Below are 230,686 nucleotides of genomic sequence, written 5' to 3' on the forward strand. Positions count from 1 at the left end.
AACGCGTACAGCCAAGCGACAGGAGAAAGCATGAAAAAACGCATCATTGTTCAGGGACGACTCAACGACGATCAGCTGGCAGAACTTAGTGAGCATTTCGAGCTGCTCGAGCCGCTTGGCTCTTTCGATCTGTCGGATGCCGGGGTACGCGAGACCCTTTCACAGGTTCATGGCATCGTCGGTGCGAGCCTGCCGGTCACCCCTGAGTTTCTCGGCGCGGCGCCCAATCTCGAGGTCATCGCCACGGTGTCGGTGGGCTACGACACCGTTCCCGTCGACGAGCTGACCCGTCGCGGCATCCTCTTGTGCAACACGCCGGACGTGCTGACCGAAACCACTGCGGATACCGGCTTCGCGCTGATCATGGCGACCGCGCGGCGCATGGTGGAGCTGGCGACCTGGGTCAAGGCCGGCGCCTGGGAAGCCGGCGTGGGCACCGAGCTTTACGGCAGCGACGTGCACGGCAAAACGCTCGGCCTGGTGGGCTTTGGGCGTATTGGCCAGGCCGTGGCTCGGCGTGGGGCGCTCGGCTTCAACATGAAGGTGCTCTACTCCAATGCTTCGCCCAAGCCCGAAGTCGAACGTGAGCTCGGCGCCGAGCGCCGCGAGCTCGATCAGCTTCTGAGCGAAGCCGACTTCGTCTGTCTCACCGTGCCGCTGACCGAAGAGACCGAGAAGCTGATTGGCGCTAATGAGCTCGAGAAGATGAAGTCGTCGGCCATTCTGGTCAACATCGCTCGCGGCAAGGTGGTCGATGAAGGCGCACTGATCGATGCGCTGGAGCGCGGAGTCATTAAAGGCGCCGGGCTCGATGTGTTCGAGAACGAGCCGCTTGGCGATACCTCGCCGCTGCCCGGCATGGCCAACGTCGTCGCCCTGCCCCACATCGGCTCTGCTACCCATGAGACGCGTACCGCCATGGCTCAGCGCGCCGTGGACAACATGCGCCTGGCGCTGATCGGCGAGCGCCCGCTGAGCCCGGTCAACGACGAGGTGCTGAAATGAGTGAAGCGGGCCTATGCCTGCTGTTCGACTCCGACGGCACGCTGGTGGATAGCGAGATTCTACTGGCCGAGGTCATGGGCGAGCTGCTGCCCGAGTTCGGCTTGCCCTTCTCGGCAAACCAGTACATGGAGGAGTTTCGCGGCGTGCGCTTTCAAACCATCGTCAACGAGCTGGAGGCGCGCTTCACGCCGTTGACGCCGGATCGGTTCGAGGCGCTCGAGGCGGACATGCGTTCGCGCATGGAAGCACGCATGCGCGCCGAGCTTGCGCCCGTGGCCGGCATGCCGGCCGCTCTCGATCTGCTGGCAAGCTACCCCAAGGCGGTGGTCTCCAACGGGCCGGAGCGCAAGATCCGCTGCGCGCTGGAGAGTACCGGCCTCGAACACCATTTCGCGGGCCGGCTTTTCAGCGCCTACACCCTCAACGTCTGGAAGCCGGACCCGGAGCTTTACCGCCAGGCAGCCACGGCCATGGGGTTCGCCCCACAGCACTGCATCGTGATCGACGACGCGGCGGTGGGCGTCGAGGCGGGGCTGGCCGCCGGCATGCGGGTGATTCATCTCAACCACTTTCCTGATGAGGAGCGCACCCCAAAAGGCGCGGTCGAGATTCGCCATGCAAGCGAACTTGCCGACGCCGTTCACCGGCTGCGCGAGGACATCGCGGTTTAGCACGCCCTGTTTCAAGAGCGCGCCGACAAAAAAGCCCCGCCGTAGCGAGCTCCGGCGGGGCTTTTTCGATGGCGTTCAAGGGCCTAACGCAGTAAAGGCCTATCTCGCCGTGAGGGCTTTCACCGCCACCTCGACGCCTCGAAGCTCGGCCAGGCCCCTCAGCCGCCCGTAGAGCGGGTAGCCCGGCGCTGTTTGGCGCTGCTGATCGTCGAGCATGTGGTGGCCGTGGTCTGGTCGGATCGGAAGGCGCGCCCCGCCTTCAACGTCGCGGCGGCGCTCCTCCTCGACCAGTGCCTGGACGACGCCGACCATGTCGACGTCGCCAGCCAGATGCGGCGCTTCATGAAACGAGCGCGGATCAGTCTCGCGCCTTGTCGAGCGCAGGTGAGCAAAATGAATATGTGGCGCGAAGTGGCGCGCCATGGCGACCAGATCGTTGTCCTCGCGCACCCCGTAAGAGCCGGTGCAGAAGGTGAGGCCGTTGGCCGGGCTCGGCGCGGAGTCGATCACCCGCTGGGCATCGTTCTGGGTCGACACCACCCGCGGCAGGCCCAGAAGCGGTCGGGGCGGGTCGTCCGGGTGGATCGCCATGCGAATGCCGACCTCTTCGGCGACCGGAATCACCGCGCGCAGGAAATAGGCCAGGTGCTCGCGAAGCGCCTGGGCGTCGATCGCCGCGTAGCCTTCAAGCGCCTGACGAAACTGCGCCAGAGTGTAGTGCTCCTCGGCGCCAGGCAGCCCGGCGATCAGCGTGTCGACGAGCTTCGCGCGCCCGGCCTCATCCAGGGTCTCGAGGTAGCGCTCGGCATCCCGCTGGTCGGCCTCGGAGTACTCCTCGAGCGCGCCGGGGCGCTCGAGCAGGTACAGATCGAACGCGGCGAAGGCGGTCTGATCGAAACGCAGCGCCCGGGCGCCATCGTTCAGGCGGTAGGTCAGATCGGTGCGCGTCCAGTCGAGAATCGGCATGAAGTTGTAGCAAACGATGTCGATCCCGCAGGCGGCCAGATTTCTGAGCGTCTGGCAGTAGGTGTCGATCAGCGCGGCACGCTCGGGTAGCCCCTTCTTGACCGCCTCGGGCACCGGCACGCTTTCGACCACCGACCAACTGAGCCCCGCCGCCTCGATCATCGCCTTGCGCTCGCGAATCGCCTCCACCGACCAGACCTGGTCGTTGGGCACGTCGTGAAGCGCGGTGACGATGCCGGTCGCGCCGGTCTGGCGAATCTCATCGAGTTGAATCGGGTCCTTGGGCCCGAACCAGCGCCAGGTATGTTCCATGAAATCTCCTTTTAGCGAGCGCCCTGAGCGGCAAGCTCGGCAATGGCCGGCTCGACGCCGCGCTCAGTCAGCGTGAGATAAGCATCAAGCACCTGCTGCTTGAAGTACTCGCTGCGCGCCAGGGCCTGGGGCATGACCGCCTCAAAACCGAAGAAGGCGTCGACCAGCGCGCAAGCGTCGTCGCCGTGACGCTGATGAAGCGCTTCGAGCTGTTCGGCCATCGGGTCATCGACGCGAAACGCGCGACCGGCCAGCGTACTGCCTTGGGTGTAGCGAATCCAGCCAGCCAGGCCCAGCGCGACGCAGGCGGTGTCGCGCCCGCAAGCCAAATTGGCCTCGGCGACCTGCAGCCAGCGCTGGGGCAGCTTCTGGCTGCCGTCCATGGCGATCTGCTGGAGCTTGTGGCGCAGGCTGTCGTTGGCAAAGCGCGCCAATAACGAATCTGCATAGGCGTCCAGGTCGATCTCTTTGGGCATGTCCAGCGTCGGCGCGGCTTCCTGGCGCATGTAGGCGCTCAGAAGCGCTTGGTAGACCGGGTTTGAGACGGCGTCGAACACGGTGTCGATATCGGCCAGCGACCCCAGATAGGCGAGCAGCGAGTGGCTGCCGTTGAGCATACGAAGCTTCATGGTCTCGAACGGCGCCACGTCGGCGACCATGGTCACGCCCTCCTCTTCCCAGGCCGGGCGGCCCTCGGGGAAGCGGTCCTCGACCACCCACTGGGAAAAGGCCTCGCACACCACGGCGTTGGCATCATCGACCCCAAGTGTCTTGAGCGCGGCGAAATCCTGTTCGGTCATGGCCGGCACGATGCGATCGACCATGCTACAAGGAAACGCGACGCGCTCGAGAATCCAGTCGGCCAGCGCTGCGTCGTGAACGCGAGCAAGCTGCGCCACCGCCTGACGGGTGCGCTCGCCGTTATCCGGCATGTTGTCGCAGCAGAGCACGGTGAACGGCGCCTGCCCTGCGTCCCGGCGCCGTTTGAGTGCCTCGACCAGAATGCCCGGCGCGGTACGCGGCGCTTGCGGCGCGGCGATATCCGCCTGGATCATCGGGTCATCGCGCAAAAGCTCGCCGCTGGCCGGGTTCAAAAAGTAGCCTTTCTCGGTGACGGTGAGCGTGACGATACGCGTTTTTACATTCGAAAGGCGTGCCAGCAGCGCCTCCAGGTCGCGCCCCCACTGCCCGTCCGGGCTCTGGCCGGTGAACAGCGTCTCCTCGATGGCGCCTACTTCGCGAACCGTCACGTTGTCGCTATCGCGGTACTCGGCCACGTGGTAGCGAAAGCCCGCCTCGGCCAGAGAATCGACCAGCGAGGCGCCTCGGCGCAGATTCGCCGAACTCACGCCCCACTGACCGTCGCCGGTACGGCCCCGGTAGCGTTCGAGATACACCGCCTGGTGAGCGCGGTGAAACGCGCCCAGGCCCAAGTGGACGATGCCGATGCGGCCTTTTTGAGTGGCGGCGTCGATGCGTTGCGTCGTCACGGTTAGTTACTCCCCATCAACAAATTCGGCAGCCACAGCGAAATGGCCGGTACGTAGGTGACCAGCAGCAGCACCGCCAAGTTGCAGAGCAGAAACGGGACGATGGCGCGGGCGACCGAGAGCATCGGCAGCTTGCCGATCCCGGCGACCACGAACAGACACACCCCGACCGGCGGCGTGGTCAGGCCGATCATCAGGTTGAGCACCGCGATCACGGCGAAGTGCACCGGGTCGACGCCGACGCCGGTCGCCACGCCCACCAGCGCGGGAAACAGAATGATCAGCGCGGCGATGGTTTCCATGAACGCGCCGACGAACAGCAGAATCAGGTTGAGGATCAGAAGCACGATCAGCGGGTTTTCGCTGATCGACAGGATCAGCGTGGCGATCATCTGCGGAATCTGCTCGCTGGTCAGAATCCAGCCGAACAGGTTGGCAAGGCCAACCATCAGCAGAAGCGACGACGAGGTCAGCACGGTGTCGACCAGAATGCCCGGCAGCTTGCGCCAGGTCAGTCCCTTGTAAACATACATGCCCACCGCCAGCGCGTAGACGCAGGCGACGATCGACGCTTCGGTCGGCGTAAAGAAGCCGCCGATGATGCCGTAGAGGATGATCACGGTCATCAGCAGCGCCCAAAACGCGGTTTTGGCCTCGCGCAGCAGCTGCAAAAACGGCACGCGCTGCTCTTTCGGATAGCCGCGGCGAACGGCGAGGATGTACACCGTGACCATCATCGCCACACCCATCAAAAGCCCGGGCACGGCGCCGGCCAGGAACATGCGGCCCACCGAGATACCGCTAAGCGACCCTGCGATGATCATCGGCACGCTGGGCGGAATGATAGGCCCGACCGTGGAAGACGCCGCAGTGACGGCGGCGGCGAAAGGCTTGTCGTAGCCCGAGCGCGCCATGCCGGGAATCATCACCGAGCCGATGCTCGCCGAATCCGCCACTGCGGTACCGGAGATACCGCCAAAGATCATCGACCCGCCGACGTTGGCAAGGCCGAGCCCGCCGCGAATATGGCCCAGCAGCGCGTTGGAAAAGCGCACGATGTGCTCGGTGATGTTGCCTACGTTCATGAGATTGCCGGCCAGCACGAAGCCGGGAATGCACAGCAGCACGAAGGTATCGATACCCGCGAACATGCGCTGGGGCACGATAGTCAGCGAAATGCCCTCCATCAGCAGGTAGGACATCGATGAGATGCCGAGTGCGAAGGCAATGGGCATGCCCACCACCAGAAGCACCAGAAACACACTAAATAAAATGATGACTTCCATGCTCAGGACTCCTGTTCACGCACGGCGGGGCGACACATCGCCAACACCCCCTCGAGGGCACCCAGGGCGCTGTAAACCAGCAGCAGCGCGTAGGTGACGACCGTCGAGAAGAAGATATACAGCATGGGCAGCTTGAGCGTCGGCGAGGTTTGCCAGGTGCCGTTCTGGGCGTACTGCCAGGCGTAGGGCAGCACCATGAACGCGAACGCGCCGATCCCCAAACAGATCAGCGCCTGAAACAGTGCGCGCAGGCGCGGGCTCAGCATGTGGTGGAACAGCTCGACGCTGATGTTGCGATTCTGGCGCAATACGACGCCAGCGGACAGCGACACCATGTAAATGAAGAGATAGCGCGAAAGCTCTTCGGTCCAGGAGATGGAGATCGGCAGAAACAGCCGCGAACAGATTTGCAGCAGGACGGTGCCGGCAATGGCAACCAGCGCCAGCACGGCGAGGGTCAAAAAGCAGGTATCGACCCAGCCGATCAGCCGACCCACCGGCCCCTGAAGTTTGGGTACCGTCGACATCGAATCCAGACTCTGTAGCGCTTCGTGCTCGAGCGCGTGTTGATCCGAGCTCATAAACGTATCCTCGAGGGGCTAGCCGCTCTAGAAGTTGAAACTCTTGCAATTTGGTTGTTGCAATTAGCTATCTTGCGATTCAGACGATTGCAGTTCTTGAGATGGCATATACAAAAGTGGGCTGGCCTTGCGACCAGCCCACCTTGGTTGCCTACCGGCGTTACAGGTCCTGAATGGCCTCGAAGAGCTCACGCTGCTCCGGCGTCAGGGCCTCGAGCACCGCCGGGCGGGCCTGCTCGGCAAAGGCGTCGACGTCGGCCTCGATGAACTCCATACCACGCTCGGAAAGCGCCTGCTCCAGACGCTCCTGGTCCTCGACGAACAGGTCGGCCTCGAAACTCTGCATGGTCTGCGCAGCGTCGCGTACGACGGTTTGCAGCTCATCCGGCATGCTTTCGAGCTGATTGCGGCCGATCACCACGTAGATCCAGCTACGCACGTGGCCGGTCATGTTCACGTAGTCCTGAACTTCGTTGAAGCTTGCGCTTTCGATCAGGCTCAGCGGGTTCTCCTGGCCTTCCAGCGTGTTTTGCTGAAGCGCGGTGAACACTTCGCTGAACGCCATCGGGGTCGGGCGGGCGCCGAGCGCCTGCCAGACATCGACGAACAGCGGCACGTTAGGCACGCGCAGACGCAGGCCATCCAAGTCTTCCGGCGTGCGAATCGGGCGGTTGGAGGTCAGCTCACGCGGGCCGCGCTCGAACCAAGCCAGCGGCACCAGGTTGGTGCGCTCGATGATCTGCTCTTCGATCTCGCTGCCGATTTCGCCATCGACTGCCGCGTGCAAATGCTCGGAGTCGCGGAAGGCGTAGGGCACCGCCATCATGGCCGCCTTCGGCGCCCAGTTCTGCAGGCTTTCGCCGGTGATGGTCATATCCGCAGTGCCGAGCTGGATGCTGTTGATCACATCCATTTCATTACCCAGCTGCTCGCTCGGGTAAAGGCGAACCTCGATCTGACCGTCGGAGTTGGCTTCCACCTCCTCCTTGAACTTCTCGGCGGCCTTGTGCCAGATGTTCTGCTCGTTGGCCAGATGGCCAAAGCGCAGCGTGTAGTCCGCCGCCAGCGCCGACTGCGCGCTGACAAGCATCGTTGTGATAACCGCACTGGTGAGTAATTTCTTGATCATTTTCGTCACTCCTGCACTTTTGCGTTGTTGGTTGTTAATCGCGCGTGGGTTTGTTGAGTTAGCGTGATGAGTAGTTATATGCCTTAAGCGCCGATCTGGATCAGCACCTTGCGGGCTTCTTCCGGGCGATGGTCGAGCATCTCGATGGCGTCGGGCATTTCATCGAGCGGCAGCCGGTGGCTGACCAGCGCCAGCGGGTCCAGCTTACCGCTTGCCATGAGCTCGAGCACCTCCGGAAACTTGCGGTTGTTAAGCCGCGAGCCGACCAGCGTCAGCTCCTTTTTGATCACTTCGAGCTGCACCAGATCGCTTGGCTGGACGCTAAAGCCCAAAAGCCCGATGCGGCCAGCGGGCGACGCCAGGCGCAGCATTTGCGGCAAAAGCGCCGGCACGCAGGCGGCGTCGGCGATCAGCGGTACGCCTTCGCCTTTGGTAAGCGCCGTAATTTCCTGCTCGACGTCCTGGGTGCGGCTGTTGAAAACGTGGGTGGCGCCAAGGCTCTTGGCTGCCTCCAGGCGCTCGTCGATCACATCAGTAACGATGATCTCTTCGAGCCCCAGGGCTTTGGCCATCTGCAGGATGGTCATACCGATCACGCCGGCGCCCAGAATCAGCAGGCGATCGCCCGGGTGCGGCTGCATACGATCCAGCACGTTGGCGGCGATGGTGTAGGGCTCGACCAGCGCGGCAGCGTCCAGGCCAATGTGCTCGGGAAGCTTATGCACGTTAGCGGCCGGCACGGCGACGAACTCTTCGAAGCCGCCGTGACGGTGCACGCCGATCACTTCCAGCGCACTGCACACGTTGGGGCGGCCAATGCGACACGGATAACATTCGCCGCAGCTGATGACCGGATCGACGCAGACGCGCTCGCCGGCGCTCACGCCGTCGACGCCTTCGCCAACGGCTTCGATCACGCCGGCGAACTCGTGGCCGGTGATACGCGGAAAGCGCACGAAGGCGTTATCGCCGTGAATGATGTGCATGTCCGAGCCGCAGATCCCGGCGAACGCCACGCGCACCAGCACTTCACCCGCGCTGGGGGTCGGCGCGTCGATATCGGCGACGCGGTAGTCGTGGGGCGCGCTTACCTGAAATGCTTTCATGGGTAAAAAACTCCTTACCAGTGCCAGAGAGTGCCGTCTTCCAACCGGTTGACCGGCAGGCTCGCACGCTTGTAGGGGTACTGCTTGGCCAGCTCCTCGTCGATATCGACGCCGTGCCCCGGGTTCTCGCCGACGAGGAAGTGGCCATCCTCGAAGCGGTAATCGTGCGGGAACACCTCGTTGGTGGCGCTGGTGTGCGGCATGTACTCCTGAATGCCGAAATTGGGCACCCAGGTATCGAAATGGATGGCCGCGCCCATGCAGACCGGCGAAAGATCCGTCGGTCCGTGGAAACCGGTGCGCACGTGGTAGAGACCGGCCAGATCCGCCAGACGGCGCACATGGGTAATGCCGCCGGCGTGTGTGAGCGTGGCGCGAATGTAGTCGATCCACTGATTTTCGATCAGCGCCTTGGCGTCGAACAGGCTGTTGAACACCTCACCGACCGCCAGCGGCGTGGTGGTGTGCTGACGAATCAGCCCGAAGCCTTCTTGGTTTTCCGCCGGCACGCAGTCCTCGAGCCAGAAGAGATTATAGGGCTCCACCGCCTTGCCAAGGCGCGCGGCCTCGATGGGCGTTAGCCGGTGATGAACGTCGTGCAGTACGTGCAGGTCGTCACCAAAGCGCTCGCGTACGGCGGCGAAGAGTTTCGGTACGTGGTTCAGGTATTTCGAGGTGCTCCATACGTGCTCGGCAGGCAGGTCCGCATCCGCCGGCTCGTAGGGCTCGCCCTCTTTTTTGGCAACGCCGTAGATGCTGGCGATGCCCGGCACGCCAGCCTGAACGCGCACCGCCTTGTAGCCCTGCTCGACGTGGCGGGCAACCTCCTCGAGGCAGGCGTCGATATCGCGGCCGGTGGCGTGACCGTAAACCATCACGCGCTCGCGGCTCTTGCCACCCAGCAGCTGGTAAAGCGGCATGCCCGCGAGCTTCGCCTTGATGTCCCAAAGCGCCATGTCCACCGCGGCGATCGCGCTCATGGTGACCGGCCCGCGCCGCCAGTAGGCGCCGCGATACAGATAGTGCCAGATATCCTCGATACGCTGCGGGTCACGACCGATCAGCGCCGGAATGACGTGCTCGTCCAGATACGCGACCACGGCCATTTCGCGCCCGTTGAGGGTAGCGTCGCCGATGCCGTAGGTCCCCTCGTCGGTAACGATCTTCAGGGTAACGAAGTTACGCCCCGGGGAGGTAACGATGGTATAGGCGTGTTCGATCTTCATGGAGCTGCCTCTTCAATGAGGGATTGCGTTTCCTGAGCATCAAACATCTCGGGAAAGCGATGAACCAGGTCGGGTAGAGAAACGAGTATTTCGCGCAGGTGGCGCCGCATGGCCTGCTCGGCAAGCGTGACGTCGCGCTCTTCGATGGCGGATACGATGTCGACGTGCTGGTCGACCAGCCGTGCGATGGGCGTGGTGTCCGGAACGCTCAGATAGCGCACGCGGTCGAGCTGTACGCGCACCTCCTCGATCACCTTCCAGGCCGCGTGCTGGCCGACGGCCAGCGACAGCGTTTTATGAAAGCGCTCGTCGAGCTGGTAAAAAAGCGTGGCATCGTGGGGCTGAATGCAGCGGCGCTGACGTGCGATCAGCTCGTTGAGCTCGTCGATCACGGAGGACGCAAGCCCCTTGGCGCTTGCCTGACGCACCACGGCGACCTCGACGGCTTCGCGAACGAAGCGTGCCTCGAGCACCGCGCGTTGGGAAATCTTGACGACGAACGTGCCGCGCTGCGGGCGAACCTCAACGAGCCCTGACTCTGACAGGCGAATGAACGCCTCGCGTACCGGCTGGCGGCTCACCGAGAAGGCATCCGCCACTTCCTTTTCGGACAGCGCTTTACCCGGCGCCAGTACCATCTGAATGATGGACTGCCTGAGCACCTGGTAAAGGCGTTGGCGTACGGACTCGGTGTCCGAAGTCTCCCGCCAAAGCGTTTGTAGCGTAAGATTGATGTCGCCCATGAATACCGCCTGAAAGAGGGTCTCGACCCAAAGCCAATGGCGCTAGTATGGTAGTATGGCGAAACAAACAAAAGCCCCCGGACCCTATACTTTGGTTTAAGGTAAGCACACATGAAACGCCCGCGTTACACCGGCAGGAACTACAAAAAAGCGCTGAATATCGAGGATTTGGAGCGGATTGCGAAGCGTCGACTACCCAATTTCGTTTTCGAGTACGTTTACGGCGGAAGCGACGATGAGCATACGCTCAGACACAACCGCTCGGTATTCGACCAGTACCTGTTTGAACCCAAAACGATGACGAACGTCGGCCCGCGAAAGCTCGATACCACCCTTTTCGGGCACACTCATACCATGCCGCTGGCGATTGGCCCGACCGGGTTCAACGGTATGCTCACCCGCGACGGCGATTTAAAACTCGCCCGGGCGGCGCGAGACGCCGGCATTCCCTTCGTGCTTAGCAGCGTTTCCACCACCCGCCTTGAAGAGATCGCTGCCATCGAAGGGCTCACGGCGTGGATGCAGATCTACTTCTACCGCGACCGCGAGTTCGTCAAATCGATGATCCGGCGCTGCGCGGATGCCGGCTTCGACGCCATCGTGGTGACCACCGACAGCGCCATCTACGGCAACCGCGAGTGGGACGTGCGCAATTTCCGCCGGCCGATGAAACCCTCGCTTCCCAACCTGCTGCATCTGCTCACCAAACCCGGCTGGATGAGCGATGTCCTTTGGCCCGACGGCCTGCCCACGTTCAAGAACCTGGACGATCTGCTGCCGCCGGACAAACGCAACGCCCAGGGCGCCTCGCAGATCATCGGCCCGCAGCTCGACCCGACGCTCAACTGGGATGATATCGCTTGGCTTCGCGAGCTCTGGCCCGGCAAGCTCATGCTCAAGGGCATTCTCTCGCCGGATGAGGCCGAAGAAGCCGCTGAGCGCGGCGTGGACGCCCTTGTGCTTTCCAATCACGGCGGCCGCCAGCTCAACCACTCACTTTCGCCCATGGATACGCTGGCCGAGGTGAAGGCACGCGTGGGTGATCGCTGCCAGCTGTTCGTCGACAGCGGCTTTCGTCGCGGCACCGATATTCTCAAGGCCCGCGCGCTCGGCGCCGACGCCGTTTGGCTTGGCCGAGCCACGCTGTATGGGCTGGCCGCTGGCGGTCAAGCGGGCGTGACACACGCCTTGGGGCTGCTCAAAAAGGAGATGGAATCGACGCTCGGGCTTCTCGGCCACACGCGCCTGGACGCGCTCGATGCCACGTGCCTGCGACAGCGTCACTTTTAATACCCATCCCGCCACCCGGTGCGCTGCTCGCAAGAGTGCTGGCGCCCTTCGTTTAGGTCTGACAATTCCCCAATAAGCGGCTTTGAAGCCGCTCTTTTTTACGCCTGAACCTGCGCGCCCGCTCAATTGCAGCCTCTGCTCTCGATGCCCACCTCACTGTTTCAAATTGCTAAAAGCCCTGTCGTTACGAGCTTTTGGGTGACTTTCAATCGCCCAAAAACTCATTAATTCGACTTACCCTCTTACCGTTGGAAACAAAGTCTTTCAACAAGGCAACTGACGCATCGAGCATCAAAAAATTAATCTTCCGCCTCTAAACGCCGATTAAACGGGTATTCAAGGGCGTTCGTTAGTTATTTTCTATCCACCCATCGACTCGGAAACGTCTAATTAAAAAGAATTAGACATTGATATAGCCATCCGGTCGTGGACGAACACCTTGCCTGTTTCCACTTACTCAAGGTGTCGATACGTGAAGATCAAAAAGCTCGGCCTCTCCCACTGGATTTTATCCGGCGCTTGCGCGCTCACCCTCCTCACTGCCGGCAGCGCCGCCAGCGCAGAAGACTTTCTACAGAACAGCCGCGCGGAGAATCGCTGCGAGCTGACCGACCAGCAGCAGGAAATGCTGCGGCTGGTCAACGAAGCGCGAAGCCAGGCACGTCAGTGCGGTACCGAGTACTACCCCCCGGCCGCCTCGCTCAGCTGGAGCTGCCAGCTGGAAGTCGCCGCCGAAGGCCACGCCAAAACCATGGCCGAGTACGAATACTTCAGCCACACCGGTCTTGACGGCTCGAAGATTCAAAACCGCGCCGAAGCGACCGGCTACCGTTGGCGCGCGCTTGGCGAGAATATCGCCGCCGGCCAGCCTACCTCTTCGAGCGTGGTGATTGCCTGGCTCGAAAGCCCCAGCCACTGTCGCAACATCATGCTCGATGCATTTACCGAAATGGGCATGGCCAAGGTCGACAACACCCAGTCGCGCTATCTCACCTACTGGGCTCAGGCCTTTGGCAGCGCGCGCTGAGGCCAGCAGGCGCGTGATGGATCACTCGGTCGGCGTGAGCGCGCCGTAATGTACGGCGCTAATGGCGTTTTTAGGCGAGCCGTCGACCAGCCTGGTACTGTAGGTCAAATACACGAAGGTTTGAGCCTCGGCGTCGTGCATGCGTACAACGCGCATGTTTTTGAACAACGCCGAACGGCGCTGGGAAAAGACGACCTCCTGCTCGTCGACCTCATCCGGGTCGAAGGTTATCTCACCAACCTGGCGACACGCCACGCTCGCTTCACTGGCTTCTTCGGCCAAGCCCACCGCGCCGGAAATTCCGCCAATCTTGGAATAAGAGAGATAGCAGGCGATGCCCTGCACATCCGGGTCGTCGAAGCGCTCCACCTCGATGGTGTTGTTCGGCCCCAGCATACGAAACTCGGTGCGCACGCTGCCTATATGCGCATCCTGAGCCAGAACTGACAGCGGCGATAGCGAGACCGCGATAGCAAGCGCGTTCAAAGTTAGGCGGATCTTGATCATGGTAGCGAGCCTTTAACGAGTGACACAGGGTGATGAGAGGTCTTTGAAGAGAATCGATCTAGCATCCCATTGTTATGCGCTCGACCGCGTATAACAATGGCGGCGTCTATTATCCCAAGGAATACACGTCGCCATGATGCGTCGACTATCAACGCTTTTAGTTGTCTGTACCATGATTGCTCTGCCCGCTCACGCGGCGTGCCAGCGCGAGCCGCAGCCAATCGAGCTATCCGCCCAGCCGCTCGGTAGAGCGCTCGAGCAGCTGGCCGTGCAAACGGGGTGTACGGTCGTGGGTGAATACAAGGGCAATCGCGCGCGCTTTTCTCGGCTGCACGCCTCGTCGGTGAGCGGCACTTACCGCCCCGAAGAAGCGCTCTGGGCGCTTTTGCAGGGCACGGGCTGGGAGGGCTATACCACCGACCAAGGGCTCGAGGTTTCAAAACGCCAGCAGCGCTGGGTGCTCGAACAATCGTCTGATCTGCGTGCGCGCATCGAGGAACACCCAGCGCTTTCACCAGACACGCGCCACGCCTACCTCGAGGAGCTCGACGCCGTCGAGCAAAGCGCGCAAGAGCTTGCTTTCGAACAGGGGTTCATCAGCGCCGCCGAGCAGGCAAGCTACCGCCGCAGCCTCTCAGGGATTCGTGGCGTTTTATAGCACCTAATGGTTAATCTCCACGCCCACGCGGCTGAAAAAGCCGCGTTTTTAATCAGCGTTTCAAACAGTATGCATGAATCAGCGCCGCCTGCCGGCGGAGGTTGGTAGCGCTTGGTCCGGGCTCAAGCATGAGCCATGAAAGATGAAAGATGAAAGATGAAAGGAGATCGAACGCCTTGAGCGTAGGTACCTTTTATCGTGCGAGGCCGCTTCATAAAAGTCCATTAACGCACACAAAGCGTCGCATTTCGTCAACTCATCATCGTTCATCGCCCCATACTGTTGGCCTATTCGACAAAGCCAGCAAAGGAGCAAACGATGAACCAGAACGTCATACTCACCTGCGCGGTCACCGGCGCCGGCGACACGCCGGGGAAAAATCCCAACGTGCCGGTCACTCCCAAACAGATAGCCGATGACTGTATCGCCGCAGCCAAGGCCGGGGCGAGCATCGCCCATATTCACGTGCGCGACCCGGATACCGGTGGCGTAAGCCACGAGCTTGCGCATTTTCGCGAGGTGATGACTCGGGTGCGCGAGGCCGACGTGGATATCGTAATGAATATCACCGCCGGCGGCGGCGGCGACTGGATTCCCGATGCCGCTGATCCCACTCGCGGCGGGCCCGGCACCGACATTCAAACGCCGGCCGAGCGCCACGCGCCGGTGGGCGAGCTGCTGCCTGAGCTTTGCACGTTGGACTGCGGCAGCCTTAACTTCGGCGATATGGTCTACGTCAACCCCGCCGACTGGTTGCGCGAACACGCCCGCCTGGTGCAAGCCGCCGGTGTGAAACCAGAACTCGAGTGCTTCGATCTGGGCCACGTTTGGTTTGCTCGCCAGCTCCAGCAAGAAGGGTTGATCGATGGCGACCCGCTCTTCCAGCTCTGCCTGGGCATCCCCTGGGGCGCTGAGGCAGATACGGAAACCATGCTGGCCATGCGTAACAAGCTGCCGGACAACGCCCAGTGGGCGGCCTTCGGGATCGGCCGCGCCCAGATGCCGATGGTGGCGCAGTCGGCGCTGCTCGGCGGGCACGCCCGGGTGGGGCTCGAGGACAACCTCTATTTGAAAAAAGGCGTCATGGCGAGCAACGCTGGGCTGGTCGAGAAAGCCACCGCCCTGCTCGACAATCTTGGCGCTCGCGTCATGAGCCCGGCCCAAACGCGCACTGCGCTTTCACTCAATGCCCCGCACGTGAGCCAAGCTAAAGGAGGCACTCAATGAGCCATCGTCTCAGCGTCATCGGCACCGGCGTGATCGGCAACGGCTGGATCGCCCGGGCGCTGGCCCAAGGGTTCGACGTCGTCGCTTTCGATCCAGCCCCCGGGGCCGCCGAGCGTACCCGGGCTTTCGTCGACAACGCTTGGTCATCGCTTGCGCAGATGGGCCTCGCCCAAGGTGCGAGCGCCGACCGAGTGCGCTTCGCCGACACCCTGGAAGAGGCGATCGAAGGGGCGGATCTGATTCAGGAAAACGTGCCCGAGCGTTTGGCGCTCAAGCGCGACGTGCTCGCCCGGCTCGACCAAGCCGCCGATGAAACGGTTCTGATCGGCTCGTCGACCTCCGGCTTCAAGCCCAGCGAGCTGCAGGCCGAATGCACCCGCGCGCCGGGGCGCGTGATCGTCGCTCACCCGTTCAACCCAGTGTATTTACTGCCATTGGTCGAGCTTGTGGGCGGCAGCGCCACCACGAGCGAGCATCTTGACACCGGCCAAGCGCTCTATCAAACGCTAGCCATGCGCCCATTGGTGGTGCGCAAGGAGATCGAGGGGCACCTGGCCGACCGCCTGATGGAGGCGCTCTGGCGCGAGGCGCTTCACCTGGTCAACGACGGCGTGGCCACCACCGAGGAGATCGATGCCGCCGTGGTATACGGCTGTGGGCTACGCTGGTCGCTGATGGGGACGTTTCTCACCTTTCACTTGGCTGGCGGGGAATCGGGCATGCGCCACATGCTCGAGCAGTTCGGCCCGGCGCTGAAGCTTCCCTGGACAAAACTCGAAGCGCCGGAGCTAACCGATGAGCTGATAGAGCGCGTAGTCGAAGGCTGCGAGCATCAGGCCGCCGGGCGCAGCGTCGAAGCGCTGGACCGCCGCCGGGACGACTTTCTGGTCGAGCTGTTGGGTCTGGTACAAAAATATTGGCCCGAGGCCGAAGGCCTCGAAGGACGCATCTGATGCAGATATTCTCATCGCGCGTGGTCCCGGAATGGGTTGACTACAACGGCCACATGAACGACGCCGAGTACGCTCGGGTCTTCTCTCTCGCCGTCGATGAACTAATGGTGCATATCGGTCTGGACGCCGCGGGCCGGTTGCGCCATGGGTACACCCTCTACACACTGGAAACGCACCTTAGCTATCGCAAGGAGGCCCACGAAGGCCAGCCGTTGAGCGTCAACGTGTTACTGCTGAACCGCGACGCCAAGCGCCTTCACGTTTATTTCGAAATGCACTCTCACGAAGGCAACCTACTGGCTGCCAGCGAACAGATGCTGATGGGGATGGACACCCTGAGCTCGCGCCCGGCGCCTTTTCCCGGGTCCGTGGAGGAAGCCTTGGGTCGACTTCCGAGGTGCGCGCCAGACGCCTGGCCTTCGCTGGCCGGGCGCAAGATCGGCCTCGGCTAACGTGGAGATCGCAACCTTCATTCGACACTTCGAGGCGGGGCTTAGAGCGCTGTCGTCACAACCGATGCCCGAGGCGCGCCGCAGCTATGAGGCGCTGTGCCAGCAATTCACGCCGCCAATCCCAAAGAGCATGCGGATCGAGGCGAGCACGCTTGCCGGCGTAGGCGTGACGCATTTCGTCCCCGCCCGCCGGGTACCGGGGCCGATAGTGTTTCTGCACGGCGGAAGTTTTACACTGGGCTCGAGCCGAAGCCATCGCGGCATATCCGCCAGTTTGGCCCAACGGCTAGCGCGTGAAGTGATCAGCGTGGACTACCCGCTCGCCCCGGAGGCCAACGTTGAGACGATGACCCTGCGCTGTTTGATGGTTGTCGGGGCGGCCCACCCGGCGGCGCTGGTGGGCGACAGCGCCGGCGCGCGCTTGGCGATGGACCTGGCAACGCGGCTGAATGGTGAATGGCCGCTTGGCTTGATCTACCCGCCGGTGAACGGCTTGAGTGAAGAGACGCTCGGCCCGGATGCGCCGTTGCTGAGTCGTCAGGACGTGCTTTCGCTAGGACTGCTGTATCCGGCGCTTCTTTCCCCTGCGCCAACGCCGATGCCGGCCCGTGCGATCGAAGTATTGGCAGTAGAGAACGACCCGCTCACAGGCCCGCTCGAGCGCGACATTGAGCGGTGGCGCCAGCAAGGGGCTGCAATCGGCTATCGTTGCGCGCCAACGATGGTCCACGGCGCGCTTCATGCGCACGCCCTGCTCCCCAACATGCAAAGCGCTTGGCAGGATTTCTGCCAGGCGCTCGAGCAGCGGCTGCTCTTACGTCATTCGTAGGCGGCGCGAACGGCGTCGATGGCGGACGTGCCATCTTTAGCCTCGACGCCATCGAGCCAAACGCCGACCGTATCCAGATGGGCGGCAATCCACTCCGAGGCTACCTCGTCCGCCGGGCGATCGTCGAAACTATAGCCGTGCACCCACTCGTTTTGATCCTCGATGTCCACCGTGAACTGGGAAAAAAAGCGGTGAAGCGCCGGGTCCTCATCGGCAAGGGTGGCCGGCACGATCGTCCATACGGTGCTTTCGATCTGCGCGATTCCCGTGTCATCTGCATCAGCCAGATAGGCCAGATCGAAACTCACGTTCATCCAGTGCGGCTCCCAGCCGACGAACGTGACCCACTCCTCGTCATCCATTTTCTGTTCGGCCCGGGCCAGCATCGCCGAGGTCGAGCTTTCGCGCAGGCGCCAGTCGCCCAAGCCCGCCAAGTCGTTATCGATTGCGTTGAGCACCGCGTTATTGATCCCGGTGCCGGCTTCGATGCCCTGAATCTCGCCGTCGAAACGATCGCGATAGCGCTCCAGATCCGCCACGGAGGTAACGCCTGCCTCATAAACGTAGCGCGGCACGACGAGCCCCGAGTTGGCGCCTTCGATGTTGGAGACGAGCTTCTCGACCTTGCCCTGCTCGACCAACGGTTCGACCATATCGATCTGGACCGGATACCAGCCGCCCAGATAGACGTCAAGATCGCCGCGCGTCAGCCCTTCGAGAATCACGCTGACCGCGAGTTCTCGCTGACGGGTTTCATAGCCCATCGCTTCGATGAGCTGGGCGGCGACCTCGGATTTGACCGTTACCCCCGGCCAGGGCGGAACCCCGAAGCGTACCTCGTCGAGCGCGGCGAGCGCTGGTACGGAGGATATCAGACCGCCTAAACTCAAAGCGCCGACCGTGATGGCCCTGGGTAAAGCGTTTGAAAGAGAAAAAAGGGTAGGTAAAGCGGTACGATTGCCGGTCATACGCGTCTCCTGATTGAGGGTGAACCCTCGAGTATGACGGAACCCCGCGCTTTTAATCGACACCAAGCGACATATAACCGACACCAAGCGACGTTACTAGCTAAGAGTGCCCACGTCGGCGCCCTTCGATGGGTGAATAGCCGAACCGGGCGCGAAACGCGCGCGCAAAGCTCGAACTCGACCCGAACCCGCAGGCAACACCAATGGCCAGCACGCCCATGTCGGTGTCGATTAACAGCCGTTCGGCCCGATCCAGGCGAAGATTTAGATACCACTGGCGTGGGGTAGCACCGAGCTGTCGCTCGAACAGCCGCTGTAGCTGACGCGTCGAAATATCGCTGCGCTTGGCGATCTCGATCAGCGGTAGCGGCTCCTCGAGATGGCGCTCCATCAGCGCGACGGCGTCGATCAGACGGCGGTTGTAGCTACCCAGACGCCTGGCCAGCGACATGCGCTGCTGGTCGTGATGGCTTCGCAGCCGCTCGTGAATGAGCTGCTCCGAGACCGCTACCGCCAGGCTCGCCCCGTGGCGCTTGGCGATCATTTCCAGCGACATGTCCATGGACGCCGCGCCGCCCGCGCAGAAAAAACGCCGCTCGCCGAGCTCAAAAAGTTCATCAGAGGTTTCGATCCAGGGAAAGCGTTCGCGAAAAACCGGCAAACTCTCCCAGTGAAGCGTCACGCGCTCCCCTTTGATTAACCCCGCCTCGGCCAGCAGGAAACCACCGGTATCCAGCCCGCCCAGCGCGCAGCCCGCCGCGTCCAGGCGGTGGAGCCAGCCCGTCAGCGCCCGGTCGAGATTCCGGTCCGGCTCGAAGCCACTGCATAGCGCAAGCGATGAAAGCTCAAGCGTGCCGATGGGCGCATCGACCAGCAGCGTCATGTCGTTGCTGGCGGTGACAGGCTGACCATCCTGACTGAGTAGATGCCACTCGAACAGCGCCTCCCCACTAATGCGGTTGGCGATTCGCAGCGGCTCCACCGCCGAAAAGAACGCCATCATCGAAAAACGCGGAAGCAATAGAAAGCCGATACGCTCGGGTAGCGGCCCGGAGTAATGAAGGCGCACTGGCGCTCCCTGAAGTGTGATGTAGTGAGGTGTTACAGCAAATCGCTGGATGATCACAGCGGAGAGACGCGAGCAAAACGCCGGCCCGCGCCTCTCGATCGAGGCCCCACCCTTTTTGCGTCGGTGCTAGTAAAGCCGCGCCTTGATCAGCGGTTTCAAAAGATAGCTCAAAACCGAGCGTTTGCCGGTATCATTGACCATCGCCACCTCCGTCGCGACCGGGGCGGTGGTGTCCACGGTGACAGTGCCAAGCGTCGAGGCCGAACTAGTTCGACCGCTGGCATCACTTTGGCGCCCCAGCACCAGCCCCGCGGGGTAGACGCCTTCGGACAGCGTAAAGGTGTCGTCACTGCTCGGGAACCAGCTCGCGCCGCCGTTCAGGCTGTACTGCCAAGTGTCGCCTTCAAAGAGCCCGAGCACCTTTACCGGCAGTTTCTGGTAATACCGTCCACCACGCAAGTATCGGCGACCAGGGCCTGCGTCGGCACCTTGGGCGCGTCAGTAGGGGAAGGTTCAAGCGTTAAGTCCACCGTGATCGGCCCCAGACTCGCAGCCGGGCACGGGGTGCCGGTCGTGCTTAGCTTGCGCATCTGTACCTGACCTTCGGTGTAGCCCCCTATCCCAGCACGAAGGATTCGCCACCGCCGGGGTGCCAGCTGGCACCGCCATCGAAGCTAACTTCCCAGCGCGCGTTGGGCGCGAGATTCCTCACCAAAACGGTGTCATCGACGACAACGCCTTCAATGCTCGGGGTTTCGACGAGTGTGAGCGTGGGGGTGGAAGCAATCGCCGTATCCACGACCACCCCATCCAACGCCACTGAACCCCACGTTGCCTGCCCTACTGGATAATGTGGGGCGAAGGACACCTCGCCACTGGAAAGCACCGTTTCATCGATCGGCAGAAACTGACCTTCCTCGCCGGTAAGGTAGAGCCTGCTAGACACATCTTCGGCGATGCTCGAATAAAAATCGGCAATGCGCTGGGTTTCTCCATTGGTCAACTCGATGATGAAATCGTTGCCGCTTTGCACCATGGAAGCAACGTCTTACGGTGCCACCTCCAAAAGCACGTGGCTGGGCTCGGACAACACCACATCGTTCGCAAACTCGAACGCTTGCGAAACTTGCACACTGTCATCTAATGGAGAAATTTTTGCCAAAAAAGAGCATTAAATCAACCTTTTATTTTCTCAAACACTACTGCTTGTAGAAGATAGCCACGAATCCATGTAGTGCTTAACCACCGGTCGGGATGCAGCAAACAAACCTACCTTGTATACAAAGCTTGGTATTCAAAAGCGTTTAAGTACGTAGCACTGCTGCTCTAATTATTACAAAACAATTAATTAGCGGAATAGTTAATTATTTACGCCGACTAAAAAAATACTTTTAACCGTATCACCATGACGCTAATAAGGATGGTTTATGGCGTCAAATTAAAAGCCTAATAGAGAGAAATTTATGTTTAAAAAGCTTTCTAAATATATCTTAAGCTAACTTTAAATATATGAATGTAACCTTGATAACATATTTTAAGAGGACGATTCCGCACGGCTCTTCTACACTCATAAGGAGCGAAGCGTGACACGGCCTTCGCTGTATCGAGAGCCATTCATAAGGAGTATGAAGCGATGTCGAGCCCCGAGCACAAGCAAAAAATCTGGTCAATGATCAAGGATATCAAGGTGGGTATGCTCGTCACCATCGATCACGATATGCCGCGCGCACGGCCTATGCACCTGGTACAGGAAGAGTACGATGGCACGCTCTGGTTCTTCACGCGCCGCAGTGCCGAAAAGGTTTTCGAGGCGGAAAAAGACCACGACGTCTGCTTGAGCTTTTCCGATCAGGAGCACGGCACCTACGTATCATTGTCAGGTACGGCCACTCTGTCAGATGACCGCGACCTGATGGCGAAGTACTGGAGCCCCTTCATCGCGGCATGGTTCCCGGAAGGCAAGGATGACCCGGACGTAGCGCTACTCGAAATCAAGATTCACATGGGCGAGCACTGGAAGGCCAACGAAAGCAAGGTGTATCAGCTTTACGAAATCGCCAAGGCCAACATCAAAAAGGATGAAACGCCGGATATGGGCGAGAACGAGAAGTTCGGCCACTAACGTCACCGCATGCAAAAACGCCAGCGAACGCTGGCGTTTTCGTTTTAAAGGCCGTCATAAACCGGGAGCATAGCGATCAATAAGGGGTCAACCCTTCGCCACGGTAATAGCGATTTACCTCCACTACCCGCCCTTCCATTAAATGACAGTACTGACGCGAGCCCGCCCCTTCCTGACGCGTAATCACTTCGCCGCCTTCACGCTCGCAAAAATTGAGGGCGATTTTCTGGGCCTGATCGGTTCCCGTGGTACCTGACATGGTACAGCCGGAAAGCAACACCCATAAAACGATGAATAATCCATATCGAACCATAGCTCCTCCTAGTGTAGCGATTGAGCGAAGATCTCTTAAGGACGAGTAATTTGCATGAGCGCCAGTAACTCTTGGTACCTTTTTATTGGGTTATTACCGCTGACTACATGGAAGTATCAAAATTATGTCGCGCCAGAGCTTGTGCAAAGATTCGCATGACGATTTTAATTCATTACTGGTTTGAACTCACAATTATAACGAGGGAGACACTTGGCTGCTTCCATCCATCTGATGAATGAAATTTAATGTTTTCATTAACATATGGAACGATTGTCCTAAGCTTATGAATACAATTGCAAATAAAGGTTTTTAGAGGGGAGTAAATGCTCGCGACACAATGCTTTTAAGCGCTCACGATTTTCTTCTTTGATAGCTTCAATCATCAATGCGTGCTCAGTGCGAGCCTGCGCCAGCGCTTGTCGATCGGTAATTGCAATAAACCGTATGCCATGCGCCTTTTGAGCAAACTCATTAATAGTCGCGTATAGATATTGGTTGCCACAGGCTTGAAAAAGAGTCCGATGGAACGCGATATTCATATGAAACACTTTTCTTAAATCATGCTTATCCACGGCAGCGCTGTGCAGTTGATGTACATTTTCGAGCTCTTGAAGCCATTTTTTGGGTGCCGGTAGTGGCAGCTCGTTAACGGCCGCCAGCTCGAGAATCTCGCGCATGGCGTAAATGTCTTCCACTTCTTCGGGTGGGTAGCTTCTTACAAAGGCCCCCCGGTTCTTGATCCGCTCCGTCAGACCTATATTATCCAGCTGAAAAAGGGCCTGGCGGACGACATGGCGTTTACAGCCAAAGCGCTCCATCATGCTTTCTTCGACCAACCGCTCACGAGGGTGTAAACGACCCAGTACAATATCTTCTTCGATGGCGCCTACGATGCCGTCGACACCGTTTGAGGGCTCAGCATCTCGCTTTCGTGGGCTACCCGCTGTAAGCGGTTGGACGGTTCGATTCATGATTTTTTTCTCAACAGCCATCGCGACACACAAAGGCGAGTAGTTTATCAAACTCGCTTTCAGGCTTCATGCTGCTTTGGCACTCGGCACGTGGACTCAGGCCGACACGCGCGGAAATCGCAACCCTCTTCTGCCTGAAGAATTTGCTCCATGAATAGCCGCCGATAACCTAATAAAGGGGCCTCGTCTTTCGCTTCATGATGCGCCTGTCTACGGGCATCCAGCTCTGCTTCAGTCACTTCCAGACTCAATTGATTCTTCGCGACATCCAGCGATATAACGTCGCCATCGCGTATTAGCCCTAACGGCCCTCCTTCGGCTGACTCTGGGGAAACGTGAAGTACGATGGTCCCGGCGGCGGTACCGCTCATCCGCCCGTCGGAAATACGCACCATGTCTTTAACGCCCTGTGATGCAAGCTTTTTAGGGATTGGAATATATCCCGCTTCAGGCATGCCCGGAGCGCCCTTGGGCCCGATATTTTGAAGTACCAGCACATCATCAGCCTTTACATCCAGGTCCGGGTCGTCAATGCGATTGGCTAAATCCTCCAGCCCTTTAAATACTACGGCACGGCCGCGATGTGTCATGAGATCGGCCGAGGCTGCTGACTGTTTGATGATAGCACCCGAAGGTGCCAGATTGCCGCGTAAAACGGCGATGCCACCTTGAGCGTAAATCGGACTCTTTATGGGCCGCACGATCGTTTGGTCGATCAAGTGAACAGCCGAATCGATGTTTTCGCCCAAGGTATGCCCGTTGATGGTCATGGTGTCTAAATGCAGTAACGGTTTTAGCTCTCGTAACAAAGTTGGCAAACCGCCGGCCCGATGCAAATCTTCCATGTAACCCTCACCCGACGGTTTGAGATCCACAAGGACAGGGGTTTCCTGACTCATTCGATCAAACGCCTCTAGATCGATATCGATACCCAGTCTTCCTGCGATAGCGGTCAAATGAATCAAGGCATTCGTAGAGCCGCCCAAAGAAAGCAGTACGCGTAACGCGTTTTCGAAAGCGTCCGGTGTGAGGATTTGATCTGGCGTGGTACCGGCATGCGCCAACGCAACGGCTCGGGCACCTGACTCCTCGGCGATACGCTGACGATCCGCATAGACAGCGGGCGCAGTCGCACTGTTGGGCAGCATTATGCCGAGCGTTTCGGCCAAGCAAGCCATGGTGCTCGCCGTACCCATTACCGAACAAGTGCCTACCGTTGGCACAAGCTTATCGTTGACTTCGTTGATCTCCGCTTCGTCGATATCTTCGCCTCGGTACGAGGCCCAATAGCGCCGACAATCCGTGCAAGCACCCACACGCGTACCGCGGTGAGAACCCGCAAGCATAGGACCAGTCACGACTTGCGCAGCAGGCACGCCTGCACTGGCGGCTGCCATTAATTGAGCGGGTACCGTCTTATCGCATCCTCCAATCAGCACCACCGCATCCATTGGCTGGGCGCGAATCATCTCTTCGGTATCCAGCGCCATCAGGTTGCGTAAATACATGCTGGTAGGGTTGGCGAAGGATTCATGAAGCGTGATAGTGGGAAATTCTACCGGCAAGCCACCAGCCAGCATGACTCCACGCTTTATACTTTCAACCAACCCCGGCACATTACCGTGACAAGCGTTATAACCGCTATAGGTATTGGCAATGCCTATTACCGGGCGCGAAAGCGCATCATCCGTATAGCCCATCCCCTTTATAAAGGCCTTACGAAGAAACAGGGAAAAGCCTGCATCACCGTAATTGGTCAGTCGATTAGACATCCCCAAAGTACGCTCTTCTACGCCTGACGGCTTTTTTCTATTGCCACCCTTGCCGTTATTTTTAAAATCCTGGCTCATCGCAGTTTCCTCAATTTAACGATACTTATATTTATCAACACTTACCGAACAGGCCGTTACCAAAGCTCTTAAGCGCTAGGCTAGGACGAATAAATCGGCTTGGCAAGATTATTAATAATATTATTGACAATATATCGAGCAGGACACTAAGTTTGAACGTGCAAGCACGACTTGCATGACCATGTGCATCACAACGACAAACAGCACCTGAGGAAATAACCATGAAAATTCGTCGCTTTTACGCCACTCCCCTATTCTCGGCTCTGCTATTGGCAGGGGCTGTTCAAGCGCAGTACTCGGTCACTGATGAGATTCGGGTGCTCCAAGGATTTAAAGCGGGTGGAGGCAGCGACACTCTGGCGCAACTGACTCAGCCGTTTTTACGAGAAAGTTTGGGTGCAGAGTTCATTAATGAATATATCCCTGGTGCTACCGGGGCAATCGCTTGGACACGCCTGACACAACAATCGGCAAAAGATGGCAGTGTCGTTAGCATCACTAACACGCCCATGCTGATGACGAACTACATCATGAATGATGCCATTCGTTATTCGATTGATGAGATGACGCCGATCGCCAACGTGGTCACCGATCCCGGCATCATCGTGGTGCCCGAAGATAGCCCCTATCAAACGTTGCAAGATTTTCTAACGGCTGCAGAGGAAAACCCGGGCCAACTGACAGTGGCGAATTCGGGCGTCGGTGGAGACGACTTCTTTTCGACCATCATGATTGAAAACGCAACTGGCCTGTCCTTTCAGAAAGTGCCTTTTCAGGGTGACGGGCCTTCCGCGACAGCGGCATTAGGTGGCCAAGTTGATGCCAGCTTCAATAATCTTGGCAACGTCTTTGCCCATATTCAGTCCGGCAGTTTGCGCCCCTTAGCCATATTCACTCGCGAACGTCTGGATATCTTGCCGGATGTACCCACGATGGTAGAAAACGACATCGATATCGTGGCGGGTTCATCGCGCGGTTATAGCGCGCCAGCGGACATCCCGGACGAAGCACGAGATGAGCTGATCGCCGCGTTCGAAGCTTTGAAAGAGAACCAGGAGTTTCAGGAAACAGCACGAGAACGCGCCATGGTTCTCGACATCCGTACAGGGGACGACTACGGACAAATGGTGCAAGAAATGGAAGGACAGTTCGAGGAAATCTGGGCTGAGGTAAAAGATGACGTCAACCAATAAGACAATGAAGGAAAAACTAAAAGCGGCGCTCGAAAAAGAGGTGTGAGATGAACACAAGTCGTCTGGTTCTAGGGATTTTTGCCATTGGCGTAGCCACGACCTTCTATGTCACCGCACTGGGGTACCCCGATAAGGCGGCGAACATGCCTTTGATATATTCGGTTTTAGTCGCCTTATTGGGTACGGCCATGGTCGGGCAGGAGCTTTGGAGTCGCCTGCAATCTCGTAAAACGTCGACTTTAGGGCCTACTACCCTCGCCGCTCAGGTGGCTCCAGAAGACTCAGCCAATGGCCATGAGGAGGGCCACCACAAACCATGGAAGGCCATGCTTGTCTTCCTCTTGGCCGTTGGCTATCTCTACAGTCTTTCGACGCTCGGTTACCTGGTGGCGACGGTGGGGTTCATGGCTTTGGCACTGATCATCATCGGCCATATCTCTTGGCGCTTCGCCACTATCGGTATTTTTCTGCTCGTCGCAGTAGTGTGTGCGGTTTTCATTGGCTTTCTGGGCCTGCCCGTACCGTTGCTACCGCCGCTTTTTTCCTGACACTGGTATTTCGCTCGCTTCTTATCCTTGCTTAAAGCGTGTGAATAACCCGCGTCAAGCCGGGGTAAGTACCTGACGCAGGCTTCTGGAGTCTAGTCATATGGATAATCTTGTTCTGGTGGGCCTGACCAACGTCATCTCGTTCACCAATATAGCCCTTATTTTAGGGGGCACCTTACTGGGGCTGTTCGTGGGCGCGATGCCCGGGCTCTCTGCCACCATGGCGCTCGCGCTGCTATTACCCCTTACGTTTGGCATGAACCCGGCATCGGGGCTCAGCATGCTGGCCTCGCTTTATGTGGGCGCTTCTTACGGCGGCTCGATTTCCGCCATTTTATTGCGAACACCCGGCACGCCCTCGGCAGCGGCTACAGTGCTTGATGGCTATCCGCTTTCGCAGCAGGGTCAAGCCGGCAAGGCACTGGGGGTTTCGATCTTTGCCTCGTTTATTGGAGGATTGATGAGTGGTATCGCCCTGCTTACGGCGGCACCGCTACTTGGAGTACTCGTACTTAAATTCGGACCTGTCGAGTTATTCGCTATTGCCGTGTTGGGAATTACCATCATTGGGTCTCTTTCGCAGGGATCCATCATTAGTGGCCTACTATCAGGCACGCTAGGGCTATTAATCAGTACAGTGGGTATGGATCTGATTACCGGCACGCCGCGAATGACCTTCGATGTGATCAATCTGTTTTCGGGCATTGAGTTTACGGTGGCACTCATTGGGCTGTTCTCGATTCCGCAGGCGCTGATTCTGATCGAAAATGCCCATGGGGCACAAAAGGTTGCTAGCAAGATCACGGACCGACTGATTCCTCCTTTGGCGGAACTTCGTCGCTTACTGCCGAATATCTTTCGCTCCAGCGGAATTGGCATCGTCACGGGCCTGATCCCCGGTACCGGTGGCGATACGGCCAGCTGGTTTGCCTATAACGAAGCCAAGCGCTTTGCCAAGGATAAGAGCCGTTTTGGTAAAGGGGACATCGCAGGCGTAGCGGCCCCTGAAGCCGCGAACAATGCGGTGGTTGGCGGCGCCTTGATTCCTACTATTGCGCTGGGGATTCCTGGAAGCTCGTCCACCGCCATTTTATTGGGTGCACTCATGGTACAGGGCATTCTGCCCGGCCCTAATCTATTAACGGATTACGGCGATGTGACCTACACCCTAATCTGGGCAGTGATTTTCGCCAATATTGGGCTACTACTGGTGGGGCTTTTGTTTACGCGACTATGCGTGAGTGTGACGCGCATTCCCGACAGTTTGGTGGCTTGCTCGATTATAACGCTTTGCGTAATTGGTGCGTTCGCTATCAACAACAGCTTTTTCGAAGTAGGTCTGATGCTGGGGTTTGGGCTGTTTGGTTACTGGATGAACAAGGCTGGCGTATCGCCCGCCCCCATGGTCATTGGACTAATTCTGGGGCCAGTGATGGAAACCAGCTTTCAGCAATCTATGCTGATCGGCCACGGCAATCCGGGCATCTTTCTAACCAGCCCTATCGCAGTGGTTTTGTTCTGTATCGCCATTCTTTCAGTACTGCAAGCCACGCCCTTCTTTCGCTGGATGCGCGGTTCGCTGCGCAGTCGTTCCAAAGCGCAATGAATCAAGATCAATCACTCGGACTCACTCGAGGCTAAAACATGACAACGATAACAGACGTACGTACTCGAACGGTCAATGTACCGTTGGACAATCCCACCAGCTTTTCCAACCGTCAGGTCCTCAAACGCGATTATGTTCTGGTCGAAGTGGTGGGCGACGACGGATATTCAGGGATAGGTTTTTGCTATGGCGGTAACAACGCGGGCTCCTTGGTTGCGAATGCCGTTAGGGAGCTACTAGCCCCCGTTTTGCTGGGATCAGACGCGCACGCAACGGAAGCGCTATGGCAAGCGATGTATCAGGAGTCGCTTTTGCATGGTCGTACCGGCTCGGTCATGCGCGCCATTAGCATTCTGGATACCGCCCTTTGGGACCGTAACGCACGCGCGTCGAATCTGCCGCTTTACAAGTACCTGGGCGCAAGCGATACGCACAGCGTGCCCGCTTACGCCAGCGGCGGCTACTACCTGGAAGGTAAATCGCCCCTCATGCTCGGCCAGGAAATGGCCGGTTACGTGGCAAAAGGGTTCAAAGCGGTAAAGATGAAAGTGGGACGAGAGGATCTAGCCGGGGAGGAAGCCAGGTTGGCAGCGGTGCGCGAAGCGGTGGGCCCTGACATCAAGGTCATGCTCGATGCCAATAACGCTTGGCAAGATTTGCCTTCGGCACTGGCGTTTATGCGCATGGCCGAACCCTATAATCCATTCTGGATTGAAGAACCTTTCAGTCCGGACGACATCGATAATCACCGCCGTTTGGCCGAGCGCACTCCGGTTCCGGTGGCGACCGGTGAAATCGAAGCGGGTCGCTGGCGCTTCAAGGAGGTATTGGAGAAAGAAGCCGCCATGATTCTACAAACCGATGCAGCGGTATGTGGCGGAATTACCGAGTTTCGTCGTATCGCGGCAACGGCGGCCAGTTTCGGTGCCGATCTTTACCCCCACTGGTTTCATGACCTGCATATTCATCTTGCGGCGTCGTCGCCCAATGTAAAGATGGTCGAATTCTTTGCCGATGACCAAGTGCTCAACTTCAGACGGCTGGTGGATACGCAGCTGGAGTTCTCCGATGGCCAACTGTTACTTCCCACTGCGCCAGGTTTAGGTTTCAACTTCGATCAACAAGCACTCGAGCGTTACGCCATCGAGCCTTGGCATTAATCGACCGACCCTAACCGATAACTCATTCATCGAATAACAAGGAGAGCACCATGTCCTCAACCAGTGGAGACGTTTGGTCGCCGGTCATTACCCCTTTTCAAACCGATCTCGCACCCGATTCGGCGCGCTTCGTAGCGCACTGCCAATGGCTAGCCTCGAACGGCGTCGGGCTCGCTATTTTCGGCACGAACTCCGAAGCCAACTCCATGTCGGTGGGCGAAAAGCAAACTCTGTTGAAAACCCTAGTGGATAGCGGCGTCGACCCAGCCAGAATAATGCCCGGTACCGGCGCCTGCTCGATAGAGGACTGTGTGTCGCTAACGCAAGAGGCCGTCGCGGCGGGTTGTGCCGGTGTTTTGATGTTACCGCCCTTCTACTACAAAGGTGTTAGCGATGAGGGCTTGTTTCGCTACTTTAGCGAAGTGATCAATCGCGTAAATGATTCAAGGCTACGCGTGTATCTCTACCATATTCCCCCAGTCACTCAGGTACCGCTTTCACTTGAACTGATCGAGCGACTATGCGCTACATTCCCGGGGATTATTGCGGGTATCAAGGATAGCGGTGGCGACTGGGCCTATACCCAAGCGTTAGTTGAACGCTTTAGTAGTCAAGATTTCGCTGTGTATGCGGGCAGCGAGCGCTTTTTGCTGGATACTTTACGCGCAGGGGGCGCGGGATGTATTAGCGCGACGGCCAACGTCAACCCTTTAGCCATTGTTGAACTCGCACAGCAATGGCAAACAAGTGATGCCGACGAACGCCAGCAAAAACTGAACGTCATACGCGATCTGTTCGAGCAGTATCCGCTAATCCCGGCCATGAAAGCCGCTACTTCCCACTTTTCGGACGTCGATGCGTGGCAACGCGTGCGCCCCCCTTTGGTCGAGCTAGAAGATGCGAAAGCCGCTGAACTTATTTCATCGCTCAAGGCAAAAGGTTTCCAAATGACAGGATTGAGTGAGGCAAAGCATGGCTGAGAAAACGCAAAAGCGACGTGTGGTCGCCGTACGACGACTCAGCCAGGCTCAGCTCGCAGCGCTTTCCGAGGTTGCCGAGGTCGACTATTTCGAAGACGTGAACGAGACCAACCGCGCAGATTTTCTATGTGCGCTTTCAAAGGCGCATGGTGTGATTGGTGGAAAGCTCGAACTCGATGAGTCGATGCTGTTAAATGCGCCGCTTTTGCAAGTCGTTTCGACCATTTCGGTGGGTTACGATCACCTACCGCTCGACGCTCTTAACAAACGCGGCATTCTACTTTGCAATACCCCGGACGTGCTGACACAAACCACCGCCGATACCGCCTTTGCGTTGATCATGGCCACCCAGCGCCGGCTGGTCGAGCTCGCCAACCTAGTACGCGATGGTGCCTGGAAGGCTCATATCGGTACCGAACACTTCGGGGTCGACGTATACGGCAAAACGCTAGGCATCGTGGGGGCAGGTCGCATTGGTGCGGCTATTGCCCGGCGTGGGGCGATGGGCTTTGATATGCCCATACTCTACACAGCGGCAACCCCCAAGCCCGCTCTCGAACAACACCTTGGCGCCCAGCGCAAAGAACTTAATGACCTGTTAGCTCAAGCGGATATCGTCTGCGTCTGCATTCCCTACAACAATGACACACATCATTTGATTGACGCCGACGCCTTGGCACGCATGAAACCCTCGGCCGCTCTCATTAATATCGCTAGAGGGGGCGTGGTCGATGAGGTAGCGCTGATTGAGGCCCTGCGCCACCACAGCCTCCGAGCCGCGGGTCTGGACGTATTCGCAAAAGAGCCCTTACCCGCCGATTCGCCCCTCACCAGCATGGCCAACGTCGTGACGACGCCGCACATCGGCTCTGCTACTCATGAAACCCGGGAAGCCATGTCGCAGTTGGCCGTTGCGAATCTAATAGGCGCGCTAACCGGTGAAGGCCCGCTCAATGCTGTCAATATAGATGCTTGGAAAGGCATGACCTCCAGCATCGAGGAGGCATAATGGCTCGACTGGACAACATCTTGAGCCTTAACGATTTCGAGCACGCCGCCCGACGCCATTTGCCCCGTCCACTCTTTGGGTATGTTGCAAGCGTCGCTGAGGATGGCTTAACGGCGCGATCGAGCCGTGATGCCTTTGAAGACTACGCTCTTCTGCCCCGCGCGCTGGTCAATGTAGCCGGTGTTTCGACTCAAACGGATCTCTTTGGCCAGCGTTATGCCTTTCCATTCGGTATTGCGCCCATGGGCATTAGCGCGCTCACTGCTTATCGCGGTGATCAGGTCCTGGCACAGGCGGCATCGAAGGCGGGTATTCCCATGATCGTCAGCGGCACTTCGCTAATTCCTATGGAGCACTTGGCGGGAGAAAACGGCTCGGACTGGTTTCAGGCCTACCTACCGGGAAAACCAGAGGACATTGATGCTCTATTGGCACGTGTCGAGCGCGCTGGATTCTCCAAGCTGGTTATTACCGTGGACTACGCAACACCGCCCAATCCCGAGAATCACCGTCGTGCGGGTTTTTCATCACCGCTGCGACCCAACCTGCGCTTGGCGCTGGATGGTATGGTGCGGCCACGCTGGCTCTTCGGCACATTTTTGAGAACCTTGTGGCATCACGGTGTGCCTCACTTCGAGAACAATGCTGCCGCGCGGGGCGTGCCGGTACTCGCGAAAAACGTGAACCGGGACTTTTCGGGCCGCCGGCACCTTGACTGGTCGACGCTCAATCAAGTGCGGGCGCGTTGGAAAGGGACACTGATAGTAAAAGGCATTTTACATCCCGAGGATGCACAGCGTGCCGTGGCCGCTGGGGCCGATGGGTTAATCGTGTCCAATCACGGTGGGCGCCAGCTCGACGGCACCGTGGCACCGCTCATCATGCTGCCGGAAGTTTTGAACGCGATCGAAGGTACAGTACCGGTTATGATTGACGGCAGCTTTCGTCGGGGTAGCCAAGTGCTTAAAGCATTATCGCTGGGCGCCAGCTTCGTGTTTCTGGGGCGCCCTTTCAATTACGCCGCCAGCATCGCCGGTGAGGCTGGGGTGGCGAAGGCGGTGTCGTTACTGGGGAGCGAAATCGAACGAAACATGGCGTTACTGGGGGTGACCAGCGTAGGTGAATTAAGCACTGATTTGCTGCGGCATTAGTTAAGAATTTTCAAATAATTACTTCTTTGAAGTCAACTGAATCCTCTCGAGAAAAATGATGAGATAGGATGCAGATGGCGTCCCTGGCAGGAGTCGCATAAAAGCAGTAAGTTATTGATTTATAATAAATTTCTAAAATTAAAAATTTATAAATATACCACTTAGTATGCCATTAATGAGAATTGAGCCCTTATTGACTTTAGGGTTACTCCAGTCAAAAAGGGCTGATGAATAATAAGAATATTTCTGATCAAAGCAAATGATGCTGGGTTTTTGGTGCATCAGGAATAAACCATTCCTTTGCTATATCACTATTGTCACTATCAGGCCCTGGTTTTGCTTTTTGGATTGAAACAGTCAAAGGCATAGGGACGCAGTTACCAAAGACTAGGGCCTCACCAGGAATTGATTGCTTTATCTTGTTGCTAAAATCATCTGAGAAATAAGGAAGTACTGAATATATATAACGCATATCAATCTCATTCTGAATTCTATGAACTATATAATTACCACATTGCGAAAGAACAGTTTCAGAAAGCTCAGAAGGCCTCTGAGACGATATAATTAAAAAACAGGAATACTTTCTCCCCTCCCTAGCAACTTTCTCAAAAATATTTTCTTTTAAATAATAATTTCCATCTTTACTAATATATCTATGTGCCTCATCCATTACTAAGTGTATTGGATTTTCTCTTCGTTCTAATCCTTTTTTATTCTTTCTATCAGAGTAAACAACCCTTGTTAACACAGAAGTCAACAACTCTAGAGAATCAGGCCCAAGATCGCTCAAATCTAAATTTACTAGCTGTTTCTTATTTTGGTCACAGCCCCACAAATAATCGAGGAACTTGTCCTTGGAATCTATACCACATGAAGAATCCCTCATAAACTCGCATTCAGGATTATCTAGGAAAAAATCCAGTCTAGTCATCATAGTCGATGTATACTCGCGAACTCTGGTGTTCCCACTCGCATCTTCTTCTAATAACACCATTTCAGCTGCAATCCTCATGAATTCAAAATCATAATACTCACCCTGTGTTAATTTCAGAGAATCGACCGACTCATAGTCTTCGTCTTCTATTTTTTTTAATACCCTATCTATAGCCGAGCCTAAAGCACCATTGTTTTGTCCGAAATTTATACCGCATGCTCTTATGAGATCATCTAGATCATCAAGCAAACCATTTTTTATACAAATATCAGACACTTTACTGTTTGCATTTAGGACGCCTCTTAACCTCGCAATAACGCCTGCGGCTGCCGTAACCCTTACAGTATCAGACTCTACTTGGCTATTAATACTATTAAGTATTAAACAAATTTTACCTCTTATATAGCTAGGAACTTTTAGCTCTAAATCAGAGCTTTTAGTTATTGAGTAATATCGGTAACATTCTTGTAGAACCTTATCCAAAAACGGACGCTGAGTAGCGTCAGTGGCCATTAGAAAAGAACACCATTCGTCCAGACTCAGCAAGAAATGTGGGAGTATAAATTTTTTCTCTCCCTGTTGAAGATCCTCTATACCAACAGGCTTAAAATGAGTTTTACTCACATTTTGCTCATACCTGTTCAAACCAAAAGCATTTTTATACTCACCGTTCACATCAAAAATTAAAAATCTGGAGCCTAAAGCAGAAAAACTTTTCTTTTTGAAAATCTCTTGCAAGATATGAGATATAGTATTTGACTTACCACTTCCGCTATTTCCTAATACCGCAGAATGAATATTAAAAAATCTCGTAATGCTAAGCTCGATTGGATAACCAATTAAATTTTTACTACTTCCTAAAAAAAAGCTATTATGAACACCATCTTTAGCATCATTGCTTCCATAGCCACCTAAAATAAAGGCCATATCTTTTTTGGTAACAATTTCCACATCTGAATAGATACTTGGAAAAACTCCAACCCCAAGCAAAAATTGATCCTTTTTATCAATTGTCCCGACTGGCTTAAGCTCTAACTCCTTAACTCCATAAACATGACTCAACCCTTCTTGAACACTAACGTCTCGATCAAAAACCGATACAACTTCACATAGCACCACTTCTCCAATGTTATTTTTTACTTTTAAATAACTACCTATATTCCCAAAGTAATAAACATCCCCTTCAATATTCAGAGAATTGCTCTTAAGGGAGCTAAAAATCTGGGCCCTAAAAACATTATAACTAATAGACACCAGCTTTCCGATAATCATAACTGATTACCTCCGAACACTTGCTTCAGCCTCTCAGAAAACTCTTTCAAAACATCTTCCGAGTTATCCTTATTCATATCAGGCAATAAATCATTCACTATGTACTTAAAGTAGTGAACTTTCTCATCCTGGTCTTCACCATAGATTAAAAACACTCTATTATCGCCTACTTCATATATAGGCTTCCCCTCATAAGAACCAAACAAAACCACACTTAAAGTTTCATTTGAGCTTAGCGCATGATATATTAAATTATTAACATGCTCATCACTAAAGCTATATCCTATGACGAATAAAACGGTATTACTTAAAGCCAATTTCCCTTTGAACTCTCTCATTATATCTGCATATGGAGAGCCCAAACTCTTATTTTGCTTTAATGGCGTTGGATAAACCAGGGCAGCCCCTTCATTACTGTTAGAATCACTGAGACTTACTTCTTCAATGTTCAAAAAATGACTTGAGGACTCTGACTCTTTCCAGTTAATTGACCCATGCATCTTAAACAAATACACCATATTGCTTAATGACTCATATTTACCTGGAGTTGTATCACTATTTTTTGAATATGAGTAACTAAATCTTGAAGGGTTAAACAATTTCTTCAACCCGCCTCCAAAACCATTATTGAAATCAATATTTAACTGATCTAACGCTGCCTCACTAAACAAGTCATTATTAGTAGTGAAAACATTAAGCCTAGGTAAGTCACTACTTCTTCTTGCCATTTTTTCATAGAAACTCTTATAAAGATCAAGAGTTGGTTTATTTTTTTCACTGTACACATCAACGTTTATTTTATTATATATAACTTTTTCCATTATCTTAGACAACTGATATGCCACATAATCGTTTCCACCGATGCCTTCCTCATAATTTATCTTAGAGTACAAAACACCAAGCATATCTTCTAAATTACCTTTCTTCTCAGTTTTTATTTTTTTGTAGATTTCGTCAACTTTTTGATAATGTTCTTCTTCACTATCTAAATCTAACCAATCACAATTAAACATTGTATATGGCTCTTCCTCAACATAACTGTCAACCTCTTTATCAACTTCCTGAGCCATTTCTCTCATGGTCGGGATTGCCCCTGAGCTCACCCCAGAACCGAACAGAAAATTTATATTTTTTATATTGCACTTATTGCTTATAAAGCTCAGAAGAAATTCTCTCTTATCTTCTATATTGCTTTCATCACCTAATAAATCTTTCATCCCTTGTTTCAAAATCATTGAAACCTCAACTTAATTTTCTGTTTTATTGTAGCCCACAGTATGCTGAGCAAGCACAGTACGGACCAACGTGTATATTAGAACCCTACCGCTCACATCTATCATGAATAATTAGGCTTTGCTAGGACTACTAAGGCATGGTCGCATCCGCTTATTGCACGGTAATAATGAGCTGTAAGACCATAGCCGACTACTGCCCCTAGAAAGCACACATAAATCCGCATGATTTCGCATGACTCCCATGCACCCAAAACCCGCCTACAGCCCAGCAACAGCGGGCTTTGGGCCGTTTTGCGGGGTGCATGAAGAACTGCCCCACAAGCGAACCCCGCAGGCGGGTGGGGGACAGCGCGGCGCAGGTTGCAGCCTAGAAGGCAGGCCCTACCCATGGCAATTGCCATCATCAAGCACTTGGTGTCGTGTTCGCCCTCTCCTCGCTCGCTGCTCGAGCACGAAAAAGCCCCGCACGCGGCAGGGCTCGTTCAGGTTAGCTTATGAAGCTTCTAGGCGGCGTTATCGCTGTCCAGCTCCTCGAGGCTGGGTACATACTCCATCTGGCTTTCCAGCTCTGTAAGGCGCGGCTGGAATGCGTACCGCCCCGGAATCTCTTGACTCGATGCCTCACAACCTAGCGGGCCGGGAACCTTCATGGCGGTAGTGGATGTAGTGCCCTTGGGCAGCCTACGCATTAAAAGCTCTCCCAACGCCGCCATTTGCTTCAAATGCACTTTACTCTTTACCTCCCTAGTTACTTCATCGCTCAAAATTGAATAGATAGCGGTTCCTGATTGGCGATGCACGTCCATGCCGAAACTGGCCATGTATAGATGATTGTTACAGATGTTGGTATCGATCTGATGGAACAAGCGCGGCACGCTTTCAGCTATTGCATGCAGGCTGTCAGTACCCGTAAGCCCATTGATACCGTCCAAGAGGCGATTAAACACGACCAGATCATTCAGATTCTGCACCTGTTTAGTCAAAGTCTGACGAGCCGTGTAGGTGTGCAGCTTCAACCATTCGGCTTGGGGTTCGAGCATCGCGATCATTTCTTTGGTCTGCTCAGCTTCCAGCTTCCATTGCGTTTTCTGCTTGAGCTGATCGCGCATGGACTTGCTTTGCTTGCCCAACGCCTTGACGAACCCAAGCCGCCATGCGGCATCGGCTTCTTGCTTCTGCTGCTCCAAGGCACTGAGCGTCTTTTTTAAGCGGTTCATCTCTTCGGTGACGGCTTCCAGCTTGTCTCGGCGGGTCAGATAGGTTTTGAGCGTCGCATCAACCTGCGCTTGGCGCTTTTCTTCCGAGACACCCGTTACTGCAATGGCGGGTACATCCACGTACTCGAAATTGTCCTGTGCTTTCACAAGACGAGGCGCGATGCTTTTCGATTTATGGGTATCGGTTTCACGGGTGCTGGCCATGGTCTGAGTCTCCTGGTGGGTGGCGGGGGTTGTCTGAGCGTGGTGGTTGGAGGTCGTCATCGATATCTCCTCGAGCTAGCGGGAACGAACGTGCGGGTGGTGGGGCCATGGCCCCGGCGGTGGAAAAGAGGCAAAACCAATAACGCCTGCCAGAAAGGAGGAAGGGTTCTAGCGCTGAGAAGGTCGACCAATGTTCGAATAGCGAACAAATACCACCCCCTATAATTCCCCTGACTGATTTCAAAAAAGCGGGCAACGTGGCAACAGCGGTAACACCATTGATTTGATTGATATTTTTTATGGCAACCTGTAGCCGCTTTTTGAAAACGGCAACAGACAGGATCAGCGGTTATATAGATATAAAGATATGTGTTGCCTTGGTTGCCACCTCTCTTACTAATAGGCAACGGCTGTAACCCGCATGGTTGCTGGCCGTTGCCGGTGTAGCCAGTGTTGCCTCCGAAACTAGGTTCACGCGTAAATGGCCCTGTCATGCTTCGCCCCCTTGTTCACCTTCCAGCTTGTCGGGATCAATGACGAAAAAGCGCGTGCTCCCTCCTCCTGGCAGGCGGTAGTTTTTTTGGCGGCGGCCACTGTCGACCTTCGCAAGCACGTTGTAGGTTTCCAGGGTGCGTATCACGCGATCCCGCCCATACCCGGCAGCAGCCTCGGTCAGCGTGGCGCGGTTGAACAGGTAAAGGCGCTTGCCGTTCATGCCGTCCTCGATCTCGTAGTAACCGGCGCGGTGTTTGACGTTGGGGTTGGGTAGCTGGGCAGCAATGTCGGAAAAGCGGCTATCACCGTGCAGGGCGATGAAGTCCGATAGCGCGCTAAGTATTTGCCGATCTTCGGCGTTCCCATCGCCGACCCGTGCGATCCATTCCCGAAATAGCTGGCGGCTTGCGTGGGCGGCGGTGCCCTCCTCCCAAGGCAAGAGGCCATAGGTGATGGCCAGCTCTCCGGCCAAACCGATAATGGCGAAGCGATCCGCTACCCGGCCCGCTTGGGGGCCTTCCGTATCGAATCCGTCGCGTACCTCAGCAAACCGCCGGTAAAAGTAGTCCGGGTCGGTTTCCTTGATTAGGTGATCCACGAAAGCGGGGCCAACCTTGCCAAACTGGTGCGCGGTGGCGGTAGTGAGTTTTCGGTGGAATGCAGCACCATCCATCCCATGGACCGCATCGAAGGCGCGATAGGTACGGGTACCGGCGTTTACGTCTACCATGCGCAGCTCGGCCCCGGCGTGGGCGGCGTTACCGGATATGGCCGCATGTTCGGAAAGCGAGCGCTCGCCACTGGATAGCGCCAATACGCGCCAGTAGAGCTTGGGCCGCCCTTCCCGCTCCCGGGTCATGGTGCCCTTGCCGGTGCCGTTGGCGATGGCGTAAGCCATTTCCTGCACCCGCTTGGGGTCGGCGCGCTTTATCTCGTCGAGAATCAGCACCGTGTCGTTGCGCGATGACGCCTCGATCTCGATACCGCCTTTCGACATATCCCAGGACGCAGCAAAGCGGCTGGGGTCGCCCCACACCGTGGCGGCCAGCGCCTGGGCGAGGGATTTACCGCTCGAGGAGTCACCCACCAGATGCACGCCGCCCCCATTCACCCCGACCTTGGAAAGCAGTGGTCCGGCCAGAGCGCAACACACGGCCAGGATCAGCACCGGGTTGCCCTGACAGTAATGGGCCAGCTCGCTTTTCCAGCCTTCCAACGTGCCGCGCTCCGAGAACAATAGCGCGCCCTTGCCGCTGTCCTGAAAGCGCACGTCTTCGCCGCCTAGAATGCGGTTGGGCAGCACGAAAGCGCCGCTACGCTCGTGCCATCCCGGCTTGGTGGTGGTCGCCAGCACCTTCGTCAAACGATGGTGGCTTGCGATATAAGCGGGAATGTAGCGCCGCTGGTGGTAGTCCACCTCGAGGCCCTGACGTAGCAAGGCTTTAAGCACCTCCTCCCCTTTGCCTGCCAGCGCCTCCATGGGCATTACGTACTCGATCACCTGCCCCCGGTGCTTGAAGCGCAGCAGGCGACCCACGCTGCCATCGTCGCTGTTGATCGTTTCCGCCTTGACGTATAGCGGCGCGGAAAGCCACAAGTCGAACGGCTGCCCCGCTTCATCGCTATGGGTGTGCTTGATGCCGTGGTACCAGGTACCGGCCCCATACTGCTTGCCCTCGACCATCGTTGGCCCTTCGTATACGGCATAGCTCGGACGGTCCAGAGTATCGATCATGGGCGCGGTTGGCTTACCGACCAGGGCAAGGTGGGCCTGTTGCTCGCGGCTCGTTTGATCGCTCATGGGGCTTTCCCCTGCTGGCGATACCAGCGAGCCAAATCGTTGAAGTCGCTCAACTCACCGGGCGCTCCTTCCGGCCAGTTGGGAAACAGCACCAATGACCCGATGGCCAGCGCCGCTGCATTGGCAGCGGTACGCCCCGGATTGCCGGGGGTCACCCGGTCGTCATCCCCAGCAATGATCAGATCGATCGCGTCGTATCGCTCGCGCAGGGATTCGGCCACGGCGGCGAGGTTGCCCGCATTCATGGCACAGGCGACCGCCTCGCGGGTATGGGCGTGCAGAGTGGCCCCGGTGGCCCAGCCTTCGCAGATAAACAACTGGCGGCCTGCCTGCACCTTGCCAAGGGGCGCATAACCGCCCCGTACCCGGCCCCCTTTCAAAAATCGCTTGCCGCCCTGCGAGTCGATGCACTGCACATTGACCAGCTTACCGTCTGCGTACAGCGGTACCAGCAATTGGCCTTGAGCAGACTGGCGAAGGTGATAAGGCTCGATTCCCTTTTCCACTAGGTAAGGGTGGGCAGGATCAGCAGGCCCAGAGGCCTGCCATAGACGTTGTGCCGCTTGAGCGGCATGGTGTTGAGCCGTCAGGCGCTTAGCCTCGGCCCTTAGGCGCTGCTGGTGTTTGGTAGGCATATCGCAGGGCGCGGCGGGCGGCGCGCTGGACGCGCCGGCCCGTTGGAAAATGCCCAGCCCAAGCTGTTCATCGATCATCATGGCGGCATCAATTTGCCGACAGCCGCGAAGGTAGCTGAGCAACGAAACCAGATCCCCGCCGTGGGCGTCCTGGTCGGCAAAGTCGTTCCACTTACCAGAGGCGAGTGATACGCCGAAAGAGCCGGGGCTGGCGTCGGCGCGGGCACTATTGCGGGCCACCCACTCACTACCTTGGCGCTGCCCATCGGGCAGCCAATCGGCCAGCAGAATCTCGGCGCTGTTCAGCGCAACGGCGGCCACCTGCTGGATCTTTTGAACGGTTGATTTAGCCATGGTCGCCCCCTTTTCTGGCAGGCGTGGGGCGGCCCTTGGCGGCTTGCCGGGCAGCCAGTAGCAGATCCAGGGCATCAGCCAGCAACAAGCGCGACGATAGCGCCACGTGGGCCAGATCCCGCGCATCGGCGCAAGCGCCCGGTGCATCGAGCGTGCTTAAGGTCATCATCAGGTTGCTAACCGCTTCCATGCGGGTTTCGCACTGGTCGAACAGATCCTCGGCTCTGGCGCGAGGGTCGATCAATAGGCACTCGGCTTCGGTGAGGCAAGCGGCATCTTCGAGGCGTGGGGTATGGGTCAGGTTAGGCATGATTCACCTCCTCGATAGCGAGGCGATCAAGGTCGGCCAGTAGTTGGGCGTGGTCGTCAGAAGATATGTGGCCCAGCGCTAAAGCCATACGCACTAATCCCAACAAGTAGGAAAGCTGCTCGGGGCGGCGGTTGACGCGGTAGGCGATTAGCTTTGTGCCGATCAGGGCGGTGGCGATAAGCGAGGGAGAATGCTGGGTGTGCGCGGACGCGCCTTGGCTGTGGTTGGCCATGGGTAAGACTCCTTGGATTATGGAGTCACCAACAACCGTTCTCACGCGATTGGAGGCGACTGTACGCGGGGTGAGAAACCGGCATCCAAGGGAACCGGCCACGCCGAAGCGTGCCCACGCACAGCCACCATAACGACGCACTACAGACACAAAAAAAGCGCCTGCAATGGTAGGGGCGCTGTAGCGCCTTGGATACTTCGGGTTCTCACGCCCGGCTGTAGATTTTGCTACAGCATGACCATGATAATCATTCCTCAGCGTTCCTCGCAAGCCTTCAAGGCGGCAAATTGCGCTTAACTTGATAATCTGCATGGGCACCTTTCGTTTGCTTTGCCTTGGCTCCTTCGCCTCCCCAGCGTTGGAGCCTTTTTCGTTTTCAGGACAAAACCTCCCCCTACCCGCTGGGAATTAGCACAGCAGCGTTACTGCACGCGGTCAGGGGTTAGGGGATTAGCAGTCGGTAACGACGAAACTTTTAGGCGAGCGCTCATTGAATTGCTGGTTACGTTCATCCTTGGCGTTCAACAGTTTGGCGCGGATTTTCCCCGAGCTACCTTGGCTAAAGATTTCCTTATTAGGGGTACGCATGGCATCCATCATGGCAGTGGACATCATGACAAGGTCCTCAGCAGTCAGAGTGAGGGTTGTGCCGTTGATTGAGACTTCAAACTGGTTCATGCGCGCTGCTCCTGGGGCTGGGTGGTCATGCGTAGCGGGGTGGAATGGCTCTTTAACGTCTGGCGTTTGCGTTCCTCGAGGCAGTGAGCAATCCAGCTATCAACCTCCTCCTCGAGCCACGCCACGCTCTTGCCACCAATGGGCACCGGTGCCGGGAAAGTGCCCTGGCGGATGCCGTCGTAAATGGCTGAGCGGCTTTTGCCGGTCTTTTGCTCTACGTCCTTTCTACGTAACAGCCGATTGCCTAACGGGATCTGGTTCACCGTTCTATAGGTGCTGGGGTAAGTGGTATCAGTCATGGGTTTATGTCCTCGCGGTATCGTTCCGGGCAATGTCTCCACTATCCGGACAAAGCTTGACTCCCAGATCAATTCCTTTCTAGCAGCGCCGGGTGTGAGTAGAACCACTCACACCGAGACGAAAAATCAGAGCTTGCAAACGACAAAAGCCGCTGCGAGTGCAGCGGCTTGAAAGAGTTTGATGCTTGGTAAGCGTGCCCAGCCTAGGGCTAGGGCCTTAGTCACCGTCTTGACGCGGAACCTGACGACGCCACAAGCTTGAGGCGACCCACGCTCAGACCCACCACACTGAAAGGCCCACCTATGAACGAAGAGCCCTCCATCGAAAACACGCCCGAACCCGCACTGGCCAACAACGGCTTTTGGCCTGACATAGACCCACACCAGCCGCCAGCCTCCCATAGTCGGGGAGTCGATATATTCTCGAACCATCTCTTACTGACAAACGCGTTGATGGAGGCCATGACGCTAGTGAATGCCGCGCTTATGCCCTGGCAGGCGGAAAAGGAGCAAGCAGGCTACTCTACCCTCTCTGCTGTTCCAGTACCCTTATGGCAAGACGAGAGCGTATTCAAATGCCTCTACTTTCGGGCGCTGTTCTCGGCTGGTTTTGCCAAGCTGCTCGAGGCTTTCCCTGACACAGACACGTCACCGCTCAACATCGACAGTACCAAAGCCGCCGATAGCTACTGGCGCGATGCTACTTGGGCCGTGGGTGAGTTATTAGGGGAGCAAGTTGAGTTACTGGTTACTTAGCTTAAATTTGAACAATTAAACCGAAGCCTCTAAAACGTACTTATGCTATTCGGAATAGCCACACACTCCTACAACAATATCAGCTATCTAAGTTAATACTTAGCCTTTGGCTTATTTTTTTCTCAACAACCTTTCTTTTATATTCTCCTTTTTTCTTAGCATAATTAAGAAGTATAGATTTAATCTCCCTCATAGTCTCCAGCTCCATGCTTCTTAAATCTTTATCTCTATTCCTAAACCTGCTTGCCAATGCACCTAAAGCTATGGACATTTTATCGTTCTCAAGGCCAACCAAGATCTCACACAACTTGTTTACATCAAAATGCATTATAATTGGTATTCTATTATTTGCAGCAGCATCTTCACCAGAACCATTCAACTGTCTGTAAAACTCACTAGCATCTTTGGACAACACATTTAACAAAACCTCTGCTCGCTTATCGAAAGTTGAGACTATAGCTTTTTTCAAAGCATCATCAAGATAATTACAAAAACTTTTAAGCCTATCATCATCTAGTTTTTTAAACCCTAAGCCGTACGCAGACTCTTGATAAACATCTAGCACATGAGTCTGATAAAAAGCAATGACACTCTTGTCATCAAAATACTCATAAGCATTCAATTTTGAAAAAAACATATCTACGTAGCTGTAAAACCCTTCCAAAACTTTTTCACTTTCAATATTAATCAGCCCTGCTTCGACCAGCGACAACTTGATACCAACCGAATGAATAATAACTGCTAGATCATCGTACTCTTGGTAATTAAGCTTGTTTTCAAAACAGTCCAGCGCTTTATTAAATTCATCTTCACTATAGCTATCCCAAGCCCAAAGGACTCGCCACTCTTCCTCATCACCAGCTTTTTCTTTAAATGGTGGAGCACTTAGCTCTTTTTCTAACAACTCAGTATCAAGCCAGCTTTTATCTAATACTTGTAAAATAAACTCCATCGAGAACACATTATCTTTAAAATCCACTCCAGAATGCCTTAGCTCCATTTTATCAAAAGTATCAAACTCATAATCACTTTTCATACTTCGTACTGAATGCAATAAAGGATTCTTGCGTTTTTCTATATCAACTTTTTCAAGCTCTCCTATCTGATACTCGAAAGCCATTATTAAATAAGCAATTAAATGATTTTTAGCGACGCCATGATCCTCAAGACCACCTGCCACCAATTCACTATAAAAACCTTTGAACTCCATAATTGCTTGTTTAAACGCTCTCAAATTTTTCTTTTCTGAGCTATCAAATATTGCGCGCACTGCCTGATAGTTTTGGTTAAGAAAGGACCATACAGAATGCTCTTTCATACTTTCTAAAACAACAAAATAAGCGCTATCAAAGTCAGGTTGCAACTCAAAGCTTTTCCCTATCAGCTTCTCCTTAGTCAAACGATAAACCTTTTCATCGTTAATTTCATTTTCATTCGCTAAAACTAAAACTTTAGCCCCCTTATGCTCCACCAATGAGTTGATAAAGCCTAAAGCTTCATTGACGTCACCAGAATATCTTTCCAAATCATCAAATACATATAAAAAAACATTTCCACTTAGAAAAGACAAATCACTAAGACCAATATCTGAACCAAAATTGACAAAGCCTTTTAAAGAATCAAAAACCCCATTAGCCAATTTCGAAAAATTTTCATTCCCAGAGAACAACAACTGTGAAGCTATCGCTTTATTAATATCTTCTGTACTTTTCAAGCCATATAAACTCACATAAATATATCTTTTTTTAATATCTTCGCTATCCTCAAGATTCATCCTAGAAAAATCATCATTGGGCTCATAACTCGCCATTTTCATTTTCTTTTTACATGAATCTATAATCTTTTTGAAAGAGCCAGTATTATCTCTCAAGAATGGGTGACTCTTCAAAGATGCCTTAACCAACTCTGAGTCAAGCAAGTATTTTTTGATATAATATGTTTTACCTACGCCCCATCCTCCATTTATCAAAACACCATAACCCGGTGAGCATTCATTGAGATAAAAGCCTAAGTAATTTGAAATATGATTATTTATGCTGCATTTTCTATCTGTCACAAGTCCCTTTCCTTTAATAAACAATCTGCCCAAAACTGCATCATGGCGGGCCGCTGATTCGGTGCCATGTGTTCGGCGTGGGTATAAACGCCCTCGATCCCCGGCAGCTTGTGCGAAAGCTGAGCCTCGATCCACTCTCTAGGGTAGCCCAACTCTTTTAGGCCAGTGGCCACCACATGGCGGGTGCCGTGGGGTACGTGTTTGCCTTCATAGCCCATGCGCTTTAACGCCATATTGAAGGCGGCGTCTGATATGGGCTTAAGGGGATTGTTACGGCCTGGGAATAGCAGTTTGAAAGCGCCTGTCCGCTTGTGCAGGTAACGTAGCTCGTCCACTGCCTGGGTAGGTAGCGGCACTTGGTGCGCCCTGCCCATCTTCATACGCTCGGCGGGGATCTTCCACACGGCGGCTTGTAGATCGAATTCGCTCCACTCTGCTTGGCGTAGCTCACCGGGGCGTACCGCGGTCAGCAGCAGCAGCTTGAGGCCAATACGAACCATGGGGCTTTTGTCATACGCCTCGATATCGCGCACCAGAGCCGGTAGCTCGTCTTGAGGGATATGGTGAAAGCTCCCCCGCTTGTAAGGCTTGAGCGCCGTATTCAGATCGGTAAGGGGGTTGTATTGAGCGCGGCCAGTGATGATGGCGAAGCGATAGATATCCCGGCAAAAGGCGTGTAGGCGGCGTCGCTGCTCGAATTTTCCCGCGTCTTCCAAGCTGCGCAGGATCTCGAGCCACTCGAGCGGCACGATGGATTCAATGGGGCGTTTCCCCACCTTGGGGAACACATACATCTCGAGCACGCGCTTACTGTCGTTGGCCCGCTTCGAGCTTTCCTTCCAGCGCGGCACCATCGAAGCGTGCCACTCCATGGCCAGCACCTCGAAGGTGTTCTCTGTGGCGTATTGCTGCTTACGCTTGTCGTCCTGCTTCTGCTCTACCGGGTCGATGCCCTGAGCTAGCAAGCGTCGGATATCGGTTCGCTTCTCGCGGGCTTCTGCAAGGCTGACATCGGGATACTTGCCCAAGCTTGTCATGTTGCGCTTGCCGTTAGGGCGTGTGTAGCGCAAACGCCAGCCCCGGCGGCCATCGGGCCAGATCCTGTGTTCCAATCCCTGGCCATCAGAGAGGGTGATGATTTTCGCCCCGGGCTTGGTTGCGTTTATCTGTCGAACGGTTAGCGGCATGGCGGTATACCCAGCATCTTCGAAGGGAGGTATATACCAACCTGTATACCACTTGAACGCTGGATTTGAAAGGAATGCTGAGGAACAGCGAGGGCTAAAAATTCATGTATTTCAGAGTATTGTACTCTATTTTTGGACTTCTCAGGACTTGCGAAGAATGCCCGTTGGCGTCCCTGGCAGGAGTCGAACCTGCGACCTGCCGCTTAGGAGGCGGCTGCTCTATCCTACTGAGCTACAGGGACGTGGGCGGGTAAAGCGGCGCGTAGTATAGCGCGCCGGGGGAGTGAGGCCAACCGGCCCGCTTAAATCCAGCCCAATAGACGCAGGGCGAAGATGCCCAGTGTAATGGTCAGGCTCGCCATGATGGTGGTGAGCGCGATGATGTTCGCGGCAAGCGTCACATTGCCGCCCATGGCCTTGGCCATAACGAAGCTAGCAGCCGCGGTAGGGCTTGCAAAGAATAGAAATAGAAGGCCCAGCTGCTCATTTGAAAACCCGCATAGCCAGGCCGCGACCGTCGATACCGCGGGCAATACGATCATTTTCATTACGCTGGAGCTCAGCGCAACGGCGCGACCGTCGCGCAGGCTGGCCGCCGACAGCGTGGCGCCGATGCAGATCAGTGCCAGCGGCAGCGTCAGCGAAGCGAAGTAGTTGCCCGACGTCATGACCCAGCGGGGAAGCTCGACCGACAGCGCCGCAAACGGTATGGCCAGCAGCACGGCGATGATCAAGGGATTGGTGGCAATTTTTTTGAGCAGGCTGGGCCAGCGCGTGGTTTTGCCGGGCTGATAGGCCGAAAGCACCCATACCGATAGCACGTTATAGAGCACGATAACCAGCCCCAGCAACAGACTGCCCGCCGAGAGACCATAGTTGCCGTACATGCCGGCGGCCAACGCCAGCCCCACCACCCCGCCATTGCCGCGAAATGCCCCTTGCACATAGATGCCTCGCTCTTTATAGGGCACGCGGTAGCGCGCCCACAGCCAGCTGGCGAAAAATTGGGCGAGCGTGGCCAAGGCAAAGAACAGCAGCAACGGTATATCCAGCGCCACGCTCATGTCCGCTTTGATCAAGCTTAAAAAAATCAGCGTGGGGAGCGTGGCGCGAAACACGAGAGTCGACGCGGTGGAAACGAAGGTGCGATCGATCAGCCGGAGGCGTTTCAGCACGATGCCTAAAAACACCATGGCGAAAACCGGCAAGGTTATATCCAGCGTACGCGCAAATAGCTCTATCAGGTTCACGGATTCACTCTCATCAAGTGGCGCGCCGACGGCATGTTTTTAACGTTGCTCGTCGGGCCATAACATAGAATGGTCAACCGTACGCGCGATCCAACCCGGAAGAGGTCTACTCCCAGTCATCAAAAAAGCGTTATGGGATCGAACTCGCATGGGTTGCTCACAACCACATCGTTACGACCACGGTTCTTGGCTTCATAACTGGCGGCGTCGGCGCGGTTCAGGACGTCATCGATCGAGTCGTCGTCATCGTTGAAGCGAGTGACGCCCATGCTAAGCGTTACGTTATACACCTTACCGGCATGGGTGACCGATACTTCGCTCACCGCTTGGCGAAGCGACTCGGCGATGCGTTGTGCCTGCACGATCGTACAACTTGGCAGCAGTACGCCAAACTCATCGCCACCCTGGCGCGCTACGTGATCACTGCGGCGAACCTCCCAGGCAATGACCTGTGCAACCCGACGAAGCATCTCGTCACCCAAGGCATGGCCGCCCTCATCGTTAATCGGCTTGAAGTGATCGAGATCGAACAACAACAACACAGAGGGCGTGCTGGTTTTTTGGAAATCGGCATAGGCTTCATCCAAGCGGCGCAAAAACCCGCGCCGATTCAGGAGGCCTGTCAGCGGGTCGTGCTCTGCTTCCCAGCGCTGGAGCGCCTCCTGTTGGCGGCGCTCGGTGATGTCCTTGACCACGCCAACCAGCCCCAGCGAGTGGCCGCTTTGCGATAGCATGACCACCCGGGCATGAATATCGAGCCAAAGGGTTTCGCTGTCGTTTTTAATGAATCGCAGCTGACGGATGTAATCCTGGCCGCTTTTAAGGCTATGCTGCCAAAGATCGATGGCGCCCTGATAATCGTCCGGGTGAATCTGTTTGAGCCACTCTTGCATGAGCGTCTCTTTGGGAATGTCCAGCATCGTCAAGAGCGCCGGGTTCATGTAAGTGATCGCGCCATCGAAGTTTGCCACGAACATGCCTTCCGGGCTCGAGTTGAGCACCGAGTCCAAAAACGCCTCACGCTCGTGGAGGTTTTTCAACAGCTGCTGACGTTCGTCTTCGACGCGGTTGAAGGTATTCGCCACTTCCTGCAACTCGTGCATGCTGGTGGCGAGCTCCACATGGGAGCGCTCGGCGCGCCCAACTTCATCGATCTGCGCTTCCAGCCGATTCAGCGGTGACAGAATGCGCGCCAACAACCACCAAAGCAGCGGCATTAGCAAAAGCGCCAGCGCCACCCAGATCCACCATAGCCGATAGATAAAACCGGACAGCGGCGCCTGTGCCTGATCGACCGGCAAATAGAGCCCCACGATCCAGTTAGCGGGCCATACCTGAGAATAGGATTGGTAGGCGCTCTGGCCATTGAGAAGATCACCGAGACCGTCGCCCTCCCAGCCATCCAGCGCCAAATCGAGCCAGGGAAAATCCTTTAGGGAATTCACGGGCGTATTCACGCGCGTGCTGTCCGGATGGTAGAGAATGTGCCCCGAAGCGTTAAAAATGGCCGAAAAACCGTTTTCCCCTAATCGAATTTTAGCCAGCCGGTTGAAAAGCCCGCCGGCATCGAGGCGTACAACGCCGCCCACCGTACCGCGAAAGTTACCGGCACTGTCCAGGCGCGGCACGCTGACCAATATCACCGGCGTATTGGTAGCCCGCCCCACGAAGGGCTCGCTGACGTAGGGGCTTCGCGTCCCCTGAAGCATCCTAAAATATTCCTGGTCGCGTGTTTCAAGACCTACCCGGCCGATCACGCTTGGCCAATCAGCGATGATCGTTCCGGCTTCATTACTGATCACGATACCTTCGAACCAGGAGAGCAGCGAGTCGTTTTTGGCCAACTCGTACTGAACCCAAGCGGGATCGTCAGCGGCACCAATGGCACTGCTGAACCGCTGCAGCGCATCGATGCGGTTCTCGACCTGCTGGGTCAGTTCATCGGCGAGAATATTGGCCTCGTAGCGCAAGTGGGTAACGTTGGACGCCTGAAGCATGTTCTTACCCACTTGCCAGGCAAGTCCCAACATGACGGCCGCCAGCACTAGCAGGGTGATGGAAAGCCCCATCAGCAGCCGGCCTTTTAGCGAGCGAAAGAGGGTCATTCTTGTTCGTAACGGGGCTGGCAGCACCGGGAATTCCTGCTCATTGATGTATTTTTCGAACGCCGCTGATAGAGTCGTTTTGGCCGCAAAAAACGGCTATTAGCACTTTTAATCGGCATTCGTCAGCGTGACTGACTCCAGTCCCTTCGGACCTCTACCCTAGTCAATTACTTATGAAAGGTGTCTATCCGAGCAAACGCTCAAAGAAAAATTACCCATCATTGTCATATACTTTCAGACATTCAAAGAGCCAAACTACGCAACATTACACCTTTACAGTCGCTTTTCATATTCGGCGGATGCCGTTTAATGGCATTACGATAGAGCTGATGCGCAGACCTAAAAGTTAAAAAAAGCCCCTCTTTCCTGACAGTGGGCTGCTATTTCCGATACAAAAATCCGCTAAGACAGCGACCCAATACTCAAAAATGAGGATGGGTTTGGGGCCGAGTCGCTCACTCGGCCCTTGCAGATACTTGACGCAGTTAATTCCTCAAGATTTGATGACCGTCTTCATAGTGGCAGACGAGAGCTTTTCAAGCTGGCACTACCTGCAAAACGCTAAGCTTATTTGTTTATGAGCGTTTTAAATATCAAAACCTGCTTCGCGGGCAAGCATCATATTGGCTTTTAGCCAGCCTTCGATGTGGCCACAGTCGAAGGTACGCCCGTGCATACGAAACGCCTGAACGGTTTGCCCCTCCTGCATGAGCCGGTCTATGGCGTCAGTGAGCTGGATTTCGTTGCCGGCCCCCGGAGGCTGGTCGGCCAATAGCTCCATGATGCGGTACGGCAAAACGTAGCGGCCAATAACCGACAGCCGCGACGGCGCTTCTTCAGGCTTGGGTTTTTCGACCACACCGCGCATGTCGGCACTCTCCCCCGCTTTGGGTTCATCACAGTCGACGATACCGTAGCGGTACACCTCTTCATGAGCCACGGCTTCTACCATTATCTGCGAAGCGCCTTGAGCGTCCCAGCGCTCGACCATGCTGCCCAAATCGCACTCCTGGCTGCCTACCTGCGGCTTCACCAGAACGTCGGGCAAGATCACCGCGAAGGGCTCACCGTCATCCAGCAGGTGGGCTGCGCAGTGAATGGCATGGCCCAGCCCCTTGGCGTTGGCTTGGCGTACGCTGGTGATCTTGAGCTTAGGCGGCGCGATGGCGGAAAGCGTTTCAAGCAGTGCATCCTTGCCCTTATCGGCCAGCGAGTGCTCGAGCTCGAAGTGGGCATCGAAGTGGTCCTCGATGGCCGATTTACCCGTGCGGGTCACCAGAATAATCTCGTTGATTCCCGCCGCCAGCGCTTCTTCCACGACGTGCTGAATCAGCGGGCGGTCGACCACCGGCACCATCTCCTTGGGGATTGCCTTGCTGATGGGCAGCAGACGCGTTCCAAATCCCGCGACAGGGATAATGGCCTTACGGATCTGAGTCATCTAATCATCCTTTTTGATACGATTCTTTGATACGCTTAACGCTATGTACATCGATCCACTTGGCGTGGCGCAGAGGGGTGCTGGTTTAACCCTGCAATACGCTTGATAGTAACGCCTGGGCGCTTTGAATCAACTCATCCAGATGCGCTTCGCTTTTGAAGCTTTCCGCATACACCTTATAAAGCGACTCGGTGCCGCTCGGGCGCGCAGCGAACCAGCCACTATCAGTCATTACCTTGAGCCCGCCAATACTGGCATCGTTGCCCGGTGCCGTTACCAAAACCCTGGTTATGGCATCGCCCGCCAACATTTGAGCCTTGATGCTTTCGGCACTCAACTTTTTGAAGGCCGCTTTTTCTTCAAACGAACAGGCGGTATCGACCCGTTTATAGTGCGGAGTGCCCAAACGCTTAGTGAGCTCCGAGTAATAAGCGCTCGGTGTCTTACCCGTTACTGCCAGGATTTCCGCGGCCAGCAGGCAAAGCGCGATGCCGTCCTTATCCGTCGACCAGGGCCTTCCATCACGAGTGAGCAAGCTGGCACCAGCGCTTTCTTCACCACCAAAACCCAAGTAGCCCTTATAAAGGCCGTCAACGAACCATTTGAATCCCACCGGCACCTCAAAAAGCTCGCGCCCGTGACAAGACACGACTCTATCGATCATCGAAGACGACACCAGGGTTTTACCAATTTTGAGCGCGCCTTCCCCGTGACTGGGCCACTGCGGACGATAGCTCAAGAGATAATCGACACACACAGCCAGAAAGTGATTGGGGTTCATCAACCCGCCAGCGTCGACGATGCCGTGCCTGTCGGCGTCCGGGTCGTTACCGAAAGCGATATCGAAGCGGTCCTTGATCTCGAGCAGGTTCGCCATGGCCGCCGGGCTCGAGCAGTCCATGCGCGTTTTACCGTCATGATCCGGGGGCATGAAAGCGAAGCTCTCATCCACGGTGGTATTGACCACGTCGAGATCGAGCTCGAAGCGCTTGGCGATAGCTTGCCAGACCGGCAAGGCCGTGCCACCCATAGGGTCCGCGCCTAACTTGAGACCCGCCCGCTCGATCGCCTCCATATCGACGACCCACGAGAGATTTTCCACGTAGAGCGCGGTGAAATCGAATTCGCTGGCGTGGGAGAGCGCCTCCTCCAACGTAACGCGCGGCACCTCGTCGATACGCGCCAAGTAATCGTTGGCGCGCCCCTCGATCCAGCCAGTGGCATCGGTGTCCGCCGGGCCTCCGTGGTAGGGGTTATACTTGATGCCGCCATCTTCTGGCGGGTTGTGGGATGGCGTGATGATCAGACCATCTGCCCGGGGCGCGTTGGGGTCGGCGTTATGTTGCAAAATGGCATGGCTGATCAGAGGCGTGGCGGTATAGCCCTGTTCTTTCTCGATCTTCACCGCGATATCGTTGGCAACCAGCACCTGCAGCGCGCACTCCCAAGCCGGCCGAGACAAGGCATGTGTATCTCGGCCCAGAAACAACGGTCCCTTGTAGCCGGCGTCCACACGATAATCCACCACCGCTTGGGTGATTGCCCAGATATGGGCGGCGTTGAAGGTGCGATCCAAAGCGCGACCACGGTGACCAGACGTGCCAAAAGCTACGCGCTCGGAGGCTACCTCAGCGTTTGGGGTTTGTTCGTAAAACGCACGACAATGAGCGTCCATTTAGGCCTCCTTGCTACCATTAGAAGTGATTCAGCAGTCTGAATTCTACTACAAATGATCATAGAGACTCTAAAAAAGCTCGCTTCAGTCATACCAGTCGTTTTTTTGGTTTCAACTTTATATGTGCAGAAAATCTATTTAACGCCGTTATAAACTCCATTCACGCTAATTATTTTTAAAAAATTTATATTTTTTATAGTCAAACCAGTGAAAAGATCCTGGTTGACAATATAACTATGCACCATCTCTCCTAAGCAAAACGCTTTTCACTAGTATTGATATCGCACCAGAATTAAAAAACTCCTATTCAACCAACTTCCATCCGCTGAATAACCGGGTGAAGCAACCTTACGAGAAAGCACATTTATCAACAAAAAGAGTGACTTTAAAACAGGTAACGCGCTCCGGTAATCCAATAGGCCTTGTCTTCGGAGCTACGAATAGCAGGCGAATCTGCTTTAGCTACCTCGAGAAACACATCAAAATCATCAGTCAGAGCGTAGTAAGAACCTACCGTCCAAGCGTTGCTATTACTTTGATTATCGCGCTCAACGCGATAGATATCGGCGTTCAACGCCCACGGACCAGCTGTATAGGTACCACCTAAACCTACTGAGTCGAACCCACCACCGTACTCGTTACTGTTGCCTTGTGTTTCCAAACCTAAACGGGTGGTAAAGTTATCGCGAAGATCATAAGAACCAATTAAGCCATAAAGTATTTCGCCATTGCCGCCGCCACGAATAACATTATCAACCGCGCCGAAACCGATGCTCAGCGGTCCCTGACGATAGCGTATTCCCCCTTGTGCTGCCGAAACGCTACCTTCTGGACTCTGCTCTGCTACTGTAAGCCCTCGCTCGCCGTAATGTTTAATTTGAGCGAAACTGGTAAAGCCATTAACTTCTGGCGTGTAGTAACCGATTGAATCGCCACGCGACTGCAGGCCAGTGGAGTTAAAGAGCAGACCACGATCCAGATAAACGTCGAAAGGGGCCGAAACAAACTGATAATAAAGGCTATCGAAATTACCCGCCACTACTGTGCCGAAGCGCTGGCTCTCGAGGCCGATATAGCTCTGGCGAGTTTCCCTAAACGCCTGGCCTTTAATACGCTCGTCGCCTGCAAAGCGCCATTCCAATCGACCAAAAGCAGCCAAATCCTGGTTTATCTGCTGACGCATGCGAAAACCTAGACGGGAGTAAACATCCACGAATTCAGGGTCATTATTAATGTAGCGACCCAAGCTATCTTCGCCCGGCCCGCCGCCTGCTATCCCGATAGAGATACGACCATAAATGCTTAGCTGAGTACCGTCTTCATCATAAATAGCCGTTGTCGCCTGAGCCGAACCTGCCAACAAAATGCCTGCACCCATGAACAACGACTTAAATCCTGCATTTACCCTCATTGCCCGCCCTTGCCTTTTTAATTAGTTAAGTTCAAAAATGAAATAGCAACCGAGCTTAATGTTACAATATAACAAAATAAAAGTAAACAAGATAATGATAACCATTGCCGATAAACTTTACTAGGCAAATTGACACCAGCTACAAAAAAACCGGCTCCAAAAGGAGCCGGTTCTATGTGCTGAGGGCTTACACTCTAACTCGGATCTAATCCGGGTTTAGAAGAAGTAACGAGCGCCTGTCAGCCAGTATACGTCGTCAGTCAGATCACCAACGTCGCTGAAGAAGTCGCCGCGGTTAACGGTCGGTGCGTCTTCGTTAGCCACTTCCAGGAATACGTCGAAGTTGCTGGAAACGTTGTAGTACGCACCAGTCGCCCAGGAACGGCTGGTTTCGGCATCGTCACGCTCGATGTTGTAGTAATCGACGTTGAATGCCCACGGGCCAGTGGTGAAAGTACCACCGATACCAACGCTATCGTAACCGCCACGGCCAACTGCCAAGTTGACATCTTCGTCGCCGTTTTCACGGCCTTCGTAGCCCAGACGAGCAGAGAAGTTGTCGGTAAAGTCGTAAGAACCGACCAGACCGTACATCATTTCGTCGTTACCGCCGTCACCTTCTACGACATCATCAACGAAACCAAGACCAATGGTTACCGGGCCCTGTGCGTAACGAACACCACCTTGTGTAGCAAATTCGCTACCGTCGTCAGAAGTTGAACGCCCAACGAACTCACCGTCAGCATTGATATAGTCTTGATCGATCAGACCGCGTTCGCTGTAGTGCTTGGCCTGCAGGAATGCAGTGAAACCTTCGAGGTCAGGCGTGTAGTAACCGATTGAGTCGCCGCGAGACTGTTTCGGGTGACCCGCAAAGCGGAAACCGCGATCAATGTAAACATCGAACGGAAGTGAAACGAACTGGTTGTAGAAGCTGTCGAAGTTACCGGCTTGGAAAGTACCGTACTGATTGCTTGTAACACCGAGGTAAGCTTGACGAGTTTCGGAGAACGCGTCGAAGTTATTGCCGTTACGCGTGTTGGACTCATCCGCACGGAAACGCCATTCGAGACGACCGAATGCAGTCAGGTCACGAGTAATTTCTTGGCTCAAACGGAAACCAAGACGGGAGTAAACGTCAACGAACTCAGGGTCGTTGTCGATTTTCAAGCCAGCACCGTTGTACTCGGGGCCACCGCCAGCAATACCAAGGGCGATACGGCCGTACAGATCAACTTTGGTGCCGTCTTCGTCGTAAACGGTAGCGGCTTGAGCGGCAGCAGAGGCGCTCAGAGCACCGATGACAGCAGTCGCTAAAAGTGTCTTTTTCATGAGGTAGGTTCCTTTACTAGCTTACTGTTTCGATCGTATCTGCCGGGCTTTTTATAAGCCTGCAGGTTGGCCAATGGGTCATGCTCTTTTTTCATCCACCGTGTAATTCGATGGTATGCGGCATGTCCTCGCTTGGGCCTTGTTATAGTCCAATGCTCGCAAGTCAAACTCTATACCGGGATCCGAGGGAACGCAATAGAAAAAAACAGTGTTCTTTTACTATTTACGCTTTTATGCGGAACCCATGAAGCGTAAGCGGGTCTCAGCGGCCCTCGAATTTCTGAAGCAACCCCTTTATCTTCTCTTCCATGCTAAGCGGTTTCTTATCTTCATGTTTTTGAGATGTATTGTTTGAAGAAGACGCTTGCTCATGAGAATCCTCTGCTTGCTTTACCGACTTTCGCTGTGTCTGATTCGGCCTATGGACGGCTTTATTGCGCTCCTCCTGGGCTCCTCTTTTGGATGGCTTTTCACCGGCGGAGTCTTTGCGCCGCTCATTTGCGTGTTGCGAGGCTTCCTTGTCCACAAGGCCGGCCGGCATGCCATCCAGATCGACCCGCTCGGCGCCCTCGCGCATGGATTTCACATAGCGCGGCAGGTTGACGTAGTTGGCCAGCGCGCGACGAATCAACTTGCCCGACCAGGGCTCGCGCTCGGCCAAATCGTGATGAATACCCACCTTGAGCGGCTTCGTGTGACCGGTGAAAAAAGCGTTGGGGTAGCGCTCATACCACTGTTTCAAGAGCGCGTGCGGCGAGGGAGGCGTAGGCGCAGCGGTAGCTTCTTCGCTCTTTTGCTCTGTGGAGTCGATCGGGCTCGCCTGCGTCTGGCCTTCGGTTACCGAGGAGTGCATTCCCTCTTCACCTGGAGCAGCGACCGATTCAGCAGGATCCAGCGTTGTCTGCTTATCGACCGGCTGGACTTCAGCGTTTTCTACCCGGGCCACATCCTGAAAGCTTTCGAGTGACAGTTGCTGCTCGCTAATCGTCTGCTTCAGCCGAGTATTCTCCTGACGGAGCTGCTGGAGTTCGTGTTGGGTACGCGCCAGATGCGCTTCCAGTGATTCGATGAGTTCTTGTACGCTGGCGGCCATGGCGCCCTCCCTGGAGCTGGTCAGTCGGCGGTGCGATCAAATACGACAAAATCGTAGTGGGGCTGCCCCTCAGCAGGCGTACCTGCGACGCGCTGCACCTCTTCGAACGTATTCGGCGGCAGCTCCGGAAAGTGAGTGTCGCCTTCTACCTCTACATCCACTTCGGTAATATAAAGCCTTTGAGCGTAGGCCATGGCCTGACGGTAGATCTCGCCGCCGCCCATCACCATGATCTCTTCTGCCGCTTCGATCGTGGCATGCTGGTCGGCCAGCGCCAGCGCGCTTTCCAAATCATGGCAAACGCGAACGCCTTCGGCTTCGAAACTTTCGTCCCGGGTCACCACGATATTGAGCCGATTGGGCAGGGGCTTTCCAATCGAGGCGAACGTCTTGCGCCCCATAACCAGCGGCTTGGCCTGCGTCTTACGTTTAAAAAATTTCAGGTCTTCAGGCAAGTACCAAGGCAAATTACCTTCAACGCCAATGACGCGATTTTTGGCCATGGCGACGATCATGGCGACCGGTACCAAAGGTTCAATGTTGGTCGACTGGCTCATACGGCTACCTTCGCCTTGATGTGGGGATGGCTGGTGTAATCGTCGATACGGATATCGTCGAAAGTGAAGTCAAAAAGATCGGTAACGTTTGGATTCAACCAGAGCGTGGGCGGCGCGTAAGGCGCGCGTGCCAGCTGCTCTTGCGCCTGCTCGAAGTGATTGCTGTAAAGGTGAGCGTCGCCCAGGGTGTGAATGAATTCCCCCGGTGCCAGCCCCGCCACCTGAGCGACCATGCACGTCAGCAGCGCGTAGCTTGCGATATTGAACGGTACGCCCAAAAAGATATCGGCGCTGCGCTGGTAAAGCTGGCACGACAGCCGGCCATTGGCCACGTAGAACTGAAACAGGCAGTGGCAAGGCGGAAGCTTCATCTCATCCACCTGGGCCGGGTTCCAAGCCGACACCACGAGTCGGCGCGACTGCGGATTACGGCGAATCTGCTCGAGCACGTTGGCAATTTGATCGACGCCTTCTCCGCCTTTAGGGTCGGGCCAGCTGCGCCACTGATAGCCGTAGACCGGGCCCAAGTCACCGTTTTCGTCGGCCCACTCGTCCCAGATGCGCACACCGTGCTCTTTCAAATAGTCAATATTGGTATCGCCCTTGAGAAACCATAAAAGCTCATGGACGATGGAGCGTAAATGCAGCTTCTTGGTAGTCAATAGCGGAAATCCGCGGGCCAGATCGAAGCGCATTTGGTGGCCGAACAGTGAACGGGTGCCCACACCGGTGCGATCGCTTCGATCGACCCCCTGCTCCAGCACGGTACGCATCAATTCCAGATAGGGCTGCTCCAGCGCGCTAGAAGTGGCTTTCGGGTCAGTCGTTGCAGGCGTTGAAACGGTCACGGCGCGTCCAGAGTTGCGGGTTAGAAGTGCAGTTCAGTAAAGGCTGTATTCTAGGGCGGCGGCGTGCATCAGGCAACGCCGCTGCTTTTGCAACGTGCTTTAGTTTGCCTGGGGCGGCCCAACCCGAGCGCCTTGTCAGGCGCTTTCGCCTACTAAAGTGGGCTCCTACGAGGGGCCCTGCAACACCCTTCATTATGCTGTGGGCTGTAGGAGCAAGCGCTAGCTAGCGACCTGCCGAAAAAGCCACCGGGCGAAATTGCGGTGCCCCAATCAGGGCGCCTTGTCAGGCGCATCGCCCACTGAAGTGGGCTCCTACGAGGGGCACTGCAACGCCCTTCATTGTGGGCTGTAGACTGTAGGAGCAAGCGCCAGCTAGCGACCAGTCGGGAAAGACACCGGGCGAAATTGCGGTGCCCCAACCAGGGCGCCTTGTCATGCGCATCGCCCACTGAAGTGGGCTCCTACAAGTGTGCGGGGGCTAGTGTGCTGCACTCGGCTCTATTAGCTGCAACAGCTACGCTGCTTTGGCATCAATCGGCTGGGTACGCGACCACGCCATGAACGCCAAGCCCAGCGCAATCATCGGTAGCGTCAGCAGCATGCCCATGGTCACCCAGCCGAAGGCGATGAAGCCGATGTGGGCGTCCGGCATGCGCACGAATTCAACCAGAAAGCGGAACACCCCGTACCCCAGCAGAAATAGCCCCGACACGAACCCGCGGGCGCGCGGCTTGGCCGACACCCACCAGAGAATCACGAAAAGCACCAACCCTTCCAGCAGCGCCTCGTACAGCGCCGACGGGTGGCGTGGCTCGGGCCCCATACCGGGAAACGGCATGCCCCAAGGCAGTGAGGTCAGCCGCCCAGGCAGCTCGTGGTTGATGAAATTACCGATACGCCCGGCACCCAGCCCGATCGGCACGAGCGGGGCGATAAAATCGGTCAACGTGAAGAAAGCCAGTTGCTTGCGCCGGGCGAACAGCCACGCCGCCAGCAATACGCCGATCAGCCCGCCGTGGAAACTCATACCGCCATCCCACACGCGAAATACCCACAAAGGGTCGGCAAGCCACTGATCGAGGCCGTAGAAAAGCGCGTAGCCCAGGCGCCCACCGGCCACCACACCCACGGCGCAGTAAAACAGCAGATCGCTGATGTCATCGTTGTTCAAACCAATACGCGCGGCGCGTTTGCAGCCTAGCCACCAGGCGGCGACAAAGCCCACCACGTACATCAAGCCGTACCAGTGAACCTGCAAGGGCCCAAGTGAAATCGCTACCGGGTCAATCGTGGGATAGTTGATCATCAAACGTCTCTAAGTAAGCAAACCAGAATCACCGCGGCGCTGCCTGGTTCGTTACGTCAACACGAAACGAAGCCCCACCACGGCCAACAGCAGCGCAAAGGATAACCGCAATACGCGCGCTGACAATACGTGCGCCAGCTTAACGCCTACGCGGGCAAAAGGAACGCTGGTCACGATAATCGCGAAAAACGCCGGCCACAGCACGAAACCGGTGGACCAGGCCGGCAACAGCGGGTTGCCCCACCCCACCACGATGAACGTGAGCGCCCCCACCAGCGCGATCGGTAGCCCACAGGCCGCCGAGGTGCCCACGGCCTGGGTCATGGTCGCACCGCAGCGTGAAAGCCAGGGCACGGTCATCGCCCCACCGCCGATGCCGAACAGCGCCGATATTCCACCGACCACACCGCCCGCGACGACCATGGCACCCTTGCCGGGCGCCACCGTACCAGGCTTGGGCTTGAGCCCGAATGTCATCTTGGCGGCCAGCATCAGCACGAACACCCCGAACAGCGTGCCCAGCACGGTACCGGAAAGATTGCCGGCAATGAACACGCCGCCGATAGCGCCGAGCATCAGCCCCGGAAGCAGCGCCATGAACCAGGGCCGATGAATGCTGCCCTTGCGGTAGTGGCCCAGCGCCGAGGAGGCACCGGTCACGACGATCGTGGCAAGCGACGTCCCTACGGCCAGGTGCATGGCGATCTCCGGCGAGACGCCTTTCAGGTTGAAAGCGAAGACCAGAACCGGAACGATGATGATGCCCCCGCCCACGCCGAAGAGCCCGGCCATCGTACCGGCGGCGGCGCCAAGAGAAAGATACCCCAGTAGCGTGATCGCAATAGTCATGTGAAGCGTTCTCAGCGATTGTTAGGCGTGCAAAAGTACGTGAGCGAAAGTCGAGGCTCTTTAAACGCTTGAGCCTGGCATCATTGAGGTGTTACCGCGCATCGCCACATGCCAGCCTAATGGTAACATCAAGGATCGTTTTCCGCGGGCGCGGTTAGGCCATGGGCCGGTTGACGAACGCGTCGTTTCTTATTCACACAAGGTATCGATTTCATGTGCCTACTCACCTTCGCTTGGTTTCCGGACAGCGCCACGCCCTTGAAACTGGCCGGCAACCGCGATGAGTTCCACGCCCGCCCCACGGCACCGCTTCATTACTGGGAAGATACGCCCGGCCTTCTGGGCGGGCGCGACCTGGAAGCCGGCGGCACCTGGCTTGCGGCCAACGACCGGGGCGTGGTGGCCGCCCTTACCAACGTGCGCGAACCCGCAGCGCCGCCTAACATTCCGGCACCCAGCCGCGGCGAGCTTATCGCGCGCGTGTTACGCGAGGATGATGTTCAAGGCTGGCTCGAGCGCCTGGTCAAGCAAGAGGCCACACGCTTTGCCGGCTTCAACCTGCTGGTCGCCCATAACCGCTCGCTTTGGCATCTGCACCGAAGCGCATCAAGGGTGTATCTCGAGCGCGTGGCCCCGGGCGTACACGGGCTCTCCAACGCAAGCCTCGATACGCCCTGGCCCAAACTTTGCGCGGCGCGTAAGGCACTAAAAGAGGCAAATGACGATTGGCAGAGCGCCACGAAACGGGCGCTGCACGACCCTACGCTTGCCCCGGACAGCGCCCTGCCGGATACCGGCATTGCGCTTGAGCTGGAGCGCCGGCTTTCGGCGGCGTTCATCGTTGGCGAGGAGTACGGCACCCGGGCCACGACCTGGCTAAGCCTGGGGGCGTCCGGGCGCGTTCAGATCACCGAGCAGCGCTTTGGCCCGATGGGTCGTTTTGAAGGCGAAACCACGCTCGCCCAGCCTCGCACATTAACCTGACGTGTCGCTCAATCCCGGGGCGGCAGCAGATGGCTTAACTGCCACTCATCCATGCGCAGGTTCAGGTGCTTTCGTACCTGCGCTGGCGTGTCCAGCGCCATGATCTCGCCGAGCAGCGTTTGCGCATCGCTAAACGGCACCCGGCGAATCGCCGCGCGCACTTTCGGCAGGCTTGGCGCGTTCATCGATAGACTCGAAAACCCCATGGCCATGAGCAAAAGCGCCCCGGCCGGATCACCGGCGAGCTCTCCGCACAGCGAAATCGGCTTGTTCAAGCGCTTCGCGTCCTGAGAGATCTCCTGAAGCGCCCCCAATAGCGCCGGGTGCAGCGCGTCGTAAAGGCTCGACACCCGCGGATTGTTGCGATCTACCGCCAGCAGGTACTGGGTGAGGTCGTTACTGCCCACCGAGAAGAAATCCACCCGCTTGGCCAGCGCATCCATCTGGTAGATGGTCGCGGGCACCTCGATCATCACGCCCACTTTGGGCCGGGTCACCGCGATATCCTCTTCGCCGAGCTCGATGATGGCGCGATCGAGAATCTTCAGCGCCTCGTCGACTTCTTCGACATTGGTGATCATCGGAAACAGCACGTACAGGTTATCGATACCCTGTGAAGCCTTGAGCATGGCGCGAAGCTGCACCATCAGCACTTCCGGGTGATCCAGTGTCACCCGCATGCCGCGCCAGCCCAGAAACGGGTTGGCTTCGTCGATGGGAAAATAGGGCAGATCCTTGTCGCCGCCGATGTCCAACGTGCGCATGACCACCGGCAGCGGCGCGAAGCCTTCGAGCTGCTCGCGGTACATGCGCATCTGCTCTTTCTCGCCGGGAAAGCGCTCGGCGATCATGAACGGCACCTCGGTGCGGTAAAGCCCCACCCCGCCGATCCGGCTTTTGAGCAGCGCGCTTGCGTCCACCGCCAACCCCGTATTCACCATCAGCGGCACGTGATGGCCATCCGGCGTTTCGCTGGGCAAATCCTGCTCGTGTTCGAGCAGTTCGCTCAGCGCCTGCTCTTCGGCGATCAAATTCGCATAGCGCGTTTTGAGCTCCGGAGACGGGCGCACGAACATCCGCCCACGGTGGCCGTCCAGCACCACCGGTGCGCCGTTGAGCCGTGGTAACGGTAAATCGACCATGCCCAGCACCGTGGGAATTCCCATGGCACGGGCCACGATCGCCACGTGCGACGTGCTCGAGCCGCGCACCGAGACCAACCCCTTGAGCTTGCCCCGAGGCACCTCGCCGAGCATCGCTACGCTGATTTCGTCACCAACGAGTATGGCGTTGTCCGGGTAGGTTTCCGGGGTCGAGGGCGTATCCTGCTGTAAGTGCGAAAGCACTCGGCGACCCAAATCGCGAATGTCAGCGGCCCGCTCGCGCAGGTAATCATCGTCGACGCGCTCGAGATACTGCACGTGGCGGCGCACGACGTCCGCCAGTGCTCCGGGAGCCCACTGGCCTTCGCGTATGCGTTTTTCGACCTCTTCAGAAAGCGCCGTTTCGCCCAGCATTTGCTGGTACACGTCAAAGAGCGCCAACTCCTGGGCAGAAATGCGGCTCGCCAAACGCTCGGCGGCGGCGCGGATCTCGCGGCGGGTTTGGGCGATCGCCTCCTTTAACCGGGCTACCTCGAAATCCTGGTCGCTGGGAATCAGGTCCGGCACGCTGTTCAAGTCCGCCGGCGGGCTAATGACCACCGCTTCACCCATGGAAATACCGGGCGATGCCGCCACGCCCTTGAACATCGCCTGCCCGCCGGGTAGCGCCGGGCGCGTCAGGTTGCCGGTGGCCAACGCGTGCGCCAATACGCCCGCCAACTGGGCGGCCATGGTGACCAAAAAGGCTTCGTCTTCGTCGTCGTAGCGGCGCTTTTCCGCCTGCTGTACCACCAGCACGCCCAGCATCAAACGCTGGTGAATGATGGGTACACCGAGAAAACTTGAGTAGCGCTCCTCGCCGGTGGCCTCGAAATAGCGAAACTGAGCGTGGGCGCGGGCATCTTCCAGGTTCAGCGGTTCGCTGCGCTTGGCCACCAGCCCCACCAGCCCTTCGCCCAACGGCAGTACGACCCGCCCTACCGCTTGGGTGCGCAGGCCGATGGTTTCCATCAGCACGAGAGAGTCAAGATCACGATCGAAAAGATAGAACGAGCAGACATCGGTCTGCATCGCCTTGCGAATACGGCGCACCATGGTAGACAGGGCCGCATCCAGCGTTCGCGCACCATTCACCTCTTGAATGACGCGCCTCAAGACCTCCAGCATGGATGCTTTAGATTTCACTGTTGTTATCCTCGCTGAGAAGTGGGCGACACGGCGGCTTTGGATTCAAAGCAGGGCGCGGTCAATGGCGCCCCACATCACGCTATTCGTCACCCAAGGCCAAGCGCTGTACGCGAGGGGAAAGCTCGCGCAGCGCTCGCCGGTAGACTTCGCGCTTGAATGGCACCACCTGACCAAGTGGGTACCAGTAGCTGACCCAGCGCCAGCCGTCGAATTCGGGTTTAGGCGTTGCCGTCATGCAGATCCGGTTCTCCTGACACCGAATCCTGAGCAAAAACCACTTCTGCTTTTGACCGATACAAACCGGTCGCGAGTGGGTACGAATCATGCGTCGTGGCAGGCGGTAGCGCAGCCACCCCCGGGTGCAGGCGACAATATCAACATCGTCGGCGGTCAGGCCGATCTCCTCAAACAGTTCACGATAGAGCGCTTGTTGTGGAGTTTCGCTTGCTTTAATGCCTCCCTGGGGGAACTGCCACGCATTTTGTCCTACCCGACGCGCCCAAAGCAGCTGCCCCTGGCTGTTGACGATAATGATGCCAACATTGGGGCGAAAGCCGTCAGCGTCGATCACGGACTTCACCTTCTTGAATTTTCAGTTGTCCCCATTTTTCCACAAGGCAGACAAGCGTATCAATATAATATAACGCTCGCCGCCAATAACGCCTGTATTCCCCCACTACGGTGGGCAAGGGAGAGGGTCTCTGACATAATTCGCCGCGCTTTAGTTGGCAACCATCATGAGCGATACATCAATTACAAGGGGAACGCGGTGAGCCTGGCCATTTTCGATTTGGACAACACATTACTGTCGATTGACAGCGATCATGCCTGGGGCGAGTTCCTGCTGGAACAGGGCGCCGTGGACCCGGTCGCCTACCGCGAGGCCAACGACCGCTTCATGGCCGATTACGAAGCCGGCACGCTGGACATGGCGGCGTTTCTGGAAGTGGCGCTGAAGCCTTTAACCGAACACTCCCCGGAGCAGCTAGCGTCCTGGCATCAGCAGTTCATGGCCAGCAAGATCGAACCGCATATTCTGGCCAAGGGCGAGGAGCTTCTGGCCCGCCACCGCACCCAGGGCGATACGCTGTTGATTATCACCGCCACCAACCGCTTCATTACCGGCCCGATCGCCGAGCGCTTGGGTGTGGATGCGCTGATCGCCGTCGAGCCGGAGAAGATCGACGGCCGCTACACCGGCAAGGTGACCGGCACGCCCAGCTACCGCGAAGGCAAGATCACCCGTCTGGAAGAGTGGCTCGAAACGCAAGACCACACCATGGAAGGCACCTGGTTCTACAGCGACTCCCACAACGATCTGCCGCTGCTCGAACGCGTTGACAACCCGGTTGCCGTCGACCCGGACGCAACGCTTCGCCAAGTCGCCGAAGAGCGCCAATGGCGCATCATGAGCCTGCGAGACTAACGCCCGCCTCAAATCTCGAGAACTCATCGCTAAGACCAGGGAAGGCTAGCGCCTTCCTTCGCCCAATGAATTGGGCTCCTACGGGTGATGTTGCCACGGTAGGAGCAGGCGCTAGCCAGCGACCTCTCGACGACGGCACCACACGTGGAAAAGCTTACGTCTCCCTGCGCCGAAATAACCTCATAAAAAACCCCGCAACCATAGGTGCGGGGTTTTGCTTAAAGCCGGGCGGGCCGATTAGCCGAGTAGGTGCTCGACGGCGGCGCGCTCTTCGCGCAGCTCTTTTTCGGTGGCCTGGACTTTCTCCTTGCTGAATTCGTCGAGCTCATAGCCCTGCACGATTTCATAGTTGCCGCCTTTGCAGCGAACCGGGTAGGAGAAGATGATGCCTTCTTCGATGCCGTAGCTGCCGTCAGACGGAATCGCCATGCTGACGATGCCGTCAGAGCCCAGCGCCCAGTCGCGCATGTGGTCGATGGCGGAAGACGCAGCAGAAGCCGCAGAAGAGGCGCCGCGCGCCTTGATGATCGCCGCGCCGCGCTGCTGAACGGTCGGGATGAAGTCGTTTTCGTACCAGTCGCGCTCGACCAGATCACTTGCGGCTTTGCCATCGACGGTGCACTGGGCGATATCCGGGTACTGGGTCGCGCTGTGGTTGCCCCAAATGACCATGTTCTCGATATCGGTGACGTGCTTGCCGGTTTTCTGGGCCAGCTGCGTCAGCGCGCGGTTGTGGTCCAGGCGCGTCATGGCGGTGAACTGGCCCTTGTCGAGATCCGGCGCGTTGCAGGAGGCGATCAGCGCGTTGGTGTTGGCCGGGTTACCGACGACCAGCACTTTCACGTCGCGGCTGGCGTGGTCGTTCAGCGCCTTGCCCTGAACCGAGAAGATCGCGGCGTTGGCCTCCAAAAGGTCCTTACGCTCCATGCCCGGGCCGCGCGGGCGGGCGCCGACGAGCAGAGCGAAGTCCGCATCCTTGAACGCCACGTTCGGATCGTCAGAGGCGACGATGTCCTGCACTAGCGGGAAAGCGCAGTCGTTGACTTCCATCACCACGCCGTTAAGCGCGTCCATGGCCTGGGGAATTTCCAGAAGCTGGAGAATGACGGGCTGATCCGGTCCCAGCATGTCGCCGGCGGCAATACGGAAAATGAGTGAGTAGCTGATCTGGCCGGCACCGCCGGTAATCGCAATACGTACGGGATCTTTCATCACTGCTCCTTGGTTGATTCGCCTTGGGGTGGGTCGACAGAACTCAAGACGCCAAGATGGTATGCCCAGCGAGACAAAAACTCAATTAGACATGCGCCGCTCGCCCGCTTCACCGCCTGCCGGCACTCGCCGCCGCGCGTCGAGTACGCTATGGTGGAGCCACTTCCAACGCCTGTTTGATATCGAGACCGATCCTCCTCATGCGACGAATTCCCCTCTCCTACGCGCTAGCGCTTTTATTCGTTCTGGCGCTGACCGTTTGGCTGGCGTTTGGCGATTTTCAGCACTTTCAAAGCGCCCCGCCAGACGCCGCCGCCGAGCAAGACGTACAGGCGCCGCGGGTGGAAGTCACCCGCCAGCAAAGCACGCCCTACGTGCCCCAGGAAGTCTTCCAGGGCCAGCTCGAAGCACGCCAAGAGACGCTTCTGCGCGCCAATGCTGCGGGCTACGTGGTGGAGAAACCGGTCGCCCAAGGGGATGCCGTCACGTCGGGGCAGACGCTTTTAGTGCTGGACAACCAGGCCCTGCCGGAGCGTTTGCAGCAGGCTCGCGCCGAGCTCGCCGTGGCCGAGGCCGAGTACGCCGGCGCCCAGGATCTACGCCAGCGCAACTTCATCTCCCAGCCGGATCTTTTGCGCCTGCAAAGTGGGGTCAGCGCCAGTGCAGCGCAAGTAGCCCAGCTCGAACGCGAGCTGGCCGACACCCGCCCCACCGCGCCGTTCGACGGTGTGCTCGATCGCGTACAGGTCGAACTGGGCGATTTGCTCCAGCCCGGGGAAGAGTGGGGCCAGCTAATCGACGACCGCACGCTGACCGGAACGGCTTGGGTCTCCCAGCAGCAGATCAACGCGATAACCCTGGCGCTACCGGTCACCGCGCGGCTATTGAACGGCGAGACGCTCGAGGGCGAGGTCTCCTTTATCAGCAGTCGTGCCGAGGAGCAGACCCGCTCGTTCTACATGGAGGTGACGCTCGACAACCCGGAGCGCAAGCGCTTGGCCGGCAGCAGCGCCGAGTTCACCCTGACGCTACCGCCGCGCCCGGCCCACGCTCTATCGCCGGCGCTTTTGAGCCTGGACGATAACGGCGAGCTTTCGGTCAAGCATCTGGGGGAAAACGACACCGTTGTGCAAACACCGGTGACGCTGCTCAGCGCCACGCTCCAAAGCGCGTTTGTGGCAGGGCTGCCCGAGACGCTGGAGCTGATCACGCTGGGCGCCGGGCTGGTCGAGCCGGGCGAGACGGTCACGCCGGTGCGCGCGGAGGATACCGATCAACGCGCGCCGGCCACCGGCACCGTCGCGGCGGGGACTTAAATGCGCACGCTGATTCACGCCGCGCTCACCCATACCCGCACCACGCTGCTTCTGCTGGTGGGGCTGCTGCTCGCCGGCATCACGGCCTGGCAGGTGATCCCCAAGGAAGCGAACCCGGACGTCACCATTCCGCTGATCTATGTCTCGCTGACGCTTGAAGGCGTCAGCCCCGAGGACGGCGAGCGGCTGCTGGTACGCCCCATGGAGCAGGAGCTTCGAGGCATCGAAGGGCTTCGCAAGTTCACCGCGCAGTCAAGCGAAGGCCACGCGTCGGTCACACTGGAGTTCGACCCGGGCTTCGACCCGGATACGGCGCTATCGGATGTGCGCGAGCGGGTCGATATCGCCCGGGCGGAAATACCGGATGAGGCCGACGAGCCGCGCGTCATGGAGGTCAACGTTTCCGAGTTTCCGGTGCTCAGCATCGGGCTTTCAGGCCAGCTCGACACCCGTGAGCGTATTGCCATTGCAAGGCGGCTCAAGGAAGAGATCGAAGGCGTGGCCAACGTGCTCGAAGTCGAGATCGCTGGCGAGCAGGAGGATCTGCTGGAGATCGTGGTCGACCCGCTGGTACTGGAGAGCTACGGCATCGATTTCGACGCGCTGTTCAACCAGGTCTCGCGCAATAACCGGCTGGTGGCGGCGGGTAGTCTGGATACCGGCGCCGGGCGGCTGGCGCTCAAGGTACCCGGCGTCATCACCTCGCTCGAAGACGTGATGAACATGCCGGTCAAGATCGACGGCGACCGGGTCGTGACCTTTGGCGACGTGGCCTGGATTCACCCCACGTTCAAGGATCCAACGGGCTTTGCACGTATCGACGGCGAACCCGCGGTGGTGCTGGAAATTTCCAAGCGCGCCGGCGCCAACATCATCGAAACCATCGATGCGGTGCGCGAGCGCTTCGACCAAGCGCAGGCGTTTTTGCCCGAGCAGCTCCACGTCACGACCATTCTGGACGAGTCGGCTACCGTGGCGGACATGCTCTCGGAGCTTTTAAACAACGTGCTGACCGCTGTGGTGCTGGTGCTGATCGTGGTGGTCGCGGTCATGGGGCTGCGCATGGCCCTACTGGTGGGGCTGACCATTCCCGGCGCATTTTTGACCGGCATTTTGCTGGTGTGGGCGTTCGGGTTCACGCTCAACATCGTGGTGCTGTTTGCGCTGATTCTGGTAGCGGGCATGCTGGTGGACGGCGCCATCGTGGTCAGCGAGCTGGCGGATCGCTACCTGCGCGAGGGCAAATCCCCCTTTAACGCCTGGCTCGACGCCGCCTCGAGAATGAGCTGGCCGGTCATCGCATCGACGGCCACCACACTTGCGGTGTTTTTTCCGCTTCTGTTCTGGCCCGGCGTGGTCGGCCAGTTCATGAAATACCTGCCCGCCACGGTGATTCTTTGCCTGCTGGCATCGCTTGTCATGGCGCTCATCTTTCTGCCCACGCTTGGCCGCCTGTTTACTCGCCAGGTGAGCGACCCGGCCAGCCAAGCCGCCGCGCTCGGGCAAAGCACGGCGCTTGGCCGCGGCTACCGGCGCGTGCTTTCGCGGCTACTCGCGCGCCCGGGCTGGGTGCTGGCACTAGCGCTGGTCGTCATCGCGCTGCTGTACACCGGCTACGCCCGCTTCAATCACGGCGTCGACTTCTTTCCCAACGTCGAGCCGGATAGCGCTCAGGTGCTGGTGCACGCTCGGGGCGATTTCTCGGTGCATGAGGCGGATGCGATCCTTAAGCGCGTGGAAGCGCGCCTCGGCGCCATGAGCGAAGTCGAAGCGCTCTACGCGCGCTCGTTCGTCGCCGACGAGCAGGTCGGTGACGACGTCGTCGGCGTGCTGCAGTTCCAGTTCATCGACTGGTACGCGCGTCGCCCGGCACGCACCATTTTAAGCGAAATGGCCGAGCGAACTCAGGATCTTCCCGGCATCACGCTGGAGTTTCAGGAGCAGGAGCAGGGGCCTGGCGGCGGCAAGCCCATCGTGCTCGAGGTCAGCGCCACCGACCCGGATATCGCCGATGCGGGGGTGGACCAGCTACGCGAGCTGATGCAACGCCTTGGCGGCTTCACCGATATTCAGGATAACCGCAGCCTACCGGGTGTGGAGTGGCAGATCGACGTGGACCGCGAAGCCGCCGCGCGCATGGGCACCGATATCACCACCATCGGCAGCGCCGTACAGCTGCTGACGACCGGCCTTCAGGTCGCAAGCTACCGCCCACCGACGGTCAGCGACGAGGTGGACATTCGCCTTCGCATGCCAGAGCGCTACCGTACGCTAGACCAGCTCGAACGGCTGAGTATCAACACCCAGCGCGGTCAGGTGCCCATTTCGAATTTCGTGACGGTCACCCCAGCGCCAAAGGTCGGTACGCTCAACCGGATCGACGGCCGCCGAGCGATCACGCTGGAGGCGGATCTGGCGCTTGGCTATCTCGCCGACGAGCGCCTGGGCGCGTTAATGAATGAGGCTCAGAATGAGCTGCCAGAAGGCTTGATGATCAACGTGGCCGGCGAGCAGGAAGACCAGCAGGAGTCGATGCAGTTTCTCGTCGGCGCGTTTCTCATCGCCCTCGGTCTAATGGCGCTGATCATGGTCACCCAGTTCAACAGCTACTACCAGGCCGCGCTGGTGCTCTCCGCGATCGTATTCTCCACTGCGGGCGTGCTGATGGGTCTTTTGATCACCGGCCAAGCCTTCGGCATCGTCATGGTCGGCATGGGCGTGATCGCCCTCGCCGGCATCGTGGTGAACAACAATATCGTATTGATCGATACCTACAATGAGCTGCGCGGCCAGGGCATGCCCCCCGGTGAGGCGGCGCTGGAAGCGGGCTGCTTACGCCTTCGCCCGGTGCTGCTCACGGCGATCACCACCGTGTTGGGGCTTTTACCGATGGTGCTGGGCATCAACGTCAACCTTTTCGCCCCGGCGCTTGGGTTCAACGCGCCCTCGGCCCAGTGGTGGACACAGATGTCGAGTGCGATCGCCGGCGGCCTCACCTTCGCCACCCTGCTCACCCTGCTGTTGACTCCCTGCATGCTGGTGATCGGTTCAAAGAGACATAACACCGGGGGTACGGCTTCATCGTAGGCGCCTAATTTTATTGGGCGATGTCGGTGATAGCCACCGTTGGCATTACAGGCACTTTATGTGACTACTCCGCCTGACCCCGGCAGCGCTTTGCGCTGCGTCGCTGGCTGAAGCCTGCTCCTAACATGGGGTTGGGCAAAATATCGGGTGTGCAATTTCATCGTAGGAGCCCAATTCATTGGGCGATGGCGGCGACAGCCGCCCTTGGCATTACAGGCACTTTAAGTGCCTACTCCGCCTGACTCCGGCAGCGCTTTGCGCTGCGTCGCTGGCTGAAGCCTGCTCCTACATGGGGTTGGGCAAAATATCGGGTGTGCAATTTCATCGTAGGAGCCCAATTCATTGGGCGATGGCGGCGACAGCCGCCCTTGGCATCACAGGCACTTTATGTGCCTACTCCGCCTGACTCCGGCAGCGCTTTGCGCTGCGTCGCTGGCTGAAGCCTGCTCCTACATGGGGTTGGGCAAAATATTGAGGTGCAACTTCATCGTAGGAGCCCAATTCATTGGGCGATGGCGGGGACAGCCGCCCTTGGTGATAGCGGCTCTTTGTCCAGGTATCCCGCTTAACTGGCAAGCTGTTGCTTAAGAGGTAGTCTGCGGGCTGTGGACGGCGTGCATGCGTGCGATGAGCTGATCTTCCAGCGCAAAGCGCTCGGCCAACCCCTTGGCGAGGCGGTCGAGCCAAGCCGGTAGCCGGTTAAGATTCGTCTGGCAGTGCTCGACAGTGGTGAAGTCTTCGTCGAACTCCAGCACCATGGCGGTCGACATTTCCAGACGCTCCAGCAGCTTGCTGGCGATTTCAAGAGCGCTATCGTCGTCGAAGGCCTTGGCTTCGCGGGCGAGTTCCGGGTAGATCTCGAAATGCCCGGCGCTGATGTAGTCCATCAACAGTTCGCTGAAGGTATCGATGCGCGTCTTGTTGACCGCCTCGAGCTCCGAGTCGCACGCTTCTTTCAACTCGATGAAACTGATCAAAAAGGTTCGGCGCTGCTCCAGCCAGCGATCGATCAGGCTATGCACCCCGCCCCATCGCTCCTGAGCGTTTTTACAATTCTCCAGCATGGCGTTCTCCTTGCCATTTTTCGTGAACTCTAGACTCTCTTTTCGGTATACGTCTGTCAATCCCGCCAGGAGTGGTTTTACGTGAAATCCAGCACTACCTTTTTGGCACTTTTAGAAAGCTGCTAACCAACCCTCCAGAAAAAGCTCTCCCGGCTTCAACCGACGCCAGCCGCTGCCGATGCGTTTCAAATTCCAACATTGACTGTTCACTGACCCACACACTCACAGAAACTTTAAGTCTAAAAAATTTAAGCTTGAAGTTTCTATAAAGGCTCTTTACCTTGAAACAAGAATCCACAGGGAGAATAAAAAATGAAAGTTGCCTGTTTGGGTGGAGGGCCCGCCGGTCTCTATTTTGCTATTAGCATAAAATTGCGCAATCCGGATCACGAAGTGGTCGTCATGGAGCGCAATCGACCTGACGATACCTTTGGCTGGGGCGTCGTGCTGTCAGACGAAACCCTTGAGAACCTGGCGGCGAACGACCCAGTGAGCGCCGAGCGCATTCGCGAGCATTTTGCCTACTGGGATGACATTGCGGTTGTTCATAAAGGTGTTAAAACCGTTTCTACCGGCCATGGGTTCTGCGGCATCGGTCGCAGGCAACTACTCATCCTGTTACAGGAGCGTGCCCGGGAACTGGGTATCGAAATGCGCTTCGAAACGGATGTGACCCAAGCGGTTATCGATCAATGCCAGCGTGACTATGACCTCGTTATCGCCTCCGATGGCCTCAACTCCCGAACCCGTCAGATCCATGCCGAGCACTTCAATCCCGATATCGACGTCAGAGCGTGTAAATTCGTTTGGTTAGGCACTCACCAAACCTTCAACGACGCCTTCACCTTCATCTTCGAGAACACCGAGCATGGCTGGGTGTGGGCGCACGCCTATCAGTTCGATAGCGACACCGCGACATTCATCGTCGAGTGCAGCGAAGAGACCTGGCAAGCGTTTGGTTTTGGCGAGCTTAGCCAGCAGGAATCGATCGCGGTTTGCGAGCGTATATTCGCGCGACACCTGAACGGTCATGCCTTAATGACCAACGCCAATCACATCCGCGGTTCTGCCTGGATCAACTTCCCTCGCGTTTTGTGTGAGCGCTGGAGCTATCAGAATATCGTGCTCATGGGCGATGCGGCGGCCACGGCCCACTTTTCGATCGGCTCGGGCTCCAAGCTGGCTTTGGAAAGCGCTATTGCGCTGGCCACGTATCTACATAGTGAGAGCGACAGTAAGGCAGCGATCGCCCGCTATGAAGAGGAGCGCCGTTTCGAGGTATTGAGGCTTCAGTCGGCGGCGCGCAACTCGACGGAGTGGTTCGAGCAGATCAAGCGCTACCTGGATCTCGACCCGGTGCAGTTCAACTACTCGCTGTTGACCCGCTCGCAGCGCATCAGCCATGAAAACCTGCGCGCCCGCGACCCGCAGTGGCTGGAAAGCGCCGAGCGCTGGTTCCAGACGCAGGCGGGCAACCCGGATAGCGCGCGAGCGCCCATGTTCGCCCCCTACCAGCTTCGCGACATGCACCTGATCAACCGCGTGGTGGTCTCACCCATGGCGCAGTACAAGGCCGTCGACGGCTGCCCCACCGACTGGCATTTCAGCCACTACGCCGAGCGCGCCAAAGGGGGCGCGGGGCTTGTATATACCGAGATGACCTGCGTCAGCGCCACCGGTCGCATCACGCCCGGCTGCCCGGGGCTCTACGCACCGGAGCACGAGGCGGCGTGGAAGCGGCTTTGCGACTTCGTTCATCAGGAGACCCGCGCCAAACTCTGTGCCCAGATCGGCCATTCGGGCCCCAAGGGCTCTACCCAGCTTGGCTGGGAAGAGATGGATGCGCCGCTCATCGAGGCCAACTGGCCAATCATGGCGGCTTCCGCGACCCCGTGGTCGGAACGCAATCAGGTGCCACGCGCCATGACGCGCGAGGACATGGACCACGTGCGTGACGAGTTCGTCGCGGCCGCCCGCAGGGCCGAGCGCGCCGGGTTCGACATGATCGAGATCCACGCGGCCCACGGCTACCTGCTCTCTTCCTTCATCACGCCGCTGACCAACCACCGCGATGACGAGTACGGCAGCTCGCTGGAAAACCGTCTGCGCTACCCGCTCGAAGTGATCCAGGCGGTACGCGATGCCTGGCCCGCAGAGAAACCACTCGCCGTACGCATTTCCGCCAACGACTGGCGCGGCGACGAAGGTGTGACGCCGGACGAGGCGGTCGAGATCGCCAAACGCCTGCGCGAGGCCCACGTCGACATCATCGACGTGTCCGCCGGGCAGACCTCGACCCAGGCCAAGCCGGTATACGGGCGCATGTTCCAAACCCCTTTCTCCGATCGCATCCGCAACGAGACGCCGATTGCCACGATGGCCGTCGGCAATATCTACCAGGCCGATCACGTGAACTCGATACTGATCGCCGGGCGAGCGGATCTGGTGTGCATTGCCCGCCCGCACCTAGCCGATCCTTACTGGACGCTTCACGTAGCCGCCGGGCTCGGGGATGACGACGTCGCGTGGCCGGCCCCCTACCAGGCGGGCGGGGCTCAGTTCAAACGCCTGGCCGAACGCAACGAGGGGTGGATATGAGTCACTACAGCGAGCACCTGAGCGGCAAGCGCGTTGTCATCACCGGTGGCGGTAGCGGTATCGGCGCCGACATGGCGCGCGGTTTCGTCGAGGCGGGAGCGCGTGTCACCGTTACCGGCCGACGCCGCGAGCCCCTCGAAGCACTGGCCCAGGCGCATGATGGTCTCGCGTTCGAGGTAGTCGACGTAACCGACGAAGCCGCAATGGTGGCGCTGTTCGAGACGCTCGAAAGCGTGGATATCGTGATCGCCAACGCCGGGGCCGCCGAGAGCGCGCCTTTTGCCAAAACCTCGCTCGAGCAGTGGCAGCGCATGCTCGACGTGAATCTGAGCGGCGTGTTTCTCACCCTTCGTGAAGGGCTCAAGCGGCTCAATGATGGCGGCCGATTGATTGCCGTGGCCTCAACCGCTGGGCTCAAGGGCTATGCCTACGTTGGCGCGTACTGCGCAGCCAAGCACGGCGTGGTGGGTTTGGTGCGCGCGCTCGCGGCGGAAACCGCCAGCCGCAACGTGACCGTCAACGCGCTCTGCCCGGGCTTTACCGATACGCCGCTGCTCGCCGCAAGCGTGGAGAACATCGTCGCCAAAACCGGGCAGTCCCCGGAGCAGGCCACCGAGCACTTTCAGTCGACCAACCCGACCGGGCGGCTGGTGGCGCCTGCCGAGGTGACCGCCACGGCACTTTGGCTGTGCGGGCCCGGCAGCGGGGCCATTACCGGCCAGGCCATTTCCATTTCAGGGGGCGAAGTATGACCGGCCAGAGTCTAAGCAAGGAGCGCCTGCGCCTGTGGCTACGCATGCTGCGAGTGACCCGTCAGACCGAGTCCATCCTGCGTGAGCGCCTGCGTACCGAGCACGACACGACGCTTCCTCGCTTCGACGTCATGGCAGCGCTTTACGCCGACCAGGACGGGCTGAAGATGAACGAGCTTTCCAAGCGGCTGCGGGTATCCAACGGCAACGTCACCGGCATCGTCGACCGCCTCGTGGAAGATGGCAACGTCGAGCGCATCGCCATCGAGGGTGACCGCCGTGCCACGCGGGTGTGCTTGACCCGAACCGGTCGCGAGGTATTCAGCGCCATGGCCGTCGAGCACGAACGCTGGATCAACGCCCTCTTCGAGGGCGTAGGCGAGGAGGACGCCCACCATATCGGCGAGCTGCTCCACAGCTTGCCTACCGCTACCCGCGACACCGATTAACGATTGAGGCGAGAACAACAACATGACGCGCATGGCTGATTTGAAACCCGAACACTTTATCTGGGAAATGCATGACGGCGTCGCCGTCATTCGGTTGAACCGTCCCGAGCGCAAGAACCCACTGACGTTTGAAAGCTACGCCGAGCTTCGCGATACCTTCCGGGCACTGCCCTACGCCACTGACGTCCACGCTGTGGTGTTCACCGCCAATGGCGGTAACTTCTGCTCCGGCGGCGACGTGCACGAGATCATCGGGCCGCTGGTGGGCAAGGAGATGAAAGAGCTGCTCGAATTCACCCGCATGACCGGCGATCTGGTCAAGGCGATGCTTAACTGCGGGAAACCGGTCATTACCGCGATCGACGGTATCTGCGTTGGCGCCGGTGCGATCATCGCCATGGCCTCGGACATACGTTTTGCAACCTCCCGCGCCAAGACGGCCTTTCTGTTTACGCGGGTGGGGCTGGCAGGCTGCGACATGGGGGCCTGCGCCATGCTGCCACGCATCATCGGCCAGGGCCGCGCGGCGGACCTACTCTACAGCGGGCGCAGCATGAGCGCCGAGGAAGGCCTTCACTGGGGCTTCTATAACCGCGTAGTCGAGCCCGAAGCGCTCGAGGAAGAAGCCCTCGCCTACGCTGCTCGCTTGGCCGAGGGACCCACCTTCGCTCACGGCATCACCAAGACACAGCTTAACCAGGAGTGGTCGATGAGCCTCGATCAGGCCATCGAATCCGAAGCCCAGGCCCAAGCGATCTGCATGCAGACCAAAGACTTCGAGCGCGCCTATCGGGCTTTTGTTGCCAAGCAAACACCTGAGTTCAAGGGGGACTGATGAGCGATACACGTTTTCTCCAATGGCCTTTTTTCGATGCGCGCCACCGGGAACTGGCCGAGCAGCTTGAAAGCTGGTGCCAGCGGGAGCTGCCCCGCGCGCATGACGATGTGGATGCGACCTGTCGGCAGTTGGTGAAGGACCTGGGTAAGGCGGGGTTTTTGAAGGGCACCGCGGGCGCGGATATCGATGTGCGCAGCCTGTGCCTGATTCGTGAAACGCTTGCCCGCCACGACGGGCTTGCCGATTTCGCCTTCGCGATGCAGGGACTCGGCACCGGGGCCATCAGCCTTTATGGCAGCGATGAACAGAAAAAGTGGCTGGACAAGACGCGACAAGGCGAAGCGATTTCGGCCTTTGCGCTCAGCGAGCCTCGCTCCGGCTCGGACGTGGCACAGCTGGATACGATCGCCGAACGTGATGGCGACGGCTATCGGTTAAACGGCGAGAAGACCTGGATCTCCAACGGCGGCATCGCCGATATCTATACGGTGTTCGCCCGTACCGGAGAAGGACCGGGGGCGAAGGGGCTTTCGGTCTTTCTAGTACCGGCGGATACCCCAGGGCTCGAGATTCGCGAACGCCTCGAGACGGTGGCGCCGCATCCGCTGGCCCGCTTGGGGTTCAACGACATGCGCCTGCCGGCAAGCGCCTTGATCGGCAAGCCAGGCCAGGGCTTTCGGATCGCCATGTCGGTGCTGGACGTCTTTCGTTCAACGGTCGGCGCGGCCGCTTTAGGCTTTGCTCGCCGAGCGCTGGACGAGTCGGTATCGCGCAGCCTCTCCCGCGAGCTTTTTGGGGCGGCGCTGGCGGACCTACAGATGGTGCAAGGCCACCTGGCCGATATGGCGCTCGACGTGGATGCCGCCGCTCTGCTGGTCTACCGCGCGGCCTGGACCAAGGATCAAGGCGCCGAGCGCGTGACGCGGGAAGCCGCCATGGCGAAGCTCTTTGCCACCGACCAGGCGCAGAAGGTCATTGATCAGGCCGTACAGCTTCACGGCGGAGACGGCGTGCGCAAGGGGCATATCATCGAAAGCCTCTACCGCGAAATTCGCGCGCTGCGTATCTACGAAGGCGCGTCCGATGTTCAGAAAGTGGTCATCGCTCGCAGCGTCATGTCAGAGGCGTCATCGAACGCCGGATAGGATGACCATCGCGCCACTGAAAAAGCCAAAATAAAAAACAAGAACAATCACACATTAAACGCCAGACACCGTATCCCCGAAAGCGCCCGATCAAGGCGTGGCCGGGAATAAACAACGACACTAAATACGGAGGTTGGTCATGTATACCGAGTCGGCCCATCTGGACACGTTTCCACGGGACAATCTTCCACCTATCGAGAAGCAGCCCGAGTTTCTGCTCGGCAGCCACGACTACCCAAAACGCTTCAACGTCGGCGTCGAACTCTGCGACCGGCTCGTGGCTCAAGGGCACGGCCAGCGCACGGCTTTGGCGGGCAACGGCCGCCGCCGCTCCTACCAGGAACTTTGTGAGTGGACGAATCGCCTAGCGCATGTTCTGGTCGACGACCTGGGCATCGTTGCCGGCAACCGCGTGCTAATTCGTTCGGCCAACAACCCGGCCATGGTGGCCTGCTGGCTGGCGGCGACCAAGGCGGGCGCCGTCGTGGTGAACACCATGCCGATGCTGCGCGCAAAGGAGCTTTCGCAGATCGTCGACAAGGCCGAGATCAGCCTTGCGCTATGCGACACTCGCCTTCTCGACGAACTCCATGAGTGCCAGAAGGCAAGCCCCGGACTTGCACGTATCGTCGGCTTCGACGGCACGGCCAATCACGAGGCGGAACTCGACCGCCTAGCACTTTCAAAACCCGTGACGTTCAAGGCGGTAGATACCGCCGCCGATGATATCGCGCTGATGGGATTTACCTCGGGCACCACGGGCTCACCCAAGGCCACCCTGCACTATCATCGCGATCTGCTGGTGATCGCTGACGGTTACGCCAAGGAGGTGCTCAAGGTCAGCGCCGATGACGTTTTCGTGGGCTCGCCGCCGTTGGCGTTCACCTTCGGCCTTGGCGGGCTGGCGGTGTTTCCACTGCGCTTTGGGGCCTGTGCCGTGCTGCTCGAGCACGCCTCCCCGCCCAACATGATGGACATCATCCGTGAATACCAAGCAACGGTCGTCTTCACTGCCCCGACCGCCTATCGCGCGATGCTCGCCTCCCCCACCCGCCATGACGACCTGGGCAGCCTGCGCGTGGCGGTCTCCGCCGGCGAAACCCTGCCGGCGCCCATCTATCACGACTGGATCGAGCAGACCGGTACCCCGATCATCGACGGCATTGGCGCCACGGAAATGCTCCACATCTTCATTTCTAATCGTCTGGACGATCACCGCCCCAACTGTACCGGTAAACCGGTGGCCGGCTACCAGGCCCGAATCGTCGACAGCGATATGCAGGAAGTACCTGCGGGAACCGTTGGACGGCTCGCCGTACGTGGCCCAACGGGCTGTCGCTACCTGGCGGACAAGCGCCAGCAAAACTACGTCGTCGATGGCTGGAACATCACCGGCGATGCGTTTTATCAGGACGCGGAGGGCTACTTCCACTTTGCCGCCCGCAACGATGACATGATCGTTTCCGCCGGTTACAACATCGCCGGCCCCGAGGTGGAGTCGGCCCTGCTTGCCCATCCCGCGGTCAAGGAGTGCGCGGTGATCGGCGTTCCCGATCTCGAGCGGGGGCAAATCGTCAAGGCGTTCGTGGTATTAAACGCAGGATTTGAAGAAGATGAGGCCTGCGGGAAAATGCTTCAGGACCATGTCAAACAGACGATTGCGCCCTACAAGTACCCGCGCTCGGTCAGCTTCATCGATCAACTGCCCAAGACGACTACCGGCAAGGTGCAGCGTTTTCGGCTGGCGAAGCCGTCGCAAGACGATACACCGAGTATCCACGAATCAGCCTCTCAGCAATAAAACGACCAATACATGAGGGAACCGACATGAAACAGATCACCCGCTTTGGCCTCGGCCTGCTTCTTTCATCGAGCGTGCTGGCAGCGCAAGCCGATGACGTCAAGATCGGCATGATCACCACACTCTCCGGTGGGGGCTCGCACTTGGGTGTGGACGTTCGCGATGGCTTCATGCTGGCCATCGAGCAATCCGGCCGCGACGATATCGAGGTCCTCATCCAGGATGATGCCAATCGCCCGGACCTTGCACGCAGCCTGGCCAATGAATTCATGCAGCGCGACGACGTCGATATCATGACCGGCATCATCTGGTCCAACCTGGCCATGGCGGTAGTACCGGCGGTTACTCGCCAGGGCACTTTCTACCTTTCGCCCAACGCCGGGCCTTCCGATCTTGCCGGGCGCATGTGCCACGAAAACTACTTCAATGTGGCCTACCAGAACGACAACCTGCACGGTGCCATGGGCGCCTACATGCGCGAAGAGGGTTACGAGCGACCGATCATTATGGCGCCCAACTACCCCGCCGGCACCGATGCGTTGGCCGGGTTCAAGCACCTTTATGAAGGTGACGTCGTCGACGAGCTGTACACCCAGATGGGCCAGACCGACTACGCCGCCGAGATCGCGCAAATCCGCGCAAGCGATGCGGACAGCCTGTTCTTCTTTCTGCCCGGCGGCATGGGCATCTCGTTCATGAAGCAGTGGGAAAGCTCGGGGGTGGATATCCCCATCTTCGGCGCGGCATTCTCCTTTGACGAAATCCTCATCAAGGCCGTGGGCAGCGCGGCGATTGGCGCACGCAACACCTCCTTGTGGGCCTATGATCTCGATAACGAGGCCAACCACCGGTTCGTGGACAGTTTTCGCGAAACCTACGACCGCACACCGACGCTCTACGCGGCACAAGGTTATGACACGGCCAACCTGATCCTGAGCGCGCTCGATAGCGCCCACCCTGATGACGCGGACGCCTTTCGTGAAGCGCTGCGCGCCGCCGATTTCGACAGCGTGCGCGGTGAGTTCCGCTTCGGCCCCAACCAGCACCCCATTCAGGACATCTACGTTCGCGAGGTCGTCGAGGGAGACGACGGCCAGCCGACCAACCGCTTGATCGGTGTCGCCATCGAAGATATCCAGGATATCTATTACGAGCAGTGCCAGATGTGATCCCGCCGGGCCGGGCGCAAATGCTCGGTCCTTCTCTTCACTCGGTCAAGGATACCCAACGTGTCCGTTACTCTGCTAATCGAGCAATTACTCAACGGTCTGCAGCTTGGCACCATGCTGTTTTTGATGGCCAGCGGCCTAACGCTAGTGTTCGGGGTGATGGGATTGATCAACCTCGCCCACGGCTCCTTCTACATGGTGGGGGCCTATGCCACGGCGGCGGTCGCCGCCTCGACAGGCTCTTTTCTGACGGGGCTGGCCGCCGGCATGGCGGCGGCGGCCGTCGCCGGCGCGTTGGTGGAGCTGATCGTGATACGAAGGCTCTACCATCGCTCCCATCTGGATCAGGTGCTGGCCACCTTCGCGCTGATACTGATCTTTTCAGAAGGAACGCGCTGGCTTTTCGGCTCCTCCCCTCTGCGCTTGAGCCCGCCTTCCTGGCTGACCGGTTTCGTGACCTTGCCCGGTGACACCCGCTACCCCACCTATCGGCTGATGCTGATCGGTGTGGGAGTCGTCATTGCCATCGCACTTTATCTGCTCATTTCGAGAACGCGCCTTGGTATGCGTATTCGTGCCGGCGAAAGCGATCGCGAAATGATCGGTGCGCTGGGAGTCAACATTTCGAAGCTCTATACCGTGGTCTTCGCCCTCGGTGCAAGCCTTGCCGGACTTGCGGGCGCGCTGGTAGGCGCGCTGCAGTCGGTGCAGGTAGGCATGGGCGAGCCGGTGCTTATTCTGGCCTTCGTGGTGATCGTCATCGGCGGAATCGGCTCGATCAAGGGAGCGCTTTTCGGCGCCTTGCTGGTGGGCGTGGTGGACACCCTGGGGCGTGTCTATCTGCCGATTCTCTTTCGTGCCTTCATGCCGCCTTCAGAAGCGGCCGGCGTCGGTGCCGCCTTGGCAGCCATGCTGATCTACATCCTCATGGCCATCATCCTCGCGTTCAAGCCAAAGGGGCTCTTCTCCGCTCATGATTAACACGACTTCCCGATCCGCGCCCGTGGTGGCGCCGGCGCCTCGAAACGAGCGTGCCTTCGACCGCAAGGGCGTGGTGCAGATCGCGCTTTTGGCGGTGCTGCTGATTCTGCCGGTGGCTGCCTACGTCATGGGCGAGTTCTACTACGTCAACCTGGCTTCGCGAATCACGATCATCGCCATGGCGGCGGTGGGGCTGAATTTGGCCATCGGCTATGGCGGCATGGTAAGTTTTGGTCATGCGGCCTATTTCGGCCTGGGCGGCTACGTGGCCGGTATCGGTGCCTTTCACGCGTTCGATGCAACGCCGTTCATGACCTCGCCGATCAGCCTGCCGGGTAGCGACAACCTGCTGGTGCTGTGGTTGGCGGCGGCGCTGCTTTGTGCTCTGCTGGCGCTGGTAATCGGGGCGATTTCGCTGCGCACGACTGGGGTGTACTTCATCATGATCACCCTCGCCTTCGCCCAGATGATCTACTACTTCGCCAACTCCTGGCCTACCTATGGCGGCGAGGATGGCCTGCCTATCTACCTGCGCAATTCGCTTCCCTTTGTGGATAGCAGCGATCCGCTGAACTACTTCCTGATCTGCTTCGTCGGCCTGCTGCTCGCCATGGCGTTGACCTCTCGACTGATGAAGTCGCGCTTCGGGGCCGCGCTCACCATGGCCAGACTCAACGACGTGCGCCTGGCCACCTCGGGTATCAACCCGTATCCGGTCAGGCTGGTCGCTTTCGTCATCTCGGCGGCCATTACCGGGCTTGCCGGCGCTCTCTATGCCGACCTGAACGGTTTCGTAAGCCCGACGGTGCTGAGCTGGCATTTCTCCGGTGAGCTGATGGTGATCGTGATTTTAGGCGGCGTAGGGCGTCTTTACGGCCCGCTGGCCGGTGCGATCCTGTTCGTCATGATGGAGACCTTCCTGGGCGGCATCACCCAGTACTGGCAGCTCTTTTTAGGTCTCGTACTACTGGGCGTGGTGCTGTTCGCCAAACACGGCGTCATGGGGTTTCTGGCCGGGAGGGAGCGCAATGAGTGACGCCGTTCTTTCACTAACGCATCTGCACAAGCGCTTCGGCGCGCTGCAGGCGACCAACGATGTCTCACTGGCGCTCGAACCGGGCGAGATCCACGCCTTGATTGGCCCCAACGGAGCGGGGAAATCGACGCTGATCGGCCAGATCGCCGGCCACATACGCCCCGACCAGGGAAGCATTGAGCTGGGTGGTGAAACGATCACCAATCTGAGCGTAGCCCAGCGTGCCCGCCTGGGGCTGGGGCGCAGTTTTCAGGTCTCTTCACTGGCCGAGCCGCTATCGGTCATGCGCAACGTGATGATGAGCGTACAGGCGCTGCAGGGCCACAGTTTCCGGTTCTTCAAACCCGTCGCGCGAGACGAGGCGCTGCTTGCGCCCGCCCTGGAGGCGCTTGAGCACATGCAGCTTGGCCATCGCGCGTGGACGCCGGTATCGGAGCTTTCCCACGGCGAGCGCCGCCAGGTGGAGGTTGCCTGCGCGCTGGCCCTCAAACCGCGCGCCCTGCTGCTCGATGAGCCTATGGCGGGTCTCGGCCCGGAGGGGTCGGCCAGGCTGACCGAGCTGCTGGAGGCGCTCAAGCGTGACGTGCCAATACTTCTGATCGAACACGATATGGAAGCGGTATTTCGACTGGCCGATCGAATCTCGGTGCTGGTATCAGGCAGCATCATCGCCCAGGGCGATAGCCACGCGATCCGCCAAGACCCGCTCGTTCGGGAAGCCTACCTGGGAGACTGCGATGCTTAAGGTTGCCGAAATCGAAACGTTCTACGGCCCTTCACAGGCGCTTTTCGGCGTAGATCTCGAGGTCAATTCGGGGGAGATGGTCGCGTTGATGGGCCGCAACGGCATGGGCAAAACCACGACCATTCGCTCGATCTTTGGCCTGACGCCCGCAAGCCGGGGCTGCATCGAGTTCGAATCGCAGAATTTACGCCGCCTTCCCGCTTACCGTATCGCCAAAGCGGGGCTCGGGCTGGTGCCCGAGGGACGACGCTGTTTTCCCAACCTGTCGGTGCGCGAAAACCTGCAGGTTACGGCCCGCCCGGGCGAGTGGACGCTCGTAAAGGTGGAAGCGCTGTTTCCTCGCCTGGAGGAGCGCCGCTCTCAAAGGGCGAAAACTCTGTCCGGCGGCGAGCAGCAAATGTTGGCCATCGGTCGAGCGCTGATGACCAACCCCCGGCTGCTGGTGCTTGACGAGGCGACCGAAGGATTGGCGCCGGTCATTCGCCAGGAAATCTGGCGGGCGATCCGGCTGCTCAAGGAACAGGGGCAATCCACCCTGCTGGTCGACAAGTCGTTGAGCGAAATACTACCCATCGCCGATCGCTGCACCATTCTGGAAAAAGGGCGCACCGTGTGGAACGACCGGCCCGCAGCGCTGGATGGCGCTGTCCGCGATCGTTACCTGGGCGTGTAGCGCGAGTTCAAAGAAGAGACATGCCATGCCATTCAGCACACAGCGAAAGATCCGTTTTCAGCACTGCGATCCTGCCGGGATCGTGTTCTATCCGCGCTACTTCGAGATGATCAATTCGGTGATCGAGGACTGGTTTGCCGACGTCGTCCACCACGACTTCAACCGCCTGCACGTGGAGGATCTGACCGGCGTACCCACCGCCTCCATCGAAACCCAATTTCATGCACCGAGCCGCCTGGGCGAGGTGCTTCATTTCGAGCTCTCGGTTCACGCCATCGGCCGCAGCAGTCTCACTCTCGAGATCAGCGCCCGATGCGACGAGCAAAAGCGCTTGACCAGCCGCTCGACTCTGGTTTTCATGGATTTAAACAGTGGCAAATCAATGCCCTGGACAGATGCAATACGCCAGCACATCACCGTCGACAACGTACAAGGACAGCCCTCATGAGCGACGCCACGCTTCACCAACTTCTACACCCTTCTCACTGGAAATCCGCCGTCGGCTACGCCAATGGCGTGATGGCCTCGGGCCAAACCGTGTTCGTAGGCGGGCAGATCGGCTGGAACGCCGACCAGCTATTCGAAACCGATGATTTCGTCGGTCAGGTCCAACAGGCACTGACCAATATCGTGACGGTGCTCGAGGAAGCCGACGCGGGCCCGGCGCATATCGTGCGCTTGACCTGGTACGTCACGGACAAACATGAGTACCTGGCGCGTCTCAAGGAGGTGGGCGCGGCCTATCGCAACGTGCTCGGCAAGCATTTTCCGGCGATGACCATGGTGCAGGTGGCGGGCCTGGTCGAGGACCAGGCCAAAGTGGAAATCGAGGCCACGGCGGTCATCCCAGGCCCCTGAATACCCGCCGTGACGGTCCTGATTAGCGTTCGTCAGAGCGTCACGGCTTTCCGTTAGAGCGCGTGAAACGCTTTTATCCAATCCACAAAGCGGCCATCGAGGTAGTGCTCGAGCACTGAGAAGTGGTCATCCTCTTCCAGCAGGTGCAGCTCGACCGAGAGGCCTTCTTGCTCCAGATGACGCGCATATGCCGTCGTCTGGCGCTGGAACTCTTCAGTTTCCTGGCCGCCGACCACCAAGTGCATGGGCGCCTGAACGCAAGGCGAGCGCCACAAGGGGCTGAACTCCTCGACATCCCGGCCGGTCAGCTGAAGCTTGGGCTGAAGTCCGGACCAGGGGAAGGGACGCAAATCGAAAAGTCCGCTGATACATAGCGCTCCGCGAATCACGTCGGCGGGCAGTCCGAACATCCCCTCCCAATCCGTGGTGACCATCATGGCGCAGATATGCCCCCCCGCCGAGTGGCCCGAGATACTCAGCTGATTCGGGTCGACCTGAAGCTCGTCGGCGTGTCGATGGATGTGTGCCAGAGCCGCCTGATTTTGCCGAACCAGCTCACTGAAACGCACCTGCGGACACAGCGCATAGTTGACCACCGCCACCGTGATCCCGGCCGCCACCAAACTATCGACGACAAAACTGAACTCCCGATGGCTTAGTGCGCGCCAAAAGCCGCCATGGTAGAAAATATGCACCGGGGCCGCGGGACCTTCTGCATGAAAGATATCCATGCGCTCGGCCAACGAGGGGCCATACGCACGATCCAGCGTCACACGATGGCGTGACCGGGAGACGTCGCTGCGCTCAAGCCACGCCTTGGCGAGCTGGCCAGGGTCGCGCCCCTGCATGGTATCGTAAGCCCGGTCGATTTCTTCCTGCGTAGCAAAATCGCGATATGGCACGCCACGTTTCCTTATTGTTGGTTGTTGTCGATTCATCAACCCGGCCGGTCGATCAGCGCTTATAAGCCAACCACAGCATGCGCAGCGGCGCGATGGCGAGGATCAGAAAGCCGATGAGCGTCCAAGCCGGTAGCGAGAGCCCCAAAAAGGTGAAGTCGATATTGGCACACTCGCCGGAGCCGGTGAGCACCATGGAGACGACCTCCCGCATTGGCAGGATGTCCATCATGTAATCGAGCCCCGGCCCGCAGGAAGGCACTTCGCTGGGAGGCAGGTGCTGAAGCCACACGTGGCGCCCGGCGATGAACGCCCCGGTGGCCACGGCGGCAAGGCCCAGCACGCCGTACACGCTCTTACTTACCGTGCCTTTCGGGTTATGAAGCGCGGCTAGCAGCAGCACTAGCCCCGCCGCGATCACCGCTACCCGTTGAAAGATGCACAGCGGGCAGGGCTCGAGCCCCACCACGTGCTCCAGCATCAGCGCCACGGTCATCATGAGTACGCAAAAAGCGACACCGGCCCAGGCAGTGGGCCGAATGAAGGAAGGGGTCATTCCAGTTCCTCGGACGTAATCGACGAAAAGCCTCGCATTTCGCGCGCTTTGGTGAAGTAGTGCTCGATGAAATCGTTAAACGATTTGGTTTCGGCGGCTTCGATATCGCGCTGCTGCTGGTGCGAAGTTTCGATCAGCTGATCCAGCAGCGCCTCGCGCGAGCGCAGCATGGGGCTTGAGCCCAGCGACTGTTTCTGCTCCTTGGCAAGTGACAGCAGCGTATCGCTGAGCGAACCGTTGCCCTCTTTTAAGCGCGCCAGCAGCTGCCCTGACGGCGTGAGCTCGGGATTTCGCAGCCTCGGCGCCAACGCATCCAGCGCGGCCTGATGCGGCGCGCTCTCCTCCACCGCGTCGAGCAGGCGCGCGACCTCACCCATCTCGGCGACAATCTGCTCGCCCCAGTCAGGTAGCGAAATCGATTCACCGTCGCGCGTAAGCGTTAGCGCCGGGTCGCGGCCGCGCTCGACCACCAGCCGGCGGTTATCATCGAGGCGGTCGCACTCCTCATCGGAAATCCAGGGGCTGTCGCTCAAAAGACACCACAGCAGGAACACGTCGACGAAGCGCATCTGATCTTCGGTCACGCCGAGGGCATCGAAGGGGTTCAAATCCAGACAGCGCACTTCGATGTACTCGACGCCACGCGCCTCGAGCGCCTGGCTCGGCGTTTCGTTGTGTTTGGCGACACGCTTGGGGCGAATATCGCTGTAGTACTCGTTCTCGATCTGCAGGATATTGGCATTGAGCTGGCGCCAGTCGCCATCGACGTTCACACCGAGCTTCTCGTAGTCCGGCCAGGGCGAGGAGATCGCGTGACGCAGCGTGTTGACGTAGTTCGACAGCGAGTTGAAGCAGATCTTGAGCTGCTCCTGGACCTTGTTCTGATAGCCCAAGTCCGACATTCGAAGCGTCGTGGCGTACTCGGCGAAATAGGTGTCGTCACCCAGCGGGGCGAGCTTCTCCGGTACCTTGCCTTCCGGTAAAAAGCTCTTGTCGATCGCAGGCGACGCGCCGAACAGGTACAACAGCAGCCAGCTATGGCGGCGAAAATGGCGGATCATGCCGAAATAGCGCGTCGAGCGGTAGTCGTTGAACGGAATGTTCGTCGCTTTCTCGAGCTCGCGCAGCGCGTGCCACATGTCCTCGGGCAGCGACACGTTGTAGTGCACCCCGGCAATGGCTTGCATGATGCGCCCGTAGCGCACGTCCAGCCCCTTGCGATAGACATGCTTCATCGTGCCGACATTCGAGGTGCCGTAGTCGGCGATGGGAACGCTGTCGTTACCCGAAAGCCTGGACGGCATGCTGCCCGGCCAGATCCATTCGTTGTCCAGATGCTGGTAGGTAAAGGTGTGCAGATCGGATAAAAACGCCAGCGCCTCGCGCGGCTCTGTATAGACCGGCGTGATGTACTCCAAAAGCGATTCAGAGTAGTCGGTGGTGATGTGCGGGTGGGTCAGCTTCGAGCCAAGCCCGGCCGGGTGCGGCGTCTGAGCGATATGGCCCTCTTTATCGACCCGCAGCCCTTCTTTTTCCAGTCCACGCCGCAGCCGCCCCAACCGCCCCAAGCGTGCGCTTGGCAACAGGCGCTCGATCTGGGCGGTCAGCGAGGTAGGCACAGTGAGTGGCTCAGCCAAAACGAACACTCCTTGTCGAAAGGCCCCATGATCGGGCCCTGGTAAAGTCTACGGGTATTGCCATCAGGCTAGCCCTCAATAGCACCAAGAATATGGCGCGATGAGCGAATTATTCAAGGCGCGCGACTATTTGCCCTGCTTCGCTTTCAAAAGCGCCGCCCCGAGCGCGCCCATCGAGTTATCAGAGGCGGGCTTATCACGTTGATTGCGCCCGCCTTTTGGCGCCCTCGAGGCTTTTTTCTCACGCGGCTCGCTCGCGCCACCCTCGCTTTCGATTTCATCGCTTAAGCGCATGGAAAGCCCGATGCGCTTTCGTGGAATATCTACGCTCATCACTTTTACGGTGACGATATCGCCGGCCTTCACGACGGTTCTTGGGTCTTCGACGTATTTATCCGAAAGCGCCGAGATATGCACCAAGCCATCCTGATGCACGCCGATATCCACGAACGCGCCGAAGTGGGTAACGTTGGTGACCGTGCCTTCGAGAATCATGGCCGGTCGAAGGTCGCTGAGTTTCTCGACGCCTTCGCGGAACTCCGCGGCCTTGAACTCCGGGCGCGGGTCGCGGCCAGGCTTGTCCAACTCCTTAAAAATGTCACTGATCGTCGGCACGCCGAAGCGCTCATCGGCGAAGGTCGCCGGGTTCAGCCCCTTGAGCGTCTGGCTATCGCCGATCAGCCCTTTCACTTCGCGCCCGGTTTCGTGCGCGATGCGCTCGACCACCGTATAGGCCTCCGGGTGAACGCCGCTGGCGTCCAGCGGGTTCTCGGCGCCGTGAATACGCAGAAAGCCGGCGCACTGCTCGAAGGTTTTCGGCCCTAACCGGCTGACGTCCAGTAGCGCCTTGCGGCTCTTGAACGCCCCGTGCTGGTTACGCTGGGAAACGATGTTTTCGGCGATCACCGCGGAGAGCCCGGCCACCCGCGATAAAAGAGCGCTGGAGGCTGTGTTGAGATCCACCCCGACCGCGTTCACGCAGTCCTCGATCACGGCCTCCAGGCTTTTGGAGAGCTGCACTTGTGAGACATCGTGCTGATACTGGCCCACGCCGATCGACTTAGGCTCGATTTTCACAAGCTCTGCGAGCGGATCCTGAAGGCGCCGGGCGATGGAAACCGCGCCGCGCACGGTGACGTCGAGCTCCGGGAGCTCGCGCGAGGCGTACTCGGATGCCGAGTAGACCGAAGCGCCCGCCTCGGACACCATCACCTTGCTCAGGCGCTGGTTCGGCGCCAGGGCTTTCACCAGCTCGCCGGCGAGCTTGTCGGTTTCGCGGCTGGCGGTGCCGTTGCCCACCGCGATCAGCTCGACATTATGGCGTTTGATCAGTTTAGTGAGTTCTGCCAGCGACTCGTCCCAACGGTTTTGCGGCGCGTGAGGGTAGACAGTGGCCTGGTCGACAAACTGGCCCGTAGCGTCCACCACTGCGACCTTGCAGCCGGTGCGCAGGCCCGGGTCCAGCGCCAGCGTGACCTTCTGCCCCGCCGGGGCGGCCAGCAGCAGATCCTTGAGGTTAGCGGCGAATACGTCGATGGCGGTCTGTTCGGCCTGCTCACGTAGCCGGCCCAAAAGCTCGGTCTCGAGTGCGGTGTAGAGTTTCACCCGCCAAGTCCAGCGCACCACCTCCATCAGCCACTTGTCCGCCGCGCGCCCTTCGTCACGAACGCCAACCTGCTTGGCGATAGCCACTTGGGCCGGGTGCACCGGCGCCTCGTCTTCACCCGGCAGACGAATGGCGAGGCTCAGCACGCCTTCGTTGCGCCCGCGGAACATGGCAAGCGCGCGATGGGAGGGCACCTTGGCGAGTTTTTCGTCGTGTTCGAAGTAGTCGGAGAACTTGGCGCCTTCGTGCTCCTTACCGTCGAGCATCCGCGCGCTGAGCTCGCCCTCGCTCCAAAGCCGCTCGCGCAGCTGGCCAATGAGTTCCGGGTCTTCGGCAAAGCGCTCCATGAGGATCTGCTTGGCGCCGTCGAGGGCGGCCTTGGCGTCTCCGATGGCCGGCGTTTCACCCTCGGCGGCGCGCAGATAGCTCTGCGCCTCTTGCTCGGGGTCAAGCGTCGGATCGGCCAGCAGCGCGTCCGCCAGCGGTTCGAGCCCGGCTTCGCGGGCGATCTGCGCCTTGGTGCGGCGCTTTTTCTTGAACGGCAGGTAAAGGTCTTCCAGCCGCTGCTTGGTATCCGCGGCGTCGATGCGCGCTTTCAGCGGGCCATCGAGCTTGCCCTGCTCGTCGATGGCACTGATCACCGCGCTACGGCGCTCCTCGAGCTCGCGCAGGTAGCGAAGCCGCTCATCGAGGTTTCGAAGCTGGCTGTCGTCCAGCGCCCCGGTGACTTCCTTGCGGTAGCGGGCGATAAAAGGAACCGTCGCGCCTTCGTCCAAAAGCGCCACCGTAGCGCTGACCTGCTGCGTTTTCACGCCAAGCTCGTCGGCCAGGCGCGAAATAATCCGTTGATTCACATCCATACGTGCCACTAACTCATGCCGGCTTTTAAATGCCCACACGGTATCACAAAGCCATGGCGCTGGCATGAAATGTCGAGCCCAGGACCGCGTGCACGCCCGCTCCCCGCGGCCCCACTACCAGCGCCGGGTTTAGCGGCAAGTATTCGTTTGCCAGAATGGCCGACTCGTTTCCCGACGCACCTGCTGGCGAGTCAGGCCGATGTCCTTCAGGGTGGCGTCACTGGCCTGCTGGAGTACGATTCGCTCCTGGCGTACCTGCCACCAGAGACGCCACCGCGTTTCAAGTGCGCCCATCATGCCCTGTTTTTTGCGGCTGCCTCGCGTGCCGGTTGGCGTGTCTTTTGACGTCGTCATCACGGTTTCTCCTGTCGGTTGACGTGGAGAAATTATTCGGCACGCTCTAGAATCAATCCAACGAATAGTTCTGATACTTGGCATCATTTAAATTGATACTGATTTCTCACTGCTCTCTGTATTTCCTGCCTGCTTGCGAGGCCCGCCGTGCATCCCACTCTCGATTCCGAACTGCTGCGCACGTTTATCGCGATCGTCGATCATGGCAGCTTTACCCGCGCAGCCCATGCGGTCAACCGCACCCAGTCGGCGGTGAGTATGCAGATCAAGCGCTTGGAAGAAGATATCGTCCAGCGACCGCTGTTCGTTCGCGCCAGCAAGCCTTTGGCGCTTACCAGCGAAGGCCAGACCCTTCTGCGCTACGCTCGTCGGATTCTCGATTTGCAAAGCGAGGCGCTGAATACGCTGCGCCAGCCGGATATGGTGGGTCGGGTTCGCCTGGGCGTGCCCGATGACTACGTGATGCGCTTTCTGCCCGGCATCCTGAAATCCTTCGCCAGTGCCTGGCCGCTGGTGGATGTCGAGGTACAGTGCGCGCCTTCCTCGGTGCTGCTTCAACAGCCTACCGAAGAGCTCGATATGCGCATCGTTACCCGTGAGATAGGCGATGAGATTGGCACCGTGCTACGGCGCGAATCCACGGTGTGGGTCGCCGCGGCCAGCCATAGCGTTCACCTTGCCTCGCCGGTGCCGCTGGCCATGTTCGACGCGCCCTGTGCTTGCCGCCGCCACGCCTGTAATGCGCTGGACCGTGAGGGGCGCCCCTATCGCATCGCCTACAGCAGCCCAAGCCTTGCCACGCTTCAGGCGGTGGTGAGCGAGGGTCTGGCGGTCTCCGCCTGGATGCAGAGCCTGGTCACCCGGGACATGCAGATATTGGGCGACGATCTATTCCCTACATTACCGGAGGTCTCGATCGTACTGGTGCGCTCAACATCCGCTCACTCCCCGATCATCGACAGTCTGGCGGAACATATTCAGGAAGGGTTTCGGCTGTAATCAAGGCGACGCTCGCCCTCGCAGGAGCCATCCGGTAACGCGGCTTAACGACGCCAGCGAGGCACAATAAAAAAAGGGGCGGCGCGAGTGCGCCGCCCCTTTTGGGTATCGAGTCTTGCGATCAGGTCAGTTGGGGGCCGGCCTTGATGATCGCCTCGTCCACGCCTTCGAACTTCTTGAAGTTCTCGACGAACTTGGTGGCGAGTTCCTGCTGGTGGCGATCAAAGGCGCTCTGATCTTCCCAGGTGTCGCGCGGGTTCAGAAGGCTAGAATCGACGCCGGGAACGGCGGTGGGCACGGCGAGGTTCAGGCCGTCGATATGACGGGTGTCGATGTCGCGCAGCACGCCGGACTGGATCGCGCTGATGATCGCGCGCGTTGTCGGGATCGAGAAGCGTGAACCGCCCTCGCCATAGGCGCCGCCGGTCCAGCCGGTATTGACCAGGTACACCTGGGCGTCCTTCTTCTCGACGCGTTTGATCAGCAGATCGGCATACTCACGCGCCGGGCGCGGGAAGAACGGTGCGCCGAAACAGGTGGAGAACGTCGCGGCCAACCCCTCGGAAGACCCCATCTCGGTCGAGCCCACTTTAGCGGTGTAGCCGGAGAGGAAGTGGTACGCCGCGGCTTCCTTGGAGAGGATCGACACCGGCGGCAAAACGCCGGACATGTCGCAGGTCAGAAACACGATAGCGCTCGGCTCGCCGGCCAGGTTCTCCGGTACGCGCTTCTCGACGTGCTCCAGCGGATAAGCAGCGCGGGAGTTCTGGGTCAGGCTGTCGTCGGCGTAGTTCGGTGTGCGACGATCATCGAGCACCACGTTCTCGAGCACGGTGCCGAACTTGATCGCGTTCCAGATGACCGGCTCGTTCTTCTCGGAAAGATCGATGCACTTGGCGTAGCAGCCGCCTTCCATGTTGAAAACGATGTCGTCACCCCAGGCGTGTTCGTCGTCACCGATCAGATAGCGGCCTTGGTCGGCGGAAAGCGTGGTCTTACCGGTGCCGGAAAGGCCGAAGAACAGACACGTCTCGCCGTCTTCACCCACGTTGGCCGAGCAGTGCATCGGCAGCACATCGGAGGCCGGCAGCAGGAAGTTCTGCACTGAGAACATCGCCTTTTTCATTTCACCGGCGTAACGCATGCCGGCGATCAGCACCTTCTTCTCGGCGAAGTTGATGATCACGGTGCCGTCGGAGTTGGTGCCGTCGCGGCTCGGGTCGCACTCGAAACCTGCGGCGTTGAGAATCGTCCAGGCCTCCTTGCCCGCCGGGTTGTAGGCGGTGGGGCGAACGAACATGGTGCGGCCGAACAGGTTTTGCCAAGCGGTTTCGGTGGTGATGCGTACCGGCAGGTAGTGGGTGGTGTCGCTGCCCACGTGAAGCTCGGCGACGAAGTGCTCGTCACGGCCCAGGTACTCTTCCACTCGCGTCCAGAGCGCGTCGAACTTGTCGGCGTCAAAAGGACGGTTGACGCTGCCCCAGTCGATTTGATCGCGGGTGGATGGCTCATCGACGATGAAGCGGTCCTTGGGGGAGCGACCAGTGCGCTCGCCGGTGTTGACGACCAGGGCGCCGTCCGCCGAAAGGCGGCCTTCTCCCCGGGCCACGGCGCGCTCGATCAATTCGGCACTGCCAAGGTTGATGTGGGCGTTGGGAGCGGCTTGAGTCGTGGTCATGTCAGTTCCTGGGCCAGGGGCCGATTCTCGGTATGAATGCTCGGCGCGAGTGCTGGATACACAGCCATATAAGGCTGGATCTTGCGCTGAAAGGGGTCGCGTAGCCGCTCAATGAGCGGGCCGAGCGCTAAAGACCGGCGCATTATGGCAAAAAGAAAGCCCCCGTCAAACGGGGGCTCGGCGCGCCTTTTTTGTAGTTAAACTACTACAATTCGGGCAATTTTCGTGCTGCACTGCAGTAACTTTTCAAACGCGCGTTCGCCTTTAGTCGTGGATGCCGCTTGTTAACTGGGCCGCCACCGATTGACTGAGTGCGGCCCCTTGAATCAATGCGACTACACGATCAGTGAATGACCGGCGCCGAGCTTCCGGGATCGTCGATCAACGCCTCGATTTCTGCCGCAGTGTAGTGATATTTCGTGTGACAGAAGTGGCACTGCGTCTTGATCGAGCCCTGCTCCTCGAGAATATCCTTGAGCTCCGCCTCTCCCAGAGAGTAAAGCGCATGGCTCATGCGCTCACGCGAACAGGTGCAACCAAAGCGCAGGGCCTTGGGATCGAAGACCCGTACCGTCTCTTCGTGATAGAGCCGGTAGAGCACCTCGCGCTGCTCCAGCCCTAAAAGCTCTTCGCGCTTGATCGTTTCGGCCAAGTGCACGCTGCGCTCCCAGGCATCGATATCCTGATTCTGCGAGGCGTCCGGCAGGCGCTGCAGCAGAAGCCCGCCCGCTCGCTGCCCGTCGGCGGCAAGCCACAGCTTTGTCGGCAGCTGCTCGGACTGACTGAAGTAGGCTTCCAGGCACTTGGCCAGCGTGTCGAACTCCAGCGCCACGATGCCCTGGTAGCGCTTGCCCTCTTTCGGGTCGAGGGTGATGACGATCTGGCCGTCGCCGACCAGATCGCGAAAGCAAGCCGAGTCATCGGGCAGCGCGCCCTCTTCGCTTAAGCGCGCAATGGCGCGAAGCTCGCCGCCGGGGTTGGATTCCGCCATCAGAAGCGACAGATCGCCTTGGCCGCGCACTTCGATACTGAGCGTACCGTCGAGCTTGACCGTATCGGTCAACAGCGCCACGGCAGCCAGGAGCTCGCCGAGCAGCGCGTTGACCGCGCTGGGGTAGGCATGTCGGCTCAGCACTTCGTGGTAAGTGTCGGCAAGGGTAACGATCTCGCCGCGCACGTTGGTTTGGTCGAACATGAAACGCTGGATCTGATCAGACATAAAAGGCCATCGAAGGAGTAGTTAAAAGAGTAGTTAAAAAAGTGGGAAAAGAGTCTAGAGCGTAAATGGGTGGGGCGGGCAGATGAGCGCCGCCAGGGGCTACTCGCCCTGGTTGCGCTGAAAGCGATGAATCTCGCGGCGCTGCTTTTTGTCCGGACGCTTCAAGGGGTGCTGCATGACCTCGTTGTTGAGGCGGCGCGCTTCGGTCTCCTTGGCGCGCCTGGCCTGGCTCTGCTCGGTTTCGGCGTAAAGCGTTTGCGCCTCCGGGGCGCCGCGGCGCTGATCCGAGAGCTTCACCACTTCGACCTCGTAAATATCCCAGCCCTGGGGCACGCGAATCAGCGCGCCTACTTCCACGTTTTTGCTGGTTTTCACGCGGTCGCCGTCGTAGTGCACCTTGCCCCCTTCGATGGCTTTCTTGGCCAGTGCCCGGGTCTTGAAAAACCGCGCGGCCCAGAGCCACTTGTCCAGGCGAACGCTATCACTCATTGAGGCTCTCCTTGCTGTGCCGGTAAGTCGTTGGGCAGCAGTTGGGCGAATCGGTCCAAGGCAACGAACTCCTGAAGCTCTTTTTCAGGGCGCTGGCTATCGGGCTGCTTGATCCCCATCAGATACTTGATACCGAACTCTCGGGCGCTTTCGAGCACGCTCGGGTTGTCGTCGATGAACAGCGTACGCTGCGGGTCGAAAGGCTCGCGCTCTTGAAGGGCAAACCAGAACGCCTGCTCCTCCTTCGCCGCCCCCACGTCTTCCGATGAGATGATGGCATCAAGGTACTTTTCCAACCCCGTCAGCGGCAGTTTCAGGCTTAAACTGGCCCGGTCGGCGTTGGTGGCCAGCACTACCCGCGGGTGGGCGTTTTTGAGCCAGGTCAGAAAGTCCAGCGCGTCGCTGCGAAAACCGATCAAGTGCTGAATTTCGCGCTTGAGCGCCACCACGTCGACGTCGAGCTCCCGGCTCCAGTAAGCGAGACTGTACCAGTTGAGCGTGCCCTGCTCGCCGATGATACGCGCCTTCAGCGTGTCCTGAGTGGCCTGGTCGAGCTTGTGCAGCTCGCCATAGCGCTTGGGCAGATGTTCGAGCCAGAAATGGCTGTCAAAGTGCAAGTCCAGCAGCGTGCCGTCCATATCGAGCAGGACGGTGTCGATCTCGCGCCAATCAATCATGGCCACTCCGGTGTTGAAAAGAGAGTCGAAACAGTAAGCGTGCTATTGTAGCGCACGGCGTTTTTTCCAGCCACGGAGGCCTTATGTCCCATCAGGATCCTATCAAACCGCACATTCTGGGCCGCGAAAGCGTCGCGAAAAGCCGGCTCTTTCACGTCGAAGCGCTGGATTTACGCTTCTCCAACGGCGAAGAGCGCCGCTTCGAGCGGCTAAGCGGCAGCGACCGCCCCGCCGTGATGATCGTTGCAATGCCGGACCCGGATCACGTGCTGCTGATTCGAGAATACGCCGCCGGTTTCGAGGAGTACGTGTTGACCCTGCCCAAGGGGCTGGTCGACCCGGGCGAGGACATTCTCACCGCGGCCAACCGCGAGCTGATGGAGGAGTGTGGCGTCGGTGCGCACCAGCTGGAGCCGCTGGTCGAGCTCTCCCTGGCGCCGAACTACATGCGCCACCGTATCCAGGTGGTGCTGGCCACCGACCTGTTTGATAAGCGCCTGCCCGGCGACGAGCCCGAGCCGCTCATTGTGGAAACGCACGCCATCGAAGAGCTGCCCGCGCTTCTCCTACGCGAGGATTTTCACGAAGCCCGCGCCATCGCCGCGCTCTACATCGCCCGCGACAAACTGCGTGACGAAAAGCGCTTCAACGGCACGGAGCTGATTTAGCACCGACAGCGTAATGTTGTGTAAGGCGCGCTCGTCTAGTAGGCGGGCAGCGCAGGGTTCGATTTTTTCAGCGACTGATTCACCCGCGCCAGTTTTTCGAGCGAGGTTTGGATGTTTTCTTCCTGAGCGCCCTTCAAGCGGAAGGCATCGACCACGTTGGCAAGCTCGAATACCTCGACGGTGAGATTATCGGCGGAGTCGGCGATCATCTGCACCTTGTGGGCGTTTTGCTGAGTGGTGCTGTCCATTTCAGCGATCGCGCCGTTGATCTGGCTGATACCGCTACTCTGCTCGTCCGAGGCGCTGGTGATCGAGGCCATTAGCTCGCTGACCCGACTCACCTGGCGCATGACGTTTTCGATCGAGTTTTCCGCCTGCTGCACCGCGGTGCGCCCGCCGTCGACTTCCTCGGTGGCGCTGTCGATCATGCGACGAATCTCCTGAGCGGCGTCGGCGGAGCGTCCGGCAAGGTTTCGCACTTCGCTTGCCACCACCGCAAAGCCGCGGCCGTGTTCACCAGCGCGCGCCGCCTCAACAGAAGCGTTGAGCGCGAGAATGTTGGTCTGAAAGGCGATGCCGTCGATCACGCCGATCATTTCGGTCATCTTGTCGGCGCTGTCGGCGATGCGCTGCATGCGCTCGACGAGCTGCTCCATCTGTTTGCGCGTGTCGCGGGTGCTGGTGGCGTTTTGCTCGGCAAGGTCGCTTGCCTGTCGGGCGTTTTCGGTGTTTTGAGCCACGGTCGCCGTCATCTGCACCATGCTGGAGGCGGTCTCCGCCAGCGAGCTCGCCTGCTGACCGGTGCGCTGGGAAAGCACGTCGTTCTCCTCGGCGATCTGCTCGACCGCCGGCGTTACCGAAGAGACGCGGCTTTCGACCTCGCCGACCACCGCCGCCAGGCTAAAGCGCATCGTATCCAGCGAGTAGAGCAAATTGCCAAGTTCGTCACTTCCCTGCTTTTGGGCACGCGCAGCCAGGTTACCGGCCGCCACCTGGAACGTCATGTGGCGGGCGCCTTCCAGCCCCTTGAAGATCGAGCGAAGAATCAGAACGCTGAGCCCCACCAAAATTAAAAGCCCCACGACGAGCAGCACGAGCTGTGCAACGAGCATCTGCTCACGGTCGCGGTGTGCTTCTTCGACCAGCGCCTGGGCGTCGGTACGCTCCAGCTCGACGAGCTGAACAGAAAGCTCGCGCAGCGTGCCGGTGGCTGGCAAGGCGGTATCGTTGAACGCTTCAAAAGCGGCAAAGTTGCTGCCGGCGCCGAGTGCCGCTAACGTCTGATTCAGCGCGGCGCTCCATTGGCTCAGCGCGCCATCGAAGGCTTGAATGACCGGCTCTGCGGCATCCTCGGCGGCCAGATACGCGTTCCACTGGCTGTCGATTTCAACCAGCTGCTGCTGGGCGCTCGCCGTGATGGCCGCAATGTCTGCCCCCCTGGGGTTGCGCACGGCGGGCTCCACCTGCTGCACGGTTTCGCTCACCCACCGCTCGATGTTTTGTAGATTGGCGATCGACTGCAGTCCGCCGTCGTCGAGCCGTGACAAGCGATCGCCGGCGTTGACCAGCCCGTAAACGCCAAGCGCTCCGGCAAGCCCCAGCAGCACCATCGCCACGACCACCATGCCGGTCAGTCGCGCTCTCAGGCTTCCAAGCTGAAAGCGGCCGAGCACGCCCATCACCCCCTTGCGCTGTATGGCGCCACCGCTCACCCGATAGCGTCTCGAGGCGCCCTTTTCACGAAGCTCGGCGTAGACGCTTTCTGCAAGCGCAATGGCGTCAGGCTGCGCCTTACGCCGCACCGAGGTGTAGCCAACGATACGGTCGCCGTCACGAAGTGCGGCGACCGTGGCGTTTACCCAATAGTGGTCGCCATTTTTGCGCCGGTTTTTGACGTGGCCCTGCCAGGTATTGCCCGCCTTGATGGTGTGCCAGAAATCCTTGAACGCCGCCTCGGGCATGTCCGGGTGGCGAATCATGTTATGGGGCGAGCCCATCAGCTCGTCACGCGAGTAGCCGCTGACCTCGACGAACGCGGCGCTGGCGTAGGTGACGTTCCCCTCGAGATCAGAACGGGAAATCAAAACGGTCTCATCGCCGAGCACGTACTCTTTTTGCGTTACAGGCTGGTTATTTCGCACCTTGGGGCCCCGTCAAGATTGTTAAAATTTCGTTAAAGCCATTATTACTCCTCTTCCAAGGTTTAATTCGCCGAATAGGCATAAAAAACGCCACCCTTTTTGATGAGAGTGGCGCATTAAAATTATCAGACTAACGTTCTGTCGCTACCTACTTGAAGACGATATTGGCCACGTCCTTATAGCGATTGGCGAAGTGGACGGTCATGCCCTCTTTCAGGTAGTCCGGCAGCTCGTCGTAATCGCGACGGTTGGGCTCAGGCAGGATCACTTCGAAGATATCGCTGCGCCGCGCGGCGATCACTTTCTCGCGAATGCCGCCCACCGGCAGCACCTGCCCGGTCAGCGTGAGCTCGCCGGTCATCGCCAAGGGCCGATCGATCGCCTTGTTAGTGGCTAGCGACAAAAGCGCGGTGGTCATGGTCACGCCGGCAGACGGCCCGTCCTTCGGAGTCGCCCCTTCCGGCACGTGCAGGTGAACGAACGCCTTGTCGAAGAACTCGGGGTCGGCACCGTACTCCTTCAAATGCCCCAGCGTGTAGCTGTAGGCGATGTTGGCCGACTCCTGCATCACATCGCCAAGCTTTCCGGTCAGCTTGAAGCCACGGTCCAGCGAATGCACCTTGCCCGCCTCGATCGGCAGCGTCGCCCCGCCCATGGAGGTCCAGGCAAGGCCCGTCACCACGCCCTGACCCTTGAGTACCTTCTCCTTACGGAACAGCGGCGCGCCGAGAAACTCCTCGAGGTTCTTGACCGAAATCTTCACCGTCTCTTCCGGCGACTCCAGAAGCTTCACCGTCGATTTACGCACGATGCGATGAAGCTGCTTTTCGAGCTGGCGCACCCCGGCTTCGCGGGCGTAGCCTTCGATCACCTGCTTGAGCGCGGCGTCGGTCAGGTTGATGCGCTTTTTCGGCAGCTTGTTACGCTCGAGAAGCTTCGGCCACAGGTGGTGCTTGGCAATGTCCATCTTCTCTTCGGCGATATAGCCGGACAGGCGAATCTGCTCCATGCGGTCCAGCAGCGGCCCCGGAATCGAATCCAGCGTATTGGCGGTGCAAACGAACAGCACTTTCGAAAGATCCATGCGCACGTCGAGGTAGTGGTCGAGAAAATCGACGTTCTGCTCCGGGTCGAGCACTTCGAGAAGCGCCGAGGCCGGGTCGCCCTGGAAGGACTGTCCGAGCTTGTCGATCTCGTCGAGCATGATTACCGGGTTCTCGACCTCGACCTCCTTGAATGCCTGCACGAGTTTGCCCGGCATCGCGCCGACATAGGTACGCCGGTGGCCCTTGATCTCGGCTTCGTCGCGCATACCGCCGACAGAGAAGCGATAGAATTTGCGCCCCAACGCCTCGGCGATCGAGCGGCCCACAGAGGTCTTGCCCACCCCGGGCGGGCCGACCAGCAGCACGATCGAGCCGCCTACATCGCCCTTGAAGGTACCTTCGGCGAGAAACTCGACGATGCGCTCTTTAACATCCCCAAGCCCGTCGTGGTCGCGATCGAGCACCTGACGGGCATGGTTCAAGTCCAGCTTGTCTTCGCTGGTGATGCCCCAGGGGAGCGAGGTCAGCCAGTCGAGGTAGTTGCGGGTGGTGCCGTACTCCGGCGAGCCGGTTTCCAGCACGCTGAGCTTGTCGAGCTCGTCGTCGATACGCCCCTGGACGCGCTCGGGCACCTTGAGCGCTTTCAAGCGTTCGCGGAAGGTGTCGACATCGTTTTCCCGGTCGCCCTTGGAGATGCCCAGCTCGCGCTGAATGACCTTGAGCTGCTCGCGCAAAAAGAACTCGCGCTGGCGCTCCTGCATCTGCGCGTTGACCTGCTCGCTGATCTCGCTTTGCAGCTTGGCGACATCGATCTCCTTGCGCAGAAGCGGCAGCACCTTGTGCATGCGATCCGCTACCGGCAGGGTCGCCAGCGCGTCCTGTAACTCCGGGCCCTTAGCCGAGGTGATCGCCGCGGCAAAGTCGGTTAGCGGTCCCGGTTGGTTGGGGCTAAAGCGGTTGAGGTAGTGCTTGAGCTCCTCGCCGTAAAGCGGGTTGATCGGCAGCAGTTCCTTGATGCCGTTGATGATCGCCATGGCGTAGGCGCGCGTCTCTTCGTCCTCGGCGTCGACCGGCTCCTTGGGATAGCTCACCTCGACCAGATACGGCGGCTCTTTCGAGAGCCAGCGCTGGATCTTGAAGCGGCGTACGCCTTGGGCGATGAACTGGATCTGCTGATCTTCGCTTTTGAGCTTGTGCACCTTGACCGCAGTGCCGATGGCGGGAAAGTCGCCTTCGGTGAGCGAATCGATGCCCTGCTCGCCTACGAAAGCGACGCCCAGCGTGTGGTGCGGTGTATTACCGACCCGGCGCATGGTCTCTTCCCAGCGGTCCTTGTTGATGACCAGCGGCTGCACCTGAGCGGGAAAGAAGGGGCGGTTATGGATCGGGAGCAGATAGATGCGCTCCGGGAGCATGTCGCTTGCTGAGACGAGCGAATGAACCCGCTCGCCGTCGGAGCGATGCTCATCGTTTTGGGCGGTATCGTCATCGGCGACGTCTTCGTCGGTCAACCAAACGGGTGAATCGTTATCGTGTTCATGATCCTGGTCGCTCATGCGCCCTCCATCGACTGAGACTGACGGCTGCGCCGTCTTGCATTTTCAATGGAATGTGGGCAGCGCGGGGAAACTTCAACCCTTTGGGCAGATAACCGTATCGCTCGAGAGGCGCCCCCGCGCCGGTCAGCGCAGGGCGCGCTACTGGGGCAATAGCTCGGGCAGCGGGCGCCCGTTGACCCGCCAACTGCCACGAATGACGTCGAACTGCAGCTCCTGGGTGCCCAGCGGCAGGCCCAGCCAAAGCGCGGCGACCGTGGGCGCGTCGTACCAGACGAAATCCCCATCGAGCCGGTCGCGCCAGCGCCAGCGCGTTTTGGCATCGCTTAGATCCTCGAGACTGAGCGCATCTAGGCGGCGGCCGTCGAAAAAGAGCGCGCCGTCGGCGGCGACGTCGATACCCAGCAGCGGGCTTTCGAGCTGGATGCGAGTCACGTCAAGGCGTGGGGAGTCGCTTAGAAGCGTGAGTACTTCCGGCTCCAAACGCGCCATGACGCCTTCGGCCATCGGCCGCTCCGGGTCGCCCCAGGCGGCTTCCTGACGCAGGCGGCGGATGATCTGGCGCACCGCGTCGGCGTTGAGCCTTGAAAGCTCCGCCTCGATCTCGCCGCTCACAAGCGGCGTATCCGGCGCTTCGCTGGGTACGTGCACATTTCCCAGCGCCAGCCGCCCTTTCAGGCGCAGCTCGCTTTCATCCAATACCATCTGGCTTTGCACGTCGGTAGAGGCAACGGTGATCTCGTACCCCGGATAAGAGAGCGTGGTGGATTCGACGGTAAGATGATCGCGCTGGGCGAAGTGGTAGGCGTCTTCGATATAGGTGTAGCGGCTTTCGAGCACGGTCGGGCCAAAGCGCAGGTAGGCCGGCCCGTCGCTCAGCGTGAGCTGATCGAACAGCGCGCGAAGGCGCCAGTCGCCGAATACGCCCTCCAGGCGCAGGCGCGCGCCGCGCACGTCGAGCTCGCGCCCGCTTTGCTGAATGACGAACGGCGCCAGCGCCAGGCGCAATTCGCTCTTGCCACTCAGCGTGTGGTAGCGCCCCTGCCAGCGCGGCAGCGACAGCGCCGAGACCTCACCCACCGCCTTTTGCAACGCGCTTCCAAGGCGCGGCACCAGCGTGCCCTGAACGTCGGTGCTCAAAAGCCCGTGACGGGCATCATAAGTGACTTCCAACTGCCAGGGCCGGCCGAGCAGCGGCGACAGCAAAAGCCGCCCCTGGGAGGAGAGCCACCCGGGGCTGCTCTCGGGGCGGCTTACGCGCCACTCGCCGCGCGCTTCCAAATCCTCCAACGCCTGGCTTAGGCTGCGCTCGAACAGAACGCTCGAGATCAACTGCGCAACGGCCCAAACGAGCGCCGCCACGACGATGATCGGGACAATAAGACGTTCCTTGCGCATGCCATCTCCCTGGATAGCCGAAATCAGGCGCCCTCTTCCAAATTGCCGGGCCGCTGCGTCACCGTGCTGTTTTATTGCTTGTTGCTTTTATTACGCGCTGCTTTAGGTAATCACCTTATTGCTTTTACACGCCAGGGCCAAACGCATCACCCTGAACGCGACGCTTAAAAGCGTAATACCGCCCCATGACATCGATGTGAAAGACCAAGGCTTGGACTAGTGCAGCCAGAACCACAGGTGCATGGTGCTCCAAGCGTAAATGCCGGCCATGACGTCGTCGATCATGATGCCAAAGCCGCCGGCGACGCGCCGGTCGGCCCAGCGGATCGGCCAGGGTTTGAAGACATCGAAGATACGAAACACGATGAACCCCCAAAGCGCCGCCTCCCAGGAGAACGGCACCGCCGCCATGGTGATCCAGTAGCCGACGAACTCGTCCCAGACGATGCCGGAGTGGTCGTGAACGCCCAGATCGTGAGAGGTCTTGTCGCACAGCCAGACGCCCACGATGAAGGCGACCAGCACTATGCTCAGATACCAGCCCAGCGGCAGATCCGCCATGATCCAGTAAAACGGAATGGCCGCCAGCGTGCCGAAGGTACCCGGCGCCCAGGGCACCATGCCGCTGCCAAGGCCGAAGGCGAAAAAGTGCGTGGGGCGTCGCCAGACGCTCGACGGAGCCTTGATCATGACTGCCCCCGGTGAAAATGCTGCCAGCCCTGGGCCGCCTCAGCCGGCACGCCGTGAACACCCGGCGCCTGGCAGCAGCGCCCGATCACGGTCAGCGCAATTCCCAACTCCACCAGCGCCTGCCGCGCCTTTTCAAGCTCACCGGGCGCCAGCGTCACCAGAAGCTCGTAGTCGTCGCCGCCGCCAAGCATGGCGGCCTGCGCATCATACTCGCCAAGCGCCTCGATCAGGCCTTGGGCTGCGGGCAGCGCACCAATATCGAGTTCGGCGCCAACGTTCGATGCCTGGCGCAAATGGCCGAGATCCGCCAGCAGCCCATCGGAAATATCCAGCGCCGCACTTGCGATGCCGCGCAGCGCAACACCCGCCTCGAGCCGGGGCTCGGGCAGCAGGTAGCGCGTTAGCAGCGGGTGCGCCAGGTCGCGCTCACCGCGCTGCCAAAGCGTAAGCCCCCCGGCACCGCCGCCAAGCGCCCCGGTCACGGCGATCAGGTCACCCGGGCGGGCGCCGGCGCGGGTGAGCGCCTGGCCTTTGGGCACCTCGCCCATCACGGTCACACTGATGCCAAGCGGCCCGCGGGTCACGTCCCCGCCCGCCAGCGCCGTCTGGTGGCGCTCGCAAAGCGCGTGAAAGCCGCCGCCAAAGTCCTCAAACCAGCGCGCGGCGGCGGCTTCGTCTTCAAACGCATCGCTTGGGTGAGTCAACGCCATCAAGCACCAGCGAGAACGCGCGCCCATCGCGGCCAAATCGCTCAAGGCCACCGCTAGCGCGCGATGGCCGATGGCCCTTGCGGGAGCCTCGGACGGGAAATGAACGTCCGCGTTCGAGGTGTCCACACTTACCGTGAGTTCAAAGCCCGCCTGCGGGACCAAGAGCGCCGCATCGTCGCCGCCGCCCAGCGCCACGCCGCGATCGAGCGCGGCGGGCGCAGGCTTTAGAAACCGTTCAATGAGTTCGAATTCGCCAAACACAATGGCCCCTTAACGCAATTCAAGCGCTGCGCCTTACAGGCGGCGAGCGCTGACCTCGGCACTGCGTAAGCGATTAGCCAGCTTATCGAGGATGCCGTTGACGTACTTGTGGCCGTCGGTCGCGCCGAAGGACTTGGCAAGCTCCACGCCTTCGTTGATCGCCACGCGGTAAGGCACTTCCGGGCGCTTGGCGAGCTCATACGCGCCCAGGCGCAGAATGGCCAGTTCCACCGTGTCGAGATCTTCCAACCGGCGGTCCAAGAGCGGGGCGATTTCGCGGTCGAGCTCGGACTTGTGGCGCACGGTTTCGTGCAATAGCGTATGGAACAGCGCCTTGTCGGCGATCTCCATCACTTTGACCCAGTTTTCGTGGTCTTCCAGGTCGTCGTCGGCGAGCTGGCTTCTAAACTCCGCCTCGACGGTGGTGGCGGACTTGCCGGTCATGTCCCATTGATAAAGCGCTTGAACGGCCAGTTCGCGCGCGGCGCGACGGGCCTGTTGGGCGGCGCTTTGCTTACGCTCCGGACGCTCGCTCATGAGTCGTCTCCGGGCAGAGCACGCAAGAGCGAGACCATTTCCATGGCGGCCATCGCGGCTTCGGTGCCCTTATTGCCCGCCTTTGTACCGGCGCGCTCGATCGCCTGCTCTATGGACTCCACGGTCAATACTCCGTTGGCTACCGGCGTATCGAATTCGAGCTGCAGGTGGTTGATGGCCGTATTGCAGCCGCCAGCCACGTACTCGAAGTGCGGCGTGCCGCCACGAATCACCGCGCCCAGCGCGATGACCGCCTCGGGCTTCATGGTCTTGAGCACGCGCTTGACCGCCAGCGGAAGCTCCCAAGCGCCGGGCACGTGGACGATATGGATATTGTCGGCATCGACACCGTGACGCGTCAGGCTATCGACCGCGCCTTCGACGAGGCTGTCGACCACGTGATGGTTGAACCGCCCAACGACGATTACGTAGCGCCCGTCGACATCGACGAAGCTGCCTTCAACTTGCATAAGGGATTGCATCTTCTTTCATCCTACTCAATAAGCGTATCAGGACGTCTCACTCGGACGCTGAATCGGTGCTGCTGTCGGGGCTCACCAGCTCGACCACTTCCAGGTCGAACCCCGACAGCGCTGAAAACTTCCACGGCGAGCTCAAAAGGCGCATTTTGCCGACGCCCAGATGGCGCAGAATCTGCGACCCGGTGCCTATGGTCAAATAGTTGCCGGAGCCGTCGGAGTCGCTGGTGCGCGGCGGCTGCACGCGACCCAAAAAGACATCCAGTTGATCTTTCAAACCCTGGGCCGGGTGGCCCTCGTCGATCAGCACCAGCACGCCGGCCTCGGCCGCCGCGATCTCCTCGAGCGCCCGGTGGGCGTGCCAGCGCGAAGAGGCCTCGTGCTTGAGCCCCAGCACGTCGCGAAGCGTATCTTCCAGGTGAACGCGCACCGTCGTCGTGGTTTCCGGGGATGGGCGCCCCTTCACCAGCGCCAGGTGGTGGCCGCCCTGCAACCGGTCGCGAAACACGTGCAGCGCCAGCGGGCCGTGAGCGGTCGCCACTTGAGTGGTTTCGACCAGATCGACGGTCTGCTCGTTGACCATGCGGTAGTGAATGAGCTCGGCGATGGTGCCCATTTTGATCCCGTGAGCCTTGGCGAACACCTCGAGTTCCGGGCGGCGCGCCATGCTGCCATCGTCGTTCATGATCTCGCAGATCACTCCGCTCGGGTCGCACCCGGCGAGCGCGGCCAGATCGCAGGCGGCTTCGGTGTGACCCGCCCGGCGCAGCACGCCGCCGGGCTCGGCCATCAGCGGAAAGATGTGGCCGGGCTGAACGATATCCGCCGCGCGGGCGTTGGGCGCGGCGGCAGCCTGCACGGTGCGCGCGCGGTCGGCGGCGGAGATACCGGTGGTGACCCCTTCGCGCGCCTCGATCGAGAGCGTGAACTTGGTGCCAAACCCGGAGCCGTTGTTACCCACCATCAGCGGCAGGTTCAGCCGCTCGCAGCGCTCACGCGTCATCGGCATGCAGATCAACCCGCAGGCGTGACGCGCCATGAAGTTGATGTGCTCGGCCTGAACCTTCTCTGCCGCCATGATGATATCGCCTTCGTTTTCGCGATCCTCATCATCCATGAGGATCACCATCTTACCCTGGCGGATATCCTCGACCAGCTCGCTGATCGGGGACAAACCATCAAAAGAGGGTTGCACCATGGAAACTCCCGTAAAGTAGCCGCACCGTCGTGCGATGTTGCGCGCAGGTTACCGTGGCTGGCCCCGGCGCGCCAGATTTAGCGCGCGGGGGCCTTGGCCTGCGCATGTAACGATCTCTAAAAATACGCGTTTAAGACGCCACCGCGCGGGGCGTGGCGATGATGCGCCAATCACTGCCGACCGCGCGAATATCCTGAATATCGAGGCGCTTTTGGTCCGCCATTTCGCTCAAGCCCTGAAGAGCGAAAAGCGGCCGCGCCTCTCCTCCTAAAAGCGTCGGCGCGACAAATAGCTGCAGCTCGTCGATGAGCGCTGCGTCGAGCAGGGCCCCGGCCAGGGTCGCGCCGGTTTCGACCAGCACTTCGTTGACATCATACTCGCTCGATAAAAAGCCGAGCATATCGGAAAGCGACACCCGCCCCGCCTTCACGGCGGGCATGACGTGAATACGCGCCCCCGCCGCCTCGAGTTTCTGGCGCTTCTCATCGGAGTGCGCCTCGGTGGTGATCACCAGCGTCTGGCCCAGCTCCTGCAGGCAGGCCGCGGCCAGCGGCAGGCGAAGCGTGGAGTCCATGATCACGCGAAGCGGCTGGCGGGCCACGACCGTCTCGGCGTTTTCCAAGCCCAGCTGCTCGGCGCGAACCGTCAGGCGAGCATCGTCCAGAATGATCGACTCGACGCCGCTCAAAATGGCGCTTGAGCGTGCGCGCAGCCGCTGCACCTGGCGCCGCGCCTCGGGCCCGGTGATCCACTGCGATTCACCAGAGCCCATGGCGGTGCGCCCGTCCAGGCTCATTGCCATTTTCAGGCGCACGAAGGGCGTGCCGCGCTCCATGCGCGAGACGAACCCTGGGTTGAGCGCGCGGGCGTCCGCCTCCAAAAGCCCAATCTCGACCCGAATGCCCGCCGCTTTCAAGCGCTCGATACCGCGCCCGGCCACTCTAGGATTGGGATCGACCATGGCGACCACCACGCGCGCCACGTCGGCATCGACCAGCGCCTCGGCGCAGGGCCCGGTCCGCCCGGTATGCGAACAGGGCTCAAGCGTCACGAAAGCCGTCGCGCCGCGGGCGTTGTCGCCGGCGGCGTTGAGCGCGTGCACCTCGGCGTGGGGTTCGCCGGCGCGCTCGTGAAAGCCTTCACCGACGACGCGGCCCTGTTCGTCATCGCTTTGAACGATCACACAGCCAACCCGCGGGTTGGGGTCGGTGGTGTAAAGCCCCTTTTTGGCCAGTGCAATGGCGCGGGCCATGTGCACGTGGTCAGCGTTGGAAAACGGCGCGTCCATCAGCTCTCCTCGCGGGGCTTGCCGGATTCGCCCTTGGCGCCCTGAGGCGCCAAGCGATCGATCTCGGCGCGAAACTCGTCGAGATCCTGAAACTTGCGATAGACCGAGGCGAAACGAATATAGGCCACCTGGTCGAGTCCGCTGAGCGCGTTCATGACCGCCTCGCCAATATCGCGGGCGTTGACTTCGCGATCGCCCCGGGCGCGCAGCTGCTGGCGAATACGCTCGACCGCCGCTTCGATCGCCTCGGCGCTGACCGGGCGTTTCTCGAGCGCGCGCAGCATACCAGCGCGCAGCTTGACTTCGTCGAAGCTTTCCCGCGAGCCGTCGGATTTCACCACCCGCGGCATGATCAGCTCGGCGGTTTCGTAGGTCGTAAAGCGCTCCTGGCAGCTGGCGCACTGACGACGCCGGCGCACCTGATCACCGTCGGCCACCAGGCGCGAATCGGACACCCGCGTATCGTGAGCACCACAAAAAGGGCAATGCATGGCCGTTCACCTATGGTTGAAGCAGCGGTCGAAGCAGCAGCTATGGTTAAAGCAGTCGCTAGTATTCAAAGAGTATCGATCAAAGCCAACGTATCGAAACCGATACATCGACCGACATCTGATTAAAAAAGCGCGCTGCCTAACGCGCTTTTTTAATCAGGGGCGCCGTAAAGCCGCGCCGACGGGTGCGGGCATAACCTAGCATTGTAACGATTTGGCACACAAGCTGCAGCGTTTGTGACAGTTTACCCGTAAGGAGGCGCCATGACGCTTTTCGAACAGACACTTCACCGCTACCTGACCCACCTTTACGGCCAGCGCGCCGGCGAAGTCACGCGGCGAATCAAACAGCACCTGGAATACTATCAAAGCGCGCGTGAGCGCGGCGAAAGCCAGGACGGCACGCCGGTCGCTTGCGTGGCCAGCACGCCCGCTGGCGCACCACTTTGGAGCGAAAAGGATCAGTGGGTGATCAGCTATGGCGACTCGATCGTCCAAGGCGATACGGCGCCGCTGACCGTGCTGAGCGATTTTCTGCGCGCGCGGCTTGGCGACTGCATCAGCGGCGTACACGTGCTGCCGTTCTTCCCCTGGAGCAGCGACGACGGCTTTTCGGTCATCCACTATCGTGAGGTCAACCCGGCGCTTGGCGACTGGTCGCACATTCGCGAGCTTGCTAGCCACTTCGACCTGATGGGTGATCTAGTGCTCAACCACGTTTCCCGCGAGTCGCTCTGGTTCGTCGACTACCTGACCGGCAGCCTCCCCGGGCGCGATTTCTTCATCGAGGTCGACCCGGACACCGATGTCTCCCAAGTAACCCGCCCGCGCAGCAGTCCGCTGCTCGTGCCGGTGGCCACCCGCCGCGGCACGCGCCACCTGTGGGCCACGTTCTCCGACGACCAGATCGATCTCAACTTCGAGAACCCGGACGTACTGCTTGAATTCGTCGGCATTCTACTGTTCTACCTGCTGCAAGGTATCCGCATTATCCGCCTCGACGCGGTGGCCTTTTTGTGGAAGCGCTTGGGCACGAACTGTATTCATCTGCCCGAAACCCATACCGTAGTGCGGCTTTTGCGCGCGATCGCCGACGAAATCTCTCCGGGAACGCTGCTCATTACCGAAACCAACGTGCCCCACGCGGAGAACATTAGCTACTTCGGCCTCGACCGGCTGGCGCCCAATGCCCCGGAGCGCGCAAGCGCCGCAGACGAGGCGCACATGGTCTACCAGTTCGCCCTGCCGCCGCTGCTGCTTCACACCCTGACTCGCGGCGAAACCGCGACCTTGCAGGCCTGGCTTGCGAGTCTGCCGCCGCTGCCCGATAACTGCACCTACCTGAACTTCACCGCCAGCCACGACGGCATCGGCGTGCGCCCGCTGGAAGGCCTACTGCCGGATCACGAGCGCGATGCGCTATTGGAGCTAATGCACCGCTTCGGCGGCTTCGTCAGCATGCGCAGCAACCCGGACGGCACCGACACCGCTTATGAAATCAACATCACCTGGTTCGAGGCGATGAGCGGCACCCGCCGCGGGCCGGACCCCTGGCAGATCGCTCGCTTTCTTTGCAGCCAAGCGATCATGCTCACGCTCAAAGGTATTCCCGCGCTCTATATCCATACGCTGACCGGCTCGCTCAACGATCACGAAGGCGTCGAGCGCAGCGGGCGACTACGCTCGATCAACCGCCACCGCTGGGCGCTGGACGAGCTCGATCTGCTGCTCGAAAGCCCGACCACGCCGACCCATGATATATTCTTCGCGTTACGTGACTTTTTGCGCCAGCGCCGCGCCGAGCCCTGCTTTCACCCGGTAGCGACACAGCAGGTACTGGCCACCTCTGACAACCTGCTGGCGATCACGCGCGGCCCGCTCGAGGATGGCCGCAAGCTGCTAGCGCTGTTCAACGTGACCGACCGGCCCGCCCCGCTTTGCGAGGCCGGCGCGGAGCTAACGAAGACGCTCGCCGCGCACCGCTGGCGCTTACTGGCCGATGCCACGCCCTGGACGCCGGAAAACGCCCTGCCGCCCTACGCCGTTCGTTGGCTAGTGAGCGAGGGCGAATAAGGCCGCCAATCCTTCCGCTTTTCCACTCAGACAAGAGACTCACCATGGCGACTTTCTGCAAGACCGTCTCATTAGCCGCGCTAACGCTTGCCGTTCTCGCAGCACCCGTCGGCGCCGAGCCGCTGCCCGCGCCCATCGAGGCGCTCAAGGCTCAAGGCATCGCCATTCACGAGCGCATCGATGCGCCCGGCGGGCTAACGGGCTTTGGCGCGAGCCGCCAAGGCCAGGAGATGATCGTCTACCTGACGCCGGACGGCGAGCACGCCGTGATCGGCACGCTTTTCGATCAAAACGGCGAGAACCTGACCGAGGCGCAGCTCGAGGCCGCGGTGCGGGTGCCGCTGGAGGCGCAGACCTGGCAGCGCCTGGAAGAGAGCCACTGGATTCAGGACGGTGACGTAGACGCCCCGCGCACACTCTACATGTTCACCGACGCCAACTGCACCTACTGCAAGCGGCTCTGGCGCCAAACGCGCCCCTGGGTCGAGGCCGGCCAGGTGCAGATTCGCCATATTATGGTCGGCATTCTGACGCCCACGAGCCCGGCGCTCGCCGCGACGATTTTGGCCGCCGACGACCCGACCGCCGCACTGACGGCCCACAGCGAAGGCGAACCGCTAGAACCCAGCGCCCAAGACATCGAGATCGAGGAGCAGGTCTACGCCAACAACCAGCTCTTTGAAGGGTTAGGCCTGGTCGCCACTCCCACCACCGCCTTTCAGCGCGAAACCGAGGACGGCCACACGCGCCTGGACCGTATCGAAGGCTTGCCGAGCGAGCAGCGCCTGATCGAGCTGATGGGCGGTGAGGCGCCCTAAGCCGCCGCGGTGCTCTTTGAGACGCCCCAAAACCGATTCCTCTACGACTAAAGAGTGCCCTCTCGCTTCTAATGCGCCCCTCAAGGAGGTCGATAAAAGACACATCAACAATAAAAGGATCTTCCATGAAGCGTTTAACAACGACACAAAAGCTTTGGGGCACGCTGGCGGTGATTTGGGTATCGATGCTGCTGCTCGTGGGGTGGCTGGCCTGGGATAACCGCCAGACGCTCACCGACGAACGCCAGGCCAGCATCCGATATATCGTGACCGGCGTCCAAAGCCAGGTACAAGCGCTACAGGCGAGGGCAAGCCAGGGCGAATTCGATCAGCAAGAGGCGCAGCGACGCGCCGTCGAGCTCATCTCGAGTCTCCGTTACAACGACGGCGAATACCTGTTCGCCTTCGACGATCAGCTTCGCGTCATTTCACATCCGACGCGGGACAGCGGCACCGATATGAGCGGCTACGAAGATGCCAACGGCGTGCGGCTCTACGCGGATCTGCTCGAGGCCGCCCAGAACGGCGGCGGGCACGTTTACTACGCCACTACCCGCCTCGGTGAAGACGAGCAGATTCCCAAGATGAGCTACGTAGCCTACGTACCCGAATGGGGCTGGGGCATCGCCACCGGTGTCTATATCGATGACATCAACGCGGCGTTTATCGATAGCCTGATCAAGGCCGCGCTGGCACTGCTGCTACTGGGGCTGCCCATGACGCTACTCATGGGCTGGGTGATTCGCGATATTGCCAAACGCCTGGGCGGAGATCCGCGCTACGCCGCCGACGTCGTGCGCCACATCGCCGATGGTGACCTGACCGTCAGCACACGGCTCACCCGTAGGGATCAGCAGAGCCTGTTGTTCGACATCAACCGTATGCGAGAAAGCCTGGCCAACACCATCGGCGAGATTCATCAGGGCGCCGATGAGGTCAACGGCAGCGTCGTGCAGATCGCCGGCGTCAACGAAGAGCTCTCCACGCGCACCGAGCAGCAAGCGGCCTCACTTGCCGAAACCGCCTCCAGCATGGAGGAGCTGACCGCCACGGTGAAACAAAACGCCGAGCACGCCGATCACGCGCGCAAGCTCGCCTCCTCGACCGCGGAAAACGCCCAGCGCGGCAGCAGCGCCATGCTGAGTGTGGTGAGCACGATGGAGGCCATCAGCGAAAGCTCGAACCAGATGAGCAGCATCGTCAATACCATCGACACCATCGCCTTTCAGACCAATATTCTGGCGCTTAACGCCTCCGTCGAGGCGGCGCGCGCTGGCGAGCAGGGCCGCGGCTTTGCCGTGGTCGCAAGCGAAGTACGCCAATTGGCCAGCCGCTCCGCCGCGGCGGCCCAGGAGATCAAACAGCTAATCGAGGACTCAGGCGCGAAAGTCTCCAACGGTAGCCAGCAGGTGCGCACTACCGGCGAAGTCATCGATAGCGTGGTCGGCGACATTCGCGAGCTCAGCACGCTCGTCAAGGAAATTGCCGCCGCCACCATCGAGCAGAGTAGCGGAATCGAGCAGGTTAACGACGCTGTAACCCAAATGGATCAGATGACCCAGCAAAACGCCGGACTGGTCCAACAAAGCAATCACACCGCTCAAAAGCTTTCCGAGCTCAGCCATCAGCTGCGCGAGGCGGTCGCTAACTTCCGCATTGCTCCTACTACCGCGGCCCAACTGCCCGAGCCATCCGGCGACGCCCCTTCCTTCTAAATAGCGATAGTGCTTTAAAAGCCTGATACGACTCAAACGAATCCTGTTGAACCGCTTGTCTACGAGCGGTTTTTTTATTAATGCGCTCTTCAATCCAGCCGATATAAACAACCGCGTTTCCCTACTTCTACGAGGCCACACCGGTAAGATCATGACACGACTAACGACGAACCAACGCCTTTGGGGCATTCTTGCGGTGATATGCCTAGCCATGTTGATCCTGGTAGGCTGGCTGGGCCTGGAAACCCGTCAAACCATCGAGCAGGAACGGCGCAACAGTATCAAGCAGGTGGTGGAGAGCCTTGGCACGCAGCTGGAATCGCTTCAGGCGCGCGCCCGCAGCGGGGAGCTTACGCTCGAGCAAGCCCAGCAGCGCGCCATCGAGAGCATTGCCAACGCTCAATTTGGTGAAGGCGAGTATATTTTCGCCTTCGACGATCAGCTCGATATCGTCTATCACCCACGACGCGAACGAGGCGATGACATGAGCGGCTTTCAGGACGGTAAAGGCATGCACCTTTATAGCGCCCTGCTCGAAGCTGCCAAGGGTGGCGGTGGTTACGTCGATTACTACTCACGTCGCATCGATGCCGGCGACAAGCAGTTTCCCAAGATCAGCTATTTCGGTTATTTGGCCGACTGGGGCTGGGCTTACGGCGCCGGGGTATATGTCGACGACATCAACGCGACCTTCATTTCGAGTTTGATTCGCTCGCTCGTGGCGCTTCTGATCATCGGCATCCCCGTCACGCTGCTGATGGGCTGGGTCATTCGCGACGTCGGCCGTCGTCTGGGTGGAGACCCCCGCTACGCCGCCGGGGTAGTCAGTCACATCGCCCAGGGCGATCTCACTCGAGAAACGACACTGGGTCGGGCCGACCAAATGAGCCTTCTTTATAACATCGACCGCATGCGTACGAATCTGGCCGAGACGATCGGCGGCATTCACCAAAGCGCCGATCAGGTGAACAGCGGCGTCGAGGAGATTGTTGGCGTCAACGAGGAGCTCTCGACGCGTACCGAACAGCAGGCGGCTTCGCTGGCCGAAACCGCCTCGAGCATGGAGGAGCTAACGGCCACGGTTAAACAAAACGCCGAGCACGCCGATCATGCCCGCCAGCTGGCCTCGTCCACCGCCGATAACGCGCGACGCGGTAGTGACGCCATGACCACCGTGGTCAGCACCATGAGCAGCATCCACGAGAGTGCCGCACAGATGAGCAGTATCGTTAACACCATCGACGGTATCGCCTTTCAAACCAATATCTTGGCGCTCAACGCCTCGGTCGAGGCAGCGCGCGCCGGCGAGCAGGGCCGCGGCTTTGCCGTGGTGGCCAACGAGGTGCGTCAACTGGCCAGCCGCTCCGCCGCGGCGGCCCAGGAGATCAAGAAATTGATCGATACCTCCGGCGTGAAGGTTGCAGAAGGCAGCACTCAGGTACGCAGCACCGGCGATATCATCAATAGCGTTGTCGACGATATCGAGCAGCTCAGTACGCTAGTGGAGGAGATCTCCGCGGCCACGCGTGAACAGAGCAGCGGAATCGAGCAGGTCAACGAGGCGGTGACCCAGATGGACCAGATGACCCAGCAAAACGCCGGCCTGGTGCAGCAGAGTAACCACGCCACTCAGACGCTCGCCGAGCTGAGTACGCGCTTGCGCGATCGGGTCGCCAACTTCCGTATCCCGCCCACGGCGACACCGGTGCTATCTTCTCCTGTTGGTGGCGCGCCCCGCTTGACACATTCGCAGGACTTTTAGGCGCGCACCGTATCATGATGAAAAAGCGCCCGCGCCGTTTCACGGCGCGGGCGCTTTTGTTCTTGCGCCGCGCGAGTGACTAGACATCGCCCTGATTATCCAGCTCCACCGCCTCGCGCATGCGCGGGAGCAGGTCGGGAATGGCGGCCTGCACGCGGTTCCAGCTGGGGATGAAGGGGCGCTCGCGCGGGTTATCAAGAAACAGGTTGCCCGCTTCCAGCAGGTTGCTGGCGAAAAGCTCGACGGCCTGCTCTTCGCTATGGCGATCCAGACTCAGCCCGTTCATGGTGGCGTCGTGGTCGTAGGCTTCGATCAAATCCAGCGCCAAACGGTAATAGGTCGCCTTCAACGTGCGAAAATCCTCGCTGCTGAAACTCACGCCTTGGGTGGCGAGCTTGCGATAAAGCGCCTTGGCGATGTCGAGGCTCATGCGGTTGAGCCCCCCGCTTGCGTCCTCTTCGCTGACCGGCTGGTGCTTGTGATCGTAGGTGTCGGCGATATCGACCTGGCAGATCTGGCGCATCGAGTAGTTGCGCTGAAGCTCTGACAGCACGCCGATTTCAAGACCCCAATCCGCCGGAATGCGAATGCCTTCGAGCACTTCGCTGCGCATGGCGAACTCGCCGGAAAGCGGGTAGCGGAAGCTGTCCAAATAATCCAGATACGGCAGCGGACCGCAGACGGTTTTCAGCGCGCGCAAAAGCGGCGTTACCATCAGCCGGGAGACACGCCCGTTGAGCTTGCCCTCGGCAATACGCGGGTAGTAGCCCTTGCAGAAGCTGTAGTTAAAGCGCGGATGGGCCAGCGGGTACATAAGGCGCGCCAAAAGCCCGCGGTCGTAGGTCAAAATATCGCAGTCGTGTAGTCCGATTACTTTCGAGCGGTTCGAGGCCAGCAGGTAACCCGAACAGTACCAGACGTTGCGCCCCTTACCCGGCTCCACCGCCCCCAGGCCGTGGGCTTCGAGCTCATCGTGCAGCGCGGTCAAGCGCGGGCCGTCGTTCCAGAGAATGCGGGTATGCTGAGGCAGGCGCGAAAAGAACTCGCGAGCGAAGAGAAACTGATCGCGGTCGGCGCGGTCGAGGCCGATCACGATTTCGCCCAAATAGGGGACGTCCTTGAGCTCATCGATGATCGCCGACAGCGCCGGGCCCTCGAGCTCAGAAAACAGCGACGGCAGAATCAGCCCCATGGGGCGGCTCTCGGCAAACCGGCAAAGATCCGCCTCCAGCTCCTCGACGGGGCGGCGGGTCAGGTTATGAAAATCCGTGATCAAACCGTTTTGATGAAAATCGCTCATATGCCCTCTCTGGCGTAGCGCCTGGGTGTTCGTTTGTCTGCGTTCGGTCAGGGCGTGTCGGTTTCAACGCCTGGCCGCACATTCTCGGCCCCCCACCAGTGCGCAAGGCCTTCAACCCAACCGGCGGGCCCAAAAGCATTGGTGCGATAAAGCGCGGCGCTTTGGGGCTCGACCGCCAAATCGTGGCGGCCCTTGATGACTACCGCCTGATCCACCGCTTCGAGCATTGCAATATCGTTTGGGCCGTCGCCCAGCCCCAGCGTCAGCGGGCGGCTGCCTCTTAGGGCACTAAAGCGCTTAATCAGCCATTTTACGGCGCTGCCCTTGTTCGAAGACGCACCCATCACGTGATAAAACCGCCCGCCCTGGGTCAACGTGAGCCCGTCGCTTTCCAGCGCTAAACGAAAGGCGTCGAGGGCGATATCGTTGTCCTCCCACATAAGCGGCTCGCTGCCTTCGCGCTGGCGCGCGGCGAGTGCGCGTGGCTCATCGAGCCCGGTTAGCGCCATCAGCTCCTCGATGGACATCTCCCCCATTCGGGTAAAGCGAATGCCCAAGCGCTCGCGCCACACGCTCAAGCGCGCGCGAATGAAGCGGCTATCCACGCCGGTATGTTTGATGACGAGGCTGTCGCGGGCATTACCGGGGCGATCCAGGCTCGGGTGGCACCAGCCCGGCGGTAACCCAATGACCGCGCCATTTTCGGCGACAAAGGGTGTCGCGGTGAGATCCAGCGCTTGGCGAAGCGCGACGAGCTCGGCGCGGGTTTTACTGGTCACGGGGATGACCGGCACGCCGAGCACACGAAGCCTTGCGAGCATGGCGCGGGCAGGGGAGAAATCGTAACTGTCGTGATCGAGCAACGAGCCGTCCAGGTCGGTGACCACCAAGCGCGGCTCGAAAGCGGGGTCCAGCGCCGGAGTATCTGCGGTTGACGCTTCACGGGGGGGCGTTGGCTTACTCGAAGAGGCATGTTCCGTCATGGCACTACCTGCTTTGGGTTGAACGGCGCGCAAGCCAACGAGGCGATGGCTTGGAATGAGCCCTGATCGATCGCGGCTCATTGGCATATCTCTCATCCAAGCAGATTGCGTGCCACTCGCTGAAACGCTTTTTTTATCAGTACATTGTCGAGCAGGTGAACCACAGGATGGCAGAAGGCACTAGAAGAGCGCACGCTTTAAGCTCTATTTTGGTGCAGAAAAAGCGCGGTTTTGAGCGGGCCGAAAGGCAGGAAAACGCGAAGTTGGACAAGCCTTAACTCAACGTATAAAAAATTTTGAAAAAATCCTTGGCAGAAGCGTGAAAATGTCTATACTAAAATTGTACCTGCTGGTGGCCTTGTACACCCCTCACCTGACACCAGCAGACTACACCGAGCCAAGCCCTAGCTGACCCGCCCACCCCCGGCGGGTCTTTTTTTGGCCGTAATTTCGTTAACACCCGCTCTCTATTCGACATGAATGACGACCTCGACGCGGCGGTTGCGCGCGCGACCCTCGGCAGTCGAGTTATCCGCTAGTGGGCGCGTAGCGGCGAGCCCAACCGCGCGCAGCCGCGACGCATCGACGCCGGCCGCCTGCAGCGCCTCGACGATGGCGATCGCCCGGGCGCTTGAAAGCGCCCAGTTCGAAGAGTACTCCGGCGTATTGATCGACTGGCTATCCGAGTGGCCCTCGACCGACACCTCACCATCGAAGCGCTGAATGGTTTCCAAAAGGCTCCCCACCAGCGAGGTGCCGTCATCGGTCAGCTCCGCCGTGGCGGAAGGAAACAGCAGCCGATCCTGCACGCGTAGGCTGATGCCTTCGGCCACACGCGCAACTTCTACCCCCTCCAGGCTAGGCAAGTAAAGCGATTCATTCAAACGCTCCGCCACACTCACGGCGCCGCGCACCGCCTCTTCGCTGATGGGCACCGCGTTGACCGGCGGCTCGTCGGTCAAAATCACCATGTAGTCGGCAAGCGGCGCCGCCCCCGAAGGGCGAAGCGTCTGGCTTGCGCGCTCGGCAAACAGCGGCGCGGGCAGCAGCCACTCGAAGGCAGGCGCCTCGGGCACTTCCTCAAGCTCCACCGGCGCGGGCGTGTGGGCCAAAAGTGCCGGCGGCGGCACAATGGCCGGGGCTGGCGGCGCGATCCGGCTACCCGGCAGCCCCGCCACGCCCAGCGCGGCGCTGATCGCCCTCGGGCTCAACTCGTCAGGGTTCTGGATGGGAAGCTCAGTGGCGGCACGGGTGAGCGGTGCGGGCAGCGGCACGTCGAGGATTGATTCCAGCACGATGGGGCCGTCGAAACTGGAAAGATCGAGCGGCTCATCGCTTGAGAAGCCCGGGCGTATGTTGGCCGCCGCAATGATGACGACGAACAGCGCGACCAGCAGCGTCATGATGTCGAGATAGCTGATCATCCAGCCGCTGTTGCCGTCTTCCGTCGGATACGCGGACAAAAGCGTGTCGTGGCGCGAGCCGCCGCGGTGATCTTCAAGCATGGGCGTGATTACTCATTCAAGTGTTCGAGCGATTGGCCGATAAGTACTCGTATGCAAGCCAGTTTATCAAAAACCCCTTTTGCGAAGAGAAGGAACTAGCCGTTGTATACCCGTCTTTTAGCTGGAACGACGCGCGTGGCAGGCGCACTAGGCGTAGGGCTTTTGAGTCTTGCATTGAGCGGCTGTTTTTATGCCAACACCTCACAGGCACCGATTGCGACGACCTATCCCTACTCGGAGCAGCAGCGCATGCAGGCCGCCCACCACTGGGAGATCCTCGCCCGTCACGAGGCCAGCCAGATTCTCCAGCGCGAGCGAGTGCGCTTTCGCGACCTGCACATCAAAAATCCGCACCCGGATGGCTACGTGCCTTATAGCGGCGGCGAGTTCGATCGCGGCTTTCGCACCTTCTTGACCAGCGAGCTGGTGACCCGCGGCGCCAACGTTACCACCGCCGCCGGGGGCAACAGCGTCGACGTAATCGTGGAAGTAGAAATCGTCGAGCACCGCGACCGAGGCTTCATTCGTCCGCCGACCGGCGCATTTACCGCGCTGACCGCGGGAATCGCCGTGGCGACCATTCCCATCAATCACTGGGCCGAGCCGGCGCTGGGGCTGATTCCTGCAGGCATCGCCGCGGACGTCTTTAGCGGTAGCTGGACATACACCGGCAACGAAGAGATCATCATTACCACGCAGGTCATCGATGGCGACCGCATTCTCTACTCGTCATCGAACATCTACTACATCAACGAGGGCGACCGGCGTCAGTACGCGCCGCAACGGGTGCACTACCCGGACCCCGCCATTCCGCTCACCGATACCTGGTAAGGCCATGCCCACACGTATTCCGACTTCGCTGCTACTACATCTGCGCCACGCCCTACTTGTCGCCTGCGTGCTGTTACTAGCCGGGTGCGCGGGAATGAACCAGCGCGGACCCACGCCCGCCTCGCCGGAGCCGGACCTTTCGGAACTGGCCCACGAGGCGGCGGCGCGCATGGTCGCCAGCAACCCGGACATGACCCGCTACAGCCCGATGATCGCGGCCACGTTCGTCAGCATCGACAACCTGACCCAGTCCTCCACGTTTGGGCGCATCAGCTCGGAGATCATGGCCTCGGCACTGGCCCAGCAGGGCATGCAGGTGCGCGAAGTAAAGATGCGCGACAGCATGTTCGTCGAAGAGAACGTCGGCGAGCTGATCCTGTCACGCCAGGTACAGCGCTTGGGCGCCCAGAGCAACGCCCGCTCGATTCTGATGGGCACTTACGCTCAGGCGCAGAACTATATCTATGTGAGCACCCGGGTCGTTCGCGCCGGCGACGCCATGGTACTGGCCACCGCCGACTTCAAACTGCCGATCAACAACAACACGCTGAGCTTGCTGGAAAGTCAGGGCGGCTGGTAGCGGCTAAAGTATTTAAACGCCTGCTGGCCAACAGCCAAAAAAGCGGCGCGCTACTCGGTAGCGCGCCGCTTTTTTATTGACATAACGGTACATTCAAAACGGTGAGACGGCTTAGGCCACCTGATACTCCGCCATCGAGGCGTCCGCCACCCCGGTCAGCGCCAGCGGTGTGACCGGCTCGTTCATGGCAGGCGCGTCGAGCGCGGTGGCGGCCAACCCCCACTCGATCTCTTCGCCGTAAAGCTCTTCGAATGGGGTACGCTCGCCGCGCTCGGGAATCTCGAGCGCCAGCGCCGGGTCCAGGCTGGCAAAGCCGTCATTGCCAAGTGCCCGCGCGATACCCAGCATACCCAAGATGCCTTCAAGGGTCAGCGCGCTCGCCACCGCGTCAAAATCGAGTTCGAGCCCTTCCAACGCCTTGAGTTCGAACTCTTCGAGCCCGCGCTGCTCGACCAGCAGTACCGGCGTCCCATCGAGTCCAATCCCGTTGCGGCCAATATCCGCCGCGTCGCCGCCGGGGAAAAGCGACAGATAGCCATAGTCGAATGCCTCGAGCCCCTGAGCAAGCGCCAGAGCAGCCTGCTGAGCGGTGGCGATGATGCCCGGTGCAACGTTGCCATTGGTCGGCCACAGAACCGACTGGGTTTCAAGCTCACCAGCGGCGTTCAAGTAGTTATTCTGGTTGTGATAATCGAGCAACATATCCGGCTCGAAAGCAGCCAGCACGGCGCGGATCGCCGCGGTTTCCGGCGCTTGGGTGGCATCGAGCGGCTGAGAGGAGTCCCAAGTGCGGTTGAGATCGATATCGGCGGCGTTGCGGCGCGGATCCAGCGTCGTTTCCGGGTCGAGATTACCGGCGACCAGCTGCTCCCAGCGCGCGAAGCCGTCCGGGTTGACGCGTGGCATTACGGTCACGCTCACCTGCTCACGAATCGCCGCGGCGGCGTCGCTGTCACCGCTTAGCCACTCGAGAAAATGCATGGCGGCCTCGGTGCCCACCGGCTCGTCACCGTGCTGTTGGGTCACAATCATCAGCTTGCGCGGCCCATCACCCACGCTTGCAGCAAAGAGCGGGCGCCCTTCGATCGACTCCCCCGCCTGGGTCAGCGACAGCGTGTCGAAGCGCGCGTCGAGCGCCTGCAGGTCGGTGTTAAGCTGTTCGTTGCTGCGAAAGCCGTCCTGCACCAGCGGCTGGTCAGCGTCGTAGTCCGCATCACTCACGTTTTGGGAATAGAACTGAGCCACCGACGTATAGGCATCGAGGGCTTCCAGATCGGTCGCGCTGGCTGCTGCCATGATGGCCTCAAGCAGCACCTGAGGCGTTGCACCTTCGGCCGCTAACTGGCCCCAATAGCTGATGCCTTCATCGTCGGCCTCTCGAGCAAATAGTCGCTGATAAATGTCATTAATCCACGCGCTATTGCTCGAATCGAAAAGCTCGTTTTGCTCGGTCACAAACTCCCCTGACTGCAACATAAAAAACAGCACCCCTTGAGGGGTAAGCGCGCTACTGTCCAGTTGCTCTTGCCAGTAGGTAAGGCCGGCGGGGTCAGCGGCACGACCAAAAAGGGCCAAGTAGTAAGACTGTAACTGTTGTGTCGGTGTTAGCATCGCGTATGCCTCCCAGCATTATTATCCCTGTTTTAGGCCAGCTATTACGAGCTCTTCGGCCCTTTTGGCAAAAACATTCCCCGTCGCCTAGCTGCCTCGTCAGCTATAGCGTACTTTCAAGCGCAGAACCAGACTTACAAAGCCGAAAACAACCGCCTTCAAGGCTCGGAGAAGGTCCTTGCTTCGATGAATCGGCGTCGATAAGCGCTAAAAGTCCCCCACCATACGGCTAGCCAGAAGGCGTAGAACATCGCGCCACTGTTGTGCGCCAAAAAGGTTTGCGATAACCCGAAATCGATATAAGCAACCGGCAACAGCGTACCTGCCACGGCCAGCGAGCGAACGCGGTAATTCGGATGCGAAACCCCTTGAGCAAACAGTCGAATAGGTACGAAATACAGAGCCAATAATAGTAACAGGCCGACCATGCCACGCTTGGCAGTAGCGTCGATGAATTCATTGTGCGCATGATCGAACAGAGTTGCTGCAGGTGAGATTACGCCACGTTCGCCAAGCGATTGCATCGCCTGAACATAGCCATCTTCACCCCAACCTAATAGCGGGCGCTCACTGATAAGTTGACCTGCGCCGCGCCACATTTGAAAACGAAGCCCTAACGAAGTGTCACGATCTCCCCCGCCGATGTATTGGGTTACATCGGTGATTCCCATATGAACGCGCTGTTGGACCCCGGTTTGAGGCGTCACATACATGATGGTGACGAGCACCAGCGCAAAGCACACTGCCGCCGACTTAATCCTGAACGAAAGCCCTTGGCCATAGCCGCGATAAAGTACGAAGGCAATGAACGGCAGACCGATCCATCCACCGCGGCTACCCGACAAGAGCGAGCCCAACATGCCCAGCAACGCCCCCCCCAGCAGCAGCAAGAGCCAAAAAGCCTTGCCCTGTTGTGAAAATGCCCAGCCGAGCCCAGCCAGGCATAAAACTCCCAGTAACATGCTCAAATTGCCGAACTGAATAACATAGATGAACCCATCGGCCCGTCCCTGACCCAACGCAAGATTTTGCCATAGTGCCCAACTACCCGAGCCGATAGCACCCAGCGCCAAGCCACTCCAAAGCCACGAAAGCCGTGGCGGACAGCGAAGGATCAACAAAAGCACCGGTACTGCCAGAAGAAACCGTGAAGGTCGATCAAAGCCTCGCGGTCCTAGTTCGATCAACGAAAGCACTCCAACCGTGGCGCCATAAAGGCACATAACGGCGATAATCCATTTATCTTCGCGGCCGAGTGGCGCAAACCCAATGCGCCGTGACAAAAGGCAGCCGCTTGCAATCAATAAAAGCGCGGCGCCGACCGAGTAACCTGACGGAACGATCAGTGACAGCGCCCCCATCAGAAATACACACGCGCTTATATAACGTGCTAACGTACCTGCAGGCATCCAGCTTCCCTCAACGTGCTATTTTCCGTGATGTACCGTGCTTCAGATTCAGCGCTATGTTGCGAAGATCTCAAAGGGCTCGGATAGTAGCACAGCTGACACAACGGCTCCTCTGCTTGCACTCGCCATTGATCTAACGCACCAACCACCGTCCTGGAATGCCCAAGCACCCCAAAGCGCTTATGCCGAGGTCATTCATGAATACAAATAACCGCTGACCACATGTTTTAAGGACGCGCGCATCATGAGTGAGCCTCACTTACTCATACAAGAGCCCATTCAATTCAGTTCTGGCAAAAAATATCGCTCTCTTGAATGTCGTTAAGCTCATCTGATTGCTTATGATCGATACTTCTAATGATTACATATAAGGGGGCATTGTATTTGGCAGACATTAAGCGCATCTAATATGCTAATACTCGACAATGCCTAAGACGCTCACTTAACCGTAAAACATAAAGTCAATAATCTTTCGCAGCTTAACTTCATTACTATAAAATTATTTTTAATTCAAAAAGCATATACTAAATTAATTAAACTCAATATTATATTTTTCCCCCACTGCTACCCCGGATAGAAGTCAACCATAATTAAAATTTAAAATCAGCTACTTAAACCTAAAAATATCATTTAGAAATCAATTAAAATAGACAACATCTTTCTTAATAAGGCAGCTATCAAACGCGTTTAATTAAACATCATTAAACAATAAAACATTTAATAACAAGAATAAAATTTTTATTACATAATGATTTTTTAAATAAATATCAAGCATTTAAAAATTGTACAATAATTAAACCTTTGTAAAATAAATGAAAACCAATTTTTTGAAAAATTATAAGACGGGCCTTAGCTTCAAACTTGTAGGTCAAATAATAGCTACTGAGGAATTCGTTATGGAAAGCTCCGTTGCACTCAATTTGGCTCAGTCGTTTTACGTTGCATATTATGGTCGCCCAGCAGATCCCTCGGGATTACTGTTCTGGGCCTCTCAAATATCGAGTAGTGGAGGATTGATCGCGATAAGAAATGACTTCGGCAATTCGCCAGAATTTAACGAGAGGTTTGGTTCACTTTCGACCGCTGAAATGGTTAACAACCTTTACCAACAGATGTTTTCACGCGACGCCGAAGTTGAGGGATTAACCTTCTGGACGACAGCGCTTAACGAGGGGCGGGCTACACTCGCCAGCGCAGCGCTTGAAATACTCAACGGCGCCCAAGGCGGAGACGCCATGGCGTTTCAAAATAAACTCGAAGCAGCCAATTACTTCACGGCGTCGCTGGATACGGAAGTTCAAGTTCAGTCATACCAGGAGCTTGAGGCCGCGGACACGGCGGCGGATGTATTAAATAGCGTCGATCAACGCGAGGAGTCGCTAGAACGCTTCAAGGACATCGTGGAGCAAGCCAATGGCGTGCCGGGTAGCGGTGAATCTCCCGATTCTACCCTGGAAGAAGTTGCAGACGATATTCCTCCACCGGCCGATAACCCCAGCATGCCCCAGGATCCGCCCCAGATGAGCGACCCGACCTTGGGTGAAACAGTTAGTGGCGTGGGAGAAGTGCTCGACAGCATCGTCTCGGGTGCCGGCAATACCTTCGGCGACAACCTGGGCAGCGTTACTGATGAAACAGGCGACGTGCTCGGGTCATTGCTTGACGAAAGCGGCGATGTCGTGGACGACGTGGGAGGAGTGATTGGCGGTATTCTTGATGGTTTGCTAGGTACTCCGCCAAGTGACAATGACCCGGTGACCGATAATGACGCGGATGGCGGCGGTGGTCTGCTGGATGGTTTATTGGGTGGTTTACTGGGAGGAGAGGAAGCTGAACCGGTCGATGACGCAGCGCATATTTCACTATCCCTGGAGCTTATTCAAACCACAGGCATTTCTACTCACAGCGACTCAGTCGAAGTAGCATGAACCATCAGGTTAGCGGATAACATTAACCTAATGGTTACCTCCTGAAAATGCCCCCGATACCTATGTATCGGGGGCAGATTTCGACCTTCGATTCTTTTTCTCAACATTTGCCTATCAAACACTAAGCAGAAGATTGTATTCCCATTAACCTTTTCCAAGCGTTCCTATCAACTATGCAGCCAATTCCCTCAGTACGATTAGCTAAAGAGTTGCTCTGAACGTCGCTCCTGCAAAAAACGTGGGTATCAGTGTATAGTGCCGCGAGTTCATTTTCGAAGAAATCCTGATGCACCTACCTTTTATACATACCGACACCCTTCCCTCCACGACACGGTCTCGCAAAGCCATATTGATAGCCTTTGCCCTGCTAGTCGTTCTTGTCGTATACCGCCAACCGCTGCTCTCCGGATTCACTGTCACCACCGGGCATGAGCTTGATGGGGTTATCGCCACGAGCCTGATAGAACACTGGTGGAACGTTTTTCAAGGCGGTGCCTACTGGGAAACTGTTAACTACTTCGCACCCTACGAGCATACGCTTGGCTATAACGACGGTTATCTGATCTTTGGCATTCTTCACTCTCTTTTTCGAAGCGTAGGCGCAGACCCGTTTTTGGCAGCGGAGCTGGCGCTATGGGTACTAAGAGGGGTTGGATTCATTGCCTTTTGGGGACTCGCACATCGCTGCTTACGCCTGCCTTACTGGTCATCGTTGGTGGGCGCGGCGATTTTTTCACTCTCCTCAAGTGCTTTCTTGCAGTCTCAGCATGTCCAACTGCTCACGATCAACCTGGCGCCTCTCATGGCTTGGTCGATGGTCTCTACATGGCAGCGTTTCTATTGCCGCCAAACCCTACAGGGAATCCTGTTCGCCATCGCGACTGTTTTGCTCTACGCCATGTGGCTACTTACTGCTTTCTATATGGCGTGGTTTTTTGCATTTTTTTCGCTGACGCTACTTTTAGTGACGAGCCTGCTGGCCATGCCGGTGGTCTACAGCGCCATCAAAGGGTGCTGTAGCCTTTACTGGGGCAAACGGTTACTTGCCGTAGCCCTATTGGGTGTTATCGCGGTAGTTCCCTTTCTTTGGGTCTATCTCCCCAAAGTACAAGAAACCGGCGGCCAGCCTTATGAGGCGGTCATCACTTTCCTATTGACCCCCGCCAACTTGTTCAACGTAGGGGCAGAAAATCTCGTATGGGGTAAATTACTGGCGCTATACGAGACACATTACGGCCTCAACCCGGAGAACAATTACGAACTACTCGTAGGCTTTCCACCACTGTTTCTACTAGGTTCATTGGCGATCACCACTTGGCTACTTTTTCGTCATCCTCGCCGGCATGCCCTGTGGGCAAGCATGGCGCTAAGCGCCCTCGTAGGGCTGGTCTTAATCGTAAGGGTGGGCGACTCAAGCCTTTGGTGGGGCGTATGGAATTATATTCCCGGTGCCAACGGGCTGCGCGCGGTTTCGCGCTATGCGATCTTTTTAGCGCTACCCCTGTGCCTTTTATGGAGTTTGGCACTTCCCTCGATCAAAAAACACGCCTCGCTGGCCGTTGTCGTCCCGTTGGTGGCGCTACTGGTGCTTGAGCAAATATCACTGGAAAACAACGCCGAGGTGCCGCGTGCAACCTACATAAACGACATGCGCGAGGCGCAAGCGCCGCCGGCCTCGTGCCGCGCCTTTTTCGTCACGCAGCGACGAGAAAGCGACCAGCACATTACGACCTCGACCCTGTTTGGCGATCTTTACCCGCATAACGTGGCCGCGATGCTGTTTGCAGAATGGTGGAACGTTCGTACGCTCAACGGGTTCTCGACCTTCAACCCGCCGGGCTGGAATTTTGCCTATTTGCCCGAGGGCAGCTACCGGTTCAGAGTCAGGGATTACGTCGTCAAACATGACATGAGCGAGGGGCTTTGCGCATTCGACCTGAGCGCGCTTACGTGGAACACCGCGCCTTTTGCGCCGCAGACGCTACAGGCCTTAGAGCAGGTCAAAGATCACGCGCCGCCCTCCAATGATCAGCTCGACATCGAATTAACACACAGCGATATTCATAGCGCCGACGAGCACACTTGGCGTTTCGGGCTGGGAATCGAAAACGTCGGCGATACGGCGCTAGTGGTCGATCAGCCCAGCACCATCAACCTGGGCGTGCGGCTTTACTCTCAGGAGGATGAGCTCATCACGCCGGATTTCATACGCCAACACATCACTACGCTACTGCCGGGGGAGCAGATCGAGCTTCCGATCGACCTACCTAAAGCCCAGGTCGCAGGTAAGCGTCTCAAAATAACGCTGGTGCAAGAAGGCATCGCATGGCTCGATGAGTGGGCTCCCCCCGTCGTTATTGAATTTTCCTCCAACGATTGATTGCCACCTTTCTATAAAGCCATTCATAAGAATGGCTTTTTTTGTTCAAGATTAAAACCTCGAAATGCACCACAAATACCGAGGTTATCTAACGATATTTCTCTACAAAAAGGACTATAAATCTAGTTCTCGCAAAAACGAAAGAACCAAAAAAAGAATTACAGCAACCCTTGCGAGAACGTTAAACCCTCAATTCAAGTGGAAAACAGAGAATGCCAACGCAAACATCGCTCAATACCATTCAATCGCTTTACGTAGCCTATTACGGCCGACCGGCCGACCCCTCGGGGCTCGATTTTTGGGCGACACTTTTGGATCAGTCCGAAGGTGACATGACCAGTATCATTAATGCGTTTGGCACCTCTGCCGAGTACACGAATCGTTTTGGCAACAACTCACCGGCTCAGGCGGTGAACAATTTGTATCAGCAGCTATTCGGCCGGGACGCCGAAGACGAAGGCCTGGCGTTTCACGTCAACCTGATTACCAGCGGCCAAAAAACGCTCGCCGAAATTGCCCTGCAAATCAGCATTGGCGCCCAAGGCGGTGACCGCGCGGTTTTCGAAGGCCGTACCCAGGTAGCGAACGCGTTCACCCGCGAGCTGGATACCCCAGAAGAAATCGCCGCTTACTCCAGCGATCGCGGGGTCGGCATTGGGCAGAATTACCTAAAGCTGGTGACCGAACAGAACCCCGCCAGCGTGGTACTGCGTGACGCCGCTCCAGTCGTCAAAACGCTGCTGCCGGAAACCCCAGTCACGCCACCGAGCGATGGCGGCGGCGCGACGCCCCCGCCCGCAGCGCTGACGTTCACCGCTGAGGTCGCCTCGAGTGGCCTGATCGTGTTTGGCGGTACGCAAACCGGCCCTATTTCGCTAACCGCTGGAATCCATGAAGACGAGCTGACGTTTACTCGCGGTGAGCTAACCGCCAAACTATCGTACTTGGGTGTAAACGGTATCGATCTAGGCGCGGCGACCCTTTCGACAAGCGCCGCGCTGATAAGCAACGCCATCATTAATGGCACCGGACAGTTGTCGATTTCCGATCTTGAAAAAGAAGTGAACCTGAGCGGAGTAGATTCTCACCTGACGGTGACTGCGACGGTAACAGGCTCGGTCGATATCACGGCCAACCCCACCCTGGACGCTATCGACGTATATCAAATCGCTGAAAGCGGCGAACTGAGCATGACGGTGGCGCAGTACGGCTCGGCTACCGCCATACAAAACGCCGGTGCGCTGCTTCTGTCCGATTCTATCGCGAACCTTACGACCGCGAGTGAAAGCACGGTAAACGCCGCGACCGCGCTGGTCATTACCGATACGGCTGCCAATATCACCGATGTAGATTCGGCGTCGTTTCTCCAACAAGCAAAAACGATCGTCGTGACGGACGCCATCGATATCGCGGGCCTGGACAGCATTTATAGCGCTATCGACGCCCCATCCACGACCGTCATCGCCAACGATCTGGCAGATACGATTGCACACCTGCTCGACAAAGACGGCGATGGTAATGATGTTGCCCACGCCTACATTACGGCCGGTACGAGCGTCACCGTGGACGGCGCGGCAACCATTGCTGACGTTGCTCTGATCGATATGGCCAACGGTGACGGCGCCCTGACGTACTCCCTGCTGGATAGCTACGCCCACCTTGCGGCCGTAAGCGCGGCTAACCTGGTCGCGGGCGCGCAAAGTATCAAACTCTCCGATTACGACCTGGGCGCGCGCACCGTAGCCGATATTCAAGCGCTGCTAGCGATGACCAACGTTAAAGCCGCCGACGACACCAAGCTTGAACTGAGTGATTTGACCTATACCCTGCTGGACTCAAGCGCCGCGTTAAGCAGCGGTGCCACGGGGGTGGCCGATATAGTCACCGGCGCGACCAGCGTTACGGCCAATACCGACGCGCCCGTCTCCCAGGCGCGTATCATTTATGATCGCGACAATACCGCAACCTACAGCGTGACCGACAACGCATCGGCCATTCTAGCTACCGCCGACAACACCCGCGCCGCAGTTGACCAGGCAACCACCATCACTGCCACAAATAGCGTTTCAGCCGCCACGGCGGGCCAGCTTTACGCAATTCGCGCAGGCGTCGATACGGTGTACAGCGTTAGCGATTACTACGCGAATATTACCGGCGTCGCCGAAGCGGTCATCAATAGCGCGACCAACCTGGTCAACTACACCCCGCTGTACGATATTTCACAGGCGCAAACACTGGTCGATTTCACCAATAGCGGTACGACCAGCATCGGCAACTTATACGATACGGCCAGCGACATAACGACGTTCGTTACCCAGAACGCACTCACGGATAAACTGAGCTACGCCGTCTACGTGTCGGATTTCGCGGCCGCCATTGTGACCGCTCTTGATAATAGTAACGTGTTCATACTGGGCAACACCGCTGACGGTTTTGTGGGAGACTCCCTGATCAAGCATATCTACGTCACTGATCAGCCCGATGTCGCTACGGCGAAAACCTTGTGGGATGGGGTCGACGCGGTGTTTGCCGATGAAGCGATCACTGCGACCAAAACAACGTACACGGTCAAAGACGATATCAACCAGTATACCAACGCCGCCACGGCGGACCCCTCGATTCAAAATGCCGATGGGCGCGTCGTCACGGGTAGCGCAGCGGATATTCACGCAGCGCAAAACAATAGCACCTCCAACTTCCACGACATTTTCGGTTTACTCAAGGGTAGTGACCACATAGAGGTGACAGGCAGTGTGGGTAACCAGATTATCCATGGCACCCTGGGCAACGACACGATCGATGGCGGTGACGGTAATGACACCCTTTACGGCGTGGGCGGTAGCAACACGCTGACTGGCGGTAGCGGCTTCGACACCATCTACGGCGGTAGCGGCAGTGACAATATCAACGCCGGTGCCGACAACGATACCGTGTACGGTGGCAACGGCAACGATACCATTCGCGGTGGCACGGGAATCGACTACCTGTACGGCGGCGAGGGGCGCGATGTGATTTTCGCTGATGATTCAGGTGTCGATACCATCTCTGGATGGACGAACCGCGGCACCGAGCGGATCGTTGGCGGCCAGGGTGGTGATGACATGTACGGCGGTGCCAATGCCGATCTCTTCCTTTACGAAGGCGCTTCACGCGCTGAGTTGATCAGTGAGTCCGGTACCAATAGCAACACGCGGGACTACATCAACAATTTCTACCTGGGCGACAAGATCCAGTTTCAGAACGCGGACAGCGTGCAGTTCTTCAGCAGCGGCTCCGCCAACGCCTCCAACGTCGAAGCGGGTACGCTGGGACTTTCAATCCGCTATGAAAAGAACGCACTGGTCACTAACTGGCAAGGTGACGATGTGCAGGACGCTACCCGTATCTTCGTAGACATTGCCGACGAAAAGGGCCAGTTCGACGATATCGCTGATATGCATATCATTCTGGTAGGCAAGGACATCGACATTAACTGGGACGGCAGCGCGATCACTTTTGGCGGTTGATGATTGTGATTAACAACCGCTAGGAGCGACAAGGGCAAGCCATTGGCTTGCCCTTTTTCCTGCGCCCTGCTCTTTCAAACGCCCATATTTAGCTATCGAAATCGAAAGTGAGGTCGTCGTCATCTTCGCCGAACACATGATCCAGGTTCTCTGGCGGCTCGCCGGCAGGGGCATTGACGCGCGATAGCCGCGTGAGCAGGTGGGTTTGTGCCAGCGACAGGTTCAGCGCGTAGGCGATCGGTAGCGCCTGGGCGCGGCGCAGGGTGAGATACGCCTCGTCAGACAGGTTCGCCAGTGCCCGCTCATCGATCATGTGAAGCCCGTCAAGCGTCAGGCCCAGGGGGGCGGTCACGCTTTCCGGCCACGGGGTGAAGACACCGGCCTGGGCCAGGGCGTCGAGCGCCTTTTGGGTGGCGCGCTGACGGGGGAAATTCGCCTTCAACCGCTCGGCCTTTTCCGCCAGGCCCGCTTGGGGGCGGCCGGCATCGTCAAAAAATGCCTCGCCGTGGTCGTCGCCGCTGCCCAGCACGCCGCTGTCGCGGTCGATGGAGAGCACGCCCTTCTCGCCGATCTCGACGATTTCCAGCGGCCAGGTCTTGAGCCACTGCGGGGTGTAAACGCCCAGCCACTTGCCGTCGCGCACGAACAGGTTGTGGCCCTGGCTGGTGCCGCACACGCCCACCAAGCGCCACTGGCGCTCCACTTTCACTGCGGCCAGCGGCATGGTGGCCGCGGCGTTGGAGAGCTCGCCGGCGTGCAGCGGGATCAAGGGCTCGCCGGCGGCGAAGCGCACGTCCACGGGCGGAAACCAGGAAAGCCCCTGGCAGGTGGTAGGGCTAACGATCAACGGGTTCGCCATACGGCCTCCGAATGGATTAAAGAGCGATCAGCCTGACACGTCCCACAGGCATTGAAAAGCCCGGCGTGAAGGACGCCCAAAGGCGATCAGAGTTCAATTGAAAAGGGGTAATCGACAGGAATCGACGAAGCTGCCCTGCCCACGATATTTCGCGCGGGCAATAAAAAAACCCCCGGCCGAGACCGGGGGTTATTCACACATCGTCTATCGCGGTTACGCGATATCCAAGGCGCTCGCCTTAGGCGATTTCAGCAGTACCGGCAGCCAGGAAGCCGCTGGTGAAGCTGACGTCGTCACCGTTCACACCGGTCAGGGTGATCTGGGTGATTTCGTCATCGCTGGTCGCGTTACCAGAGGTAGCCACTTCTTCAATGAAGAGCTGCAGGTTGTCACCGTCCTGGCTCCAGAAGATTTCCAGCGCGCTGGAAGAACCAACGCGGTTGGCGGCAGTGGTTTCGCCTTCAGCCAGCTCAACCAGCTGGTAATCCGGGCCGAAGTAGATGCGATCGATGCCAGAATCACCGAAGTTAGCAACGTCAGTGGTGGTCCCAGCGTTATCTTCGAAGAGATAAACATCGTTTGCGTCAGTGGCTGCGCCCAGACCAGTGATCAGGTTGAAGCCAAGACCACCATCTTCTTCGGAATCGGTGATGAACTCTTCTGCGGCAGTGACCGCATCCGCAAGCTCAGTGTACTGAGCTTCAATTTCAGCAGTCGCTTGCCAGTCGGCAACGGCTTCATTGTAAGCGGCCAAAGCTTCTTCAGCAGTTTCAACATCACCTTCGCGACCATCAAGCACAAATGTCAGTGATGCAGCCGTATCTGAAGCATTCGATCCAAGCTCGGCATCCAGAGCGTCAATTTGAGCCTGAGTCAGATTGGCAGCACCTAGCTCATTGTCCAGATCAGTCTCTGCTTGAGTTTCGGCAGTTGCAGCCTCGTCAGCAGCTACAAAGGCTTCCTTTTCAGCCTGCAGAGCCGCTTGGAAGGTTGCCAAGCCCGGGTAAGAAGCTGCATCAATACCGTCTACAACAACGTACTGTCCGTCTACTAATTCAAGAACAGGAGTAGTGTTGATACTTACCTGCTCGGCTGCAGCACGGTCAGTAGTATCCAGATCAGCTGCATCTTGATAAGTAATGTCACTTACAGAGTAATTAGCGCTGCGTCCAGCAAAGGTCACTGCTGCGCCATCAGCTACTGCAGTGGCTTCAACCAGCGCTTCGTCTGCTTCGGCACTAGCTTCAACTGCCGCGTAGTAAGCATCTACGGCAGCGCGAAGGCCAGGAATAGTGTCGATGACGGCATAGGCATCAGTTACGGCTTGCTGAGCATTCTCGAGGGTTTCTTCGCGTGCAGCGAGCCCATCGTTGATCAGACCGGTTTTGGTGTTTGCGCCAGCAGCGGTAAAACCTGTCAGACCAAAGTTGTCTTGAAGGTCTGCAGAAGCGGCATCTTCCGCTGCTGTAATTGCAGCGATGATTTCTACATCAGTAGCAGATTCAACAGTTACACCAGTAGCAAGTGCGTCAACAACATCTTCGTTATCAAGAGCACCTTGCAGGAAGTCAGACAGGCTTTCTTCAGCTTCACGCAGGTCTTGCAGCGCGGCACGCAGATCAGCGGTGTCGACCGGCAGATTGCCAGACTCGATACCGTTCACAACGGCTTGGATGTCGTAGCTATCAACGTTGGTGTTTTCGTTGATGGACGCCAAGAAGTCACGGCCATAGTTGGCAGCGGCTTCGCCTTCGTAGGCGATACCACCGGCGGCTACTGCGGCGGTGAATTGGTTGGCCAGGGTGACCTTGTTCATCAGGCCGGTCATGTCGCCGCCCTGTGCGCCATTGGCGATTTCATAAGCGATCTGTGCCAGCGGCGTGCCGTTGGACAGAACGTTTTGCCAGTACTGCAGGCCTTCGGTTTCCGCGTCGCGGCCGAACAGCTGCTGGTACAGGTTGTTGATCAGGGTCAGGCTACCGGAATCGCCAAAGCGCGCGTCGAATTCAGCAGAGGCGCCGAAATCGGCGGCGATGCCCTGAACGCCTACTTCATCGATGCGGTCGGTCCAGAAGTCCAGGCCAGACTGGTCAGCCGGGCGGCCATAGTAGGCAACATACAGCAGTTGTGCGAGTTGTGCGGAAGTCATGTTTTCCATGGGACTATAGTCTCCTTGCTGAGTAAGATCACCGGCGTTTTTTGACTGCCGATTCCCTCGAATTACCTTGAGCGCTCAAGGTGATCGGTTTGAGTAGACCTGTTGGCGCGCTACTTGGGCGGCTGCCTCATGCATACACATCAACAGCCTAACAAAAACTGATGACACTTTAGGTCGGTGTTGCCTTAAAAGTCAACGGGTCACAAGCGTTGTCGGATGATATATCCGCTGGCTCGCTTGCTTAATGGCCGCCGCTCTGTTTAAGACTTTCGTACCATCCCTAAGGTTTTTGAGCACCAGCCATGCATCATTAGTTCTCGAACACTGAGTGTCAACGGCACGAGTGTGCAAACATCGCAGCGTTTTGTTACCGATGAGTGAACGGGGACCGCGCCCCGTTACACTCTTACCCAAGGTAGTCAAAGCTTCGCGTTCGTGCACACATATTTTTTTATTTAATGGCACGCATAGAGCTACTGGAAATAGCTCGAGGGGATGGCTTTTTTTAGCCGTTGAGGGCGCTTTCGCGCTTGAGCATGTCGCTCAGGGTTTGGGTGAGCGGGATGCGTTGGCGGGGGGTACCCAAGCGCTGCTCCAGGCGTTCGCTGCTACCGCGCAGGCTCTTGATTTCGTTGGCGCGCACGAAAGCCGGATTAACTTTTACGTCGATCTCGTACCCTGCCAAACGGTTAATGTGCCCAATCAGCTCGTCGAGTGGGGTCGCTACACCGGAGCATACGTTGACGACTTCGCCGCTGTGCTCCGGTGCCCAGGGGGCATCGAGCAGCCCCAGATAGGCATTAACGACATCGCGCACATCGGAAAAATCACGGCTGACGTGGGTATTGCCCAGCTCTATTTCGCGGCAGCCGCGAGCAAAATGGTCGACGATCTTCGGAATCAGAAAGCGCGTGTCCTGACCGGGGCCGGTGTAGTTGAAGGGCCTAGCGATCACCAGCGGCAAACGCTGGCGGAAGGTACGCGCCATGTGCTCCATGGCAAGCTTCGAGCAGGCGTAATGATTGACCGGTGCGGGGCTCTGACGCTCGTCGATCACGCTTTGATCGGTATCGCCGTAGACGTTGGCGCTGCTGGCGATCAACACACGCTTGGGCGGCGTGGGCTGCGCGGTCAGCGCTTTCAAAAGGTGCTCGGTGCCCAACACGTTGACCCGGTAAAAAGCAGCCGGGTCGGCGTGGCCCACGAACGATAGAGCCGCCAGATGAACGACATAATCGGGGTTGGCCTCGGCTACCAGCGCGCTCACGGCGTTAGGGTCATCGAGATCGGCCGTCAGCGTGCGCTCGGCGGCAGTTTCTACCTCGGGGGTACGCACCGCGGCAACGACACGATGCCCTTTGCGGTTAAGCGCCTCGATCATCCAGCGGCCCGTGAAGCCGGCGGCGCCGGTTACCAGCGTAGTGGTCATGGACATACCTCGGTGGGTGGCGGTGGGTGGGGGTGGTCGGCCAACGGGCAGATCATCAATGAGGGCAGCGATATGTCGCTGCTTTGAACCCGCTGACACTGCTCTACTTGAAGCTGTAGGCCAAAACAGGCGGCCAGGCCGCGCGGGCCATCGGCGGTGACCGGGCCGGGCGTCACCCAGTAGCGCTCGCGGTTTTCAGCCAGCAGCGCGCGGGCGCGCTGACCGGTTCGCGTATCGGCATGCAAATTATGATGAGCGCTGACGAAGTGGCGCGGTGTGGGCAGCGCCGCCGCCAAATAGCCCAGCGGCGGGTCGCCTTGAGCGACCACGACCAGCGCCTTGCGAGTATCGACCGGGCTTTCCACCGCGAGCAAGCTTTCGCCCAGTGGCGATACCCGCCCCCAATTGGGTGGTTGGGTCGTAATAATCAATAATAGCGCGACCGCCGCGCTCGACAGCCACAGCGACAACGGTGCCCCCTGCCCTGCCCGGCGTTGAGACGCGGCCGCTCCAAGCGCCAACAACAGCCAAGGTGAGAGCATCTCCAGCGGCAGCATATAACGATAAATGGCGAACTGCTTGAGCCAGAGCAGGTAGGTCAAGAGCATCATCACCGCCATGAAGCGCAAGGTACGACGCTGTTGGACGCTAACACCTCGCCAGGGCCATAGCGCGGCCAGCGCGGCCAGAAGCCCCAGCGACACTCGGCCATCGGCAAACGGTACTTCGCTGACCAGTATATTGGCACGCCACCAGTAGAACGGGTAGAACAGCCATTGCAGCACGCCATTGGGGTCGAAACGCGGGTCGCGCTCGTTGATGGGTATCCACCAGGGCGAATGGAACAGATCGTTAAAAAAGGGAAACAGCGGGCTATCGAAGCGCAGCTGCAGTAGCACAAACCACCAGCCACCGGTGAGCAGCAGCCCGAGCGTCGCGGCCATCGCCCCGGGCCATAGGGCATGAAAACGCGGGCGTGTCATAAACCAGGCCAGCGCCGGGCCCAGCACGAAAAGCCCAAAAGTGATCTTGAGCCCCATGGCTGCGCCGAACGCGAAAAACCCCAGTGCCGGCCAGCGCTGATCGTCGCCTTCGCGCAGCCCGCGTAAAACGCAGCAAACCCCCAGTAGTACGATGAACGCCACCGACAGGTCGTTGAAGGTCGTGCCCAGTTCCCCCAGCGTGACCGCCCCTGTACAAGAGAGCCCCCAGGCTAGTGTCAGCAGCGGTGTGGGCAACTCAAAGTGCCGGTGCAACTCGCGGTAGAGAAGCAGTAAGGCCCAAGCCACCAGTGCGCCTGGAATCCCCATCAGGGCCGTCACCGGTCTCAGGTCATCCGGCCAGAGGCGAACGAGCGCGTAGTAAGGCAGTTGCGGCAGCGGGTTCAAGAACCACTGCACGTTCCATCCCATGTCGGCCTGCCAGCGGTCGTGCAACAGCGCCCAAGGGTTATAGAGGTGATAGTTGCGCAAATCCCAGTTGGCGTCTGCCCCCAGCCGCAGGCTGCCGGCGGCCGCGATGGCTCCGAACATGGCCATGATGAGTAGGTGATGACGCGCTTTTAAGGGTGCTTGGAAAAGAAAAGCTAGCGGTGACCGGAAAAGCCGCCATGAGGGAACATCAGCGTTGGGCACTCTGCCCTCCAAAGATCCAGTAACGCGCGAGCAGGAAGTTGGCCCCCATGCCCGCCACCGAGCCCGCCGCGACCGCTAAAAACAAATAGCGCTCGAACAGTGGCATCTGCGCCACCAGCAGCGCGTAGGTGCCCAAATTCAATCCGCCTCCTACCAGGCAGGCGGCGACATAGTGGCCGAAACTACGCTTTTGGGTATGGCGCATGTCGCGGTGCTTGAAGGTAAAGCGGCGGTTGAGCTGCCAAGTGGTGGCGACAGCGGCTAAAAAGGAGGCCGCCCTGGCCCACCAAGGCCCGGCGCCGGCGGCGGCCAACAGCGTGACCACACCGGCATCGACCAGGAAACCGACCGTTCCCACAATGGCGAACCCGGCGCTTTCACGCCAGATACTCATACAGAAGGCGCGCCGTTATCGCCGGGTTCAGCCTGGCCTGGCCTTGACGCTGCGTGCCTCGGCCATGAGCCGGCATGAGCCTGCGTTTCACCCCAGGGGTATTCCGGCGGTGGCGGTACGGCCAGGTAGTGAAGCCGCTTGAGCTCGTGCCGCCCCCGGGTGACCGTATCGAGCACGGCGCCGGTGGTCAACGACAGCCCGGCCAACAGGCCCAGCCCCATACCGGTAATCAGCGAGGGAAAGCGCGGTACCAGCCCGGTATCCAGATAAGTCATCAGAACCGGTACAACGAGAATGGCAGCCAACAGGGCAAAAAGCGCCGCCAGACCCGTGTAGCACCACAGCGGCCTTTCGCTGGCATACAGTTTGACGAGCGTGCGCAGGATACGAAAACCGTCGCGGTAGGTGCTGAGCTTGCTCTCGCTGCCATCGAGCCTTGCGCCGTAGGGTGTGGCCTGCTCGGCGCAGGGCATACGCAATTCAAGAGCGTGCACGGTGAGTTCGGTTTCGATTTCGAACCCTTGCGCCAGCGCCGGAAACGACTTGACGAAGCGGCGGGAGAATACGCGGTAGCCCGAGAGCATGTCCGAAAAACTGCCTCCGAAGATCCGCTGGGCCACGCCGGTCAGCATTTTATTGCCAAACTGGTGACCGCTTCGATAAGCCTCCTGGTCTTCATGTACGCGCGTGCCGACCACCATGTCGTAGCTCCCTTCGCAGAGCTTTTCGATCAGCTCGGGGGCGCTGGGCGCGTGATAGGTAGCATCACCGTCGGCCAGTACGTAGATATCGGCGTCAACATCGGCAAACATTCGCCGTACGACGTTACCTTTACCGGGCTTGTTCACATGATAAACGCGTGCCCCTGCCTGGGCGGCCAATTCGACCGTGCTGTCGGTAGAGGCGTTATCGAACACGTAAACGGTGGCTTCCGGCAGTGCTGCCTGAAACTGCTCGATCACCTGAACGATAGCGGCAGCTTCGTTACGACACGGCAATAGAACCGCAATACGGGGCGACGGTGTGGCCATACGACTTCCCTTTCTAGTGTGACGTTAGGCGCCGGTACCGGCAGCAACCCGCTCGAGGTCGGCTTCGACCATCATGCGGCAGAGCTCTTCCAGCGTGGTAGCGGGCTTCCATCCCAGCTCTTTGGTGGCTTTGTCGGGGCTGCCGATCAAAAGCTCTACTTCTGCCGGGCGGTAGAAGCGTGGGTTGATGACGACGACCTTGTTACCCGAGGCGGTGTCGATGGCGAACTCGTTTTCGCCCTCGCCTTCCCAGCGCAGCTCGATATCAGCGGCCTTGAATGCCAAGGTAACGAAGTCACGCACGGTTTCGGTGCGGTTGGTCGCAAGCACGTAGGTATCCGGTGTGTCGGCTTGTAGCATGCGCCACATGCCTTCTACGTACTCCTTAGCGAAGCCCCAGTCACGTTTGGCGTCCAGGTTGCCAAGCTCCAGGCGCTCCTGCTTGCCCAGCTTGATGCGCGCCACGCCATCGGTAATCTTGCGCGTCACGAACTCACGCCCGCGCAGCGGTGATTCGTGATTGAACAGAATGCCGCTGGTGGCGAAGATGTCGTAGGACTCGCGGTAGTTGATCGTCATCCAGTGGGCATAAAGCTTGGCGACACCGTAGGGGCTGCGCGGGTAGAACGGCGTGGCTTCGGTTTGCGGTACTTCCTGCACCTTGCCGAACATTTCAGACGTAGACGCCTGATAAAAGCGGATCGAGCTATCCACGATGCGAATGGCTTCGAGCAGGTTCACCGCTCCCAGACCGGTGATTTCTGCGGTGGTCAGCGGCTGGTCGAACGATACGCCAACGAAGCTTTGTGCAGCGAGGTTATAAATTTCGCGCGGCTTGCACTGCTGTACCAGGCGAATGCTGGAAGATAGATCGGTTAGATCGTATTCGACCAGGTGGAGATTGGGGTGATCCTGAATACCCAGCTCTTCGATGCGCCAGAAGTTGACGGAGCTGGTACGGCGGTACGTGCCGTAAACGGTGTAACCCTTTTCGAGCAGTAATTCGGCGAGATAAGCGCCGTCCTGGCCAGTAATACCTGTCACGATCGCGTTCATGACGCTCTTCCTTTCTGTAGTGGTGCGAACCGCTCGCGTCGAGCAGTGGATAAAGGGGGGTATTGTGGCGAGATGGCCTACGGTGTCAACCCGAATCGTCATCCGCGTCGATTTTGCGCTGCCATTTGTTCAGCGTGCCCGCAAGTAGCCCCCGTGGCGATAAAAGACGCTTTTGCGGTGGCTAGCGAGCGGGCCCTGCGCTTGTTAAACGTCGGACAACGACCTCAAGCGGGCTACATTATGAGCGCCCCTGTCTTGCGAAACACTGGCGTCTAGTCATGCCTGACGGGCAGAACCTGATCCAGTAGCTGCTCTGCGCTTTGCTCCCAACTTAGCCAAGGCATGTCGTCAACGCTGGGCACTTGCCCTAACTGGTAGGTGTCGAACCATTCCTGCAACTCCTCGGCCAGCCCTTCGCTGTCGGCGGCGCTGAAGAAACTGGCGTGCTCGCCTGCAACCTCTCTGAATACCGGAATGTCTCGGGCGATGATGGGAATACCGCGCTGAGCGGCTTCGATCAGTGGTAACCCAAAGCCTTCGCCTTCCGAGGCGGCCACGAGTGCGCTGCTGGTCCGATAAAGCTCGGCCAACATGTCGTCACTGGCGCCTTCGATCCAAAATAGCCGCTGTCCCCGCTCGGCGTGGTCATTGAGCCGTTTGGCCATGGCATCCATCTTCCAGCCAAGCTTACCCACGATGACCAGCCGTGCGTGGCTACCCCGCTGCCACAAGTGTTCCATGGCGCTAATAACCAGGGCGTGGCCTTTGCGAGGTTCGAGCGTACCGACCATGAGCAATACGGGTGTTTCGCCCTCCAGTTTTTCAAGCGTCACGTGGTCTTGCGGCCTTAGCCCTTGACTTGCGGCGCGAGCAGTGAAGTCGGCCCCCAAGTGAAAATGCCCCAAATGGGGTAATTCGCCCTTGGGGCGCAATGGTTCGGGCAGCTGATAGGCGCAAACGCGAATGTCATCAGCAACGGCGGCGGAAATACAGCACAGGCCGTCGGCCAGCATCAGCACCCGAGACAACCAATCTTCGTAGGTACCTTCCACGAAGTCCGGGAAGTGCTGGGGAAATTGCATCGGCAGCGCGTCGAACACGGTGAAGTAAAGTTTTACTCCTAGCGCACGCATAGCCTGAAAACGGGTGAAGGTATTCGCCAACACTGGCGGCGACCACTCCAGCGATAGATAGATGTCGCCTTGGCGCGGGGTACAGGGTTCGTCACCGCCAAGTACCGGCTCGAGGCCCAGACGCTCTGCCGCGTAGGCGCGCGCGTAATACCATTCGCCGCCCAAACTTCTCACTAGCTCTACCCGATAGTTCTCAGGCGGCGTATTGAGAAAAATTTCGCACAGGTTGCGCGTCACGCGCTCGATACCGGTGCGCAGATCGTGATTGGCGATATTGGAGACATCGATCAGCAGTCGCGGGCCATGTATGGTGGGCTGAGCAATGTCGATTGCTTCGGAAAGCGCATGAAGATCGGCCTGACGATAAAGCAGCTGCCCTTCCTGTTGCTCCAGGCGCGATAGATCGTTCAATAGCGTGCGATAGCGCCCTAACCGGCTTTGATGGTGTAGCTGTTCGATCGCCTTTGCGTAGGCCTGCCCCACCGCCTCAGGTCCGTGCTCCTGACGAACATAGCGCTGACCAGCCTCGCTCAGCTTTTGGCGGTAATTCCCGTCGTGATAGAGCGTTTCGAGCGCTTCTCGAAGTGTCGTTACCTCGACTTCGTCGGGAATCAAACAGGCTACTTCGGTCGGCAGCTCAGCGACCGAGCCATGGGCATTGGCGATCATGGGCAGGCCTGCGGCGAGGCAATCAAATACCGCTGCGGAGGTTTCGCCTCGGGAGTTAGCGCGTAGCTGGACACCGATATCGGCCGCCTGCAGATAGTGCCGGTATGTTTCTGCATCGGCGTAGCCGGTGACTTCTACGCTGGCCACTTGGGAATACGTTTTAAGCCACTGCTGTATTTGTCGCTGGTAGGCGTCATGGCCATAGCCTCCGACGGCCACGAGACGCACATGGCTTTTTTGGGCCAGGTCGCTTTCGGTAAATGCGTCGAATAGCTGCTGTGTGCACTTATTCGGCGTAATTAGCCCAAAGGTACACACCACGAACTCGTTCTGAGCAATACCGAGCTTTTCGCGCGCCGACTGCCGACGCGCGATGCGCGACTCGTCACCATCGGGCAACAAGCGTAAAAACGGAACGTGTTGCCAATCATCGAGTTGGTGCTCGGGATACCACTGACGCGCGAGGTTCAAGGCGTACTGTGAATGAACCAGAACGCCGGTCGCACGGGAGACAACGGGATGGTTCAAGGGGTAGTGGCGCAGCGTCTTTTCCAGCTGAACATGCGTGCTACTCTGCGTGTACTCGGCGATGGCCGGATAACCATGAGCGGCGTAGAGTACTTGGGCGAAATCGCCTTGCTGGTCGGCGATATGCTTGATGGCATCGCCACTAAAGAAATCGTGCAAAACGACACAGCCTGGATGCCGGTCCAGTAGCGCAAGCATGTGGGTATGGTGCTGGGAATTCCCCCAGTGGTAGAGCACACGATCGAACGTGTCTCCATGCGCCATGAACCACTGGCTGTCGCGGATGGCAAAGCGGCGCGCCAGGCTTTCGGGCTCGACGCGCACCTGCTCGACGATTAGCGTGATCGTGTAGTGAGCCTCGAGCGCTTCTAGCAGCTCGACACTGTAATCGGCGATACCGGTTTGTAGCGGCGGCAACGGTGATACGAAGGCCAAGCGGGGCTTGGCCGGGCTGCCCACTTGAGTCGATGGCACCGACTTCACGAGTTCCTCGAGCCACTCGTAAAGCCGATGTTTACCGGCGCCAGAGGCAGCGCTATCCGGATCCAACGTCAGATCGGGAAAGCCACTTTCGAATGTCATTCCATCAGTAAATACTGCCCCGCTTTGCTGGTCTTCCGGTACTAATCGCACTACTGCGCTGGGCGATAGCGGCTCGATGGCAAAGTCGCTGATGCGCGCTACGAGCCTGCGCTGTAACTGCTTTTCAAATGCCGGGGCATCTTTTACTGCCCATCGGCTAGCGGGGAAGGGTGTCACGCGGATATGCCCGTCGCTCACGTGCTGCCCCAAGCGTTGGCGCGCGTCGATGGCGTCGACACCGTGCCCTTTTTCGCAATCCAGCAGGTGTACGAATACACTTACCGTGGGAAAATTCTCTTTGAGATCATCGATCAATGCGAGGGCACGGTCGAGATAGCGAGGATAGTAATGTCCTAAATCCAACACCAAGTGCATTAGCGTTCACCCTCCTGCTCGTGCTCCGGACGAACGCTTAAGCGTTGAGACAGATCGTTCGTAATACGGTTGCGCTGCTCGTTTTGATGAATTGCCTGTCCACTGGCGGGATGAGCGCTGGTGACGTTCCCCTGCAGCTTGTCCTTAAAGCGACGAAGTCTAGGCACACGGTCGAGAAGCCTTTGCCCAGACTTTTGAAGGCCAGGCACACGAATCATCAGTTTGATTAGTAGGCGCAGCACTTTAATGATCATCGCCTTGAGTTTACCCGGCCCCTTGCGCACCACTCGGGCGCTAAAACGTAGGGGCATCGTCAGGCGCCATGAGAGACTTTCATGGGTTGCCAGCAGCTGGTGATAAATCTTGTCGGCTCGAATCTCCAAGTCCTGCAGGCGTGACTGAGTTTCGTGAAGCTGTTGGCGAGCAGCGTGATAATGCCCTTCTACCATGGCGATCCTTGCCTTGGCGGCGTCTTCCTCAGCTTTTAACTGATTTTCGTGCTGGCTGCTTTCCGCTTTACGCTGCTCTTCCAGGCGAGCGTTTTCTGCCCTATAACGTTCGCTCTCCTGCTTGAGCTCCTCCCACTCTCGCTGCAATTGCTCCAGCTCGATATTGATTTGCTGAAGAGGGCGCTCCAGATCGTTACGCGTTAGATGAGCAATTAGCTCTGCCTGCTGGGGCGTTCTCTGTTTTTGTGCCACTAGACCGTAGTCCGGGTGAGCGCTTAGTGACCAAGCTACCCTATCCAACGGAGAACCATTGTTCTCGGGCTCTTTTGGGCCGTTGAGCTTGAGAATATGGTTCTCGGCAAACCCGGCTTCCTCCCCCAAAAACTGTAACAGTAGAGGCGGGAGCGGATGGCGATGGGTGGGGTCCATGTAGAAAGTCCACAGCCCCACGTTGAGATTTTCCGGATTCGGTGTCTCTAGAATAAGCAGCCCGCCAGGTTTGAGAACGCGATGCGCTTCCTGCATTAACCCCATGAGCGTATCGAAGGGAAGATGCTCGGCTATATGAAACCCCGATACCAGTGCGACGCTTTCGCTTTCGAAGGCCGCAAGCTTTTCAAACGCGTCCGCGCATTCAGCGTTGAGAGCCTTTGCATGACAGCTTTCCACCATATCGGCATTGGTGTCGATGCCCAGCACTTCGAAGCCTTGGTCTTGCATCAACTCCAGCCACTCGCCGCGCCCACAACCGACATCGATGGCCAGGCCACCAGGATAGAAAGCTTGCACCTGAGCCGTCGTCGGCAAGTAAGCGCTCAAGCGCTGCTTGATTTCTTCGGGGGCGCCGCGAAAGCGCTCTTCGAATCTCAGGTAAAAGTCGTCTTGCATAACGGTATCCTTAACGCGTGAAGCGGTGGCTTGGGCCGATCATTATGGGGTATGACGCTGAGCCTTGATCGTCGTGGGGAGATGGCACACGCCGATGAAGTAAGGATGTCGTTCATTCACGACATCAAAGACGACCGCATGATCCCACCAGTGATAATTGGCGCTCACATGACTATCATCGGCATGCACCGATAAAGAGATCGAATAACTCCCAGGCCCTAACTTCACTGGGAACGCGATGGAATAATCGATCACTTCGCCCTCGCGCGCATTCTCGATAACCTGATGCTGGTGCCAAGTGTTGGTACCAAAAACGTGCTGCCCCAAACGGTCCTTGATCAAGTAGCCAAATACCAGACTGGGTAGCGAGCTGTTGATCGACACCCGAGCGCGTAGTTCAACTTCTTCATCGACACGAACGTATTCGATCGGTTTATTCTGGAGATTAAAAAGCCCTGCCTCACTAATACGCGCTTCGCCCGAACCAGAGATGGTTTGCGACTTGCCGTCTTCGGTAGATCGGATCTCAACCGAACTGTTCTCTTTTTCGGCGATCAGGGCATTATAGTAATCCATTACGTCGCCAGGTGGCCCATCCTTGATGATCGCACCTTTTTCAAGCAGTACCGCTCGATCACACAAACCCTGAACCAGGCTAGGGTCGTGCGATACCAGCAAGAGCGATGTTCCCTGCGCTTGAAACTCTCGAATACGGTCATAACTTTTGTGCTGAAAGTAGCTATCGCCTACCGAAAGCGCTTCATCCACTATAAGTACATCGGGCCGCTCTGCCGTTGCCACTGCAAACGCTACGCGCATTTGCATGCCGCTAGAGTAGGTACGTACGGGCTTGTCGAAGTAGTCACCAATTTCAGCAAATTCTTCTACGCGCGGCATCATGGCATCGATTTGCTCTGCATCGAATCCCATCAAACTTGCGGTATAACGGGCATTGTGTCGGCCAGAGAATTCAGGGTTGAATCCCATACCCAGTTCTAGAATGGCGGCAATTCGCCCTCGCACCTCAATTCGGCCGTGCGTGGGAGCCAAGGTGCCTGTGATCATCTTGAGCAAGGTACTTTTACCAGCGCCATTTTGACCGACGATTCCCAAGGCTTCGCCGGGGCGTACCGAGAAGTTGATATGCTGTAAAATCCACGTTTGCTGACTGGCTTTAACAGGCATGAACCAGCTGGCTACACGGTGCCATTCAGAGCGATAGCGGCTATACGCCTTGCCGACACCGCTGACTTCCATTAAATAGTTTGCGTCCATTTTTCTACCCTTGGCTTGTCGAAGTGCCTTCAAAGCGCGTCTGTCATTTCCGGTGAGGCTTTACGAAACAATAAAAGCCCTACAACCAGCAGGCCGATGGCAAGCAAAGCGATGGGTATCAGGGTAGCCAAGTCGGGAGACTGGCCGTAAACCAGAATATTCTGATAAGCATTCACGATGGGGAAGAGAGGGTTGTACTGGAGCAGATAGCGATACTCTTCGGGCACGATTACCAGCGGGTAGACGATCGGGGTCAACCAGAACCAGAACTGAAGTACGATTGTGACGAACTGGCCGACATCACGTATAAACACATTGAGTACGCCCAATATCAAACCAAACCCCAGCGCCAGTAAGGCGGTGAGAAGCGTCATTGGGAATATCCACAGTAGCTCGCTGCCGCCTAAATGGCCCAATGCTGCAAATACGCCTAAAATGGCGACGAACAAAATGCCGTTGTTGATTATACCTGTCCCGACTACGATCAACGGCAGCGCTATGCGTGGAAAGCGCATTTTCTTGATCAGGTTCGCATTGTCTATGAAAAGCGTTAGTGTACGGGTCAGCAGTTCGAAAAATAGTGTCCAGACCAGAAAACCGGCGGAAAGATAGATCGCGTAGGCATACTGGTTTTCGATACCTGGCAAACGTGCCGCTAGTATTTCCGAAAGAATCAGTGCGTATACGAGCACCATTGCGAGCGGTTGCGCGACCATCCATACGAAGCCCCACCGGCTTCTGGCAAAACGGTTGGCGAAATCGTTACGGATCGAATCAATTATGAACTGGCGATAAGACCAAGTTCCATGCAGCAAGCCGAGCATCAGCGCTCCTTTTCCATAAGCACTTGTAACGGTGTTTCATCGCTCAGCACATTGCGCGTGCCGGGACGTTTGATCGGGCAGACCGGGGGCTGACAGCCTACGGGCATTTCGCGCGCATGATACGCGATCGGTAGTGCGCGCACCACCCGGCGCCCAGGTATGGTAATCTGGTTGATTATTACGCTTTCATTATCGGACCTTTCGATGAAGCTACTCACCGATCTGGACTGCCTTGCCCCTCCCCTGACCGGCATTGGCCACTATACTCGCGAACTCACCGAGCAGTTGATTAACCAGCACGCTATTAGCGACATCACTGCCATGTTTCATGGTCGTTTCATACAGCATGAAGAGGTATGTCGGCTCCTGAACACACAGGCAGTGACCACGGATGGGAAAAAAAGCGGTTTGCTCACACGGATCAAACCCTTCGTTCGACAGCTTCCATTCGCACGCCGCGCTTGGCAGCGCACCAAAGCACACCGTTTCCAAACGCTGAGTCAAACGCACGGTCATGACGTTTATTGGGAACCCAATTTCATTTTGAAACCCTCCCGATGCCCATCGGTAGTCACGATCTACGACCTTTCTCCGCTGGCGCATCCCGAGCTACATCCTAAATCACGCGTCGTTCAACTCAAGCGTGCGCTGGCGACCTCCGTTCATCAAGCCGATCGGGTGATCACCATTTCTCAATTCACTGCTCAAGCCTTGGACGAGCATCTTGGTGTCCCAAAAGATAAAATACGCTTGGTACCTCCTGCAGCGGCCGATGCTTTTCATCCTTACGACCACCAAAAGCTGCAGGTAGTGCGTCAGCGCTATTCGCTGCCCGAGCGTTTTATCCTCTCCGTTGGCACCCTTGAGCCACGTAAAAACCTTTCGCGCTTATTGAGTGCTTACGAACGCTTACCTGCTGCATTGCGTCAACAGTGGCCGCTAGTGTGTGTGGGTGCCAAAGGCTGGAACGACGCCACCCTTTCCTCGGATATTCATCGACTCGAGGCGCAGGGCGAACTCATTCGATTAGGGTACGTGCCCCAGCGAGATCTTCCTGTCTTGACCGCGGCAGCCGGTTTAATGGCATACATGTCGTTTTACGAAGGGTTTGGAATGCCGGTGGTAGAGAGTTTGGCGTGCGGCGTCCCCGTTCTTACAAGTCGAGGTACCGCCATGGAAGAAGTGGCAGGCCACTGTGCGTTCTATGCCGATCCGCTCGACGTAGATGACATTGCTCACTCACTACAAATGGCGTTGCACGACGAGCCGAAACGACAACAGTTGAGCCGAGCCGGCCCCGCCCAAGCTGACCGGTATGATTGGAAAAGCTCGGCCAGCACGCTTTATCAAACTCTCGATGAACTGAGATGAGCCCAAGGAGCAAAAAACCTCGTGCATGCTCGCTACTGAACTCATCTCAGATGTTTTTAGGGTGCCTCAGCGTTACTTATTAGGACATGCGTTCTTGTATGAAGCGATGTATCGCATCCTTAAAGGTGTCGTTGGAAAAACGCTGTGCATTTAGCCGGCATACTGACGGGGAAAAGGGACGCTCGGAATATTCCTCCCCTTTTTTGGCAAGGTCGTTTAATGCTTCAAAATGTTCTAGCGTTTCCAACAGCGATTCGACGGATTGCTCAGTCGTGAGTAGACCTGTCACTCCCTCTTCAACGGTTTCACGCATACCGCCTACCCCGTAGCCAATGACCGGGGCACCGGCGGCCTGAGCCTCGACAGGCAGTATGCCGAAGTCTTCTTCTGCCATGAACACAAAGGCGCGGGTGCGTTCGAGATAATCAACCAACACGCTGTCGGGCTGATAGCCCAATAGGGTAACGTTAGGACCTGCCATCGACTTCAAGGAGGCGAAATCCGGCCCATCTCCGAGCACCACGAGTTGCCGGTTCGGCGTCCGGTTGAAAGCTTGAATCACCAGGTCGATACGCTTGTAAGGTACCATCCGGGAGGCCGTAAGATAGAAATCTTCTCGAGGACGATCATGGCAAAATTTATCGACATCGACTGGCGGATAAACCACATGAGCTTCACGACGATAAAATACCTCTATTCGTCGTTTGATGTAGTGTGAGATTGCAATGAAATGATCAACGCGTTGAGCGCTAATATAGTCCCACTGACGTAACCGGTGTAGCTGCCAGCGCATGATGCCACCGAGCCAGCCTGTGTCATTTTTCGATTGGCGCAGATACTGGTGCTGCATATCCCACGCATAGCGCATGGGACTATAGCAATAGCATACGTGCAACGACCCCGGATCCGATATTACGCCTTTAGCAACGGCGTGGCTGCTGGACAGAATTAAGTCGAACCCTTTTAAATCGAACTGCTCGACAGCAATCGGCATCAATGGTAAATAACGTCGGTAGTGTTTTCGGGCTCCAGGCAATCGTTGTATAAAACTGGTATGGATTCTTCTTCCAGCAAGGCAAGGGATGTTTTCAGCCTCGAGAAAATTGACCGTGGTGAAAACTTCTGCTTTAGGAAAACAGGCAAGCAACTCAGCCAGTGCCTTTTCAGCACCGGCCCAAGTGGTCAGCCAGTCGTGCACAATGGCGACTTTCATGAAACCCGACTAGCTCCTATCCGCGCCCATATTCATCGTTATAACGAACGATATCATCCTCTCCCAAGTACGAACCTGTTTGTACTTCTATTAGGTGCAAAGGAATAACGCCGGGATTTTCCAAACGATGAACAGTGCCTAACGGAATATAGGTCGACTGATCTTCAGAGAGAATGAAGCTTCTTAAACTCTCGAGATCACCATGGCCCTCCCCCTGTGTTACTTTTGCGGTCCCTTTAACGACAACCCAGTGCTCCGCTCGGTGGTGATGCATTTGAAGTGAGAGCTTGGCGCCAGGGTTCACCACGATCTCTTTAACCTGAAAGCTATTGGTCAACACCATCGTCCGGTAATTACCCCAAGGACGATATATGCGCTGATGAGATTGCGATTCCTTACGCCCTGCCGCTTTCAAAGCGTTAACGATCAACTTTGTATCCTGGGCACTTTGGCGGTTCGCGACTAGTACGGCATCTTCGGTTTCAACGATCACTAAATTATCGACACCTACCGCAGCTACCAAGCGAGACTCGCTATGAATCAAGCTATTATGAGTATCATGGAGCATCACATCGCCGTGCAAAGCGTTACCGTTTTGCGTATCCGCGCTTGCCTTAAGAGCATGAAGAGCATCCCATGCACCCACATCACTCCAACCCGGATTCATGGGCACTACCGCTGCTTGCTGCGTATGCTCCATAACAGCGTAGTCGATGGACTCACTACGGCACTCTGCGAATATAGAACTATCGACTCGAATAAAATTCAGATCTTCATTTCGTGCTTCAAAGGCTCGATGGCAAACATCCAGAATGTCGGGAGCAAACTGTGCTAGCGCGGATAAATAGTCGCTAGCTTTAAAAAGAAAAATACCGCTATTCCAAAGATAGTCACCGCTGTCTAAATAGCTTTCTGCACGAGCCAAGTCTGGTTTTTCAACAAATGCTTCAACGCTATAACCCGATTTTAGAGTTATGCCTCGTTTGATATAACCATACCCCGTTTGCGGTGAATTCGGAGTGATACCAAATGTTATCAGCTTGCCATCATTAAGAAGCTCTCTTCCTTTAGTCACGGCATCAACGAAGGCTTGCTCATCCTTAATGACATGATCTGCCGGCATTACCAGCATTTCCGCATCGGGATTACTTTGTTGTGCGGTCAAGGCAGCGAGTGCTAAAGCAGGCGCTGTGTTACGGCCACAAGGCTCTAATACTATTTGGGCACCCTTAAAGCCAATTTGGTGCATCTGTTCGGCTACTAAAAAACGGTGCTCTTCATTACAAACTACAATCGGGGCACTAATATCGTGCCACTTATTCAAGCGCTCGGCTGCTTCCTGCAAAAGACTTCGATTATCTTTATGCAAGTTAAGAAATTGTTTTGGATAGTGCTCGCGAGACACTGGCCAAAGACGTGAACCTGAACCACCAGACAAAATTATGGGAAAAATCATACATCCTCCTTGAAAATACTAATTTTGAAACTAGAAAACCTTTGACTATAGAGTCAGGGCTGAGTATTCATAAAACCACGCGTGAGCGTCATGGCTAAAATCTTTAAGTCCAACCCGAGTGACCAATGCTCAATATAGTAAAGGTCATATTCCACTCGCTTTTGCATTACACCGACATCTGCAGTGATGCCACGCAACCCATTCACCTGAGCCCAACCGGTCATTCCTGGTTTGACACGGTGGCGCTGCATATAGATATCTATATGATCCTTATAATGATTATTATGATCCATAGCATGAGGGCGAGGGCCGACTAGTGACATTCTACCTTGAAGAACGTTATATAATTGGGGAAGCTCGTCCAAACTGGTACGCCTAAGCATTTGCCCTAAGCGAGTGATTCGCTGGTCCCCGAACTCAGCCTGCTCTGTCGTTTTGCTGTGATGGGTCGACATGGTACGAAATTTATAGATTTTAAAGCATTTGCCATCCAACCCGTGACGTTCTTGTTTAAAGAGAACAGGGCTTCCCATTTTGAATTTAATAGCAGCCGCAACGATCAACATAACGGGTAAAAAAACAGCAAACAGTATTAAACCCAGCAGTCTATCTTCTATCGCTTTAACCATGCGCATTGGACCATTCAGCGGCGTATAGTTTAACTCCAGTGAGTAGATGCCTACGACTTGAGCAATACGGTGATTTAACAAGCGTACGTCTGGCAAATCCGGAAAAAAACGGATCGTAGCAGGGATACCAGCAAAAAGCCCCATTAGCTGACGAACACGATCCCCCTCTACCAACGGATATCCCAACCATATCTCGTCAAACGAGCGCTGAAAAACGTTATCACTAACAAAAAGCGCCATTCTTTGAAGAAACGCCTCTTCACTCGTATCGATTTGATTGCCAACCACCACATAACCTGCTTGTGGTTGCTCTCGAACGCGTTTTTCAAGTAAAGAAATATTTTCGGGCAGACCGACGACTAACACCCGCTTCAAATTTCTACCACTGGATCTTACATGACGTAGATAACAATAGAGAGCGGTACGCACGCAACTACCCATGAACAAGACTGCCAATGCTGTTGTTCCCATCCATAGACGAGAAAAACTTTGCGTCGTTTGTGTTGCGACTAGAAGCAGGCTGATTAGTCCGATAGCAGCAATCCAGCTTAGGGCATAAGTGCCCAGCATGGTATACAAGCTGCGGCCACGCCACGGCTGATAAAGACCTATCAGCTCTCCTACAGCGGGAAGCAGTAAACTTCCAATAATGATAAGAAAGAAATAGTCATCGCCAATTCCCGTAATGTTTGGCATCCAAGTCAGCGTTGCGAGCGCTATCAACATCGCAATAGCTGCGTCCAGACAGCGCATAGCACGTCTTAGCCAATCGTTATAGGGCATTCCTTTTAAGGCGGTCATGCAAACGCGTTATCCTTGACTCATTACTGAAAAGTCGGTCATCGAAAGCAGTAACGCCATAATATCGTTCAAATCCTGACTGGTTAAATCGCCGACTGCGGATTGCAGCGCCAAGCTATCGAGCGCGTATTCGCCGATGGTGTCGACGTACTGAATGCGCTGATCGTAAAGACTTGCCCGGGCGTCCAACACGTCGACTAGATCGCGAAGCCCCAGCTGTTCGCCGCGCTCGGCAGCGTCCAAAAAGAGCTGGCTGGATTCGATGGCCTGAGCGAGCGCTTGAACGCGGCGCGCGTGACCGTTCAATGAGCGCAGGCGTTGGCGAACTTCCTGAACCGCGAGATTGAGCTGATTGTCCAGATCGGCTTGACTTGCATCGATACGCCGCTCGCCTTGACGCACGTTCGCCGTGGTGTAACCACCACGATAGATGGGTACACTGACCTCGACACTAGCTCGGTAGTCCTCACTTTCGCGCAATACGTCGTCGCTTTGGCGATCCGAGTAGGACAGATTCAGGTTGAGCTCCGGATAGTAGCCCGCACGCCTGGTGCTGGCATCGGCGGTGGCGATGAGCTGCTGTTCGGAGGCCAACTGCACATCCAAATTCTGCCCCGCGCGTGCAATCCACGCTTCAGGGTCGCCCCACTCCTGATTGAGTTTGACACTCGAAAGCTCGCCCACGCCCAGCGAGTTGAACTCGGGGAACGTGCCGGTCAAGCGCTCAAGCGTACTGAGGGCATTGTTCAGCTCGTTTTCGGCCTGTACCGCATCAGAGATGGCCTGATCGAGGCGCGACTGAGCTTCATAAAGATTGATGCGATCACCAATCCCAAGATCGTAAGCGCGCTGGGCTTGGCGCACCTGCAGCTCCAGAGATTCCTGTTGCGATTCCAAAAGCCCAAGGCGTTGGGTGGCCAAGTACGCCTGGATGTAGGCCTCAGCGACCTGCAACGCTAGATCGCGCTCGACCACTGCGAGTTGAAGCTCGGCGGCGCTGACTTGGGCCTTGGCCACGTCTACGCCGCGCCAGCGCTCTAGGCTGAACAGCGGCTGTTGGAGCTGAAGCCCCCACACGTTCTCTTCGATTTCACCGGGGCGCTGGGCGGGCTGGTCGAGGCCGAAGTCGTCCGGCGTAGTTTGAATGTTGGTGGAATCCTGCCACAGGTAAGAACCCGATGCCGATACCTGAGGCAGCAGCTGCGAGCGCGCCATGGGCACTTCTTCCTGCGTCGCCGCGAGTTCAAAGCGCTGACGGGAAAGATCCGCATCGTGCTCCAAAGCGCTTGCGAACAGCCCCGGCAGCGAAGGCAGCGTGGGGGGCTGGTTTGAACCGCTCTGGCCAGGGCGCTCATCAAGCGCCGCCAGCTCGTCCAGCGCGCTTTGCTCGGCCAAAGGGTCGGCCATCGTACCGGATGGCGCGGCCTGCTGGGCGTAGACCGAGAAGCTGGTCACGCCCAGCATCAAGCCCACCAGTACGCCTTGGCGACGGGTAATGCTCTTTCGAGACGGCGAAAAACGCATTAGTCCTCCTGCATGGCGCGAGCCAGCATATCGGTGACCGGCTTGGCGATATAGCTTGCGAACGTGCGCTCACCGGTGCGCAGCATGACTTCTGCCGGCATGCCGGAAAGAAGCTGCATCTGTTCGCTCATCTGTTCACGACCGGCTTCAGTGACGCGGATGCGGGTACGGTAATAGCGCTGGCCAGTCGCCTCGTCTTCGAAGCTGTCGGCGCTGACGTAGATGACTTCGCCGTCGATTTCGTCGGTCAGGCGCTGGTTGAAGGCGCTAAAGCGAATTTCGGCAAACTGGCCGATGTAGATATTGTCGATATCGCGGGTGGGAATACGCGCTTCGACGACAAAACCGTCGTTGTTGGGCACGATGTCCATGATTGCATCGCCCGGGCGAATGACCGCGCCGACGGTGTGGATTTGACGGCCGACCACGGTGCCGGAAACCGGTGCCGTGACGACGGTGCGCTCGACCTGGTCGTCCAACGAGATGATCTGCTCTTCGGCTTGGGCGATTTGCGCTTGGGCCTGGCGCAGCTGCTCGCCGACTTCCTTCTGGAATTCCTGCTGCTGAATTTCGCGCTGCATACGGTTTTCGCTGATCTGCGAGCGCAGCTGGGCGATGTTGGCCTGAAACTCGGCGTTTTCACCCTCGTATTGGAGAATCTGGCGCTCGAGCTCGCGCAGGCGCTGGTTGTCGCCCAGCCCTTCGCGGTAGAGCGAGCGGAAATCGTCCGCCTCAGAGCGCAGCGACGAAATACGGCGGGTATTGACACTGGAGCGCTGTTGCAAGCCTTCGATCTGCTCCTGCATCTGCACGATCTGCTCGTCGAGCGACTCCAGTGTGCTTTGCAGAGACTGTTTGCGCGCGGCGAACAGGCTCTGCTGCACGGCGATGACCTGCTGAACGCGGGGACTGTCGACGTTCTGGATATCGTCGGGAATTTGCATCGTTTCGGCGCCTTCCTGCTCGGCGAGCAGCCGCGCTTCCATGGCGCGGTTGATCAAAAACTGCGAACGGGCAATTTCGAGCTGCGAACGGGCCTGGGTATCGCTTAACACCACCAGCGTATCGCCGGCTTCGACGGTATCGCCGTCATCAACCAGAATTTCGCGCACGATACCGCCTTCGAGGTGCTGCACGGTACGCTTGAACGACTCGATCGACACGCTGCCCGGGGCGACTACGGCAATCGCTAGCGACGCCGTGACCGACCATAAAATGAAGCCGCCGAGTGCAAAAATCAGAATGGCGTAGCCAAGCTTGCGGTAACCCTTGTCGCTGGTGGGCAGGTGTTCGGTGGCTTCGCCATCGATGGTCGCCGGGCCCTTGGGGGTGACGTCGATCTCGCCTTTGGGAGTGAGACCTCGCTTATCGTTACTCATTTACGACTCCTCGCCCTGGCGCCCGCCGGAAATGGCGGACAAACGGGCTGAACTCTGCTGGCCGACCTGCTTGTTCGGTTTCTTGGCAAATTGTGCCAACACCTGATCGCGTGGGCCGAACATGCTGACCTGCCCTTCTTTCATCACCAGAAGCTTGTCCATGTTCTTGAGGACGTTAGTGCGGTGGCTGATGACGAACAGCGTCACGCCTTCGCTTTTAAGCAGCGCAATGGTCTGACCAAGTGCGCGCTCCCCGGCGTCGTCCAGATTGGCGTTGGGTTCGTCCAGCACGACGAAGACCGGATTACCATACAGCGCCCGAGCCAGGCCTACGCGCTGGCGCTGGCCACCGGAGAGCGCACCGCTGGTCGAGGAGATGACGGTGTCGTAGCCGTTGGGCAGCTCGAGGATCATTTCGTGTACACCGGCCTTGCGCGCGGCTTCGACCACCTTGGTGGAATCGATATCGCCAAAACGGGCGATGTTTTCGCTAATGGTGCCGTCGAAGAGTTCGATGTCTTGGGGCAGGTAGCCGATGTAAGGGCCGATCTCATCGCGGTTGTATTGGGTGATGACCCCGCCATCCAGGCGAACGTCGCCTACCTGGGAGGGCCAGATGCCTAAAAGCACGCGGGCGAGCGTCGATTTACCCGCAGCGCTAGGGCCGATGATACCGACATGCTCGCCACTGGGTACGCTGAAATTGATGCCGCGAATGGTCGCCATACGCACGCCAGGCGGCGCCGCCGCGACGTTTTCAAGGGCGATATGGCCTTTGGGTGCGGGTAGCGACATTTTGCGCTGTTCGCTGGGAATTTGAGTCAGCAGCTCGTTCAAACGCCCGTAGGCGCCACGGGCGCTGACGAAGCTTTTCCAGCCGCCGATCATTTGATCGATGGGGGCCAGTGCCCGGCCCATTAAAATGGAGCCGGCGATCATCATGCCTGGGCTCATTTCGCCGCGAAGTACGATCAATGCACCCAGCCCGAGAATAAGCGACTGGAACATCATACGCATTACTTTCGAAATGTTGGTCAACGCCCCGGCACGGTCGCTGGCCTTGGACTGCTTGGCCAAAAACTCGTGATGGCGTTTCGACCAGCGCCCCATGATACCGGGCAGCATGCCCATGGCGTGGAGCACTTCGGCGTTACGCAGGTTGGAGTTGGCGAGATTCTGCGCTTGGATATGTTCACTGTTGGCATCCGCCATTAGTGTTTTGGTGGATTTTTCGTTCGCAATAGCCAACGCGAGCAGAATAATACCGGCACAGGTAGCAAAAATGCCAAGCCACGGGTGAAAGAGAAATAGCACCCCCAAGTATACCGGCACCCAAGGGGCATCGAAAAAGGCAAACAGTCCGTTACCGGTTAGAAACTGGCGCAGGCTGGTCAAGTCGTTCAAGGGCTGCGCACTCTGGCTGCCTTGGGCAAATAGGCTTCTGCGAAACATGGCACTGTAGAGACGCTCGTTGATCGCCGTATCCAGCCGGTTACCTACGCGTACCAGCATCCGCGAACGAACCAGTTCGAGCCCACCCATAACCATGAAAAGAAACACGACCACCAGCGTGAGCATCAACAGCGTATCGAAACTTTGAGTGGTCAGAACGCGATCGTAAACCTGAAGCATGTACATCGGCGGTACGAGCATCAGCAGGTTGACGAACATGCTGAAAAAACCCACCGACATGAACGAACCCTTGCAGGCTTTCAACGCCCGCTGCAGGTCCGTTGCTTCCTGTTGCTTTGACATGAAGGGATCACCGTAAAAATCGAGAAAAATCGCGAGACACAGAATCGCGAAAGCATAACAGAAGTGCCCCTACGTGGGGTAGAGGCACATTTTGGAGGGGGTTTTCTTAATGAAGAAGCAATAACACCAGCTCTAACCAAAGAGAGCTAGACTCTCAGCTGACTCAGTTATTCCTACCATGATAGCTCCTTGAGCGACCCCGTTTTCCATTTGATCGACCCAGTAGTTTTTGCCTGCCATGTCAGCTCCACGCTCAAGCACATTATTGTACATTAGGTCGACAAAGCTCTCCTGGTCTAAATCCCCATGCTGGTTTACGAACTCCATAGAGTTTATCAAGCCACTCGCAATGGAAATCGTATCCACGTTGTCGCTCATATTTAGCCAATAACCCATGCCGTTACCGTCCGCATCTCGATCAAAGGCGGCATCGTACAGACGCAGTAGTGGGTCGACGGCATCATTCAGCACGACGTCATCGCGAAACGCCAGATTCTGGATGCGCGTATCGTCGCTTGCCGGCGTTTCGACCTCGTTAAAGGGCGTTTCGCTATAAAGCGCGCCCATGTACTCGGCAAAGGCGTCCTGTTCGGAGCCCTTTTCAGCGAAGTCGAACTTGCCGTCCAGCGTGTAGGCATTCAGGAGGTCGACGCGGTCGATATAAACGCCCTCGCCCAGCGGATAGCCATCGCCTCCGTCGGCCATGAAACCAAGCGTTACGACCTTGATTGTTTCCTCAGCATCGCCTACCAGACGGCCGTTGGCCACCAGCACGTCGTGAATCTCGCCATTTTCCTTGAGAACCGCGGCGCTTTGGATACGATCGCCGGCGGGCTGGTCCCAATCGAAGCTGTATTGAATACCGCCAACCTGGGCAAACTGGCCCGCCGTGACATTGGGCGCCGAGGCCGCCACGGCGTGCTCGAGAACATCCAGTAGCGTGCTGCGCGTCAAGGTCAAAATGGTCAGGTCATTGTTGAAGCGGAGCGATGAAGCGGCGTCGAGCTGAGATACGCCGCCGTCGGGCTTGCCAATAACCGGGTTGGCACCGGGCGGCTGGTAGCTTGGTTCGCTGTCGCCGCCCTGAACAACGACGTCTCCGATCGGCTCGCGAATACCGCCGCCGTTTTTAAACGAGACCATGACGTCGCTATCGAGCTGACGCGCGTACCAAAGGTTGGCATCGGCGGTGAGATTGCCCAGGTTCGTTTCTTCGGTGCGCACCGAGCCGCGCTCGCCCACCAGGTACACGTCGGTCAAGCCGAGAATATTACCATCCTGCTCTTCGACGAACTCGCCCACGGCGCCTACCAGCTCTTGGGCGATCTGGCCCTTGGTGCCATCGGCGAAAGCGGCTTCCAGACTGCCCCACAGCGCTTCGACCTGCGCATCGGTCGAGGCAAAGATACCGGAGGTCGCCGGGTCGATCGACTCGGGCAGAAGATGACCGTTCTCGTCGAATTCGACTACCAGCTGCGCCACGTAGCGCCAGCCAGCGTCGGTATTGACGATAGCCACATCACGGCCAGAGGCGTCCTGGGTCAGAATGGGATAGGACTTGTAAGGCTCGCTCGCGCCGGGAAAAAGACCTCGGCCGATATCTTCCTGGTCGGCCAGCAGCGAATCCGAGCCGCCGGCGATGACGATATCGACACCGTTGAGCAGCGTTGCCAGCTCTTCCTCGAACTGAATCTGCTGCAGGTGCGAGCTCAGAATGATCTTATTGATGCCACGGCCTTCGAGTTCATCGATCACCGGCTGAATCAAACCGGCCAACGCCTGCATGTCGTTGCTGCCTCCGGTAATGACATCGACATCGCCGGTAGAGGAGATACTCTCAAGGATCTGCGTCGTGATGCCGATGATGCCGATCTGCTCGCCGCCCGCCTCGGCGATGACCGCCGGCGCCAGCTTGGGCTTGTCGGCGCCTGCCAGCACTTCGGCAAGCGTTGCCTGAAACGCCTCGTTGGAGAAGATTTCATTGGTCGCCAGACCGCTCAGGTTCGAGTCGTTGGAGAAATCCAAGTTCGCAGACAAATACGGGAACTGAGCGCCGAGCCACTCGACATCGGCGGCACTGTTACCGCCCGTGACCGGCGCGATCATATCGGCGATCAGGCCGGTGCCCAGATCGAACTCGTGGTTACCAAGCGTAACCGCCGCGGCGTCGAGCAGATCCATCAGCAGCACTTCAACCCGCCCTGAAGCCGCCGTAATACCGCTCATCGAGCCGGCTTCGAGCCCGTAGACGTTCTCGACCGCCGTTTGAAAGGCGGATTGTAAGCTCGCCTCTGCCGCAGCGTTCAGATACGGCCCCGGCAGCACCAGATCGCCAGAGCTTACAAACAGGCTGTTGGCGTACTGATCTTCAAGATAATCGACGATTGAGACGAAGTTCGGCGCGTTGAGCAGGTCACCGCCGCCCCCTTCCATATCCGAGGCGTGCAGAAGCTGTAGCTGAAAGTTGCTCATGTTCGATCCCTTCAATTTTTAGTAGCGGTTATTAGCGGCGGTTGGCCAATCGAGCTTACAAAGCAAAGAGATACTAGCGAGCTAACAATGACGAAAAGATGACACTTTCGATAAATCTCGTTTGCGACACGCCTAACCTAATGGCTGGAATGGCGTCGAAATTCATCCATTTGAAATAAAAACCACACTGGCGCATCACGGTATCGACATATTCAACCGATACGTTATCTCACTCGTTAGTAACAACTAGAAACCTTGAGAAACAAAATAGAGAATTTTAATTTTCTCATTACTATTCATTATCATTTTGTAACTGCTCTTGGGGGCTTTTTCGATGGAATATCAAGTTATCGTTACGTCGCTTTATCAAACGCTTTTACTACGAGAACCCGATGAGGCCGGGTTGAGTTATTGGGTCGATCAGTTGGAAAGCAGCGCACTCAGCACTAGTGATGTGGCGCTCAGCTTAATGGCAAATGGAGAGTTCGATACTGCGATCCAACCCGTTCTCGATCTGTATACAACATATATGCTACGCCCGGCCGATATTGAAGGCTTATCCTATTGGGTTAACGCATATCGACAAGGCTTGCCCTTTGAAGCGCTAGCAGAAACATTCAAGACCTCTAATGAATCACAGGTGATAGCGACTCAGAAAAGCGCAGAGGACTGGCTGGATTTGGCCTATTCAGGCATTTTGGGCCGCTTACCTGATGACGCTGGAGCGTCCTACTGGCTTGAGCAGTTGGAAATGGGTGTTCCAAAAGATGATATCTTACAAGCGCTTACTGCTAGCTCTGAGAGCCAAATACAAAAACCCGCGCAAACGCTTTCAACTCTAACGGTCAATGTCACCGATGCCGATAGTATGGATTTTGAAACGCTTCTGGGCGAGTTAACTCAACGCGTTGAAAATGAAGCTGCCACTGAGGAACCCGAGGAGCCAGTCGAGGAACCCGAAGAGCCGATCGAGGAACCCGAAGAACCGATCGAGGAACCTGAAGAGCCCGAGCAGACGCCACAGCCGGGTTTTCAACTCGGCGAGCGCTACTTCAAGGGCGCGTCCGACGCTTCCGCCGCCGTCGCCGTTAGCGAAACGCTCATGCTCGTCGCCGATGATGAAGACCAGACGCTGCGCCTTTATGATCGCGACGCCGGAGGCGAGCCGGTCACGTTGTTCGATCTCAATCAGGCGCTGGGCCTAAGCGAGGGCCAGGAAGCGGATCTCGAAGCCGTAGCGACTCATCAAGGAGTCCAATACTGGCTGGGCTCACACCAGAGCGGCCAGCGCTCGATGATGTTCGCAACCGAGGTTACCGGTAGCGGCGATGATCTCAAGATCAACGTGGTCGGCCAGTTCACGGATCTCAATGAGCAGCTCTTGAGCTGGGACAGAAGCAACGGCCACGGGCTTGGCGAAAGCGCACTGAAGCTCGATCTGGGCATCAACGTCGAAGGCGCTGTTTTTATCGACGATGCGCTCTATCTTGGGCTACGCGCCCCGCTGGACGATGGCTTCGCGCAGCTTATCCCGGTCGAAAACGCCGTCGAACTCGTTAACGGCTCGGCGTCAGAGGCCGGCTTCGGCACCCCGCTTCGCCTGGATTTGGAAGGCCGCGCGGTGCGTGCCATCGAGCCCGCCGGCGATCAGGGCTACCTGATTCTGGCCGGCCCGGAAGACGACAGTTTGGAAACCGGTTTTAGCCTGTATTTCTGGGACGGCGATCACGCGGTGCGTGAAATCGAAGGCGTCGATCTCAACACGATTCCCGGGGCCATTGGCGCCAAGCCCGAAGCGCTTTTCGATATCGCGGTCAGCGATGAAGGCGTCTCCGCGAGCGTGCTGTTCGATAGCGGCACTGTCGACTGGTTCGAAGATGGCCGCGAATCCAAGGATCTCCCGGACGCTCAGCAGCAATTCATCGGCCTCGATATCGCCTTTGACGCCCTGCCAGATACGACCCCTCGCCCCGGGGATATCGCTATCATCGCGGTCAGCGGCAGCGACAAAGAGTTCCAGTTCGTTGCGCTCAGGGGTATCGCTGAAGGCGCCGAGATTACCTTTACCGACTCCGGCTGGCAGGGGGATGGCTTTCGTGCCAATGAAGGCGCCGTCAAATGGACCGCCCCGGAAGGCGGCGTGGCCCCGGGTACGGTAATCTCTGCTCTCGAAAACGCCGATCAGTTCACCAACGCCAACAGCCCAGTCGTGGGTAACAACGGCTTCAACCTGTCGACCAGCGGTGACCAGGTCATCGCTTTCGTCGGCGAGGACATCGATCCCTCGTTTATCTACGCGGTGCAAACCAATAGCGGCGAGTGGCAGGAGACGGCGTCGAGCTCCAACGACTCCGGCCTTCCTTCGGGCCTGGAAGAAGGCTTTACCGCAGTCGCACTCGGCCAAGCACGCAACGCCGCCTTTAGCAGCGACGGCTACGGCACCGCAGAGGAGCTTTTGGCAGCCATCGGCAACCCTGACAACTGGGAATTCGCCAGTAGCGCTATGCCGGAAGGCCTGACTCAGACCTTCCGCATCGGCACCATGGAGGCGCCCTATGTGCCGGGCGAGGCCGATATCGGGCTTGCGATCACCGAGATTTGGCCCGGTCAGTCCGGCTCGGACATCACCGAAGACTGGTTCGAAATCACCAACCGCTCCGATGAGACGCTGGACTTCACCAGCTCACCGCTTTACTACGACGATGACAGCGCCTCGCCTCAGGATGCCGTGCGCATCGAAGGGCTGACCACGCTGGCGCCAGGTGAATCTGCCATCGTTATCGTTGATGGCGGTGTTGAGGCGGTCGCCGAGTTCCGCGCCGCCTGGAGCAATTTGCGCGGTATAGAGTCGCTCAAGATCGGTTTCGCCGATGACGCCGCGGGCCTTGGCAGCGGCGGCGATGTGGTCACGCTTTGGCAAGGCGACCCTCGCCTAGACGGCAACCGCATTGGTTTTGAGGCCTACCCGGCTACGTCTGACCACGATGCGGCGTCCTGGAACGTTGACCGTCAGGCCTTTACTCAACCGGATGAAGAAGGTGCGCTCCCCTCCAACGCATTGGGAGGTGACGCTAATGATGTGCCCGCCCTCGCCTCGCCGGGTGCGGCGGTCGAGCCCGAGGTCGCGCTTACTCTGATCTCGACGGTACAAGGTGAAAGCGGTACCAGCCCGCTGGACGGCGAAAGCGTCACGCTGGAAGCGATCGTCACCATGGTGACACCTGGTCTTGACGGCTTCTTCCTGCAGGAGGAGGACGCAGACAACGACGATAACCCGAACACATCGGAGGGCATCTTCGTCTACGCCGGTAGCGGCAGCGCTGAATGGCTGGCCACGCTTTCGGCCGGCGATCAAATTCGAATCGGCGGCACGGTGTCAGAGTATTACGACAAAACCCAGCTGACCGCCGACCGTTCGAGTCTGAAGATTCTTCAACACGATCAGCCCCTGCCGCAAAGCAAGGTCATCAAGCTTCCGTTCACCAATAAGCAGGGGTTGGAAGCGTTCGAGGGCATGCGCGTCGCCATCGAAGCGATGGACGGCCAGCCGCTGGTCGTCACCGAGCTTTATGAGCTAGGCCGTTACGGCACCGTCACGCTTTCCGCGGGCGGGCGTCTGGAGCAGTTCACCGAGGTCAACGCGCCGAGCGTCGAGGGCTATCAGGCGTGGCTTGGCGACGCCGATGCACGCACCATCAAGCTCGATGACGCCAATTCGGCTCAAAATCCGGACCCGGTCATTTTCGGACGAAACGGCGAGGAGCTTTCGGCGGATAATCCGCTACGCGGCGGTGACACGCTGGATACGCTCGAAGGCGTGCTGGATTTCAGCTTCGACGACTGGAAAGTGCAAAACGTGGACGGCCTGGACTTCCAAGGCACGGAGCGCCCGGCAATGCCGGATGCGGATGCGCTGGGCGATGCAACAGTCAAGGTAGGCTCGTTCAACGTGCTCAACTACTTCAATACGCTGGGTGATAGCGGCCAATCCACGCGCACACTGGATGGCACCACGCATTCGCCGCGAGGTGCCGACAACGCCGAAGAATTCGCCCGTCAGGAAGCCAAGATCGTCGAAGCGATCAACACCAGCGGCGCTGATGTGCTTGGGCTGATGGAGATCGAAAACAACGGTTACGGCGACGATAGCGCGCTGGCAAGTTTGGTCAACGCGCTCAACGCCGACAACGCAAAAAAAGGCATCGAAGGGGTCACTTGGGCGTACAGTATTCCACGGGATGCCAATGGCGATATCGTCAGCGCCGGGGACGATGCCATCACCGTGGGCGTTATCTACAATAGCCAAGCGGTCACGCCCGAAGGCGCCGCCGCCACCAAAATCGATGGCGCGTTTGGTTATGGCAATCGCCCGCCGGTAATGCAGACGTTCAGCGATGAAAACGGTGAGCAGTTCTCGGTGGTCGTTAACCACTTCAAATCCAAGGGCAGCGTGATCAATAACGAGAACGCCATTGGAGATGGCCAAGGCAACAACAACCCGACCCGCGTCGAGGCAGCGAAAGAGCTAAAGGAGTGGCTGGCAAGCAACCCTACCGGCAGCAGCGATCAGGACGTGTTGATTCTGGGCGACTTGAACGCTTATGCCATGGAGGATCCCGTCACGACATTGGTCGATGGCGGCTTCGAGCTGCTCGACGAAGACTATAGTTACGTCTTTGACGGTTTCTGGGGCTCGCTTGACCACGCGCTAGCAAGCGAGGCGCTGGCTCCCCAGGTCACCGGCACCACGACCTGGCACATCAACGCGGACGAAGCGAGCGCACTGGATTACAACACCGATTTCACCAGCGACCGCCAGGATGAAAACCTGTACGCGCCGGATGCGTTTAGAAGTTCCGACCACGATCCCATTTTGGTCGGCCTGAATCTGGGAAGCGGTGAGTTCTAACTCCCTCTTTGGCACCATCATTGGCCCCCGCACCCGCGGGGGCTTTTTTGTCTTTGGGGTTATAAGAGGCGCTTTGCTTCGATAGCAAAATGCTACCATTGCGCACTATTATTTGCCCTGTGTCATTTCCAGAAGGAGCGCACTCTTGAATTCCCCCCTTTTCACCTCAGACGTTATAGAACGGAGCGGTATCGCCTTTGGTACCAGCGGCGCGCGCGGCCTGGTCGAACAATTTACCTATGAGGTTTGCGCCGCCTTTACCGCTGCTTTCATCAACGCTATGCAGGGCTCATTTCGCTTCGAGCGTATTGCTATTGGAATGGACCGCCGCCCCAGTAGCCCAGCCATGGCCGCTGCCTGCACTAGCGCCGCCAAAACACTCGGACTTGCAGTCGACGATTATGGGGTATTGCCGACACCAGCACTGGCGCTTCAAGCGATGAAGGATGGCGTGCCTTGCATCATGATCACTGGTAGTCATATTCCGTTTGATCGCAACGGCATCAAGTTCTATCGCCCGGACGGTGAAATCACTAAGGCCGAGGAGTCCGCTATTTTATCGGCGAAGGTCGAATTGCCTTCTTTTTCGGCGCCTGCCCGTGAGGCGCTTTCTGACGCTGCGAACGAGGCCTACGCCGAGCGCTATACCCGCTGGTTCGTCGATCAGCCGCTCAAGGGGTGGCGTGTAGGACTTTACCAACACTCCGCAGCCGGACGAGACTTGAGCGCCTATATTCTAGATGCCTTGGGCGCCGATGTCGTCGTGCTAGGTCGTAGCGATGCGTTCGTACCGGTCGATACCGAAGCCGTCAGCGCTGACGACCAAGCCAAGGGGCGCGCCTGGACACAGCAGCACGGCCTGAACGCGCTGCTTTCAACCGACGGTGACGGTGATCGGCCGCTTTTGGGCGATGAAACCGGCAACTGGCTCAGAGGCGATATCGTGGGGCTTTTGTGCGCAAGAGCGCTGGGTATCGAGGCGCTGGCAGTACCGATCAGCTGCAACACGGCCATCGAAGCGTGTGGGGCGTTTAAAAAAGTGGTCCGCACGCGCATTGGCTCACCGTTCGTGCTCGAAGGCATGGCATCGCTGTCGGATACGTTCTCAAGCGTTGCCGGGTTCGAAGCCAACGGCGGCTTTTTGCTTCAAACCCCATTACAAAAAGAAGGCCGTACGCTGGCCGCCCTGCCCACTCGCGACGCGTTGCTACCGGCGCTTACACTGATGGTAGAAGCCGCCCGAAAAGGCCAAACGCTTTCGGCGCTCAATAAAGCGCTACCCGAGCGCTATACCGCCAGCGACCGGCTCAAGGCGTTTCCCGTGGACAAGAGCCGAACCTTACTGGAGCAGTGGTCTGACTCGCCGGAAAAGCTCAAAAGCGTGCTCGGGCTTTTGGAGGACATTGCCGCCATCGATACGACCGATGGCCTGAGGGTGACGTTTTCAAACGGAGAGATCGTCCATTTGCGCCCTTCCGGCAACGCGCCGGAGCTTCGCTGTTACGGTGAGGCGGGCTCCGCCGCCCGGGCCGAGCAGCTGGTCCAGCAGAGCCTAAAAGCGCTTGGCACGCTGTAGCGCTCATTAACGGCTTTGCAAGAAACGGCTGTTAAAGTACACCCTACCATGTGCAGGGTTCAGGGAGTTTGGGTATGAAAATCGCGGTGGCAGGTACTGGGTATGTCGGGTTATCCAACGCGATGCTGTTGGCTCAGCATCACGCTGTCACGGCGCTCGATATTCGACCCGATAAAGTCGAGCTGCTGAATCAGCGCCTCTCCCCGATCGAGGATGCGGATATTACGGCGTTTCTTGCGCGCGACGACCTTCAGTTCAACGCGACCCTGGCGCCGGACGTCGCCTTTCAAAACGCCGACTATGTCATTATCGCCACGCCGACCGACTATGATCCTCACACCAACACCTTCAATACGACGAGCGTCGAGTCCGTGATTCGACAGGTCATCGAGGTCAACCCGCACGCGGTGATGGTGATCAAATCGACGGTTCCCGTGGGCTATACTGCCAATGCGCGCGAGCGTTTCAACACCGACAACCTGATGTTTTCGCCGGAATTTCTGCGTGAAGGCAAGGCGCTTTACGATAACCTTCACCCCTCGCGCATCGTGGTTGGTGAGCGATCCCCCCGCGCCCAAGCGTTCGCCGAGCTTCTGTCTCAAGGCGCTATCAAGCGGGATATTCCCACGCTTTTCACCAACAGCACCGAAGCCGAGGCGATCAAACTCTTCGCCAATACGTACCTGGCCATGCGCGTTGCCTATTTCAACGAGCTGGATACCTACGCCGAAACCCACGAGCTCGACACGCGCCAAATCATCGAGGGTGTGGGGCTGGACCCGCGTATCGGCAAGCACTACAACAACCCAAGTTTTGGCTACGGCGGCTACTGCCTGCCCAAGGATACCCAGCAGCTGCTGGCGAACTATCAAAACGTTCCCAGCAACATGATGCAGGCGATCGTGGATGCCAACCGTACCCGTAAGGACTTCATCGCCGAGTGCATCTTCAAGCGAAAGCCTCAAGTGGTGGGCATCTACCGGCTGATCATGAAAGCCGGCTCCGATAACTTTCGCGCCAGCGCCATGCAGGGTGTGATGAAGCGGATCAAGGCCCGAGGCATCAAGGTGGTGGTGTACGAGCCAATTCTGGAAGAAAGCGCCTTTTTCAACTCAGCGGTCATTCGCGATCTGGCGGCCTTTAAATCACTATGCGATGTGGTGGTCGCTAACCGCATGACCGAGGAGCTACTAGATATCGAAGACAAGGTGTTTACGCGCGACCTTTTCGGCTGCGATTCATAAACGCTCCCTTCCCGTACATTTTTTCACGTTTACAACAAAATGGGCGCCCGAAGGCGCCCACTGTTTGACCGGCTTTACGCGAAAGACTTATTTATAAACCGGAAGTCTCGCACACACCTTGGCCACTTTGCCGGCGATCTCTTCCTCGACGGCGGTGGTGTCGTCACCGGCGGCGAGTACGTCGAGCAGATCGCAGATCCAGCCGGCAAGCTCGGTACACTCTTCCTCCCCGAAGCCGCGCGTGGTGACCGCCGGGGTGCCGATGCGCAGGCCCGACGTGACGAAAGGGCTTTGCGGGTCGTTGGGCACAGCGTTCTTGTTGACGGTGATGTGCGCACGGCCAAGCGCGGCGTCGGCGTCCTTACCGGTCACGCCCTGCTTGACCAGCGAGAGCAAGAACAGGTGATCTTCGGTGCCGCCGGAGACGATATCGAAGCCGCGGTCGATGAACACCTTCGCCATGGCCTGGGCGTTTTTGACCACCTGCTGCTGGTAGGTCTTGAACTCCGGTGCCATTGCTTCCTTGAAGCAGATCGCCTTGGCGGCAATGACGTGCATGAGCGGGCCGCCCTGGCCGCCGGGGAACACCGCGGACTGCAGCTTCTTCTCGATCTCGGCGTCGTTTTCGGCGGAGAGAATCACGCCGCTACGCGGGCCGCGCAGGGTTTTGTGGGTGGTCGAGGTGACCACGTGGGCGTGGGGCAGCGGGCTTGGGTAGACGCCTGCAGCGACGAGCCCTGCCACGTGGGCCATGTCGACCAGCAGGTAGGCGCCCACTTCATCGGCAATTTCACGGAACTTGGCCCAGTCAATGATCTGCGAGTAGGCGGAGAAGCCGGCAATGATCATTTTCGGCTGGTGCTCGCGGGCAAGCTTGGCCACCTGGTCATAATCGATCAGGCCCTGGTCGTTCAGGCCGTACTGAACGGCGTTGTAGTGCTTGCCGGAGAAGTTCGGTTTGGCACCGTGAGTCAGGTGGCCGCCGGCGTCCAGGCTCATACCGAGGATGGTGTCACCGGGGGTGACCAGCGCCTGGAACACAGCGCTGTTGGCCTGAGAGCCGGAGTGCGGCTGAACGTTGACGTAGGTGGCGCCGAACAGCTCCTTGGCGTAGTCGATCGCCATGTTCTCAGCGATATCCACGAACTCGCAGCCGCCGTAGTAGCGCTTGCCCGGGTAGCCTTCCGCGTACTTATTGGTCAACTGGCTGCCTTGGGCCTCCAGCACGCGCGGGCTGGCGTAGTTTTCGGAGGCGATCAGTTCGATGTGATCTTCCTGACGCGCCACTTCCTTTTGCATGGCGTCAAACAGCGCATCATCGAATCCGGCAATGGTCATATCGCGGCTGAACATGGGGCAAACCTCGTAGGCTAGGGCATCGAAAAAAGCAAGGCGGCCATGATACCTCAGCCGGAGGCGACTTTCATCGCATCCGCCTCACGGCCATGATGAGCAAAGCTCATACAGACCCGGTAGCGCTTAGCTGGCTTTACTCGAGCTCGACGCTGATATCGTATCTTTCATTCCAATAGTGTGGGCCCATCAACCACTCGCTCACAAGGATACCCTTAGGAAAGATCATATCAATCGTCATACGCTCGGCGTCTTCTTGCATGAGAGTGAGCATCGCAAGCAAAATTTCATCAATCCCGGGCGCGGCTTCTTCGGCTATGAGCATGAAGTCTCGACGATGCAGACGCAGCGCTTCTTCGGTACTTATTCCCAGGCTGTCTGATAGCAATTGAAGTATTCGAGGAAGCAGACCTTCATCGTCATAGACCAGTGAAGCGTTTCCACCATTGATCTGCGCCAAATCGAGGTACTGATTATCATCGAGCACAAAATTCGGTTCGATGCCGTCCGCCAATTGCAGCCGGGCACCCAAGTCGTACTCCACTCTGCCCGCGCCGGGTATGAGAATATTACCCGCGGTGTCCAGCACTCGCTTGTTGCCCTCGCCAAGACTTGAGTGATGCTCAATGGAAAAGTGCAGCTGGTCACGCTCGCCGACGAACGCGTTATAAACCATGCTCAACTGTTCGTTTTCCCTGGCAGGTAGCTGCTCGAGCCATGGCCTCAAGTCGGCAAAGCCTCCATATACCCCCATAGCACCATCGAACGGATCACCGTCCAGCCAGAGTCGATCAAAGCCAACGTGCCAAAGCTCACTGTCAAGCTGCATCTGACCAACCTCAAAGTTACCCATATGAGCAACGTGCTGGCTTGGCCATTCGAAGTCCTGAAGGCCGAGCGTTTCGATACTCAGCTCGGTGGCGCTACCGCTTTGAGAGTCCAGTATGATATGAGACTCTATCCCATGCGCATTCAACTGCTCCACACCTTGCTGCGTGACGCCCGAAGCCCTTAGGGCATCGATGACGATGTTCTGTGCCGAGACATTAAAAGGTCCATCACCGAAAGATTGATTGGGCACGCTCATCCGAAACCCCGTTGCCTCGATGTCATCGAATCTGAAATCCGGCTCATCCAGCACGCTTAAAAAGCGCACGGCATGTTCCGGATGGACAATACGAAGCGTCTCGAGTGTCACCCCGTCTTCACCGATCGCCGGATCGTTCAAGACAACGTCCTGCAATGAGATCGCCGCCGGCGCGTCGTAATCGCCTTCAACCGTATAGCGGCCGATAGAGACTGAGGTTCCATCGGGCCGCTGTGCCGCGATATCCTCGGCGACATGAGTACCCTGTTCGGCATCTTCGTAAACGCGCGAGAACGTGACTTCGCCCCCGTCACGGCTCAGCCGCTCGCTTAGATCGCCCTCGAATGCTTGAGACGATGCATTGGCCAAGGTCGAAACACCCAGCAGTGCAACAGCGCTCCAGTACATCCACGCGCTGCGTTTCGAACTATTCCTTTGTACCTGCATGCCGTGTCCTCGTTTGATCCCGTGTCTCGAACGATCATCATCGTTATTAACCAAGCGCTTATATTGCCAAGCGCAGCGGCGTTGTCAAAGAGCACCACACAACCCCGGCTAGCCAACAGGCTGAAAGGAAAAGTAATTCAACAAAAGAGTTTGGCAAAAGAGTCAGGCAAGCATTCAGGACTCCCCCAGAAGCCCCAAACTCGCCGCCGGCGCCTGACGACGAAGGCTGTGTGACAACCCGTGGCCGATCAGGCCGATCAGGGCGGCACCGCCCAGCGGCAGCAGGAGCCACAGCGTCAGGTGCAGCCGCGGGGTCAAATCGAGCCAGAAGAGATAAAGCGCGGCGCTGGCCACCTCGGCCAGAAACGCGCCCATGAGCCCGCTGGCAAGCCCCAGCAACGCATACTCGGCGCCCTGCACGCGGGAAATCATCTTATTGCCCGCGCCGAACACGCGTAAAAGCCCGCTTTCGTGGGCGCGCACCGGGCGGCTGGCGGTCAGCGCCGCGTAAAGCACGCTGACGCCGGCCAGCAGTACCAGCATAAGAATCAGCTCAACGGCGCGGGTAACCTGACCCAACACCTCGCGCACCTGCCCCAGGATCGCATCGACGTTCAAAAGCGATACGCCGGGGAAATCGCGCACCAGCTGCGTGATTAAATCCTGTTCGCGCTCCGGCAGATAAAACGCGGTGATGTAGCTGTGGCCAAAGGCTTCCAACACGCCGGGCGGGAAGATGACGAAGAAGTTGGGCTTGAAGCTGTCCCAGTTGAGGCTTCGAAGGCTTTCGATGCGGGTGTCGATCGTCTCGCCGCCAATGGAGAAGGCAAGCGTATCGCCAAGCGTCAGCCCTAGCCGCTCGGCCAGGCCCTGCTCGACGGAAATCGGTACGGTGGTGCCCTGCTCGGCGGCGCCCGGCATGGAAGCGCTCGCGGGCCTGGCGTCGACTTCGCTCAAAAACCCCTGAGGCTCGCTGCGCTGGGCGTCGAACCACTGGCCGGCGATTACCTCGTTACCTTCGGGTAGCGTTGCCTGCCAGGTCAAATTGAGCTCACGACGCAGCGCGCCGTCGCCGCGGGCCTCGACGGGCACGGCCTCTCGCGGTGGCGCGCCGTTGATTGCCGTGATACGCCCGCGCACCATCGGATAAAGCGCGCTCTGGGTATCCACTCGGGGCGTGATGGCGGCATCAAAAGCGTCGCGCTCGCTGGGCTGAATGTTGATCGCAAAATAGTTGGGGGTTTCATCCGGCAGTTGATCCTGCCAGGTCGTGAGCAGATCGCCGCGCACCAGGGCGATCATCGCCATGGCAAAAAACGTAACGGAGAACGCCAACAGCTGGCCCATGCCCGCTTGTTTACGCCGAGCGAGCTGGCGACCGCCAAGGCGAAATGCCTGGCTCCACGGCGTTGCGCCGGAGAGCCTGGCCACCGCTTTCAATACCAGGCTGAGCACCAGGGCGCTGGCCGCCCACAGCACGCCCAGCAGCGCCCCACCGCCGAGCAGCAATCCAGCCGCCAAGGGTAGGCTTCCGGAATACAGCCACAATAGCCCGCCAAACACCGCGCCGGCGACACCCACGACGAGCCAGGCCGCCGGCGGCAGCGGGTCGAGCTCGCGGCGCAGCACTTTTAGCGCGCTGACATGCTTGATGCGCAAAAGCGCCGGCCCGGCAAACCCGACCAGCACGGCCAGCGCGGTCAGCACGCCAAGGCCCAGCGGCATCACCCCGGGCGGCGGCAGCGTTAGCGGCAAAAACTGCGCGAGTAGCCATAAAAGTACCGCTTGCCCCACTAGCCCGATCAGCGCGCCCAGCAGCGAGGCGATCAGCGCAAGGCCCAGTAGCTGAAGCGCGAAAATAGTGACGAGCTGCGCCTGGATTGCGCCAAAGCAGCGCAGTAGTGCAGCGGTATCCAAGTGGCGCTCGACGTAGCGCCGGGTCGACATGGCAACCGCGACGCCGGCCAAAAGCACCGCCACCAGCCCCGCCAACCCCAGATAGCTTTCTGCCCGGGCCAGCGCGTTGCCCAGCTGGGGGCGGTCGACCCGCACATCGCGCACCTCGACCCCCGCTTCACGCAGCTCGTCCAGCAGCGGCTTAACGCGCTCGAGCGCGGCGGGCGGGCCGGCGGCCAGCAGCTCGAATTCGATACGCGAACCCGGCTGGAGCAGGTTGGTCGCCTCGAGATCCTGAGTGTTGAGCATCAGCCGCGGGTTGAAGCTGCTAAAGCCGGCGGACTGGTCGGCCTCGCGCTCGACGATCCCGGTTACGGTAAGCGTTAGCTCGCCGACCTGAACACGCTCGCCCAACTCAAGCTCGAGCAGCTCGAAAAGCCGCGGGTCGGCCCAGGCCTCGCCGGGGGCGGGGCCGGCGGGTATTTCCTCGGTGCCGTTGCCCCGGTCCACCCGCGTGGCGCCATAGTGCGGGTAGACCTCGTCGACCGCCTTGAGGCTCGCGGGCTGAAACCGCTCCCCCTGGCTGATCATCGACACCAGATCGACCTGGTCGCTGAGCGAAAAGCCCGCTTGCTCGAGGGTTTCGCGCAGCGCATCGTCGAAGGGTTCGCGCTGCTCGAGCACCAGATCGCCGCCCATCATCTGGCCCGCCTGACGCTCCAGACCGCGCTCCAGCCGATCCAGGAAAAACGCGATCATGGTGGACGCCGCCACGGCTAGTACCAGCGCGATAAAGAGCGCGCGTACGTCCGAGGCGCGCAGATCGCGTTTGAGACTGCGCGCGGCCAGGCGCCAGTTGACGTTACTCATCGCCACCGCCTGACAGAGCCTGCTCGGGCTCGAACGCCGTCAGCCGCCCGCCCTCCAGCCGAAGGCAGCGGTCGCAGCGCCGCGCCAGAGCGTAATCGTGGGTGACGAGAATCAGCGTGGTATGCGCCTGGCGGTTCAAGCTGAACAGCAGATCGATAACCTGAGCGCCGGTGTCCGGGTCCAGATTGCCGGTGGGCTCGTCGGCGAACACCAGCTCCGGGTCGGTAACGAAAGCGCGGGCGATGGCCACGCGCTGCTGCTCGCCGCCGGAGAGCTGTTTCGGCAGGTGCTCGACGCGCTCGGCAAGCCCTACTCGCTCAAGCCAGGCGTGCGCCGCTTGGGTTTCACCGGCGCGAATCGATAGCTCCAGCGGCAGTAGCACGTTTTCAAGCGCGCTGAGCGTGGGCAGAAGCTGAAAGTTTTGAAATACGAAGCCCACCCGCCCGGCGCGCAGCGCCGCGCGGCCATCCTCGTCCAAACGGCTCAAGGGGTGGCCGAACAGGCTCAGCTCGCCGTCGCTGGGCGTGTCGAGCCCGGCTAAAATGCCTAAAAGCGTCGATTTCCCGGCACCGCTTTTACCCAAAATCGCTACCGTTTCGCCCTGGGCCACGCAAAGCGAGAGATCCTTTAAAATGGTCAGCGCCCGTTCGCCGCTTTTGACCTGTTTGCAAAGGCGCTCGGCGAGCAGCACCGGCGGCCCCTGATGCGTATCGCGGGCGTGTGCCTTGGCCGTCTCATCGGTTAAGCTTGAGCGCTCGGCTTCCGGTTGAGAGGAAGTCGTCGAATCCTTGTCAGAGGAGTAGGACATGAAGCGTGGCATCCCTTTAATGTGGCATCGGCTTACCTGCATGGTAACCGCCGGGCTGGTCGCACTGATAGTGCTCTTTCACCCCGGTCTTGCCGGTGCCGAGTCGCGCTCGACGCTTCTAGTGATGGGTGATAGCCTGAGCGCGGCCTACGGGATCGAGCAGGACCAGGGTTGGGTACGACTACTTGAGCGCCGCCTTGAAGATGAGGCGCAGGTGGTGAACGCCAGTATTAGCGGTGAAACCACCGGCGGCGGCCTGGAGCGTTTCGAAAACGTGCTTGACCAGCACGCCCCGGACATCGTGCTGCTGGAACTGGGCGGCAACGACGGCCTGCGCGGGCTACCTCCGACGCAGATGCGCGAAAACCTGGCCGGAATGATCGAGCAAATCCAGTCCGCCGACGCCCAGGTGCTGTTGCTGGGCATCGATATCCCACCCAATTACGGCCAGGCCTATCGCGACGCCTTCACCGGCGTGTATCGCACGCTTGCAGACGAGTACGACGTGACGCTACTCCCCTTTTTGTTGGAGGGCATCGCCCTGGATCGCGCGATGATGCAAAGCGACGGCATTCACCCGACCGCTGAGGCCCAGCCGCTCATTCTGGAGAACGTATGGCCGCTGCTCGAACCGCTGCTTGAGCAGGAGCATTAGCAAGTGCCTCGACGCCTTCAATGGCACTATCACTAAAATATTAATTTTTTCCGTCATTTTTATAATGAGTTATATAGCACTGATGCACGCCAGCTTGTAATCTTAAGCTTCATTCGACGATAGCTGGGCGTTTATGCCTCGATGCTCCTCCTCTACCAATGCGGGCCTGACCCGGCGGACGTTTCTGGCGTCCGCCGGGCTTTTGGCGCTGGGCGCGGGGCTAGGCCTGTACCCTTTTCAGGCATCGGCGTTCGACCCGACGCGGCTGCGTGAGCGTATGAGGTCGATGTACGGCCAAGCGGGGCTCAATGTCCTCGAGGGATGGTTTGCGCTTTTGCAGCGCGCTGCGGGCCAGGATATTCAAACGCAGCTTCGTGAGGTGAACGATTTCTTCAACCGTAACGTCCGCTGGGTTGACGATATCGTCGTTTGGGGGCAGGAAGATTACTGGGCCACGCCGCTCGAGGCTATGGGTAAGGGCCAAGGCGACTGCGAGGATTATGCGATCGCCAAATACATTACGCTCAAGCAGCTCGGGGTTCCCGGCGAGCGTCTTCGCATGATTTACGTACGCGCCCGTATTGGCCGAAGCAGGATTACCCAAGCGCACATGGTGCTGGGTTACTATGATACCCCAAGCGCTGTGCCGTTGGTTCTCGATAACATGGCGCCATCGATTTCGCCCGCGTCACAGCGTACCGATCTCGACCCGGTATTCAGCTTCAACAGCGAAGGCCTCTGGGCCGGCGGCTCGTCGCAATCGCGCGCGGATCCCTTGGCGCGCCTTTCGCGCTGGCGTAGCGTGTTGGAACGTATGCAATCTCAAGGCTTTATCTAAAGACCGCGCAGGAAGGTTTTTCATAAGGGCTTTTAATAAAAGCTTTCAATAAAAGGACGTGCCGTTATGTCGCTTATCAAACAGCTTTGGCTGGCCATCACCGGGCTTTTGCTGCTTTCCTTTGTTGGAAGCCTTGCGATCAGCATCACCACTAGCCGCGCTTACATCGAGCAGGAAATCAGCATCAAGAACGAAGATAACGCCACCGCTCTGGCGCTCTCCATGACGCAGCTCGATAAGGACCTGGTGATTCTCGAGCTTCTGATCTCGGCGCAGTTCGACACCGGCTATTATCAGCAAATCGTACTGCGCGACACCGACGGCAGCGTATTGGTCGAGCGTGTGGCAAGTGAGTACCAGGGCCACGTGCCCGGCTGGTTTCGCCACCTGATCGACTTTGACATTCCGCCGGGCACCGCCACCATTCAGGAAGGCTGGCAGCAGTACGGAACGCTAACGTTGCAAAGCCAGTACAGCTTTGCTTACCGGGCACTGTGGCGAAGCTTCATGGAGCTGGCGGCCTGGTTCATCGCAGCAGGGATAGCAAGCCTGGCCGTGGCGGCGGTGATCGTCAGTACCATCAAGCGCCCGCTCAGTCGTGTAGTTGAGCAGGCGCGCAATATCAGCGCGCGACGCTTTACCACCATCAAGGAGCCGCGTACCCGCGAGCTACGCGAGGTAGCGCGTGCCATGAACGTGCTCTCTCACAACGTGCGCCAGATGTTGACCCACGAAAGCCAAAAGCTCGATGAGTTACGCCGCGACCTACAACACGACGCACTCACCGGCGCGCTCAACCGCGGGGTGTTCATGACCCGGCTGGCGGCACTTTTGGATAGCGACGATGCGCGGGCGACAGGGCTTATGGCGATCGTTCGCGTGGAGGATCTGGTGGATCTGAACGACCGCCTCGGCCACGATGCCACGGACAACCTGTTGAAGGGGTTGGTGGGTCAGCTGGCTACACTCGATACTACTTCTGAAGAGACGTTGATAGGCCGGCTCAACGGCAGCGATTTCATACTGGCAGTACCGTTTCAAACCGACGCCGACGAGCTCAGCGCTCGCTTAAAACATGCGCTTGCGACGCTAAGACCGGCGAGTGACACGATAGAACTTCGCCTGCCGGCGGCGATTACCAGTTACGCATCCAACGATGAACGCAGCGACCTGATGGCCACGCTTGACACGGCGCTGGCAGAGGCGGAAAGCGCTCAAGGGAGGTTGCCGGTCGTGGTGCGCGAACGCGAGCGTCAGCCGCTTTTTGCCACCCACGCGGCGTGGCGCACTGCGCTGGACGCGGCGCTGCTTCAAGGCCCCGAGCTTGGCCGCTTCCCGGTGTTGGACGCTCAGCAAAATGTCCTGCATTACGAAAGCCCGGCCCGGCTGCAATTGGCCGAGCAGTGGCAAAGCGCTGGGGTCTTCATTCCCTGGCTTGCGCGCTTTAATCTAGAGCCCGCGCTGGATATGGCGGTCATTAAGCAGGCGTTGGAGCAGCTTCGTCAGGACCCGGATCAGTGGCTGGGCATCAACCTTTCGATCGCCGCCATCACCGACGCTCGTTTCGTCAACGAACTACGTACCCTGCTGGAGAAAAACGCCACCCTCGCCCCCAGACTCTGCTTCGAAATCCCCGCGACCCTCGATTCGCGTGCGCTGGCGAGTATGCGCGGTTTCTGCGCCACGCTCAGACACCTTAACTGCCAGTTCGGTATCGAGCATGTGGGATCAGAGTTCACCAAGCTTGCCGAGCTTCATGACGTGGGGCTCTCCTACTTGAAGGTGGATTCGAGCCTAGTGCGCGACATTCACGCCTCCTCTGAGCAGCAGAGCATTCTGCGTGGCCTGACCACGCTTTGCCACTCATTGGGCATCGTGGTCATCGCCGAAGGCGTGAAATCCGAAGAGGAACTGGCCCAGCTTTTGCGCATGGGGATCGACGGCGTTACCGGACCGGCAATACGCGCGCCGGCCTGACCACGCCGCAGTTATGGCGGCGGTATCAGATGATCCCGCCGTCCTCGCCGATCAAATTGATGTTGTTCTTGGCCCGCAGCGATTTACGCTGCATCACCTTGTTCTGAGCCGCCCGGGGCAGGTCGGTGAATGAAATCACCCCCTTGTCCAGCAGTACCTCCATCAAGTCCTCCACCACACGCACGAAAGCCAAATCCGAGGCGAGAAAGTTCGCTTTTGCACCGGGCTCGTTGGCCAGAAACGCCAGCACCTGCGGGTCGTCCGCGCTCACCTGCTCAGAGGATTCGCTGGTCGCTTCCTTACTTAGTGTCACGATGTCGCCGTCGGCATTGCGTTTGATATAGAACATGGCAACCCCCTTCTTTCGTTAAACAGAATTCAAGGTTAAAAAAGGCCGCCCGGAGGCGGCCTTTGTTGTTACACAACCCGTGATGTGACGTCTTACTGGTCGATCTTAAGCTGGTGGTCCTGCAGCATGCTTTGCAGGAAGTCCGACGAGCTTTCGCCTTGAGGCATCGATACATCCTTGAGTACCACGCGCTGGTCGGCATTACTGTTATCTTCTGCCAAGCCGCCTTGCGACTTGATGTGCAGAATCGTATCGCTGCCGTCCTGCTCCGCGTGAATGAACTGATCGATGGTGTCGCTGCTTTCGCCCTGGAGCAGGTCAGCCAGGTCCAGACGATCGGCTTGATCCTCTTGACCAAACACACCTCGCGTGAAGTCCATTACTTGATCTTCGGCCGGCTTATTCACCGTGCCTTGGTCAGCGAATTCCCACTTGAAGGTGTCGGCGCCTAAACCGCCTATCAGCATGTCGTTGCCCGGGCCGCCAATCAGCGTATCGTCTCCGCCCCCCCCATCGAGCCTATCGTTACCTTTACTCCCGATGAGTACGTCGTCGCCGTTCCCGCCTTCCAGCGTGTCGTTACCAGCTCCACCATAAAGGACATCATTACCTTCAGTGCCCTTGAGAGTGTTACTGCCCTTGTCTCCCAGTTCGAAGTGTTTGCTATCGATCGATACATTACCGTTAGTATCGGTGGCAATAGCCTTAAGTTCGCCCTTCGTGCCCTCGACTCCCTTCAAAGCCGTTGTCCACTGACCGTCAGCCCCCGCTTTGATGGTATCGATCACCTTCCCATGGTCATCGATAATTTTTACGTCCGCATCAGGCGCCGCCGAGCCACCAATTTGTACCTCACGAACACCGACGGTGCTGGTGTCTTGATCATTGGTGAAGTAGTTGACGTCACGAATGCCATACTTACCGTTTTCGATGATCAACGTCTGAGCATGACCATTGATGCTTCCAGTGAAGACAACAATTGCATCACCAGATCCGTTTACATCGGTCTTGTCAGAGCGAGTCACCTTTCCGTCCATGGAGCGGCTGTTCCAACTATAGCCGTTGTGCTCCCACCACTGAAGGGAATAGACGTCTCCCACTTGAAGATAGGCAGTTTCATTACTGCCTTCCTTGGAAGAGATCTTCAAAGAAGCAGTGTTATATGTATTCAGCGAAGAACCAGCAAATTTTTCTGAGGTGTACGACGTATTAACTGCTTTGCTAACAGTGCCAAACGCTCTGTAATCCAGCTGGCCCCAAATTTTTGAAAGCACGTCGACACCCGCTTCTTGGGCAGTTTCAATGCTATCAATACTCACAAAGGATGACTCGGGTTCGGCGCCTCCGTTGTCTGGTGCAGCCGGTGTAGGTACGGTGACTTCAACCGTATTGGCAAACGCACTGTCTTGCCTATCAGCCTCGTCGGTCGCGTTCAGCTCTGTGGCAATGGCTTCCGCCGTCAGTTGAATGCCTTGGCCAGCCAACGAAGCAGGCACTGTCAACGTTAAACCGTCGCTTGCGAACGTATCTCCGGACGCTTCGATCAACCAGCTTCCGTCGCTTTGCAATGCGCCTTGGCTCAAGGTTGCGCCTTCCGGCACCCCGGTCACGCGGATACTAAGCGTCTCGTCACCATCGGTATCGTTGAGTGCGGCGTTTAAATCGACTTCATAGCGATACGCGTCTACTTCGGTAATTTCGATCGCGCCAACCGTGGCCGTTGCACCATTGACCTTGACGATTTCACTCGTCTCGGTTGTCGATGCACTGAAATCCAATCTCAGCTTACCGTCACTATCGAGAGTAGTGGTAATCGTTGCCGTATAGTTTTCGTTCAGGTAGTAGTTCGCGGGAGAACCGTAGTCCTTGAACACGAACTCCTTCCCACCGTTGACCTTGACTACCCAATTATCGTTGTAAACACCATTGCCCGAATTCCAAGTGCCCTGAATCGTGTGAGGCAAGGTAATAGTTACTTCCTGGCCGGCGTGTACTTTCCCGAAATCGAACGTTTTGGCATCAGATTCGGAGTAGTCATACCACCAGGAGCCCGAGATATTGCCATCGCCGCGCTCATCGCCCAGCGTAAGCTCAAATGGCTTCGTCTGTGCTTCGATCGTTCCCGTCTTGTCGATCGCGGTGGCATCACCCAGCGAGATACTCACCGTTGGCGTTTGGGCCACAGCATCGTCGGCAGTGGTGCTTTCCAGAGTCAGGCTGACCGGCACCTCGACTTTCTCGAAGTTGCCGTTGACTTCGATCACCTTGGCGATCAGGTCGCTGCTGCCATCGACATTGACCGTCACTGCTCCTTTTCCGTCGCGGTCGAGAGTAACGGTATAGCGCTCACCATCGATCTCAACTATCGCGGTCGGGAAGTCATCACCCTGGAATGTGTATTGAGTGATGTCGGGCGGGTTAGACGTTTCGACCACGTACGTGACCTCTGACTCGCCACTGATGGTGGTGGCCCCATCCTTGATCACTTCCTTGTAAGCGATGGAGTGGATGAGGTAGTCGTCGTCATAGCCTTGCGCACTGAACTCAGCGGTTACGAACGGCTTTCCGATTTCGGGTTTGAACGTGTACGCCAAATCGACCCGGTCAGAACCGCCAGGTGCGCTTTCTTGCCGTAGAACGTCTCCATTGGCTTTGTAATAGGTAACGCGTGCGTCCGTTGAGCTACCGCCTCCCGACACGACGGCATAACCAACGGAATTGCCATCGGCATCTTTGAAATCGACCCGAGCTTTTTCACGGTTGTTTCGCCAAGCGAACTGGACATCGAAGCTTTCGATCTCGTTATTAAAATCGATAACGATTTTTTCGCTAACGCCGTTACTGCCATAGCCCAGCTCGCTGCTTGCTCCGCTACCAGAGGTCTTGCCCCCTACACCGAAGCCGTCGTGTTCAGTACCGATGACTTGGGAAACCTCTCCGCGCTCACCATCGGTACCGTACGCCGTTACCGTAAAGCCATCGGATTTATCGATGTTGTTAACATCTATCATTGACGTCTTGATGACAGTGGCAGTTAGGCTGACCGTCGTTACATCGATGGAGTCCTGGATGTCGTAGGATTCTGCATCATTCACCAGGCTCCATTTCCAGCCGCCAGTGTCGCCAATCACTTGCAAATCAGACGGCTCGCTAATGGTATCTTCATCCACATAGACATCAGAATCGCTGTAGTAATAGCTGCTCGATGCTGTGGTAGCTCCTGCTTCGACCGTGATGCTTTGCACCTCTTCATTCACATCAAATGTAAATGTTGTATCGGTCTCAAGCGCTGAGTTCAGCGTGATCGTATAAGTGACCGTCGCGCCATCTTCATCGGCCTCCGGCTGGAGCTTGGAAGTCAGCGTAGCGCTGGCGTCAATATAAACGCTGTAATCCTGGTTAGCCTCTGCACTGTAGTCATTACCTGCCTCGTCCTGGCCAACCACCTCTGCCTTAACGCTGTCATGGTCCACCAATACCGAGCCAGGCACATCAATGGCGTAGGTCAGGTCGCCGTTATCGCCCTTGAGCACATCGCCGTAATAGGTTTCGTTACCCACGCTCAGCGTGACGGTGTCGCCTGCCTTCGCGTCGCCGCCGACGGTGCCGGTAATAGTCACCGGCTGACCGGCTTCATCACCGTTGAGCACGTTGTCACCGGCGATCTCGTCAATGGTGATCGTGGCGCTGGCGTCCAGGTTCACGCTGTAGTCGCGCTCGGCGTCGGCCTCATAGCCGTTGCCGTTCGCATCGGTGCCGGTCACTTCCGCGGTGATCGCGGTGTGCTCGGCCAGCTCCGATCCGGGCACGTCAATGGCGTAGGTCAGATCATCGCCGACGGTGCCGGTGTGGGTGTTGTCGCCCACACTCAGAGTGACGGTGTCGCCTGCCTTGGCGTCGCCGCCGACGGTGCCGGTGATGGTAACGTCGCCCTTCGCTTCCTCGCCGTTGACCACGTCGTCACCGGCGATCTGGTCGATGGTGATCGTGGCGCTGGCGTCCAGGTTCACGCTGTACGACTTGTCGATTTCAGCGCTATAGGAATTATCATTTGCGTCGGTGCCAGTCACCTTCGCATTGACGGTATCGTGCTCGACCAAATCCGATCCGGGTACATCAATGGCGTAGGTGAGGTTGCCTTCACCGTCGGCCACTACTTTTCCATCAAAGGTTTTCTCGCCCACGGTCAACGTGACGGTATCGCCCGCTTTCGCGTCGCCGCCTACGGTACCAGTAATCTTGACGGAACCCTTGGCTTCGTCACCGTTAACAACGTTGTCCTGGGTAACGTCATCGATGGTGATCGTGGCGGTTACCTCTTCCTCTTCTTCCTCCTCCTCGGGGCCATCGGATTCGTTATCAGAGTCTGGATCATAATCGCTGTCAGAGTCTGAATCGCTATCCGAATCGGAGTCGCTGTCAGAGTCCGAGTCGCTGTCGGAGTCTGAATCGCTATCGGAGTCAGAGTCGCTGTCCGAATCGGAGTCGCTGTCGGAGTCAGAGTCGCTGTCGGAGTCTGAATCGCTGTCTGAATCCGAGTCACTATCGGAGTCCGAGTCGCTGTCGGAATCACTGTCAGAGTCCGAATCACTGTCGGAATCTGAATCGCTATCCGAATCGGAGTCGCTGTCGGAATCGGAGTCGGAGTCGCTGTCGGAATCCGAGTCGCTATCAGAGTCCGAGTCACTGTCGGAATCCGAATCGGAGTCGCTATCGGAGTCCGAATCGCTGTCGGAATCCGAGTCGCTATCGGAATCCGAGTCGCTATCGGAGTCAGAGTCGCTGTCGGAGTCCGAATCGCTGTCAGAGTCCGAATCGCTGTCGGAATCCGAATCGCTATCGGAGTCTGAGTCGCTGTCGGAGTCCGAGTCGCTGTCGCTGTCGGAATCGGAGTCGCTGTCGGAGTCAGAATCGCTGTCTGAATCCGAGTCACTATCGGAGTCCGAATCGCTGTCGGAGTCCGAGTCGCTGTCGGAATCGGAATCACTGTCAGAGTCCGAATCGCTATCCGAATCGGAGTCGCTGTCGGAGTCCGAGTCGCTGTCGGAATCCGAGTCACTTTCGGAGTCTGAGTCGCTGTCGGAGTCCGAGTCGCTATCAGAGTCCGAGTCACTGTCAGAGTCCGAGTCACTGTCGGAATCCGAGTCGCTATCAGAGTCCGAATCACTGTCGGAATCGGAGTCGCTGTCGGAGTCCGAATCGCTGTCGGAGTCAGAGTCGCTGTCAGAATCCGAGTCACTGTCGGAGTCTGAGTCGCTGTCAGAGTCCGAGTCGCTGTCGGAATCCGAATCACTGTCGGAATCCGAATCGCTGTCGGAGTCAGAGTCGCTGTCAGAATCCGAGTCACTGTCGGAATCCGAGTCGCTGTCGGAATCGCTATCGGAGTCCGAATCGCTATCGGAGTCGGAGTCGCTGTCAGAGTCCGAGTCGCTGTCGGAATCCGAATCGCTGTCGGAGTCAGAGTCGCTGTCAGAATCCGAGTCGCTGTCGGAATCGGAATCACTGTCAGAGTCCGAATCGCTATCCGAATCGGAGTCGCTGTCAGAGTCCGAGTCACTGTCGGAATCCGAATCGCTGTCGGAGTCAGAGTCGCTGTCAGAATCCGAGTCACTGTCGGAATCCGAGTCGCTGTCGGAATCGCTATCGGAGTCGGAGTCGCTGTCAGAGTCCGAGTCGCTGTCGGAATCCGAATCGCTGTCGGAGTCAGAGTCGCTGTCAGAATCCGAGTCACTGTCGGAGTCTGAGTCGCTGTCGGAGTCTGAATCGCTGTCGGAGTCCGAGTCACTGTCGGAGTCGCTGTCGGAGTCTGAATCGCTGTCTGAATCCGAGTCACTATCGGAGTCCGAATCGCTGTCGGAGTCCGAGTCGCTGTCGGAATCACTGTCAGAGTCCGAATCGCTATCCGAATCGGAGTCGCTGTCGGAATCAGAGTCGCTGTCAGAATCCGAGTCACTGTCGGAGTCCGAGTCGCTATCGGAGTCTGAGTCGCTGTCAGAGTCGGAGTCCGAGTCGCTGTCGGAATCCGAATCGCTGTCGGAGTCAGAGTCGCTGTCAGAATCCGAGTCACTGTCGGAGTCTGAGTCGCTGTCGGAGTCCGAGTCGCTGTCGGAGTCCGAGTCGCTGTCGGAATCCGAATCACTGTCGGAATCGGAGTCGCTGTCGGAATCCGAATCACTGTCGGAGTCCGAATCGGAGTCGCTGTCGGAGTCTGAGTCGCTATCAGAGTCCGAGTCACTGTCAGAGTCCGAGTCACTGTCGGAATCCGAATCGCTGTCGGAGTCTGAGTCGCTGTCGGAGTCCGAGTCGCTGTCGGAATCGGAGTCGGAGTCGGAGTCCGAGTCGCTGTCAGAGTCCGAATCACTGTCGGCGTCCGAATCGCTATCGGAGTCTGAGTCGCTGTCGGAATCGGAGTCGCTATCGGAGTCGCTGTCGGAATCGGAATCACTGTCAGAGTCCGAATCGCTATCCGAATCGGAGTCGCTGTCGGAGTCCGAGTCGCTATCGGAATCGGAGTCACTGTCAGAGTCCGAATCGCTATCCGAATCGGAGTCGCTGTCGGAATCCGAGTCGCTATCAGAGTCGGAGTCGCTGTCAGAGTCCGAGTCACTGTCAGAGTCCGAGTCACTGTCGGAATCCGAATCGGAGTCGCTATCAGAGTCCGAATCACTGTCGGAATCCGAGTCGGAATCACTGTCGGAGTCGGAGTCGCTGTCGGAGTCCGAATCCGAGTCGCTGTCGGAGTCCGAGTCGCTATCAGAGTCCGAGTCACTGTCAGAGTCCGAGTCACTGTCGGAATCCGAATCGGAGTCGCTATCAGAGTCCGAATCACTGTCGGAATCCGAGTCGCTGTCGGAGTCCGAATCGCTATCGGAGTCGGAGTCGCTGTCAGAGTCCGAGTCGCTGTCGGAATCCGAATCGCTATCGGAGTCGGAGTCGCTGTCAGAGTCCGAGTCGCTATCCGAATCGGAGTCGCTGTCGGAGTCCGAGTCACTGTCGGAGTCCGAATCACTGTCGGAATCACTGTCAGAGTCCGAGTCACTGTCGGAATCCGAATCGCTGTCGGAGTCAGAGTCGCTGTCAGAATCCGAATCGCTGTCGGAGTCAGAGTCGCTGTCAGAATCCGAGTCACTGTCGGAGTCGGAGTCGCTGTCGGAGTCCGAATCCGAGTCGCTGTCAGAGTCCGAGTCACTGTCGGAATCGGAATCACTGTCGGAGTCAGAGTCGCTGTCAGAATCCGAGTCACTGTCGGAGTCTGAGTCGCTGTCGGAATCGGAGTCGCTGTCGGAGTCTGAATCGCTGTCTGAATCCGAGTCACTATCGGAGTCCGAATCGCTGTCGGAGTCAGAGTCGCTGTCAGAATCCGAGTCACTGTCGGAATCCGAGTCGCTGTTGGAATCGCTATCGGAGTCGGAGTCGCTGTCAGAGTCCGAGTCGCTGTCTGAATCCGAATCACTGTCGGAGTCCGAATCGCTATCCGAATCGGAGTCGCTGTCGGAGTCCGAGTCCGAGTCACTGTCGGAGTCCGAATCACTGTCAGAGTCCGAATCACTGTCAGAGTCCGAATCACTGTCAGAGTCCGAATCACTGTCGGAATCCGAGTCGCTGTCGGAGTCCGAATCGGAGTCGCTGTCGGAATCGGAGTCGCTGTCAGAATCTGAGTCGCTGTCAGAGTCCGAGTCACTGTCGGAATCCGAATCACTGTCGGAATCCGAGTCGCTGTCGGAATCGCTATCGGAGTCCGAGTCGGAGTCGCTGTCGGAGTCCGAATCACTGTCAGAGTCCGAATCACTGTCGGAGTCAGAGTCGCTGTCGGAATCGCTATCGGAGTCTGAGTCGCTGTCAGAGTCCGAGTCACTGTCGGAATCCGAGTCGCTGTCGGAATCGCTATCGGAGTCCGAATCGCTATCCGAATCCGAGTCGCTGTCGGAATCCGAGTCGCTGTCCGAATCGGAATCACTGTCGGAGTCCGAGTCGCTATCAGAGTCCGAATCGCTGTCAGAATCCGAGTCAGAGTCGGCATCCGCGTCGGCGTCCGCATCTGCGTCAGCGTCCGCATCCGCGTCTGTATCGGCATCAGCGTCTGCGTCGGCATCCGCATCCGCATCGGCATCCGCGTCTGCATCCGCGTCTGCATCCGCATCAGCGTCTGCATCACCGTCATCCTCGCCAGGAATCAGGGGGTCATCCGGACTTAACGGAATATCGGTATCGGGGGTGGTGTCGTCCGGGCCGGGGGGATTGAGCGTAAAGAGAACAGGGGGTGTCTCCGCCGTGGGGCCAGCGGTGGTGAAGCTCAGGGGGCTTACGTCTTCGGAGATACGCGCCACGCGGACGAAACTACTCCCGCCACCGCCGCCGCCACCTGCGCCGCCGGCAGCGGTCGGATCGAGCAGATCCAGCAGATCGATATCGTCATCATCCAGGGCGGCCAGCAACGCCTCTATATCGTCATCCAGCACACTGGCTTCATCGGAAGAAACGATGGTTTCGTTATCGAGATCCGGGGTCAACTCCATGGCCTGACCGCTTTCGACCACGTTTGCGCCAGCGCCATCACCAAAATCGAGCTCGACCCGAGCGCCATCAGAGGTGACCAGCGTTTCGCCTTCTATAAGCGTATCGCCGATTTTAACCTCGTGCCGGTTGCCTTTGCCATCCGTAGCCCAGGCGTCCCCGGTAATCGCGATAACCGTTGCTGTTACCATGTAAATCGTTCCCCGATAAGCATTAGTGGCCGCTTATGCGCGTAGAGCGCGAATAAAAAAAGCGGCTTATAGCGCAATAGTAAGGCATTTGGCGAATGCCCCCTATTGTACTGAAGGACAGTAAAGTAATGTAACTCGGCACTCGTAAAACGGTGGCGCCGCGTGCGGATATATTAATTCAGGAAATACGTTTTTCGGCGTCGGACGAAATCTTCAAAATTAGCTGCAGACGATCGCGCACCGCCAACTTCTTGAAGATGGCACTGAGATGGGCTTTCACCGTGCGCTCGGTAATCGAAAGCTCTCGGGCGACTTCCTTGTTGGCGGCCCCGCGGGCAACGGCCAACGCCACCGCGCGCTCACGTTCGGTCAGCGTTGCAAAAGATTGCGGCCCATGAAAAGTGGTCTCGCTGCCGCTTCGCTGCTGAAGCGCCTGAACGGAACCAGTAAGCACGCGGGACAATAACGACTGCCCCACCCAAACGCCCTGGTTGGTAACAACGAGCGCGATCTGCTTGAGCACCTCGGGCGCAGAAAACGTATGAGTGTAGCCACGCGCGCCCAAATCCAGCGCCAAAAGCGCCTCTCGGTCGTTGGGCGCGTAACTCATGACGACTACATTCGCGCCCTGACGACTGATCGCTTTGGTTTGTTCTCGCCAGTCGCTAACGGTCGTAGTGATCCACACCACGTCGCCGGCTCCTGGGTTTTCGATCGTCTGGCCAGAGGTAATCGCTAGCGCATCCGGCAGAGCGTCTTGCCAGCGCGCCTTTAAGCTTCCATCGTTGGTTATAAAAACATGTTTCATTAGCGCTCTCCCAATGAGTCACGCCACGCTCTTAAAACGGGCTTTAGCAGAAACTGCATGACCGTACGCTTACCCGTCACGATATCGACCTGCGCCGTCATACCCGGAATGACCTGAAGCCCTTCGGTGGCGCTCTCGTCCTGCAGGCTACGTACACGCACCAAGTAAAACGTGTTGCCATCATCGTCGGTGATCGTATCGGCACTGATGTGCTCGAGCTCCGCCTGCAGACCGCCGTAAATGGCGTAGTCGTAAGCGGTGAGTTTAATGGTGGACGCCTGTCCCGGATGAAGGAACGCGATATCCTGGGGCGCGATCCGTGCCTCGACCAATAGTTGATCATCACTTGGTATAATTTCGATCACTTCCTGACCGGGCTGCGCCACGCCGCCGATTGTGTTGATGTGAATGCGCTGAATGACGCCGTCCACCGGGGAGCGGATTTCGGTCAGGCGCACCCGATCCTGCAGACCGGTCCCGGACTGCTGAAGCGCGTTTAGATCGCCTACCGCTTGGGCGAGATTACCCCGCCATTCGTTTCGTCGCTCGGCGCTTTGCTCGCGAAGTTGAGTCTGCGACTCTTCGACGGCTGCCTGCAGTCGAGACACTGCGGCATCGGCCTGGTTGCGATCGCCACTCGCACGGGAAACCTCACGCTGAAGGCGCAGTACTTCGACCTCGGATACCGCGCCGGACGCCAGAAGTGGCCGAGTCAGGTTCAACTCCTGGCTGGCCATACTGGCTTCACGCGCCGCCGTATCGCGCCGCGCCTGAGCCTCCCTGAGTTCCTCCTGGCGCTGGCGAACGCGATCCTCGAGCACGTTCTCCTGCTCGCGAAGCTCCTCCAAACTGCTCTCGTAGGCCTCGCGCTCCTGCATCACGATATGCGGCACTTCCTGGCGAAGCTCTTCCGAGGGCTCGAACTCGGTGCCGGTCGCCAGCGCCCGCAGACGCTCGGCGCGTGCTTCCAAGGCGTAGCGCTGAGCACGGTTCTCGCGAAAATCGGAGACGAAGCGCGTGGGGTCGATCTGCATCAGCACTTCTCCCTGGCTTACGACCTGACCCTCGCGCACGTTGATCTCTTCGATCACACCGCCATCGAAAGACTGAATGCGTTGAAGGTGGCTTGCCGGAATCACGCGCCCGCTACCGCGCGTTACCTCGTCGATGGGTGCGAAATAGGCCCAGACGAGGACGGCAATGAAGGCCAGCAAGGTCACGTACAAAAACAGCCGTGCGCGGATGGGCTCCTGCTGCATGCGCGCCCAGTCGGTGTCGCTGGCCCAATCGCGGTTGAGATGAGCCGAACTCACCCGGCGCGCAAACAGTCGGTCCATAAACGGTCGAAACGGCTTTTGCCCCTTTTCGGAAAACCGGCCGATGGCCTCGAACCCTTTTTGTTCGCTGGTGGAGGATTTCTTCGCCATTACGATGCCCTCCCGATCTGGCCGTTACGCAGCGCCTCAACCACGCTATCGCGCGGCCCATCGGCGACCACCTTGCCCGCATCCATGACGATGATGCGATCAACGAGGGATAGAAGAGACGTGCGGTGAGTAACGATCAGCATGGTTTTACCTTCACCGATACGGGTCAGGTTCGCCTTGAAAGCCTCTTCGCTGGCGTTATCCATCGCACTGGTCGGCTCATCGAGCAACAGTACCGGCGGATCCTGTACCACCGCCCTGGCAATCGCGACCGCCTGCTTCTGGCCACCGGATAGCGCCTGCCCGCGCTCACCTACCTGCAGATCGACTCCCTTGGGGTGACTATTCACCAGCGTTTCCAGCCCGGCGATCTTGATCGCTCGCAGCAGCGCGTGGTCATCCACATGATCGCTTCCACCGCCGGCTACGATATTGTCACGGAGCGAGCCGGAAAACAGGCTGACCTCCTGAGGCACGTAGCCCAAATGGCGCCGCAGTTGAAGCGGATCCAACTGACGAATATCCACGCCGTCGAGCATGACAGCGCCGGCGCTGGGCTGATAGAAGCCCAGCAGCAGCTTGTTGAGTGAGGATTTGCCGCAGCCGACGCGCCCCAAAAGCGCGACCTTCTCGCCTTCCTTGATGGTAATAGAGACATCGCGCAGCGCATCGCGCTCCTCGTTTGGGTAGCGCAGCGTGACTTTGTCGAGCTCCAAATGGCCGGTCACACTGGGCTTTTCCACGTAGGCCTTGCCTTCGTGGCGCTCCTCTTTTTTCTCCATGACGCGGTTGAGCCCTTCAAGCGCCGTAGAAGATTGGTGATACTGGGCCAACAGAGCAGCGGCCTGGCTGACCGGCGCCATCGCGCGTGACGAAAGCATATAGCAAGCGATCAGTCCGCCCTGAGTCAGATTGCCCTGAACGATTTGATAAACCCCAACGATGATGACACAGACCGCCACGCTGTTTTGCGCCCAGAGAGCAACGCTCGACACCGAGGAGCTCACCAGTTTGAGCTGTGCGCTGGTACGCGAAAGAAACGCCGTGGCTTTTTCCCAATGACGCTGAATGCGGCTCTCCGCACGCAGCGCCTTGACGTTTTCGAGCTGGGAAACCGACTCGACCAGCAGCGCATTACGCTGAGCACCAACCTCCCAAGTGGTTTCGGAAAGCTCGTGCAGCTTGCCTTGGGCGGCGAGCGCGTAGAGCAGCACGAAAAGAATCCCCACGATGACCGGCAGTACCAGCCACGGGTTGATCAGCGCGATGATCCCCGCGAACAGCAGCACGAATGGCAGATCGACGATCCCGACGATAGTGGCCGATCCAATGAAAGCGCGTACCGATTCGAACGATTGAAGCGTCGAGGTAAACGACCCGGTGGAGGCCGGACGCTCTTCCATGCGCATGCCCAGCACCTTGCTCATGATCGAGGACGACAGCTTGACGTCCGCACGGCTGGCGGCAAGGTCCACGAAACCGCTGCGCATCAAACGAAGAACCAGATCGAAACAAAGTACGATGAAAACACCGGCCGCCATGACCCAAAGGGTTTCGGTCGCCTGGTTGGGCACAACGCGGTCATAAACATTGAGTACGAACAGCGGCATGGCCAGTGCGAAAATATTAATCGCAATCGATCCGCTGATGATATCGCGGTAAAGCCGGCGATTTTCCTTGATGACGCCCCAGAACCAGTGCTGGCCGCGCTTTTTCGCGACGCCGGGTTCGGAGGCGTTGTCAGCCTGAAACCGTGGACGGACGTAGATCGCCTCACCGCTATAGCCGCCGTTGAGCTCATCGAGCGCCACCTCGACGGCAGACTCGGAAAGCTCGGGAAAAATGACGCGCGCTTTTTGCTGCTTTGTATCCAGCCCCAGCAGCACGCAGGCTCGTCCCGGCTCCAGTAAAAGTACCGCTGGAAAAAGCGACGGATTGAGGCCCAACAGCGGGCTTTTGACGATACGCGCAGTGAGTCCGGCACGATGGGCCGCCCGGCCAAACACCGACGGGGTCAAATTGCCTTTTTCAAGCGGTAGCCCCGCCTTTAGCGCCTCTGGGGATACCTCGTGCTGGTGGTAAGAAGCAATCGCTTTTAGACATTCGAGAAGCTCGTCGTCCGTGCGTTCGCGGGTAGGGGTAGAGACGACCTGTTTATCCTGAGCCACTAAAACCTGATCTCCTGTCCGTCGGCTGCCGCAAGCATCGAATCGTTCGGTGCCGATGGACCCAACCGACCGTTGCAAAACCTTCGCCGCAACGTATTCAAGCCGAAAATTTCGGTATATTTAATACCATCGGCCGCCGGGCAATAAGCTTGATACAGCGGTATAAAATACCTATTTGACTAAACGAAAGGCTGATCCTCGTGAGCATTACGCGTCTGTAAGCGCCGGACCTTCTCCCCACGCCCCGCCACCCAAATGGCAGGCGAGGCGAAAGGTACACACAGGCACGAGAAAAGAGCGCCTGACCCGAGTCCGAGCTCAATATGCGGGAGTAGCCATCGGGTCGTCAGAGATCGCCGGCTCGGAGTAGGCCGCCGCGCCAGGAGAAGCCTGAGGCGCCGGAGGTACCGAGATACCACGGGTAAAGTCCTCCAGCGTAAACCCACGTGGGCCGTCGAGGGCGCAGGTTTCGGCGGAACTCAAGGTAGCACCGTCATAACCAAGCTCATCAAGGCTTGGGATATCTTCGCGCGTCACGTTGAGCGCTGGCATCAGCTGGCCCATGGACGCCAGGGTACGCGCTTGGGCGAGCGTCAGGTCGAATTCGGCATTGGCGTAGGCGCGGCTAGCCTCGAAATACTCGTTTTCACTGTCGAGCACGTCCAGCAGGGTGCGCTGGCCAATATCGAACTGCTGCTGATAGGCGCCGCGTACACGGTCGATGGACTGACGGTGCTCGTTGAGGTAGTTAAGCTGCTCGCGGATACGCTGGGTATCGTTGTAGGCAATTTGCGTGGTCTGGCGCACGTTGGTACAGGCCAGCTCGCGCTGGCTCTGCGCCTGCTCGATACGTGAAGCGGCCGCGTTAAAGCTTGCCAGATCAGAGCCGCCGCGATACAGGTTCATGCTCGCTACAAGCTGAATACTGTGCTGGTCGGTACGCCCAACGATCGTACTGTCTTCATTGTTGGTGCCCGTACGGCCCTGGATATCCAAACGCGGCATGAAACCGGCGCGAGCGCTCTCCTGCTCGGCGCGGGCCACAGCGATGTTTTCGATTGCGGCCTGGAAATCCGGATTGCCTTCGAACGCCATTCTCACGGCCTGGGCCACATCAGCGGGTACGTTGGCCTCAAGCGACGGCGCCGGCGCCATGTTTTGCGCGGGCAGTTGGCCCACGATGCGCTGATAGCGCGCCGTCACATCGTGAAGATTCGACGCCTCGGTCATCAGGTTCGACTCAGCCAGCGCCAGGCGACCGCTAATTTGTTCGAGATCGACTCCGCGGCCAGCGCCGGAAAGCGTGCGCTCCTCGATTTGACCGAACACGCGCTGATGCTGGGCATAGTTGTCCTGGGCCAAACGCACCATTTCGCGGTAGCGAAGTACGTCGAGGTAGGTACGAAACGCTTCCAGCGCGACTTCTTCACTCGTCCCCAAGAGCTGGAAATAGGCCACCAGACGAGCGCGATCCAAACGCTCGACGTCGCTGCGCGTTGCGAAACCGTCGAACACCATTTGATTCAGCGTTAGTTCGGCAAAGTCGGAATTATAGCTTCCCCGACCGTCGTTGCTTTGATCCTGAACTCCTACTCCAGCGCGCACATCGATGGTGGGCAGATAACCGCCCTGCGCGGCACGAATGTCGCTGCCCGAGGCGTCGAAATTTGCCCAAGCAGCATTGACCTCAGGGTTGGTGATGATGGTTTGCTGAATGGCGCTTGTCAGGTCGGTCGAGCCTGGTGAGTAGAGAGTAGCTGGCAGAGACTGAGCCAATGCGGAGAGCGGTAGGCAAGCCATGGTCGTTATGGTCAAGGGACGAATCGCCCGCGCAGAGAAGAAATGCTTAAGTTTGTTTGTAACGTTGTCTTTCATATCCATGAATCCCCAATGAGCGTTCCACTCGAACGTTGAAACCACGACAGCCCTTGCCGCTTGGTTTCTACACCGACCCAAATGCTGAGCTCGCTTTTAAAGCCAAGTGTCAAGAATTACTTCCCAACTTTGCTGAATTTAAGTAAATAAGCGTTAGACGCAAGCCATCAAAACAAAAGTCACAAATATTTACAATTAAGAACTACAAAACCCCTACGGCTTTTTTCATGCTTTTTTGTGGCTGGGTAGTTGCTGCAGCGCTAACCCGATCAAAATTAAGGCAAGTCCCGTAAAGGTAGAAACCAAAAGCGGCTCGCCCACCACAAAATGCAGTAGGAAAAGCGAGACCGGCGGCGATAGAAAAATCAGGTTAGTGACGCGCGATGCGCGCGATACGCGATGGATCGCCAACTGCCACAAGATGAACGCGATACCCATCTCGAACAGCCCAACGTAAACGCCAGCGCTTAGTGCAGCAAGACCGTGCCATGTGATCCCCGGGCCTAAAAGTAGTAGGAATGTCAGTATTGGCAAGCCTACGGAGAAATTTTGCCACTGCCCTACCAGCGGCTCGCGCGCATCGCGCGTGTTGAGCAGCCAGTAGAGAGCCCAGATAAGCGTCGACCCCAGCGCCAGCGCCACACCCAATGGATCCTCGAAGGCGACATCGAACACCTGCCCTCGTGTGGCGATCACCCACACCCCGGCGTAGGCCACGCACCCGGCGGCAAAATCAGTCACGGACAATCGCTGACCCAAAAGAGGAACGGCGAGCAGCGCCATAGTCAGCCCCCAGGTATAGTTGAGCGCCATGGCTTCCTGGCCCGGCAGGCGGTCATAAGCGGCGAACAGCACGAGATAATACGCTACCGGGTTCATTAATCCCGCCCAGGCTGCCGTTCTCCACCCGCTTGCCGCCTGCCGAAAAAGCCCGCGCTTGATGACTAGCGCCCCCATCAATAGCCAGGAGACCAGCGTGGCGATCCACATCAGCTCCAGCGGGCTCATGAATCCGAGTGCCACCTTGAACGCCGTGGCCACGGTGGACCAGAGCGCTACGGCGCCTACCCCACAAGCAATGGCGTTTCGGTCCTGACTCATCGGTCAATATGCCCAAGATTATGGTCGGGGCTTACGATGTCGCGCACGCGCTTTTTGAGCTCCTTACTGTCCGGAAAGCCGCCGTCGCGCTTTCGCTCCCATAAAAGCGTATCGTTGCACCAGATTTCAAACGTGCCGCCGTGCGAAGGCGAAAGCGCAACCTCGTCCAACTGCTCGCCGAAGGTCGACAGCAGCTCCTGGGCATACCAGGCGCTGCGTAAAAGCCACTGGCACTGAGTGCAGTAACGAATGTTGATGCGAGACATGAAGTAACCCTTTGAGCTTTGACAAACTGCAATTAACCGCCATTCTGTCACCCTGATTCAACAACTTCCAAGGAATCGAGATGGTCGAGTCGCCCATTTCCCAGACCCGCCTGTTCGAACGGCTGACCGGTGATGACGATAGCCGAATGTGCGACGACATTCCGGAGCAGGCGTGCAAGGAGCAACCGCGCAACTTCTTCTTGCATCTATTTGCCGCGCTGGGTAACAAGCTCGCCGACGAGCTCTCCAGCGCTCGACTGGTGCTGCCTTGGCTGATGGGACTGATCGGCGCGCCGGTTTGGATGGTGGGATTGCTGGTACCGATTCGCGAAGCCGGCGCCCTGCTACCCCAGATTTTCGTGGCCGGTTTCATTCGCCCGAAACCCCAGCGCAAATGGGTCTGGGTCGCCGGCGCCCTGCTACAAGCGATCTGCGCCGGCTGTTTGGCCTTACTGGCACTGTGGGGTGAAAGCACGTTTGGCGGTGCGCTGGCGCTGGCGGCACTGGCGCTGCTTTCGCTTTCGCGAGGCGTCTCCTCCATCGCCACCAAGGACGTGATGGGTAAGACGGTCGCCAAGCGCCGCCGCGGAACGTTAATGGGTTACAGCGGCAGCATCGCTGGCGCAGCCACGCTGGCGGCGGGCGGCGTACTGGTATTGATGGGCGACCGCCCGGGCGAATGGGTGCTGGCGGCGCTTTTGGGCGTGGCCGCGCTCGGCTGGTTGCTCAACGCGTTTTGCGTGGCGCGCATCAAGGAGGAGCCCGGCGCGGTCGAAGGCGGGGAAAACGCTTGGAGCAGCATCAAGACGGGGGTATCGCTGCTCAAAAGCGATCGCGCCTTTTTACACTTCAACGTGTCGCGGGCGCTGTTACTCTCGAGCGCTCTAGCGCTTCCTTACCTTGCGCTGCTTGGCCAGCAGCAAAGCGGCGATGATCTGAGCAATCTTGGGCTACTAGTGGTGGTGTCAGGGCTTGCCGCCATGGTCGCAAGCCCGATATGGGGTAAACTGGCCGACCAGTCCAGTCGCCGTGTCATGTGCTACGCCGCGCTGGGTACGACGGCTTGCTGCGCAGTAGGCGCAAGCCTGGTCGGACTACCCGGTGAATGGGCGCAAAGCGTCGTGCCTTACGCACTGGTGTACGCGCTTTTGACGATTGTCCACCACGGCGTGCGTCTGGGTCGCAAGACGTATCTGGTCGACATAGCGACTCAGGATAACCGGGCGCTTTATGTGGCGCTTTCCAACACGCTGACGGGTATCCTGATGCTGGCCGTGGGCGGGCTGGTGGGTGCACTATCGCAGTGGCTGGGCAGCGCCTGGCTTTTGCTGATACTGGCGATGACGGCCTTTTTTGCGCTACTCAGCGCTTATCAATTGCCTGAAGTGGAGTAACCACGCGTGCAAGTGCGTGGAACGAACGAGATAATTTGCCAGCGTGTACGTTGCTGCCTATGTTAATGCTGGTTGAAGTGTTTATACACCGTTGTCGTCCGTGCTGATGCACAGCGCCTGGCAACGGATGAGCGACAAGCAACAGGAACCCTTTTATGAAACGATCTCCTCTCATCAACCCCGAACTCCTCGAACGGATCGTAGACGCCTCTGACGACGGTATCGTCGTATCCGAACAGGAAGGCGATGAAAACATTCTCATCTACGTCAATAAAGGGTTTGAACGCTTGACCGGCTATACCGCCGACGAAATTCTTTATCGCGACTGCCGTTTCCTTCAAAACGATGATCGTGACCAGGACGCCCTCGATAATATTCGTGAAGCGATCAGTAGCGGCCGCCCTTCCCGCGAAGTGCTCCGAAACTATCGCAAGGATGGCACCATGTTCTGGAACGAGCTCTCCATCACACCGGTATACGATGAAAGCGATAACCTGATGTACTGCGTTGGCGTACAAAAGGACGTGACCGAGCGCGTCGAGGCACAGATCGCCCTTGGTGAGCTTCAAAAAAAGCACGAAAGCGCCTGATCGCCCCCACCGACATTTAAAGCTTGAACTTCGACCCAAGCGGCGCTATATAGCGCCTAAGCGCAAACGTCGCGCCTGGGCGCTTAGCCAAATGACAACGCTAAGCCGTTACAATGCCGGTGCGCCGGCTTGGGTTGGAGGGCCTCTCATGAGCCGTGACCCCCTGAATCGCGATTCCTTCGCCGCCTCGATACTCGACGCCGATGAATTCGAAAACCTCGACGCGGTCAACGACGACTCCTATAGCAAGCAAAAAGCCAGCAAGTCCGATACCCTGCGTGCCCGCCGCCAAGTGGAAGCGTGGCTCGAGGAGCGAAGCCTCAAACGCGCCATCGAGGACGATTGGGACGAAGAAGAGTAGCGGTTAACGACGCCTCTTTTAACGCGCTTTGTTTAACGCGCTTTGCCGTAAGTCTTGGGCTTGCCGGTTCCGCCGCCTTTACTGATGACTCGCAACGGCGGCTCGCTTTCTGGCCTTTGCGCGTTCTGGGCACTATCATCTAGGCCCACGTCGCTTCTGACACCACTCTCAACAACCTAACGGATTTCCATGGCGCAATACGTATTCACCATGAACCGGGTTGGCAAGGTCGTGCCGCCCAAAAAGCAAATTCTCAAGGACATCTCCCTGTCGTTCTTCCCCGGCGCCAAGATCGGCGTGCTGGGTCTCAACGGCGCGGGTAAGTCCACACTGCTGCGCATCATGGCCGGTGTCGATACGGAGTTTGAAGGTGAAGCTCGCCCGATGCCCGGCATCAACGTGGGCTACTTGCCCCAGGAACCGCAGCTGGACGATGAGAAAAACGTTCGCGAGACCGTCGAAGAGGCGCTGGGTGAACTAAAGGCCGCTCAGGAGAAGCTCGACGCGGTCTACGCCGCCTATGCCGAACCGGATGCGGATTTCGACGCGCTGGCAAGCGAGCAGGCGCGCCTTGAAAATATCATCGAAGCCGCCGACGCCCACAACATCGAGCGCAAGCTCGAGGTCGCCGCCGACGCGCTGCGCCTGCCGCCCTGGGATGCCCAGGTCGGAAATCTTTCCGGGGGCGAGCGCCGCCGCGTTGCGCTTTGCCGGCTGCTGCTGTCGAACCCGGACATGCTGCTGCTCGATGAGCCGACCAACCACCTGGACGCCGAGTCCGTGGCGTGGCTCGAGCGCTTCTTGCATGACTACAGCGGCACCGTGGTCGCGATCACCCACGACCGCTACTTCCTCGACAACGTCGCTGGCTGGATTCTCGAGCTCGACCGCGGCCAGGGGATTCCCTTCGAGGGCAACTACTCGCAGTGGCTGGAGCAAAAAGAGCAGCGCCTGACCCAGGAAGCCAAGCAGGAAGCTTCGCGTCAAAAGGCGATCAAGCAGGAGCTCGAGTGGGTACGCAGCAACACCAAGGGCCGCCAGGCCAAGAGCAAGGCGCGCCTCAATCGCTTCGAGGAGATGCAGTCCGGCGATTTCCAAAAGCGCAACGAAACCAACGAAATCTACATTCCGCCGGGGCCGCGCCTGGGCGACAAGGTCATCGAATTCCATAACGTGACCAAGCGCTTTGATGACAAGCTGCTTTATCAGGATCTCTCCTTTAGCGTACCGCCCGGCGCCATCATCGGTATCGTCGGCGGCAACGGCGCGGGCAAGTCGACGCTGTTCAAGCTGGTGACCGGCAAGGAGCAGCCTGACGAAGGCGACGTAGTCATCGGCGACACCGTCGATATCGCCTACGTCGAGCAGCTGCGCGATGCCCTCGACGACAAGCAGACCGTATGGGAAGCGGTGTCCGGCGGTCAGGACATTCTCAATATCAACGGCTACGAAGTATCGTCGCGCGCCTACGTTGGCCGCTTCAACTTCAAGGGCAACGACCAGCAAAAACGCCTCGACGAGCTCTCTGGCGGCGAGCGCGGTCGCCTGCAGCTGGCGCAAACGCTCAAACAGGGTGCGAACGTGCTGCTGCTCGATGAGCCGTCAAACGACCTGGATATCGAGACTTTGCGCGCGCTGGAAGAGGCGCTGCTCGCCTTCCCAGGCTGCGCGATGGTGATCTCACACGACCGCTGGTTTTTGGACCGGATCGCCACCCACATCCTCGCGTTCGAAGGCGAGTCGGAAGTGGTCTTCTTCGACGGTAACTACACCGATTACGAAGAGGATCACAAAAAGCGGGTGGGCAACGATACTCCCAAACGCATGAAGTACAAGCGCATCGACGCCTAAGGCCGACCATGCAAAAAGCCCCTCGCGAGGGGCTTTTTTATGCGCGGTCGAACAACGGCTGAACACGACCGTTAAAGTTTCGAGCGCAGGCCTGGGTCTGGATACGCAGGCCTGAGTATACAGGCTCAGGTATAGCGCGCCTTTTTCAACGATGCCCCACCCAGCAGCCCCATCCCCCACTTGATCGGCGCGGGAAAACGCATGCCGCCGGCTTCCAGTGCCAGTTGCGCGTGGTGAGTATTATCCGATACGACCTGGCGCAGCAGCGTGCGTGAACGCTGGTCCTCCGTGGGTAGATAGTTCATCTGCTCGTTGGCCTGACGCCCGATGAGCTCCTTGGTCGCCGCGACCACGCCCAGCCCGAAGCGGTCATTGATCAGCCCGGTCACCATGCCAAGCCCTACTCCGGCGCCGTAGTAGACCGGCGTGAAGTAGCTGGTGCGGCTTTCGAGCTGCTCCAAGCGCTGCTGGCACCAGGCCAGATGATCGGTGGCTTCGCGCTGGGAGTGGTCGATCTGCTGACGCGCGCGGGGTAGCATGACCAGCCCCACCTGCCCTTGGCAAAGCCCCTGCACGCCGGCGGTCGCCACGTGCAGCACGCGCAGCGTGCTCGCCGCATGACGGCGCTCGAGCTCGCCAAGCTCCGACTCCGCCATACTAGCGGATGGATTGACCCGCTGCGCTCCACGGGTATTGGGAATCAGCGTGCGCAGGGCGCTATCGATGTGCGAAATAAAGCGATCCGAGCGGCTCAAGTGGCGTTCGCGCATCACGGTAACCTCGATTGTCCGACAGTCAGGCTCAGCCGGCCGGCCAGGTAAACTGGCGACCGCCCATCAAATGCATGTGAATATGATAGACCGTTTGGCCGCCCATGCCGTTACAGTTCATCACCACGCGATAGCCGTCCTCGGCAAAGCCCTGCTCTTTTGCCAGACGCGCCGCGGTGTACTGAAGCCGGCCGACCACGGCCAAGTGCTCGGGCTCGATATCGTTGAGCGTGGCGATATGCTGCTTGGGAATGATGAGCTGGTGGGTCGGCGCCTTGGGGTCGATATCGTTGAACGCCAGGACATGCTCGTCCTCATAAACGATATCGGCGGGGATTTCGCGGTTGATGATCTTGCAGAAAAGACATTCCATGGCGGGCTCCTGTTGAGTGAGACGACGACACTAAACGGTCGATGAAAGGCCAGAAGGGATGGCCCTTAACACCTGATACCTCCAGCCCTAGCGAAAGCGGCGCTGAGCGAGCAAATGGCGCACCAGCGGCGCCAGAATCAGCTCCATGGCCAGCGACAGCCTGGCGCCAGGGACGACCAGCGTGTGCGGTCGCGTCATGAAGGCATCCTTGATCATGGCCAGAAGCCAGGGAAAATCCACCGTGGAAGGGTCGCGAAAGCGAATCACCACGAAGGACTCCGCGTCCGTGGGAATGTCCTGCACCTCGAAGGGGTTGGAGGTATCCACGGTGGGCACGCGCTGAAAGTTGATGTGCGTACGCGAAAACTGCGGCTGGATATAGCGCACGTAGTCGTCCATGCGCCCAAGAATCGTATCGATCACCGCTTCCTGAGAATAGCCTCGAAGCTTGGTATCGCGGTCGATCTTTTGAATCCACTCGAGGTTCATGGTGGGGGCCACGCCGATCAAAAGATCCGCGTGGCGAGCGATGTCGTACTCCGGCGTTACGAGCCCGCCATGCAAGCCTTCATAAAAGAGCAGATCGGTGCCGCAGGGCAGCGGCTGCCACTCGGTGAAGGTACCCACGCGGTAGCCGGCTTCGATCTTCTGCTTGTCCTCGGCATGGATGTAGTGACGAAACGTGCCCGAGCCGTGCTCGCCGTACTCGGCAAAAAGCCCTTCGAGCCGGTCGAGCAGGTTGGCCTCGACGGCGAAGTGGGAAAGCTCGTCCTTGCGCTCCGGCTCTTCGCGAAAAATGCGCTGCAAATCCTCGCGGGTATAGCGGTGAAAGGCATCGCCGTCCACGACCGCGGCGTGCACGTCCTCACGCAAAAACATACGCTCGAAGCTTCGTCGCACCGTAGTGGTGCCCGCCCCGGACGAGCCGGTCACGGCGATAATGGGATATTCACGTGACATCAGTCACCTCGAGCGGCGTCTAGCGCGCGGGTAAGCTCGGCGGGGATCGCCACGGGCTTGCGCGCCGTCGTATCGATCAATAAAAGCGTAACACGCGCCGTCGCCACCGGTTCCTGGCGATGATTCAATATTCGGTGATACACCACCAGCGCTTTGCCCTCGGGGTCGGGCACCGCGGTTTCGATGACGAGCTCATCGGGAAAGCGCGCTTCGCGCTGAAACATTACGCTCAAATCCGCGACCACGCTTGGGTAGCCGCCCATGTCCCACTCCGGCCACGACAGCGCGGCAAACGCCTGCGCCCGCGCTTCCGCCAGCAGCGTCACTACGGCGTCATGGGCCAGGTGGCGCCCATAGTTCATGTCCGTGATGCGCACCGACAGGGCGTGGCGATGAACGATCATCGCCTCAGGGAATTCCAGCGTTACGCGCTCCATACCCGCCTCCCGGCCAAGCCATTAAGGAATAAGCCCTGGGTTAACAAGTCCCAGATTAAAGTGACTGCTCGCGAGCGATGGCCCGGTGCGCAATGTCGCGCCGGTACTCCGCGCCCGCCCAGCGTATTTTTTCTACGCCCAGATACGCTTGGGCCTGGGCCTCCAGCACGCTGTTGCCAAGCGCGGTCACACACAGCACGCGCCCGCCAGCGGTCACGGTGTGTCCGTCGTCATCTTGCGCGGTACCGGCGTGAAACACCTTGCAGCGCTGCGCTTCGGCCGCCGCCAAACCTTCGATGGTGTCGCCCTTTGAGTAGCTACCGGGATAGCCGCCGGCGGCCATGACCACCCCGACCGCGGCGCGGGAATCCCACTCGCAGGTAAGGCCGGCAAGCTCGCCCTGGGCGCCTGCCAGGCAGAGCGCGGCGAAATCGGAGGTCAGGCGCATCATGATCGGCTGAGTTTCCGGGTCGCCAAACCGGCAGTTGTACTCGATCACTTTGGGGTTGCCCGCCTCATCGATCATCAGCCCCGCGTACAAAAAGCCGGTGTAGGCGTTACCTTCGTCACGCATGCCGCGCACCGTGGGCAGTATCACCTGCTCCATGATGCTGGCATCGACCGCCGGGGTGACCACTGGCGCCGGCGAGTAGGCGCCCATACCGCCGGTATTGGGGCCGGTATCGCCATCGAAGGCGCGCTTGTGATCCTGGCTGGTCGCCATGGGAACGACGTTATCACCATCGACCATGACGATGAAGCTCGCCTCCTCGCCTTCGAGAAACTCCTCGATGACCACGCGGGCGCCAGCATCGCCAAAGGCGTTGGCTTCGAGCATATCGCGAATGGCGGCCTCAGCCTCGGTCTCACTCATCGCAACGATCACGCCCTTGCCCGCGGCCAGGCCATCGGCCTTGATCACGATCGGCGCGCCGACTTCCGCCAGATACTCAAGCGCCGCGTCCACCCGGGTAAAGGTCTGATAGGCCGCTGTGGGAATCTGGTGGCGGGCGAGAAAATCCTTGGTGAAGGATTTGGAGCCTTCGAGCTGAGCCGCTGCTTGGGTGGGCCCAAAGATGGCAAGCCCCGCTGCCTGAAAGCGGTCGACCACGCCCAGTACCAGCGGCGCCTCGGGGCCAACGACGGTCAGCCCAATGTTCTCGCGCTGGGCAAAGGCCAACAGCGCGTCGATATCGGTGGCGTCGATGGCCACGTTTTCAAGCGAAGGCTCAATGGCGGTGCCTGCATTGCCCGGCGCGACGAACACCTTCTCGACCAGGCTCGACTGCGCCAGTTTCCACGCCAGGGCGTGCTCGCGCCCGCCGCCACCTATCATCAAAACGTTCATGTCTTTCCTTCTCAAACGGGTGCGTTACCTGGGCGCATTATGACACACCTGTTCACCCGGTGGGCGGACCCGGCAATGCCTTTACTCATACTCACGAGCGCTTGCTATCGTCGTCTTCTTTTTGAGGCTCGGTCGGGTTGGGCTTGTTGAGTGCGCTTTGCCAAAAACGCATGTTCTCTTCGGCCAGCTCACGCATTAGCTCCATGGGCGAGTTCTTGAGCGCCTGCTGCCACTGGTTCTGCATGCGCTTTTGCTGTTGCAGCATCAGCTGCGTGCCCTGCTCCAGGTAGCGTGCCAGCGGCAGTGGAGACGACATATCGTAGACGCGAATCAGCTGGGCCAACAGGTCGTTGGAGAACACTTCGGCGTCACTGTCGGCCTGTTCCTGCTCGATGATGATCGACAGCAGGATCGTGCGCGTTAAGTCCTCACCGCTTTTGGCATCCTCGACGCGAAAAGGCTCTTCGTCGATAATCAACCGCCGCAGGTCTTCAAGCGTTACATAGCGGCTTTGCTGGGTATCGTACAGCCGCCGGTTGGCATATTTGCGAATCACGCGCACAGCGCATCTCCTTAAACGCGGTAAAGGCCTTGTAGCCGTTGCCCGTATTGTGCCTGCAACGCGCACGCATGCAAGCCGAGTCGGTCAACTCCGCCTTAGGCCCTTTCATTGACGAGTATTTAACGAACCTCATGAACCTGATACTACTGGCCCCCGACGAGCTCGACGCCGACCGCCGCGCCACCCTGACCGACACCCGACGTCTTGAGCACCTGATCCGCGTTCATCGGGCGAAGGTCGATGACATCTTCACCGTGGGCGTAATGGGCGGAGGTGTGGGCAGGGCGCGCCTGGCCGCACTAGATAATCAGCGCGCGGTGTTCGAGGTCCCCGTATTGACCCAGCCACCGCCCCCTGCACTTCCCGTGCACCTGGTGCTGGCACTGCCGCGCCCGCGCATGCTCGCGCGCACGCTCGAGCACGTGACCGCGCTGGGGGTAAAATCGCTGACGCTGCTGCATACCAACCGCGTCGAGAAAAGCTACTGGCAGTCGCCGGAGCTTCACCCGGATAAAATACGCCAGCATTTCATTTTGGGGCTGGAGCAAACCCAGGACACGATCCTCCCCGAGATCACCCTTTCAAAAGGGTTCAGGCCCTTTCTGGAAGATCAGCTTCCTGCACTACTAAGCGGCCGGCGTGGGCTGTTGGCCCACCCGGGCATGCCTAACGCCTGCCCGCGCGAGGTCGACGAGCCAACGCTTTTACTGGTTGGGCCCGAAGGCGGATTCATTGCCTGGGAAGTGGAAAAGCTGCGCGAAGCCGGTTGCGAGGGCATCCATCTGGGCCCTCGCATTTTGCGGGTCGAAACCGCGGTGACGGCGCTATTATCGAAGCTATTTTGATTCGCTCAAAGCGCTTTGATACGCCGGCGCGCTCGGGGTTAGTCCTGATCGTCTTCGGGGTCAAAGGCGACGTAGTCGGCGTCCTCTGAGCACTCAGGGTCTTGCAGGAAGGTATTTTCCACGTCGAGCAGGCCCAGATGGCTAATGGTGCGCCGCCCCAACAGCATCGGGTAGATCATCTCTTCACGGTCGCGGAGGCTAAACTGCTCTTCATAGACCGTGTTGCCCATGCAGATATCCAGCAGCACGACCGGGCGCTCGTCGCTGCCACCCGCGCCGCGAACGGTCTGCTCACGGTGAAGCGGGCGCTCAATTTCATCGCTAAAGGTTTCGCCGCTGCCCTGGTCCTCTAGCTGGAGACGAAAGCGCACCCACTCTTCGCCCTCTTTTTCGAAGGTTTCGATATCGCGCGCGTCCAGCGACGAGGTGAGCGCGCCGCTATCGAGCTTCGCCTTCACCGTGATGTCCCAGTGATCGATCACGGCGTTCTCGACCCAGCCGTAGACGTCGCGCTCGTCGGCCAATGTGGCGCTGCTCGCTACCAATGCGCCGGAAAGCGCGCATAGTCCCAGTACGTGTGAAAAAGCCTTGCTCATTGACAGTCATCCTTGATGAAAAAAACAGTGGCGTTCGTTGATGGATCGAGCGCTAACGAAGGCGCTCGAGCAGCGACTGCGTGGCGAAGCCATCCGGCGTCAACCCCTGGTCGCGCTGGAAGGCGCGCAGCCCGCTTTGCGTATTGGGCCCCATAATGCCATCCGGCGTGCCCACGGAATATCCGGCAGCATTTAGCCGCTGCTGAAGGCTTCTGACATCGTCGCGCGTCAATGGTGCCTCGTCGCGCGGCCAGTCTTGGGAAATGCCCGGCCGCCCGGCGATGGCGTCACCCAGCGTTGCCACGGCGAGCGCGTAGCTGGTGGCGTTGTTGTAACGCAGAATGGAGCGAAAGTTGGGGCCGACCAAAAAAGCGGGCCCCTGAGCGCCGGCGGGCACGATGATCGCGGCGCTGTCGAAGTTAGGAAGCTCCCCGCTGACAGCGCGTACGCCCTGACTGGCCCACTCGCGGGTCGAACGGCGCTCGGTCTGGGCGTAGTCGAAGTTTTCGGGCAGTACGACTTCGCGCCCCCAGGGCTCGCCCGGCTGCCAGTTGGCCTTCGCAAGATAGTTGGCGGTCGAGGCCATGACGTCGGGGATACTTCCCCAGATATCGCGATGTCCGTCGTTGTCGCCATCGACGGCGTAGGCTTCGAAACTTGAGGGAATGAACTGGGTGTGGCCCATGGCCCCGGCCCAGGAGCCTTTCATGCGTTCGGCGGTGATGTCGCCTTCATCGATGATGCGAAGCGCGGCCAGAAGCTCGCCTCGGGCGAAATCGCGGCGCCGGCCGTCGAAGGCCAGCGTAGCGAGCGACTCGAGCGTCGAAAAGTCGCCAAAGTTGCTGCCGTAGTTACTCTCGATTCCCCAGATCGCCACGATGATTTCGGCCGGTACGCCGAAGCGGCTCTGCATCTCGGCGGCGGTTTGACGGTGTGACTCGAGCTTTTCACGACCGTTACTGACGCGCGTATCGGATACGGCGGAGTCGAGATATTGCCAGATCGGGCGCACGAACTCGGGCTGGTAGCGGTCGAGCTCGATGACACGCTCGCGATAACGAATATTGTCGAAAGACGAGGCTAGTGTCACTTCGCTAACGCCTTGGCTTTTCGCGTAGCTTCGAAATTCGTCGCGCCACTGCTCGAAACTGGCAAAGCGAAGCTCTTCGGCACCGCGGGCGTCGACTTCGCTCATTAGCTCAAGGTTGGCGTAGGCGGGAGTGGCGAGCATCAGGCCCGCCGCGAGACTAATGGCACCGAGCTGAACGCCCCGATAGCCTGCAAACATACTGGTTTTCAACGACATGGTTTCAATCTCTTGGCTATCCCTGGCAGAGACTGATAATGGCCTGGAATCGCGTGGCTTGCCAGCGTGACAGCTTGAATCCATCAACGCGAATCAATCGCTACTCTTCGGCCTCTTCAATCTCCTCAATCGAGACTCTGGACGCCTGACGCGCGCTCTCAGAAGCGGACACCTTCGAGTCGTTACGCGCAATCTGGCGCTCCAGCGGGCTCTTGATCCGAATGGCATCATCGCCCTTATCGGCGCTATTGGCGGCAGGCTTATCCATCAGCCAGCGCTCCCACTCCTGGGGCTCGACACAGGGTGGGTCAAAGCTTTCCGGCGCGCTGCGCCAAGGCTGATGACGGTCGACTCCAAAATCGAGCTTGTCGAGCTCAGGAAGCCAGTGAGCTACATAAAGCCCTTTTGGATCGTACTGTTTGGCCTGCTTTAAAACGTTGAAATAGCGATCCTTTCGTCCATCGCGGCCGGTACCGGCGATATGGCTCCAGTTACCCCAGTTGTTGGCCGCGTCGTAATCGATCAAGCAGTGCTCGAACCACTGCGCTCCAAGGCGCCAATCGACCCCCAGATCCTTGACCAAAAAGCTTGCCACGTTTTGACGCGAACGGCTCGAAATCCAGCCGGTGTGGCTAAGCTCGTGCATGGCGGCGTCCACGAACGGCACGCCAGTTCTAGCTTCGCGCCAGCGGTCAAAATTTTCACACGGTTCCGGTAGCGTCTGCTCCCCAAACAGTTTGGGGCCTTCCACTTGTGCATTTCGGTGAAAATAATCGCGCCACATTAGCTCGAACACGATCCACTGGCTCGACTCGCAGGTTCCGTTGACCGCCTCCCAGGCCTTGACCTCTTCGTACACCTGCCGCGCGGAAAGGCAACCACAGGCAAGCCAGGGTGAAAATCGTGTTGAAAAGGTGTCACCTAGAAGACCATTGCGGGTCTTTTTGTAGGACCAAGCGCCGTTGAGCTGCCAAAAATAGTCGTGAAGTCGATCGCGCGCGGCGTCCTCACCGCCGATGAAATTGAATCCCTGGCGGTCATCGGGCTGCCAGAAAGCGCTCTCTTCACTCACTTTTTTAAGCGGTGGAAAACCACGCGAGGCGTTTTCAGGCCAGCAAGGCAAGGTATAGGGGGCTGCGAGCGCTTCGCCAAACGACCACTGTTTTTCGATCCGCTGGCGAAACGCCGAGAAGCTACCGGGCATTTCATCGAGCTCGAAAGGAAGCTCTTCACGATCGAAAAGATAACCGCTTTCAATACGCTCGAGCGTCGTTTCATCAGGCAGCGCATTGTCGATTTGATCGATCAATCGCGCCTCTTCGGCGGCCGAGTGCTCCATCGCCCGCACGCTACGCGCGCGGTATTGATTAGCAAGCTGTACAACTATTTTTGCCGGTTCACCGATACGCACAAGTAGATCGCTGCCGCGGTGTAGAAGCTCACCGCGAAGCGCCATTAGGCTTTGCCATAAAAACCGCAGCCGTGCAGGCCCCAACCGCGGCGTCGCTTCTCCGGGCAAAGCCGGCTCAAGCAGACGCTGGTCGAGCACGAAAAGACAGATAAGCTGATCGGGACGGGAGTCGAATCTCAATAACGGATTGTCTGATACCCTCAAGCTATTGTTTATCAAGACAATATCGGTAGTAGCTTGCATCAAGAGTCTCCTGGCGTACCTTGCTGGCTGGGTGTGCATGGGCGGAGTAACCGCTTAAGCGCTCCACATCAGCTGTGCGTCCATCCTCGATACGATATGAACGCGGGTATAGAACGCGGTCTTCGTAGGCTTTTAACCAACTCCAGGGCGCAGCAGTAACGGGTTTAAAAACGTTCACAGCGTAATAACTGAACACATTATCTTATACAATACAATTATTGTACATTAAATAACCAGCCTTTTTGCAAGCCGTTTTAGCCGAAAAAAGAAAAGCCGCCCTCAAAAAGGCGGCTTTTTTGATAACACAGGTTATTAAAATGCTGTTTTAAAAACGTTAATAAACGAGTGGTACAATTTTTGACGAGTGGTTTGGACTACTCTAAATCCACATCTTTTACGGGGCGCCGGGCATTCTCTTCGGTCTCAAGGCCGCTTTTGAGCTCGTGAGTAAGCGGGTCGTAGTTGGGCTTTAATTCGTCCTTGACCGTACCGCTCCAGAGTTTCGAACCCACGAAGTACCCTGCCCGCCCAATGACATGAGCCGCGACCGGCGCGGTCATGAGAATGAACAGGATGATGGCGAAAGAGCGGGCCACCACGCCAACTTCAGCAAAGTGCATGGCCGAGGCCAGCATGATCAGTATGACGCCGAGCGCGGCGGCCTTGGTGGTGGCGTGCATGCGCGTTAGCAAATCCGGCAGGCGCAAAAGGCCAATGGCGGCCAGCAAGATGAACAGCGAGCCGCTGAGCAGCAGCGCCCCCTTGACGAACTCAATCATCCCGCGGCCCTCCTCGTTCCAAAAACCGGGCAAAGCCGATCGCGGCCAAAAACCCCATTAGCGCGATGACGATGGCAGCATCCAGAAAGCTTGCGACACCGGACTGCACGGCGTATACCCCGACGAGCCCGACGACGGTGGTCGAGAAAAGCTCCAGCGCCACCACCCGGTCGGGAAGGCTTGGCCCTCTTACTACCCGCACGAACGTCAGCACCAGCGCTAGGCCCATGATGATCTGACAAATTAAAATGACGGTGTCCATTAGCGAAACAGCTCCAGTGCGCGATGCTCCATTTCCTTGAGGTTGCGCCGCAGCTCGTCCTCGTCGTCCAGGAACATGGCGTGAATGTAGAGCACCCGGCGATCGTCAGAAACGTCCAGACTCAGCGTCCCCGGCGTCAGTGAGATCAGATTGGCCACCAGAGTGATCTCCATTTCGGTACGCGCCGACAGCGGCATGGCGATGACGCCGGGCTTCATGTGCCAGGGTGGCGTCAGGATATCGAAAGCAACGCGAAGGTTTGCTTGAACCAGTTCCTTGATAAAAAAGCCAAGAAAGCGAAGGATACGCGGAATGCGTGCCGGGTAGCCCTTGAGCGCGTCCACCTGATGCTCGATCAGCACCAGCGCGATATAGCCAAAGATCATTCCTACCAGCAGGTTCAGCCCGGTAAAATCGCCGCTCAGCAGCACCCAGGCAAGGCCCAGCAGCAGGTTCCAGATAGCACCGGTCATGGCAGCTCCTCCCCGGGAGCGTCGGAAGGCTCGGCGTCAAGTTCCAGCGGCTCCACGATACTTGCCTCGGCGCCGTCAGGGCTTCCCAGCACCGCCTCCACGTAGCCCGCCGGGTTGAAAAGCTGCTCGCCAATCAGCGTCATGACGCGCATGATCGGCTCGGCGAACACGCCAATCAAAAGGCTCACCGCGGCCAGCACCACCACGGGCAGGTACATCAGCCAAAGGCCAGGCTTTAACAGGCGCCCGTCATCGCCTACCGGCGTGGGCGCTTCGGGCACCCGGTTGTCCTCGGGCAGTGCCTTCCAGAACACCTCGTTCCAGATTTTCACCATCGAGTAGAGCGTCAACAGCCCAACGGCCAGCGCAATGCTCGTCGCCACATAGGCCTCAGCCTCGAAGCCCGCGCGAATGAGCACGAACTTGGCGAAAAACCCGGATAGCGGCGGCACCCCGGCCAGCGAAAACGCCGAGACGAAAAACGCGATGGCAAGCCCCGGCGACTGGCGGTAAAGCCCCCCCATCTTTTTGAGCTGGTAGGTGCCCTGCAGCCGGTGGGTAATGCCGCTGATCAAAAAGAGGTTCGTCTTCACCACGATGTTGTGCACGATCGCCAATACCCCACCGGCAATCGCCAGGGGCGTGAAGATCGCAAGGCCCAAGAGCATGTAGCCGATCTGGCTAACGATATGAAACGACAAAATCCGGCGAAACTCGTACTGCGCCGCCGCGCCCAGCACTCCGGTCACCATGGTAAACACCGCACCCCACAACAGGATGTCCTGAAGATACCCCATGGTTTGATCGAAAATCAGCGTGAACACGCGAAACAGCGAATACACCCCCACCTTGGTCAGCAGTCCGGCAAACAGCGCCGACACCGCGACCGGCGGCGTGTGATAGGAGGCCGGTAGCCAGAAAAAGAGTGGAAACGCAGCGGCCTTGATGCCGAAGGCGACCATGAACATCACCGCCAGCACCTCGACCATGCCGGTGTGCTCCATCTGCTCCATGCGCACGGCGATATCCGCCATGTTGAGCGTGCCGACGCTACCGTATAAAAGCCCGATCGCGGTGAGGAAAATCACCGACGCCAGCAGGTTGAGGGTGACGTACTTGATCGCCCCTTCCATCTGCGCGCGCTCGCCACCCAAAATCAACAGCGCAAAAGAGGCCACCAGCATGACCTCGAACCAGACATACAGGTTGAAGATGTCGCCGGTGAGAAACGCCCCGGCCACCCCCGCCAACAGCAGGTGCATGAGCGGGTAGTAGCCGAACTTCTCATGACCGTGACCGGTGGCGGCAAGCGAATAGATGCCCATCGCCAGGCCGATGAGGCCGGTCATTAGAATCATGACCGCGCTCAGCGTATCCGCGATCAGGGTGATGCCAAACGGCGCCGGCCAGCTGCCCATCTGAATGGTGACGTAGCCGTCTTCGAGTACCGAAACGAACAGCCAAACGCTGACCAGCAAAAGCGCGGCGTTACCCGCCACGGCGAGAAAGCGCTGCATCGGCCGCGAGCGCCAGAACAGCAGCGAAAGCGCCCCGGAGAGCAGCGGCAGCAGAACGGGCAGAGCGACTTCGGGCCTCACGTGTCGGTATCCTTCATCTTGTCCAGATCGTCTGCCTTGACGATTTCATAGGCGCGGCGAATCAGCACCACGGCGAAGGCCAATACGCCAAACGCGATGACAATAGCGGTCAGCACCACGGCCTGGGGTAGCGGGTCGGCCACCTCGCCAAGCGGCTGGGACATGCCTTCGGGAATCAGCGGCGGCGCGCCACGGGTCATCCCGGCGGCGGTGAAGATCAACAGATTCGCGGCGTTGGAGAGCAGCAGCAAACCGATGACGAGCTTGACGATCGAGCGTCGTAGCATCATGAAAATGGCGGTGGCGTACAAAAGCCCGATCGCCAGGGCCATTATCGGCTCCATGGGAAACCTCCGTGCAAGTTAGGGTTCATCCTTGTCCACCTCCATCAGCGCCATGACCATGCCGATCACCGAGCCCAGCACCGCCAGATACACGCCGATATCGAAGATCAAGGGGGTCGACGCCTTGAACTCGATCACCGGAATGGTCCACCACTGGGCGGTCAAAAAGGGCTGATCCATGAACCAGGCGGGCACCACCGAGATCATGCCGAGCAGAAGGCCAATGCCGATGAGATCCCGCGGGTCGAGCATGCGCAGCACCTCCCGCGTGGCACTGACCCCGAAAGCGAACAAATAAAGCGTGAAGCCCCCTGCCGCCACCAGCCCGGCGATGAAGCCGCCACCCGGTTCGTCGTGGCCGCGCAGCAGTAAAAACACCGAGAACATCAGCTGCAACGGCATCAAAAAGCGCGCCGCGGTATTAAGGATAATCGTGCCGGATTTAACCATCGTAAGGCTCCCTGGGCGCTTTCTTGCGCTTTGCACTGGGGGCGCCGTGGTTGAACTTGAGCATGGCGATCACGCCGATCGCGGCCAGCGCCAGTACGAACATTTCGCCTAGCGTATCCAGCGCCCGGTAATCGACCAAAATGACGTTGACAATGTTGCGACCAAACGCCAGCGGCGCGCTGTTTTCCACCATATAAGTGGAGATCGGTTCGAACTGGTCGATACTCCAGGCGGTCATCACCAGCCAAAAGATCAAAACGCCCATGGCTGCGGCGACGGCGCCGTCGCGAAAGCGCTCGAGGCTAGTGGAAAGATTGGAAAAGCGCGGCAGCCGAAACAGCACCAAAACGAGCAGGATGACCGTCAGCGTTTCGACTAGCAGCTGAGTGATGCCCAGATCCGGCGCGCTAAAGAGAATGAAGATCAGCGCGATCGAAAACCCCATCACGCCCACCGACACCACCGCCCCCAGCCGCGAGCGCGAGATAGTGGCGAACAGCGCCCCCATCGCCATGGTGCTGACCACGATGACCTCGTGAAAGCGCGCATCGAGCTCGAAGCGCAGCACCGGCGCGTGGCGCACCAAAAGCGAATACCCCACGAGCGCGATGAGCACCACCAGCATCACGAGGATGTAGTTGCGCATGTAGCCGTTTTGCAAAAGCCGGGTCTGCCACTGTGAGACATGCACGATGGCATTCAAGGCCCCCTCGTATCCTGCTTCCGGGCCGCGGCGCTGAATTGGCGCCAGCACCGAAAGCCGGCCACGCACGCTGTCCCAGCGTTTGAAGAGTAAAAACCCGAGCGCCAGGCTTACGATCGACAAAATCAGCGCGGCGTTGACGCCGTACCAGAGCGACAGCGACACCTCGAGCGTCTGGCCCACGATGGCGCTGGCCGCCGCGGTCAGCAGCGCGTCGATACCAAAAAACGCCGGCGCCAAACCAAAAAACAGCGAACCGGACGCCAGCAGCCCAGGGCCGATAAGCATACTAAACGGCGCCTCGTGAGGCGTGAGAGGCGTTTGCCGGACCTTGCCGAAAAAGGGTCGTATGGCCACGATCGCCGCCACCGCAATCGTCAGAATGGCCGAGGCGAAAGCGAGCCCTAACAGCACCGCCTGAAAACCCTCGGCGCCGAGCACCGCCTCGAGCATCAGTTCCTTGCCAATGAAGCCAAACAGCGGCGGCACGCCGGAAAGCGATAGCGCCGTGACGAAAGCGATGACCGCGGTGACCGGCATGACCCGGCGCAGCCCGCCCATTTCGGTTACGTCCTGGGTGCCGGTCTCGTGATCGAGAATGCCCGCCACCATGAACAGCGCCCCCTTGTAGAGCGAGTGGGCCAGCATAAAGGTAACGAAGGCGGTCATGGCGTAGTCGCTGCCAATGCCCAGCAGCATGGTCAGCGTGCCCAACGCCATGATGGTGGAGTACGCCAGAAGCTTTTTGATATTGGTGTGATGAATGGCCAGAAAGGCGCCGGTGAACATGGTGAGCGCGCCCACCAGCGACAGTGTCCAGACCCAGAGCTCGGTGCCGCCCAGCTCCGGCTGCAGCCGCGCCATTAAATAGATGCCCGCCTTGACCATGGTAGCGGAGTGCAGGTAGGCCGACACCGGCGACGGCGCGGCCATGGCGTTGGGAAGCCAGAAGTGAAACGGAAACTGCGCCGATTTGGTAAAGGCGCCGAGCAGCAGGCAAACGACCATCGGCGTATAGAGCGGATGCTGGCGAAGGTCCTCGCCCCCGGCCAGCACCTCGGAAAACGACCAGCTACCGCTTGCGATACCCAGCAGCACCAGCCCCCCCATCAACGCAAGCCCCCCGGCCACGGTGACGAACAGCCCTTGGCGGGCGGAGTTGCGCGCTTTCAGATCGGTATGGTTGAAGCCGATGAGCAGATACGAGGTAACGCTGGTGAGCTCCCAAAACACGAACAGCGTCAAAAGCCCATCCGCCATGACCAGCCCCAGCATCGACATCATGAAACCGAGCATGGCGACGTGAAAACGGGCGATATCCGGGCTGCCTCTCAAGTAGCCCCCGGCATAGACCAGCACACAGGTACCGATGAGGGTGATCAACAGGCCAAAGAGCAGCGACAGCCCATCGATCATAAAGGTAAGACTAATTCCGAGGGAGGGAACCCAAGCCCACTCCAGCAGCAAGGGCTCGCCGGCTACCACGCTACCGGCCTGACTCAAAAGCCAGGCGGCGATGGCGGCGGGAAACAGCGCCAGTATGAAACTCGCCTGCTCGCCGAACCAGCGATTGATCAACGGCGCCGAGGCTGCCAGTAGAAAACCCAACAGGATGGCGAGCTGCATCTGACACGATCTCCCTGAGTGATGACCGCCCAAGTAATGGGCTCGACGCGGCGACACATCCATGTCGGCTGCGTTGAATAACTGTGATTGAGTATCTGTCACCTTATAGCAGCTGCGGCACCGTTTCCACATAGCCCGCCCTTGAGCGGGTTCGCCACTTTATTTAGCCTGCTATTTTAGCGATTGAAATCATTCACATTATTTCGTCACTCGCGCGTTGAAAGCCAGCCCCCCAGCTCGTTTTGGATGATCTCGACCAGCGCCTCTACGTGATCGTCGCGGTCGTTCAAACAAGGGATATAGCTAAAGGTTTCGCCGCCGGCGTGGAGAAAGCTCTCGCGAATCTCCTCCTGAATTTCCTCCAGCGTTTCGACGCAGTCCGCCGAGAACGCAGGCGAAAGCACGGCGATATGCGAGTGCCCCTGCCGGGCAAGCTCGGCCACGTGGTCGACGGTCGCCGGCCCCACCCACTTCTCCGGGCCGAACTGGGATTGAAAGGCGGTATCGATATCGCTTGCGTCGAACCCCAGGGTTTCGCGCAGGAGCCGCGTGGTTTTCTGACAGTGGCAGTGGTAAGGGTCGCCTTCGAGCAGATAGCGCTCAGGCACGCCGTGATAGCTTGCGACCAGCTTGCTGGGGCGCGTCGCAAACCCTGAGTAGGCCTCCTCGACGGAGTTGGCCAGTGCCCTCAAGTAGCTTGGGTGGTCGAAATAGGCCGGCACGGTACGAAGCGCCGGCTGCCACTTCATCTTCATCAGGCTGCGAAACGCCTGGTCGTTGGCGGTCGCCGTGGTGGGCGAGCCGTACTGCGGGTAGAGCGGAAAAAAGACGATCCGCTCGCAGCCCTTTTGCTGCATACGCTCGAGCACGCTGGATGTGGAAGGGTTGCCGTAGCGCATGCAGTAGTCCACTTCGACGTCGTCGCCGAACAGCGCTTTCAGGCGCGCCGTAATTTTCTCGGTCTGAGCGCGCGTAATGGTGCGAAGCGGGCTTTCGTCGCGCTCGGTGTTCCATATGCTTCTGTACGCTTTACCCGACGAGAACGGCCGCTTGGTCAAGATGATGGTTTGCAGCAGCGGCTGCCACTTCCAGTCGGCGTAATCCACCACCCGCTTGTCCGAGAGAAACTCGTTGAGATAGCGCCGCATGGACCAGTAGTCGGTATTGTCCGGCGTGCCCAGGTTGGCCAGCACCACGCCGACCCGTTTGCGGGCCACCGGCGGGTGCGAGGCCGGCGCGTGGGTCAAGCGCCCTTCGCCGGGTGCGTCTTTCGAAACGGTGTCGCTCATGGCCATCTCCTGCAGATTGAGTCGCCAAAGCTTATCACTTTTCAGCAAAGTGGCGGCATGAAGTTATACTATGAACACTATTCGTATAACTATGGATCAACTTATGTCCAAGCCGCTGCTGCTGGTCTTTGGCGACCAGCTGTCGCTATCGCTTCCGCTGCTGCAAAACACCCCGGAAAACGCCGTAGTGGCGCTTTGCGAGGTGAAGGAAGAAGCGCGCTACGTCCCCCACCATATCCACAAGATCGGCCTGTTTTTATCGGCAATGCGCCACTTCGCAAAAGCGCTCGAGGAGAAAGGGTTTCACGTGGCCTACAGCCGTCTCGACGACGAGCAGAATACCCACTCGCTGCTCGATGAAGCCGAGCGGCTGGCGCGCGCTCACGGCTGCGACGAAATCCACGCCACCCGCCCCGGCGAGTGGCGCCTGTGGGAGGCGATGCAGGATCGCCAAAGCGCGAAGCTTCCCTGGCTGCTCGGTGAGGACACGCGCTTTTTTACCACCCCGGACGAGTTCGCCGAGTGGATCAGAGGGCGCAAGCAGCCGCGCATGGAGTACTTCTACCGCGAGCAGCGAAAGCGCACCGGTCTTTTGATGGAAGACGGCGAGCCCGCCGGCGGCCAGTGGAATTTCGATCACGACAACCGCGAGCCGTTGAAAGGCCAGAAAAGCTTTCCCACCCTGCCCCAGCACGGTCAGGATGCGATCACCAAAGAGGCACTGGCCGATGCCGCGCGCCATTTCAGCGATCACATGGGCAGCATCGATAACTTCAACCTGCCGGTCACGCGCCGCCAGGCGCTGGCGGATCTCAAGCACTTCATCGACGAGGCGCTGCCGGATTTTGGCCGCTATCAGGACGCGATCAGCGACAGCGACCCGCTTCTCTACCACTCACGGCTCTCGGCGGCGATGAACATCGGCCTGCTGTCGCCTTTAGAGGTGTGTAAGGCCGCCGAAAAAAGCTATGCCGAAGGCAACGCGCCGATCAACGCCGTGGAGGGGTTCATCCGTCAGATACTGGGCTGGCGGGAGTACGTGCGCGGACTCTACTGGACGCAGATGCCAGACTATAAGCGCGAGAATCGACTCAACTTTCGCCGCGAACTGCCGGATTTATACTGGGACGCGCAGACGGACATGCGCTGCATGAACCGCGCAATTCAGATGACCATCGACAACGCCTACGCCCACCACATCCAGCGGCTGATGGTCACGGGCAATTTCGCGCTTTTATGTGGGGTCAAACCGGAGGCGCTTTGCGACTGGTACCTGGCCGTTTACGCCGACGCCAGCGAATGGGTCGAGCTTCCCAACACGCTCGGTATGGTGCTGCACGCCGACGGCGGCCTGATGGGCTCCAAGCCCTACTGCGCCTCGGGCAAGTACATCGATCGCATGTCGGATCACTGCGCCAACTGTCGCTACTCGCCCAAGCAGATGACCGGTACCCACGCCTGCCCGTTCAACAGCCTCTACTGGCATTTTCTCGAGCAAAACGAGAAGCGTCTGAGTCAGAACCCGCGCATGAAGCTGATTTACGGCTCCCTCAATAAAATGGGCGACGAAAAGCGCGACGCCATTCGCCAGCAGGCCGAAAGCTTTCTGCGCAAGCTCTCGACCAGCCAGGGCTATGGCCAGAAACACCACACCCAAGGATACAAGAGCCATTAACGTGAACAGCCAACGCTTTAAAAGCCTTAACGCCCGCGCGCCGGTGACGCTCTACTACGACGGCCACTGCCCGTTTTGTCTGAAAGAGGTCGCTTGGCTGGAAAAGCATCCGCGCCGCCAGCGCATCGAACTGGTGGATATTCAGGCCAGCACGTTCGACGCCGCCACCGTGGGGTGCAATTTCGATGACCTGATGGGCAAACTGCACGTCAAGGATCGAAACGAGCAGTGTTATATCGGCATGGAAGCCAGCCGGGCCCTGTATGCGGTGCTGGGCTACCGGCGGATGGTAGGGATGTCCTGCTTACCGGGCCTGCGCGGGGTGATGGATGCAGGCTACCGTTTGTTTGCCCGCTACCGCGTACGGCTGGGGCGGTGGGTGGAAAAGCGCCAAACGAGACACTCTCGGTGAGAAACCACTTGAGGCTCTAACGCCGCGTTAGAAAACGAGCGGCATGCGCGAGGCCAAGGGCTCGCTGTAGTGCGCGGCGCGGCCGATCATCTCGTCGTGGGGTACGTGCTGCACCAGATACGCGCGGTGAATGTCAGCCCGCTTGAGCTCGAGATAGACGTCGTCCAGCGAGCGAAACAGCATCGGCTTACCGCGCTGGGTCAACATGTGTCGGCTACCCTCGACATCCTCGAGCTCGACTTGGTAAAAGCGGCTGCCCGAGTGGGTAATTACCCGTATCTCGAAATTGCTGGAGCCTTCAACAAAGGTTTTCAGTTCGTTCAAATCCATGAATCTCTCCTGTTATTAGTGGTCATAAGGCACAGCCTGACGCCTCCCCATGACAGTTTTATTACCCTATCAGGGTAACAGTAGCGCAAATTTCGCCGCTTCACTAAGGCGCCCAAGCGCCAACGTAACAAAAGAGTTTTTTATCAGAGACCTGGCTCACCAAAAGCCCTTTTTGGCCTGCCTACTGATACTGGGAAGGATCGATGGCCTTGCCCAGAGAGTTACGGTCTATCCAGTTGCCGCCCTTGGTTTCTTTGTATCGAAACACGACCTTGTCGCCGATTTCTACGGGCAGCTCGCCGTCTTCGGTCTGGTAGCTAAAAGCTTCGCCGTTGACCACCAAGTGGTAGCGGTAAAGATCCGGCATGCCCAGCCACTCCTTGAACGGCCCTTCGCGCTCCAGCGACTCGAGTTCACCCCGGCCTTCGAGCTTGGGAAGACGCTTTTTGTTGCCTCGCTTAAAACCACCACCAGCCATGCGCTGCTCCTGTCGATTGAACGTTTGATCGAACGTGGTCACTCCGAGATCAATGAATGCACTCGGTCGTGCCGCCCACGCTGATATCACCCTACACATCGGTTTTCACGTTGAAGGGCGGCATTATACGGGCTGCGCCCCGTGGCTCAAGTCATTCGCCGAAGGCTTGGCCGTAGCTGTCCGGGGCCAGATCCTCGAAGCGGGTGTATTTGCCGATGAACGCCATATGAACCGTGCCGATCGGCCCGTTACGCTGTTTGCCGATGATCAGTTCGGCGAGCCCCTGGTTATCCGGGTTATCCGGGTTGTAAACCTCATCGCGGTAGACGAAGGCGATGACGTCGGCGTCCTGCTCGATGGCGCCGGATTCACGCAGATCCGACATGACCGGGCGCTTGTTGGGGCGCTGCTCCAGCGAGCGGTTGAGCTGGGAAAGCGCCACTACCGGGCAGCCGAACTCTTTCGCCAGCCCCTTGAGTGAGCGTGAAATCTCCGAGATCTCGCCGGTACGGTTTTCCGAAAAGCCGGGGATCTGCATCAGCTGAAGGTAGTCGATCATGATCAGCGCCATGTTGCCGTGTTCGCGCACGACGCGGCGGATCCGCGAGCGCATCTCGTTGGGCGAAAGCGCGGCAGTGTCATCGATGAACAGCTGCTTGTCCTTGAGAAGGTTCACCGCCGAGGTCAGCCGCGGCCAGTCCTCGTCCTCGAGCTGCCCCGAGCGCACGCGGGTCTGATCGATGCGTCCAAGCGACGAGAGCATCCTGAGCATCAGGGACTCTGCGGGCATCTCCATGGAAAATACCATCACCGGCTTGTCGCTCGAGATCACAGCGTGCTCAACCAGGTTCATGGCGAAGGTGGTCTTACCCATCGACGGGCGCCCGGCGATGATCACCAGATCCGAGGGCTGCCAGCCCGAGGTCATCTCGTCGAGATCGCGAAACCCGGAGGAGAGCCCGGTCATCTCGCCTTTCATGTTGAAAAGCTCGTCGATACGATCGACGGCCTTGGTGAGGAGCTCGCTCATGCCGATCGGCCCGCCGGTTTTGGGGCGCTCCTCGGCAATCTGAAACACCAGCCGCTCGGCTTCGTTCAACAGCTCGTCCGCGGGCCGGCCCTGAGGCGAGAAAGCACCGTCGGCGATCTGGTTGGCCGCGCGAATCAGCTTTCGAAGCGTGGCCCGCTCGCGCACGATATCGGCGTAGGCGCGAATATTGCTCGCCGACGGCGTGTTGCGCGCAAGCTCGGCCAAAAACCCGAGCCCGCCGACGCTATCGAGCTGGTCGCGCGCCTCCAGCGCCTCGGACAGCGTGATCACGTCCAGCGGCTGGCCAGACTCGGCCAGGTGGATCATGACGTTGAACACCAGCCGGTGCTCGTAGCGGTAGAAATCGTCCGCGGCCAGGCGCTCGGCGACGTTGTCCCAGGCCTGATTGTCGAGCATCAGCCCGCCAAGCACCGACTGCTCGGCCTCGAGCGAGTGCGGCGGAAGCTTCAGCGCCGCCGTTTCCTGATCCGCAGGGGACTCATCCATCCCGGGCTCCTTTCGATAGCGTCTTACGCGGGCAATAGCATCTTACGCGGCAATAGTACTGTGCGGGGTCACTGACAAGCGGCCCCATGTTACTCATGAGCCCGCCGGGCGCCTAGCACCCGGCGGTGGCGAAAACGATTTTGCAAGGCAGGGCCTTGCAAAATCGACTCCTTGCGCCCCTAAAGCAGTATAAAAACGAGGCAAAAACACGAGTCTAAAAAACGAGTTATAAAAACAAAGGGCGCGGGATAACCCGCGCCCTTTTCGGCGTCACCGGAGGTGGCAAAGCATCCGTTGGGATTACTCTGCAACCACCACTACGCGTACGGTTGCATCCACTTCGGCATGCAGGTGCAGGGCAATGTCGTATTCGCCGGTTTGACGAATCGGGCCCTCGGGCATGCGAACTTCGCTCTTGGCGACATCGATGCCGGCAGAGGAGATCGCATCGGCCAGATCGCGCGGACCGATCGAGCCAAACAGCTTGCCTTCGTCACCCGCTTTGGAGACCAGCGACAGTTCGATGTCGTTGAGCTGCTCAGCGCGCGCTTCGGCTTCTGATTTACGCTCGGCGGCTTGAGCTTCGAGCTCGGCACGCTGCGCTTCGAACGCTTCAACGTTCTCTTTGGTCGCCGGTACGGCCAGGCCGTACGGTACCAGGTAGTTACGACCGTAACCGGGCTTTACAGTGACCTTGTCACCCAGGCCGCCCAGCTTACCAATCTTGTCGAGCAGAATGACTTCCATCTCGTAAACCTCTAGTCAATTGCTGCGGGTAAGGCGTGCGCGAACGTTCGCGAAAGTATCAATCAGCCCCAACAGCAGCACAATGAGAATCGTGGGCAAGGTTGTGATCAGCAGTACATAAAATACCGCTAGCCACAGCCCGTTCATCCCCTTTAGTCCAATAAATCCGTGCACTAACGCAATGCCGGCCACTAACAGCGGCACCCAGCCAACGATCAGGAGCGCCTCGCCTCCGAGCACCAGCGCCACAACGCCAAGAATCGCCAATAGCGCGAACTCTTTAGGGCTCAAGCGCAGCGCGTGAAACTCTTCACGAAAGCCGCCCGGGTTATAAAGCCCGGCCTGCCAGCTGCGCCCCAGGGCCAGACAGGCGATCGATGCCAACAGCACGATCAACCCGGTGACCCCACCGACCACCAGCGCGGCGAGCGCTTGGGTGTCGTAGCCCTGGCGGGCGAACTCGGTGAGCATGTTGTCCACCTCTGCCGAGCTCTGCCTGAGCTGCTCGAGCATCAGCTCCGACCCACCGGGCAGGCTGAAGATACCGAGCTGGATCATGAAGGCCGACGCCAGCGTGCCGACGATCAGCGCTTCGCTCCAACGCATCCGCTCGCGCAGGATGACGGCCATCAGCGTCACCAGCAGCACACTGGCCAGCGGAATCACGTCGCCCTGCATCCACCAAAAACCGGCGGGGATGGCGGCGGCGAGAATCACCGGCAGCGCCGGGGCAAACCCGCGACGCAGCGTCACCAGAGCGGCAATGGCGGCTCCCAACCAAAAAAGCCAGGGCACCAGCGTTGCAAGCGACGCCACGCCAACGGCGTAGGGCGTTTTTCGCATCAGCCATCGTGCTAGTGCCAGCATCACATCAAGCGCTTACTGGTGGCTATCGGAATAGGGCAGTAGTGCCAGGTAGCGCGAACGCTTGATCGCGGTCGCCAGCTGGCGCTGGTAGCGTGCTTTGGTACCGGTGATACGGCTTGGAACGATCTTGCCGGTTTCGGTGATGTAAGCCTTCAGCGTGTCCAGATCCTTGTAGTCGATCTGCTTGACGCCTTCAGCGGTGAAGCGGCAAAACTTACGGCGACGGAAAAAACGTGCCATGGAGTAGCTCCTTTAAAACGTGCGGTGAATAAACTTAGGCAGTTTCTTCGGTTTCTGCTTCGGAGTCGGCATCAGCATCAGAGTCGTTGCGCGGCTTGTCTTCGCGACGCGGACGCTTCTCTTCTGCCGGCTTCATCATCGGCGAGGCTTCGGTGACCGCTTCCTTGCAGCGGACCACGAGGCTACGGATGATGGCATCGTTGAAACGGAAGATGTTTTCGATCTCTTCCAGCGTTTCACCGGTGCACTCGACGTTCATCAGCACGTAGTGAGCCTTGTGGATCTTGTTGATCGGGTAAGCCAGGTGACGACGGCCCCAATCTTCAAGGCGATGCACGGTGCCCGAATTTTCGGTCACGATGCTGGTGTAGCGCTCGACCATAGCCGGCACTTGCTCGCTCTGATCCGGGTGGACCATAAACACGATTTCATAATGACGCATGGAATCTCCTTGCGGTTTGACAGCTTCCGGTGCGCACCAATAAGGCTTGGCAGGGAAGCAAGGAGTTAACTGAATGCCCTACGCAAACGCGCTTTTAGCATCGTGGAGACCACGATGAAGCGTCGTTTAATCGCCTTGGCATCAAGCAGAACTTTCATGGTGTGAGGGAAAAACCCTCAAGGCGCCCGCAACGAATAAACGGGCGAGCGCATTTTAGAAGCGTTGGGGTCAACTTGCAAGCTGGCGCTGGCGAACCGCCTCGAACAGGCAGATCCCCGCGGCAACCGAGACGTTCAAACTCGACACCTGGCCGGCCATGGGCAATTTCGCCAGATGATCGCAGCCCTCGCGAGTCAGCCGGCGCATGCCCTTGCCCTCGGCGCCCATGACCAGCGCCGTGGGACCCTTGAAGTCGAGCTCATAAAGCGAGGCGTCGGCCTCTCCGGCGGTGCCGGTGATCCAGACGTTGTACTCCTTGAGCTTTTCAAGCGTGCGGGCGAGATTGGTGACCTGGTAGACCGGCACGACCTCCGCCGCGCCGCAGGCGACCTTGCGCACCGTGGCGTTAAGCGGCGCAGCGTTGTCCTTCGCCACGATCACGCCGTGAGCCCCGGCGGCATCGGCGCTACGCAGGCACGCGCCGAAGTTGTGCACGTCGGTGACGCCGTCGAGCACCAGCAAAAGCGGCGGCGCATCGGCCTGCCAGGCACGCAGCTTGAGCCACAGCGACTCCTCCCCTTCCGCCGTCAGCGGCGCGCAAAACGCGACCACGCCCTGGTGGGCGGCGCCGGCGGTGAGCTGGTCGAGAAGCTCTCGCGGCTGCTCCTTGAGCCGAGCGCCCTGAGTACGGGCGCGCTCGATCAAAAGATTCAAGCGCTTTCCCGCGCCTTGCTGAATCCAAAGCTCGCGCGGGGCCTCGCCCCGCTCCAGCAGACTTTCAAGGGCGTGAACGCCGTAGACCTGGTCGAGGCCTTCCGGCACCGGTACCGGCGCCGCCCCTTTTGAGCCACCACGCGTACCGCGCCTGGACGATGACTTCATCATTATCCCTTATTTAGCGGTGGTTTTTTGGGGGCGCGGCGACTGCGCTGCGGGCCGCTTTTGGTCGCTGTAGCCTCGCCCGTCGATTCAGGCTTTGAATCAGCCTTACCTGCGGGGGCTTGCGAGCGCTCACTTTCTTTGGCTTCAACCCTGGGCTCGGCCTTGCCTTCCGAGGCCTTGCCACCGCCACGTTTGGATGGCGAACGGCGCGGCTTCTCGGAAGCATCACCGCCTCCGGGGCGCTTGCGCGGCTGGCGGCGCGGGCGCGGCTTTTCGTCGCCGAGCGCGAAATCAATCTTGCGATCGTCCATGTCGACCCGCGCGACCTGTACTGTCAGGCCATCGCCCAGGCGATAGGTGGCACCGGTGCGCTCGCCCTTCAAGCGATGCTTCTCGGCTTCGTAGTGATAGTAGTCCGAGGGCAGCGAGGTCACGTGCACGAGACCTTCGACGAAGAAGGTGTCCAGGCGCACGAACAGCCCGAACTGGGTCACCGAGGCGATGGTGCCGTCAAAGGTTTCGCCAAGCTTGTCGGACATGAACTCGCATTTGAGCCAGCTTTCGACGTCGCGAGTCGCTTCATCCGCGCGGCGCTCGGTCATAGAGCAGTGCTCACCAAGCTCAAGCATCTGCTCGAAGGTGTAGGGGCACCACTTGCTCGGCGGCTCGACCGGGCCGCCTTCGACGCGCACCACGGTGCTGGTCTGGCGGGGTCCGCGAATCACCGAGCGAATCGCGCGGTGCACCAGCAAATCGGGGTAGCGACGAATCGGCGAAGTGAAGTGGGCGTAGGCCTGGTAGGCCAAACCGAAGTGACCTTCGTTTTGCGGCGAATAAACCGCCTGATTCATCGAGCGCAGCATGACCGTTTGAATAATGTCCGCATCCGGTCGGTCGCTGATCGCTTCTCTGAGCGCCTGATAGTCCTGGGGCGTGGGCTCGTCGCCGCCGCCAACGGAAAGGCCCAGCTCGCTCAAGAACAGACGCAGCTTGTCCAGACGCTCCGGGGTCGGGCGCTCGTGGATGCGGTAAAGCGCCGGCAGGTCGTGTTTGTCCAGAAAGCGTGCGGTCGCCACGTTTGCGGCGAGCATGCACTCTTCGATCATCTTGTGCGCATCGTTACGACTTCTGGGCACGATCTCCTGAATCTTGCGCTCTTCATTGAACACGATCGCGGTTTCGGTGGTATCGAAGTCGATCGCCCCGCGCTCTTCGCGCGCCTCGCGCAGAAGCTTGTAAAGCGCGTGCAGCCCCTCGATCGGCTTGACGAGGTCCTTGTGCTCTTCGCGAAGCTTTTGTCCCTGCTCGCTCTCCGGCTCCAGCATCGCTGCAACCTTGTTGTAGGTCAGCCGCGCGTGGGAGTTCATCACCGCTTCGTAGAACGAGTAGCGGCTGATCGCGCCGGTTTTGGAGATATTCATCTCGCACACCATCACGAGACGATCTACGTGCGGGTTCAGCGAGCAGAGCCCGTTGGAGAGCAGCTCCGGCAGCATGGGCACGACCTGGCCGGGGAAATAGACCGAGTTTCCGCGGGTACGCGCCTCGTCGTCCAGCGCGGTGCCCGGACGCACGTAGTGGGATACGTCGGCGATCGCAACGATCAGCTTCCAGCTGCCGGATTTGGTCTTCCAGGCGTACACCGCGTCGTCGAAATCCTTGGCCGACTCATCGTCGATGGTGACCAGGGGCAAATCGCGTAGATCCACCCGGTGCTTCTTGTCCTCTTCCAGGACCTCGGCGGAAATGCCGCTGGTCTGATCGAGCACTTCCGGCGGAAACTCCGCGGGGATCTCGTAGCTTCGAATCGCGATGTCGATTTCCATGCCCGGGTCCATGCGCTCGCCCAGCACCTCAATCACCTCGCCCATCGGCTGCACGCGGGTCGCGGGCTGCTGAGTGATGCGGGCCGAGATTACCTGGCCATCCTTCGCGCCTTCGCTGGCGGTATGGGGAATCAACACTTCCTGGGTGATCCGCGGGTTTTCCGGAATCAAAATGCCGAACTCCGGCGTATTGCTGCGATACACGCCCACCAGGGTTTGGGTGTTGCGCCCGATCACCTCGGCGATGGTGCCTTCGTCGCGCCCGCGCCGGTCGCGCCCGCTGACGCGCACCAATACGTGGTCGCCGTGGAAGACGCGACGCATCTGACGCGCGGGCAGCACGATATCCGGCTTTTTGCCGTCGTCGCGCAGCACGAAGCCGAAGCCGTCGCGGTGGCCCTGCACCTTGCCTTTGATCAGATCGAGCTTGTCGATCAGCGCATAGGCGCCGCGGCGGTCGCGCAGCACCTGGCCGTCGCGCTCCATCGCCGCCATGCGCCGGCGCACGGCTTCGAGGTGGTCTTCGTCTTCGATGCCCAGCATCCGGCTCATGTTTTCATGAGTGATCGGCTTGCCGTAGCTTTCGAGCGCGGCCAGCAGATACTCACGGCTGGGCGCGGGGTTGTCGTATTTGTGTGCCTCACGCTCAGCGTGCGGGTCATCACTTAACGTCCAGTACTTCATGCGTTCGTCGTCCCTGATGGCGTGTGCGAAAGGCAAGGAAAAAAGGCCGTGCAAAAGCACGCCTTGGATAGAGAGGCAGGCGCTTTGAATAGGCAAAACGCGCCGAAAATAGTCATGGTGTCTTTGGTCATCGGTGCAGTATAGCGCCGCCGCTTCAATCACCCAACCGTCGGCGCGCCCATTCGATCGATTTTTGATTCAAAAATCCGCCTGAACACTTGCATTTAGGCTTGGGCCTGGTATTATACGCGCCACTTGCCCAGATGGCGGAATTGGTAGACGCGCTAGCTTCAGGTGCTAGTGTCCGTATGGACGTGGAGGTTCAAGTCCTCTTCTGGGCACCAATCGATACCGTGTTATCCCCTTTTCACGAGATCGAGCGGTGTAAAACAAGTGGTTCGTATTCGCCCGGGTGGCGGAATTGGTAGACGCGCTAGCTTCAGGTGCTAGTGACTGTATGGTCGTGGAGGTTCAAGTCCTCTCCCGGGCACCAATCGAATACGAGCACATGATGCGCCCAGGTGGCGGAATTGGTAGACGCGCTAGCTTCAGGTGCTAGTGTCCGTATGGACGTGGAGGTTCAAGTCCTCTCCTGGGCACCATCGAGGTGTCGTCCGCATCATTATCAGGCCTTCCCGCTTTTTTAATTCCTCGTATTTTTTTAATAAGCCTCTGCAATGTTCCGATTATCGCGCGCTACTTAAGCCGTGCTCGAACCGACGCCGTCTTCCAGCGCCCGTCGATTCCCCTCTATTATCTGTTATGCCCTTACTGAAACCGCCCCGGCCGTTTCGAGACTTCCTCGAGCGCCCAGCCTTGGGTGTTGACCTCTCCTTCCAGTACCGATTCAACCGCTGGCGATAGCCGCGGGAAGAAATTAAGCCCGGTGCGCGCCTCTACGTCGTCGATGGTGACCAGGTAGTCCGCGAGCGGCTCGTTGCCGCGCACGTCCTGGGGCATGATGAAGGCCAGCGCCAGCGGGGCGTCGGCGTGGGGGGCGACGATGATCTTGTAAAACGCCTCGGGCACTTCGACCAAGCCCACACGGTTCAGGACGTTATCGGTAAAGCGCTTAGGGAAGATCGGGCCGGTAATGACCTGTAACACGTCAAAGCGCGGCGCGAAGTGATCCATTACCGACTCCTCCAGGCGCTGCCAAAGCTGGCGGTTCAGATTTGGCTTCTGGGGGCTCATGTTGCTCATCAGGAAGGTATCGAGCTGGGCGCTTCGGCCGTGAACCGCGGCGATTGCGTAGTTGGGCGCCATGTGGCCGCGATCATAGCCGCTGCCGGAGTAGCTGTCGGTACCGACCGGCCAGAGCGTTCGCCAGTCCGGTCGAAAGCCCGGCCGCGAACCGATACGGGTATCATCGGCAACTGCGGTGACCTGGTAACTGACCCAGAGCGGGTTGACGCGCACGTCCGACCAGCCAACGACGAAGCCGTCGTTTCGCAGTACGCGATGAAAGCTGGTGAAGCCGAGCTCGTTCCAGGTCGGCGCGCCCATCCAGACGACGTTTTGCAGCGCGTGGCGCTCCTGGTACTCCCAAAGCCCGCCCCCCACCACCACGAACAGCAGCGCAATGCCAAAGCGCCGCCCCTGACGGCGCCAGCGCGCAAGCGATTTTCCCAACGACTCTCTCCCCCACGCTCCCTTGTCGTCGCTGCTCGCGCGACACTTATCGTTCTTCGGTTATCTACCCGGCGCGGCTACCAGCCCAGGGAAAACATGGTTTCCAGATCGTGGCGCGAGTGAACCTGCATGGCGTTCAACGTTTCGGTGTCGCTGATACCCTCTACAGCGTTCAAGCGCTCGGTGACGAGCTCGGCAAGGCTTTCGAAGTCCCGGGTGCGGGCGATGGCGACCAGATCGTAGCGCCCGCAGGTCGAGTACACCTCGCTGATGCCCTCGACCTCCGCCAACCGCTCGGCCACGCCTTTTACCTGGCCCTTTTCGGTATTAATCAAAATGACAGCGTTTTGCATGGCGCCCTCGTTGGTCAACGTAATGAAAGTCTGCGTATTCAGGCCTGCGAGTATACCAGCCCCGCTCGGCGGGCCAAACGCTGCGATTGACGCGGTCTATTGCCGCGCATCCCAGAACCCATTAGAGACGCCTGCCCGCATGGGTTAAGATGCGTCATCGGTGAATGTTTTATCATGAGGCGATACCCAGAGCGCTATAGCGCCTCGCCCGCGACCTACCCGTGACAGCTCGCCCCGGATGACGGGCTCTTCGTTAGCAAGATCAGGAGATACCATGGCCGATCAAAGCCGCCGTACGTTCATGCGCAACAGTGTACTGGGTCTGGCTGCCCTGCCGCTGGGCGCCGGCGTTTTATCGAAAACCGCGTTCGCCCAGTCGCTGCCCCGGCTCGACCCGAGCGCCCCCGCCGCCCAGGCGCTCAACTACGTGGAAGAGGCGCAAAGCGCCAGCGACCACCCCGCCTTCAGCGAAGGCGAGCTCTGCTCCAACTGCATGTTCTTCACCGAGTCCAACGAAGGCTGCCAGCTCTTCCCGGAAAACAGCGTCGCTCCAAACGGCTGGTGCCAGTCCTGGACCTCGAAAGGGTAATCGCAAAAGTTCAAACCAGACGCTTTTAAACAGAGACCCCGCCACTTGTTGGCGGGGTCTCTGTTTGAGCCGGGTTCAAAACGCACTACGCGCCTTCGCCATCGCCCTCCTCTACCGGCCAGCGGTAGCGGTGCGTGACGCGCCCTTCGTCCATCGACACCAGATGCACCGGAAAGCCCCACAGCTTTTGCAGGTGGCGCATGACCGGGTAGACGCTGCGCTCCAGCGGCCGGCGGCTCTCCTGCACGTGATGCAGCGTCAACGATCGGTCGCCGCGAATGGCCGCCTCGAACACCTGGATGTTGGGCTCGCGAAGCGACAGCGCGTACTGGGCGGAGAGCGCGTTGCGCACCCGGCTGTAGCCCTGCTCGTTGTGAATCGCGCCCACGGCGAGCGTATCGCTTTGATCGTCGTCCACCATCACAAAAAGCTTGAGATCGCGAATCACCTTCGGCGAGAGAAACTGCTGGATGAACGACTCATCCTTGAAGTTGCGCATGGCGAACTCCAGCGTCTCCCGCCAGGGCGAGCCCGCGATATCCGGAAACCAGGCGCGGTCCTCTTCTGTGGGCGCGGTGCAGATGCGCTCGATATCACGAAAGATCGCAAAGCCCAGCGCGTAGGGGTTGATCCCGCTGTAGTAGGGGCTGTCAAACTCCGGCTGATTGATGACCGCCGCGTGGGACTGCAAAAACTCGAGCATCAGGCCTTCGTCCACGTGGCCATCGTCATAGAGCCGGTTCATCAGAGTGTAGTGCCAGAAGCAGGCCCAGCCCTCGTTCATCACCTGGGTCTGGCGCTGCGGGTAGAAATACTGGGCGAGCTTGCGCACAATGCGCACGATTTCGCGCTGCCAGGGCGCGAGCAGCGGCGCGTTTTTCTCGATGAAGTAGAGCAGGTTCTCCTGAGACTCCGACGGGTAGCGCCCGCCCTCGTGCAGACCCAGCGGGTCGTTCTCGTCATGAAGCCCGCCCGGCAGCGTCTCGCTCTTCTCGAGGGGTTTAGGGATGGTGCGCCAAAGCATGTTGACTTGGGTTTGCAGGTAGGCCTCACGCTCCTGCTGGCGGGCGGCTTCCTGGGCAGCGGAGATTTTCGAGGGCCGCTTGTAGCGGTCCACGCCGTAGTTTTGCAGCGCGTGGCAGGCGTCGAGCAGTTGCTCGACGGCGTGAGTACCGTGGCGCTCCTCACACCGGGCAATGTACTTTCGCGCAAACACCAGGTAGTCGACGATGGAGTCGGCCTCGGTCCAGGTACGAAACAGGTAGTTGCCCTTGAAAAAGGAGTTGTGGCCGTAGCAGGCGTGGGCCATGACCAGTACCTGCATCATCAGCGTGTTCTCTTCCATCAGGTACGCGATGCAGGGGTCGGAGTTGATCACGAGCTCATAAGCCAGCCCCATCTGGCCGCGCTTGTAGGCCTGTTGCACGGCGAGAAACTGCTTGCCGAAGGACCAGTGGTGATAGCCCACAGGCATGCCGACGCTGGCGTAGGCATCCATCATCTGCTCGGTAGTGATCACCTCGATCTGATTGGGGTAGGTATCGAGCCGATACTCGTCGGCGAGTGCTGCCAGCACCTCGTCGAAGCGCTCGAGAATGTCGAAATTCCAGTCAGAGCCCGTGGCGATGGGGCCAGACGCGGGTGCATCGGAAGAGACTCGCATCGCGTACTCCTCGAAAAACAGGATCGGATCAGGGCGACGTGGTCAGCCGGCGTTTGAACAGCTCGCGAAAGACCGGGTAGATATCGCCGGCTTCGAAAATCTGGCGCATCGCGAAACGCTCGCTGAACCGCTTGGCCACGGTTTCGTACTCGTGCCAGAGCGACTGGTGCTCGTGCGGGGTGATCTCCACGTAGGCGAAGTATTGAAGGTTCGGCATTAGCTCCTTGATCAACAGATCGCGGCAGATCGAGGAGTCGTCATCCCAGTTGTCGCCGTCGGAAGCCTGAGCGACGTAAAGATTCCATTGGCTTGCCGGGTAGCGCTTCTCGACGATGCCGTGAACGAGCTTCAAGGCGCTCGAGACGATCGTGCCGCCGGTTTCCCGGGAGTAGAAAAACTCCTCCTCGCTGACCTCGCGGGCGGCGGTGTGGTGGCGCACGAAAACGAGCTCCACTTTCTCGTAGTGCTTCTCCAAAAACAGGTACAGCAGCAAGAAAAAGCGCTTGGCGATATCCTTGTGGTTCTGGGTCATCGAGCCGGAGACGTCCATGACGCAGAAAATCACCGCCTGGCTTGAGGGCTGGGGCTCCGGGGCGAGCTGGTGATAGCGAAGGTCCACGGTATCGATGAACGGCACCGACGCGATGCGCTTTTCGAGCCGCTTGATCTCGGCCTCAAGCTCAGCGATGCGCGCCGGGTTTCTCAGGATCGAATCCTTGCCGAGTTCCTCGGCCAGCGCCAGCTGCGCCTCCATCAGCGCGCGCTTGATCGGCGCGCGCATGGCAATGCGCCGGGCGTAGGCCTCGCGCATCGAGCGGGTCACGCTCATGCGCGAAGGCACGCCGTCGCGGGCAAGCCCGGCGCGCACCATCTTGATCTCCTCCATGGTCTTGAGCGGCTTGCGCTGCAGGTGGGGAAGCTCAAGCCCATCGAACACGAACTCAAGAAACTCCTCGCGGCTTAGGGTAAAGGCGAACTCGTCATCGCCCTGGCCCTGATTGCTCGCTTTACCTTCGCCGGCCCCACCGCCCCCGCCGCCGCTTGGCGGACGGCGGATCCGGTCACCTTCGAGAAACTCCTTGTTGCCGGGCGAGACGATACTTCGCTTGCCGCCCGGGCCGTGCTGAAAAACCGGCTCGGAAATATCGCGGGTCGGGATGGAAACGCTTTCGCCGCGCTGCATGTCGGTGATTGAGCGGCGGTTGACCGCCTCCTCCACCGAGCGCTTGATGTGGTGACGATAGCGCTCGAGAAAGCGCTGCCGGTTGACCGCGCTTTTGTGCTTCGCATTGGGCCTACGATCGATGAAGTAGGTCATACGACCTCCTTGAACCGGGCTACAAAAACCAGCGCTACTGAGATTTACGTACGCGCAAGTACCACTCCGACAGCAGGCGCACCTGTTTCTCGGTATAACCCCGCTCGACCATGCGCTCGACGAAATCCTCGTGCTTTTTCTGATCCGATTTCGACGCCTTGGCGTTGAAGGAGATCACCGGCAAAAGTTCCTCGGTATTGGCGAACATCTTGTGCTCGATCACGCCTCTGAGCTTTTCGTAGGACTGCCAGCTCGGGTTCATGCCGTTGTTCTGGGCACGCGCGCGCAGCACGAAGTTGACCACCTCGTGGCGGAAATCCTTCGGGTTGGAGATGCCCGCCGGCTTCTCGATCTTTTCGAGTTCCTCGTTGAGCGACTGGCGGTTCAAGAGCTCACCGGTTTCCGGGTCGCGGTACTCCTGGTCCTGAATCCAGAAGTCGGCGTAGGTCACGTAGCGGTCGAAAATGTTCTGGCCGTACTCGCTGTAGGACTCCAGATACGCGGTCTGAATCTCCTTGCCGATGAACTCGACGTAGCGCGGCGCCAAAAACTCCTTGATGAACCCGATATAGCGCTCGAACACTTCGGCGGGCAGCTGTTCGCGCTCCAGCGCCTGCTCCAGCACGTACAGAAGATGCACCGGGTTGGCGGCGACCTCGGTGCTGTCGAAGTTGAACACTTTCGACAGGATCTTGAAGGCAAAGCGGGTCGAAAGCCCCTGCATGCCCTCATCCACCCCGGCGGCGTCGCGATACTCCTGGATCGACTTCGCCCGCGGGTCGGTGTCCTTCAGGTTTTCGCCGTCGTAGACGCGCATCTTGGAGTAGACGCTGGAGTTCTCCGGCACCTTGAGCCTTGAAAGCGTGGTGAACTGCGCCAGCATGCGCAGCGTGTCCGGCGCGCAGGGTGCCTGGTTGAGCGAGGACTCCTCGAGAAGCTTTTGGTAGATGCTGATCTCTTCGGAAACGCGCAGGCAGTACGGCACCTTGACGATGTAGACGCGGTCGAGAAATGCCTCGTTGTTACGGTTGTTGCGAAACGCCTGCCACTCGGACTCGTTGGAGTGGGCGAGAATCACACCGTCGAAGGGGATCGCGCCCATACCTTCGGTGGGGTTGTAGTTGCCCTCTTGGGTCGCGGTCAAAAGCGGGTGGAGCACCTTGATCGGCGCCTTGAACATCTCGACGAACTCCATCAATCCCTGGTTGGCGCGGCAAAGCCCGCCGGAAAAGCTGTAGGCGTCTGGATCGTCCTGGGAGAAGAGCTCGAGTTTGCGAATATCGACCTTGCCCACCAGCGAGGAGATATCCTGGTTGTTCTCGTCACCCGGCTCGGTCTTGGAGATCGCGATTTGATTGAGCCGCGAGGGATACAGGCGCACCACGCGAAACTGCGAGATATCGCCACCGTTCTCCTTTAACCGCTTGGCCGCCCAGGGCGACATCACGCTTTTTAGATAGCGCCTGGGAATACCGTACTCCTGCTCCAGAAGCTCGCCATCCTCTTCCGGCGAGAAAAGCCCCAGCGGGGACTCCTGCACCGGCGAATCCTTGATCGCGTAAAAGGGAATGCGCTCCATCAAGAGCTTCAAGCGCTCGGCAAGCGACGACTTACCGCCGCCGACCGGACCCAGCAGGTAGAGGATCTGCTTGCGCTCTTCAAGGCCTTGGGCGGCGTGGCGAAAGTAAGCCACGATCTGCTCGATGGCATCTTCCATACCGTGAAATTCAGCAAACGCCGGGTAGCGGCGGATCACCTTGTTGGAAAAAATGCGTGAAAGGCGCGGGTCTTTGGCGGTATCGATTACCTCCGGCTCGCCGATCGCCTCGAGCATACGCTCGGAGG

The 230,686-nt window shown here is 58.4% G+C and carries 188 protein-coding genes and 4 tRNA genes (1 of these 192 cut by a window edge); 64 read left to right on the forward strand and 128 right to left on the reverse strand.

Annotation, left to right across the window (positions count from 1 at the left end):
• Positions 1–30 precede the first annotated feature (30 nt).
• Positions 31–1,005, forward strand: a complete 975-nt coding sequence (locus ACGLWX_RS02660; protein ID WP_396237086.1) for a 2-hydroxyacid dehydrogenase — start codon at positions 31–33, stop codon at positions 1,003–1,005.
• Positions 1,002–1,676, forward strand: a complete 675-nt coding sequence (locus ACGLWX_RS02665) for an HAD family hydrolase (RefSeq protein ID WP_396237088.1) — start codon at positions 1,002–1,004, stop codon at positions 1,674–1,676. The genes ACGLWX_RS02660 and ACGLWX_RS02665 overlap by 4 nt, the downstream gene beginning before the upstream one ends.
• A 99-nt stretch (positions 1,677–1,775) precedes the next feature.
• Here the strand turns inward: ACGLWX_RS02665 and uxuA are convergent, their stop codons facing one another.
• The 8 genes from uxuA to ACGLWX_RS02705 all read right to left on the reverse strand — a co-directional run bounded on the left by uxuA (position 1,776) and on the right by ACGLWX_RS02705 (position 10,515).
• Positions 1,776–2,954, reverse strand: coding sequence for a mannonate dehydratase (gene uxuA, locus ACGLWX_RS02670; protein ID WP_396237090.1), 1,179 nt, complete (start codon positions 2,952–2,954; stop codon positions 1,776–1,778).
• 11 nt (positions 2,955–2,965) lie between these two features.
• Positions 2,966–4,444, reverse strand: coding sequence for a mannitol dehydrogenase family protein (locus tag ACGLWX_RS02675; RefSeq protein WP_396237092.1), 1,479 nt, complete (start codon positions 4,442–4,444; stop codon positions 2,966–2,968).
• 2 nt (positions 4,445–4,446) lie between these two features.
• Positions 4,447–5,730, reverse strand: coding sequence for a TRAP transporter large permease (locus ACGLWX_RS02680; RefSeq protein WP_252107420.1), 1,284 nt, complete (start codon positions 5,728–5,730; stop codon positions 4,447–4,449).
• Positions 5,731–5,732: 2 nt separating this feature from the next.
• On the reverse strand, positions 5,733–6,311 hold the full coding sequence (locus ACGLWX_RS02685) for a TRAP transporter small permease (RefSeq protein ID WP_252107419.1): 579 nt from the start codon (positions 6,309–6,311) through the stop codon (positions 5,733–5,735).
• Positions 6,312–6,471: 160 nt separating this feature from the next.
• Positions 6,472–7,440 (reverse strand): TRAP transporter substrate-binding protein, encoded by a 969-nt coding sequence (locus ACGLWX_RS02690; RefSeq protein WP_396237094.1) that lies wholly within the window; start codon positions 7,438–7,440, stop codon positions 6,472–6,474.
• A gap of 83 nt (positions 7,441–7,523) precedes the next feature.
• Positions 7,524–8,546 (reverse strand): Zn-dependent oxidoreductase, encoded by a 1,023-nt coding sequence (locus ACGLWX_RS02695; RefSeq protein WP_396237096.1) that lies wholly within the window; start codon positions 8,544–8,546, stop codon positions 7,524–7,526.
• Between the two features lie 14 nt (positions 8,547–8,560).
• Complete coding sequence (gene manD / locus ACGLWX_RS02700) at positions 8,561–9,772, reverse strand: D-mannonate dehydratase ManD (protein WP_396237098.1); 1,212 nt, start codon at positions 9,770–9,772, stop codon at positions 8,561–8,563.
• A complete protein-coding gene (locus ACGLWX_RS02705) occupies positions 9,769–10,515 on the reverse strand; it encodes a GntR family transcriptional regulator (protein ID WP_396237100.1) in 747 nt (248 codons plus the stop codon). Before ACGLWX_RS02705 ends, manD begins: the two co-directional genes overlap by 4 nt.
• A gap of 111 nt (positions 10,516–10,626) precedes the next feature.
• On the opposite strand from ACGLWX_RS02705, the gene ACGLWX_RS02710 reads away from it, so the two are divergent.
• A complete protein-coding gene (locus tag ACGLWX_RS02710) occupies positions 10,627–11,805 on the forward strand; it encodes an alpha-hydroxy acid oxidase (RefSeq protein WP_396237102.1) in 1,179 nt (392 codons plus the stop codon).
• A 472-nt stretch (positions 11,806–12,277) separates the two neighbouring features.
• Positions 12,278–12,832, forward strand: coding sequence for a CAP domain-containing protein (locus ACGLWX_RS02715; RefSeq protein WP_252107413.1), 555 nt, complete (start codon positions 12,278–12,280; stop codon positions 12,830–12,832).
• Positions 12,833–12,853: 21 nt separating this feature from the next.
• On the opposite strand, the gene ACGLWX_RS02720 is transcribed toward ACGLWX_RS02715, so the two are convergent.
• Positions 12,854–13,339 carry a CreA family protein gene (locus ACGLWX_RS02720; RefSeq protein ID WP_396237104.1) on the reverse strand — a complete coding sequence of 162 codons (486 nt, stop codon included), beginning with the start codon at positions 13,337–13,339 and terminating at the stop codon, positions 12,854–12,856.
• A 133-nt stretch (positions 13,340–13,472) separates the two neighbouring features.
• On the opposite strand from ACGLWX_RS02720, the gene ACGLWX_RS02725 reads away from it, so the two are divergent.
• The 5 genes from ACGLWX_RS02725 to ACGLWX_RS02745 all read left to right on the forward strand — a co-directional run bounded on the left by ACGLWX_RS02725 (position 13,473) and on the right by ACGLWX_RS02745 (position 17,458).
• Entirely contained in the window at positions 13,473–13,997 is a 525-nt protein-coding gene (locus tag ACGLWX_RS02725) for a hypothetical protein (protein ID WP_396237106.1), read from the forward strand.
• Positions 13,998–14,315: 318 nt separating this feature from the next.
• Positions 14,316–15,224, forward strand: coding sequence for a 3-keto-5-aminohexanoate cleavage protein (locus tag ACGLWX_RS02730; RefSeq protein ID WP_252107410.1), 909 nt, complete (start codon positions 14,316–14,318; stop codon positions 15,222–15,224).
• On the forward strand, positions 15,221–16,177 hold the full coding sequence (locus ACGLWX_RS02735) for an L-carnitine dehydrogenase (protein ID WP_252107409.1): 957 nt from the start codon (positions 15,221–15,223) through the stop codon (positions 16,175–16,177). Before ACGLWX_RS02730 ends, ACGLWX_RS02735 begins: the two co-directional genes overlap by 4 nt.
• Positions 16,177–16,629, forward strand: coding sequence for a thioesterase family protein (locus ACGLWX_RS02740; protein ID WP_396237108.1), 453 nt, complete (start codon positions 16,177–16,179; stop codon positions 16,627–16,629). Before ACGLWX_RS02735 ends, ACGLWX_RS02740 begins: the two co-directional genes overlap by 1 nt.
• Position 16,630: 1 nt before the next feature.
• Positions 16,631–17,458 carry an alpha/beta hydrolase fold domain-containing protein gene (locus ACGLWX_RS02745; protein WP_396237110.1) on the forward strand — a complete coding sequence of 276 codons (828 nt, stop codon included), beginning with the start codon at positions 16,631–16,633 and terminating at the stop codon, positions 17,456–17,458.
• On the opposite strand, the gene ACGLWX_RS02750 is transcribed toward ACGLWX_RS02745, so the two are convergent.
• The 4 genes from ACGLWX_RS02750 to ACGLWX_RS02765 form a co-directional block, all read right to left on the reverse strand.
• On the reverse strand, positions 17,449–18,426 hold the full coding sequence (locus ACGLWX_RS02750) for an ABC transporter substrate-binding protein (protein WP_396237112.1): 978 nt from the start codon (positions 18,424–18,426) through the stop codon (positions 17,449–17,451). The genes ACGLWX_RS02745 and ACGLWX_RS02750 overlap by 10 nt on opposite strands.
• 100 nt (positions 18,427–18,526) lie before the next feature.
• A complete protein-coding gene (locus ACGLWX_RS02755) occupies positions 18,527–19,495 on the reverse strand; it encodes a GlxA family transcriptional regulator (RefSeq protein WP_396237114.1) in 969 nt (322 codons plus the stop codon).
• Between the two features lie 126 nt (positions 19,496–19,621).
• Positions 19,622–19,954: a hypothetical protein gene (locus ACGLWX_RS02760; protein ID WP_396237116.1), complete on the reverse strand. Its 333-nt coding sequence runs from the start codon at positions 19,952–19,954 to the stop codon at positions 19,622–19,624.
• 157 nt (positions 19,955–20,111) lie between these two features.
• On the reverse strand, positions 20,112–20,531 hold the full coding sequence (locus ACGLWX_RS02765; protein ID WP_396237118.1) for a hypothetical protein: 420 nt from the start codon (positions 20,529–20,531) through the stop codon (positions 20,112–20,114).
• 597 nt (positions 20,532–21,128) lie between these two features.
• Between ACGLWX_RS02765 and ACGLWX_RS02770 the strand changes: the two genes are divergently transcribed.
• The gene (locus ACGLWX_RS02770) at positions 21,129–21,617 is read left to right on the forward strand and encodes a pyridoxamine 5'-phosphate oxidase family protein (protein ID WP_396237120.1); all 489 of its coding nucleotides are present in this window, start codon (positions 21,129–21,131) and stop codon (positions 21,615–21,617) included.
• A gap of 76 nt (positions 21,618–21,693) precedes the next feature.
• Here the strand turns inward: ACGLWX_RS02770 and ACGLWX_RS02775 are convergent, their stop codons facing one another.
• The 3 genes from ACGLWX_RS02775 to ACGLWX_RS02785 form a co-directional block, all read right to left on the reverse strand.
• Complete coding sequence (locus ACGLWX_RS02775) at positions 21,694–21,876, reverse strand: DUF333 domain-containing protein (protein WP_396237122.1); 183 nt, start codon at positions 21,874–21,876, stop codon at positions 21,694–21,696.
• A gap of 335 nt (positions 21,877–22,211) precedes the next feature.
• A complete protein-coding gene (locus tag ACGLWX_RS02780) occupies positions 22,212–22,901 on the reverse strand; it encodes a GntR family transcriptional regulator (RefSeq protein WP_396237124.1) in 690 nt (229 codons plus the stop codon).
• A gap of 59 nt (positions 22,902–22,960) precedes the next feature.
• On the reverse strand, positions 22,961–24,751 hold the full coding sequence (locus ACGLWX_RS02785) for an IlvD/Edd family dehydratase (RefSeq protein ID WP_396237126.1): 1,791 nt from the start codon (positions 24,749–24,751) through the stop codon (positions 22,961–22,963).
• 221 nt (positions 24,752–24,972) lie between these two features.
• Between ACGLWX_RS02785 and ACGLWX_RS02790 the strand changes: the two genes are divergently transcribed.
• The 7 genes from ACGLWX_RS02790 to ACGLWX_RS02820 all read left to right on the forward strand — a co-directional run bounded on the left by ACGLWX_RS02790 (position 24,973) and on the right by ACGLWX_RS02820 (position 32,398).
• Positions 24,973–25,944 carry a tripartite tricarboxylate transporter substrate binding protein gene (locus ACGLWX_RS02790; RefSeq protein WP_396237128.1) on the forward strand — a complete coding sequence of 324 codons (972 nt, stop codon included), beginning with the start codon at positions 24,973–24,975 and terminating at the stop codon, positions 25,942–25,944.
• A gap of 47 nt (positions 25,945–25,991) precedes the next feature.
• Complete coding sequence (locus ACGLWX_RS02795) at positions 25,992–26,492, forward strand: tripartite tricarboxylate transporter TctB family protein (RefSeq protein ID WP_396237130.1); 501 nt, start codon at positions 25,992–25,994, stop codon at positions 26,490–26,492.
• 100 nt (positions 26,493–26,592) lie between these two features.
• A complete protein-coding gene (locus tag ACGLWX_RS02800) occupies positions 26,593–28,098 on the forward strand; it encodes a tripartite tricarboxylate transporter permease (protein ID WP_396237132.1) in 1,506 nt (501 codons plus the stop codon).
• A gap of 38 nt (positions 28,099–28,136) precedes the next feature.
• Complete coding sequence (locus ACGLWX_RS02805; protein WP_396237134.1) at positions 28,137–29,258, forward strand: mandelate racemase/muconate lactonizing enzyme family protein; 1,122 nt, start codon at positions 28,137–28,139, stop codon at positions 29,256–29,258.
• 50 nt (positions 29,259–29,308) lie between these two features.
• On the forward strand, positions 29,309–30,238 hold the full coding sequence (locus ACGLWX_RS02810; protein WP_396237136.1) for a dihydrodipicolinate synthase family protein: 930 nt from the start codon (positions 29,309–29,311) through the stop codon (positions 30,236–30,238).
• Positions 30,231–31,247 (forward strand): 2-hydroxyacid dehydrogenase, encoded by a 1,017-nt coding sequence (locus ACGLWX_RS02815; protein ID WP_396237138.1) that lies wholly within the window; start codon positions 30,231–30,233, stop codon positions 31,245–31,247. Before ACGLWX_RS02810 ends, ACGLWX_RS02815 begins: the two co-directional genes overlap by 8 nt.
• A complete protein-coding gene (locus tag ACGLWX_RS02820; RefSeq protein ID WP_396237140.1) occupies positions 31,247–32,398 on the forward strand; it encodes an alpha-hydroxy acid oxidase in 1,152 nt (383 codons plus the stop codon). Before ACGLWX_RS02815 ends, ACGLWX_RS02820 begins: the two co-directional genes overlap by 1 nt.
• Positions 32,399–32,648: 250 nt before the next feature.
• Here ACGLWX_RS02820 and ACGLWX_RS02825 read toward each other — a convergent pair whose 3' ends face one another.
• The 9 genes from ACGLWX_RS02825 to ACGLWX_RS02865 all read right to left on the reverse strand — a co-directional run bounded on the left by ACGLWX_RS02825 (position 32,649) and on the right by ACGLWX_RS02865 (position 42,064).
• Entirely contained in the window at positions 32,649–34,604 is a 1,956-nt protein-coding gene (locus ACGLWX_RS02825) for an ATP-binding protein (RefSeq protein WP_396237142.1), read from the reverse strand.
• Positions 34,601–35,839: an SIR2 family protein gene (locus tag ACGLWX_RS02830; protein WP_396237144.1), complete on the reverse strand. Its 1,239-nt coding sequence runs from the start codon at positions 35,837–35,839 to the stop codon at positions 34,601–34,603. The genes ACGLWX_RS02825 and ACGLWX_RS02830 overlap by 4 nt, the downstream gene beginning before the upstream one ends.
• A gap of 503 nt (positions 35,840–36,342) precedes the next feature.
• Positions 36,343–37,320: a hypothetical protein gene (locus tag ACGLWX_RS02835; protein WP_396237146.1), complete on the reverse strand. Its 978-nt coding sequence runs from the start codon at positions 37,318–37,320 to the stop codon at positions 36,343–36,345.
• Between the two features lie 430 nt (positions 37,321–37,750).
• Positions 37,751–39,556 (reverse strand): DUF927 domain-containing protein, encoded by a 1,806-nt coding sequence (locus ACGLWX_RS02840; RefSeq protein ID WP_396237148.1) that lies wholly within the window; start codon positions 39,554–39,556, stop codon positions 37,751–37,753.
• Entirely contained in the window at positions 39,553–40,545 is a 993-nt protein-coding gene (locus ACGLWX_RS02845) for a toprim domain-containing protein (RefSeq protein WP_396237150.1), read from the reverse strand. Before ACGLWX_RS02845 ends, ACGLWX_RS02840 begins: the two co-directional genes overlap by 4 nt.
• Entirely contained in the window at positions 40,538–40,855 is a 318-nt protein-coding gene (locus ACGLWX_RS02850) for a hypothetical protein (RefSeq protein WP_396237152.1), read from the reverse strand. Before ACGLWX_RS02850 ends, ACGLWX_RS02845 begins: the two co-directional genes overlap by 8 nt.
• Entirely contained in the window at positions 40,848–41,087 is a 240-nt protein-coding gene (locus ACGLWX_RS02855) for a hypothetical protein (RefSeq protein ID WP_396237154.1), read from the reverse strand. The genes ACGLWX_RS02850 and ACGLWX_RS02855 overlap by 8 nt, the downstream gene beginning before the upstream one ends.
• Before the next feature lie 450 nt (positions 41,088–41,537).
• Positions 41,538–41,765: a hypothetical protein gene (locus ACGLWX_RS02860; protein ID WP_396237156.1), complete on the reverse strand. Its 228-nt coding sequence runs from the start codon at positions 41,763–41,765 to the stop codon at positions 41,538–41,540.
• Positions 41,762–42,064, reverse strand: a complete 303-nt coding sequence (locus ACGLWX_RS02865) for a helix-turn-helix transcriptional regulator (RefSeq protein WP_396237158.1) — start codon at positions 42,062–42,064, stop codon at positions 41,762–41,764. The genes ACGLWX_RS02860 and ACGLWX_RS02865 overlap by 4 nt, the downstream gene beginning before the upstream one ends.
• Positions 42,065–42,367: 303 nt before the next feature.
• Between ACGLWX_RS02865 and ACGLWX_RS02870 the strand changes: the two genes are divergently transcribed.
• Positions 42,368–42,820, forward strand: a complete 453-nt coding sequence (locus tag ACGLWX_RS02870; RefSeq protein ID WP_396237160.1) for a head completion/stabilization protein — start codon at positions 42,368–42,370, stop codon at positions 42,818–42,820.
• A gap of 79 nt (positions 42,821–42,899) precedes the next feature.
• Here the strand turns inward: ACGLWX_RS02870 and ACGLWX_RS02875 are convergent, their stop codons facing one another.
• The 14 genes from ACGLWX_RS02875 to ACGLWX_RS02940 all read right to left on the reverse strand — a co-directional run bounded on the left by ACGLWX_RS02875 (position 42,900) and on the right by ACGLWX_RS02940 (position 59,930).
• Positions 42,900–44,876: a P-loop NTPase fold protein gene (locus tag ACGLWX_RS02875; protein WP_396237162.1), complete on the reverse strand. Its 1,977-nt coding sequence runs from the start codon at positions 44,874–44,876 to the stop codon at positions 42,900–42,902.
• Complete coding sequence (locus ACGLWX_RS02880; RefSeq protein WP_396237164.1) at positions 44,873–46,063, reverse strand: tyrosine-type recombinase/integrase; 1,191 nt, start codon at positions 46,061–46,063, stop codon at positions 44,873–44,875. The genes ACGLWX_RS02875 and ACGLWX_RS02880 overlap by 4 nt, the downstream gene beginning before the upstream one ends.
• Before the next feature lie 165 nt (positions 46,064–46,228).
• Positions 46,229–46,305: transfer RNA gene (locus tag ACGLWX_RS02885), tRNA-Arg, on the reverse strand.
• A 60-nt stretch (positions 46,306–46,365) separates the two neighbouring features.
• On the reverse strand, positions 46,366–47,313 hold the full coding sequence (locus tag ACGLWX_RS02890; RefSeq protein ID WP_396237166.1) for an AEC family transporter: 948 nt from the start codon (positions 47,311–47,313) through the stop codon (positions 46,366–46,368).
• A 119-nt stretch (positions 47,314–47,432) separates the two neighbouring features.
• Complete coding sequence (locus ACGLWX_RS02895) at positions 47,433–49,418, reverse strand: diguanylate cyclase domain-containing protein (protein ID WP_396237168.1); 1,986 nt, start codon at positions 49,416–49,418, stop codon at positions 47,433–47,435.
• A gap of 586 nt (positions 49,419–50,004) precedes the next feature.
• Complete coding sequence (locus ACGLWX_RS02900; protein WP_396237170.1) at positions 50,005–50,859, reverse strand: UTP--glucose-1-phosphate uridylyltransferase; 855 nt, start codon at positions 50,857–50,859, stop codon at positions 50,005–50,007.
• 85 nt (positions 50,860–50,944) lie between these two features.
• Positions 50,945–52,534, reverse strand: coding sequence for a phosphoglucomutase, alpha-D-glucose phosphate-specific (locus ACGLWX_RS02905; protein ID WP_396237172.1), 1,590 nt, complete (start codon positions 52,532–52,534; stop codon positions 50,945–50,947).
• Between the two features lie 385 nt (positions 52,535–52,919).
• Positions 52,920–53,912 (reverse strand): porin, encoded by a 993-nt coding sequence (locus tag ACGLWX_RS02910; protein ID WP_396237174.1) that lies wholly within the window; start codon positions 53,910–53,912, stop codon positions 52,920–52,922.
• A 249-nt stretch (positions 53,913–54,161) separates the two neighbouring features.
• Complete coding sequence (locus ACGLWX_RS02915; protein ID WP_396237176.1) at positions 54,162–55,277, reverse strand: porin; 1,116 nt, start codon at positions 55,275–55,277, stop codon at positions 54,162–54,164.
• Positions 55,278–55,539: 262 nt separating this feature from the next.
• On the reverse strand, positions 55,540–56,370 hold the full coding sequence (locus tag ACGLWX_RS02920) for a ProQ/FINO family protein (protein ID WP_396237178.1): 831 nt from the start codon (positions 56,368–56,370) through the stop codon (positions 55,540–55,542).
• Between the two features lie 20 nt (positions 56,371–56,390).
• Positions 56,391–56,927 (reverse strand): dihydrofolate reductase, encoded by a 537-nt coding sequence (locus ACGLWX_RS02925; RefSeq protein ID WP_396237180.1) that lies wholly within the window; start codon positions 56,925–56,927, stop codon positions 56,391–56,393.
• Positions 56,924–57,700, reverse strand: coding sequence for a thymidylate synthase (locus ACGLWX_RS02930; RefSeq protein WP_396238168.1), 777 nt, complete (start codon positions 57,698–57,700; stop codon positions 56,924–56,926). The genes ACGLWX_RS02925 and ACGLWX_RS02930 overlap by 4 nt, the downstream gene beginning before the upstream one ends.
• A gap of 589 nt (positions 57,701–58,289) precedes the next feature.
• On the reverse strand, positions 58,290–59,081 hold the full coding sequence (gene lgt, locus ACGLWX_RS02935) for a prolipoprotein diacylglyceryl transferase (protein ID WP_396237182.1): 792 nt from the start codon (positions 59,079–59,081) through the stop codon (positions 58,290–58,292).
• 51 nt (positions 59,082–59,132) lie between these two features.
• Positions 59,133–59,930: a sulfite exporter TauE/SafE family protein gene (locus tag ACGLWX_RS02940; protein WP_252107354.1), complete on the reverse strand. Its 798-nt coding sequence runs from the start codon at positions 59,928–59,930 to the stop codon at positions 59,133–59,135.
• 213 nt (positions 59,931–60,143) lie between these two features.
• Here ACGLWX_RS02940 and ACGLWX_RS02945 point away from each other — a divergent pair, with 213 nt between their 5' ends.
• Complete coding sequence (locus tag ACGLWX_RS02945) at positions 60,144–60,914, forward strand: NRDE family protein (RefSeq protein ID WP_396237184.1); 771 nt, start codon at positions 60,144–60,146, stop codon at positions 60,912–60,914.
• Positions 60,915–60,922: 8 nt separating this feature from the next.
• Here the strand turns inward: ACGLWX_RS02945 and ptsP are convergent, their stop codons facing one another.
• Positions 60,923–63,184 carry a phosphoenolpyruvate--protein phosphotransferase gene (ptsP, locus tag ACGLWX_RS02950; RefSeq protein WP_396238170.1) on the reverse strand — a complete coding sequence of 754 codons (2,262 nt, stop codon included), beginning with the start codon at positions 63,182–63,184 and terminating at the stop codon, positions 60,923–60,925.
• Between the two features lie 100 nt (positions 63,185–63,284).
• Positions 63,285–63,776 carry an RNA pyrophosphohydrolase gene (locus tag ACGLWX_RS02955; protein ID WP_252107352.1) on the reverse strand — a complete coding sequence of 164 codons (492 nt, stop codon included), beginning with the start codon at positions 63,774–63,776 and terminating at the stop codon, positions 63,285–63,287.
• 198 nt (positions 63,777–63,974) lie between these two features.
• Here ACGLWX_RS02955 and ACGLWX_RS02960 point away from each other — a divergent pair, with 198 nt between their 5' ends.
• The gene (locus ACGLWX_RS02960; protein ID WP_396237186.1) at positions 63,975–64,631 is read left to right on the forward strand and encodes an HAD family hydrolase; all 657 of its coding nucleotides are present in this window, start codon (positions 63,975–63,977) and stop codon (positions 64,629–64,631) included.
• Between the two features lie 237 nt (positions 64,632–64,868).
• Here ACGLWX_RS02960 and ACGLWX_RS02965 read toward each other — a convergent pair whose 3' ends face one another.
• Positions 64,869–65,843: a malate dehydrogenase gene (locus ACGLWX_RS02965; protein ID WP_252107350.1), complete on the reverse strand. Its 975-nt coding sequence runs from the start codon at positions 65,841–65,843 to the stop codon at positions 64,869–64,871.
• A 200-nt stretch (positions 65,844–66,043) separates the two neighbouring features.
• On the opposite strand from ACGLWX_RS02965, the gene ACGLWX_RS02970 reads away from it, so the two are divergent.
• Together ACGLWX_RS02970 and ACGLWX_RS02975 are read left to right on the forward strand one after the other, a co-directional pair.
• Entirely contained in the window at positions 66,044–67,159 is a 1,116-nt protein-coding gene (locus ACGLWX_RS02970; RefSeq protein WP_396237188.1) for an efflux RND transporter periplasmic adaptor subunit, read from the forward strand.
• Positions 67,160–70,246: an efflux RND transporter permease subunit gene (locus ACGLWX_RS02975; protein ID WP_396237190.1), complete on the forward strand. Its 3,087-nt coding sequence runs from the start codon at positions 67,160–67,162 to the stop codon at positions 70,244–70,246.
• Positions 70,247–70,830: 584 nt separating this feature from the next.
• Here ACGLWX_RS02975 and rsd read toward each other — a convergent pair.
• Positions 70,831–71,310, reverse strand: coding sequence for a sigma D regulator (gene rsd / locus ACGLWX_RS02980; protein ID WP_396237192.1), 480 nt, complete (start codon positions 71,308–71,310; stop codon positions 70,831–70,833).
• Between the two features lie 312 nt (positions 71,311–71,622).
• Between rsd and ACGLWX_RS02985 the strand changes: the two genes are divergently transcribed.
• From ACGLWX_RS02985 to ACGLWX_RS03045, 13 genes are all read left to right on the forward strand, one after another.
• Positions 71,623–73,908, forward strand: a complete 2,286-nt coding sequence (locus ACGLWX_RS02985) for a bifunctional salicylyl-CoA 5-hydroxylase/oxidoreductase (RefSeq protein ID WP_396237194.1) — start codon at positions 71,623–71,625, stop codon at positions 73,906–73,908.
• On the forward strand, positions 73,905–74,660 hold the full coding sequence (locus ACGLWX_RS02990; RefSeq protein ID WP_396237196.1) for an SDR family NAD(P)-dependent oxidoreductase: 756 nt from the start codon (positions 73,905–73,907) through the stop codon (positions 74,658–74,660). The genes ACGLWX_RS02985 and ACGLWX_RS02990 overlap by 4 nt, the downstream gene beginning before the upstream one ends.
• The gene (locus ACGLWX_RS02995; RefSeq protein ID WP_396237198.1) at positions 74,657–75,109 is read left to right on the forward strand and encodes a MarR family winged helix-turn-helix transcriptional regulator; all 453 of its coding nucleotides are present in this window, start codon (positions 74,657–74,659) and stop codon (positions 75,107–75,109) included. Before ACGLWX_RS02990 ends, ACGLWX_RS02995 begins: the two co-directional genes overlap by 4 nt.
• 22 nt (positions 75,110–75,131) lie before the next feature.
• Positions 75,132–75,944: an enoyl-CoA hydratase family protein gene (locus ACGLWX_RS03000; protein WP_396237200.1), complete on the forward strand. Its 813-nt coding sequence runs from the start codon at positions 75,132–75,134 to the stop codon at positions 75,942–75,944.
• Positions 75,944–77,092 (forward strand): acyl-CoA dehydrogenase family protein, encoded by a 1,149-nt coding sequence (locus ACGLWX_RS03005; protein ID WP_396237202.1) that lies wholly within the window; start codon positions 75,944–75,946, stop codon positions 77,090–77,092. Before ACGLWX_RS03000 ends, ACGLWX_RS03005 begins: the two co-directional genes overlap by 1 nt.
• 139 nt (positions 77,093–77,231) lie before the next feature.
• Positions 77,232–78,893, forward strand: coding sequence for a benzoate-CoA ligase family protein (locus ACGLWX_RS03010; RefSeq protein ID WP_396237204.1), 1,662 nt, complete (start codon positions 77,232–77,234; stop codon positions 78,891–78,893).
• A 26-nt stretch (positions 78,894–78,919) separates the two neighbouring features.
• Positions 78,920–80,062 (forward strand): ABC transporter substrate-binding protein, encoded by a 1,143-nt coding sequence (locus tag ACGLWX_RS03015; protein WP_396237206.1) that lies wholly within the window; start codon positions 78,920–78,922, stop codon positions 80,060–80,062.
• A 60-nt stretch (positions 80,063–80,122) separates the two neighbouring features.
• Positions 80,123–81,043 carry a branched-chain amino acid ABC transporter permease gene (locus ACGLWX_RS03020; protein WP_252107339.1) on the forward strand — a complete coding sequence of 307 codons (921 nt, stop codon included), beginning with the start codon at positions 80,123–80,125 and terminating at the stop codon, positions 81,041–81,043.
• Positions 81,036–82,079, forward strand: a complete 1,044-nt coding sequence (locus ACGLWX_RS03025; RefSeq protein ID WP_396237208.1) for a branched-chain amino acid ABC transporter permease — start codon at positions 81,036–81,038, stop codon at positions 82,077–82,079. Before ACGLWX_RS03020 ends, ACGLWX_RS03025 begins: the two co-directional genes overlap by 8 nt.
• Positions 82,072–82,824 carry an ABC transporter ATP-binding protein gene (locus ACGLWX_RS03030; protein WP_396237210.1) on the forward strand — a complete coding sequence of 251 codons (753 nt, stop codon included), beginning with the start codon at positions 82,072–82,074 and terminating at the stop codon, positions 82,822–82,824. Before ACGLWX_RS03025 ends, ACGLWX_RS03030 begins: the two co-directional genes overlap by 8 nt.
• Positions 82,817–83,497, forward strand: coding sequence for an ABC transporter ATP-binding protein (locus ACGLWX_RS03035; RefSeq protein ID WP_396237212.1), 681 nt, complete (start codon positions 82,817–82,819; stop codon positions 83,495–83,497). Before ACGLWX_RS03030 ends, ACGLWX_RS03035 begins: the two co-directional genes overlap by 8 nt.
• A 25-nt stretch (positions 83,498–83,522) precedes the next feature.
• Positions 83,523–83,945 carry an acyl-CoA thioesterase gene (locus ACGLWX_RS03040; RefSeq protein WP_396237214.1) on the forward strand — a complete coding sequence of 141 codons (423 nt, stop codon included), beginning with the start codon at positions 83,523–83,525 and terminating at the stop codon, positions 83,943–83,945.
• Entirely contained in the window at positions 83,942–84,355 is a 414-nt protein-coding gene (locus ACGLWX_RS03045) for a RidA family protein (RefSeq protein WP_252107334.1), read from the forward strand. Before ACGLWX_RS03040 ends, ACGLWX_RS03045 begins: the two co-directional genes overlap by 4 nt.
• 53 nt (positions 84,356–84,408) lie before the next feature.
• Here the strand turns inward: ACGLWX_RS03045 and ACGLWX_RS03050 are convergent, their stop codons facing one another.
• From ACGLWX_RS03050 to ACGLWX_RS03070, 5 genes are all read right to left on the reverse strand, one after another.
• Positions 84,409–85,257 (reverse strand): alpha/beta hydrolase, encoded by an 849-nt coding sequence (locus ACGLWX_RS03050; protein ID WP_396237216.1) that lies wholly within the window; start codon positions 85,255–85,257, stop codon positions 84,409–84,411.
• 52 nt (positions 85,258–85,309) lie between these two features.
• On the reverse strand, positions 85,310–85,810 hold the full coding sequence (locus ACGLWX_RS03055; RefSeq protein ID WP_396237218.1) for a disulfide bond formation protein B: 501 nt from the start codon (positions 85,808–85,810) through the stop codon (positions 85,310–85,312).
• The gene (gene gshA, locus ACGLWX_RS03060) at positions 85,807–87,447 is read right to left on the reverse strand and encodes a glutamate--cysteine ligase (protein WP_396237220.1); all 1,641 of its coding nucleotides are present in this window, start codon (positions 87,445–87,447) and stop codon (positions 85,807–85,809) included. Before gshA ends, ACGLWX_RS03055 begins: the two co-directional genes overlap by 4 nt.
• Before the next feature lie 126 nt (positions 87,448–87,573).
• A complete protein-coding gene (locus ACGLWX_RS03065) occupies positions 87,574–89,913 on the reverse strand; it encodes a Tex family protein (protein ID WP_396237222.1) in 2,340 nt (779 codons plus the stop codon).
• Between the two features lie 129 nt (positions 89,914–90,042).
• On the reverse strand, positions 90,043–90,267 hold the full coding sequence (locus tag ACGLWX_RS03070; protein WP_396237224.1) for a DUF1127 domain-containing protein: 225 nt from the start codon (positions 90,265–90,267) through the stop codon (positions 90,043–90,045).
• Between the two features lie 147 nt (positions 90,268–90,414).
• Between ACGLWX_RS03070 and ACGLWX_RS03075 the strand changes: the two genes are divergently transcribed.
• Positions 90,415–91,266 carry a LysR substrate-binding domain-containing protein gene (locus ACGLWX_RS03075; RefSeq protein WP_396237226.1) on the forward strand — a complete coding sequence of 284 codons (852 nt, stop codon included), beginning with the start codon at positions 90,415–90,417 and terminating at the stop codon, positions 91,264–91,266.
• 121 nt (positions 91,267–91,387) lie between these two features.
• On the opposite strand, the gene ACGLWX_RS03080 is transcribed toward ACGLWX_RS03075, so the two are convergent.
• From ACGLWX_RS03080 to yrfG, 4 genes are all read right to left on the reverse strand, one after another.
• The gene (locus ACGLWX_RS03080; protein WP_396237228.1) at positions 91,388–92,944 is read right to left on the reverse strand and encodes a phosphoenolpyruvate carboxykinase; all 1,557 of its coding nucleotides are present in this window, start codon (positions 92,942–92,944) and stop codon (positions 91,388–91,390) included.
• 343 nt (positions 92,945–93,287) lie between these two features.
• Entirely contained in the window at positions 93,288–94,163 is an 876-nt protein-coding gene (gene hslO, locus ACGLWX_RS03085; RefSeq protein ID WP_396237230.1) for an Hsp33 family molecular chaperone HslO, read from the reverse strand.
• A gap of 99 nt (positions 94,164–94,262) precedes the next feature.
• Positions 94,263–94,652, reverse strand: a complete 390-nt coding sequence (locus ACGLWX_RS03090; protein ID WP_396237232.1) for an RNA-binding S4 domain-containing protein — start codon at positions 94,650–94,652, stop codon at positions 94,263–94,265.
• Positions 94,649–95,329: a GMP/IMP nucleotidase gene (yrfG, locus tag ACGLWX_RS03095; protein WP_252107324.1), complete on the reverse strand. Its 681-nt coding sequence runs from the start codon at positions 95,327–95,329 to the stop codon at positions 94,649–94,651. Before yrfG ends, ACGLWX_RS03090 begins: the two co-directional genes overlap by 4 nt.
• Before the next feature lie 83 nt (positions 95,330–95,412).
• On the opposite strand from yrfG, the gene nudE reads away from it, so the two are divergent.
• Positions 95,413–95,997: an ADP compounds hydrolase NudE gene (gene nudE / locus ACGLWX_RS03100; protein WP_396237234.1), complete on the forward strand. Its 585-nt coding sequence runs from the start codon at positions 95,413–95,415 to the stop codon at positions 95,995–95,997.
• Between the two features lie 35 nt (positions 95,998–96,032).
• Here the strand turns inward: nudE and ACGLWX_RS03105 are convergent, their stop codons facing one another.
• The 10 genes from ACGLWX_RS03105 to nrdR all read right to left on the reverse strand — a co-directional run bounded on the left by ACGLWX_RS03105 (position 96,033) and on the right by nrdR (position 107,792).
• The gene (locus ACGLWX_RS03105; protein WP_396237236.1) at positions 96,033–98,138 is read right to left on the reverse strand and encodes a methyl-accepting chemotaxis protein; all 2,106 of its coding nucleotides are present in this window, start codon (positions 98,136–98,138) and stop codon (positions 96,033–96,035) included.
• Positions 98,139–98,286: 148 nt separating this feature from the next.
• Positions 98,287–100,740, reverse strand: a complete 2,454-nt coding sequence (lon, locus tag ACGLWX_RS03110) for an endopeptidase La (RefSeq protein WP_252107321.1) — start codon at positions 100,738–100,740, stop codon at positions 98,287–98,289.
• A gap of 141 nt (positions 100,741–100,881) precedes the next feature.
• A complete protein-coding gene (locus ACGLWX_RS03115) occupies positions 100,882–102,138 on the reverse strand; it encodes a DUF945 family protein (protein ID WP_396237238.1) in 1,257 nt (418 codons plus the stop codon).
• Between the two features lie 216 nt (positions 102,139–102,354).
• A complete protein-coding gene (locus ACGLWX_RS03120) occupies positions 102,355–102,828 on the reverse strand; it encodes a phosphatidylglycerophosphatase A (RefSeq protein ID WP_252107319.1) in 474 nt (157 codons plus the stop codon).
• Positions 102,825–103,799, reverse strand: coding sequence for a thiamine-phosphate kinase (thiL, locus tag ACGLWX_RS03125; protein ID WP_396237240.1), 975 nt, complete (start codon positions 103,797–103,799; stop codon positions 102,825–102,827). The genes ACGLWX_RS03120 and thiL overlap by 4 nt, the downstream gene beginning before the upstream one ends.
• A gap of 33 nt (positions 103,800–103,832) precedes the next feature.
• Positions 103,833–104,336, reverse strand: a complete 504-nt coding sequence (gene nusB / locus ACGLWX_RS03130) for a transcription antitermination factor NusB (protein WP_252107317.1) — start codon at positions 104,334–104,336, stop codon at positions 103,833–103,835.
• On the reverse strand, positions 104,333–104,818 hold the full coding sequence (ribE, locus tag ACGLWX_RS03135; protein ID WP_252107316.1) for a 6,7-dimethyl-8-ribityllumazine synthase: 486 nt from the start codon (positions 104,816–104,818) through the stop codon (positions 104,333–104,335). The genes nusB and ribE overlap by 4 nt, the downstream gene beginning before the upstream one ends.
• A gap of 37 nt (positions 104,819–104,855) precedes the next feature.
• A complete protein-coding gene (gene ribBA / locus ACGLWX_RS03140; RefSeq protein ID WP_396237242.1) occupies positions 104,856–106,013 on the reverse strand; it encodes a bifunctional 3,4-dihydroxy-2-butanone-4-phosphate synthase/GTP cyclohydrolase II in 1,158 nt (385 codons plus the stop codon).
• A gap of 130 nt (positions 106,014–106,143) precedes the next feature.
• Positions 106,144–107,301, reverse strand: coding sequence for a bifunctional diaminohydroxyphosphoribosylaminopyrimidine deaminase/5-amino-6-(5-phosphoribosylamino)uracil reductase RibD (gene ribD / locus ACGLWX_RS03145; RefSeq protein ID WP_396237244.1), 1,158 nt, complete (start codon positions 107,299–107,301; stop codon positions 106,144–106,146).
• Complete coding sequence (nrdR, locus tag ACGLWX_RS03150) at positions 107,301–107,792, reverse strand: transcriptional regulator NrdR (RefSeq protein ID WP_252107313.1); 492 nt, start codon at positions 107,790–107,792, stop codon at positions 107,301–107,303. The genes ribD and nrdR overlap by 1 nt, the downstream gene beginning before the upstream one ends.
• A gap of 264 nt (positions 107,793–108,056) precedes the next feature.
• Here nrdR and ACGLWX_RS03155 point away from each other — a divergent pair, with 264 nt between their 5' ends.
• The 4 genes from ACGLWX_RS03155 to ACGLWX_RS03170 all read left to right on the forward strand — a co-directional run bounded on the left by ACGLWX_RS03155 (position 108,057) and on the right by ACGLWX_RS03170 (position 114,160).
• Positions 108,057–109,865, forward strand: a complete 1,809-nt coding sequence (locus tag ACGLWX_RS03155; RefSeq protein WP_396237246.1) for a sugar phosphorylase — start codon at positions 108,057–108,059, stop codon at positions 109,863–109,865.
• A 44-nt stretch (positions 109,866–109,909) separates the two neighbouring features.
• Positions 109,910–110,683 (forward strand): thiol:disulfide interchange protein DsbG, encoded by a 774-nt coding sequence (dsbG, locus tag ACGLWX_RS03160; protein WP_396237248.1) that lies wholly within the window; start codon positions 109,910–109,912, stop codon positions 110,681–110,683.
• A gap of 125 nt (positions 110,684–110,808) precedes the next feature.
• A complete protein-coding gene (locus ACGLWX_RS03165; RefSeq protein ID WP_396237250.1) occupies positions 110,809–112,398 on the forward strand; it encodes a methyl-accepting chemotaxis protein in 1,590 nt (529 codons plus the stop codon).
• A 151-nt stretch (positions 112,399–112,549) separates the two neighbouring features.
• Positions 112,550–114,160 carry a methyl-accepting chemotaxis protein gene (locus tag ACGLWX_RS03170; RefSeq protein ID WP_396237252.1) on the forward strand — a complete coding sequence of 537 codons (1,611 nt, stop codon included), beginning with the start codon at positions 112,550–112,552 and terminating at the stop codon, positions 114,158–114,160.
• Positions 114,161–114,239: 79 nt separating this feature from the next.
• On the opposite strand, the gene ACGLWX_RS03175 is transcribed toward ACGLWX_RS03170, so the two are convergent.
• From ACGLWX_RS03175 to ACGLWX_RS03185, 3 genes are all read right to left on the reverse strand, one after another.
• Positions 114,240–115,460 carry a glycosyl transferase gene (locus tag ACGLWX_RS03175; protein ID WP_396237254.1) on the reverse strand — a complete coding sequence of 407 codons (1,221 nt, stop codon included), beginning with the start codon at positions 115,458–115,460 and terminating at the stop codon, positions 114,240–114,242.
• Positions 115,461–115,507: 47 nt separating this feature from the next.
• On the reverse strand, positions 115,508–116,443 hold the full coding sequence (locus ACGLWX_RS03180) for an HAD-IIB family hydrolase (RefSeq protein WP_396237256.1): 936 nt from the start codon (positions 116,441–116,443) through the stop codon (positions 115,508–115,510).
• 467 nt (positions 116,444–116,910) lie between these two features.
• A complete protein-coding gene (locus ACGLWX_RS03185; protein ID WP_396237258.1) occupies positions 116,911–117,948 on the reverse strand; it encodes an OmpA family protein in 1,038 nt (345 codons plus the stop codon).
• Between the two features lie 135 nt (positions 117,949–118,083).
• Here ACGLWX_RS03185 and ACGLWX_RS03190 point away from each other — a divergent pair, with 135 nt between their 5' ends.
• Positions 118,084–118,779, forward strand: coding sequence for a hypothetical protein (locus tag ACGLWX_RS03190; RefSeq protein WP_396237260.1), 696 nt, complete (start codon positions 118,084–118,086; stop codon positions 118,777–118,779).
• Positions 118,780–118,783: 4 nt separating this feature from the next.
• Positions 118,784–119,359 carry a FlgO family outer membrane protein gene (locus ACGLWX_RS03195; RefSeq protein ID WP_396237261.1) on the forward strand — a complete coding sequence of 192 codons (576 nt, stop codon included), beginning with the start codon at positions 118,784–118,786 and terminating at the stop codon, positions 119,357–119,359.
• A gap of 111 nt (positions 119,360–119,470) precedes the next feature.
• Here the strand turns inward: ACGLWX_RS03195 and ACGLWX_RS03200 are convergent, their stop codons facing one another.
• Together ACGLWX_RS03200 and ACGLWX_RS03205 are read right to left on the reverse strand one after the other, a co-directional pair.
• On the reverse strand, positions 119,471–120,970 hold the full coding sequence (locus ACGLWX_RS03200) for a M14 family zinc carboxypeptidase (protein ID WP_396237263.1): 1,500 nt from the start codon (positions 120,968–120,970) through the stop codon (positions 119,471–119,473).
• A 158-nt stretch (positions 120,971–121,128) separates the two neighbouring features.
• Positions 121,129–122,379 (reverse strand): O-antigen ligase family protein, encoded by a 1,251-nt coding sequence (locus tag ACGLWX_RS03205; protein ID WP_396237265.1) that lies wholly within the window; start codon positions 122,377–122,379, stop codon positions 121,129–121,131.
• A gap of 896 nt (positions 122,380–123,275) precedes the next feature.
• On the opposite strand from ACGLWX_RS03205, the gene ACGLWX_RS03210 reads away from it, so the two are divergent.
• From ACGLWX_RS03210 to ACGLWX_RS03220, 3 genes are all read left to right on the forward strand, one after another.
• A complete protein-coding gene (locus ACGLWX_RS03210) occupies positions 123,276–124,307 on the forward strand; it encodes a DUF4214 domain-containing protein (protein WP_396237266.1) in 1,032 nt (343 codons plus the stop codon).
• Positions 124,308–124,593: 286 nt separating this feature from the next.
• Entirely contained in the window at positions 124,594–126,687 is a 2,094-nt protein-coding gene (locus ACGLWX_RS03215; protein ID WP_396237268.1) for a hypothetical protein, read from the forward strand.
• Between the two features lie 311 nt (positions 126,688–126,998).
• Positions 126,999–130,193, forward strand: coding sequence for a DUF4214 domain-containing protein (locus tag ACGLWX_RS03220; protein WP_396237270.1), 3,195 nt, complete (start codon positions 126,999–127,001; stop codon positions 130,191–130,193).
• A gap of 88 nt (positions 130,194–130,281) precedes the next feature.
• Here ACGLWX_RS03220 and ACGLWX_RS03225 read toward each other — a convergent pair whose 3' ends face one another.
• The 11 genes from ACGLWX_RS03225 to ACGLWX_RS03275 form a co-directional block, all read right to left on the reverse strand.
• On the reverse strand, positions 130,282–131,052 hold the full coding sequence (locus ACGLWX_RS03225) for a SapC family protein (protein WP_396237272.1): 771 nt from the start codon (positions 131,050–131,052) through the stop codon (positions 130,282–130,284).
• A gap of 238 nt (positions 131,053–131,290) precedes the next feature.
• On the reverse strand, positions 131,291–133,210 hold the full coding sequence (locus ACGLWX_RS03230; RefSeq protein WP_396237274.1) for a DUF4214 domain-containing protein: 1,920 nt from the start codon (positions 133,208–133,210) through the stop codon (positions 131,291–131,293).
• 505 nt (positions 133,211–133,715) lie between these two features.
• Complete coding sequence (locus ACGLWX_RS03235; RefSeq protein WP_396237276.1) at positions 133,716–134,639, reverse strand: NAD-dependent epimerase/dehydratase family protein; 924 nt, start codon at positions 134,637–134,639, stop codon at positions 133,716–133,718.
• Positions 134,636–136,177, reverse strand: coding sequence for a hypothetical protein (locus tag ACGLWX_RS03240; RefSeq protein ID WP_396237278.1), 1,542 nt, complete (start codon positions 136,175–136,177; stop codon positions 134,636–134,638). Before ACGLWX_RS03240 ends, ACGLWX_RS03235 begins: the two co-directional genes overlap by 4 nt.
• Positions 136,178–136,259: 82 nt before the next feature.
• A complete protein-coding gene (locus ACGLWX_RS03245) occupies positions 136,260–136,667 on the reverse strand; it encodes a GtrA family protein (RefSeq protein ID WP_396237280.1) in 408 nt (135 codons plus the stop codon).
• Positions 136,664–137,698, reverse strand: coding sequence for a glycosyltransferase family 2 protein (locus ACGLWX_RS03250; RefSeq protein ID WP_396237282.1), 1,035 nt, complete (start codon positions 137,696–137,698; stop codon positions 136,664–136,666). The genes ACGLWX_RS03245 and ACGLWX_RS03250 overlap by 4 nt, the downstream gene beginning before the upstream one ends.
• 24 nt (positions 137,699–137,722) lie before the next feature.
• On the reverse strand, positions 137,723–138,754 hold the full coding sequence (gene gmd / locus ACGLWX_RS03255; RefSeq protein WP_396237284.1) for a GDP-mannose 4,6-dehydratase: 1,032 nt from the start codon (positions 138,752–138,754) through the stop codon (positions 137,723–137,725).
• Positions 138,755–139,026: 272 nt separating this feature from the next.
• Positions 139,027–142,041, reverse strand: coding sequence for a glycosyltransferase (locus ACGLWX_RS03260; protein WP_396237286.1), 3,015 nt, complete (start codon positions 142,039–142,041; stop codon positions 139,027–139,029).
• A complete protein-coding gene (locus tag ACGLWX_RS03265) occupies positions 142,041–143,378 on the reverse strand; it encodes a methyltransferase domain-containing protein (RefSeq protein WP_396237288.1) in 1,338 nt (445 codons plus the stop codon). Before ACGLWX_RS03265 ends, ACGLWX_RS03260 begins: the two co-directional genes overlap by 1 nt.
• Before the next feature lie 42 nt (positions 143,379–143,420).
• Positions 143,421–144,653 (reverse strand): ABC transporter ATP-binding protein, encoded by a 1,233-nt coding sequence (locus ACGLWX_RS03270; RefSeq protein ID WP_396237290.1) that lies wholly within the window; start codon positions 144,651–144,653, stop codon positions 143,421–143,423.
• Between the two features lie 29 nt (positions 144,654–144,682).
• Positions 144,683–145,477 (reverse strand): ABC transporter permease, encoded by a 795-nt coding sequence (locus ACGLWX_RS03275; protein WP_396237292.1) that lies wholly within the window; start codon positions 145,475–145,477, stop codon positions 144,683–144,685.
• Between the two features lie 204 nt (positions 145,478–145,681).
• On the opposite strand from ACGLWX_RS03275, the gene ACGLWX_RS03280 reads away from it, so the two are divergent.
• Complete coding sequence (locus ACGLWX_RS03280) at positions 145,682–146,848, forward strand: glycosyltransferase family 4 protein (protein WP_396237294.1); 1,167 nt, start codon at positions 145,682–145,684, stop codon at positions 146,846–146,848.
• A 79-nt stretch (positions 146,849–146,927) separates the two neighbouring features.
• Here ACGLWX_RS03280 and ACGLWX_RS03285 read toward each other — a convergent pair whose 3' ends face one another.
• The 7 genes from ACGLWX_RS03285 to ACGLWX_RS03315 form a co-directional block, all read right to left on the reverse strand.
• Complete coding sequence (locus tag ACGLWX_RS03285) at positions 146,928–148,061, reverse strand: glycosyltransferase family 4 protein (protein WP_396237296.1); 1,134 nt, start codon at positions 148,059–148,061, stop codon at positions 146,928–146,930.
• Positions 148,062–148,077: 16 nt separating this feature from the next.
• Positions 148,078–149,517: a mannose-1-phosphate guanylyltransferase/mannose-6-phosphate isomerase gene (locus ACGLWX_RS03290; protein WP_396237298.1), complete on the reverse strand. Its 1,440-nt coding sequence runs from the start codon at positions 149,515–149,517 to the stop codon at positions 148,078–148,080.
• 53 nt (positions 149,518–149,570) lie between these two features.
• The gene (locus tag ACGLWX_RS03295) at positions 149,571–150,947 is read right to left on the reverse strand and encodes an undecaprenyl-phosphate glucose phosphotransferase (RefSeq protein ID WP_396237300.1); all 1,377 of its coding nucleotides are present in this window, start codon (positions 150,945–150,947) and stop codon (positions 149,571–149,573) included.
• Between the two features lie 9 nt (positions 150,948–150,956).
• Positions 150,957–152,471 (reverse strand): TolC family outer membrane protein, encoded by a 1,515-nt coding sequence (locus tag ACGLWX_RS03300; RefSeq protein ID WP_396237302.1) that lies wholly within the window; start codon positions 152,469–152,471, stop codon positions 150,957–150,959.
• Positions 152,471–153,850 carry an HlyD family type I secretion periplasmic adaptor subunit gene (locus ACGLWX_RS03305; protein WP_396237304.1) on the reverse strand — a complete coding sequence of 460 codons (1,380 nt, stop codon included), beginning with the start codon at positions 153,848–153,850 and terminating at the stop codon, positions 152,471–152,473. Before ACGLWX_RS03305 ends, ACGLWX_RS03300 begins: the two co-directional genes overlap by 1 nt.
• Positions 153,851–155,605: a type I secretion system permease/ATPase gene (locus ACGLWX_RS03310; RefSeq protein WP_396237306.1), complete on the reverse strand. Its 1,755-nt coding sequence runs from the start codon at positions 155,603–155,605 to the stop codon at positions 153,851–153,853.
• A 132-nt stretch (positions 155,606–155,737) separates the two neighbouring features.
• Entirely contained in the window at positions 155,738–158,077 is a 2,340-nt protein-coding gene (locus tag ACGLWX_RS03315) for a DUF4214 domain-containing protein (protein ID WP_396237308.1), read from the reverse strand.
• Positions 158,078–158,411: 334 nt separating this feature from the next.
• On the opposite strand from ACGLWX_RS03315, the gene ACGLWX_RS03320 reads away from it, so the two are divergent.
• From ACGLWX_RS03320 to ACGLWX_RS03330, 3 genes are all read left to right on the forward strand, one after another.
• On the forward strand, positions 158,412–162,986 hold the full coding sequence (locus ACGLWX_RS03320) for an ExeM/NucH family extracellular endonuclease (RefSeq protein ID WP_396237310.1): 4,575 nt from the start codon (positions 158,412–158,414) through the stop codon (positions 162,984–162,986).
• 145 nt (positions 162,987–163,131) lie between these two features.
• Complete coding sequence (locus ACGLWX_RS03325; RefSeq protein ID WP_396237312.1) at positions 163,132–164,562, forward strand: phosphomannomutase; 1,431 nt, start codon at positions 163,132–163,134, stop codon at positions 164,560–164,562.
• Positions 164,563–164,636: 74 nt separating this feature from the next.
• Complete coding sequence (locus tag ACGLWX_RS03330; RefSeq protein ID WP_396237314.1) at positions 164,637–165,806, forward strand: nucleotide sugar dehydrogenase; 1,170 nt, start codon at positions 164,637–164,639, stop codon at positions 165,804–165,806.
• Positions 165,807–165,893: 87 nt separating this feature from the next.
• Here the strand turns inward: ACGLWX_RS03330 and glyA are convergent, their stop codons facing one another.
• The 4 genes from glyA to ACGLWX_RS03350 form a co-directional block, all read right to left on the reverse strand.
• Entirely contained in the window at positions 165,894–167,159 is a 1,266-nt protein-coding gene (gene glyA, locus ACGLWX_RS03335; RefSeq protein ID WP_396237316.1) for a serine hydroxymethyltransferase, read from the reverse strand.
• A gap of 136 nt (positions 167,160–167,295) precedes the next feature.
• Entirely contained in the window at positions 167,296–168,693 is a 1,398-nt protein-coding gene (locus ACGLWX_RS03340) for a hypothetical protein (protein ID WP_396237318.1), read from the reverse strand.
• Positions 168,694–168,867: 174 nt separating this feature from the next.
• Complete coding sequence (locus ACGLWX_RS03345; protein WP_396237320.1) at positions 168,868–171,459, reverse strand: ABC transporter permease; 2,592 nt, start codon at positions 171,457–171,459, stop codon at positions 168,868–168,870.
• Positions 171,452–172,267, reverse strand: coding sequence for an ABC transporter ATP-binding protein (locus tag ACGLWX_RS03350; RefSeq protein ID WP_396237322.1), 816 nt, complete (start codon positions 172,265–172,267; stop codon positions 171,452–171,454). Before ACGLWX_RS03350 ends, ACGLWX_RS03345 begins: the two co-directional genes overlap by 8 nt.
• On the opposite strand from ACGLWX_RS03350, the gene ACGLWX_RS03355 reads away from it, so the two are divergent.
• The 3 genes from ACGLWX_RS03355 to ACGLWX_RS03365 all read left to right on the forward strand — a co-directional run bounded on the left by ACGLWX_RS03355 (position 172,266) and on the right by ACGLWX_RS03365 (position 175,737).
• Positions 172,266–172,922, forward strand: a complete 657-nt coding sequence (locus ACGLWX_RS03355) for an arylesterase (protein ID WP_396237324.1) — start codon at positions 172,266–172,268, stop codon at positions 172,920–172,922. The genes ACGLWX_RS03350 and ACGLWX_RS03355 overlap by 2 nt on opposite strands.
• A 133-nt stretch (positions 172,923–173,055) precedes the next feature.
• Complete coding sequence (locus ACGLWX_RS03360; RefSeq protein WP_396237326.1) at positions 173,056–173,760, forward strand: transglutaminase-like cysteine peptidase; 705 nt, start codon at positions 173,056–173,058, stop codon at positions 173,758–173,760.
• Between the two features lie 66 nt (positions 173,761–173,826).
• On the forward strand, positions 173,827–175,737 hold the full coding sequence (locus ACGLWX_RS03365; protein WP_396237328.1) for an EAL domain-containing protein: 1,911 nt from the start codon (positions 173,827–173,829) through the stop codon (positions 175,735–175,737).
• Between the two features lie 25 nt (positions 175,738–175,762).
• Here the strand turns inward: ACGLWX_RS03365 and ACGLWX_RS03370 are convergent, their stop codons facing one another.
• From ACGLWX_RS03370 to ACGLWX_RS03405, 8 genes are all read right to left on the reverse strand, one after another.
• Positions 175,763–176,086, reverse strand: a complete 324-nt coding sequence (locus ACGLWX_RS03370; RefSeq protein WP_396237330.1) for a tryptophan synthase subunit beta like protein — start codon at positions 176,084–176,086, stop codon at positions 175,763–175,765.
• 92 nt (positions 176,087–176,178) lie between these two features.
• Positions 176,179–184,791 carry a retention module-containing protein gene (locus ACGLWX_RS03375; RefSeq protein ID WP_396237332.1) on the reverse strand — a complete coding sequence of 2,871 codons (8,613 nt, stop codon included), beginning with the start codon at positions 184,789–184,791 and terminating at the stop codon, positions 176,179–176,181.
• Between the two features lie 178 nt (positions 184,792–184,969).
• Complete coding sequence (locus ACGLWX_RS03380) at positions 184,970–185,599, reverse strand: LuxR C-terminal-related transcriptional regulator (RefSeq protein WP_396237334.1); 630 nt, start codon at positions 185,597–185,599, stop codon at positions 184,970–184,972.
• On the reverse strand, positions 185,599–187,026 hold the full coding sequence (locus ACGLWX_RS03385; RefSeq protein WP_396237336.1) for an HlyD family type I secretion periplasmic adaptor subunit: 1,428 nt from the start codon (positions 187,024–187,026) through the stop codon (positions 185,599–185,601). The genes ACGLWX_RS03380 and ACGLWX_RS03385 overlap by 1 nt, the downstream gene beginning before the upstream one ends.
• On the reverse strand, positions 187,026–189,194 hold the full coding sequence (locus tag ACGLWX_RS03390) for a type I secretion system permease/ATPase (protein WP_396237338.1): 2,169 nt from the start codon (positions 189,192–189,194) through the stop codon (positions 187,026–187,028). The genes ACGLWX_RS03385 and ACGLWX_RS03390 overlap by 1 nt, the downstream gene beginning before the upstream one ends.
• Positions 189,195–189,512: 318 nt before the next feature.
• The gene (locus tag ACGLWX_RS03395) at positions 189,513–191,009 is read right to left on the reverse strand and encodes a TolC family outer membrane protein (RefSeq protein ID WP_396237340.1); all 1,497 of its coding nucleotides are present in this window, start codon (positions 191,007–191,009) and stop codon (positions 189,513–189,515) included.
• 285 nt (positions 191,010–191,294) lie between these two features.
• On the reverse strand, positions 191,295–192,170 hold the full coding sequence (locus ACGLWX_RS03400; RefSeq protein ID WP_396237342.1) for a DMT family transporter: 876 nt from the start codon (positions 192,168–192,170) through the stop codon (positions 191,295–191,297).
• Positions 192,167–192,436, reverse strand: coding sequence for a SelT/SelW/SelH family protein (locus ACGLWX_RS03405; RefSeq protein ID WP_396237344.1), 270 nt, complete (start codon positions 192,434–192,436; stop codon positions 192,167–192,169). The genes ACGLWX_RS03400 and ACGLWX_RS03405 overlap by 4 nt, the downstream gene beginning before the upstream one ends.
• Before the next feature lie 80 nt (positions 192,437–192,516).
• On the opposite strand from ACGLWX_RS03405, the gene ACGLWX_RS03410 reads away from it, so the two are divergent.
• The 4 genes from ACGLWX_RS03410 (at position 192,517) to ettA (ending at position 196,632) form a co-directional block, all read left to right on the forward strand.
• The gene (locus ACGLWX_RS03410; RefSeq protein WP_396237346.1) at positions 192,517–193,830 is read left to right on the forward strand and encodes an MFS transporter; all 1,314 of its coding nucleotides are present in this window, start codon (positions 192,517–192,519) and stop codon (positions 193,828–193,830) included.
• A gap of 155 nt (positions 193,831–193,985) precedes the next feature.
• A complete protein-coding gene (locus ACGLWX_RS03415; RefSeq protein ID WP_396237348.1) occupies positions 193,986–194,420 on the forward strand; it encodes a PAS domain-containing protein in 435 nt (144 codons plus the stop codon).
• A 148-nt stretch (positions 194,421–194,568) separates the two neighbouring features.
• Positions 194,569–194,781: a PA3496 family putative envelope integrity protein gene (locus ACGLWX_RS03420; RefSeq protein WP_396237350.1), complete on the forward strand. Its 213-nt coding sequence runs from the start codon at positions 194,569–194,571 to the stop codon at positions 194,779–194,781.
• A gap of 189 nt (positions 194,782–194,970) precedes the next feature.
• Positions 194,971–196,632: an energy-dependent translational throttle protein EttA gene (ettA, locus tag ACGLWX_RS03425; protein ID WP_396237352.1), complete on the forward strand. Its 1,662-nt coding sequence runs from the start codon at positions 194,971–194,973 to the stop codon at positions 196,630–196,632.
• A 125-nt stretch (positions 196,633–196,757) separates the two neighbouring features.
• Here the strand turns inward: ettA and ACGLWX_RS03430 are convergent, their stop codons facing one another.
• From ACGLWX_RS03430 to phaR, 6 genes are all read right to left on the reverse strand, one after another.
• On the reverse strand, positions 196,758–197,402 hold the full coding sequence (locus tag ACGLWX_RS03430; RefSeq protein WP_396237354.1) for a demethoxyubiquinone hydroxylase family protein: 645 nt from the start codon (positions 197,400–197,402) through the stop codon (positions 196,758–196,760).
• Positions 197,403–197,433: 31 nt separating this feature from the next.
• Positions 197,434–197,775, reverse strand: coding sequence for a histidine triad nucleotide-binding protein (locus ACGLWX_RS03435; RefSeq protein ID WP_263584548.1), 342 nt, complete (start codon positions 197,773–197,775; stop codon positions 197,434–197,436).
• A gap of 87 nt (positions 197,776–197,862) precedes the next feature.
• On the reverse strand, positions 197,863–198,735 hold the full coding sequence (locus ACGLWX_RS03440; RefSeq protein WP_252107260.1) for a phosphoribulokinase: 873 nt from the start codon (positions 198,733–198,735) through the stop codon (positions 197,863–197,865).
• Complete coding sequence (locus tag ACGLWX_RS03445) at positions 198,735–199,172, reverse strand: acyl-CoA thioesterase (protein ID WP_396237356.1); 438 nt, start codon at positions 199,170–199,172, stop codon at positions 198,735–198,737. The genes ACGLWX_RS03440 and ACGLWX_RS03445 overlap by 1 nt, the downstream gene beginning before the upstream one ends.
• A gap of 55 nt (positions 199,173–199,227) precedes the next feature.
• Positions 199,228–200,520: a phosphoribosylamine--glycine ligase gene (gene purD, locus ACGLWX_RS03450; protein ID WP_396237358.1), complete on the reverse strand. Its 1,293-nt coding sequence runs from the start codon at positions 200,518–200,520 to the stop codon at positions 199,228–199,230.
• Between the two features lie 91 nt (positions 200,521–200,611).
• Positions 200,612–201,082 carry a polyhydroxyalkanoate synthesis repressor PhaR gene (gene phaR, locus ACGLWX_RS03455; protein ID WP_396237360.1) on the reverse strand — a complete coding sequence of 157 codons (471 nt, stop codon included), beginning with the start codon at positions 201,080–201,082 and terminating at the stop codon, positions 200,612–200,614.
• Positions 201,083–201,213: 131 nt separating this feature from the next.
• Between phaR and ACGLWX_RS03460 the strand changes: the two genes are divergently transcribed.
• On the forward strand, positions 201,214–201,927 hold the full coding sequence (locus ACGLWX_RS03460; protein WP_396237362.1) for a 16S rRNA (uracil(1498)-N(3))-methyltransferase: 714 nt from the start codon (positions 201,214–201,216) through the stop codon (positions 201,925–201,927).
• Positions 201,928–201,965: 38 nt separating this feature from the next.
• Here the strand turns inward: ACGLWX_RS03460 and ACGLWX_RS03465 are convergent, their stop codons facing one another.
• The 11 genes from ACGLWX_RS03465 to hemH all read right to left on the reverse strand — a co-directional run bounded on the left by ACGLWX_RS03465 (position 201,966) and on the right by hemH (position 213,007).
• Positions 201,966–202,523, reverse strand: coding sequence for an ATP-dependent zinc protease (locus tag ACGLWX_RS03465; RefSeq protein ID WP_396237364.1), 558 nt, complete (start codon positions 202,521–202,523; stop codon positions 201,966–201,968).
• A gap of 52 nt (positions 202,524–202,575) precedes the next feature.
• Positions 202,576–203,829, reverse strand: a complete 1,254-nt coding sequence (locus tag ACGLWX_RS03470) for a lytic murein transglycosylase (protein WP_396237366.1) — start codon at positions 203,827–203,829, stop codon at positions 202,576–202,578.
• A gap of 100 nt (positions 203,830–203,929) precedes the next feature.
• Positions 203,930–205,522 (reverse strand): DASH family cryptochrome, encoded by a 1,593-nt coding sequence (locus ACGLWX_RS03475; RefSeq protein WP_396237368.1) that lies wholly within the window; start codon positions 205,520–205,522, stop codon positions 203,930–203,932.
• Positions 205,523–205,857: 335 nt separating this feature from the next.
• Entirely contained in the window at positions 205,858–206,262 is a 405-nt protein-coding gene (gene mnhG / locus ACGLWX_RS03480; RefSeq protein ID WP_396237370.1) for a monovalent cation/H(+) antiporter subunit G, read from the reverse strand.
• Positions 206,255–206,524, reverse strand: coding sequence for a monovalent cation/H+ antiporter complex subunit F (locus ACGLWX_RS03485; protein ID WP_396237372.1), 270 nt, complete (start codon positions 206,522–206,524; stop codon positions 206,255–206,257). The genes mnhG and ACGLWX_RS03485 overlap by 8 nt, the downstream gene beginning before the upstream one ends.
• Complete coding sequence (locus ACGLWX_RS03490) at positions 206,524–206,997, reverse strand: Na+/H+ antiporter subunit E (protein WP_252107250.1); 474 nt, start codon at positions 206,995–206,997, stop codon at positions 206,524–206,526. Before ACGLWX_RS03490 ends, ACGLWX_RS03485 begins: the two co-directional genes overlap by 1 nt.
• Positions 206,994–208,595 (reverse strand): Na+/H+ antiporter subunit D, encoded by a 1,602-nt coding sequence (locus tag ACGLWX_RS03495; protein WP_396237374.1) that lies wholly within the window; start codon positions 208,593–208,595, stop codon positions 206,994–206,996. The genes ACGLWX_RS03490 and ACGLWX_RS03495 overlap by 4 nt, the downstream gene beginning before the upstream one ends.
• Entirely contained in the window at positions 208,592–208,939 is a 348-nt protein-coding gene (locus tag ACGLWX_RS03500) for a Na+/H+ antiporter subunit C (RefSeq protein WP_263584561.1), read from the reverse strand. The genes ACGLWX_RS03495 and ACGLWX_RS03500 overlap by 4 nt, the downstream gene beginning before the upstream one ends.
• An 18-nt stretch (positions 208,940–208,957) precedes the next feature.
• Positions 208,958–209,389, reverse strand: a complete 432-nt coding sequence (locus tag ACGLWX_RS03505) for a Na+/H+ antiporter subunit B (RefSeq protein WP_263584562.1) — start codon at positions 209,387–209,389, stop codon at positions 208,958–208,960.
• Positions 209,382–211,718: a putative monovalent cation/H+ antiporter subunit A gene (locus ACGLWX_RS03510; protein ID WP_396237376.1), complete on the reverse strand. Its 2,337-nt coding sequence runs from the start codon at positions 211,716–211,718 to the stop codon at positions 209,382–209,384. Before ACGLWX_RS03510 ends, ACGLWX_RS03505 begins: the two co-directional genes overlap by 8 nt.
• A 206-nt stretch (positions 211,719–211,924) precedes the next feature.
• Positions 211,925–213,007, reverse strand: coding sequence for a ferrochelatase (hemH, locus tag ACGLWX_RS03515; protein ID WP_396237378.1), 1,083 nt, complete (start codon positions 213,005–213,007; stop codon positions 211,925–211,927).
• A gap of 103 nt (positions 213,008–213,110) precedes the next feature.
• On the opposite strand from hemH, the gene ACGLWX_RS03520 reads away from it, so the two are divergent.
• Both ACGLWX_RS03520 and ACGLWX_RS03525 read left to right on the forward strand, forming a co-directional pair.
• The gene (locus tag ACGLWX_RS03520) at positions 213,111–214,682 is read left to right on the forward strand and encodes a cryptochrome/photolyase family protein (protein ID WP_396237380.1); all 1,572 of its coding nucleotides are present in this window, start codon (positions 213,111–213,113) and stop codon (positions 214,680–214,682) included.
• Position 214,683: 1 nt separating this feature from the next.
• On the forward strand, positions 214,684–215,094 hold the full coding sequence (locus ACGLWX_RS03525) for a thiol-disulfide oxidoreductase DCC family protein (protein WP_396237382.1): 411 nt from the start codon (positions 214,684–214,686) through the stop codon (positions 215,092–215,094).
• Positions 215,095–215,121: 27 nt separating this feature from the next.
• On the opposite strand, the gene ACGLWX_RS03530 is transcribed toward ACGLWX_RS03525, so the two are convergent.
• The 9 genes from ACGLWX_RS03530 to rnr form a co-directional block, all read right to left on the reverse strand.
• The gene (locus ACGLWX_RS03530; RefSeq protein ID WP_252107242.1) at positions 215,122–215,424 is read right to left on the reverse strand and encodes a DUF6482 family protein; all 303 of its coding nucleotides are present in this window, start codon (positions 215,422–215,424) and stop codon (positions 215,122–215,124) included.
• A gap of 181 nt (positions 215,425–215,605) precedes the next feature.
• Positions 215,606–215,902, reverse strand: a complete 297-nt coding sequence (locus ACGLWX_RS03535; protein ID WP_252107667.1) for a hypothetical protein — start codon at positions 215,900–215,902, stop codon at positions 215,606–215,608.
• A 151-nt stretch (positions 215,903–216,053) separates the two neighbouring features.
• Positions 216,054–217,439 (reverse strand): replicative DNA helicase, encoded by a 1,386-nt coding sequence (gene dnaB / locus ACGLWX_RS03540; RefSeq protein ID WP_252107241.1) that lies wholly within the window; start codon positions 217,437–217,439, stop codon positions 216,054–216,056.
• Between the two features lie 300 nt (positions 217,440–217,739).
• Entirely contained in the window at positions 217,740–218,186 is a 447-nt protein-coding gene (gene rplI, locus ACGLWX_RS03545; protein ID WP_252107240.1) for a 50S ribosomal protein L9, read from the reverse strand.
• Positions 218,187–218,201: 15 nt separating this feature from the next.
• Positions 218,202–219,053 carry a hypothetical protein gene (locus tag ACGLWX_RS03550; protein ID WP_396237384.1) on the reverse strand — a complete coding sequence of 284 codons (852 nt, stop codon included), beginning with the start codon at positions 219,051–219,053 and terminating at the stop codon, positions 218,202–218,204.
• Positions 219,054–219,065: 12 nt separating this feature from the next.
• Entirely contained in the window at positions 219,066–219,293 is a 228-nt protein-coding gene (gene rpsR / locus ACGLWX_RS03555; protein WP_009097135.1) for a 30S ribosomal protein S18, read from the reverse strand.
• Positions 219,294–219,327: 34 nt separating this feature from the next.
• On the reverse strand, positions 219,328–219,735 hold the full coding sequence (gene rpsF / locus ACGLWX_RS03560; RefSeq protein ID WP_252107238.1) for a 30S ribosomal protein S6: 408 nt from the start codon (positions 219,733–219,735) through the stop codon (positions 219,328–219,330).
• A 228-nt stretch (positions 219,736–219,963) separates the two neighbouring features.
• Complete coding sequence (gene rlmB / locus ACGLWX_RS03565; RefSeq protein WP_396237386.1) at positions 219,964–220,779, reverse strand: 23S rRNA (guanosine(2251)-2'-O)-methyltransferase RlmB; 816 nt, start codon at positions 220,777–220,779, stop codon at positions 219,964–219,966.
• Entirely contained in the window at positions 220,779–223,286 is a 2,508-nt protein-coding gene (gene rnr, locus ACGLWX_RS03570) for a ribonuclease R (RefSeq protein WP_396237388.1), read from the reverse strand. Before rnr ends, rlmB begins: the two co-directional genes overlap by 1 nt.
• A gap of 257 nt (positions 223,287–223,543) precedes the next feature.
• Between rnr and ACGLWX_RS03575 the strand changes: the two genes are divergently transcribed.
• The 3 genes from ACGLWX_RS03575 to ACGLWX_RS03585 all read left to right on the forward strand — a co-directional run bounded on the left by ACGLWX_RS03575 (position 223,544) and on the right by ACGLWX_RS03585 (position 223,888).
• A tRNA-Leu gene (locus ACGLWX_RS03575) sits at positions 223,544–223,630 on the forward strand.
• A 62-nt stretch (positions 223,631–223,692) separates the two neighbouring features.
• Positions 223,693–223,779: transfer RNA gene (locus ACGLWX_RS03580), tRNA-Leu, on the forward strand.
• 22 nt (positions 223,780–223,801) lie between these two features.
• Positions 223,802–223,888, forward strand: a tRNA-Leu gene (locus tag ACGLWX_RS03585).
• A gap of 166 nt (positions 223,889–224,054) precedes the next feature.
• Here the strand turns inward: ACGLWX_RS03585 and ACGLWX_RS03590 are convergent.
• Together ACGLWX_RS03590 and ACGLWX_RS03595 are read right to left on the reverse strand one after the other, a co-directional pair.
• Positions 224,055–224,918: a DNA/RNA non-specific endonuclease gene (locus ACGLWX_RS03590; protein WP_396237390.1), complete on the reverse strand. Its 864-nt coding sequence runs from the start codon at positions 224,916–224,918 to the stop codon at positions 224,055–224,057.
• 77 nt (positions 224,919–224,995) lie between these two features.
• The gene (locus ACGLWX_RS03595; protein WP_252107234.1) at positions 224,996–225,271 is read right to left on the reverse strand and encodes an Lrp/AsnC family transcriptional regulator; all 276 of its coding nucleotides are present in this window, start codon (positions 225,269–225,271) and stop codon (positions 224,996–224,998) included.
• 274 nt (positions 225,272–225,545) lie between these two features.
• On the opposite strand from ACGLWX_RS03595, the gene ACGLWX_RS03600 reads away from it, so the two are divergent.
• Positions 225,546–225,860 carry a high-potential iron-sulfur protein gene (locus tag ACGLWX_RS03600; RefSeq protein WP_252107233.1) on the forward strand — a complete coding sequence of 105 codons (315 nt, stop codon included), beginning with the start codon at positions 225,546–225,548 and terminating at the stop codon, positions 225,858–225,860.
• Between the two features lie 85 nt (positions 225,861–225,945).
• Here ACGLWX_RS03600 and ACGLWX_RS03605 read toward each other — a convergent pair whose 3' ends face one another.
• The 3 genes in view from ACGLWX_RS03605 to ACGLWX_RS03615 are tightly spaced (at most 34 nt apart) and all read right to left on the reverse strand, a layout consistent with a single transcriptional unit that may run on beyond the window.
• Entirely contained in the window at positions 225,946–227,523 is a 1,578-nt protein-coding gene (locus tag ACGLWX_RS03605) for a SpoVR family protein (protein ID WP_396237392.1), read from the reverse strand.
• 28 nt (positions 227,524–227,551) lie between these two features.
• Positions 227,552–228,841, reverse strand: coding sequence for a YeaH/YhbH family protein (locus ACGLWX_RS03610; RefSeq protein ID WP_396237394.1), 1,290 nt, complete (start codon positions 228,839–228,841; stop codon positions 227,552–227,554).
• Positions 228,842–228,875: 34 nt separating this feature from the next.
• Positions 228,876–230,686, reverse strand: the 3' portion of a protein-coding gene (locus ACGLWX_RS03615) for a PrkA family serine protein kinase (protein WP_252107230.1). 112 nt of this gene lie beyond the right edge of the window; the window shows 1,811 of its 1,923 coding nt (coding positions 113–1,923); the start codon falls outside the window, past its right edge; its stop codon occupies positions 228,876–228,878.

Origin of the sequence: Halomonas sp. HMF6819, assembly GCF_044335525.1 — a bacterium.
Classification (GTDB): domain Bacteria; phylum Pseudomonadota; class Gammaproteobacteria; order Pseudomonadales; family Halomonadaceae; genus Vreelandella.

What these genes read in the sequence shown, in the direction of transcription:
- ACGLWX_RS02750 (WP_396237112.1), bottom strand. Translation starts at nt 18,426, where the DNA reads ATGACCGGCAATCGTACCGCTTTACCTACCCTTTTTTCTCTTTCAAAC.
- rpsF (WP_252107238.1), bottom strand. Translation starts at nt 219,735, where the DNA reads ATGCGTCATTATGAAATCGTGTTTATGGTCCACCCGGATCAGAGCGAG.
- nrdR (WP_252107313.1), bottom strand. Translation starts at nt 107,792, where the DNA reads ATGCATTGCCCTTTTTGTGGTGCTCACGATACGCGGGTGTCCGATTCG.
- ACGLWX_RS02920 (WP_396237178.1), bottom strand. Translation starts at nt 56,370, where the DNA reads ATGGCCGCCAGCGTACAAGAACTCATCGAATCACTGGAAGCGCATCTG.
- ACGLWX_RS02785 (WP_396237126.1), bottom strand. Translation starts at nt 24,751, where the DNA reads ATGAGCCAGGATTTTAAAAATAACGGCAAGGGTGGCAATAGAAAAAAG.
- ACGLWX_RS03115 (WP_396237238.1), bottom strand. Translation starts at nt 102,138, where the DNA reads ATGCGCAAGGAACGTCTTATTGTCCCGATCATCGTCGTGGCGGCGCTC.
- uxuA (WP_396237090.1), bottom strand. Translation starts at nt 2,954, where the DNA reads ATGGAACATACCTGGCGCTGGTTCGGGCCCAAGGACCCGATTCAACTC.
- ACGLWX_RS03285 (WP_396237296.1), bottom strand. Translation starts at nt 148,061, where the DNA reads ATGAAAGTCGCCATTGTGCACGACTGGCTGACCACTTGGGCCGGTGCT.
- ACGLWX_RS02870 (WP_396237160.1), top strand. Translation starts at nt 42,368, where the DNA reads ATGAACGAAGAGCCCTCCATCGAAAACACGCCCGAACCCGCACTGGCC.
- rpsR (WP_009097135.1), bottom strand. Translation starts at nt 219,293, where the DNA reads ATGGCACGTTTTTTCCGTCGCCGTAAGTTTTGCCGCTTCACCGCTGAA.
- ACGLWX_RS02915 (WP_396237176.1), bottom strand. Translation starts at nt 55,277, where the DNA reads ATGAAAAAGACACTTTTAGCGACTGCTGTCATCGGTGCTCTGAGCGCC.
- ACGLWX_RS02775 (WP_396237122.1), bottom strand. Translation starts at nt 21,876, where the DNA reads ATGTCAGGTACCACGGGAACCGATCAGGCCCAGAAAATCGCCCTCAAT.
- ACGLWX_RS03260 (WP_396237286.1), bottom strand. Translation starts at nt 142,041, where the DNA reads ATGCACTTGGTGTTGGATTTAGGACATTACTATCCTCGCTATCTCGAC.
- ACGLWX_RS03175 (WP_396237254.1), bottom strand. Translation starts at nt 115,460, where the DNA reads ATGAGCGATTTTCATCAAAACGGTTTGATCACGGATTTTCATAACCTG.
- ACGLWX_RS03155 (WP_396237246.1), top strand. Translation starts at nt 108,057, where the DNA reads ATGACGCTTTTCGAACAGACACTTCACCGCTACCTGACCCACCTTTAC.
- ACGLWX_RS02825 (WP_396237142.1), bottom strand. Translation starts at nt 34,604, where the DNA reads ATGATTATCGGAAAGCTGGTGTCTATTAGTTATAATGTTTTTAGGGCC.
- ACGLWX_RS03535 (WP_252107667.1), bottom strand. Translation starts at nt 215,902, where the DNA reads ATGGCTGGTGGTGGTTTTAAGCGAGGCAACAAAAAGCGTCTTCCCAAG.
- ACGLWX_RS03530 (WP_252107242.1), bottom strand. Translation starts at nt 215,424, where the DNA reads ATGGATTTGAACGAACTGAAAACCTTTGTTGAAGGCTCCAGCAATTTC.
- ACGLWX_RS03080 (WP_396237228.1), bottom strand. Translation starts at nt 92,944, where the DNA reads ATGACCACGACTCAAGCCGCTCCCAACGCCCACATCAACCTTGGCAGT.
- ACGLWX_RS03210 (WP_396237266.1), top strand. Translation starts at nt 123,276, where the DNA reads ATGGAAAGCTCCGTTGCACTCAATTTGGCTCAGTCGTTTTACGTTGCA.
- ACGLWX_RS03215 (WP_396237268.1), top strand. Translation starts at nt 124,594, where the DNA reads ATGCACCTACCTTTTATACATACCGACACCCTTCCCTCCACGACACGG.
- ACGLWX_RS02835 (WP_396237146.1), bottom strand. Translation starts at nt 37,320, where the DNA reads ATGACGACCTCCAACCACCACGCTCAGACAACCCCCGCCACCCACCAG.
- ACGLWX_RS02985 (WP_396237194.1), top strand. Translation starts at nt 71,623, where the DNA reads ATGAAAGTTGCCTGTTTGGGTGGAGGGCCCGCCGGTCTCTATTTTGCT.
- mnhG (WP_396237370.1), bottom strand. Translation starts at nt 206,262, where the DNA reads ATGATTGAGTTCGTCAAGGGGGCGCTGCTGCTCAGCGGCTCGCTGTTC.
- ACGLWX_RS02805 (WP_396237134.1), top strand. Translation starts at nt 28,137, where the DNA reads ATGACAACGATAACAGACGTACGTACTCGAACGGTCAATGTACCGTTG.
- hemH (WP_396237378.1), bottom strand. Translation starts at nt 213,007, where the DNA reads ATGAGCGACACCGTTTCGAAAGACGCACCCGGCGAAGGGCGCTTGACC.
- dnaB (WP_252107241.1), bottom strand. Translation starts at nt 217,439, where the DNA reads ATGGATGAGTCCCCTGCGGATCAGGAAACGGCGGCGCTGAAGCTTCCG.
- ACGLWX_RS02725 (WP_396237106.1), top strand. Translation starts at nt 13,473, where the DNA reads ATGATGCGTCGACTATCAACGCTTTTAGTTGTCTGTACCATGATTGCT.
- ACGLWX_RS03005 (WP_396237202.1), top strand. Translation starts at nt 75,944, where the DNA reads ATGAGCGATACACGTTTTCTCCAATGGCCTTTTTTCGATGCGCGCCAC.
- ACGLWX_RS03315 (WP_396237308.1), bottom strand. Translation starts at nt 158,077, where the DNA reads ATGAGCAACTTTCAGCTACAGCTTCTGCACGCCTCGGATATGGAAGGG.
- ACGLWX_RS03195 (WP_396237261.1), top strand. Translation starts at nt 118,784, where the DNA reads ATGCCCACACGTATTCCGACTTCGCTGCTACTACATCTGCGCCACGCC.
- ACGLWX_RS03445 (WP_396237356.1), bottom strand. Translation starts at nt 199,172, where the DNA reads ATGGAGCGCGTAACGCTGGAATTCCCTGAGGCGATGATCGTTCATCGC.
- glyA (WP_396237316.1), bottom strand. Translation starts at nt 167,159, where the DNA reads ATGTTCAGCCGCGATATGACCATTGCCGGATTCGATGATGCGCTGTTT.
- ACGLWX_RS03235 (WP_396237276.1), bottom strand. Translation starts at nt 134,639, where the DNA reads ATGACCACTACGCTGGTAACCGGCGCCGCCGGCTTCACGGGCCGCTGG.
- lgt (WP_396237182.1), bottom strand. Translation starts at nt 59,081, where the DNA reads ATGATCAACTATCCCACGATTGACCCGGTAGCGATTTCACTTGGGCCC.
- ACGLWX_RS03600 (WP_252107233.1), top strand. Translation starts at nt 225,546, where the DNA reads ATGGCCGATCAAAGCCGCCGTACGTTCATGCGCAACAGTGTACTGGGT.
- ACGLWX_RS03205 (WP_396237265.1), bottom strand. Translation starts at nt 122,379, where the DNA reads ATGCCTGCAGGTACGTTAGCACGTTATATAAGCGCGTGTGTATTTCTG.
- ACGLWX_RS02710 (WP_396237102.1), top strand. Translation starts at nt 10,627, where the DNA reads ATGAAACGCCCGCGTTACACCGGCAGGAACTACAAAAAAGCGCTGAAT.
- ACGLWX_RS02945 (WP_396237184.1), top strand. Translation starts at nt 60,144, where the DNA reads ATGTGCCTACTCACCTTCGCTTGGTTTCCGGACAGCGCCACGCCCTTG.
- ACGLWX_RS02975 (WP_396237190.1), top strand. Translation starts at nt 67,160, where the DNA reads ATGCGCACGCTGATTCACGCCGCGCTCACCCATACCCGCACCACGCTG.
- ACGLWX_RS02770 (WP_396237120.1), top strand. Translation starts at nt 21,129, where the DNA reads ATGTCGAGCCCCGAGCACAAGCAAAAAATCTGGTCAATGATCAAGGAT.
- ACGLWX_RS03200 (WP_396237263.1), bottom strand. Translation starts at nt 120,970, where the DNA reads ATGCTAACACCGACACAACAGTTACAGTCTTACTACTTGGCCCTTTTT.
- ACGLWX_RS02795 (WP_396237130.1), top strand. Translation starts at nt 25,992, where the DNA reads ATGAACACAAGTCGTCTGGTTCTAGGGATTTTTGCCATTGGCGTAGCC.
- ACGLWX_RS03330 (WP_396237314.1), top strand. Translation starts at nt 164,637, where the DNA reads ATGAAAATCGCGGTGGCAGGTACTGGGTATGTCGGGTTATCCAACGCG.
- ACGLWX_RS02895 (WP_396237168.1), bottom strand. Translation starts at nt 49,418, where the DNA reads ATGACCCTCTTTCGCTCGCTAAAAGGCCGGCTGCTGATGGGGCTTTCC.
- ACGLWX_RS02865 (WP_396237158.1), bottom strand. Translation starts at nt 42,064, where the DNA reads ATGACTGATACCACTTACCCCAGCACCTATAGAACGGTGAACCAGATC.
- ACGLWX_RS03410 (WP_396237346.1), top strand. Translation starts at nt 192,517, where the DNA reads ATGGTCGAGTCGCCCATTTCCCAGACCCGCCTGTTCGAACGGCTGACC.
- ACGLWX_RS03320 (WP_396237310.1), top strand. Translation starts at nt 158,412, where the DNA reads ATGGAATATCAAGTTATCGTTACGTCGCTTTATCAAACGCTTTTACTA.
- ACGLWX_RS03400 (WP_396237342.1), bottom strand. Translation starts at nt 192,170, where the DNA reads ATGAGTCAGGACCGAAACGCCATTGCTTGTGGGGTAGGCGCCGTAGCG.
- ACGLWX_RS03605 (WP_396237392.1), bottom strand. Translation starts at nt 227,523, where the DNA reads ATGCGAGTCTCTTCCGATGCACCCGCGTCTGGCCCCATCGCCACGGGC.
- ACGLWX_RS02900 (WP_396237170.1), bottom strand. Translation starts at nt 50,859, where the DNA reads ATGACTCAGATCCGTAAGGCCATTATCCCTGTCGCGGGATTTGGAACG.
- ACGLWX_RS03505 (WP_263584562.1), bottom strand. Translation starts at nt 209,389, where the DNA reads ATGGTTAAATCCGGCACGATTATCCTTAATACCGCGGCGCGCTTTTTG.
- ACGLWX_RS03430 (WP_396237354.1), bottom strand. Translation starts at nt 197,402, where the DNA reads ATGCGCGAACGCCACTTGAGCCGCTCGGATCGCTTTATTTCGCACATC.
- ACGLWX_RS02730 (WP_252107410.1), top strand. Translation starts at nt 14,316, where the DNA reads ATGAACCAGAACGTCATACTCACCTGCGCGGTCACCGGCGCCGGCGAC.
- nudE (WP_396237234.1), top strand. Translation starts at nt 95,413, where the DNA reads ATGTCCCATCAGGATCCTATCAAACCGCACATTCTGGGCCGCGAAAGC.
- ACGLWX_RS02790 (WP_396237128.1), top strand. Translation starts at nt 24,973, where the DNA reads ATGAAAATTCGTCGCTTTTACGCCACTCCCCTATTCTCGGCTCTGCTA.
- ACGLWX_RS02665 (WP_396237088.1), top strand. Translation starts at nt 1,002, where the DNA reads ATGAGTGAAGCGGGCCTATGCCTGCTGTTCGACTCCGACGGCACGCTG.
- ACGLWX_RS03230 (WP_396237274.1), bottom strand. Translation starts at nt 133,210, where the DNA reads ATGGAAAACATGACTTCCGCACAACTCGCACAACTGCTGTATGTTGCC.
- ettA (WP_396237352.1), top strand. Translation starts at nt 194,971, where the DNA reads ATGGCGCAATACGTATTCACCATGAACCGGGTTGGCAAGGTCGTGCCG.
- ACGLWX_RS03460 (WP_396237362.1), top strand. Translation starts at nt 201,214, where the DNA reads ATGAACCTGATACTACTGGCCCCCGACGAGCTCGACGCCGACCGCCGC.
- ACGLWX_RS03070 (WP_396237224.1), bottom strand. Translation starts at nt 90,267, where the DNA reads ATGACGACGTCAAAAGACACGCCAACCGGCACGCGAGGCAGCCGCAAA.
- ACGLWX_RS03240 (WP_396237278.1), bottom strand. Translation starts at nt 136,177, where the DNA reads ATGGCCATGTTCGGAGCCATCGCGGCCGCCGGCAGCCTGCGGCTGGGG.
- ACGLWX_RS02705 (WP_396237100.1), bottom strand. Translation starts at nt 10,515, where the DNA reads ATGGGCGACATCAATCTTACGCTACAAACGCTTTGGCGGGAGACTTCG.
- ACGLWX_RS02820 (WP_396237140.1), top strand. Translation starts at nt 31,247, where the DNA reads ATGGCTCGACTGGACAACATCTTGAGCCTTAACGATTTCGAGCACGCC.
- ACGLWX_RS03420 (WP_396237350.1), top strand. Translation starts at nt 194,569, where the DNA reads ATGAGCCGTGACCCCCTGAATCGCGATTCCTTCGCCGCCTCGATACTC.
- ACGLWX_RS03290 (WP_396237298.1), bottom strand. Translation starts at nt 149,517, where the DNA reads ATGATTTTTCCCATAATTTTGTCTGGTGGTTCAGGTTCACGTCTTTGG.
- manD (WP_396237098.1), bottom strand. Translation starts at nt 9,772, where the DNA reads ATGAAGATCGAACACGCCTATACCATCGTTACCTCCCCGGGGCGTAAC.
- ACGLWX_RS03465 (WP_396237364.1), bottom strand. Translation starts at nt 202,523, where the DNA reads ATGAGCAAGGCTTTTTCACACGTACTGGGACTATGCGCGCTTTCCGGC.
- ACGLWX_RS02800 (WP_396237132.1), top strand. Translation starts at nt 26,593, where the DNA reads ATGGATAATCTTGTTCTGGTGGGCCTGACCAACGTCATCTCGTTCACC.
- ACGLWX_RS02990 (WP_396237196.1), top strand. Translation starts at nt 73,905, where the DNA reads ATGAGTCACTACAGCGAGCACCTGAGCGGCAAGCGCGTTGTCATCACC.
- ACGLWX_RS03120 (WP_252107319.1), bottom strand. Translation starts at nt 102,828, where the DNA reads ATGATCAAGGCTCCGTCGAGCGTCTGGCGACGCCCCACGCACTTTTTC.
- yrfG (WP_252107324.1), bottom strand. Translation starts at nt 95,329, where the DNA reads ATGATTGATTGGCGCGAGATCGACACCGTCCTGCTCGATATGGACGGC.
- ACGLWX_RS03300 (WP_396237302.1), bottom strand. Translation starts at nt 152,471, where the DNA reads ATGCGTTTTTCGCCGTCTCGAAAGAGCATTACCCGTCGCCAAGGCGTA.
- ACGLWX_RS03000 (WP_396237200.1), top strand. Translation starts at nt 75,132, where the DNA reads ATGACGCGCATGGCTGATTTGAAACCCGAACACTTTATCTGGGAAATG.
- ACGLWX_RS03225 (WP_396237272.1), bottom strand. Translation starts at nt 131,052, where the DNA reads ATGGCGAACCCGTTGATCGTTAGCCCTACCACCTGCCAGGGGCTTTCC.
- ACGLWX_RS03180 (WP_396237256.1), bottom strand. Translation starts at nt 116,443, where the DNA reads ATGACGGAACATGCCTCTTCGAGTAAGCCAACGCCCCCCCGTGAAGCG.
- ACGLWX_RS03015 (WP_396237206.1), top strand. Translation starts at nt 78,920, where the DNA reads ATGAAACAGATCACCCGCTTTGGCCTCGGCCTGCTTCTTTCATCGAGC.
- ACGLWX_RS03435 (WP_263584548.1), bottom strand. Translation starts at nt 197,775, where the DNA reads ATGGAATGTCTTTTCTGCAAGATCATCAACCGCGAAATCCCCGCCGAT.
- ACGLWX_RS02925 (WP_396237180.1), bottom strand. Translation starts at nt 56,927, where the DNA reads ATGAGCCAGTCGACCAACATTGAACCTTTGGTACCGGTCGCCATGATC.
- ACGLWX_RS03355 (WP_396237324.1), top strand. Translation starts at nt 172,266, where the DNA reads ATGAAGCGTGGCATCCCTTTAATGTGGCATCGGCTTACCTGCATGGTA.
- ACGLWX_RS02860 (WP_396237156.1), bottom strand. Translation starts at nt 41,765, where the DNA reads ATGAACCAGTTTGAAGTCTCAATCAACGGCACAACCCTCACTCTGACT.
- ACGLWX_RS03310 (WP_396237306.1), bottom strand. Translation starts at nt 155,605, where the DNA reads ATGTCAAAGCAACAGGAAGCAACGGACCTGCAGCGGGCGTTGAAAGCC.
- ACGLWX_RS02740 (WP_396237108.1), top strand. Translation starts at nt 16,177, where the DNA reads ATGCAGATATTCTCATCGCGCGTGGTCCCGGAATGGGTTGACTACAAC.
- ACGLWX_RS03485 (WP_396237372.1), bottom strand. Translation starts at nt 206,524, where the DNA reads ATGGACACCGTCATTTTAATTTGTCAGATCATCATGGGCCTAGCGCTG.
- ACGLWX_RS03055 (WP_396237218.1), bottom strand. Translation starts at nt 85,810, where the DNA reads ATGACCCCTTCCTTCATTCGGCCCACTGCCTGGGCCGGTGTCGCTTTT.
- ACGLWX_RS03305 (WP_396237304.1), bottom strand. Translation starts at nt 153,850, where the DNA reads ATGAGTAACGATAAGCGAGGTCTCACTCCCAAAGGCGAGATCGACGTC.
- ACGLWX_RS03040 (WP_396237214.1), top strand. Translation starts at nt 83,523, where the DNA reads ATGCCATTCAGCACACAGCGAAAGATCCGTTTTCAGCACTGCGATCCT.
- ACGLWX_RS02840 (WP_396237148.1), bottom strand. Translation starts at nt 39,556, where the DNA reads ATGAGCGATCAAACGAGCCGCGAGCAACAGGCCCACCTTGCCCTGGTC.
- hslO (WP_396237230.1), bottom strand. Translation starts at nt 94,163, where the DNA reads ATGTCTGATCAGATCCAGCGTTTCATGTTCGACCAAACCAACGTGCGC.
- ACGLWX_RS03030 (WP_396237210.1), top strand. Translation starts at nt 82,072, where the DNA reads ATGAGTGACGCCGTTCTTTCACTAACGCATCTGCACAAGCGCTTCGGC.
- ACGLWX_RS03360 (WP_396237326.1), top strand. Translation starts at nt 173,056, where the DNA reads ATGCCTCGATGCTCCTCCTCTACCAATGCGGGCCTGACCCGGCGGACG.
- ribE (WP_252107316.1), bottom strand. Translation starts at nt 104,818, where the DNA reads ATGCAATCCCTTATGCAAGTTGAAGGCAGCTTCGTCGATGTCGACGGG.
- purD (WP_396237358.1), bottom strand. Translation starts at nt 200,520, where the DNA reads ATGAACGTTTTGATGATAGGTGGCGGCGGGCGCGAGCACGCCCTGGCG.
- ACGLWX_RS03295 (WP_396237300.1), bottom strand. Translation starts at nt 150,947, where the DNA reads ATGACCGCCTTAAAAGGAATGCCCTATAACGATTGGCTAAGACGTGCT.
- ACGLWX_RS02970 (WP_396237188.1), top strand. Translation starts at nt 66,044, where the DNA reads ATGCGACGAATTCCCCTCTCCTACGCGCTAGCGCTTTTATTCGTTCTG.
- ACGLWX_RS03405 (WP_396237344.1), bottom strand. Translation starts at nt 192,436, where the DNA reads ATGTCTCGCATCAACATTCGTTACTGCACTCAGTGCCAGTGGCTTTTA.
- ACGLWX_RS02910 (WP_396237174.1), bottom strand. Translation starts at nt 53,912, where the DNA reads ATGGGTGCAGGCATTTTGTTGGCAGGTTCGGCTCAGGCGACAACGGCT.
- ACGLWX_RS03090 (WP_396237232.1), bottom strand. Translation starts at nt 94,652, where the DNA reads ATGAGTGATAGCGTTCGCCTGGACAAGTGGCTCTGGGCCGCGCGGTTT.
- ACGLWX_RS02815 (WP_396237138.1), top strand. Translation starts at nt 30,231, where the DNA reads ATGGCTGAGAAAACGCAAAAGCGACGTGTGGTCGCCGTACGACGACTC.
- ptsP (WP_396238170.1), bottom strand. Translation starts at nt 63,184, where the DNA reads ATGCTGGAGGTCTTGAGGCGCGTCATTCAAGAGGTGAATGGTGCGCGA.
- ACGLWX_RS03385 (WP_396237336.1), bottom strand. Translation starts at nt 187,026, where the DNA reads ATGGCGAAGAAATCCTCCACCAGCGAACAAAAAGGGTTCGAGGCCATC.
- gmd (WP_396237284.1), bottom strand. Translation starts at nt 138,754, where the DNA reads ATGAACGCGATCGTGACAGGTATTACTGGCCAGGACGGCGCTTATCTC.
- dsbG (WP_396237248.1), top strand. Translation starts at nt 109,910, where the DNA reads ATGGCGACTTTCTGCAAGACCGTCTCATTAGCCGCGCTAACGCTTGCC.
- ACGLWX_RS03035 (WP_396237212.1), top strand. Translation starts at nt 82,817, where the DNA reads ATGCTTAAGGTTGCCGAAATCGAAACGTTCTACGGCCCTTCACAGGCG.
- ACGLWX_RS03610 (WP_396237394.1), bottom strand. Translation starts at nt 228,841, where the DNA reads ATGACCTACTTCATCGATCGTAGGCCCAATGCGAAGCACAAAAGCGCG.
- lon (WP_252107321.1), bottom strand. Translation starts at nt 100,740, where the DNA reads ATGAGCGACCAGGATCATGAACACGATAACGATTCACCCGTTTGGTTG.
- ribD (WP_396237244.1), bottom strand. Translation starts at nt 107,301, where the DNA reads ATGGACGCGCCGTTTTCCAACGCTGACCACGTGCACATGGCCCGCGCC.
- ACGLWX_RS02735 (WP_252107409.1), top strand. Translation starts at nt 15,221, where the DNA reads ATGAGCCATCGTCTCAGCGTCATCGGCACCGGCGTGATCGGCAACGGC.
- ACGLWX_RS03280 (WP_396237294.1), top strand. Translation starts at nt 145,682, where the DNA reads ATGAAGCTACTCACCGATCTGGACTGCCTTGCCCCTCCCCTGACCGGC.
- ACGLWX_RS03245 (WP_396237280.1), bottom strand. Translation starts at nt 136,667, where the DNA reads ATGAGTATCTGGCGTGAAAGCGCCGGGTTCGCCATTGTGGGAACGGTC.
- ACGLWX_RS02845 (WP_396237150.1), bottom strand. Translation starts at nt 40,545, where the DNA reads ATGGCTAAATCAACCGTTCAAAAGATCCAGCAGGTGGCCGCCGTTGCG.
- ACGLWX_RS03470 (WP_396237366.1), bottom strand. Translation starts at nt 203,829, where the DNA reads ATGTCGTTGAAAACCAGTATGTTTGCAGGCTATCGGGGCGTTCAGCTC.
- ACGLWX_RS02720 (WP_396237104.1), bottom strand. Translation starts at nt 13,339, where the DNA reads ATGATCAAGATCCGCCTAACTTTGAACGCGCTTGCTATCGCGGTCTCG.
- ACGLWX_RS03170 (WP_396237252.1), top strand. Translation starts at nt 112,550, where the DNA reads ATGACACGACTAACGACGAACCAACGCCTTTGGGGCATTCTTGCGGTG.
- ACGLWX_RS03520 (WP_396237380.1), top strand. Translation starts at nt 213,111, where the DNA reads ATGTCCAAGCCGCTGCTGCTGGTCTTTGGCGACCAGCTGTCGCTATCG.
- ACGLWX_RS03595 (WP_252107234.1), bottom strand. Translation starts at nt 225,271, where the DNA reads ATGCAAAACGCTGTCATTTTGATTAATACCGAAAAGGGCCAGGTAAAA.
- ACGLWX_RS03165 (WP_396237250.1), top strand. Translation starts at nt 110,809, where the DNA reads ATGAAGCGTTTAACAACGACACAAAAGCTTTGGGGCACGCTGGCGGTG.
- rlmB (WP_396237386.1), bottom strand. Translation starts at nt 220,779, where the DNA reads ATGATGAAGTCATCGTCCAGGCGCGGTACGCGTGGTGGCTCAAAAGGG.
- ACGLWX_RS02765 (WP_396237118.1), bottom strand. Translation starts at nt 20,531, where the DNA reads ATGGTGCAAAGCGGCAACGATTTCATCATCGAGTTGACCAATGGAGAA.
- ACGLWX_RS03065 (WP_396237222.1), bottom strand. Translation starts at nt 89,913, where the DNA reads ATGGATGTGAATCAACGGATTATTTCGCGCCTGGCCGACGAGCTTGGC.
- ACGLWX_RS03365 (WP_396237328.1), top strand. Translation starts at nt 173,827, where the DNA reads ATGTCGCTTATCAAACAGCTTTGGCTGGCCATCACCGGGCTTTTGCTG.
- ACGLWX_RS03270 (WP_396237290.1), bottom strand. Translation starts at nt 144,653, where the DNA reads ATGGACGCAAACTATTTAATGGAAGTCAGCGGTGTCGGCAAGGCGTAT.
- ACGLWX_RS03475 (WP_396237368.1), bottom strand. Translation starts at nt 205,522, where the DNA reads ATGCACACCCAGCCAGCAAGGTACGCCAGGAGACTCTTGATGCAAGCT.
- ACGLWX_RS03510 (WP_396237376.1), bottom strand. Translation starts at nt 211,718, where the DNA reads ATGCAGCTCGCCATCCTGTTGGGTTTTCTACTGGCAGCCTCGGCGCCG.
- ACGLWX_RS02880 (WP_396237164.1), bottom strand. Translation starts at nt 46,063, where the DNA reads ATGCCGCTAACCGTTCGACAGATAAACGCAACCAAGCCCGGGGCGAAA.
- ACGLWX_RS03345 (WP_396237320.1), bottom strand. Translation starts at nt 171,459, where the DNA reads ATGAGTAACGTCAACTGGCGCCTGGCCGCGCGCAGTCTCAAACGCGAT.
- ACGLWX_RS03370 (WP_396237330.1), bottom strand. Translation starts at nt 176,086, where the DNA reads ATGTTCTATATCAAACGCAATGCCGACGGCGACATCGTGACACTAAGT.
- nusB (WP_252107317.1), bottom strand. Translation starts at nt 104,336, where the DNA reads ATGAGCGAGCGTCCGGAGCGTAAGCAAAGCGCCGCCCAACAGGCCCGT.
- ACGLWX_RS02855 (WP_396237154.1), bottom strand. Translation starts at nt 41,087, where the DNA reads ATGGCCAACCACAGCCAAGGCGCGTCCGCGCACACCCAGCATTCTCCC.
- rplI (WP_252107240.1), bottom strand. Translation starts at nt 218,186, where the DNA reads ATGGAAGTCATTCTGCTCGACAAGATTGGTAAGCTGGGCGGCCTGGGT.
- ACGLWX_RS02965 (WP_252107350.1), bottom strand. Translation starts at nt 65,843, where the DNA reads ATGAAAGATCCCGTACGTATTGCGATTACCGGCGGTGCCGGCCAGATC.
- ACGLWX_RS02810 (WP_396237136.1), top strand. Translation starts at nt 29,309, where the DNA reads ATGTCCTCAACCAGTGGAGACGTTTGGTCGCCGGTCATTACCCCTTTT.
- ACGLWX_RS03185 (WP_396237258.1), bottom strand. Translation starts at nt 117,948, where the DNA reads ATGCTTGAAGATCACCGCGGCGGCTCGCGCCACGACACGCTTTTGTCC.
- ACGLWX_RS02660 (WP_396237086.1), top strand. Translation starts at nt 31, where the DNA reads ATGAAAAAACGCATCATTGTTCAGGGACGACTCAACGACGATCAGCTG.
- ACGLWX_RS03375 (WP_396237332.1), bottom strand. Translation starts at nt 184,791, where the DNA reads ATGGTAACAGCAACGGTTATCGCGATTACCGGGGACGCCTGGGCTACG.
- ACGLWX_RS03350 (WP_396237322.1), bottom strand. Translation starts at nt 172,267, where the DNA reads ATGTCCTACTCCTCTGACAAGGATTCGACGACTTCCTCTCAACCGGAA.
- ACGLWX_RS03265 (WP_396237288.1), bottom strand. Translation starts at nt 143,378, where the DNA reads ATGCAAGACGACTTTTACCTGAGATTCGAAGAGCGCTTTCGCGGCGCC.
- ACGLWX_RS02780 (WP_396237124.1), bottom strand. Translation starts at nt 22,901, where the DNA reads ATGAATCGAACCGTCCAACCGCTTACAGCGGGTAGCCCACGAAAGCGA.
- ACGLWX_RS02940 (WP_252107354.1), bottom strand. Translation starts at nt 59,930, where the DNA reads ATGACTATTGCGATCACGCTACTGGGGTATCTTTCTCTTGGCGCCGCC.
- ACGLWX_RS03045 (WP_252107334.1), top strand. Translation starts at nt 83,942, where the DNA reads ATGAGCGACGCCACGCTTCACCAACTTCTACACCCTTCTCACTGGAAA.
- ACGLWX_RS02680 (WP_252107420.1), bottom strand. Translation starts at nt 5,730, where the DNA reads ATGGAAGTCATCATTTTATTTAGTGTGTTTCTGGTGCTTCTGGTGGTG.
- ACGLWX_RS03440 (WP_252107260.1), bottom strand. Translation starts at nt 198,735, where the DNA reads ATGTCACGTGAATATCCCATTATCGCCGTGACCGGCTCGTCCGGGGCG.
- ACGLWX_RS02995 (WP_396237198.1), top strand. Translation starts at nt 74,657, where the DNA reads ATGACCGGCCAGAGTCTAAGCAAGGAGCGCCTGCGCCTGTGGCTACGC.
- ACGLWX_RS03010 (WP_396237204.1), top strand. Translation starts at nt 77,232, where the DNA reads ATGTATACCGAGTCGGCCCATCTGGACACGTTTCCACGGGACAATCTT.
- rnr (WP_396237388.1), bottom strand. Translation starts at nt 223,286, where the DNA reads ATGAAGTACTGGACGTTAAGTGATGACCCGCACGCTGAGCGTGAGGCA.
- ACGLWX_RS03250 (WP_396237282.1), bottom strand. Translation starts at nt 137,698, where the DNA reads ATGGCCACACCGTCGCCCCGTATTGCGGTTCTATTGCCGTGTCGTAAC.
- ACGLWX_RS02930 (WP_396238168.1), bottom strand. Translation starts at nt 57,700, where the DNA reads ATGCGTACCGTGCTGGAGCAGGGGGTCGATCGAAGCGATCGCACCGGT.
- ACGLWX_RS03550 (WP_396237384.1), bottom strand. Translation starts at nt 219,053, where the DNA reads ATGCTGGCACTAGCACGATGGCTGATGCGAAAAACGCCCTACGCCGTT.
- ACGLWX_RS02905 (WP_396237172.1), bottom strand. Translation starts at nt 52,534, where the DNA reads ATGGACGCTCATTGTCGTGCGTTTTACGAACAAACCCCAAACGCTGAG.
- ACGLWX_RS03340 (WP_396237318.1), bottom strand. Translation starts at nt 168,693, where the DNA reads ATGCAGGTACAAAGGAATAGTTCGAAACGCAGCGCGTGGATGTACTGG.
- ACGLWX_RS03380 (WP_396237334.1), bottom strand. Translation starts at nt 185,599, where the DNA reads ATGAAACATGTTTTTATAACCAACGATGGAAGCTTAAAGGCGCGCTGG.
- ACGLWX_RS02850 (WP_396237152.1), bottom strand. Translation starts at nt 40,855, where the DNA reads ATGCCTAACCTGACCCATACCCCACGCCTCGAAGATGCCGCTTGCCTC.
- ribBA (WP_396237242.1), bottom strand. Translation starts at nt 106,013, where the DNA reads ATGGTGCAACCCTCTTTTGATGGTTTGTCCCCGATCAGCGAGCTGGTC.
- ACGLWX_RS03275 (WP_396237292.1), bottom strand. Translation starts at nt 145,477, where the DNA reads ATGCTCGGCTTGCTGCATGGAACTTGGTCTTATCGCCAGTTCATAATT.
- ACGLWX_RS03500 (WP_263584561.1), bottom strand. Translation starts at nt 208,939, where the DNA reads ATGGAGCCGATAATGGCCCTGGCGATCGGGCTTTTGTACGCCACCGCC.
- ACGLWX_RS03025 (WP_396237208.1), top strand. Translation starts at nt 81,036, where the DNA reads ATGATTAACACGACTTCCCGATCCGCGCCCGTGGTGGCGCCGGCGCCT.
- ACGLWX_RS02685 (WP_252107419.1), bottom strand. Translation starts at nt 6,311, where the DNA reads ATGAGCTCGGATCAACACGCGCTCGAGCACGAAGCGCTACAGAGTCTG.
- ACGLWX_RS03415 (WP_396237348.1), top strand. Translation starts at nt 193,986, where the DNA reads ATGAAACGATCTCCTCTCATCAACCCCGAACTCCTCGAACGGATCGTA.
- rsd (WP_396237192.1), bottom strand. Translation starts at nt 71,310, where the DNA reads ATGCTGGAGAATTGTAAAAACGCTCAGGAGCGATGGGGCGGGGTGCAT.
- ACGLWX_RS02695 (WP_396237096.1), bottom strand. Translation starts at nt 8,546, where the DNA reads ATGAAAGCATTTCAGGTAAGCGCGCCCCACGACTACCGCGTCGCCGAT.
- ACGLWX_RS02690 (WP_396237094.1), bottom strand. Translation starts at nt 7,440, where the DNA reads ATGATCAAGAAATTACTCACCAGTGCGGTTATCACAACGATGCTTGTC.
- ACGLWX_RS03490 (WP_252107250.1), bottom strand. Translation starts at nt 206,997, where the DNA reads ATGACCGGTGCTATCTGGAACCTGCTGCTGGGCCTTGCCTGGGTGCTG.
- ACGLWX_RS02830 (WP_396237144.1), bottom strand. Translation starts at nt 35,839, where the DNA reads ATGATTTTGAAACAAGGGATGAAAGATTTATTAGGTGATGAAAGCAAT.